The organism is Pseudomonas sp. PvP100, from assembly GCF_017833055.1.
In the GTDB taxonomy this organism is placed as follows: domain Bacteria; phylum Pseudomonadota; class Gammaproteobacteria; order Pseudomonadales; family Pseudomonadaceae; genus Aquipseudomonas; species Aquipseudomonas syringae.
In genome coordinates this window covers 1,487,337-1,718,022 of sequence record NZ_JAFIBO010000001.1, presented here as the reverse complement: position 1 = coordinate 1,718,022, position 230,686 = coordinate 1,487,337, and the positions used below count along the sequence as shown (strand labels likewise).

The following is a 230,686-nucleotide window of genomic DNA, read 5'->3' as shown; positions in this document are numbered from 1 at the left end:
ATCCTGTGCATTGAAATCGGCGTAACCGTTGTTGATCACCAGCCGGCTGATGGCCCTATGCGGCACCAGCACACCTTTCGGCGTGCCGGTGGAGCCTGAGGTGTACATGATGTAAGCGACGCTTTCGCTGGACTGCGGCAATGCCAGGTCGGTGCCTTTAAAGTTCTCTACTTTCAGGCCATCGAGGTCAACACGCTGCGCAGCGGTTGTCAGCGATACCTGGCTGTGGGTCAGCAGAACACGCGCCTGACTGTCTTCGATCATGAACGTCTGACGTTCGACCGGTGCATTGATGTCCAGCGGTACGTACACCGCCGCGCACTTGAGCACCGCCAGCTGACTGGCGAGCAGGTCATGGCTGCGCTCCAGCAGGATCGCCACACAGTCACCTGGCTGCACGCCAAGGCCCAACAGATGCCGCGCAAGACGATTGGCGCGGGTGTTGAGCTCGGCATAGCTCACGGCAACGCCATCGTGGATCGCCGCGCAAGCTTCAGGGCACGCACGCACCTGGGCTTCGAACAGGCCGTGCACGGTCTGCTGCTGTGGGTAGTCCAGCGCGGTGTCGTTGAACGCCACCAGCAGTTGCTGCCGTTCGGTTTCCGGCACCACCGGCAGGTCGCACACCGCTGAGTCCGGCGCGGATTCAAGGGCTTCGGCCAGATGGCTCAAGACGGTCTGCATATAGTCGCAGATGCGCCGCGCATCGATACCGGCCACCGCCTGTACATTCAGGCCGAAGCCCGCACCCATATCATCGACGTTCAGAATCAGCGGGTAGTTGGTGCGTTCTTCACTGCTCAGGGCATGGATACCCTGCCAGGACTGCACGGCCTGATCGGATACACTGCCAACCGCACTGTGGCGGTAGTTGAGCAGCGCACTGAACAATGGCAGCGGCGCGGCCACCGCGCTGCAACGCTGGGCCAATACCAAAGGCGCATGCTCATGACCGAGCAAACCGGTCAACCGGGTGTGGGTCTGACGCACCGCCTGGCGTACCGCGCAGGTGTCGATATCGACGCGCAGCGGCAAGGTGTTGATAAACATCCCCAGCGAACGCTCGGCTCCCTCGCCGCCTTGCATCCGGCCCATCAGGACGGTGCCGAACACCACGTCCTGCCTGCCTGAAACCTTGCTCAAGACCTGCGCCCAGGCCAGGTGTGCCAGGCTGGCAACGCTTACTCCAAGCTGCCGGGCCTGGGCCCGCAGGCGCAGGTCCAGTTGAGGCTCGAGGACCAGGGTGTGCTCTTCAATATCACGACCGTCACCCTGCACATTCATCAGGCCGAACGGCAAGGTCGGCTCTTCGATGTCGCCGAGCATGTCGCGGAAGAATGCTTCGTGATCCGCTTCGCTCACCCCCAGACGCGCCTGAGCCACATAGTTGCGGTACGGCACCGGGCTGCCCAGTTGTGCCGCCTGCCCCATCAAGCTGGTCTGGATTTCGTGTTTCACCACCTCCAGCGCCACATGATCCAGGGCCATGTGGTGGAACAACAGCATCGCGCAGATCCGCTGATTGAGCGGGTCTTCGGCGTAAGCCACGCGCATCAAGGGTGCCTGGCCGATGTCCAGACGGTAGTGGCGCGGGTCGAAACGGCTGTGCAGTTGCTCTGCGATATCACCGTTTGCCGGATCCAGCTCAAGTGCTTCAACGTGCAACTGTGCCTGACGCCAGACCACCTGGACCGGGGAGTCGAGACCTTGCCACACCACGCTGGTGCGCAGGATGTCGTGACGATCGATGACCAGCTGCAACGCTTCGGCAAATGCATCCAGGCGCTGGCGGTTATCAAATGCGAACTGGGTCTGCAAGACATAGGGGTCGCCCTGCTTCGCAGCGATATGGTGATAGAGAATGCCTTCCTGCAGCGGCGCCAACGGGTAGATATCCTGCACATTGGCCACGCCGCCCGGCACGCCGGCGACCACCTGATCGATCTGCGCCTGGGTCAGGTCGGCCAGCGGCAGCAGGTCCGGAGTGATGTATTCACAGTGTTCATCAATCAGGTTGGCGGGCACCACCACTTCCGTGCCAGCACCGACTGCCGCTGCCAGTGCAGCCAGCGTCGGCTGACCGAACAGCACGCGCACGTCCGAGCTCAAGCCCGACTGACGCATACGTCCGATCAGGCTGACGGCCAGCAGCGAATGACCGCCCAACTCGAAGAAGTTGTCGTGTCGACCGACCTGGGCAACGCCCAGCAGGTCTTGCCAGATAGCCGCGATCTGCGTTTCGGTTTCGCCTTGTGGGGCTTCATAACCACGGCTGATCAGTGCACCGGCTTCCGGTGCTGGCAGGGCCTTGCGGTCCAGCTTGCCATTCGGGGTCAGTGGCAGTGCATCGAGCAGCACATAGGCCACCGGAATCATGTAGGCCGGCAATTGTTCCTGCAGCCAGCCGCGCAGGCTGTCGATGTCTACAGAAGCCTGCCCTGCGCTCAGTGTGTAATAAGCCACCAGACGCTTGTCACCCGGAACATCTTCGCGGGCAGCCACCACTGCTTCATGAATGGCTGGGTGTTTGGCCAAGCGTGCATCGATCTCGCCCAGCTCGATGCGGAAGCCGCGGATTTTCACCTGATCGTCGTTACGACCCAGGTACTGGATATTGCCATCCGCCAGATAGCGACCCAGGTCGCCGGTGCGGTACATGCGTGCCGCTGGGTTTTGGCTGAACGGGTCTTTGAGGAAGCGTTCGGTAGTGAGGTCGTCACGGTTCAGGTAGCCACGAGCCACACCGGCACCGCCGATGTAGATTTCACCCGCAACACCGAGTGGCACGGGCTGTAGCTGTTCGTCCAGCAGATAAAACTGTGTATTGCCAACCGGTTTGCCGATGTGCGCAGCGAAGCCGTCTTCGCGATCCATCGCCACCCAGCTTGAGTACGTGGTTGTTTCAGATGGGCCATACAGGTTGCACAGGCGCTGCACGCCAGTCTTCTCGAACAGCGACTCAACCAGGCTGCGCTTCAGCGCTTCACCGGCCACGTTTACGGTGTGGACCGATTTCGGCAGACCATCGACGTCCAGCAGTGCTTTAAGCGCCGACGGCACAGTGTTGATCAGGCCGATATCGTGCTCGCCGTGTTGCAGTTCAAGGACGTTTTTGACGACTTCGATGCTGGCGCCCGACGTCAGCGGCGCGAAGCACTCGTAGACGGCGAGGTCGAAGTTCAGCGAGGTGGAGAACAGCGTTTTTTCCAGTGCACAGCCGTCGAACGCCTTATGCGCCCAGCTCAGGAAGTTCACGGTGTTGCGGTGTTCGATCATCACGCCTTTCGGCAAGCCGGTCGAACCCGAGGTGTAGATCAGGTAGGCCAGGTGCGCGGAAGTCAGCCCAGGCACCTGCGGATTCTGGACGGATTCGTCCTGCCAATCGCTCAGATCAAGATTGATGACAGGCACCGAAACGTCGCCTAGCAAGCCCTGAGTAGCGGTTTGAACCAAAACTGCCGCCGGAGCGCTGTCCTGCAACATATAAGCAATACGTTCTGCCGGGTAAGCCGGGTCCAGCGGCACATAACCACCGCCCGCCTTGAGAATCGCCAGCAAACCGACGACCATTTCCGCGCCGCGTTCTACACAGATCCCAACCCGCGAATCAGGCTGAACGCCCAGCTTGCGCAAGGCATGGGCCAGGCGATTGGCCTGTTCGTTAAGCTCGCGATACGTCAGACGCTGTTCGCCATGGACGACTGCCGGCGCTTCAGGTGTGCGCTCGACCTGTGCTTCGAACAGCCCATGAATGGTCTGTTCGTGCGGGCAATCCAGCGCCGTGTCGTTGAACCCCACCAGCAACTGCTCGCGCTCGACAGCTGGCAGGATAGACAAACCTTGCAACGACGTTTCTGGCGTCTGCTCCAGCGCCGTCAACAGGTTTTCCAGCGCCGTGTGCATGTAGCCGCACACACGTTGCGCGCCGATTGACGAAACCACCAACGCCGTCAGGCTGAACCCTTCGCCCAGATCGTCGACGTTCAAGGTCAGTGGGTAGTTGGTGCGTTCTTCGCCGCTGAGGACCGCAATGCCCTGCCAGGCCTGCATGGCCTGCATGGCCTGGTCGGACACACTGCCGACCCCGCTATGGCGGTAGTTGAGCAATGCGCTGAACAAGGGCGCCGGCGCGGCAACCCCGCTGCAACGCTGGGCCAACGCCAGTGAGGCATGTTCGTGACCGAGCAAGGCAGTCAGGCGTTTATGAGTGGCCTTGACCCCATCACGCACGCCCTGCTCGCCCACCGAAACCCGCAGCGGCAAGGTGTTGATGAACATCCCCAAAGCCCGCTCGGTTCCTTCGCCACCTTGCATCCGGCCCATCAGGACGGTGCCGAACACCACATCCTGCCTGTTTGACACCTTGCCCAACACCTGAGCCCAGGCCAGGTGCACCAGACTTGCGGCACTCACTCCTTGTTGTCGGGCCTGAGCACGAAGGCGCAGGCTCATCTGAGGGGCCAGCGCCAGGCTGGCTTCCTCGATGTCACGACCTTCACCCTGCACATCCATCAGGCCGAACGGCAGGGTCGGCTCGTCGATATCGCCGAGCATGTCGCGGAAAAACGCTTCGTGATCGGCCTGGCTGACACCCAAGCGTGCCTGGGCTACATAGTTGCGATACGGCACGGGTACCGACGCCGCCAAAGTGTCGGCCTCGCCCGCCAGCCATGCCTGCATTTCATGCTTCACCACTTCCAGCGCTACGTGGTCCAGGGCCATGTGATGGAACAGCAGCATCGCGCAGATGCGCTGGTTGAGCGGGTCTTCGGCGTAGGCCACGCGCATCAAAGGTGCCTGGCCGATGTCCAGCCGGTAGTGACGCGGATCAAAGCGGCGGTGCAGTTGTGCACCGATATCGCCGTCTTCCGGATCGAGCTCAAGTGCGTCAAGGTGCAACTGTGCCTGACGCCAGACCACTTGCACCGGCGAGTCCAGACCGTCCCATACCACGCTGGTGCGCAGAATGTCGTGGCGATCAATGACCATCTGCAAGGCCTGAACGAAGGCGTTCAGACGCTCGCTGTCAGCGAACGCGAACTGGGTCTGGAGCACATAGGGGTCGCCGATTTCGGCGGCCAGGTGGTGATAAAGAATGCCTGATTGCAACGGCGCCAGCGGGTAGATGTCCTGCACATTGGCCACACCGCCCGGCACGGTGGCTACGACTTGATCGATCTGCGCCTGAGTCAGGTCGGCCAGTGGCAGCAGCTCAGGCGTAATGCGTTGGCAGTCCTTGGTGATCAGGTTGGCTGGCACTACGATCTCGGTGCCACCGCCCACGGCTGCGGCCAGTGCAGCCAGGGTGGGCTGGCTGAACAGCACGCGCACATCGGCGCTCAGGCCCAACTGGCGCATACGCCCGGTCAGACTCACCGCCAGCAGCGAATGGCCGCCGAGTTCGAAGAAGTGGTCGTGACGACCGACCTGCTCGACGCCCAGCAGGTCTTGCCAGATTACCGCGATCTGCTCCTCGATTTCGCCTTGCGGTGCTTCGTAGCCACGGCTGATCAGCGCATCACCGCCCGGTGCTGGCAGCGCCTTGCGATCAAGCTTGCCGTTGGACGTCAGCGGCATGGCCTCGAGCAGTACATAAATGGCCGGAACCATGTATTCAGGCAACTGTTGCTGCAGGTGACTGCGCAGGGTGTCGATATCGACAGCAGTGTGCTCGGCAGACTGCGTGTAGTAAGCCACCAGACGTTTGTCATCGGGTATGTCTTCGCGAGCGGTGACCACCGCTTCGTGGACTGCCGGGTGTCTGGCCAAAGCGGCCTCGACGTCACCGATTTCGATGCGTAAGCCGCGGATCTTCACCTGAAAGTCATTACGGCCCAGGTATTCCAATGCGCCATTGGCCAGCCAGCGACCCATGTCGCCGGTTTTGTACAGGCGTGCCTGCGGGTCGCTGGAAAACGGGTCGGCGATGAAACGCTCGGCACTCAGCTCCGGCAGGTTCAGGTAACCCCGCGCCACGCCGATGCCGCCAATGTGCAGTTCACCGGCCACGCCCATTGGTTGCAGCTGGCCCAAGGCATCCAGCACGTGCATCTGAATGTTGGCAATCGGACGGCCGATGGGCACGCTGTCGACCGGATCCGTCGGGCGGCATTCCCAGGCGGTAACGTCGATGGCCGCTTCAGTCGGGCCATAGAGGTTGTGCAGTTCAACGCCCTTCAGGTGTTGCTCGAAGCGGCGCTGCAACGCACGCGGCAAGGCCTCGCCGCTGCACAGCACGCGGCGCAGTTGCGGGAAGTCGCGGGTCGAGCGGTGTTCCAGAAACACATCGAGCATCGAGGGCACAAAGTGCAGCAGGGTAATGCCCGCGTCAGTCATTACCTGCGCCAGGTAGTCCGGCTCCTGATGGCCACCGGGACGTGCCATGACCAGTTCGGCACCGGCGAGCAGCGGCAGGAAAAACTCCCAGACCGATACGTCGAAACCGAAGGGAGTCTTTTGCAGCACGCGATCCTGACTGTTCACTTGATAGGCGTCACGAGCCCAGAGCAGGCGGTTGACCACGCCCAGGTGTTCGTTCATCACGCCTTTGGGCTGACCAGTGGAACCCGAGGTGTACAGCACGTAGGCCAAGTGATTCGGCTTCAGGCCCAATGCCTTGGCATCCGGGTTGTTGATCGGCTGTAAGGCAAGCCGGGCGCTTTCATCGTGGCCATCGAGCACCAGCGCCGTAACGCTAAGGGCTGGCAGACTTGCAAGCAGATCCTGGCTGGTCAGCAGCGCACGGGGGGCGCTGTCGCTGAGCATATAGGCCTGGCGAGCGCTGGGCAGATCCGGGTCGATCGGCACATAGGCGCCACCGGCCTTGAGGATACCCAATAGCGCCACGACCATTTCCGGTCCGCGACGCAGGCTGACCGCAACCCGCGCATCCGGCTCCACACCCAGTTCGATCAGGCGATGGGCGAGCTGATTGGCCTGTTGGTTGAGCTTGGCGTAAGTGAGCAACGGCCCGCTGTCGCCGCGTACGGCGCAGGCATCCGGACGCTGAGCAGCCTGTTGTTCGATCAGTTGATGGATCAGTACATCGCGCGGATAAGGGTGAGCGGTGTCATTGAAGCCCGCCAGCAACAGCTCGCGCTCGTCGTCCGGCAGTATGGGCAGGCTGTTCAGCGCTGCTTGCGGTGTGTGTTCCAGCGCTTGCACCAGGCTGCGCAGTGCAACCTGCATGTACTCGCCGATGCGCGTGGCACTGATTTGCTTGACGGCCTGAATGGTGAGCATGAAGTCATCGCCCAGGTCATCGACGTTCAGGCACAACGGATAGTTGGTGCGTTCCTCCATGCTCAGGGTCTGAATGCCCTGCCAGGCTGACAATGTTTCGCTCGAGGCCGCACCACCGTTGCTGTGGCGGTAGTTGAGCAAGGTGCTGAACAGCGGCAGCGAACTCGGCACGCCGCTGCAGCGCTGAGCCAGCGACAGCGAGGCATGCTCATGCCCCAGCAGGGTCGACAGGCGCTGGTGGGTGAGCTTGACCGCCGCCAGAGCGCTCTGGCTGCCGACGCTGATGCGCAGCGGCAAGGTGTTGATGAACATTCCCAGCGCCCTGTCGGCGCCGTTGCCGCCCTGCATGCGGCCCATCAGTACGGTACCGAACACCACTTCTTCACGGCCCGACACCCGACCGGCCACCTGAGCCCATGCCAGGTGCGCCAGACTGGCAGCGCTAACCCCTAATTGCCGCGCAATGCTGCGTATACGGCTGCTCAGCTGGCTGTCGAGTACCTGATGCACTTCCTCGATACCACTGCCATCGCCCTGCACGTCCTGTATGCCGTAAGCCAGGGTCGGTTCGTCGATGTCGCCGAGCATGTCGCGGAAAAACGCTTCGTGCTCGGCCTGGCTGATACCCAGACGCGCTTGTGCCACATGGTTGCGATAAGGCACCGGGGCCGGCAATTGTTCGATCTGCCCCTGCAGGCTGGCCTGCATTTCCTCCACCACCACTTCCAGTGAGGTGTGATCCAGCGCCAGATGGTGGAACAGCAACATGCCGACCAGGCGCTGGTGGGTGTTGTCCTCGGCATAGGCAATGCGCATCAGCGGCGCCTGGCCAATGTCCAGGCGATAGTGACGTGGGTCAAAACGCTCGCGCAGTCGTGTCAGCACGTCACCGTCGAGCGGATCGATGGCCACCTCTTCCAGGCTCAGTTTAGCGTTGCGCCAGACCACCTGTACCGGCTGCTCAAGCCCTTCCCAGACCACGGCGGTGCGCAGGATGTCGTGGCGTTCGACCACGTTCTGCAGGGCCGCGGCGAAACTGGCCAGGCACTCGCGATCATCGAACGCGAAGAGCATCTGCAAGACATAGGGATCACCTTCATCCGCAGCCAGATGGTGATAGAGAATACCTTCCTGCAAGGGGGCCAGGGCGTAGATGTCCTGAATGTTGGCCAGGCCGCCCGGGACGCTGGCGACTACCCGATCGATCGCTGCCTGATCCAGATCAGCCAGCGGCAGCATGTCCGGGGTAATACGCTCGCAGCCCGGCACGATCAGGTTATCCGGCACCTGTACGTCGGTGTGCCCGCCCACCGCAGCAGCAAGTGCGGCAAGGGTCGGCTGGCTGAACAGCACCCGCACATCAGCCGAAAGGTCGATCTGGCGCATGCGCTCGATCAGTTTGACGGCCAGCAGCGAATGCCCGCCCAGCTCGAAGAAATGATCGTGGCGGCCAACCTGTGGCACTTGCAGCAGAGACTGCCAGATCTGCGCGATGGCGATCTCGACATCGCCTTCGGGCGGCGCGTATTCACGCATTGCCAGTGCCTGCGCATCCGGTGCGGGCAATGCCTTTTGGTCGAGCTTGCCGTTGGCGGTCAGCGGGAAGCTGCCCAGCGCCACAAAAGCACTGGGCACCATGTAATCGGCCAGGGACAGCAGCAAGCGCTCACGCAAGTCAGTCGCCACGATCTCGTGGCCGGGCGCAGCGATCACATAAGCCACCAGGCGTTTGTCACCCGGTTGATCTTCGCGGACCAGCACCAGCGCTTCGCGGACCGTGTCACAGGCGGCCAGCGCAGCCTGGATTTCTCCCAGTTCGATACGGAAACCACGGATCTTGACCTGGTCGTCGTTGCGGCCCAGGTAATCGAGACTGCCATCATCCATCCAGCGACCCAGGTCGCCGGTTCGGTACAGACGCGCCTGAGGATCTTTACTGAACGGGTTCGCCAGGAATCGCTCGGCCGTCAGCGCTTCACGATTCAGGTAGCCCCGCGCGACACCGGCGCCGCCGACATACAGCTCGCCGACCACACCCACCGGCACCGGCTCGCGGCGCGCGTCCAGTACATACAACTGCAAATCGGGAATGCGTACACCGATAGGGCTCACGCCCGCACGCTGCGCATCTGCCGCCACCAGGGGGTGATAGGTCACATGCACCGTGGTTTCGGTGATGCCATACATGTTCACCAACTGCGTACCGGCGTTGATCACCCTGGCGTACCACGGCTTGAGCATCCCGGTATCCAGCGCTTCGCCACCAAAAATCACCTGGCGCAAGGAATGTCGCTGATCGCTCTCGCCCTGGGCGTTGAGCAACTGGCGGAACGCGCTCGGGGTCTGGTTGAGCACCGTCACTTCGGCGCTGCACAACAGCGCGTAGCAGTCTTGCGGGGAGCGGCTGATCAGTTGCGGCACGATCAGCAAACGCCCGCCGTGAAACAGCGCACCCCAGATTTCCCAGACCGAGAAGTCGAACGCGAATGAATGGAACAACGCCCAGACATCCTGCTCGTTGAAACCAAACCAGCTGTGGGTGGCCGAGAACAGCCGGGCCACGTTGCGGTGCTCGACCATTACGCCCTTGGGCAGGCCGGTCGAACCGGAGGTGTAGATGACGTAAGCCAGGTGGCGCGGGCTGAGCCCGGTCAGCTGTGGATTGTGACCCGGTTGGGCCTGCAACGCCGGACTGTGCAAATCCACGCGTGGGCCGTCGAACGCACCCAGCAGCGCCAGCCCGGCAGCATCGGCCAGCACCGCCATCGGGGCGCTGTCCTGCAACTGGTAAGCAATACGCTCCGCCGGATAGGCCGGGTCAATCGGCACGTAACCCGCACCGGCCTTGAGCACACCGAGCAAACCGACAATCATTTCCAGGCTGCGCTCGACGCAGATCGCCACCCGGTCATCCGGCTGCACGCCCAGGCCCAGCAGGTAGTGGGCCACCTGATTGGCACGGGTGTTCAGCTCGGCATAGGTCAGGGTTCGGTCTTCATAGTGCAGGGCCACGGCATTCGGCTGCGCCACCACCCAGGCTTCGAAGGTACGGTGAATCAGGGTGTCATCGGCCTGCAGCGCATGGGGGGTGTTCCAGCTTTCCAGCAGTTGCTGGCGCTCGATCCCGGGCAGGATACGCAGCGCTCCCAGCGCAGCGTCCGGGGTCTGTTCCAGTGCTTGCACCAGGTTTTCCAGCACACAGTGCATGTACGCACATACACGCTTGGCACCGATCTGTGCTTCGGCCATGACGGTCAGGGCGAAACCTTCGCCTATGTCATCCACGCACAAGGTCAGCGGGTAGTTGGTACGTTCTTCGCCGTGCAGCGCCTGAATGCCTTCCCAGGCGACCTGCGCATTGTCGCTCGCGGCGACATCACCGGTATGACGGAAATTGAGCAGCGAGCTGAACAATGGCGTCGAAGCGGGTACACCACTGCAACGTTGGGCCAGTACCAGCGAGGCGTGTTCATGGGCCAGCAGCCCGCTGAGTCGCGCATGGGTCGCTTTCAGACCGCTGCGCACGCCCTGCTCGCCCAGCGTGACACGCAGTGGCAAGGTGTTGATGAACATTCCCAACGCCCGGTCGGACCCAGCGCCGCCTTGCAGGCGACCGAGCAACACGGTGCCGAACACCACATCCTCTTTGCCTGACACAGCGCCCAGTAAACGAGCCCAGGCGAGGTGATACAGGCTGGCAGAACTCACCCCGAGTTGACGAGCCTGTACGCGCAGGCGTCGGCTCAGGTCGACGTCGACCAGCAGGCGCGCCTCCTCGATACCGCTGCCGTCGCCCTGCACGTCCTGCAGACCGAATGGCAGCGTCGGCTCATCGATGTCGCCGAGCATGTCGCGGAAAAATACCTCGTGCTCTTCACGGCTGACACCGAGCATGGCCTGAGCTACGTAATTGCGATAAGGCACGGACGGCGGCAGCGAGGCTTGCTGACCGAGCATGTGTGCCTCGATTTCGCTTCTGAGGATGCGCAGCGATGTAGCGTCGTCCACCAGGTGATGGAACAGCAACATGCCCAGCCAGCGGTTGTTCACCTCATCGTGTGCATAACCGATGCGCAGCATCGGTGCCTGACGGATGTCCAGACGCGTGTGACGAGGGTCGAGACGCTTGAGCAACTGCTCGGCGATGTCGCCATCGGCCGGGTCCAGCACTTGCTCATCCAGGCCCAGAGTCGCTTCACGCCAGACCACCTGCACCGGGGCGTCGAGACGTTCCCAAAGCACGGCGGTGCGCAGGATATCGTGCCGTGCGATCACGCCTTGCAGCGCGTGGGCGAAACTGTGCAGACGCTCAAGCCTGTCAAAGGCAAACAGCGCGTATTGCAAATACGGGTCACCCTCGGTAGCGGCAAGGTGGTGATACAAGATCCCCTCCTGCAGCGGCGCCAAGGCATAGATATCCTGCACGTTGGACAGACCGCCGGGCACGCTGGAGACCACGCGATCAATATCGTCCTGGGTGAGCGACACCAGCGGCAGCATATCCGGGGTGATGCGCGAGCAGTCCGCGGGAATAAGGTTGGCGGGAGCCTCGACTTGCCCCTTGCCGCCCACCGCTGCCGCCAGGGCAGACAGGGTCGGCTGGCTGAACAGCACGCGCACATCGGCTACCAGATCGATCTGGCGCATGCGCTCGATCAGTTTCACGGCCAGCAGCGAGTGGCCGCCCAGCTCGAAGAAGTGGTCATGCCGGCCGACCTGCTCGAGTTGCAACAGGTCTTGCCAGATCCGCGCAATGGCCATCTCGGTATCGCCTTCAGGCGCTTCGTAGCCTTGACTGGCCACCGACGAGCGGTCGGGCGCGGGCAGCGCCTTGCGGTCAAGCTTGCCGTTGGCCGTCAGCGGGAAGCTTTCCAGACTGACGAAGGCACTTGGCAGCATGTACTCGGCCAGCGACAGGCGCAGTTGCTCGCGCAATCGGCTAGCGTCCGGTTCCAGTCCCGCGGTGCCGATAACATAGGCCACCAGACGCTTGTCACCAGGCTCGTCCTCACGCACCAGCACCAGCGCATCCTGTATACCGTCACACGCGGCGAGTTGCGCTTCGATCTCGCCCAGCTCGATACGGAAGCCGCGAATCTTCACCTGTTCGTCGTTACGTCCCAGGTATTCCAGGCTGCCATCGGCCAGCCAGCGACCCACGTCGCCGGTGCGGTACAGGCGCGCACCCGGTGCCGTACTGAATGGGTTATCGATGAAACGCTCGGCCGTCAGTGCTTCACGGTTCAAGTAGCCACGTGCCACACCGGCACCGCCGACATACAGCTCGCCGACCACGCCGACTGGCACCGGTTCGCCATGGGTATCGAGGACATACAGTTGCAAATCGGGAATGCGCCTGCCGATCGGGCTGGCACCGATACGCTGTGCATCTTCGGCCTGCAACGGGTAATAGGTAACGTGCACCGTGGTTTCGGTAATGCCGTACATGTTGACCAGTTGCGTACCGGCATTCACCTTGCGGGCGTACCACGGCTTGAGCATGGCCGTTTCCAGTGCTTCGCCGCCGAAAATCACCTGGCGCAACGAATGCGCCTGCCCGTGCTCGCCCTGTGCCGCAATCAGTTGGCGGAACGCACTTGGCGTCTGGTTGAATACCGTTACCCCGGCGCTGCACAGCAGGTTGTAGCAGTCTTCTGGTGAACGGCTGATCAGTTGCGGCACGATCAGCAGACGTCCGCCGTGCAGCAAGGCGCCCCAGATTTCCCAGACCGAGAAGTCAAAGGCGAACGAGTGGAACAGCGCCCAGATGTCCTGTTCGCCAAACGCGAACCAGTCTGCGGTGGCCGAAAACAGCCGTGCAACATTGCGATGCTCGACCATCACGCCTTTGGGCAGACCGGTTGAGCCGGAGGTGTAGATGACATAGGCCAGGCTCGCAGCCGTCAGCCCCGCTACCTCTGGATTGCAGACGGATTCGTCCTGCAAGTCGGGATCATCTAGACTGATGATAGGCACTTCCGTCACCGGCAAGGCTTGCTGCACTGACTGCTGGCTCAATAATGCCACCGGCGTGCTGTCACCGAGGGTATAGGCCAGGCGCTCAAGCGGGTACGCCGGATCCAGTGGTACATAACCGGCCCCGGATTTGAGGATACCCAGCAAGCCGATAATCATCGCCGGGCCACGCTCGACACAGATCGCCACGCGATCATCCGGGCGTACACCCAAGGCCAGTAAGCGATGCGCGACCTGGTTGGCACGCGCGTTGAGTTCGCCGTAGCTCAGGATCTGTTCTTCGAACACCAGAGCGACGGCGTCTGGCTGTTCTGCGGCGCGGGCTTCGAATTGCTGATGGATCGGTGTTTCGTGTGTATCGGTCTTGTTGGGCAGGTTCCACTGTTCGAGCAACTGCGCACGCTCGCTGAGCGGCAGTATCGAAATACTGTGTAACGGCGTTTGCGGCGCCTGTTCCAGCGCATCGACCAGCCCTTCTGTAGCTAACTGCAAATAGTCACAAACACGCAGCGCGCCGATGCTCGCCGTTACCAGTGCTGTGAACAGAAATCCTTCACCCATATCGTCGACGTTGATGGTCAACGGGTAGTTGGTGCGTTCTTCATCGGCCAGCCGCAGCGATTGCATGCCATCCCAAGCCGCCATTGCTTCATCGGTCACGGCCACGCTGCTGTGACGATAGTTGAGCAAGGCGCTGAACAGTGGCGCCGGTGCAACCACGCCACTGCAGCGCTGGGCCAGTGCCAGCGAGGCATGTTCATGGCCGAGTAACCCGGTCAAGCGCCGATGCGTGGCCTTGACTCCGTCACGTACGCCCAGATCGCCGAGGTCTACCCGCAGCGGCAAGGTATTGATGAACATGCCAAGGGCCCGTTCGGCACCCTCGCCGCTTTGCATGCGGCCCATCAGAATGGTGCCGAACACCACCTGTTCACGTCCGCTGAGGCGACCGAGCATCTGCGCGAACGCCAAGTGGATAAGGCTTGCCGCGCTGACCCCAAGCTGCCGTGCCTGTACTCTCAGGCGTTGACTCAAAGCGCCGTCCAGCGCCCGGCTGGCCTGAGCGATAGCGCTGCCGTCGCCTTGCACATCGTGCAGGCCGAAGGGCAGCGTCGGCTCGTCGATATCGCCGAGCATGTCCTGGAAGAACAGTTCGTGGTCCTGCTCTTTCAAGCCCAGTCGTGCCTGAGCGACATAGTTGCGGTAAGGAATGGAGTCGGCAAGTTGCTCGGCCTGACCGCGCAGGCAGACCTGCATTTCATAGCGCACCTGATCCAGCGCAGTGTGGTCAAGGATCATGTGGTGAAACATCAGGGTCGCCACCCAGCGTTCGTTGCCGCTGTCCAGGGCACACACCAGGCGCATCAAGGGTGCCTGGCGGATGTCCAGGCGTATCTGGCGCGGGTCCAGGTGCTCTTGCAACTGACGGGCTATATCACCAAGGCAAGGGTTGAACTCAATCTCTTCTACGCTGAGTTCGACATGGCGCCAGACCACCTGCAAAGGCTCATCAAGGCTTTCCCAGTGCATGGACGTGCGCAGGATGTCATGGCGGTTGATAACCGTTTGCAGGGCCTGAGCAAAGGAGTCCAGGTGAGCGCGGCTGTCAAAGGCGAACTGTGCCTGCAACACATAGGGGTCGCCCTGTTCGGCGCTGATGTGGTGATAGAGAATGCCTTCCTGCAAGGGGGCCAGCGGGTAGATGTCCTGCACGTTCGCCGCGCTGCCGGGCACGCAGCCCACCACCTGGTCGATCAGCTCTTGAGTCAGGTCGACCAACGGCAGCATGTCTGGGGTAATTCTCTGGCAATCCACTGGAATACCGTTGGCCGGGATCACCAGATCGTCGACCGCGCCTGACGCTGCGGCCAGTGCCGCCAAGGTCGGCTGGCTGAACAGCGTACGCACATTGGCACTCAGGCCGGCCTGGCGCATACGTTCGATCAGGCTCACTGCCAGCAGCGAATGCCCGCCCAGTTCAAAGAAATGATCGTGGCGACCGACACGTTCGATGTTGAGCAAGTCGCTCCAGATCTTCGCCAGAATGATTTCGGCTGCGCCTTGCGGCTCCTCGTAGCCGCCACGGATCAGTGCATCACCGTCCGGTGCTGGTAGGGCCTTGCGGTCTAGTTTGCCGTTCGGGGTCAGCGGCAGCGCATCAAGACGCACATAGGCCACCGGAATCATATAGGCCGGCAGTTGCTCCTGCAGCCAGTCGCGCAGGCTATCGATGTCTGGCTCATTGCGGGCGGCCTGGACGGTGTAATAAGCCACCAGGCGTTTGTCGCCCGGGATGTCCTCACGGGCGGTGACTACTGCTTCATGGACCGCCGGGTGTTTGGCCAGCAGTGCATCGATCTCGCCCAGTTCGATACGGAAACCACGGATCTTCACCTGATCATCGTTACGGCCCAGGTATTCGATATTGCCGTCTGGCAGATAACGGCCAAGGTCACCGGTACGGTACATGCGTGCCGCTGGGTTTTGGCTGAACGGATCCTTGAGGAAGCGCTCGGCAGTGAGGTCGTCACGGTTCAGATAACCCCGCGCCACACCGGCACCGCCGATGTAGATTTCACCGACAACACCCATCGGCACAGGCTGTTGCTGTGGGTCCAGCAGGTAAAACTGCGTGTTGCCGACCGGTTTGCCGATGTGTGCAGCGAAACCGTCTTCGCGGTCCATCGCCACCCAGCTTGAATAGGTGGTGGTTTCAGACGGGCCATAGAGGTTGCACAGGCGCTGCACGCCAGTCTTCTCGAACAGCGATTCCACCAGGCTGCGCTTGAGCGCTTCACCGGCCACGTTCACTGTGTGCACAGATTCTGGCAAGCCGTTAACTTCCAGCAGCGCTTTAAGCGCCGACGGTACGGTGTTGATCAGGCCGATATCGTGCTCGCCGTGTTGCAGTTCCAGCACGTTTTTGACAATTTCGATACTGCCGCCCGATGTCAGCGGCGCAAAGCACTCGTAGACGGCGAGGTCGAAGTTCAGCGAAGTGGAGAACAGCGTTTTTTCCAGTGCCGAAGCGTCGAATGCATTATGTGCCCAGCTCAGGAAGTTAACGGTGTTGCGGTGTTCGATCATCACGCCTTTTGGCAGGCCGGTGGAGCCCGAGGTGTAGATCAGGTAGGCCAGGTGCGCCGAAGTCAGCCCCGGAACTTGCGGATTCTGGACGGATTGGTCCTGCCAATCGCTCAGATCAAGATTGATCACAGGCACCGAAACATCGGCTAGCAAGCCCTGAGTAGCGGTCTGAGCAAGCACCGCTGCCGGAGCGCTGTCCTGCAACATGTAAGCAATACGTTCTACCGGATACGCCGGATCGAGCGGCACATACCCGCCGCCCGCCTTGAGGATCGCCAGCAATCCAACGACCATCTCGGCACTGCGTTCAACGCAGATACCAACGCGGGAATCCGGCTGCACGCCCTGCTTGCGCAAGGCATGGGCCAGGCGGTTAGCCTGCTCGTTAAGCTCACGATACGTCAGGCGCTGTTCGCCGTGTACGACTGCCAGCGCTTCCGGTGTGCGCTCGACCTGTGCTTCAAACAGCCCGTGAATGGTCTGCTGCTGCGGATAATCCAGCGCAGTGTCGTTGAAACCCACCAGTAACCGCTCGCGCTCGTCGGCAGGCAGGATCGACAGGCTATCGAGGGGCGCGGTTGATGCTTGCTCCAGTGCCTGAATCAACTGATCGAGCGCAGTGTGCATGTATCCGCATATGCGCTGCGCGCCGACAGCGGTCGTCGTCAGCGCAGTCAGTTTGAACCCTTCACCCAGGTCATCAACGTTCAACGTCAATGGGTAGTTGGTGCGTTCCTCGCTGCTCAGGGCATGAATACCCTGCCAGGCCTGCATGGCCTGTTCGGACGCGCTGCCGCCTCCACTATGACGATAGTTGAGCAGCGCGCTGAACAGCGGCGTCGGTGCGACAACACCACTGCAACGCTGGGCCAATGCCAGCGAGGCATGTTCGTGACCGAGCAAGGCAGTCAGGCGTTTATGAGTGGCCTTGACCCCATCACGCACGCCCTGCTCGCCCACCGAAACCCGCAGCGGCAAGGTGTTGATGAACATCCCCAAAGCCCGCTCGGTTCCTTCGCCACCTTGCATCCGGCCCATCAGGACGGTGCCGAACACCACATCCTGCCTGTTTGACACCTTGCCCAACACCTGAGCCCAGGCCAGGTGCACCAGACTTGCGGCACTCACTCCTTGTTGGCGAGCCTGAGTACGCAGGCGCAGGCTCATCTGAGGGGCCAGCGCCAGGCTGGCTTCCTCGATGTCACGACCTTCACCCTGCACATCCTGCAAACCGAACGGCAGCGTCGGCTCGTCGATGTCGCCGAGCATGTCGCGGAAAAATGCTTCGTGATCGGCCTGGCTGACACCCAGGCGTGCCTGGGCTACATAGTTGCGATACGGCACGGGTACCGACGCCGCCAACGTGTCGGCCTCGCCCGCCAGCCATGCCTGCATTTCATGCTTCACCACTTCCAGCGCTACGTGGTCCAGGGCCATGTGATGGAACAGCAACATCGCGCAGATGCGCTGGTTGAGCGGGTCTTCGGCATAGGCCACGCGCATCAGCGGCGCCTGGCCTATGTTTAGACGGTAATGGCGCGGGTCAAAGCGGCTGTGCAGTTGCGCACCGATATCGCCGTCTGCCGGATCAAGCTCAAGTGCGTCAAGGTGCAACTGTGCCTGACGCCAGACCACTTGCACCGGCGAGTCCAGACCGTCCCATACCACGCTGGTGCGCAGAATGTCGTGGCGATCGATGACCATCTGCAAGGCCTGAACGAAGGCGTTCAGACGCTCGCTGTCAGCGAACGCGAACTGGGTCTGGAGCACATAGGGGTCGCCGATTTCGGCGGCCAGGTGGTGATAAAGAATGCCTGACTGCAGAGGCGCCAGGGGGTAGATGTCCTGCACATTGGCCACGCCGCCCGGCACAGTGGCTACGACTTGATCGATCTGCGCCTGAGTCAGGTCGGCCAGTGGCAGCAGCTCAGGCGTAATGCGTTGGCAGTCCACGCTGATCAGGTTGGCGGGTACCACGATCTCGGTGCCACCGCCGACCGCCGCGGCCAGTGCAGCCAGGGTGGGCTGGCTGAACAGCACGCGCACGTCGGCGCGCAGGCCCAACTGGCGCATACGCCCTATCAGGCTCACCGCCAGCAGCGAGTGACCGCCGAGTTCGAAGAAATGGTCGTGACGCCCAACCTGGGCGACACCCAGCAGGTCTTGCCAGATTACCGCGATCTGCTCCTCGATTTCGCCTTGCGGTGCTTCATAGCCATGGCTGATCAGCGCCTCACTGTCCGGTGGTGGCAGTGCTTTGCGATCCAGCTTGCCGTTGGGGGTCAGCGGCAGCTTCTCCAGCATCACGTAAATGGCTGGAACCATGTACTCAGGCAGCTTTTCCTGCAAATGGCTGCGCAGGCTGTCGATGTCTACCGAAGCATGCCCTGTGCTCAGGGTGTAATAAGCTACCAGGCGCTTGTCGCCCGGTACGTCTTCGCGAGCAGTCACCACCGCTTCGTGGATAGCCGGATATTTGGCCAGACGTGCATCGATCTCGCCCAGTTCGATACGGAAACCGCGGATCTTCACCTGATCGTCGTTACGGCCCAGGTATTCGATATTGCCGTCTGGCAAGTAACGGCCAAGGTCACCGGTACGATACATGCGTGCCGCGGGCTGCGGGCTGAACGGGTCTTTAAGGAAGCGCTCCGCAGTGAGGTCGTCACGGTTCAAGTAGCCTCGCGCCACACCGGCACCGCCGATGTAGATTTCACCCGCGACACCCAGTGGAACAGGCTGCAGTTGCTCATCCAGCAGGTAAAACTGTGTATTGCCGACCGGTTTGCCGATGTGCGCAGCGAAGCCGTCTTCGCGGTCCATGGCCACCCAACTGGAGTAGGTGGTGGTTTCCGATGGGCCATAGAGGTTGCACAGACGCTGCACGCTGGTTTTCTCGAACAGTGATTCAACCAGACTGTGTTTGAGGGCTTCACCGGCCACGTTCACGGTGTGAACCGATTCCGGCAGACCGTCAACGTCCAGCAGTGCCTTGAGCGCTGAGGGTACGGTGTTGATCAGGCCGATATCGTGTTCGCCGTGTTCGCCGTGTTGCAGTTCAAGGACGTTTTTGACGACTTCGATACTGCCGCCCGAGGTCAGTGGCGCAAAGCACTCGTAGACGGCGAGGTCGAAGTTCAGCGAAGTGGAGAACAGCGTTTTTTCCAGTGCCGAGTGGTTTGTGCCAGCATCGAAAGCCGCGTGCGCCCACGTCAGAAAGTTCACGGTGTTCCGGTGTTCGATCATTACGCCTTTCGGCAGACCGGTCGAACCCGAGGTGTAGATCAGGTACGCCAGATGCGCCGAGGTCAGCTCCGCCACCTGCGGGTTCTGGACGGATTCGTCCTGCCAGTTGCTTAGATCAAGATTGATCACAGGTACCGAAACGTCGGCCAGTAACGCTTCAGTGGCCGACTGAGTCAGTACCGCGGCAGGCGCACTGTCCTGCAGCATGTAGGCAATACGTTCTGCTGGATAAGCTGGGTCCAGCGGCACATAACCGCCGCCCGCTTTAAGGATTGCCAGCAAGCCGACGACCATGTCGGCGCCGCGCTCAACGCAGATACCAACCCGCGAATCAGGCTGAACGCCTTGCTTGCGCAACGCATGGGCCAGACGGTTGGCCTGCTCGTTAAGCTCGCGATACGTCAGGCGCTGTTCGCCGTGAACCACTGCCAGGGTTTGCGGCGTGCGCTCCACCTGTGCTTCGAACATCCCATGAATGGTCTGCTGCTGCGGGTAATCCAGTGCGTTGTCGTTGAACGTCACCAGCAACTGCTCGCGCTCGACAGCTGGCAAAATCGACAAACTTTGTAGCGACGCTTGTGGCATCAACTCAAGTGCGTCCACCAGATGTTCCAGCGCCGTGTGCATATAGCCACACACGCGCTGCGCACCGACAGTGATCGTCGCCAGCGCAGTCAGTTTGAAGTCCTCACCAAAGTCATCGACGTTCAACGTCAATGGATAGTTGGTGCGTTCTTCACTGTTCAGGGCACGAATACCCTGCCAGGCCTGGGCGGTCCGTTCTGAAGCGCTGCCAACCGCACTGTGGCGGTAGTTGAGCAGTGCGCTGAACAGCGGCGTCAGCGCGGACACTCCGCTGCAACGCTGAGCCAATGCGAGGGATGCATGTTCGTGAGCGAGCAACGCGGTGAGTTGCGCGTGTGTCGCCTTGACCCCGGCGCGTACCCCTTGCCCGCCCACGGCAACCCGCAGCGGCAAGGTGTTGATGAACATTCCCAGCGCTCGATCAGCGCCCTCGCCGGCCTGCATACGGCCCAGCAGTACGGTGCCGAACACCACGTCGCGACGATCGGAAACCTTGCCCAGCACCTGAGCCCAGGCCAGATGCACCAGACTGGCGGCACTCACACCCTGTTGTCGGGCCTGAGCACGCAGTCGCAGGCTCAACTGGCTGTCCACCACCAGGACAGCTTCTTCGATATCATGGCCATCGCCCTGCACATCCTGCAGGCCGAAAGGCAGCGTCGGTTCGTCGATGTCGCCCAGCATGTCGCGGAAAAACACTTCATGATCAGCCTGGCTGACACCCAGACGCGCCTGAGCCACGTAGTTGCGGTATGGCACGGGCGCCGACAAGGTTTCACTCTCGCCGAGCAGCCAGGCCTGCATTTCATGCTGCACAACGTCCATCGCCGTGTGATCCAGGGCCATATGATGGAACAGCAGCATCGCGGTGATTCGCTGATTGAGCGGGTCCTCGGCATAGACCAGACGCATCAGTGGCGCTTGAGTCATATCGAGGCAGTAGTGCCGCGGATCGAAGCGGCTATGCAGTTGCGCGCCGATCTCGCCGTCCGCAGGGTCAAGTTCAAGCCCTTCAAGGTGCAACTGCGCCTGGCGCCAGACCACTTGCACCGGTGAGTCCAGACCATCCCATACCACCCCGGTACGCAGAATGTCGTGACGATCGATGACCATCTGCAAAGCCTGAACGAAGGCGTCCAGGCGCTCGCGGTTGTCAAAGGCGAACTGGGCCTGCAGCACATAGGGGTCGCCGGCCTCGGCTGCCATGTGATGATAGAGAATGCCTTCCTGCAACGGCGCCAGCGCGTAGATATCCTGAACATTTGCAACGCCGCCAGGCACAGTGGCGACCACCTGATCGATCTGCACCTGGGTCAGATTCGCCAACGGCAACAGTTCCGGGGTGATGCGCTCGCAGCCTTTGTCTATCAGATTGGCCGGTACCTTGATGTCATGGCTTGCGCCGACAGCGGCGGCCAGTGCGGCCAGCGTGGGCTGGCTGAACAGCACGCGAACATCTGCGCTCAGGCCCGCCTGGCGCATGCGTTCGATCAGACTGACCGCCAGTAGCGAGTGCCCGCCGAGCTCAAAGAAGTGATCCTGACGGCCGACGCGTTCAACGTTGAGCAATTCGGACCATAAGCGCGCCAGGGTAATTTCCACTTCACCCTCGGGTGCCTGGAATTCACGGCTGGCATAGGCGTCTGCGTTCGGTACCGGCAAGGCTCGGCGATCAAGCTTGCCGTTGGCGGTCAGCGGGAACGAATCCAGCACCATAAAGGCGCTTGGGACCATGTATTCGGCCAGAGACGCCGCCAGTTCGCGGCGCAGTTCGACCGCTGACAAGACGCTGTTTTCTTCACCGACGACGTACGCCACCAGGCGTTTGTGTCCAGGCTCGTCCTGGCGGGCCAGCACCACCGCCTCTCTGACGCCAGGGCAGTCGACCAGACGCGCTTCGATTTCACCCAGTTCGATACGGAAACCACGGATTTTCACCTGGTCGTCGTTACGGCCCAGATACTCGATCACCCCGTCTGCGTTCCAGCGACCAAGGTCGCCGGTGCGGTACAACAGGGCTCCAGCGTCCTCACTGAAAGGATTGGCGATAAACTGCGTAGCGTTCAGCTCCGGGCGGTTCAAGTAACCCTTGGCCACGCCCTGCCCGCCGATATACAGCTCTCCGACCACACCGATCGCCACCGGTTGGCGTAGGGCGTCGAGCACATAGACCTGGCTGTTGCCAATCGGGCGGCCGATAGGAATACCGCCGTTGCCGACCGAGGTGATCTCATGGATTGTAGAGAAGGTCGTCGCTTCGGTCGGGCCGTAGCCATTGAGCAAGTATCTCGGTGCGCCGTCTTTCAATACCCTGGCGATCACTGCCGGGTCCAGCACATCACCACCAACGATCAGGTAGCGCAATCTGGCGAAAGCCTCCATCAGGCCGTCGGCATATTGATGGAACAGGCCCGCGGTCATCCACAGCACGCTGACTGACTGGGACAGCAACAGCGCACGGAACTCGTCGAGAGACAGCAATACCGACTGCTCCACCACGACCACACAGCCGCCATTGAGCAGTGGCGCCCATACATCCAGGGTGCTGGCGTCGAAAGCCGGGTTGGAGGCGAACGCTACACGATCCCTGGCATTGAAATCGGCATAATTGTTGTTGAGCACCAGACGGCTGACAGCACGATGCGGCACCAATACGCCTTTGGGCATACCGGTGGAACCGGAGGTGTACATGATGTAGGCCACCGACTCGGCGGACGCTGACGGTAGCGGGTCAGGCGCATCGTTTTGCAGTTCCAGCAGGTCAAGGTCAATCCGCCGGATGCCTTCAGGCAGATGATGGCGAGCCAGCGTCAATACGTAACGCGCTGTGCAGTCTTGCAGCATGAATGCCTGACGCTCGGCGGGGGCATTTATATCTAGCGGTACATAGGCCGCCCCGCATTTGACGATCGCCAACTGCCCGGCCAGCAGATCAAGGGAACGCTCCAGCAGCAACGCCACCCGCTCGCCCGGTTGCACGCCAAGGTCGGTCAGGTGACGGGCCAACGCGTTGGCGCGACTGTTGAGTTCATGGTAGGTCAGTTGCTGGTCATCTTGTACAGCGGCCAGCGCATCGGGCTGCGCTGCCACTCGTTGCTCGAACAGTTCCTGCAGGCTGCTGTTACGTGAGTAGTCGCGTGCCGTGTCATTGAAGGCGTGCAGCACTTGCTGGCGTTCGGTTGACGAGAGGATTTGCAAACGCTGCAACGGGGTTTGCGGCTGCTGCTCCAGTGCCTCGACCAGCGCACCGAGTGCCGTCAGCATATAGTTGCCGATGCGCTCTGCACCGACCTGTGCCATGGCTTGAACCGTCAGGCTGAAGCCTTGGCCCAGGTCGTTCACCGACAGCGTGATCGGGTAAGTACTGCGCTCCTCGCTGCCCAGGCTCTGCAAGCCTTTCCAGGCTTGGAGCGCCTCTGATGAAACGACTGGTTCGCTGGCACTATGGCGATAATTGAGCAGCGAATTGAACAACGGTGCCGGTGCGGCCACACCACTGCAACGCTGGGCCTGGGCCAGGGATGCGTGTTCGTGACCGAGCAATGCGGTTAGCCGTGCGTGGGTGGTTCTGACCCCTTCGCGCACCGCATGCCCTTCAAGCTTGACTCGCAACGGCAAGGTGTTGATGAACATACCCAATGCCCGGTCGGCGCCATTACCGCCCTGCATCCGGCCCATCAGTACCGTGCCGAAAACCACGTCCGACTTGCCTGACAGCGCACCCACCACCCGCGCCCATGCGAGGTGATGCAGGCTCGCGGCACTGACCCCTAGCTGCTTTGCCAGAGTTCGCAGGCGCGCGCTCAATGCGTCATCGACGGGTAGGCGCACATCTTCGATCAGCGAGTCGCTGCCCGGCGTTTCGAGCACGCCGAACGGCAGCGTTGGCTCATCGATATCGGCCAGCATTTCGCGAAAGAAACCTTCATGAGCATCTGCCCCGACACCCAGCCGCACCTGTGCCACGTAGTTGCGATACGGCACGGCTTCGGGCAAGGCGTGGCCTTCGCCGAGCAGAAAGGCCTGCATCTCGTGTTTCACCAGTTCCAGCGCGGCGTGGTCAATGGCAATGTGGTGGTACAGCAGGATAGCGACCCAGCGGGCATTGGCCGGATCTTCAACGCACACCATGCGCATCAGCGGCGCATCGCGCAGGTCCAGGCGGTGATGCCGGGTATCAAACCGCTCGCGCAACTGGGTCTCGATGGGGCCGTCAGCCGCGTCCAGTGTCAGCTCATCCACTGTCAGCGTCGCCTCGCGCAACACCACTTGCACCGGTTCGTCGAGACCTTCCCAGACCATTGCCGTGCGCAGGATGTCATGGCGATCGATCACCGCCTGCAGTGCCTGGGCGAAGTCATCGAGACGTTCGCGACTCTCGGCCCCGAACAGATCCTGCAATACATAGGGATCGCCCTGCCCGGCCGTCAGGTGATGATAGAGAATCCCTTCCTGCAGGGGCGCCAGCGGGTAGATGTCCTGCACATTGCCAGCGCCGCCCGGGACGGCGTCGACGATTCTGTCGATCGCTTCCTGGCTTAGATTGGCCAGCGGCAGCATGTCCGCGGTAATGCGAAAGGCCGGGCTGAGCCAGTCACCGCCCATTCGAGCCACCAGCGTCAGCAGTTCTGCCTTGTGCACGCTCAGGCTTTCAAGGGTGGCACTGTCCAGCCCCTCGTCGTCTCCGAGAATCACGAGATCGTCTTCTTCCTGTTGAAGACGGATCGCATGCGTGGAAAGAACTGCCATCAATTCGCTGAAGTGCATCGAATAACCTGCTGTTTATCATTTCAGAGGGGGTCGACGATCCCTGAGATCGGTGTCGCAACCAGTGTTTCGCACGATAAAAACGGAGGGGCTTCTAAACTCGAAGACAGAACGGGATCCGGGTGCAGGTATGATGGGCGCCGCAGCAATAAAGGGCTGCGGTCCTCTGACACACACGAAACTTCCCATTCGCCGTGCTTCCCACACGCCGCAAAAATTAGAGCATCCATGGGCGACTGTCTGTCGTGGGAAGCTGGGACAAGACTTGAGGGTGGCGGTCGGCGCAGCGATGTGCGAGCGCCTGGCTGAACAGACAGAGTGGGATGTTGCGAGGGGGGTACGAAGCCGTTACGCAGGACGTCAGGGTGAAAGGCAACCGCCCGACCGGTTGCCGATCGGGCGGGCAGTTACCGTCGCTTCAGATACGGCGTTTGCGGTTGAGTGTGGGTATTTTCGTCTGCGGCACCTCCAGCCGCTTGACCTTACCCACCGAGGCAGCCACCTGAATAAGCGTCGGATGACCGAACAGCACCTGGACGTCAGCTTCCAGGTCCGCCTGACGCATGCGCTCGATCAGGCTGACCGCCAACAATGAATGCCCGCCCAGTTCGAAGAAATGGTCATGACGCCCGACTTTTTCGACATTGAGCAGCTCCGCCCAGAGCGCTGCCAGCCTGATCTCCACGTCACCCACCGGGGCTTCGTAGGCACGCGAGGTAAATGCACTGCTGTCCGGTGCCGGCAGGGCCTTGCGGTCGAGCTTGCCATTCGGCGTCAGCGGCCACGCATCAAGCGGCATGTAGGCGGCCGGCAGCATGTAGTCCGGCAGCAGCCCTTGCAGGTACGTGCGCAGATCGCTGCTTTCCGGTAACACTGTCGGGTCAGACGGTGTGAAATACGCGACCAGACGGGTTTCGCCGGGTACGTCCTCGCGGGCGACAACCACCGCTTCCTGCACCTGCGGGTGTTTGTTCAGGGACGTCTCGATCTCGCCCAGTTCGATACGGAAACCACGGATCTTCACCTGATCATCGTTACGGCCCAGGTATTCGATATTGCCATCCGGCAAGTAGCGACCCAGGTCGCCGGTGCGGTACATACGCGCGCCGGGTGAGAGGCTGAACGGATCCTTGAGGAAGCGTTCAGCGGTCAGATCATCACGGTTCAGATAACCGCGGGCCACGCCGGCACCGCCGATGTAGATTTCACCCGGCATACCCCGCGGAACGAGCTGTTGCTGCTCGTCGAGCAGGTAAAACCGGGTGTTGCCCACCGGCCTGCCGATGTGCGGAGCGAAGCCGTCTTTGCGGTCCATGGCCACCCAGCTTGAGTAGGTGGTGGTTTCGGACGGCCCATACAGGTTGCACAAGCGCTGCACGCCGGTTTTCTCGAACAGTGATTCCACCAGATTGCGCTTGAGTGCTTCGCCGGCGACATTGACGGTGTGGACCGACCCTGGCAAACCGTCGATTTCCAGCAGCGCTTTCAGTGCCGAGGGAACGGTGTTGATCAGGCCGATATCGTGATTGCCGTGTTGCAGTTCCAGGACGTTTTTGACCACGTTGATGCTGCCACCCGATGTCAGCGGTGCGAAGCACTCGTAGACCGCGAGGTCGAAGTTCAGCGAGGTGGAGAACAGCGTTTTTTCCAGCGCAGAGCCTTCGAACGCCACGTGTGCCCAAGTCAGGAAGTTCACGGTGTTGCGATGCTCGATCATCACGCCTTTTGGCATACCGGTGGAACCGGACGTGTAGATCAGGTACGCCAGATGTGCCGAGGTCAGCCCCGGCACCTGCGGATTCTGGACGGATTCGCCCTGCCAATCGCTCAGATCAAGATTGATCACAGGTACCGAAACGTCGGCCAGCAAGCCCTGAGTAGCATTTTGAGCCAGAACGGCGGCAGGCGTGCTGTCCTCCAGCATGTAAGCAATCCGCTCTACCGGATATGCTGGATCCAGCGGAACGTAGCCGCCACCCGCCTTGAGAATCGCCAGCAAACCGACGACCATTTCCACGCCGCGTTCTACGCAGATCCCTACGCGGGAATCGGGCTGCACACCCTGTTTGCGCAAGGCATGGGCCAGGCGGTTGGCCTGTTCGTTGAGCTCGCGATAGGTCAGGCGCTGTTGGCCATGCACCACGGCCACAGCCTGCGGCGTGCGCTCGACCTGTGCTTCGAACAGGCCATGGATGGTCTGCTCGTGCGGATAATCCAGCGCGGTAGCGTTGAGGCCGAAGACCAGTTGCTCACGCTCTGCTGCTGGCACAACCGACAAACCAGCCAAAGGCATCTCGCTGGACTGCTCCAGTGCGCTGACCACACCCTCCAGCGCTGTCTGCATATACGCGCAGACCTGTTGCGCATCGATACTGGAAATGGCTTGAACGGTGAGGCTGAAGCCCGCACCTTCATCGTTCACTGAAAGGGTCAGCGGATAGTTGGTGCGTTCTTCTCCGTGCAAATGTTCGATGCCCTGCCAGGCCTCGAAAGCCTGCTGATTGACCTCCACGTCGATATGCCGGTAGTTGAGCAAGGCGTTGAACAGTGGCGTTGACGCCGGTACACCACTGCAACGCTGAGCCAGCACCAGCGACGCGTGTTCATGGGCCAGCAGTCCGCTGAGTCGTGCGTGGGCAGCTTTCAGACCGCTGCGCACGCCCTGCTCGCCCAGCGTGACGCGCAGCGGCAAGGTGTTGATGAACATCCCCAGCGCCCGGTCAGAACCAACGCCGCCCTGCAGACGACCAAGCAACACGGTGCCGAACACCACATCCTCTTTGCCTGAGACAGCGCCCAGTACAAGGGCCCAGGCCAGGTGATACAGGCTGGCGGAACTGACCCCGAGTTGACGAGCCTGCGCCCGCAAGCGCTGGCTCAGGTCAATGTCGACCCGCTGGAATGCTTCCTCGATACCTTGCCCCTCGCCCTGCACGTCCTGCAGGCCGAACGGTAGCGTCGGCTCGTCGATGTCGCCGAGCATGTCGCGGAAAAACGCTTCGTGTTCCTCGCGGCTGACGCCGAGCCTGGCCTGAGCCACGTAATTGCGATAAGGCACGGAGGGCGTCAGCGACGCTTGCTGACCGAGCATGTGCGCTTCGATTTCGCTTCTGAGAATACGCAGCGACGTGGCGTCGTCCACCAGGTGATGGAACAGCAGCATGCCCATCCAGCGGTTATTTACCGCGTCTTGGGCATAGCCGATGCGTAACATCGGCGCCTGACGGATGTCCAGACGCGTGTGACGCGGGTCCAGGCGCTTGATCAGTTGCTCGGAAATATCACCGCAGGCCGGGTCCAGTACCAGCTCATCAAGCCCCAGCGGCGCCTCACGCCAGACCACCTGCACCGGTGCCTCGAGACGCTCCCAAAGCACGGCGGTACGCAGGATATCGTGCCGCGCGATCACGCCTTGCAGGGCCTGGGCGAAGCTGTGCAGGCGCTCGATACTGTCAAAGGAGAACAGTGCGTACTGCAAGTAGGGATCGCCTTCGACCGCAGCAATGTGGTGATACAGAATCCCCTCCTGCAGCGGCGCCAGGGCATAAATATCCTGCACGTTGGCCGCACCACCCGGCACGCAGGACACCACATGGTCGATATCCTCCTGGCGCAGTGACACCAGTGGCAGCATGTCCGGGGTGATGTGCGCGCAGTCGGCGGGAATAAGGTTGGCGGGTACTTCTACTGCACCCTTGCCGCCCACCGCTGCCGCCAGTGCCGACAGGGTCGGCTGGCTGAAGAGCACGCGCACGTCGGCAACCAGATCGATCTGGCGCATGCGTTCGATCAGTTTCACGGCCAGCAGCGAGTGGCCGCCCAGCTCGAAGAAGTGGTCATGCCGGCCGACCTGCTCGAGTTGCAACAGGTCTTGCCAGATCCGCGCAATGGCCATCTCGGCGTCGCTTTCTGGCGCTTCGTAGCCCCGATTGGCCACTGAAGACCGGTCAGGCGCAGGCAAGGCCTTGCGGTCAAGCTTACCGTTGGCGGTCAGCGGCAGTGCATCGAGCTGCACGTAGGCAGCCGGTACCATGTACTGCGGCAATGTGCCTTGCAGATGCTCGCGCAGGTTTTCGATGTCCAGCAGCCTTTGCGCCTGCAGCGCCGTGACATAGGCCACCAGACGCTTGTCACCGGGCACATCCTCACGGCACAGCACCACGGCATCGCAGACTTCAGGATGCTCAGCCAGACGTGCTTCGATTTCACCCAGTTCGATACGGAAGCCGCGAATCTTCACCTGTTCGTCGTTGCGGCCCAGGTATTCCAGGCTGCCATCGGCCAGCCTGCGTCCCAGGTCGCCGGTGCGGTACAGGCGAGCACCCGGAGCGTTACTGAACGGGTTATCGAGAAAACGCTCGGCCGTCAGTGCTTCACGGTTCAGGTAGCCACGGGCAACACCGGCACCGCCCACGTACAGCTCGCCGATCACGCCTGCCGGCACTGGTTCGCCATGGGCGTCAAGCAGGTACAGTTGCAGGTCTGGAATACGCTTGCCGATCGGACTGGCACCGACACGCTGGGCGTCTTCGGCCTTCAACGGGTAGTAGGTGACGTGCACTGTGGTTTCGGTAATCCCGTACATGTTCACCAGTTGCGTGCCGGTATTCACGTTGCGGGCGTACCACGGTTTGAGCATCGCCGTTTCCAGTGCTTCGCCGCCGAAAATCACTTGGCGCAGCGAATGTGCCTGCTCTTTCTCGCCCTGGGCCGCAATCAGCTGGCGGAACGCACTCGGTGTCTGGCTAAGTACGGTTACACCAGCACTGCACAGCAGTTCGTGGAAGTCTTCAGGCGAGCGGCTGACCAGTTGCGGAACGATCAACAGACGTCCGCCATGCAGCAGCGCGCCCCAGATTTCCCAGACCGAGAAGTCGAAAGCGAATGAGTGGAACAGCGCCCAGACATCCTGTTCATTGAAACCGAACCAGTCCTGGGTGGCCGAGAACAGTCGTGCAACGTTGCGATGCTCGACCATCACACCCTTGGGCAGGCCGGTAGAACCGGAGGTGTAGATGACGTAGGCAAGGTCGCTGGGCTGCACCGATACCATTGGATTGCTGACGGATTCATCCAGCAGGTCTGCATCGTCAAGATAGATCAGTGGCACATCGGAGTCCGACAAGGCTTGCTGCACCGATCGCTGACTCAACAGCGCCACCGGGGTACTGTCGCCGAGTACGTAGGACAGGCGCTCAAGCGGGTAAGCCGGATCCAGTGGCACGTAACCGGCGCCGGATTTGAGGATCCCCAGCAAGCCGATAATCATCGCCGGGCCACGTTCGACGCAGATCGCCACGCGATCGTCATTGCGTACACCCAAGGCCAGCAAACGGTGCGCGACCTGGTTGGCACGCGCATTGAGCTCGCTGTAGCTCAGGGTCTGCGCTTCGAACATCAGCGCGACGGCGTCTGGCTGTTCTGCGACGCGTGCTTCGAATTGCCGGTGGATCGGTGTCTCGTGTGCATAGCTCTTCTCAGGCCGGTTGCACTGCTCGAGCAACTGCGCACGTTCGTTGAACGGCAATATCGAAATAGCATGCAGCGGGGTTTGCGGCGCCTGTTCCAGCGCATCGACAAGACTGTTCAGGGTTTGTTGCATGTAGGCGCAGATCCGTGTCGCCTCAACCAGTGGCACGGTCTGAACAGTCAACTGGAAGCCTTCGCCCTGGTCATCGACGTTCAGCGTCAGCGGGTAGTTGGTACGTTCTTCATCGCCCAGCGACTGCATGCCATCCCAGGCCATCAGTGCCTCATCGGTCACGGCAATGCTGCTGTGACGATAATTGAGCAAGGCGCTGAACAGCGGTGCCGGTGCGGCCACGCCACTGCAGCGCTGGGCCAGTGCCAGCGAGGCATGTTCATGACCGAGTAACCCGGTCAGGCGTCGATGCGTGGCCTTGACCCCGTCACGTACGTCCAGATTGCCCAGCTCTACCCGCAGCGGCAAGGTGTTGATAAACATTCCCAGCGCCCGGTCTGCGCCTTCGCCGCCCTGCATGCGGCCCATCAGTACGGTGCCGAACACTACGTCGTCACGCCCCGAGACCTGACTCAGCAGTCGCGCCCAGGCCAGGTGGACCAGGCTCGCGGCACTCACGCCCAGCTGCAGGGCCTGGCTCCGCACGCGACGGCTGAGGTCTGCGTCTACGGTCAGTCGGGCTTCTTCGATGTCGCGCCCGTCACCGTGTACCTGTTGCAAACCGAACGGCAGCGTCGGTTCGTCGACATTGCCCAGCATGTCGCGGAAGAACACCTCATGCTCTTCCTGGCTCACGCCCAGTCGGGCCTGAGCGACATAGTTGCGATACGGAACCGCCGCGCCCAGTTGCGCCTCCTGGCCCAGCAGGCTGGCCTGCATCTCGTAGCGCACCACGTCCATCGCGGTATGGTCCATGACCAGATGATGGAACTGCAGCAACGCCAGCCAGCGCTGGTTCGGTCCATCCCAGGCACACACCAGACGCATCATCGGCGCTTGACGAATGTCCAGACGATGGTGCCTGGCGTCGAAACGCTGGTGTAACTGTGCCGCCATGTCGCCCGCGTGTGGGTCGGCATCAAAGCTTTCGCGCATCAGCGGCGCCTGACGCCAGACCACTTGCATCGGTTCGTCCAGCCCCTCCCAGACCAATGCGGTGCGCAGCACGTCATGACGCTGGATCACGAACTGCAAGGCGCGGGCGAAATCGTCGACATGCTCCTGGCTGTCAAAGCTGAACAGCGATTGCAGCACGTAGGGATCACCGCGTTCAGCGCTGAGGTGGTGATAGAGGATACCTTCCTGCAGCGGCGCCAGCGGGTAGATATCCTGCACGTTGGCAACGCCGCCGGGCACCGTGGCAACGATCCGGTCGATGGCGACCTGATCAAGACTTGCCAGCGGCAACATGTCCGGTGTAATCCGCTGACAGTCCGCGGCAATGCCATTGGCCGGGACGTGAATTTCACGGCCGCTGCCCACCGCCGCTGCCAGCGCTGCCAGGGTCGGCTGGCTGAACAGCACGCGCACGTCGGCACTCAGACCGACCTGGCGCATGCGTTCGATCAGCATCACCGCCAGCAACGAATGACCGCCCAGTTCGAAAAAGTGATCATGACGACCGACCTGTTCGACCGTCAGTACGTCTGCCCAGATCGACGCCAGCAGGGTCTCGACCTCGCCTTGAGGGGCTTCATAACCGCGGCTGATCAGCGATTGCGCATCCGGCGCTGGTAGCGCCTTGCGGTCGAGCTTGCCGTTGGCGGTCAGCGGCAGTGCGTCCAGCTGCACGTAGGCCGCAGGCACCATGTAGTCCGGCAATGTGCCTTGCAGATGACTGCGCAGGTGTTCAATGTCGAGCACGGTTTCAAGCTGTTGCGCTATGACATAAGCCACCAGGCGCTTGTCGCCCGGCACATCCTGACGACACAGCACCACAGCCTCGCGAACCTCGGGATGTTCGGCCAGGCGCGCTTCGATTTCACCCAGTTCAACGCGGAAACCACGGATTTTTATCTGGTCGTCATTGCGACCCAGGTATTCCAGGTTGCCGTCGGCACGCCAGCGAACCAGGTCGCCAGTGCGGTACATCAGTGCGTTTTCCGACGCACTGAACGGATCGACGACAAATTGCGTGGCGCTCAAGTCATCTCGATTCAAATAGCCTTTGGCAACACCCTGCCCGCCTATATACAGCTCGCCGGGCACACCCACTGCCACGGGTTCGCGCAGCGCATCGAGCACGTAAGCCAGACTGTTGCCGACAGGTCGACCGATGGGGATACCACCACTGCCCACTGAAGTGATCTCGTAGGTCGCGGAAAAGGTCGTCGCCTCGGTCGGGCCATAGCCGTTGAGCAGATGTTGTGGAGGATTGTTCGACAGCACTCTGTTTATAACGGCAGGGTCCAGCACATCACCGCCGACGATCAGGTAGCGCAGACGTGAAAACGCTTCGCCCAGACCCGAAGCGTATTGATGGAACAACCCGGCGGTCATCCACAGCACGGTTACCGATTGCTCCAGCAGCAGACGCTGGAAATTCAGTGGAGACAGAAAGTCGTTCTGCTCGATCACCACCACACAGCCGCCGTTGAGTAACGGTGCCCAGACGTCCAGCGTACTGGCATCAAACGCAGGGTTAGAGGCAAACGCCACGCGATCCTGAGCATTGAAGTCGGCGTAACCGTTGTTGATCACCAGGCGGCTGATGGCGCGATGCGGCACCAGCACACCTTTAGGAACCCCCGTCGAGCCAGAGGTGTACATGATGTAGGCGACGCTTTCGCTGGACTGCGGCAATGCCAGATCAGTGTCTTTCAGGTCGTCCAGGGTCAAATCGTCGAGATCGATACGCTGTGCACCACTCGTCAGCGATACGTGACTATGAGTCAGCAGGACACGTGCACGACTGTCTTCAATCATGAATGCCTGACGTTCGACCGGTGCATGGGTGTCCAGCGGCACGTACACCGCCGCGCATTTGAGCACCGCCAGCTGACTGGCGAGCAGGTCGAGGCTGCGCTCCAGCAAAATCGCCACACTGTCACCCGGCTGTACGCCGAGACCCAGTAGATACCGCGCCAGACGATTGGCACGGGTGTTGAGTTCGGCGTAGCTCACGGAGACGCCGTCGTGAATCGCCGCGCAAGTTTCGGGTACTGCCCGTACCTGGTCTTCGAACAGGCCGTGCACGGTCTGCTGTTGCGGGTAATCCCGCGCGGTCTTGTTGAATTCGACCAGTAATTGCTGGCGTTCGACAGCCGGCAGGATCGCAATACTGCTCAGCGGTGCTTCGGGGTCCTGCTCCAGCGCCATAAGGATATGCTCCAGCGCCGTCTGCATATAAGAGCAGACCCGTTGTGCATCGATACTGGCAATGGCTTGCACGGTAAGGCTGAAGCCCTCCCCTTCATCATTCACTGAAAGGGCCAGCGGATAGTTGGTACGCTCTTCACTGTGCAGGCTTTCGATGCCCTGCCAGGTGTCGAAAGACTCTTGGTTGACCTGCGCGTCGATATGCCGGTAGTTGAGCAAGGCGCTGAACAGTGGCGTTGACGCGGGCACACCACTGCAGCGTTGAGCCAGTACCAGCGACGCGTGTTCATGGGCCAGCAGCATGCTGAGTCGCGCATGAGTGGCTTTCAGACCGCTGCGCACGCCCTGCTCGCCCAGCGTGACGCGCAGCGGCAAGGTATTGATGAACATCCCCAGCGCCCGGTCAGAGCCGGCACCGCCTTGCAGGCGACCGAGCAACACGGTGCCGAAGACCACATCGCCTTTGCCCGAAACGGCAGCCAGTACACGGGCCCAGGCCAGGTGATACAGGCTGGCAGAACTGACCCCGAGTTGGCGGGCCTGCACGCGCAAACGCTGGCTCAGGCCAATGTCGACCCGCTGGCATGCTTCCTCGATACCGCGCCCGTCGCCCTGCACGTCCTGCACGCCGAAGGGTAGCGTCGGCTCGTCGATATCACCGAGCATGTCGCGGAAAAATACCTCGTGCTCTTCACGGCTGACACCGAGCATGGCCTGAGCTACGTAATTGCGATAGGGCACGGACGGTGGCAGCGAGGCTTGCTGACCGAGCATGTGCGCTTCGATTTCGCTTCTGAGAATACGCAGCGACGTGGCGTCGTCCACCAGGTGATGGAACAGCAACATGCCCAGCCAGCGATTGTTCACCTCATCGTGTGCATAACCGATGCGCAGCATCGGTGCATGACGGATGTCCAGACGCGTGTGGCGCGGGTCGAGACGCTTGAGCAGTTGTTCGGCGATGTCGCCATCGGCCGGGTCCAGCATGTGCTCATCCAGGCCCAGAGTCGCTTCACGCCAGACCACCTGCACCGGGGCGTCGAGACGTTCCCAAAACACCGCAGTGCGCAGGATATCGTGCCGCGCGATCACGCCTTGCAGTGCCTGGGCGAAGTTATGCAGAAGTTCTCGGCTGTCGAAGGCAAACAGTGCGTGTTGCAGGTACGGGTCGCCTTCGGCCGCAGCAAGGTGGTGATACAAAATCCCCTCCTGCAACGGCGCCAAGGCATAGATATCCTGCACGTTGGACAGACCGCCGGGCACGCTGGACACCACGCGATCAATATCCTCCTGGCTCAGCGACACCAGCGGCAGCATATCCGGGGTGATGCGCGAGCAGTCGGCGGGAATAAGGTTGGCGGGTGCCTCGACTTGCCCTTTGCCGCCCACCGCTGCCGCCAGGGCAGACAGGGTCGGCTGGCTGAACAGCACGCGCACATCGGCAACCAGATCGATCTGGCGCATGCGCTCGATCAGTTTCACCGCCAGCAGCGAGTGGCCGCCCAGTTCGAAGAAGTGGTCATGCCGGCCGACCTGCTCCAGCTGGAGCAGGTCTTGCCAGATCCGCGCAATGGCCATTTCGGTGTCGCCTTCTGGCGCTTCATAGCCCCGACTGGCCAACGCCGAACGGTCGGGTGCTGGCAGCGCCTTGCGGTCGAGCTTGCCGTTGGCAGTCAACGGCAGCGTATCGAGTTGCACGTAGGCCGCCGGCACCATGTACTGCGGCAACGTGCCTTGCAGATGCTCGCGCAGGCTTTCGATGTCCAGCAGGTCGCCCGACTGCTGCGTCGTGAGATAGGCCACCAGACGCTTGTCGCCCGGTTCGTCTTCACGCACCACAACCACAGCGTCACGTACGCCTTGGCAGGCGCTCAATCGAGCTTCGATCTCGCCCAGCTCGATACGGAAACCGCGAATTTTCACCTGTTCATCGTTACGGCCCAGATACTCGAGGCTGCCATTGGCCAGCCAGCGCCCCAGGTCGCCGGTACGGTACAGGCGCGCACCCGGAGCACTACTGAACGGGTTATCGAGAAAACGCTCGGCCGTCAGTGCTTCGCGATTCAGGTAGCCACGCGCAACGCCGGCGCCGCCCACATACAGCTCGCCAATCACCCCTACTGGCACCGGTTCGCGATGAGCATCGAGGACATACAGCTGCAAATCGGGAATGTGCTCGCCGATCGGGCTGGCGCCCATGCGCTGTGCATCTTCGGCCTGCAACGGATAGTAGGTCACATGCACGGTGGTTTCGGTGATGCCGTACATATTCACCAGTTGCGTGCCGGTATTCACGTTGCGGGCGTACCACGGCTTGAGCATGGCCGTTTCCAGTGCTTCGCCGCCGAAAATCACCTGGCGCAATGAGTGTGCGCGCTCGCTCTTGCCCTGGGCCGCAATCAGCTGGCGGAAGGCACTCGGTGTCTGGTTGAGTACCGTGACTCCGGCACTGCACAGCAGGTCATAGCAGTCTTCAGGTGAACGGCTGATCAGTTGCGGCACGATCAGCAGGCGCCCACCGTGCAGCAGCGCGCCCCAGATTTCCCAGACCGAGAAGTCGAAGGCGAATGAGTGGAACAGTGCTCCAACATCCTGTTCATTGAAACCGAACCAGTCCTGGGTGGCCGAGAACAGCCGTGCGACGTTGCGATGCTCGACCATCACTCCCTTTGGCAGGCCAGTGGAACCGGAGGTGTAGATGACGTAGGCAAGGTCGGCGGGCTTGACCGGTACTTGCAGATTGCAGACGGATTCGTCCTGCAGGTCGGCATCGTCAAGGTAGATCAGCGGCACTTCGCAGACCGGCAAGGCCTGTTGCACTGATCGCTGGCTCAACAATGCCACTGGGGTACTGTCGCCGAGTACGTAGGCCAGGCGCTCAAGCGGGTAAGCCGGATCCAGTGGCACGTAACCGGCGCCGGATTTGAGGATGCCCAACACGCCGATAATCATCGCCGGGCCACGTTCGACGCAGATCGCCACGCGATCGTCAGGCCGTACACCCAGGGCCAGCAAACGGTGCGCGACCTGGTTGGCACGCGCATTGAGCTCGCCGTAGCTCAGGGTCTGTGCTTCGAACATCAGCGCGACGGCATCTGGTCGTTCTGCGGCGCGGGCTTCGAATTGCCGGTGGATCGGTGTTTCATGTGCATAGGTTTTGCCGGAAGGGTTCCAGTGTTCGAGCAACTGGGTACGTTCGCTGAGCGGCAGTATCGAAATACTGTGTAACGGCGTTTGCGGCGCCTGTTCCAGCGCCTCGACCAGCCCCGCTACGGCCAACTGCAGATAGTCACAAAGGCGCTGCGCGCCAATGCTCGCCGCCACCAGCGAAGTGAACTGGAAGCCTTCACCCGTATCGTCGACATTGACGGTCAGCGGGTAGTTGGTGCGTTCTTCTTCGTCCAGTCGCAAAGACTGCATGCCATCCCAGGCCGCCATTGCCTCATCGGTCACGGCAACGCTACTGTGACGATAATTGAGCAAGGCGCTGAACAGCGGTGTCGGTGCGACCACGCCACTGCAGCGCTGGGCCAGTGCCAGCGAGGCATGTTCATGGCCGAGTAACCCGGTCAAGCGCCGATGCGTGGCCTTGACCCCGTCACGTACGCCCTCACCGCCCAGGTCCACCCGCAGCGGCAAGGTATTGATGAACATGCCAAGGGCCCGTTCGGCACCCTCGCCGCTCTGCATGCGGCCCATCAGGACGGTGCCGAATACCACTTGATCACGTCCGCTGAGGCGGCCCAGCATCTGTGCGAATGCCAGATGGAGCAGGCTTGCAGCACTGACCCCAAGCTGCCGCGTCTGCACTCTAAGGCGTTGGCTCAAAGCGTTATCCAGCGTCAGACGAGCCTGATCGATAGCGTTGCCGTCGCCTTGCACGTCGTGCAGGCCGAACGGCAGCGTCGGCTCGTCGATGTCGCCGAGCATGTCCTGGAAGAACAGCTCATGATCCTGCTCGTTCACGCCCTGTCGGGCCTGAGCGACATAGTTTCGGTAAGGAACTGAGTCACCAAGTCGATCGGCCTGACCGAGCAGGCAGACCTGCATTTCATAGCGCACCTGATCCAGCGCAGTGTGGTCAAGGATCATGTGGTGAAACATCAGCGTCGCCACCCAACGCTGGTTGACGGTGTCCAGGGCACACACCACTCGCATCAAGGGTGCCCGACGGATGTCCATGCGTATCTGGCGCGGGTCCAGGCGCTCTTGCAACTGACGGGATATATCACCGAAGCGAGGGTTGAGCTGAATTTCCTCGACGCTGAGTTCGACCTGACGCCAGACCACCAGCAAAGGCTCATCAAGACTTTCCCAGTGCATGGACGTGCGCAGGATGTCATGGCGGTTGATGACCGTTTGCAGGGCCTGGGCGAAGGTATCCAGATGAGCGCGGCTCTGGAACGCGAACTGGCTCTGCAGTACGTAAGGATCGCCCTGCTCTGCGGCGATATGATGATAGAGAATGCCTTCCTGTAACGGCGCCAGCGGGTAAATATCCTGCACGTTCGCTGCGCCGCCGGGCACACAGGCCACCACCAGGTCGATCTGCTCTTGGGTCAGTTTGATCAGCGGCAAGAGGTCTGGGGTGATGCGTTGGCAACCTGGGGTAATCAGGTTGGTCGCTACGGTGACTTCATCACTGCCGGGTTCATCGCCGCCGCCCACGGCACTGGCCAGTGCGGCAAGGGTCGGTTGGCTGAACAGCGCTTTTACATCAGTACTCAGACCGATGTGACGCATGCGCCCGATCAGGCTGACTGCCAGCAGCGAATGACCACCGAGTTCGAAGAAATTGTCGTGACGACCGACCTGCTCGACGCCCAGTAATTCTTGCCAGATGACCGCGATCTGCGTTTCGATTTCGCCCTGAGGGGCCTCGTAGCCACGGCTGATCAGCGAGTCACTGTCGGGTGCTGGCAGCGCCTTGCGGTCGAGCTTGCCGTTCGGAGTCAGCGGCATTGCGTCAACACGTACGTAGGCCACAGGGATCATGTAGGCCGGGAGTTGTTCCTGCAGCCAGCCGCGCAAGCTGTCGATGCCCGGTTCCGTTTGCGCGGACTGGACGCTGTAATAAGCCACCAGACGCTTGTCGCCGGGAACATCTTCGCGAGCGGTGACCACCACTTCATGGACGGCCGGGTGTTTGGCCAGACGCGCATCGATCTCGCCCAGTTCGATACGGAAGCCACGGATCTTCACTTGATCATCGTTACGGCCCAGGTATTCGATATTGCCATCTGGCAGATAACGGCCAAGGTCCCCGGTACGGTACATGCGTGCCGCGGGTTGCTGACTGAACGGGTCCTTGAGGAAGCGTTCGGCAGTGAGGTCGTCACGGTTCAGGTAGCCACGGGCCACACCGGCACCGCCGATGTAGATTTCACCCGCAACACCCAGTGGCACGGGCTGTAGCTGTTCGTCCAGCAGGTAAAACTGCGTATTACCGACCGGTTTGCCGATGTGCGCAGCGAAGCCGTCTTCGCGATCCATCGCCACCCAGCTTGAGTACGTGGTTGTTTCAGATGGGCCATACAGGTTGCACAGGCGCTGCACGCCGGTCTTCTCGAACAGCGACTCAACCAGGCTGCGCTTCAGCGCTTCACCGGCCACGTTCACTGTGTGCACAGATTCTGGTAAGCCGTTAACTTCCAGCAGCGCTTTAAGCGCCGACGGTACGGTGTTGATCAGGCCGATGTCGTGCTCGCCGTGTTGCAGTTCCAGCACGTTTTTGACGACTTCGATACTGCCGCCCGAGGTCAGCGGCGCGAAGCACTCGTAGACGGCGAGGTCGAAGTTCAGCGAAGTGGAAAACAGCGTTTTTTCCAGTGCAGAGCCGTCGAACGCCTTATGCGCCCAGCTCAGGAAGTTCACGGTGTTACGGTGTTCGATCATCACGCCTTTCGGCAAGCCGGTCGAACCCGAGGTGTAGATCAGGTAGGCCAGGTGCGCCGAAGTCAGCCCCGGCACCTGCGGATTCTGGACGGATTGTTCCTGCCAATCGCTCAGATCAAGATTGATCACAGGCACCGAAACGTCGGCCAGCAAGCCCTGAGTAGCGGTTTGAGCCAGCACGGCTGCCGGAGCACTGTCCTGCAGCATGTAGGCAATACGTTCTGCCGGGTAAGCTGGATCGAGCGGCACATAGCCGCCGCCCGCCTTGAGAATCGCCAGCAAACCGATGACCATTTCCGCGCCGCGTTCTACACAGATTCCGACGCGAGAATCAGGCTGAACGCCCTGCTTGCGCAAGGCATGGGCCAGGCGGTTGGCCTGCTCGTTAAGCTCGCGATAGGTCAAGCGTTGTTCGCCATGGACGACTGCCAGCGCTTCCGGTGTGCGCTCGGTTTGCGCTTCAAACAGGCCATGGATGGTCTGCTGCTGCGGATAATCCAGCGAGGTGTCATTGAAATCCACCAGCAACTGCTCGCGCTCGTCGGCTGGCAGGATCGGCAAGCTGTTCAACGGCGCCTGCGGCGTCTGCTCCAGTGCATGCACCAGGCTTTCCAGCGCCGTCTGCATATACCCGCAAACCCGCTGGGCACCGATACCGGCAACAGCCTGAACATTAAGGCTGAATCCTTCGCCAAGATCGTCGAGGGATAAAATCAACGGGTAGTTGGTGCGTTCTTCACCGCCCCTCACCTCGATCCCTTCCCAGAGTTGATCGGCCTGATCGGTGACTTCCTGATCGCTCGCCGCTCCGGCTGAACTGTGGCGGTAGTTGAGCAATGCGCTGAACAGTGGCGTCGGTGCCGATACACCGCTGCAACGCTGGGCCAACGCCAGCGAGGCGTGTTCGTGGCCGAGCAACGCTGTCAAACGTGCATGGGTCGCCTTGACCCCGGCGCGTACATCCTGCTCACCCACGTCCACCCGTAGCGGCAAGGTATTGATAAACATCCCCAAGGCCCGGCCAACCCCCTCGCCACCGCGCATGCGCCCCAGCAGCACCGTGCCGAACACGACATCGTTACGCCCGCACAGGCATCCGAGCACCCGTGCCCAGGCAAGGTGATGCAGGCTCGCCGCGCTCACCCCTTGCAGTCGCGCCTGAGCACGCAAGCGCTGGCTCAGTTCGGCAGGCAGAGGCTGATGCGCCTCTTCGATGCCATGGCCGTCGCCGCGCACATCCTGCAGGCCGAACGGCAACGTGGGTTCATCGACGTCGCCGAGCATCTCGCGGAAAAACCCTTCGTGCTGCTTGTTCGTGACGCCGAGCCGGGCCTGGGCCACGTAGTTGCGATACGGCACCGGTTCGCCCAGTGTGTGGGCCTGACCGTACAGATACGCATGGATTTCATGATGGACCTGGTCCAGCGCCGCATGGTCGATGGCGATGTGGTGAAACAGCAGCATCGCCACCCAGCACTGGTTGACCTCGTCGTGGGTGAAGGCCAGCCGCAGCAAGGGTGCCTGGCTGATATCGAGGCGGTAATGCCGTGGGTCGAAGCGTTGTTGCAATTGCTCGCTGGCGGGGCCGGCGGCAGGGTCAATGGTGATTTCGCTGAGCACCAGATCAGCCTTGCGCCACACCACTTGCACTGGCTCGTCCAGGCCTTCCCACACCACGCTGGTGCGCAGGATGTCGTGGCGGTTGATGACCTGCTGCAAGGCCGCGGTGAACTCGTCGAAACGTTCCCGGCTGGCAATCGTAAACTGTGCCTGCAGTACGTAAGGATCACCCTGTTCAGCGGCGATATGGTGATAAAGAATGCCTTCCTGCAACGACGCCAGCGGGTAGATATCCTGCACATTGGGCACGCCGCCAGGGACGCGGGCAACGATTGTTTCGATGGCTGCCTGGTCGAGTTCGATCAACGGCAACATGTCCGGGGTAATGCGCTCGCAGCCCGGCACAATCGCCTGGGCAGGAACGTCCACTTCATCGGCCTTGCCGCTGTAATACTCGCCGGCATTGATCAGTTCGATCAATGCCGCTTTGTTCTCGCGCAACATTGCCACCACAGAGGGTTCCATGAGGGACTGTCGCTTGCCGCTGACGAGCAGTTGGTCGCCCTTGACGGCAAGCTGCACGTCTTTCTCTTCCAGTAATGCCAACAGTTCAATCATGCTCACAGAACAATCTCCATTCTTTCCGTTGTAGCTGCGTATTCCGAGAGTGTCGGGTGCTTGAACAGCGACTTGACTTCAGCCTCCAGGCCTTCCTGTCGCATGCGTTCCATCAGGCTGACAGCGAGCAGAGAGTGGCCGCCCAGCTCGAAAAAGTGGTCATGCCGTCCAACCTGCGTGACACCCAGCAAGTCTTGCCAGATACCGGCGATCAGTATTTCTCGCTCACCTTGCGGGGCTTCATAGCCACGGCTGATCAATGCCCCCTCGCCCGGCGCGGGTAGCGCCTTGCGGTCGAGTTTGCCGTTGGGCGTGAGAGGCAATGCGTCGAGACGCACGTAAGCCACCGGGACCATGTAGGCCGGCAACTGCCCCAGCAGCCAGCCGCGCAAGCTGTCGATGTCCGGCGCAGTTTGCGCGGATTGGACCGTGTAATACGCCACCAGGCGTTTGTCGCCGGGGACGTCTTCGCGTGCAGTGACCACCGCATCCTGGACTGCTGGATGCCTGGCCAGGCATGCGTCGATCTCGCCCAGTTCGATACGGAAGCCACGAATCTTCACCTGATCGTCGTTGCGGCCCAGGTATTCGATATTGCCGTCTGGCAGGTAGCGACCGAGATCGCCGGTGCGGTACATGCGTGCCGCTGGCTGCGGGCTGAACGGATCCGCAAGGAAGCGTTCGGCAGTCAGATCGTCACGGTTCAGGTAGCCACGGGCCACGCCCGCGCCGCCAATGTAGATCTCACCCGCTACACCCAGTGGCACGGGTTGTTGCTGTTGGTCCAGCAAGTAAAACTGTGTATTGCCAACCGGCTTGCCGATGTGTGCAGCGAAGCCGTGTTCGCGATCCATCGCCACCCAGCTTGAGTAGGTGGTGGTTTCCGACGGGCCATAGAGGTTGCACAGGCGCTGGACGCTGGTCTTTTCGAACAGGTTTTCCACCAGGCTGCGCTTGAGCGCTTCACCGGCGACGTTGACGGTATGCACCGACTCTGGCAGCGCGTTGATTTCCAGCAGCGCTTTCAGCGCCGACGGCACGGTGTTGATCAGGCCGATATCGTGTTCGCCGTGTTGCAGTTGCAGAACGTTGCTGACAACCTCGATTCGCCCCCCTGAGGTGAGCGGCGCGAAGCACTCGTAGACCGCGAGGTCGAAGTTCAGCGAGGTGGAGAACAGTGTTTTTTCCAGTGCAGCGCCGTCGAAAGCCGTGTGGGCCCAGCTCAGGAAGTTCACAGTGTTGCGGTGTTCGATCATCACGCCTTTCGGCAAGCCGGTAGAGCCCGAGGTGTAGATCAGGTAAGCCAAATGGGCCGAGGTCAGCCCCGCCACCTGTGGATTCCGCACCGATTCTTCTTGCCAGTTGTTCTGATCAAGATTGATCACCGGTACCGAAACGTCGGTCAGTAACGCTTCTGTCGCCGACTGTGCCAACACGGCAGCAGGCGTGCTGTCCTGCAGCATGTAAGCAATACGCTCTGCTGGATAAGCCGGGTCCAGTGGCACGTAACCACCGCCCGCCTTGAGGATCGCCAGCAAACCGACGACCATTTCCGCGCTGCGCTCTACACAGATCCCGACTCTGGAATCCGGCTGCACACCCTGCTTGCGCAAGGTATGCGCCAAGCGGTTGGCCTGCTCGTTAAGCTCGCGGTACGTCAGGCGCTGTTCGCCATGGACGACTGCCGGCGCTTCAGGTGTGCGCTCGACCTGTGCTTCGAACAGCCCATGAATGGTCTGTTCGTGCGGGCAATCCAGCGCCGTGTCGTTGAACCCCACCAGCAACTGCTCGCGCTCGGCAGCCGGCAGAATCGGCAGGCTCTCGAGGGCAGTATCTGGCGACTGCTCCAGCGCAACCAGCAGATTGTCCAACGCGGTCTGCATATAGCCGCAGACTCGCCCGGCGCCAACCTTGCCGGTCACCAGCACTGACAACCTGAAACCGTCGCCTTGATCATCGACGTTCAAGGTCAGCGGGTAGTTGGTGCGTTCCTCGCCACTCTGTACGTCGATGCCGCGCCAGGCCTCGATCGACTCAGCAGAGGGTTCGCCCACGCTGCTGTGGCGGTAGTTGAGCAGCGCGCTGAATAGTGGCAGCAGTGCCGCCACGCCGCTGCAACGCTGCGCCAGCACCAACGGCGCGTGTTCATGGCCGAGCAGCGCGGTGAGTTGAGCATGGGTCGCCCGGACCCCGGCCTGCGCACCCTGCCCGGCCAGATCGACGCGCAGCGGCAACGTATTGATGAACATGCCCAACGCCCTTTCTGCGCCTTCACCACTCTGCATGCGGCCTATCAGCACGGTGCCGAATACCACAGATTGCCTGCCCGATACCTGGCTCAATACCTGAGCCCAAGCCAGATGGACCAGACTCGCGGCGCTTACCCCCAGCTGCCGGGCCTGGGCGCGCAGGCGCAGGTTCAATTGACGGTCCAGTGTCAGACTGCTCTCTTCAATGTCGCGGCCATCGCCCTGCACATCCAGCAGGCCGAATGGCAGCGTCGGTTCGTCGATATCACCGAGCTGTTCGCGGAAGAACGCTTCATGGTCTTCGCGGCTCACACCGAGGCGAGCCTGGGCCACATAGTTGCGATACGGAATGGCGACCTCGAGTTGGTCCGCCTGGCCCAGCAGGTGTGCCTGCATGTCGTGGAGCACAACCTCCATCGCCGTATGGTCGAGGACCATATGATGGAACAGCAGGATTGCCACCCAGCGCTGGTTGGGCGAATCTTCGGCGAAGACCAAACGCAGCAACGGTGCCTGGCTCAAGTCCAGCCGCGAATGGCGAGGGTCGAAGCGCTGTTGCAACTGATTGATGACCGGGCCATCGGCCGGGTCGAGTTCGATCTGCTCCAGATGCAGGCGGGCCTGCCGCCAGACGACCTGCATCGGTGTTTCCAGACCTTGCCACAGCACTGCGGTACGCAAGATGTCGTGACGGTCGATCACACTTTGCAAGGCGTCTACAAAAGCGTTCAAACGCTGGCGATCAGCGATCTCGAAGAGCGTTTGCAGAACGTACGGGTCGCCTTGTTCGGCAGCCAGATGGTGGTAGAGAATCCCCTCCTGCAACGGTGCCAGTGGGTAGATATCCTTCACATTACTGACGCCACCCGGCACGCTGGCGACAATACGGTCGATGGCGACCTGATCGAGATCGGCCAGCGGCAGCAACTGCGGAGTGATGCGCGTGCAATCGTCCGGGATAGCATTTTCCGGGACTGTTATTTCACTTCCGCCACCCACCGCCGCAGCCAGTGCGGCCAGCGTCGGCTGTGTGAACAGGGTGCGAATATCGGCATCGAGCCCCTGGCGCCGCATCTGTGCGATCAGATTGACAGCCAGCAGCGAGTGACCGCCGAGTTCAAAGAAGTGGTCATGACGCCCCACCCGCTCGACGTGCAGCAGTGAACTCCAGATCTCGGCCACAGCCGTTTCCACCACCCCTTGAGGTGCTTCGTATTCGCGATCAGGAAGCGCTTCGCGATCCGGCAATGGCAAGGCCTTGCGGTCGACCTTGCCATTGGCGGTCAGCGGCCAGGCGTCCAGACGTACGAAGGCGCTGGGCACCATGTAGCCCGGCAGCACTGCCAGCAAGGCAGCGCGCAGTTCGGACACCGGCATCGACAGCGAACCGGCGCGTTCGATGAAATACGCCGCCAGCCTTGGCTGGCCCGGCTCGTCCTCACGGGCCAGCACCAGCGCTTCTTCAATACCCGGCAATTGGCTGAGCTGAGCTTCGATCTCGCCCAGTTCAACGCGTAAGCCGCGGATTTTCACCTGGTCATCGTTACGCCCCAGGTAGTCGAGAGTGCCATCGGCATTCCAGCGTGCCAGGTCGCCGGTGCGGTACATCCGTGCGTCGGCGTGGAACGGATCACGCAAAAAGCGCTCGGCGGTCATCTCCGGCCGGTTAAGGTAACCCCGCGCCACGCCGTTTCCGGCCACATACAGCTCGCCCGCCACACCCAGCGGCACCAGTTGTTGATGTTTGTCGAGCAGGTACACGCGGGTGTTGGCAATCGGTGTGCCGATGTCGAGGCTGCCGTCGGGCAGCAAGCGCCCCGATGTGGCAACCACCGTGGCCTCGGTCGGGCCATAGTTATTGATGACGGCAAAACCCGGATCGCGCTGGAACTGGCGCAGACGGTCGCCACCGATCAACAGCGTGCGCAAGGTGGGGTGAGTCAGGTGGCGGCTGAAGGCGTACTCGGCGACCGGTGTCGGCAGGAAAGCGACCTGCAGCGGTTGAGCGATCCACCAATCAAGCAGCGCATCAAGCTGTTCATTACTCACCTCCGCAGGCGGCAGGTGCAGGGTCGCCCCGGCACACAGCGCCGGCCAGACTTCCCAGGCCATGGCGTCAAAGCCGAAGCCAGCGACACTGGCGGTATGGCTGCCAGCCTGCAGATCGAAGGTTCGGCAATGCCAGTCGATCAGGTTGCCGAGGGTGCGGTGCTCGACCATCACGCCTTTTGGCTGGCCTGTGGAACCGGAGGTATAGATCACGTACGCCAGATGCGTGGCGTTGAGCCCGGCCACCTGCGGGTTGTCCAGGCGTTGCGGCCATTGAGGCCGGTCGAAGGCGATGACCGGTGCAGCCGTTTCGGGCACACGGCTGATCAGGGCCTGCTGGGTCAGCAGCACTTTGGGTGCGCTGTCGGCCAGCAGATAGGCAATGCGTTCGTCAGGGTGCGACGGATCGACCGGGACGTAGCCGGCGCCGGCCTTGAGGACGGCGAGCATGGCCACCAGCGTGTCCAGGCCGCGACGGGCCATGACCGCCACACGATCATCGACACCGACGCCGAGGCTGATCAGGTGATGGGCCAGTGCGTTGGCGCGATGGTTCAACTCGCCGTAGTGCAGGCACTGTTCGCCCACCTGAGCCGCCACACCTTCGGGCGCGCTGGCCGCCCGGGCTTCGATCATGGCGTGCACGGTCTGCTCATCATTAACCTGCGCCAGCGCCGTCGTGTTGAGCGTTTCCAGCAGGTAACGGCGTTCCTCTTCGCCGACCAGCGTGATGCGATCAAGGTGCGTCTGCTCATCATTCGCCAGGGTTTCGAGGACTTGCACGAAATAGCCGAGATACCGCTGCGCGGTCGCTTCGTCGAACAGCGCCGTGGCGTAGTCCAGCGTACCGACCAGCGTCTCGCCCTGCTCGCTCAGGTTCAGCGAAAGGTCGAATTTGGACACCTGACTGACCTGCTCGATCGGCACCACTCGCAGGTCGCCCAGCGACGCGGCGGCGTGTTTGCCGGGCATCCAGTTCAGCGTGTTCTGGAACAACGGGGGATGGGCCAGGCTGCGCGTCGGACGAACCACTTCAACGACCTGCTCGAACGGCAGGTCCTGATGCTCCTGTGCTTCCAGTACGCGCGTCTTGACCTGAGCCAGCAGCGCTTCGCCGCTCGGATTGCCCGAGGTGTCGATGCGTACCGCCAGGGTGTTGACGAACAGGCCGACCAGGTCTTCCAGTTCGCTACGGCCTCGCCCTGCCACCGGGCTGCCAATCACCACTTCGCCCTGACCGGAAAGACGTGTAAGTGTCGTCGCCCAGGCGGTCATCAGCGCCATGTACAACGTAACGCCCTGGCGTTGCGCCAGTTGACGCAGATCTGCCGTCAGACGTGCGTTCAGTTGCACCGCAAGGCTGGCTCCGGCGAAGTCCTGCTGCGCCGGACGCGGCCGGTCAGTTGGCAACGTGAGCAGCGTCGGCGCGCCCTCCAGTGCCTGACGCCAGTAGGCCGCCTGGTGCTGCAGACGCTCGCCCGATAGCCAGCGACGTTGCCATACTGCGTAATCGGTGTACTGGATCGCCAGCGGCGGCAGTGGGTCGGGCTGTCCCTGACAGAACGCCGGGTACAGCGCCAGCAGCTCCTGGCTCAGCACACCCATCGACCAGCCATCGGCGACGATATGGTGCACAGTCAGCAGCAGCACATGACGGTCGTCGGCCACATGCAGCAGATGAGCGCGAATCAGTGGGCCGTCAGCCAGATTGAACGGTGCGACCGCCTCGACCCGAATAGCCTCTTGCAGGCGATGGGGCACATGGCGAATGTCTTCGACAGACAGTGTGGCGTCTGCGCAGGTAGGCGCGAACAGCACCTGCGCAGCGCCTTCGCGGCTCACGAATCGGCTACGCAAGGTTTCATGGCGTTCGACGATGCGTGCCAAGGCTCGCGTCAGGGCGGTGACGTCGAGAGTACCCTCAAGGCTCAGCGCCATCGGGATGTTATAGGCTTGGTTACCGCCGTCCATCTGTGCCAGGAACCACAACCGTTGCTGGGCGAAGGACAATGGCATTGGCTGATCACGCTTCACCGGCAGGATCGCTGTCAGCTCACTGCGCGCCACGCCACCCAGCGCTGCGGCCACCGCTGCCAGTTCACCGCGGGCGAACAGCTCGCCCAGCGGCAATTCCACGCCCAGTTGCTGGCGCACTTGAGACACCATGCGCATGGCCAGCAGGGAGTGCCCGCCCAGATCAAAGAAGTTGTCGTTACGGCCAATCCGCTCGACCTGCAGCACCTCGGCCCAGATCTCGGCCAGCGCCACTTCGACTTCGCCTTGCGGTGCTTCGTAACCACGACTGATCAGCGATTGCGCATCCGGCACTGGCAGGGCCTTGCGGTCGAGCTTGCCATTGGCGGTCAGCGGCAGCGCATCGAGCTGCACGTAGGCCGCGGGCACCATGTACTCCGGCAATGTGCCTTGCAGGTGGCTGCGCAGAGACTCAATGTCGAGCACGGTTTCAGGCTGTCGCGCCGTGACATAGGCCACCAGACGCTTGTCACCAGGCACATCCTGACGGCATAGCACCACGGTCTCGCTTACATCGGCGTGTTCGGCCAGGCGCACTTCGATCTCACCCAGTTCAACACGGAAACCGCGGATTTTCACTTGATCGTCATTGCGACCCAGGTATTCCAGGTTGCCGTCGGCACGCCAGCGCACCAGATCGCCGGTGCGGTACATCAGTGCATGTTCAGAAGGGCTGAACGGGTCGACGACAAACTGCGTGGCGCTCAATTCGGCACGATTCAAATAGCCCTTGGCAACGCCCTGCCCGCCGATATACAGCTCGCCGGGCACGCCCAACGGCACCGGTTGGCCTTGGCCATCGAGCACATACAGGCGGCTATTACCCACCGGTTTGCCGATAGGGATCGAGCCATCGCCGACCGACGTAATCTCGTAGGTCGCGGAAAAGGTCGTCGCCTCGGTCGGGCCATAGCCATTGAGCAGATGGTGTGGAGGATTGTTCGCCAGCACTCTGTTTATAACGGCAGGGTCCAGCACATCGCCGCCGACGATCAGGTAGCGCAGACGTGAAAACGCTTCGCCCAGCCCCGAAGCGTATTGATGGAACAGCCCTGCGGTCATCCACAGCACGGTTACCGATTGCTCCAGCAACAGGCGCTGGAAATCGCGCGGGGACAGCAAGTCATTCTGCCCGATCACCACCACGCAACCGCCATTGAGCAACGGTGCCCAGACATCCAGCGTACTGGCATCAAACGCCGGGTTGGAGGCAAACGCTACGCGATCCTGAGCATTGAAATCGGCGTAACCGTTGTTGATCACCAGACGGCTGATGGCGCGATGCGGCACCAGCACACCTTTCGGGGTGCCCGTCGAGCCGGAGGTGTACATGATGTACGCGACACTTTCGCTGGACTGCGGCAATGCCAGATCAGTGTCTTTCAGGCCGTCCAGCGTCAGATTGTCGAGGTCAACACGCTGCGCAGCGGTCGTCAGCGACATCTGGCTATGGGTCAGCAGAACACGCGCCTGACTGTCTTCGATCATGAACGTCTGACGTTCGACCGGTGCATTGATGTCCAGCGGCACGTACACCGCCGAGCACTTGAGCACCGCCAGCTGGCTGGCGAGCAGGTCGAGGCTGCGTTCCAGCAGGATCGCTACGCTGTCACCCGGCTGCACACCGAGCCCCAGCAGATGCCGCGCCAGGCGATTGGCCCGGGTGTTGAGTTCGGCATAGCTCATGGCCACGCCATCGTGGATTGCAGCGCAAGCTTTGGGGCACGCCCGTACCTGGGCTTCGAACAGACTCTGCACGGTCTGCTGCTGTGGGTAATCCCGCGTGGTGTCGTTGAACGCCACCAGCAGTTGCTGCCGTTCGGCTTCCGGCACTACCGGCAGATCGCACACCACCGAATCCGCCGCGAATTCAAGGGCTTTGACCAAGTGGCTCAAGGTGGTCTGCATGTAGGCGCAGATGCGCCGCGCATCAATACCGGTCACAGCCTGCACATTCAGCCTGAAACCCGTACCCAGGTCATCGACGTTCACAATCAACGGATAGTTGGTTCGCTCTTCACTGCTCAGGGCATGGATACCCTGCCAGGCCTGGGTGTCCCGCTCGGAGACGTTGCCAACCGCACTGTGGCGGTAGTTGAGTAGCGCATTGAACAATGGCAGCGGCGCGGCCACGCCACTGCAACGCTGGGCGAGCACCAGCGGCGCATGCTCGTGACCGAGTAATGCCGTCAGTCGCTCGTGAGTCGCTTTTAAACCCTCGAACACTGTTATCGCACCGACGTCCACGCGCAGGGGCAACGTATTGATGAACATGCCCAAGGCACGGTCGGCGCCCTCACTGCTCTGCATCCGGCCCATCAACACTGTGCCGAACACTACGTCGCGCTTGTCCGACAAATTGCCCAGCACCTGGGCCCAGGCCAGATGCACCAGGCTGGCGGCACTCACACCCTGTTGCCGGGCCTGAGCTCGCAGGCGCAGATTCAGTTGGGCGTCCAGCACCAGGCTGGCTTCTTCAATATCACGACCGTCGCCCTGCACATTCCCCAGGCCGAACGGCAGCGTCGGCTCGTCGATATCGCCCAGCATGTCGCGGAAGAACGTTTCGTGATCTGCCTGGCTGACACCCAGGCGTGCCTGGGCCACATAGTTGCGGTATGGCACGGGCACCGACGCTGCCAAGGCTTCGGCCTCGTCAAGCAGACAGCTCTGTATTTCGTGCTTCACCACTTCCAGCGCGGCGTGGTCCAGGGCCATGTGATGGAACAGCAACATCGCGCAAATCCGCTGGTTGAGCGGATCTGCGGCATAGGCTACGCGCATCAAGGGAGCCTGACCGATGTCCAGACGGTAGTGACGCGGGTCGAAACGGCTGTGCAATTGCTCCGCGATACCACCGTTTGCCGGATCCAGTTCAAGCGCTTCAAGGTGCAACCGGGCTTGACGCCAGACCACCTGGACCGGGGAGTCGAGACCTTGCCACACCACGCTGGTGCGCAGGATATCGTGGCGGTCGATAACTGTTTGCAGGGCGTGAACAAAGGCGTCCATGCGTTCGCGGTCGTCAAAGACGAACTGAGTCTGCAACACATAGGGGTCGCCGGTTTCGGCTGACAGGTGGTGATAGAGAATACCTTCCTGCAACGGCGCCAGCGGGTAGATGTCCTGCACATTGGCCACGCCGCCCGGCACGGTGGCTAGGACTTGATCGATCTGCACCTGCGTCAGGTTGATCAACGGCAGCAGCTCAGGCGTAATTTGCTGGCAATCGTCATTAATGAGATTGGCCGGCACCACTATCTCAGTGCTACCACCGATTGCTGCGGCCAGTGCGGCCAGCGTGGGCTGGCCGAACAGCGCACGCACGTCGACGCTCAGGCCTGACTGGCGCATATGACCTATGAAACTGACTGCCAGCAGCGAGTGACCGCCCAGTTCGAAGAAGTTGTCGTGACGACCGACCTGCTCGACGCCCAGCAATTCTTGCCAGATAACCGCGATCTGCGTTTCTGTTTCGCCCTGCGGCGCTTCGTAGCCACGGCTGATCAGCGAGTCACTGTCGGGTGCTGGCAGTGCTTTGCGATCCAGCTTGCCGTTGGGGGTCAGCGGCAGCTTATCCAGCATCACGTAAATGGCTGGAACCATGTACTCCGGCAACCGTTGCTGCAAATGACTGCGCAGGCTGTCGATGTCCACTACGGTGTGCCCGGCCGCCAAGGTGTAATAGGCCACCAGACGCTTGTCGCCGGGAATGTCTTCGCGAGCCGTCACCACCGCTTCATGGACGGCCGGGTGTTTAGCCAGACGCGCATCGATCTCGCCCAGTTCGATACGGAAGCCACGGATCTTCACCTGATCATCGTTACGGCCCAGGTATTCGATATTGCCGTCTGGCAGATAGCGACCCAAGTCGCCAGTGCGGTACATGCGTGCCGCTGGGTTTTGGCTGAACGGGTCCTTGAGGAAGCGTTCGGCAGTGAGGTCGTCACGGTTCAGGTAGCCACGGGCCACACCGGCACCGCCGATGTAGATTTCACCCGCAACACCCAGTGGAACCGGCTGCTGTTGCTCATCCAGCAGATAAAACTGTGTGTTGCCGACCGGCTTGCCGATATGAGGAGCGAAACCGTCTTCGCGGCCCATGGCCACCCAGCTTGAGTAGGTGGTGGTTTCCGAAGGACCGTAGAGGTTGCACAGGCGCTGCACGCCTGTTTTTTCGAACAGGTTTTCTACCAGACTGCGCTTGAGCGCTTCACCGGCCACGTTCAACGTGTGAACCGTTGCCGGCAGCCCGTCAACGTCCAGCAGTGCTTTAAGCGCCGACGGTACGGTGTTGATCAGGCCGATATCGTGCTCGCCGTGTTGCAGTTCCAGCACGTTTTTGACGACTTCGATGCTGCCGCCCGAGGTCAGTGGCGCAAAGCACTCGTAGACGGCGAGGTCGAAGTTCAGCGAGGTGGAGAACAGCGTTTTTTCCAGTGCAGAGCCGCCGAAAGCGTTATGCGCCCAGCTCAGGAAGTTGACGGTGTTGCGGTGTTCGATCATTACGCCTTTCGGCAAGCCGGTCGAACCCGAGGTGTAGATCAGGTAGGCCAGGTGCGCGGAAGTCAGTCCAAGCACCTGCGGATTCTGGACGGATTCGTCCTGCCAATCGCTCAGATCAAGATTGATCACAGGCACCGAAACGTCGGCCAGCAAGCCCTGAGTAGCGGTGTGAGCCAGCACGGCTGCCGGAGCGCTGTCCTGCAACATATAAGCAATACGTTCCGCTGGATAAGCCGGATCGAGCGGCACATAGCCGCCGCCCGCCTTGAGAATCGCCAGCAAACCGATGACCATTTCCGCGCCGCGTTCTACACAGATTCCGACGCGAGAATCAGGCTGAACGCCCTGCTTGCGCAAGGCATGGGCCAGGCGGTTGGCCTGCTCGTTAAGCTCGCAATAGGTCAAGCGTTGTTCGCCATGGACGACTGCCAGCGCTTCCGGTGTGCGCTCGACCTGCGCTTCAAACAGGCCATGGATAGTCTGCTGCTGCGGATAATCCAGCGCCGTGTCGTTGAACCCCAGCAGCAACTGCTCAAGCTCGTCGGCCGGCAGGATAGGCAGGCTATCGAGGGCAGTGTCTGGTGATTGTTCCAGCGCGATAAGCAGATTTTTCAGTGCGGTCTGCATATAGCCGCAGACACGTCCGGCGCCGACCTTGCCGGTCACCAGCACCGACATTCTTAAGCTGTCACCCCGGTCATCGACGTTCAAGGTCAACGGATAGTTGGTCCTTTCCCCGCTGCTGAGCATGTCGATACCGCGCCAGGCCTCGATCGACTCATCGGAGGGTTCGGTCACGCCGCTGTGGCGGTAGTTGATCAGCGCGCTGAACAGGGGTAAGGGCGCTGCCACACCGCTGCAACGCTGCGCCAGCACCAACGGCGCGTGTTCGTGGCCAAGCAACGCGGTCAGGCGGGCATGAGTCGCCCGCACTCCGCCGCGAGCGCTCTGCCCCGCCATATCGACGCGTAACGGCAAGGTATTGATGAACATGCCCAACGCCCGTTCGGCGCCTTCGCCACTTTGCATACGGCCCATCAACACGGTGCCGAATACCACCGTGCGCTTGCTCGACACCTTGCCCAATACCTGAGCCCACGCCAGGTGCACCAGACTCGCGACGCTTACCCCCAATTGCCGTGCCTGAGCGCGCAGGCGCAGAGTGAGCCGACGGTCCAGAATCAGGTTGCTGTCTTCAATGTCGTGGCCATCACCCTGCACATCCAGCAGGCCGAACGGCAGCGTCGGCTCGTCAATGTCCCCCAGCAGCTCGCGGAAAAACGCTTCATGAGCTTCGCGGCTCATGCCCAGACGGGCTTGGGTCACATAGTTGCGATACGGTATCGCGGCGTCGAGCTGGTCCGCTTTGCCGAGTAGCCGGGCTTGCATGTCATTAAGCACAACGTCCATCGATTTGTGGTCGAGAACCATGTGATGGAACAGCAATATCGCCACCCAACGCTGGTTGGGCTGGTCTTCGGCGAAGGACAGCTGCAACAGCGGTGCCTGGCTCATGTCCAGCCTTGAGTGACGAGGGTCGAAGCGCTGTTGCAACTGATCCATGACCTGGCCATCGGCCGGATCGAGTTCGACCTGCTCCAGAAACAGCAGAGCCTGACGACAGACCACCTGCATCGGTGTTGCCAGACCTTGCCAAAGCACCGCAGTGCGCAGGATGTCGTGACGGTCGATCACACTTTGCAAGGCATCGACAAAGGCGTTCAGACGCTCGCGGTCAGCAAAGGCGAACTGCGTCTGTAACACATAGGGGTCGCCGACCTCGGCGGCCAGATGGTGATAGAGAATGCCTTCCTGCAGCGGCGCCAGCGGGTAGATATCCTGCACATTCGCCGCGCCGCCTGGCACGCTGGCGACAATGAGGTCAATGGCGGCCTGATCGAGATCGGCCAGCGGCAGCATCTCCGGCGTGATGCGCATGCAGTCGTCGGGGATAGCATTTTCGGGGACTGTTACGTCACTTGCGCCGCCGCCCACGGCCGCAGCCAGCGCGGCGAGGGTCGGCTGGCTGAACAGTACGCGAACGTCTGCGCTCAAGCCGGCCTGGCGCATACGTTCGATCAGGCTGACGGCCAGCAGCGAATGCCCGCCCAACTCAAAGAAATGGTCACGTCGACCGACTTGCTCAACCTGGAGCACTTCGGCCCAGATCGTCGCCAGCAGGTTTTCCACTTCACCTTGCGGCGCTTCGTAGCCACGGCTGATCAATGCCTGCGCATCCGGTTCGGGCAGCGCTTTACGGTCAAGTTTGCCGTTGGTTGTCAGCGGTAGTGCATCGAGGCGCACATAGGCTGCGGGCACCATATAGTCCGGCAGGCGGGTTTGCAGATGGCTGCGCAGTGTCTCTATTTCCAGTGTTCGCTGAGCCTCATGCACAGTGAAATAGGCCACCAGGCGTTTCTCTCCTGCGTCCTGTCGCACCAGCAGCGCTACTTCGTGTACCGCAGGGTGTGTGGCCAGAACGGCCTCGATTTCGCTCAGCTCAATGCGGAAACCGCGAAGTTTCACCTGGTCATCGTTACGGCCGAGGTATTCGATGTTGCCGTCTGGCAGATACCGGCCAAGATCGCCGGTACGGTACATGCGTGCTGCTGGTCGCTGGCTGAACGGGTCGTTGAGGAAGCGTTCGGCGGTCAGTTCGTCACGGTTCAGGTAGCCCCGCGCTACACCGGCGCCGCCGATGTAGATCTCGCCCGCAACGCCCAGGGGGACGGGCTGTTGCCGTTCGTCCAGCAGGTAAAACTGCGTATTGCCAACCGGTTTGCCGATATGAGGAGCGAAACCGTCTTCGCGATCCATCGCTACCCAGCTTGAGTACGTGGTGGTTTCCGACGGGCCATAAAGGTTGCACAAGCGCTGCACGCCGGTTTTTTCGAACAGGTTTTCCACCAGACTGCGCTTGAGGGCCTCCCCGGCCACGTTCACGGTGTGGACCGACGTCGGCAATCCTTCTACATCCAGCAAGGCCTTGAGCGCCGACGGCACGGTGTTGATCAGGCCGATATCATGTTCGCCGTGTTGCAGTTCCAGAATATTTTTAACCACCTCGATCCTGCCGCCCGAGGTGAGTGGCGCAAGGCACTCGTAGACGGCGAGGTCGAAGTTCAGCGAGGTGGCAAACAGTGTTTTTTCCAGCACAGAAGCGTCAAAGGCTTTGTGCGCCCAGGTCAGGAAGTTAACGGTGTTGCGGTGCTCGATCATCACGCCTTTCGGCAGACCGGTGGAGCCCGAGGTGTAGATCAGGTAGGCCAGGTGCGCCGAAGTCAGCCCCGCCACCTGCGGATTCTGGACGGATTCGTCCTGCCAATCGCTCAGGTCAAAATTGATGACGGGCATCGAAATATCGGCCAGCAAGCCCTGAGTAGCGGTGTGAGCCAGCACGGCTGCCGGAGCGCTGTCCTGCAACATATAAGCAATACGTTCCGCTGGATAAGCCGGGTCGAGCGGCACATAACCGCCGCCCGCCTTGAGAGTCGCCAGCAACCCGACGACCATTTCCACGCCTCGTTCGACACAGATCCCGACTCGCGAATCCGGTCGCACTCCCTGTTTACGAAGGGCATGGGCCAGGCGGTTGGCTTGCTCGTTGAGTTGGCGATAGCTAAGGCGCTGTTCACCGTGAACCACTGCTACAGCATCCGGCGTGCGCTCGACCTGCGCTTCGAACATCCCGTGAATGGTCTGTTGGTGCGGATAATCCAGCGCGGTGTTATTGAACCCCACCAGCAACTGCTCGCGCTCCTCGGCAGGCAGGATCGACAACTCTTGTAAGGAGGCTAGTGGTGTCTGCTCCAGCGCCGTTACCAGGGTTTCCAGCGCCATCTGCATGTAATTGCAGACGCGTTTGGCGCCGATTGACGAAGTGACCAACGCCGTGAGGCTGAACCCCTTACCCAGGTCATCGACGTTCAACGTCAATGGATAGTTGGTGCGTTCTTCGCTGTTCAGGGCATAAATACCCTCCCAGGCCTGGGCGGTCCGTTCTGAAACGCTGCCAGGCGCACTGTGGCGGTAGTTGAGCAAAGCGCTAAACAATGGCAGTGGCGCGGCCACACCACTGCATCGCTGGGCGAGCACCAGCGGTGCATGCTCGTGGCCGAGCAAGGCAGTCAGTCGTTCGTGAGTCGTGTTTAATCCCTCGACCACTGTTATCGCACCGACATCCACGCGCAGTGGCAACGTGTTAATGAACATGCCCATGGCGCGGTCAGCGCCCTCACCACTCTGCATACGGCCCATCAATACCGTGCCGAACACCACGTCACACTTGCTCGATACATTGGCCAACACCTGGCCCCAGGCCAGATGCACCAGGCTGGCGGCACTTACACCCTGCTGCCTTGCCTGAGCCCGCAGGCGCTGATCCAGCCGGGCGTCCAGCGTCAGGCTGGCTCCTTCGATATCACGACCGTCGCCCTGCACATCCTGCAGGCCGAACGGCAGGGTCGGTTCTTCGATGTCGCCAAGCATCTTGCGGAAGAATGTTTCGTGACCGGCCTGGCTGACACCCAGGCGTGCCTGGGCCACGTAGTTGCGATACGGCACGGGCACCGACGCTGCCAAGGCATCGGCCTCGCCGAGCAACCCGCTCTGTATTTCATGCTTCAACACTTCCAGTGCCACATGGTCGATGGCCATGTGATGAAACAGCAACATCGCCAGCCAGCGGCCGTTGAGCGGATCATGGCTGAAGACAATGCGCATCAGGGGCGCGTGACGCACATCGAGGCGGTAATGCCGAGGATCGAAGCGCTCGTGCAATTGCTCATCAACCGGGCCGTCTGCCGGGTCGAGGAGCAACTCCGGGACTTGCAGTTCGGCTCTGCGCAGCACCACTTGCACCGGTTCATCGAAACCTTGCCACAGCACGGCGGTACGCAGGATATCGTGCCGGTTGATCACGCCTTGCAAGGCGCCGCTGAAAGCGTCCAGTCGTGTCCGGTCAGATATCTCGAACAGCGCTTTCAACGTGTAGGGGTCGCCCCCTTCTGTACTGATGTGGTGGTAGAGAATCCCTGCCTGCAGAGGCGCCAATGGATAGATATCCTGCACATTCGCCATGCCGCCCGACACGCTGGCAGCTATCTGATCGATCTGCATTTGGCTCAGGCTGATCAGCGGCAACAGTTCAGGGGTGATGTATTCACAATGTTCGGGAATCAGATTGGCCGGCACCACGACTTCCGTGCCACCACCGACCGCAGCTGCCAGCGCCGCCACGGTCGGCTGGCTGAACAGCACGCGAACGTCGGCACTCAGGCCGACCTGGCGCATGCGTTCGATCAGCGTCACCGCCAGCAGCGAGTGGCCACCCAGTTCGAAGAAGTGATCATGGCGACCCACCTGCTCGACCTTGAGTACGTCTGCCCAGATTGAGGCCAGCAGGGTTTCGAGCTCGCCTTGTGGTGCTTCGTAACCATGGCTGATCAGCGACAGTGCGTCCGGCGCTGGCAGGGCCTTGCGGTCGAGCTTGCCGTTGGCGGTCAGCGGCAGCGCATCGAGCTGCACGTAGGCTGCCGGTACCATATAGTCCGGTAACAACCCTTGCAGATGGTTACGCAGGTGTTCGATGTCCAGTGCAGTTTCAGGCTGCTGCGCCGTGACATAAGCGACCAGACGCTTGTCGCCAGGCTCATCCTGACGGCACAGCACCACGGCTTCACGAATATCCGAGTGCTCGGCCAGGCGTGCTTCGATTTCACCCAGTTCAACGCGGAAACCACGGATTTTCACCTGATCGTCATTACGACCCAGGTATTCCAGATTGCCATCTGCGCGCCAGCGAACCAGGTCGCCAGTGCGGTACAGGCGAGCCTGTGGGGCGCTGTCAAACGGGTCGGCGACGAACTTCTCAAGAGTCAGTTCATCACGGTTCAAATACCCCCTGGCGACACCCTGTCCACCAATATACAGCTCGCCGGGCACGCCCAAAGGCACTGGCTGGCCTTGGCTGTCGAGCACATACAGGCAAGTGTTGCCCACCGGTTTGCCGATAGGGATCGAGCCATTGCCGACTGACACAATCTCGTAGGTGGCGGAGAAGGTCGTCGCCTCGGTCGGGCCATAACCGTTGAGCAGATGTTGCGGCGCATTGTTCGCCAGTACCCGGCCAATAACGGCAGGGTCCAGCACATCACCGCCGACAATCAGGTAGCGCAGGCGCGAAAAGGCCTCGCCCAGACCCGAGGCGTATTGATGGAACAATCCGGCGGTCATCCACAGCACGGTTACGGCTTGTTCCAGCAGCAGGCGCTGGAAATTCAGCGGCGAGAGCAAGTCGTGCTGCCCGATCACCACCACACATCCACCATTGAGCAGCGGCGCCCAGACATCCAGGGTGCTGGCGTCAAACGCCGGGTTGGAGGCAAACGCTACGCGATCCTGAGCATTGAAGTCGGCATAACCGTTGTTGATCACCAGCCTGCTGATGGCCCGGTGCGGCACCAGTACACCTTTCGGAACACCCGTCGAACCAGAGGTGTACATAATGTAGGCGACACTTTCGCTGGACTGCGGTAATGCCAGATCAGTGTCTTTCAGACCGTCCAGGGTCAGGCCGTCGAGATCGACACGCTGAGTGCTGGCTGTCAGCGATATCCGGCTACGAGTCAGCAGGACACGCGCCTGGCTGTCCTCGACCATGAACGCCTGTCGCTCTACAGGCGCGTTGACGTCCAGCGGCACGTACACCGCCGCGCACTTGAGCACTGCCAGCTGACTGGCGAGCAAATCGTGGCTGCGTTCCAGCAGGATCGCCACGCTGTCACCCGGCTGCACACCGAGCCCCAGCAGATGCCGCGCCAGGCGATTGGCCCGGGTGTTGAGTTCGGCGTAGCTCACGGCAACACCATCGTGGATTGCCGCGCAAGCTTCGGGGTACGCCCGCACCTGAGCTTCGAACAGGCCATGCACCGTCTGTTGCTGCGGGTAATCCCGCGCGGTGTCGTTGCACGCCACCAGCAGTTGCTGGCTTTCGGTTTCCGGCACTACCGACAGGTCACGCACGGCTGAATCCGGTGCGGACTCAAGGGCCTCGACCAAGTGAATCAAGGCGGTCTGCATGTAATCGCAGACCCGCTGGCCATCGAAACCAGTTGCCACCTGCACGCTCAACAGGAAGCCTTCGCCTTGATCGTCCACCGATAGACTCAACGGGTAGTTGGTCCGTTCGCGGACGCCGAGCACCTGAGCATCCGCCCACCGCTCGCCACCGCTTGCTTCGCGCGCCGGGCTGTGGCGGTAGTTGAGTAGCGCGCTGAACAGTGGCGAGGCTGCGGCCACCGCGCTGCAACGTTGAGCCAACACCAGCGGCGCATGTTCGTGGCCGAGCAATGCGGTCAACCGGGCGTGTGTCTGACGTACGGCCTGACGCACGGCGCAGGTACCGACATCGACCCGCAGCGGCAAGGTGTTGATGAACATCCCCAGGGCGCGGTCAGCACCCAGGCCGCTTTGCATGCGTCCCAGCAACACGGTGCCGAACACCACATCTTCACGCCCGCTGGCGGCGCCCAGCACTCTTGCCCAGGCCAGGTGGTGCAGGCTTGCTGCGCTCACCCCCAGTTGCCGAGCCTGAGTGCGTAGACGTTGACACAGATCAGCCGGAAGATCGTGGCGAACCTCCTTGACGCCCTGCCCGTCACCCTGCACCTCAAGCAGGCCGAACGGCAGGGTCGGTTCATCGACATCACCAAGCATCTCGCGGAAAAACGCTTCGTGTTGCTCGCGACTCACGCCCAGACGGGCCTGACCCACGTAATTCCGGTAAGGCATCGCCGGCGGCAGTTGCGCCGCAGTGCCTTGCAAGTGGGCGAGCATTTCTGCGCTCATCACGTCCAGCGCGGTGTGGTCGAGGGCAATATGGTGGAAAAGCAGGATCGCCACCCAGCGCTGGTTCTCAGAGTCCTCGGCGAAGGCCAGGTGAATCAGCGGGGCCTGACTGAGATCGAGGCGGCACTCGCGTGGATCAAAACGGCGTTGCAGCTCAGCGACGATATCGGCGCCGTCCGGGGCCAGGGTGATCTGCTCCATCGACAGCTCGACCCGGCGCAGAGCGACTTGCAGCGGGTGCTCCAGATCTTCCCAGACCAGCGCCGTGCGCAGGATGTCATGGCGATCGATCATCGCCTGCAAGCCTTCGGCAAAGCGTCGTACGTGTGCCGGGTCGCGCAGGGCGAAGGTCGCTTGCAGCAGATACGGGTCGCCCTGTTCGGCAGCAATATGATGGTAAAGAATGCCTTCCTGCAACGGCGCCAGCGGGTAGATGTCCTGCACGTTCGCTGCGCCACCGGGAACGCCGGCGACAATACGCTCGATACTCGCCTGGTCCAGTGCTGTGAGGGTCAGCATGTCCGGGGTGATGTGCCTGCAGCCCTCGGGGATGCCGTTGGCGGGCACCTCGATCTCGATGCCGCCGCCCACCGCCGCCGCGAGTGCGGCAAGGGTCGGTTGGCCGAACAGCACGCGCACATCGGCACTCAGGCCAGCCTGGCGCATGCGCTCGATCAGCTTCACCGCCAGCAGCGAATGACCGCCCAGCTCGAAGAAATGGTCCTGCCGACCGACCCGCTCCACACTCAGTACTTCGCACCAGAGCGCGGCCAGCGTGGTTTCGGTATCGCCGAGTGGCGCCTGATAGTCGCGACTGACGAAGGCATCGGCAGAGGGCTGCGGCAACACGCGACGATCCAGTTTGCCATTGGGCGACACCGGCAGTTTTTCCAGGTGTACATAGGCCGCCGGGATCATGTAGTCAGGCAGCAGAGCCTGTAAGTGCAGGCGCATCTGGTCGGCCTGGGGCACAACCTGGCCGGCCTGCACGCTGAAATACGCCACCAGGCGCTTTTCACCTGGAACGTCTTCGCGGGCCAGCACCGCCGTATCGCGCAGGCCTGGATATTGACCAAGGCGTGCCTCGATTTCCCCCAGTTCGATACGAAAACCACGCACCTTGATCTGATCGTCGTTACGGCCCAGGTAGACAATCCTGCCGTCCGCCTGCCAGCAGGCAAGGTCGCCGGTCTTATACAGGCGCGCGTGTGGGTTGCCGACATCGTTGCTCGCAAACGGATCAGCGATAAAGCGTTCGGCGGTCAAGTCATCGCGGTTCAGGTAGCCACGGGCGACAGATGCGCCACCGATGTACAGTTCACCCGCAACGCCCACCGGCACCGGGCGCATGTCTTCGTCGAGCAGGTAAATGCGGGTGTTGGCCACCGGCTGGCCGATGTTCGGCAAGGTCGGCCAGGCCTGTGGATCTCCATCAAGAGTCAGCGCCGTGACCACGTGGGACTCGGTCGGGCCGTAGTGATTATGTAGGCGGGCATCGCTCAGACGGGCGAATAACTGCCGCATCGGTTCGGTGATTCGCAGTTGTTCACCCGCAGTGATCACGTCCTGCAACAGGCACTCAGGCTGTTCAGGCTCGTCAACCACGGCCTCGGCCAATGCCTGCAGGGCAATACACGGCATGTACAGGCGTTCGATACGCTGCTCGCAGATATGCTCGAACAGGCGGCGGAAATTCAGACGAGTATCAGCGTGGATCAGCGACAGCTCGCCACCTGCGCACAAGGTGCTGAAGATTTCCTGAAAGGCCACATCAAAACCCAGTGCTGCGAACTGCAAGGTACGTTGCCTCGGGCGACGGTCCTCGACAGCCTGGGCGATCTGCCAGTGCATCAGGTTGACCAGCGGCGCATGGGGCATGGCCACGCCTTTTGGCTGACCGGTAGAGCCCGAGGTGTAGATCAGGTACGCCAGGTGCTGCGCGCCAAGCCCTGCGAGCTGCGGGTTGGTTGCCGGCGCGCGGTCGATACCGCTCTCGGCGCGGGCCTCAGCTTCCAGCAGCAACACCGGCATGGCGGCCTGCGCAAAGCGCTCGCGCAAACCACGTTGGGTCAGCAGTATTTTCGGTGCGCTGTCCTCAAGCATGTAGGCCAGGCGTTCTTCAGGGTAAGAAGGGTCGAGTGGCACGTAGCCTGCGCCGGCCTTGAGAATGCCCACCAGGCCGGCGATCATTTCCAGACTGCGTTCCACACAGATCGCTACGCGGTCATCAGCACCAACGCCTGCAGCGATCAACCGGTGGGCAATCTGGTTGGCCCACTGATTGAGCTCGGCGTAACTCAGGCGCTGGCCTTCGTAGGTGACCGCCACCGAATCGGGCTGCGCAGCTGCCTGAGCTTCGAACAACTGGTGCAGCAAAAGGTCTTGCGGGTAGGCGCTATCGAACGCGTTGAAATCTTCCAGCAATTGGCGACGCTCGTGCGCGGGCAGCCAGTCGAGGCTGTGCAAGGCAGCATCGGGCCGGTTGTCCAGCGCGTCGGCCAGTTGTTCCAGCACCGTGTGCATGTAACCGCAGATGCGCCGGGCATCGATTCCGGCCACCGCCTGAACGGTCAGACCGAAGGATTCGCCGAGGTCGTCTACCGATAACGACAGTGGGTAGTTGGTGCGCTCTTCACCGCCGAGTACCTCGACACCGCCCCAGAGTCTGGTCTGCCCAGCCTCTTGGGGTGTCTGGGCGCCGACCGCGACATGGCGGTAGTTCATCAGCGCACTGAATAACGGTGTCGGTGCTGCTACGCCGCTGCATCCCTGGGCCAGTGACAACGGTGCATGCTCATGACTGACCAACGCCGCCAACCGGGCGTGGGTGGTGCGCACTGCAGCCTCAATGCCCTGCTCTCCGGCAGCGACGCGCAATGGCAAGGTATTGATAAACATGCCCAAGGCCCGCTCGGCGCCTTGACCACTGAGCAGGCGGCCCATCAACACGGTACCGAACACCACATCCTGACGCCCCGACAGGCGCCCGACCACCTGGGCCCAGGCGAGGTGATGCAGGCTGGCATTACTGACGCCCAGGCGCCGCGCATGGGCGCGCAGACGTCCGGCGAGTTTCGGCTCAACCGGCAATAGCGCTTCGTCGACTCCGCTGCCGTCGCCTTGCACGTCTTGCAGGCCAAATGGCAGGGTCGGCTCGTCAACATCTGCGAGCATGTCGCGGAAAAACGCCTCATGCTCCTCGCGGCTCACGCTCAATCGCGCCTGAGCCACATGATTACGATACGGCACCGACGCGGGCAGATGTTCGCCGCTCCCTTGTCTGAACGCCTCGATCTCTGCGCCCAGCAAGGCCAGCGATGTGGCGTCGTCGATCAGGTGATGGAACAGCAGCACCGCAACCCAGCTTTGGTCGACGGGATCTTCGGCGTAGTGCAGGCGCATCATCGGGGCCTGATGCAGGTCCATGCGTATCCGCCGTGGATCGAACTGTGCCTGCAACTGGGCCGCAACATCCCCTTGATCCGGGTGCGGTAAAAACGCCTCGACCCGCAGCCGTGCCTGACGCCAGACCACCTGCACCGGCTCGTCGAGTTCTTCCCAGGCCACAGCCGTGCGCAGAATGTCGTGACGATCGATGACTTGCTGCAAGGCTTCCGTAAAGTCCAGCAACTGCTCGAAGCTATCGACCCGCAACAAGGCCTGCAACAGGTATGGATCACCCTCCTCATTCGCCAAATGGTGATAAAGGATGCCTTCCTGCAACGGCACCAGCCCATAGATATCCTGCACATTACTCACACCGCCCGGCACGCTGGTGACCACCCGGTCGATCTGGGCCTGGGTGAGCGCGGCCAGAGGCAGCATGTCCGGGGTAATGTGCCGGCAATAGGCGGGAATCTTATTGGTGGGCGCCTGCACCTCTGTGACCTTGCCGCTGGCTGCCGCCAGCGAGGCCAGGGTTGGCTGGCCGAACAGCACGCGCACGTCGGCATTCAGACCGATGTCGCGCATGCGTTCGATCAGTTTCACCGCGAGCATCGAATGCCCACCCAGCTCGAAGAACTGGTCATGGCGGCCTACCTGCTCGACGCCCAGCAACTCGGTCCACAACCCGGCCAGGCGGGTTTCCGTCAGCCCTTGCGGTGCCTCGTATTGACGCCGGGCATAAGCTTCGGCCGAGGGCAGCGGCAGTGCCTTGCGGTCGAGCTTGCCATTGGCGGTCAGCGGGAACGCCTGCAGACTGACAAAAGCGCTTGGCAGCATGTGCTCGGCGAGCGACAGGCGCAGCTGTTCACGCAAATAGGTAGCGTCGGGTTCCAGGTCTGCTGTGCCGATGACATACGCCACCAGACGCTTGTCGCCCGGTTCGTCTTCACGCACCACGACCACAGCTTCGCGCACGCCTTGGCAGGCGCTCAATTGAGCTTCGATCTCGCCCAGCTCGATACGGAAACCGCGAATCTTTACCTGCTCGTCGTTGCGGCCCAGGTATTCCAGGCTGCCGTCCGGCAACCAGCGACCCAGATCGCCAGAGCGGTACATCCGCGCGCCCGGTTCCGAAGCAAATGGATCATCGAGAAAGCGCGTCGCGTTCAATTCGTCGCGATTGAGGTAGCCACGGGCCACGCCTGCCCCGCCGACGTACAACTCGCCCACCGCACCCGGTGGCAGCGGATGGCCATAGGCATCGAGCAAATAAAGTTGCAGGTCGGGGATGCGCTTGCCAATCGGGCTGGCGCCCACGCGCTGGGCGTCTTCAGGCTGCAACGGATAGTAGGTGACGTGCACGGTGGTTTCGGTAATGCCGTACATGTTCACCAGTTGCGTGTCAGCGTTCACGCTGCGTGCGTACCACGGCTTGAGCATCGCCGTATCCAGTGCTTCACCGCCGAAAATTACCTGGCGCAGCGAATGTGCCTGTTCCTTTTCTCCCTGGGCCGCAATCAATTGGCGAAACGCACTCGGCGTCTGGTTGAGCACCGTAACACCTGCACTGCACAGCAGGTCGTGGAAGTCTTCAGGCGAACGGCTGACCAGTTGCGGCACGATCAGCAGACGTCCGCCGTGCAGCAGCGCGCCCCAGATTTCCCAGACTGAGAAGTCGAAGGCAAACGAGTGGAACAGCGCCCAAATATCCTGTTCATTGAAACCGAACCAGTCCCGGGTGGCCGAGAACAGTCGTGCAACGTTGCGATGCTCGACCATCACACCCTTGGGCAGGCCGGTGGAGCCGGAGGTGTAGATGACGTAGGCAAGGTCGCTGGGTTTGACCGCTACTTGCGGATTGCAGGCGCGTTCATCCTGCAAGTCGACATCGTCGAGATAGATCAGCGGCACATCCGACACCGGCAACGCCTGTTGTACTGATTGCTGGCTCAACAATGCTACCGGCGCACTGTCGCCGAGTGTGTAGGCCAGACGCTCGAGCGGGTAAGCAGGGTCCAGTGGCACGTAACCGGCGCCGGATTTGAGGATCCCCAGCAAGCCGATAATCATTGCCGGGCCGCGTTCGACGCAGATCGCTACACGATCGTCCGGGCGTACACCCTGTGCCAGCAAACGATGCGCGACCTTGTTGGCACGCGCGTTGAGTCCACCGTAGCTCAGGGTCTGCCCTTCGAACATCAGCGCGACGGCGTCTGGTCGCTCTGCGGCGCGGGCTTCAAACTGCTGGTGGATCGTCAGGTACTCGGCGGAATGTGGCTGACCGGCATTCCACGTCTGAATCTGCAAGGCGTCGGTCTTGCTGATCAGCGAGAACTCATGCACTGGCAGTTGTTCGTTCGCCAGCCCCTGCTCCGTGACTTGCTGCAAGCGCTCGGCAAGCGGGACGATCTCGTCGTGCTGAAAATAGGCCTCGTTGTAGATGTAGTGCAGCCGCGATTCAGTGTCGCAAGCGTTGCTGCGCAGGTGGATGGCCAGCGGTGTCTGCTCGTGGTTGTTTGAACACTTGAAGGCGCGGGCGCTTGCCTGACCGAAGCGAAGCAGTTGGTTTTGGCGCTCATAAGAAAACGTCAGGTCGAACAATTGCGTACGCTCGGCACGGCGCAATTCCAGCAAGCTGTTAAGGTCGCTGACCGGAAACCGCTGGTGGCGGTAATCCTGCTTGACTGCCCGACAGATGCCCTGGACCAGTTCAGCGAACGTCAGGTCGGGACTGAATTTCAGACGCACTGAACTGAGCTGGGTAAAAAGCCCCAGGGTCTTTTTGTAGCTGGCAGTGGAACGGTTGAGAATCGGCAAGCCGATGACCAGTTCATCACGCTGATAGGCGCGGGTGAAGTACACGTACAGCACTGCCAGATGAACGTGGAACGACGAGGCGTTCAGTCGCAGGGCCAGCTCCTCGATCTGCTGCTCCAGGCCACGGTCCATGCCGTAGCTGAGGTGGCCGCTGCGGCTCGTCGCCGGGTGCTGAATCCGAGCCTGGTGACGTGGCGCCAGCAATGGATCGGGGATGTCGCGGTATTTGTCCAGCCAATAGGCCTGATCGAGAGCAAAGCGTGGCGACTCGCGATACTGGCGGTCGTCCTTGATGAAATCGACATAGGACGGTGCCGCCAGATCGGGCACACGTTGATCGTGCAATACGCTGTAAAGCTCACTGACGGACGCACAGAGCCGGTCGATGCCCCAGCCATCGAGCGCAATGTGGTGGGCATGAATCACGAAGTAGAAACGCTGTGCTTCGAGCTTGAGCAAATGCACTCGGAACAGTGGTCCACCTTCCAGCTTGAACGGTTGTTCAAGCTGAGTCTGCATCCAGTGTTCGGCTGCCTGACGCGGGTCGTCCCGCCCTTGCAGGTCAAACGGTGTCACAAGCATCGGCATGCTCGTGGCGAAGGTCTGCATCGGCACGCCTTCCTCGTCCCGCTCTTCGAGCAGGACCATGCGCAGCGCATCATGCTTCTCGATCAACAGGTCCAAGGCTCGCTGGAATATCCCGGAATCGAAGGGGCCTTCGATCTCCACGTAGCCGCCGATGTTGTATAGCGGCGAGTCGCGCTGGGTCATCTGGTCCAGCCAGATATTGCGTTGGGCAGCGGTCAGGACAAATGCCATACATTTCTTCTCGCAAAGGGTTGGCCTTGTCGCACGCAAAAGGCGGCGACAGCCGATAGTCGATTCGGGGCCAGGGAGTAGCGCGCTTCATGCCGTTTTGCGAAGGATCATCCCTGGAAATTTGGACCGCGCTTCAGTTCAGGCGCGCTTGTCCTGCACCGCGCACTTCACGTCGGAGACGATGCAACCATCGACCAACTTGATGATGCGATCGGCCAGCTGGAAGTACTGGTCGTCGTGAGTGATGATCAAAACGGTCTTGCCGCGCCGTTTGAGGTCCGGCAGCAGTTCCTCGTAGAAGAAGCGCTTGAATGGCGGGTCCTGGTCGGCGGCCCATTCGTCCAGCAGGTAAATCGGACGGTCTTCCAGATAGGCGCAAACCAGGGCCAGGCGTTTCTGCTGGCCGTATGACAAGGCCGTGGTGGTCGAGTAACCCAGTCCCTCGATCTGAACCTTGTCTTCCAGGCCCAGGGTCGACAGGTATGTCTGCGCCTGATCGGTGCTGGGATGCTCTTTCTCGTCAGGACCTATCAATCGGTTGAACAGATGGAAGTCAGAGAACACCGCCGAGAACAGATCGCGATAGTCGCCGCGCGAGTCGTCTGTGACCGCCGCACCGTCGAGCAGTAGCTGACCTTCTTGCGGGATGTACAGGCCGCAGAACACTTTGGCCAGGGTGCTTTTGCCACAACCGTTGCCGCCGACGATGTAGACCAGCTCACCGGCGTGGATCGTCAGGTCGATAGGTCCCAGGGCAAAACCGGAACTGCTCTGCGGGTCCTTGTAGTTCATGTGTACGTTCTTGAGCTGGATACTGCCCCAGGACTTCTTGTGATCGAGAAGCAGCACATTGTCTGTATCGCTGGTTTCCGGCTCCGGATGCGGTTCGTTGATGGAGAATCCGAAATCCGCCAGTCGCGTGCAGGCAATACGTCCCTGGGCCAGCATCGGCATGGCGCTGACCAGCATCACCAGCGGGCCCATGATGTACAGCACCGCCAGCACACTGGCGCTCATGGTCTTGGCATCGATGACAGCGAACATCGGCGCAGCGAACAGCAGGCAGCCGACCAGCAACGACAGGGTCAACTGGCCAACGTTTTCGGCGGCAGTGAACCAGAGCCGTTCGATGTAGTTGTACTTCGCGACCCGGATCGAAGACTCCTGGATCGCCGAGCGGCTGAACCAGCGGCGGCGAATACCGTTGAGTTTCAGTTCCTTGAGGCCGAACACCAGTGCGTGTGTGTATTCGTTGAAGGCCGTGAATTCGTCGCGCACCTTGTGGGTGAACTTCATGCCACCCATGAAAAACAGCAGGTACATTGCAACGCCCAGCATCATCAGCGAGATGGTTATCGCAAACACCACCCAGGACAGGTAGGCCAGGTAGGCAATACCGAACAGGAACACCGCCGACTCCACCAGGATCGTCGGCATGATCAACAGCGTGGCGTTGAGTTGCGGAATATCGCTGGTCAGCAGGGTCAGCACATTCGGCGCACCGCGGCGGTCGACCTCCTCAAGCGGCGTGCCGAGGATCTTGCGGCACAGGGCAATGCGCAGACGGGTCATGATGCGCATGCTGGCATAAGCCGGAAACAGCGACGCACCGTTGCGGAACAGTAGCGCCACCACGCTCAGGCCGACGAACCAGAACAGCGACTGACGCTGAAAGGTCTCCTCATGAATCGCCTGGTTGATCACATTGACCACGGCAATGGACGCAACGCCGCTGATGAGCCCGGTCAGAAGCGTAAAGAACGTCAGCCAGGGATGGCTGCTCCATAACAGACGCATGATCGAGCCTGGTCTGGCCTTCTTCTCTTGCTTGGTTTTCATTAGCTGCTGCCCTTGAATGCATTAGCCAGCGCGGGCGCCGGTGGTTGAAAGTCCTGGCTTGATAACGGGATGTCGATCATTCAGGCCGGTTGCCAAACGTCGCCCCGAGCGGTCATTTCGCCCATGGCGACAACGATCAGCCGGGGTTCCTCATAGGGGTCACGGGCGTGGGCGGCAAGCATGTTGTCAAGCATCACCACATCGCCCTTGCGCCATTCGAAACGCACAGCGCAAGCCTCGTAGGCTTCACCGATCAAGGCCATTACCGGGTCCTCGATGGCTGAGCCGTCGCCATAGCTGACCAACCGTGGCAGGCGGTCGGGGCCGAACATGTCAAGCAGGTCCTCGCGCAGCTCCTCGCCCATGCAGTACGGGTGATGCAACTGCACCTGGTTGAAGAAACAACGCTCTCCCGTGAAAGGGTGGGTGATCACCGCCGGGCACTGGGTGCGCAGCTGCAAAGTGTCGCCGTCAAGCCATTCGAAGTCTGTACCTTGCTCGCGGCAACGCTGTTCAATAACGCTGCGTTCGGACGTGCCGAAGAACGATTCCCAGCTTGGCTCGACACCGGCGGTGAAGGTGCGGCTGTAAAGCAGACCTTTGCTCTCGAAGCGCTCGACCACCTCTTTCGGCAGGTACGCGAGCACTTGACGGATGTCCGCCAGCGGAGTTGCCCCACCCACCCGCGATGGCTGCTCGCAGAAGAACCATTGCTTGCGTGGCCAGCTTTCCAGGTGCGAACTCTCATTGTGATAAAGAATCATCTCGCGCTCGGGATACGGCGTGGAGCGATAGACATTGCGCCCGCCTTCCTTCTTCGGAAGGTCGCCATACGTGCCGTGCAAGCCAGGCGAAAGCGCCTCGGCGAACGATTCGAAGGCGGCGACCGAAGGCAGATCAAATCCCCGAAACAAGACTGCGCCGTGACGGCACAGCAGCGTCTCGATCGCTTCGCGCCGGGCGCTGGCCCACAGCACCGGGTCCAGCTCGTCAGCTGTTGGCTCGATCACCACAGGCAAACTGTTACCGGTAGCCAGCAAGGACAACCGTACCGACGGGTCAGCGGCCCTGTCGGGCCAGGTTGGCGTATCCGTTTGCTGCTCATCAGCGAAAACGGACGCAGTGTTAGCTTGAAGACTCATGAACAAACTCCTGGACCTCAGCCCTTCACATCCACTTTTTGTAGGGAGCCAGACCAACACGCTCCGGCACCGCGCAAGAATAAAAACACTGATGGCCAGGGGCGTCTGTCACCGCAATCCGGGACATCGGTCGCACAGCGTGTCGATGCGTACTGATCCAGTTCGGCAGGCTTTGTCCCCATTTCCCTCGACAGACGCAGGCCGGCAGACGGTGCTGAAATGCGCCAACTGCGGATCATGCCGGCCCATTGACGGATTCCTCAGGCCGCAGGGATGTCTCGATTGCAGCGGATTTGCACGCTGCATCTGGTTATTACACAGGAGCCTTGGTCATGCCGATTACGAACACTGACGAATCGCCTAACGCCGCGTCAGCCCCTCTCAAGCCCGGTGCTTTCCTGCACGAGATATTCAGTGACAGGGCGCGACAATTTCCTGAGCGCACCGCCGTCAGCGATGCGGCCCGGACGTTGAGCTACGCACAGCTCGACGCGCTGTCGACAAAGCTGGCTGCACGTTTACGCGATGAAGGTGTGACCTACGGCACGCGTGTGGGTATGTACCTGCCGCGCAGCGTCGATCTGGTCACCAGCCTGCTGGGTATTCTCAAAGCCGGTGGCACCTATGTGCCGGTCGACCCGCAATACCCTGGCAAACGCGTCGAGCACATCGTGCGTGACAGCGAGCTGAGCCTGATCATCGGTGATGCCGCCAACCTGCCGAAAATACCGTCCCTGCGCGTATTGGCGCTCGACGAGTTACTGTCCGCGCCGGCGCTGCAACCGGCTGCTGAAGACACCCGTATCAACCCGAGTAATTCCACTGCCTACATCATCTACACCTCTGGCTCCACCGGTGAGCCCAAGGGCGTACAGGTTTCTCATGGCAACGTCAGTCGCCTGCTGGAAAGTACTCAACGCGCCTACGGCTTCAACGCCCAGGACGTCTGGTCGATGTTCCACTCCATCGGTTTCGACTTCTCGGTCTGGGAAATCTGGGGTGCCCTCGCCCACGGCGGCCAGGTGGCCGTTGTCCCGTATGACGTCTCGCGCTCTCCTGCCGCTCTGCGTCAATGGCTCGCCGATCAGCGCATCACCGTACTCAGCCAGACGCCATCGGCTTTCCGTGGTCTTGATGAGGCCGATCGTGGCAACACCGCGCCGCTGGCGCTGCGCTACGTAGTGTTCGGTGGCGAAGCGTTGCCCGCCAGCGTGCTGCGTCCCTGGGTCGAGCGTCACGGCGACCAGAAGCCCGCGCTGATCAACATGTACGGCATCACCGAGGCCACCGTTCACACCACCTTCAAGCGAGTGTTGGCGCAGGACCTGGAAACAGCAGCCATGGTGTCGCTGGGCAAGCCGCTGGACGGCTGGCGCCTGCACCTGCTTGACGCCAGCCTGGCGCCAGTGGCGGCAGGCACTACCGGCGAGCTGTACATCGAAGGTGCTGGCGTGGCTCAGGGCTACCTGAACCGTGAGGCGCTCAACGTCGAGCGCTTCGTCGAGTTGCCCGGTGCCATACGCGCTTACCGTACTGGCGACCTGATGACCCTGGAGAGTAATGGCGAATACAGTTATGCCGGTCGCTGCGACGAGCAATTGAAAATCAGCGGTTTCCGCATCGAGCCAGGCGAGATCGAAGCCTCTCTGCAAACCAGCCCCAGCGTGGCCGCTGCCCATGTCGGCGTACATGATTACGGCGATGGTGACCTGCGCCTGGTGGCTTACGTGGTACCAGGCCAGGGCGTCGATGCCTGGACCGAACAGGCTCGCAGCGAAGTTGCCGCGTTGATGGCCGAAAATTTGCCGGAGTACATGCGGCCCTCGGTGTATGTGCCGCTGGCAGAACTGCCGGTGACTCATCACGGCAAAATCGACAAGCAACAACTGCCCTCGCCTGCCGCTGACACGACGCCTTCAAGCGCGGCAGACGTCAAGGGCCTCAGTGAACAGGAGCACTTCGTGCTCAAGGTCTGGAGCGAAGACCTGGGTCTGAAAAACATCGGCGTCAATGATGATTTCTTCGATTCCGGCGGCACTTCACTGGCATTGATCCGCTCGCTGAGCAAGCTCAAGACACATTACAAAATCAACCTCGACCCCGGGATCCTGGCGGACGGCGCAACGGCCAAAGTTCTGGCCGACCACATCTCCCGTAGCCTTGTTCAAGCCCATTGACCGAAAAGGAAAAGCTCATGAGCAAAAAATTCGCTTTAACTGCGGAACAGCGTGCCTCGTTCGAGAAAAATGGTTTTATCGGTCCGTTTGACGCCTATTCGCCAGAAGAAATGAAAGAAACCTGGAAGCGCACCCGTCTGCGCCTGCTCGACCGCAGCGCCGCGGCCTACCAGGATCTGGACGCCATTTCCGGGGGGACCAACATCGCCAACTACGACCGCCATCTGGATGATGATTTCCTGGCCAGCCATATCTGCCGCCCGGAAATCTGTGACCGTGTCGAAAGCATCCTCGGACCTAATGTGCTCTGCTGGCGCACCGAGTTCTTTCCCAAGTATCCGGGCGATGAAGGCACCGACTGGCATCAGGCCGATACGTTCGCCAATGCTTCCGGCAAGCCGCAGATCATCTGGCCGGAAAATGAAGAGTTCGGCGGCACCATCACCGTCTGGACGGCGTTCACCGACGCCAACATTGCCAATGGTTGCCTGCAGTTCATTCCTGGCACCCAGAACAGCATGAATTACGACGAAACCAAGCGCATGAGCTATGAACCCGATGCCAACAACTCGGTGGTCAAGGATGGCGTGCGTCGCGGTTTCTTCGGTTACGACTATCGGCAGTTGCAGATCGATGAGAACTGGAAACCCGACGAGGCCTCTGCTGTGCCCATGCAGATGAAAGCCGGGCAGTTCATCATTTTCTGGTCAACGCTGATGCATGCGTCCTATCCGCACAGCGGCGAATCACAGGAGATGCGCATGGGCTTCGCGTCACGCTACGTACCGTCGTTCGTGCACGTCTATCCGGATTCGGACCACATCGAAGAGTACGGCGGCCGCATCAGCCTGGAGAAATACGGCGCGGTGCAGGTGATCGGTGACGAAACACCCGAATACAACCGTCTCGTGACACACACCACACGCGGCAAGAAATTCGAAGCGGTCTGACCCACAGACGTCAGACGAACGTAGCCTCGCGCAATGTGCCTGAAAAAAGCGCCCAACAAAGAGTGTAGATCCATGACTATTTCCTCCGATGCAGCGATGCGTCTGTGCGAGACGGTGAGGATGCTCAGGCACCTTGCCCTCAATTTGCCCGATCCCGTGTGCCTGAGCTTTCTCGCCCGGGACAACGACCCGCTGCCAGAGCCGGCGTGCTCCAGCGTGCGAGCCACAGAGCGGGCGATCAATGCCGCGTTTGCGCGCATTGGTGTGCGCACCCTGCAGTACTTGCACGGTGGCGAGGCACAACTGTCGTCGTTCGAATACTTTATAAGCCGCAAACTCTGCGAGGCGCTCGACTACAGCTACGAGCACTTCGACGATGCTGAAGACGTCACCGCCTTCAATCGACTGCTCAAGCATTTTGAATTCAGCGGTGCAGTGCCGCACATCGAGACATTGCACCTGACCACCCGTGACCATGCGCCTTTGCTGGTGCATGCGAGCGCCAACCGCGAGCTGCCTCCCGTGGTTCTGGCATTGCCTTGCGGCATTCCGTTCGATCTCTGCCGCGACTGGTTCAATGCCTTGAGCGAGCGGTTTTTTGTCGTGACCTGGGAGACCCGAGGGCTGTTCGGTGCCTGCGAGGCATTCGACCAGATCGCGGTGGACACCGATGCCCAGGTTGCCGACATGATCAGCGTAATGAATCACTTCAGGTTATCAACCGCACATCTGATGGGTATCTGCGGCGGCGCAGTGATCGCCCTGAGCGCCGCTGCTGCCCACGCCGACCGGGTCAACTCCCTGAGCCTGTGGCATGGGGATTACAACCTGGGCGACAACGACCTGCGCACCGCTCACCAGCAAAACTTCGAGTGGCTGATGGAAAGCGCAGCTCAGGATCGTGGCGAGGCTGCTGACCTGCAAACGATGTTCCTGGACCAGGCGACGCTGGCCACCACCCCTGAGCCCATTGCCCACGTGGTGCTTTACCCCTACGTCAATCCCGAGTTGTTTTATCGCTATGCGCGCCTGAATGACGCGCTGAACAAGACCGAGCTGGCACCACGACTGACGCGCATCACCGCGCCAACCCTGGTGGTGGCGGGCGATGCCGACTCGACTACGCACATCGGCGGCTCACGGTATATCGCCGCGTCGATCAAGGACGCCACGCTGCACGTAGAGCGCGATGGCAGCCACCTCGCGTTCTTTGCCTCAAGCCATCAATCGAAACAAACCGCCTTCAGCTTCCTCGAAGAAGTTCTTCAGCCCGCTGTTGCCTGACAGTGGTTCGATACCTCGTCGAGTAAAAAAGGGGGCTCAGGCCCCTGGCTTTACTCTGCGCGGCGACCTTGAGCGCGGCGGCGACCGGCTCACCTTCAAAGCGCCATACTGGCGAAGCACCAACCTTCCTTCACCGACCCGCTCCATAGGCCAATGGAATCGGTCCAGGCCTTTATACCGGCGAGGCGCAGCGTAGCCTTGAGTCATTGATCACCCAGCCCGGAAGACCACCGCGCGCAGTTGTCCCAGCTTCCCATGACAGACATCCCCAGGTGGATGCTCTATTTTTTTTTCAATGTTCTTAATCCTCCCGCCGACTGGCATTCGTCCAGCGCCATGCCGCGCCGCCCTTCGACCGGAGACGAGCCAATTGATTTCGCAAACAGGTGCTTTGAGATGAATTCGTTGATCGACAATCTGTGCACGCAAGGACAAGAGCTCCTTCCGCTGGCTTCGGTTCAGCAAGGTATCTGGCTTGATCAGCTCGCCTATCCGCACCTGCCTTATTACAACATCGGCATGACTCTGGAGATCAAGGGCGACATCGATATTGCGCTGTTCGAGAAAGCCATCCAGATGGTCGTCGACGGCCATGACGCGCTGCGTCTGAGTTTCAGCCACGAAAGGGGCATGGGCGGCCAGCGGGTTCTGTCCAAGGCGCCGTTCACGCTTGAAGTGACCGACTTGCCTGACGTCGACGGCGACGCCGAGCAGGCCATTGCGCATCTGCGCGAGTCCTTCCGCCAACCCTTTGAGTCAATGACCGGACAACTCTGGGAGTCGCGTCTGGTTCGTTGCGGGCCGCAACTCTATTACTGGTTCAATCGCTTGCACCACCTGGTCGCCGACGGCATCGGTGCAGTGCTGATAGCGCACACCGTAAGCGATGCCTACTCAGGCTTGCTGGAAGGCAAGCAAACGCTGGCCGAGGGGCCTTCTTACCTCTCGTTCCTTGAAGAAGACAAGGCCTATATGACGTCTTCTCGCTACGAGCGTGATCGACTGTTCTGGGAGCAGGCCTACGCCCAACTGCCGCCGGTTCTGCTGCAACGCAGAGCAGATTTCAAGGCAGGCGTAACCAACGGCCCAGCCCCCAGTGACCAGGTTCAAGCCATGTTGCCCCGCGCGCTTTACAACGCGCTGACTCAGTTTGCCGGCGAATGCAACCTGTCCGTGGCTCATGTACTGGTCGGAGTGATCAGCACCTATTTCTGCCGCACCGCGGGCGTCGATGAGATCGTTGTCGGCATGCCGGTGCATAACCGTACCAATGCTCGTCAGAAAGCCACCATCGGTATGTTTTCGTCTATCAGCCCGATTCGCGTGGGCTTCGATCCGCATGAAACGCTGGTCGACCTGATGAATAACATCGGCACGCAACTACGTCGCACTTACCGCCACCAGCGTTTCCCGATTGCCGAACTCAATCGCAGCCTGCGGCTGGCGCAAAACGGACGCCACCAGCTGTTCGATGTTTCACTTTCGTTCGAAAGCTTCGATGGTGACGTCACGTTCGGCTGCGAGGACCCGGCACGGGTGCTGATGCTGGACAATGGTTACGAGCAGACGCCCATGGCGATCTTCGTACGCGATTACCATCCCTCTGAAGACATCCACCTGGATTTCAATTTCAACACGGCTTATTTCACCTTAGAGGAAGCGCAGCGCGTACAGCAGCGCATTTTCGCCATGCTTGAAGCAGTGCTGAATCAGCACGACACGCCTTTGGCGCACTTCCCGCTGATGAGCGAAACCGAGCATCAGCAACTGTCAGCTTTCAACGAAACCGCCCTCGCCTATCCCCGCGATGTCGTTATCCACCAACTGATCGAACAACAGGCCGCCCAGCGTCCGGATGCCTGCGCCGTACGCGGCGACAGCGGGCCGTTGCTCACTTACGCCGAACTCAATCAACAGGCCAACCAGCTCGCCCATCGCCTGATAGAGCTGGGTGTGAAGCCGGATACGCGGGTCGCAGTCAGCCTGCGTCGCGGACCGGAAATGGTCGTGGCGCTCTTGGGTATTCTCAAGGCCGGTGGCGCCTACGTGCCGATCGACCCTGACCTGCCCAGCGCCCGCCAGACTTATATGCTCGAGGACAGCTCGCCGCAGGCAGTGCTGACCACTCAGGACCTGAGCGACAACCTGCCGGCCCTGGACCTTCCGGTGCTGGTGCTTGATAGCCACGATGACAGCGCGCAACTGGCCAGGCAGCCGACCGGCAACCCGGATGCCAAGGCCCTGGGCCTGCAGCCGAACCATCTGGCCTACGTGCTCTACACCTCGGGTTCCACCGGGCAGCCCAAAGGCGTGATGAACGAACACCTGGGCGTAGTCAACCGCCTGCTATGGGCCCGCGACGCCTATCAGGTCAACAGTCAGGATCGCGTGCTGCAAAAAACCCCGTTCGGTTTCGACGTGTCGGTCTGGGAGTTTTTCCTGCCACTGCTGGCCGGGGCCGAGCTGGTCATGGCTCGTCCCGGTGGCCATCAGGATCCGGAGTATCTGGCTCAAGTGATGAGTGACGCGGGCATCACCCTGCTGCACTTTGTACCTTCGATGCTCGATGTGTTTCTGGAACACCGCTCAACCCGCGACTTCCCGCAACTGCGCCGCGTGCTGTGCAGTGGCGAGGCCTTGCCGCGTGCGTTGCAGCGCCGCTTCGAGCAACAGCTCAAGGGCGTTGAACTGCATAACCTGTATGGCCCGACCGAAGCGGCCATCGACGTTACTGCCTGGGAATGCCGTCCGACGGATCCGGGCGAAAGCGTGCCTATTGGCCGCCCGATTGCCAATATTCAGATGCACGTACTCGATGCCTTGGGCCAGTTGCAACCGCTGGGCGTGGCGGGCGAGCTGCACATTGGCGGCATCGGCGTGGCGCGGGGTTACCTGAACCAGCCGCAGCTGAGTGCCGAGCGTTTCATCGCCGATCCGTTTTCCGAAGACCCGCAGGCACGCCTGTACAAAACCGGCGATGTGGGTCGCTGGCTGGCCAATGGCGCGCTGGAGTACCTGGGCCGCAATGACTTTCAGGTGAAGATCCGCGGTTTGCGTATCGAAATCGGCGAAATCGAGGCCACCCTGGCCAAACACCCGGCGGTCCATGAAGCGGTGGTCACCGCTCGCGAAGAGATACCCGGCGACCAACGTCTGGTGGCTTACTACACGCAGTCTGCCGAGCACACTGCTGTCGATATCGAAACCTTGCGCGGTCACCTGCAGCAACAGTTGCCGGAATACATGGTTCCGGCCATTTATGTACTGCTTGAGGCGATGCCACTGACGCCGAATGGCAAGCTCGATCGCAAGGCGCTGCCAGCACCGGATGCACAGGCGCTTATCAGCCGTGGTTACGAAGCGCCGCAAGGCGAAGTGGAAACCCTGCTGGCGTCGATCTGGGCCGACGTGCTCAAGGTTGAACAGGTGGGTCGCCATGACCATTTCTTCGAACTGGGTGGCCACTCACTGCTGGCGGTGAAATTGATCGAACGCATGCGCCAGGTCGGCCTGAGTGCCGATGTGCATGTGCTGTTCGGCCAGCCAACCGTGGCGGCACTGGCGGCAGCTGCCGGTGGTGGCTCGGAAGTCGTGGTGCCGGCCAATCTTATTCCCGAACGTTGCGACCGTATCACCCCGCAGATGTTGCCGCTGATCAACCTCTCTCAGGCGCAGATCGACCACGTGGTGAAGGACATGCCCGGTGGTGTTGCCAACGTGCAGGACATCTACCCGCTGGCACCGTTGCAGGCGGGGATTCTTTACCACCATATCAGTGCCGAACAGGGCGACCCCTACACCCTGAAAGCACTGTTCGCGCTATCTGACCGGGCGCGACTGGACGATTTCAGCGGTGCTTTGCAAGGTGTGATAAACCGCCACGATATCCTGCGCACCGCGGTGCTGTGGGAGGATCTCGATGAACCGGTGCAAGTCGTGCTGCGTCAAGCTGAACTGCAAGTCATCGAGTTGTTCCTCGACCCTGCAGACGGCCCGGTTGACGAGCAATTACACCAGCGCTTCGATCGCCGGCATTACCGCCTCGATGTGCGTAACGCGCCATTGATGCGCATTGTCTTTAGCCATGACCCGGTCAACGACCGCTGGCTGGCGATGCTGCTGTCCCATCACCTGGTCAGCGACGCCACTTCCCTGTCCGTGGTACTGCATGAAATTCAGGCGCATCTGCTCGGTCAGGGCAATGACCTGGGTGAGACAGTGCCATATCGCAACTATGTCGCCCAGGCTCGCCTGGGTGTCAGCGAGGCACAGCACGAAGCGTTCTTCCGCGACATGCTCGGCGACATCGACGAGCCGACGCTGCCGTTCGGTTTGCAGGATGTGCAGGACCGTGGCCGCAACCTCGAAGAGGCCAGCGTGACCCTGGCGGCCGAACTGAACCTGCGTTTGCGTGCTCAGGCTCGACAGGCAGGCGTCAGCGTCGCGAGCCTGATGCATTTGGCCTGGGCGCGGGTGTTGGGCAATGTCTCGGCCTGCGAACAGGTGGTGTTCGGCACGGTACTGCTGGGCCGGATGCAGGCCGGTGATGGCGCCGACCGTGCGTTGGGCATGTTTATCAACACCTTGCCGCTGCGCGTCGATATCGGCGCGACGACAGTGGCCGACGGATTGAAGGCAACCCACGAGCGGTTGACGGCTTTGCTGGGGCATGAGCATGCTCCGCTGGTGCTCGCCCAGCGTTGCAGCGGCGTGGCCGCTCCGACGCCGCTATTCAGTGCATTGCTCAACTACCGGCACGATGCTGTGAGCGATGTTTCAGCAGAAGCTGCCAGCGCCTGGGGTGGGATCGAGTCCTTCGGCACCGAAGACCATACCAACTACCCGTTGACCCTGAATGTCGATGACCTGGGCGATGCTTTTACGCTCACCGTTCAGGCCGTCCAGCAAATCAATGCCCAGCGCATCGGCGAGTACATGCAGGTTGCACTGCGCAGCCTGGTGCAAGCGCTGGAACACACGCCGCAAGCAGCGCTGAACAGCCTGCCGATATTGCCGGACGATGAGCGCGAGCTATTACTGGCGGGGTTTAATGACACTGCCCACCCTTATCCGCGCGACGTACTGATCCACCAATTGATCGAACAACAGGCCGCCCAGCGTCCGGATGCCTGCGCCGTACGCGGCGACAGCGGGCCGTTGCTCACTTACGCCGAACTCAACCAACAGGCCAACCAGCTCGCCCATCGCCTTATAGAGCTGGGTGTGAAGCCGGATACGCGGGTCGCGGTCAGCCTGCGTCGCGGCGCGGAAATGGTCGTGGCGCTCTTGGGTACCCTCAAGGCCGGTGGCGCCTACGTGCCGATCGACCCTGACCTGCCTAGCGCCCGCCAGACTTATATGCTCGAGGACAGCTCGCCGCAGGCGGTGCTGACCACTCAGGACCTGAGCGACAACCTGCCGGCTCTGGACCTTCCGGTGCTGGTGCTCGATGACCGCGATGACAGCGCGCAACTGACCAGGCAGCCGACCGGCAACCCGGATGCCAAGGCCCTGGGCCTGCAGCCGAATCACCTGGCCTACGTGCTGTACACCTCGGGTTCTACCGGCACGCCCAAAGGCGTGATGAACGAACACCTGGGCGTGGTCAACCGCCTGCTCTGGGCCCGCGATGCCTATCAAGTGAACAGTCAGGATCGCGTGCTGCAAAAGACTCCCTTCGGTTTCGACGTGTCGGTCTGGGAGTTTTTCCTGCCGCTGCTCGCCGGTGCCGAACTGGTCATGGCACGTCCCGGTGGCCATCAGGAGCCGGACTACCTGGCGCAGGTAATGACTGACGCGGGCATTACCCTGCTGCACTTTGTGCCCTCGATGCTCGATGTGTTTCTGGAACACCGCTCGACCCGCGACTTCCCGCAACTGCGCCGCGTGCTGTGCAGCGGCGAGGCCTTGCCGCGTGCGTTGCAGCGCCGCTTCGAGCAACACCTGAAGGGCGTTGAACTGCACAACCTCTATGGCCCGACCGAAGCGGCCATCGACGTTACCGCCTGGGAATGCCGTCCGACGGATCCGGGCGACAGCGTGCCCATCGGCCGTCCGATTGCCAACATTCAGATGCACGTGCTGGATGCCTTGGGCCAGCTGCAACCAATGGGCGTGGCCGGTGAACTGCACATCGGCGGTATCGGCGTGGCGCGGGGTTACCTGAACCAGCCACAGCTGAGTGCCGAGCGTTTCATCGCCGACCCGTTTTCCAGCGACCCACAGGCACGCCTGTACAAAACCGGCGACATGGGTCGCTGGCTGGCCAATGGCGCGCTGGAATACCTGGGCCGCAACGACTTTCAGGTGAAGATCCGTGGCTTGCGTATCGAAATCGGCGAAATCGAGGCCGCGCTGGCCAAACACCCGGCAGTCCATGAGGCGGTAGTCACTGCTCGTGAAGATGTACCGGGCGATAAACGCCTGGTGGCTTATTACACCCTGATCGCAGAGCATGCTTCGGTAGACATCGACAGCCTGCGCGGTTGGCTGCAGGAACAACTGCCGGCCTACATGATCCCGATGGCCTATGTGCTGCTCGACTCAATGCCGCTGACGCCGAACGGCAAGCTGGATCGCAAGGCGCTGCCGGCGCCGGACGGTGATGCGCTGATCAGCCGTGGCTACGAAGCGCCACAAGGCGAAATCGAGGAGGTGATCGCGGTTATCTGGCAAGACCTGCTGGGCGTCGAGCAGGTCGGGCGCCACGACCATTTCTTCGAACTCGGTGGCCACTCACTGCTGGCCGTCTCTCTGATCGACCGGCTGCGCAAGCAGGGGTTGAATCTCAACGTAAAGACTGTATTCACTGCGCCCAGCGTGCGTGAAATGGCCCTGGCCATCAGCCAGGACAAACAAGTCCTGTTCCAGGCTCCGGCTAACCGCATCCCGGCCGACTGCACGCAATTGACGCCAGACATGCTGCCGCTGGTGAAACTAAGCGTCGATGAGATTGAACTGATCACCTCCGCCGTTCCCGGTGGAGCCGCCAATGTTCAGGACATCTACCCGCTGATACCGCTTCAGGAAGGCATCCTGTTCCATTACCTGCTCAATCGTGAACGCGACGCCTATCTGGTGCGCTCGACGATCGAGTTCGACAACCGTGCGCGTCTTGACGCCTTTCTTGAGGCGCTGCAGACGGTTATCGACCGCCATGATGTCCTGCGCAGTTCGGTGCATTGGGTCGGCCTGCCGCAAGCGGTCCAAGTGGTGCACCGCCAGGCGCAATTGCCGGTCCATACCCTCACCCTGACGCCGGATGAAGACGCACTCAGCCAGGTGAATCGTCTAAGTGATCCAGGTCGTCTGCGCATGGACCTGCAACAGGCACCGCTACTACTGGCCTACATTGCTGGTGACCCGAACTCGGATCGTTGGCTACTGGCACTGATTGATCACCACATGATCAGCGACCACGTCACTCTCGAGCTCATACTCGAAGAAATTCGCCTGCTGATGCGAGGCCAGAGCGCAGACCTGCTGCCAGCGCAGCCTTATCGGGAGTTTGTCGCACAGACCCTCGCCAGCCCTTCAAGTGCCCACGAAGCCTATTTTGCACGCCGTCTGGCGGATGTTGATTCACCCACCGCTCCGTTCGAACTGCTGGAAGTTCAGGGCGACGGCAATGACGTCATAGAAGCCGAACTGGCATTGAACGGTGAACTCTGCGCACGTATCCGGACTCAGGCCCGGGAGCGCGGTATGTCCCCGGCGGTTCTGTTCCATGTCGCCTGGGCGCAGGTGCTGGCCCGTTGCACCGGTCGCGATGATGTGGTGTTCGGCACCGTGGTCACCGGCCGCCTGCAAGGTACGATAGGCGCCGAGCGTGCCATGGGCATGTTCATGAACACCCTGCCGGTCCGCGTGCAACTGGCCACGCAAGGCGCCCAGGAACTGGTCATGGCCACCCACCGTGATCTCAGCGAGTTACTGAGCCACGAGCAGGCATCATTGGCCCTGGCCCAGCGTTGCAGTAGCGTGGCCACGGGGGCGCCATTGTTCTCCAGCCTGCTCAACTACCGGCACCAGAGCCAGGACAGCCAGTTGCAATGGCCGGGCCTGCGCCTGCTCGACAGCTCCGAGCGCACCAACTACCCGTTGTGCTTGTCGGTCAATGATTACGGCAGTGACCTGGGCCTGTTGATACACAGCGTGCAACCTGCGGATCCGCAACGCCTGTGCGCCATGATGCAGTGCGCGCTGGAGCAATTGACCGACGCGCTGGCGCACACACCACAGATGGACGTTACTCAGCTGGATGTGCTGCCCGCCGCCGAGCGCAACCTGCTGCTGGAGACCTTCAACCAGACCCGCCAGGACTACCCGACGGAGCTGTGCATTCAGCACCTGTTTGAAGCCCAGGTACGCACGCAACCCGGTGCCATCGCCGTGGCGTTCCAGGGGCAGCGCTTGAGCTATGCCGAACTAAACCGTCAGGCCAACCGTCTGGCTCATCACCTGATCGGCCTGGGCATCGGCCCTGATGATCGCGTGGCGCTCTGCGTCGAGCGCGGTGTGGAAATGATGGTCGGCCTGCTCGGTGTGCTCAAGGCCGGTGCTGCTTATGTACCTCTTGACCCGGCCTACCCGGCTGAGCGCCTGGCCTACATGATCGAGGACAGTACGCCGTCGGCGTTGCTGACACAGCGTCACTTGCAGGAATATCTGCCGACCCTCACCTTGCCACTGGTGCTGCTCGACGATGATCAGCGCAAAACCTTTACCGAGCGTGACGACAACCCGGTGGTTGAAGCCCTCGGCGTGCGCAATCTGGCGTATGTGATCTACACCTCGGGCTCCACCGGCAATCCGAAGGGTGTGATGATCGAGCATCGCGGCCTGGTCAACTACAGCGTCGATGCGGCGCGGCTGTTTGACTTGTCCCCAACCGACACCGTGCTGCAGCAGAACACCCTGAACTTCGACCTCTCGGTGGAAGAAATCTTCCCGGCACTCTTGGCCGGGGCCACCCTGACGCCAAGCCGCGAGATCTTCGGCAGCGAAGGGACTGAAGATTACGGCATTCATCCGACCGTCCTGCACCTGACCACTGCGCACTGGCATACGCTGGTGGCCGAATGGCACAAACAGCCGCAGGTCGCTGAGCAACGTCTGCAGCATGTGCGTCTGATCAACGTGACTGGCGATGCGCTGTCGGCACAGAAGCTCAAACTCTGGGACGAGATGCGCCCGGCGCACACGCGTCTGATCAATACTTATGGGCCAACCGAAGCGACGGTGTCCTGCACTGCGGCCTACGTCAGCCACGACGCTGCGGCCGGCAGCGAAGGCAGTGGTAATGCGACCATCGGCAAACCGATGGCCAACACGCGTATCTACCTGCTTGACGCTCACCAGCAGCCAGTGCCGTATGGCGTGGCCGGTGAAATCTACATTGGCGGCGACGGCGTGGCACGCGGTTATCTGAACCTTGAAGAGGTCAACGCCGAGCGCTTCCTCGCGGATCCTTTCAGCAACAGCCCTGATGCCAGGATGTACAAAACCGGCGATCTGGCGCGCTACATGGTCGACGGCCGTATCGAGTACCTGGGTCGTAACGACTTCCAGGTCAAGGTTCGCGGCTTCCGCATCGAACTGGGCGAAATCGAAGCCCGCCTGGGTAATTGCAAAGGGGTCAAGGAAGCGGTGGTGGTCGCTCGGGAAGATAATCCGGGAGACAAGCGCCTGGTGGCCTATGTGGTTGCCCAGCCGCAAAGCCAGCTTACAGCCGCTGAACTGCGTGCCGAACTGGCACCGCAACTGGCCGAGTACATGCTGCCAAGCGCGTTCGTGCTGCTTGATGAACTGCCGTTGACGCCGAATCGCAAGCTGGATCGCAATGCCTTGCCAGCCCCGGACGTTGATGCGCTGATCAGCCGTGGCTACGAAGCACCGCAAGGCGAAACCGAAACGCAGATTGTGGCTATCTGGCAAGACCTGCTGGGCGTCGAGCAGGTCGGGCGTCACGACCATTTCTTCGAACTCGGTGGCCACTCACTGCTGGCCGTCTCTCTGATCGAGCGTCTGCGCAAGCAGGGGTTGAATCTCAACGTAAAGACTGTATTCACTGCGCCCAGCGTGCGTGAAATGGCCCTCGCCATCAGCCAGGACAAACACGTTCTGTTCCAGGTACCCGCCAACCGCATTCCGGCTCATTGCACGCAATTGACGCCAGACATGTTGCCGCTGGTGGAACTGAGCGGCGCTCAGATTGAACTGATCACCTCCGCCGTTCCCGGCGGCGCCGCCAATATCCAGGACATCTACCCGCTGGCACCGCTTCAGGACGGCATCCTGTTCCATTACCTGCTGAATTGTGAGCGCGATGCCTACTTGATGCGCTCGATGATCGAGTTCGACAGCCGTGCGCGTCTTGACGCCTTTCTTGAGGGCCTGCAAACGGTAATCGACCGCCATGACATCCTGCGCAGCTCGGTGCATTGGATCGGCCTGCCGCAAGCGGTGCAAGTGGTGCACCGCCAGGCGCAATTGCCGGTCCATACCCTCACCCTGACGCCGGATGAAGACGCACTCAGTCAGCTGGATCGTCTGAGTGATCCAGGTCGTATGCGCCTGGACCTGCGACAGGCACCGCTACTACTGGCCTACATCGCTGGCGACCCGAACTCGGAACGTTGGTTACTGGCGCTGATTGATCATCACATGATCAGCGACCACGTCACCGTGGAACTCATACTCGAAGAAATTCGCCTGCTGATGCGAGGCAAGAGCGCAGACCTGCTGCCAGCGCAGCCTTATCGGGATTTTGTCGCACAGACCCTCGCCAGCCCTTCAAGTGCCCACGAAGCCTATTTTGCACGCCGTCTGGCGGATGTTGATTCACCCACCGCTCCGTTCGACCTGCTGGAAGTTCAGGGCGACGGCAATGACGTCGAAGAGGCCAAACTGGCATTGAGCAGTGACCTCTGCGCACGTATCCGGACCCAGGCCCGGGAGCGCGGCATGTCCCCGGCGGTTCTGTTTCATGTCGCCTGGGCCCAGGTGATGGCCCGTTGTACTGATCGCGATGATGTGGTGTTCGGCACCGTGGTCACCGGCCGCCTGCAAGGTACGGTCGGCGCCGAGCGGGCCATGGGCATGTTCATGAACACCCTGCCGGTTCGTGTGCAACTGACCACACAAGGCGCCCAGGAACTGGTCATGGCCACCCACCGTGATCTCAGCGAGTTATTGAGCCACGAGCAGGCATCACTGGCCCTGGCCCAGCGTTGCAGTAGCGTGGCCACAGGGGTGCCGTTGTTCTCCAGCCTGCTCAATTACCGGCACCAGGGCGAGGACAGCCGGTTGCAATGGCCGGGAATGCGCCTGCTTGACGGCACCGAGCGGACCAACTATCCGCTGTGCTTGTCGGTCAACGATTACGGCAGTGAGCTCGACCTGATAATACACAGCATGCAGCCTGCGGATCCGCAACGCCTGTGCGCCATGATGCACTGCGCGCTGGAGCAATTGACCGACGCGCTGGCGCACACACCGCAGATGGCCGTTACGCAGCTGGATGTGCTGCCTGCCGCCGAGCGCAACCTGCTGCTGGAGACCTTCAACCAGACCCGCCAGGACTACCCGACGGAGCTGTGCATTCAGCACCTGTTTGAAGCCCAGGTACGCACGCAACCTGGTGCCATCGCCGTGGCGTTCCAGGGGCAGCGCTTGAGCTATGCCGAACTGAACCGTCAGGCCAACCGTCTGGCTCATCACCTGATCGGCCTGGGCATCGGCCCGGATGATCGGGTGGCGCTGTGCGTCGAACGCGGTGTGGAAATGATGGTCGGCCTGCTCGGTGTGCTCAAGGCCGGTGCCGCTTATGTGCCGCTTGACCCGGCTTACCCGGCTGAGCGCCTGGCCTACATGATCGAGGACAGTACGCCGTCGGCGTTGCTGACCCAGCGTGATCTACAGGAGCGCTTGCCGGCGCTGAACTTGCCGCTGGTGTTGCTCGACGACGATCAGCGTCAGGCTTTCACCGCGTGTGATGACAACCCGGTCGTACCGAATCTCGGCGTGCGCAACCTGGCGTATGTGATCTACACCTCGGGTTCCACCGGCAATCCGAAAGGCGTGATGATCGAGCATCGCGGCCTGGTCAACTACAGCGTCGATGCGGCGCGGCTTTTTGCTCTGTCCCCAACTGACACCGTCCTGCAGCAGAACACCCTGAACTTCGACCTCTCGGTGGAAGAAATCTTCCCGGCACTCTTGGCCGGGGCCACCCTGACGCCAAGCCGCGAGATCTTCGGCAGCGAAGGGACTGAAGATTACGGCATTCATCCGACCGTCCTGCACCTGACCACTGCGCACTGGCATACGCTGGTGGCCGAATGGCACAAACAGCCGCAGGTCGCTGAGCAACGTCTGCAGCATGTGCGCTTGATCAACGTCACGGGTGACGCACTGTCGGCACATAAGCTCAAACTCTGGGCCGAGATGCGCCCGGCGCACACGCGTCTGATCAATACTTATGGGCCAACCGAAGCGACGGTGTCCTGCACTGCGGCCTACGTCAGCCACGACGCTGCGGCCGGCAGCGAAGGCAGTGGTAATGCGACCATCGGCAAACCGATGGCCAACACGCGCATTTACCTGCTCGACGCTCATCAGCAGCCAGTGCCGTATGGCGTGGCCGGTGAAATCTACATTGGCGGCGACGGCGTGGCACGCGGTTATCTGAACCTTGAAGAGGTCAACGCCGAGCGCTTCCTCGCGGATCCTTTCAGCAACAGCCCTGATGCCAGGATGTACAAAACCGGCGATCTGGCGCGCTACATGGTCGACGGCCGTATCGAGTACCTGGGTCGTAACGACTTCCAGGTCAAGGTTCGCGGCTTCCGTATCGAGCTGGGCGAAATCGAAGCCCGCCTGGGTAATTGCAAAGGGGTCAAGGAAGCGGTGGTGGTCGCTCGGGAAGATAATCCGGGAGACAAGCGCCTGGTGGCCTATGTGGTTGCCCAGCCGCAAAGCCAGCTTACAGCCGCTGAACTGCGTGCCGAACTGGCACCGCAACTGGCCGAGTACATGCTGCCGAGCGCGTTCGTGCTGCTTGATGAACTGCCGTTGACGCCGAACCGCAAGCTTGACCGCAAGGCCTTGCCGGTTCCGGCGGACGATGCTTTTGCCAGTCGCGAACACGTGGAGCCGCAAGGTGCTACCGAGATTGCGCTGGCGCAGATCTGGCAAAACCTGCTCGATCTGGAACAGGTGGGCCGTCATGACCAGTTCTTCGAACTGGGCGGCCACTCCTTGCTGGCGATGCGCCTGATTTCCCAGGTGCGCCATCAATTGGGCGTCGAACTTGGTCTGGCCGCGCTGTTCGCCCATCCCGAACTGAGTACCCTGGCCGCGGCCATCGCTCAGGCCGGACGCAGCGACTTGCCGGACATCGTGCCGGTGGCACGCGATCAGGCGTGGCCGTTGTCATTCGGCCAGCAACGTCTGTGGTTTCTCGCCCAGATGGAAGGCGCCAGCGCGGCCTACCACATACCTGCCGGCCTGAGCCTGCATGGCAAACTGGATCTCAAGGCATTGCAACGGGCGTTGGAGCGTATCGTGGCGCGCCACGAAGGTTTACGCACCACGTTCATGCAGGGCGATGACGGACAGCCGGTGCAACGCATCAGCCCGGCGGACACCGGTTTCAACCTGCAAGTGCACGACCTGCAAGGGTTGGCGGATGCCGAGAAAAAACTTCAGGCACTGGCCAGCGAAGAGTCGCTGCAAAGCTTCGATCTGCAACAGGGCCCGTTGATTCGTGGCCGCCTGATTCGTATGGCCGAGGACCATCACGTATTGTTGCTGACCCTGCACCATATCGTTTCCGATGGCTGGTCGGTTGGTGTGCTGACCCGCGAATTGTCCGCGCTGTATGCGGCATTCAGTCAGGACCAGGACGACCCGCTGGCGCCGCTGGACCTGCAATACCTGGACTACGCGGTGTGGCAACGTCGCTGGCTGAGTGGCGATCTGCTGCAACAGCAAAGCAATTTCTGGCAGCAAACCCTGGCAGATGCTCCGGCGTTGTTGATGTTGCCCACCGACCGTGCGCGTCCGGCGCTGCAGGACTATGCCGGTGCAGCACTGCCCGTCGTTTTCGACAAAGACCTTAACCGAAGTCTCAAGGCATTGAGCCAACGCCGCGGCAGCACCCTGTTCATGACGGTCATGGCTGCGTGGGCCGGCCTGCTGGGACGCCTGGCGGGTCAGGACGATGTGGTCATTGGTACGCCTGTGGCCAATCGTACACGCAGTGAAGTCGAAGGGCTGGTGGGTCTGTTCGTCAACACCCTGGCCATCCGCGTTGACCTCAGTGACAAGCCTACGGCAGAGACGCTGCTGGCGCGGGTCAAGCAGCAGACTCTCGATGCCCAGGCGCATCAGGACTTGCCGTTCGAACAAGTCGTGGAAGTCATCAATCCGCTGCGCAGCCTGTCCCACAGCCCGATTTTTCAGGCCATGCTGTCGTGGGAGAATAACGAGGCGTCTGATCTGACGCTCGGCGACATGACCCTGAAAAGCGTCGAATTGGCCGCTGATACGGCTCAATTCGACCTGACGCTGGATATGGCCGAGGTGGATGAGCAACTGGTCGGCACGCTGGAGTACGCCACCGCGTTGTTCGACGAGAGCACCATGCGGCGCTATCTGGGCTACTTCCGGCGTTTGCTGGAGGCCATGGTCGCCGACGACCAGCAGGTGCTGGAGCACGTAGCCTTGCTGGGTGGCGACGAACGTGAACATCTGCTGGCGGGCCTCAACGCAACAGAGGCGCCCTACCCGCAGGACTTCACGATCCATCAGCTGTTCGAAGACAGGGTTCAGGCTCAGCCCAACGCCATCGCCGTGGCTTTCGAGGCGCAGCGCTTGAGTTATGCGGAGTTGAACCGTCAGGCCAACCGTCTGGCTCATCACCTCATCATCCTGGGCATCAAACCGGATGATCGGGTGGCGATCTGCGTAGAACGTGGCGTGGAAATGCTGATCGGCGTGCTCGGTGTACTCAAGGCCGGTGCTGCCTATGTGCCACTGGATCCGGCCTACCCTGCCGAGCGCCTGGCCTACATGATTGAAGACAGTGCGCCGTCGGCAATGCTGACCCAGCGTGATGTGCAGGCGCATTTGCCGACGCTGGACTTGCCACTGGTGCTGCTCGATGAAGATCAACGCGACACCTTCAACGAGCGTGACGACAACCCGGTGGTGGAAACCCTCGGTGCGCACCATCTGGCGTATGTGATCTATACCTCGGGCTCAACCGGCGTGCCGAAAGGCGTAATGGTCGAGCATCGCGGATTGCTCGCAGTCAGCGCGGCGTGGAAGCAATTGTATCCGTTGCACGCGCCACTCAATCACTTGCAGATGGCAGGGTTTTCCTTCGATGTGTTCAGCGCCGACCTGATCCGCTCACTGGGTTTCGGCGGCACACTGGTGCTGTGCCCACGCGAGACCTTGATGGACCCTCCTGCGCTTTACCGCCTGTTGAGCGAAGAGTCGATCGGTTTTGCGGATTTCGTGCCTGCCGTGCTCAACGCGTTGCTGGGCTGGGTGGAAGAGACCGGTCACGACCTGTCGTTCATGCGCACGGTGGTCTGTGGTTCGGATATCTGGACCGCGCACAGCGCCCGGCAACTGCGCAAGCTCTGTGGCGATCACGTGCAGATCGTCCAGGCCTACGGCGTCACTGAAGCCAGCATCGACAGCACCTGTTTCGAGTTCGAGGCAGCCAGCCAGGTCGACGGGGTCTTGCCGATTGGTCGGGCACTGGCCAACACGCGGATTTATCTGCTCGACGAGCTGGGCCAACCGGTCCCGCCGGGTGTCGCGGGCGAGTTGTATATCGGCGGCGCAGGTATTGCTCGCGGCTATCTGAATTTGCCGCAATTGACTGCCGAACGCTTCATGGACAACCCCTTCGTGGCGGGCGAACGGCTGTATCGCAGCGGCGATATGGCTCGCTATCGGGCTGATGGCAATATCGAATTCCTCGGCCGAAACGACTCCCAGGCCAAGCTTCGCGGGCTGCGTCTGGAGCTGGGCGAAATCGAAGCACGCCTGGCCGAGGTTGCGGGCGTGCGCGAAAGCCTGGTCGTGATTCGCGAGGACAGCGGCGGCACGCCGAAACTGATCGCGTATTTTGTGGAATATGCCACTCGCGACGAGTCTGGCCCTGCCCTGACCCCGCGTGCGCTGCGCCAGCAGCTGCAACTCAACCTGCCGGAGTACATGATCCCGGCAGCGTTCGTGCGCATGGCCGCATTGCCGCTGAGCGCCAACGGCAAACTGGATCGCAGGGCGTTGCCCGAGCCGGATGCCGACGCCTTCGATCAGCATGATTTCGAAGCAGCCGATGGCCCGCTGGAGACGGCAATCGCCGCCATTTGGGCCGATGTGCTGGGTGTCGCACAAGTCGGCCGTCATGATGACTTTTTCGCGCTCGGCGGTCATTCATTGCTGGTCATGCGCGTGCTTGCTCAGGTTCGTCAGCAATTGAATCTGGAGGTTTCACCGTCAGTGTTTTTCGCGGCACCGGTGCTGCGACAGTTCGCCGAGCGGCTGGGCAACACGCAGGACAACGCTCGCCTGGCGATCACGCCTGTGCAGCGTTCGGGTGCGCTACCGCTGTCGTTTGCCCAACAGCGCCTGTGGTTCCTCGCGCAACTGGAAGGTGGCAGCGCCGCTTACCATATTCCAGTTGGATTACGTCTGCGCGGCAGCCTTGATCAGGCATCGCTGCAACGCGCACTGGACCGTATCGTGGCCCGCCATGAGGCACTGCGCACGACCTTTGTACAAGAGCAGGGACAGCCTGCAGAGCAGCGTATCTCTGCCGCTGACACAGGTTTCAGACTGCAACTGCAGGTACTGGCCGGGCAGAACGATGCAGAAGACACGCTGCTTGCCATCGCAGCACAAGAGGCCAGCGAGCACTTCGACCTCGTCAATGGACCGCTGGTGCGCGGGCGTCTGGTGCGCATGGCCGATGACGACCATGTGTTGCTGGTGACCATGCACCACATCGTCTCCGATGGCTGGTCAACCGGGGTGTTGAACCGCGAGCTGGGCGCCCTCTATGCAGCCTTCAGTCAGGGGGCGGAGGATCCATTGCCGGCCTTGCCAGTGCAATACGTCGACTACGCACTGTGGCAACGTGAATGGTTGAGTGGTGACGTGCTGCAACAACAGCGTCAGTACTGGCAGCAAGCCCTGGCCGGTGCACCAGCCTTGCTGACCCTGCCGACCGATCGGCCACGTCCGGCGCAACAGGACTACAGCGGGCGGACGATGGAACTGGTGCTCGATACACACTTGACCCATGGCCTCAAGGCATTGAGCCAACGCCATGGCAGCAGCCTGTTCATGACCGTCATGGGCGCCTGGGCCGCGCTGTTGGGACGGCTGTCCGGTCAGGACGACGTGGTGATCGGTACGCCGGTGGCCAACCGTATGAGCGCCGAGGTGGAGAACCTGATCGGCTTCTTCGTCAACACCCTCGCTGTGCGGGTCGACCTTTCGGGCGCCCCGAGCGTCGAAACGCTGCTGCAGCAAGTCAAACGGCAGACTCTGGCTGCCCAGGCAAATCAGGACCTGCCGTTCGAACAAGTGGTCGAAGTGGTTCGACCACAACGCAGCCTGTCTCACAGCCCGATTTTTCAGGCAATGCTGTCATGGCAAAACAACGAGGACGCCGCTCTGCTGCTCGGCGACATGACCCTGCAAGGCGTCGCAGTGGCCGGTGATACGGCAAAATTCGACCTGGCGCTGGACATCGGCGAGGTGGACGGGCAACTGATCGGCACGCTGGAGTACGCCACCGCGCTGTTCGACGAAAGCACCATGCGTCGTTATCGAGGCTACTTCCTGCGTTTGTTGGAGGCCATGGTGGCCGATGACCAGCAAGTGCTGGAGCAGGTGCCGTTGCTCGACACTGCGGAGCGCGAGTACCTGCTGAAGGATATCAATGCCACAGAGCGCGCCTACCCTGTCGGTCAGTTGATGCATCGCTTGTTCGAGGCGCATGCCGAAGCTGCACCGCAGGCAATTGCAGTCCGCCAGAGTGAGCAAACGCTGACCTACGCCGAACTCGACAGCCGAGCCAATGCCTTGGCTCAGCACCTGCGCAAACACGGTGTGGGGCCAGGAACCCGGGTGGCGATCCTGCTGGATCGGTCGGTGGAATTGCTGGCCAGCATGCTGGCCACCCTCAAGTGCGGCGCGGCTTATCTGGCGCTGGATCGTCTGGCGCCCGAAGAGCGCCTGCGCTTCATGCTCGAGGACAGCGAAGCCATCATGCTGCTGAGCCGTAGCGACCTGACGGCACCTGACATGACGCCAAGACTGGATCTGGACACACTGGAACTGTCGGCGCTGAACCAGGGGCCAGTCATGCTTGCAGATGAAATCGCAGGCGAAACCCCCGCGTGCATCATCTACACCTCTGGCTCCACCGGTGTGCCCAAGGGCGTGATCGTGACTCACAACGGCATTATTCGGCTGGTTCAGGACAACGGCTACTACGACTTCTCCGCCGAGGACCGTGTGGCGTTTTCGTCCAACCCGGCGTTCGACGCCAGCACTCCGGAAATCTGGGGTGCATTGCTCAATGGCGGCCAGTCGGTGATTATCGAGCCGCAGGTGCTGCTTGAGCCGGTGGCCTTCGCCGCCCTGCTGAAGCGCCATGGTGTAACAGCCATGATCAGCTCGACCGCCCTCTTCAACCTGTATGCCGGGTTGATTCCCGAGGCCCTGGCAGGCCTGCGCATGATCATGTGTGGCGGCGAGCGCGCTGATCCGGCCTCGTTCCGTCGGGTCCGGGAGCACTCCGCTCAGGTACGCCTGTTCAACGGCTATGGCCCGACCGAGGGCACCACCTGTGCCACCAGCTACGAAATTTTCGATGTACTGCCTGACACCCTGAGTCTGCCGATTGGCAAGCCTAATGCCAACGTGCGGGTCTATGTGCTTGACGCCGGGCGCGAGCCGGTGCCGATGGGTGTGGTCGGCGAGATCTACATCGGTGGCACAGGCGTCGCACTCGGCTACCTGAACCGCCCGGAACTGACCGCCGAACGTTTCAGCGAAGACCCGTTCAGCCAGCAGGCCGGCGCGAGACTCTATCGCACCGGCGACCTGGCGCGCTGGTTGCCGGACGGTAACCTTGAATACCTGGCGCGTAACGATGGGCAGGTCAAGGTCCGCGGCTTCCGCGTCGAGCTGGGCGAAATCGAAAGCCTCCTGCACTTGTGCGACGGCGTGCGCAACTCCGTGGTGGTGGCGCACGAAGCCAGCCCGGGTGACACCCGTCTGGTCGCCTACTACACCGTGCATGCAGACGCTGAAGCACCTGATCCAGAGGATCTGCGTGCGCAATTGAGTGCCGATTTGGCGGAATACATGGTTCCGAGTGTGTTCATGCGCCTGGATACCTTGCCGCTTACGCTCAATGGCAAGGTCGACCAGAAAGCACTGCCGGCACCGGACCTGAACGCCATGTCCGCGCGAACTTACGTTGCGCCGGAGGGTGCCACCGAACAGGCCTTGGCGGACATATTCCAGGAGCTGCTGAGCCTTGAACGAGTGGGTCGCCATGATGGCTTCTTCGAGCTTGGCGGTCACTCGCTGCTGGCTGCGCAACTGGTTTCCCGTGTGCGTCAGCAACTGAACGGCGACATGGCGCTGCGTCAGCTGTTCAATCACCCGACCGTGGCCGAACTGGCGAAAGTGGTCGACGGCCTGCAAGCGGCCGACACCGACAGTATCGAACCCATCGAGCGTAACGCGCCGCTGGCACTGTCCTTTTCCCAGCAGCGCCTGTGGTTCCTCGACAGGCTCGACCCTGGTGCCAGTGGCGCCTACCACATGCCGATGTCGCTGCTGCTGCGCGGCGAGCTTGATCACCGCGCGCTCAAGGCTGCGCTCGACCGTCTGGTTGCACGTCATGAAAGCCTGCGCACCACCTTCGAGCTGCACGGCGAACATCCGGTGCAGGTCATCGCTGCGGCGGACAGCGGTTTCGCCCTGGCAGAGGAGGACTTGCGCTCGCAGCCTTATGAACAGGCCAGCCTCAGCGCTTCACGCATCGCCGACAGCGAGGTCGCTGCACCGTTTGACCTGCGCCAGGGCCCGCTGATTCGCGGGCGTCTGCTGCGCCTGGCGGATGATGAGCATATGTTGCTGATCACCCAGCACCACATCATCTCCGACGGCTGGTCGGTGGGTGTGCTGGTCAACGAGTTGGCCGCCCTCTATCAGGCCTTCAGTAAGCATCAGCCGGACCCGCTGCCAGCCCTGTCAATCCAGTACGCCGACTACGCCGCCTGGCAACGCCGCACCTTTACCGGCGAGCGCCTTGCCGAGCAGGCCGACTTCTGGCGTGAGCACCTGGGTGGCGCGCCGACGCTGCTGTCGCTGCCCACCGACCGGCCGCGTCCGGCGCTGCAAAGCTACCGCGGCGGCGCGGTGCCCGTGACGATCGATGCGACGCTTTATCAGCGTCTGGAGCGCTTCTGCCAGGCCCATAACGTCACCCTGTTCATGGGCCTGCTCAGTGCCTGGTCGGTGCTTATGGCACGTCTGGGCAACGAACGCGATGTAGTGATAGGCGTGCCGAGCGCCAACCGTGGCCGCACCGAAACCGAGAACCTGATCGGTTTCTTCGTCAACACCCTGGCCCTGCGCATTGATCTGGCGCAGAACCCCAGCGTGGCGCAACTGCTGGAGCAGGTCCGCCAGACCACGCTGGCGGCCCATGAACATCAGGACATTCCGTTCGAGCAAGTGATCGAAGCCTTGCAGCCGCCACGCTCGATGAGCCATAGCCCGCTGTGTCAGGTCGCCCTGTCGCTGGATAACACCAGCATCGGCGGCGAGTTGAAGCTGCCGGGCCTTAGCCTGCACCCCGTGTTACAAGCCCATGAAACCGCGCAGTTCGACCTGATGCTGATCCTGGGCAGCGAAAACGGCACCCTCACCGGGGTTATCGAATACGCCAGCGATCTCTTCGATCGCGCCACCGTCGAGCGTTTTGCCCAGCATTTCCATACGCTGCTGGAAGCGATGGTCGAGGATGTCGCGCAACCTGTGCTCGGCCTGCCGTTGCTCAGCCCGGCGCAGCGCCTGGCCTCGCCAGCGCTGCTGCAGCCCAAGGCGGTATTCGCGTCGGGTCTGATGGTGCATCAGCGCTTCGAACAGTTCGCCGCCGCCCATCCGCAAAACATCGCGCTGGTCTTTGGCGGGCAAGAGGTGAGTTACCAGACGCTCAATCGCCGAGCCAACCGTCTGGCCCATGAACTGCTTGCCCAAGGCGTACGTCCCGATGACCGGGTGGCGATCCTCGCAGAGCGTGGCACGCAGATGATCTGCGCGGTGCTGGCCGTGCTCAAGGCCGGTGCGGCCTACGTACCGCTGGACCCGACTTACCCCACCGAGCGTCTCGGCTACCTGCTGACAGACAGTGCGCCGGTAGCGTTGCTGGCCCAGTCGGCCTGCCTCGACGTGCTGCCGGTACACAGCGTGCCGGTACTGACCCTCGGCGCGGACAACGACAGTGCCGATTTGGCAGATGAATCGCTGGACCGCAACCCTGAGCCTGCTGCGCCGGGTCTGTCTCGCGATCATTTGGCATACGTCATTTACACCTCAGGGTCTACAGGCCTGCCCAAAGGTGTGCTGGTCGAGCACGGCAACGTTGCACGCCTGTTCGACGCCACCGCCGGGCAATTCAACTTCGGGCCTGAGGATGTCTGGACGCTGTTCCACTCCTTTGCCTTCGACTTCTCGGTCTGGGAAATCTGGGGCGCGCTGTGCTACGGCGGCAAACTGGTCATCGTCCCGAGTGAGGTGGCGCGTTCACCGGATGACTTCTATGCGCTGGTCTGCGAGCAGCAGGTCACCGTTCTGAACCAGACGCCAAGCGCTTTCCGCCAGTTCATCCAGGCTCGCGAACGCAGCCCGCAGGAGCATGCGCTGCGTGAAGTGGTGTTCGGGGGTGAGGCTTTGGACTTCCGCAGCCTGCAGCCCTGGACCGCACGCACACCGCTGTCGCGTACCCGTCTGGTGAACATGTACGGCATCACGGAAATCACCGTGCATGCCACTTACTACCCGATCAGCCAGTCGGAAATCGACACAGCCATGCCAAGTCTGATCGGGCCGGCACTTGATGACCTGTGCCTGCGTATCCTCGATGACTATCAGCAGCCGGTGCCGGTCGGCGTCAATGGCGAGATTTACATTGGCGGTGCCGGGGTTGCCCGGCATTACCTGAACCGCACCGAACTGAATGCCGAACGTTTTATTGCCGACCCCTATGCGTTGCAAAGCGGCGCACGGCTCTACCGCACCGGCGACGTTGCGCACTACCGCAGCGACGGCGGCGTGGTCTACGTCGGCCGCAATGACTCGCAAATCAAGATTCGCGGTTTTCGTATCGAGTTGGGCGAGATCGAGGCGCAATTGCTCGCCTGCCCCGACGTTCGTGAAGCGATGGTCATCGTGCGTGAGGATCGCCCTGGCGACAAACGCCTGGTCGCCTATCTGATTGCCGAGGACGGCGCTGCTCCCGAGTCAGCGCTTCTGCGCAGCCAACTGGCCAGCGTGCTGGCCGAACACATGCTGCCAAGCGCCTTTGTGACCCTTGAAACCTGGCCGTTGACCACCAACGGCAAGCTGGACCGTGCCGCCCTGCCCGCGCCGGACCAGTTCGCAACGGTGAGTCGTGACTACGAAGCACCGCTAGGCGCTATCGAAACGACCCTGGCCGCTGCCTGGCAGGAATTGCTCGGGGTTGAACGTGCCGGTCGCCAGGATCACTTCTTCGAACTGGGTGGTCACTCCTTCCTGGTGATTAACCTGATAGAGCGCTTGCGTCAGATCGGCTTGGTGCTGGACGTCAGCACGGTGTTCTCGGCGCCAACCCTGCAAGCCATGGCTGCGGTCCTGGCGGGCGGCACTGCGGCGGAACGGGTCGCCCCGGCGAACCTGATTCCGGTCGATTGCACGGCGTTGACCCCGGACATGCTGCCGTTGGTGAAGCTGACCCGGCAGGAACTGGAACATATCGTTGCCGATGTGCCAGGCGGCGTCGCCAATGTTCAGGATATCTACCCACTGTCGTCGCTGCAGGAAGGCATCCTGTTTCACCATCTGTTGCAGTCAGAAGGCGACGCCTACCTGATGCGCACCATAGCGACGTTCGACAGCCGTGCGTTGCTCGACAAATTCCTCGGCGCGCTGCAAGTGGTGATCAACCGCCACGACATCATGCGCAGCTCACTGCGCTGGCAAGGTCTGCCGCAACCGGTACAAGTGGTGCATCGTCAGGCAACGTTGCCAGTCATTCAGCTCGACACTGCACCGGGTGAAGACGCCTTGCAGATGCTGCGCGAACGCACCAATACCTACCATATGCGCCTGGACCTGCAACAGGCACCGCTGATAGCCGCGTATATCACCTACGATACCCGGCAGGAAAAGTGGCTGATGGCGTTGCTGGACCATCACCTTATCAGCGACAACGTCACCCTGCGCCTGATCATGGGCGAGATCCAGGCAGTGATGGACGGACGCGCCGACGCCCTGCCGCCATCGCAGCCGTACCGCAACTTCATCGCCCAGGCCGCGTGTGTGTCCCAGGCCGAACATGAAGCCTACTTCCATCAACTGCTGGGGGATGTCGATACCACCACTGCGCCTTACGGCGTGCTCGATGTGCGTGGCGGCGATGCAACAATCCTGCGTTCGGTGCAGGATCTGAGCGACGATCTCAGCGCGCGGATCCACGCCACCGCACGGGCTCAGGGCGTGCCGACCTCGGTGCTGTTCCATGCGGCATGGGGCTTGGTGGTAGCCGCCACCAGCGGCCGCGACGACGGGATTTTCGGTACCGTGCTTTCGGGACGTTCCCAAGGCACCTCCGGTGCCAACCATGCGCTGGGCATGTTCATCAACACCTTGCCGATGCGTATTCGCCTGCAACAAAACAGCGTGCGCGATATCGTTCAGGACGCCTACCAACAGCTCAGCGGCCTGCTGACCCACGAGCAGGCGCCACTGGCCCTGGCGCAGCGCTGCAGCGCAGTGGATGCATCGCTGCCGATGTTCACCGTGATCCTCAATTGCCGTCACGGTGATCTGGTGAACACTGCCGGGGAAAACATCGAGGACATGGGCGAGGAGCAGGAAGGTGTTCATTTCCTGGGCTCCGAAACCCGTACCAACTACCCGATCGAAATTGCCGTAGCCAATGAGGCCAATGGCTTTTCGCTGACCGTGCAGTCTATAGATGGCATCGATCCGCACCGGATTGCCGCCTACCTCGGTCAGGCGGTTGCCGAGCTGGTCAATGCCCTTGAGCAGGATCCGGCACGCCTGGCAAGCAGCCTGGAAGTGATTCCGCAGGCCGAGCGGCAACTGCTGCTCAACGACTTCAACGACACTGCCAGCGACTTCGCACCGGTCGTGCCGATCCATACCTTGTTCGAAGACCAGGTCCGCCGCAATCCTGACGCCGTGGCGCTGGTCTACGAAGACCGCCAGCTAAGCTATCGCCAGCTCAACCGCCGTGCCAACCACATAGCCCGGCAACTGCTGCAACTTGGTGTACAACCGGACGAGCGCGTGGCCATCTGCGCCGAGCGCAGCCTGGATATGATTGTCGGCCTGCTGGGGGTGCTCAAATCAGGCGCCGCCTACGTGCCGATCGACCCTGCCCACCCAACTGACCGCATGGCCTTCATGCTGCAGGACAGCCAGCCGCGTGCGCTGCTGACCCAGAGCGCCCTCAGTCTGCCGGCCGGCGATACACCACTGATGCTGCTCGACAGCGCTGAATCGCTGCTGGCGGCGGATGATCAGGCGTTCGATGCCAATCCGCTGGTCGACAGCCTGACGGCGGAAAACCTGGCCTACGTGATCTACACGTCAGGCTCCACCGGCCAGTCGAAAGGTGTCATGGTCGAGCACCGCTCGGTGTTCAACTTCTGGAACGTGCTGACCCGCACCACCCATCAGCATTGCCCGACACCGGCCACCGTGGCGCTGAACGCCGGCTTCTTCTTCGACATGTCGATCAAAGGCATCTCGCAATTGTTCTCCGGCCACACGCTGGTGATCATCCCGCAACTTATTCGTGCCAACGGCAGCGAACTGCTGGACTTCCTCGAAGCCCATCAGGTTCATGCCTTCGACTCAACACCCTCGCAGCTCGACACCCTGCTCTCGGCCGGTTTGCTGGAGCGCAGCAGTTACCAGCCGGTCAGCGTGCTGTTGGGTGGCGAGGCGATCAACGCCAGCACCTGGGAAAAGCTGCGCAACTGCCCGACCATCCGCTTCTACAACATGTATGGCCCGACCGAATGCACAGTGGACGCGACCATTGATCTGATCCGCGACCTGGGTGAAAAACCAAGCATCGGCCGACCCATCGCCAACGTTCAGGTGCATGTTCTGGATGCGCGTGGCGAGCCCGCACCACTGGGCGTCGCCGGGGAAATTCACATCGGCGGTAGCGGTGTGGCCCGTGGCTACCTCAACCGTGACGAGCTGAGTGCCGAACGCTTCATCGCCGACCGGTTCTCCGATGTTGCCAATGCGCGCCTTTACAAAACCGGCGACCTGGGTCGCTGGCTGGCGGACGGCACGCTGGAATACATGGGCCGTAACGACTTCCAGGTGAAGGTTCGCGGTTTCCGTATCGAGCTGGGTGAAATCGAAAACGTTCTGCTGGCCGTACCAGGCATCCGCGAGGTGGTGGTGATTGCCCGCAACGACAGCCAGGGTGATTCGGACAGCCAGCGCCTGGTCGCTTATGTCTGCGGTGAATCGGTTGCGGCCGAGCACTTGCGTAGCGAGCTGCTCAAGCATCTGCCTGAGTACATGGTGCCCAGCGCCTTCGTCCAGCTGGATGCCCTGCCGCTGACCTCGAACGGCAAGCTCGACCGCCGAGCGCTGCCGGCCCCCGGTCAGGATGCGTTGGCCAGCAAGGCTTACGAGGCGCCGCAAGGCGAAACCGAAGAGGCCATCGCCGAAATATGGAAAGCCCTGCTGCATCTGGATCAGGTCGGCCGCGACGACGGCTTCCTTGAACTGGGCGGCCATTCGTTGCTCGCCGTGCAATTGCTGTCGCGACTGCGACGCAAGCTTGGTACACGAATCACCTTGCGTGAGCTCTTCGACGCCCCGACCGTGCGTGGCCTGGCTTCATTGGTCAATGCCACGGCGCCCAGTGAAGCGCAATCGATCCCGAAGGCCAACCGTTCGGGTCGCCTGCCGCTGTCCTTTTCCCAGCAACGTCTGTGGTTCCTCGATCATCTGGATCACGCGGCCGGCGCGGCCTACCACCTGCCGATGGCGTTGCGCCTGACAGGGGCGCTTGATGCGGCTGCCTTGCAGGCGACCCTGGACCGCCTGGTTGCACGCCACGAAACCCTGCGCACGCGTTTTGAACTGGTGGACGGTGAACCGGTGCAGAAGATCGCCCCGGCCGATACCCGCTTTCCGCTGTTGCACCAGGATCTGCGCGATCTTTCCAGTGACCAGCGCACGGCGACCCTGACCCGTCTGGGTCAGGAAAATGCCACGCAATTGTTCGATCTGACCAAGGGCCCGATGCTGCGCGGGCATCTGCTGCAGGTCGCGGATACCGAACATGTGCTGTTGATCACGCTGCACCACATCGTCTCCGATGGCTGGTCCAACAGTGTGCTTGCCCAGGAAGTGAGCGTGCTTTACGCCGCCTTCAGTCAAGGCCAGAAAGACCCGCTGCCAGCGCTGCCACTGCAATACGTGGACTACGCCGCCTGGCAACGGCAATCCCTTGACGGCCCGGCGCTGCAAGCTCAGATCGACTTCTGGCGCACGCATCTGGAAGGTGCGCCAAGCGTATTGAACCTGCCACTGGACCGTCCGCGCCCAGCCATCCAGAGCTACACCGGCGGGATGATCGACTGTGTGCTCTCGCCAGAGCTGAGTGCCGACTTGCGTGCCTTCAGTCAGGCTCAGGGCAGCACATTGTTCATGGTCCTGCTGGCAGGCTGGTCGATGCTCATGAGTCACCTCAGCGGCCAGAATGATGTAGTAGTCGGTACGCCTGTCGCCAACCGTCAACGCCCGGAGCTGGAGCCATTGATCGGCTTCTTTGCCAATACGCTGGCATTGCGTGTGGCAACCTGCCGAGAGACTCGACTGAGTGAAGTGCTCGGTCGGATCAAAGACATCACGCTGGCTGCCTACAGTCATCAGGATCTGCCGTTCGAGCAAGTGGTAAGCGCCTTGCAGCCAACCCGCAGCATGAGCCACAGCCCGTTGTTCCAGGTGATGCTGAGCCTGGACAACACGCCCCCTTCGCTGTTGCGAATGCCCGGCCTGGAAGTCGAGTCGCTGGACAGCGCCCATATCACCACGCAGTTCGACCTTTCGTTGTCACTCGCCGATACCGGCGAAGGCCTGAGCGGCGGCCTGCAATACTCCAGCGACCTGTTCGACAAAACCACTGTGCAGGCCATCATGCAGCTGTTTTCCAGGGTTCTGGAGAATATGGTGACTGACGCACAGCAGTCGATCGGTCAGGTGCTGGACAACACGCCGGCGCTGCCGCGTTCGGCGCATAACGCGGCGCTCGCTGCGACGGTCGAGGACGAACAGCCTGAAGAGCTGCCTTACGAAGCACCCGAAGGCGACACCGAGATCGCCCTCGCCAACCTCTGGAAGGAGTTGCTCAAGCTGGACAAGGTCAGTCGCCATGACGACTTCTTCAGGCTGGGCGGTATTTCGCTGATGGCCGTGCAGATGGCGTCGCGTTTGCGCAAGGTACTCGGCAAACCGATCGCTGTCCGCGATCTGTTTATCGAGCCGACCATTGCCGGTTTCGCCAGGACACTGGACAGCCAGACACGTCCCGGCCATCACAGCAATCTGGTACCGGTCCGTCGCACTGGCTCGAAAAGGCCGCTGTTCCTGGTCCACCCGTTGGGCGGCGAAGTGCAGTACGTGCGCGATCTGGCCGCGGCAATCGACCCACAGGTGCCGCTCTATGGCTTGGCCGCCAGTGGCCTGGCAGCTGGAGAGAAGCCGCTGCTTGAGGTGCCGGCCATGGCTGCGCGTTACCTGGCAGCGATTCGCCAAGTACAACCGCGAGGGCCTTACCGGATCGGCGGCTGGTCTGCAGGTGGTCTTATCGCTTATGAAATGGCCCGCCAACTGCAATCCAGCGGCGAACAGCTGGAGTTCCTCGGCATCATCGACACCTCCGCGCGTCTTGAGCAGCAAGCGCCGGAGGTATTGAGCGAAGGTCAATTCCTGATGAGCTGGCTACCCGAGCAGCTTGATCCCGAGGTTCTCCGGCAGCTCACCGAGCTGGCCAGCGCGGATGCCGTCGAGGAAATGCTGGCATTTTGCATGGCACAGCGCCTGCTTCCGGAAGAACTGCCGCAGAACGTCGATGCCACCATGCTACGCAGCCATGTTGCGGTGGCCCATGCGATCCACATCGCCATCAGTGCCTATGTCAGCCTGCCCGCCCCGCTTCACGTGACACTGTTTACCGCAAGCGGGCAGGAGCGCACCGATCCGCTGCTGGGTTGGGGGGCTTTGCTTGAAACACCGGTGAGCGTTACAGCGCTTCCCGGCACCCACGACACACTGGTCAGGGCGCCTCACGTCAGCGCATTGGGCCAGGCGATCTCTCGAGCTCTCGACAAGGAGCCCGTCCAAATGAGCAGCAGTGAAGAGGTCCCTGTTCGATAACCGCACTTTCTGACGGGTAACCGCTCGGTTGTGCAGGATGTCCCGGTATCCCGTGACAGACTTTTCCTGCACAACTCAGCTTAATTGGATCCTCAAGCTGAATCGTTTCTTGTGAAGATAATCGCGCTTGATACCGGATTCGAGTGATGTTGAGGCGCGAAGGATTTGAGCGGTCTTAGGGCCGAATTCACAGTCTGGGCGACAGAATTGCACGCAACTTCTGATCTTCAGGAATGGACATATGAACCGACAAGTGAATGCCAAAGATGAAGTGAAAACGCACATTTATCTGGAACTCGGGAAGCTGGTGTCTAGCGTCGGAGATGACATGTTTCTGAGCAACATGTACCAGTTAATCAATACATCGCTGGCTGTAAGCCGTGTGGAACTGAGCGAGTGGACCGTTGATGACAGTCAGGCGACGGTGACCGATGTACAGTTGCTGGGCTACGCGGGCGCTGAGTTGAATCCGCAGATGCAAACGGTGTGTCCGACCCGTGCCAGACACCGCAGCGACCATCCACTGGTCAAGCGCGTGCTGGAGGTAGAGGACGACCTGCTGATTCACCTGAACGCCCGGATGAAAAACCAGCAAGGCAATGACTGTCTCGGAACCTCCCACCAGTGCAGCATGATTTCGCGCAAGGCCAATCGCTGTTGTGTGATCTCACTGCACCGTCCGCAAGCTGACAAAGATTACTCGTTGCAAGAACTGTCTTTTTTGAAATACCTCTCGGAGGCCCTGCTGCCTTTGTCGGAGCGCCATGCCCGCGCCCATCGCCAATCCGGTATGAAAAGCGCTGGGGGGGCGCTGTCCCATGGCCCGCTTTCCCTCGAGCACAAGCAATTGCAAAGCGAGTTCAACGAGCGCTTGCGTGCCTGCGACGTCTCACTCTCGGCACGGGAGAAAGAGGCCTGTCTGGAATTCCTCGCGGGCAGCACAGTTCCTGAAATCGCAGAGAAGCTTTGCGTCAAGAGCAGTTCTGTCGAAACCTATCTGAAACGCTCCGCCGCCAAGCTGGGTATCAGCGGTCGACATGGGCTGGCCAAGTGGCTGGTATGCGCAGAATGAACAAATCCGTTAGCCCATGGCTATTTGCCGTACTGTCGTTGAGCGGCTGCTCGTTGATTCCGGACTATCAGCGCCCGGCAGCCCCGGTTGCCGCACACTACCCACAATCTTTCGACTCGGCGCCAGCGCTTTCTGGCCCACTGGCGGCGGACATGGGATGGCGTGACCTGTTCCGCGACCCTACGCTGCAACAACTTATCGAAAGCGCCCTGCTCAACAATCGTGACTTGCGCGTGGCAGCACTCAACGTCGAGGCCTATCAAGCGCAATATCGCATTCAGCGCGCCGATCTGTTTCCCGCGATCAGCGCCACGGGCAGCGGTACCCGGCAACGCCAGCCCGCCAGTATCACGCAGACCGGCGGACCGGTGACCAGCGGTACTTATTCGGCGACGCTGGGCATCAGTTCTTATGAACTGGATTTGTTCGGACGCATACGCAGCCTCAGCGATCAGGCCTCGCTCACCTATTTGTCCAGCGAAGAGGCCCGGCGCAGCGCTCAACTCAGTCTGGTGGCAAGTGTCGCCACCGCTTACCTTACCTGGCGTGCCGACCAGGAGCTGTTAGCCTTGACTCAGGACACGCTGATGTCCTACGAAAAAAGCCTGAAGCTGACCACTCGTAGCCAGCAAGTCGGCGCTTCCTCGTCACTGGACCTGGCCCAGTCGCGTACATCGGTGGAGAGCGCACGAGCAAGTCTGGCGACGTTCCAGCGTCAGGTCGCCCAGGACCTCAATAACCTGACCTTGCTGGTGGGCACGGCGGTTGCGGACACCGCGCCCAGCCGTCCGTTGTCCTCGGAATGGCTCGCTGAAGTGCCTGCGGGGCTGCCTTCTGACCTGCTGCAACGACGCCCGGACATTCTGGAAGCCGAATACCAGTTGCAGTCGGCCAACGCCAGTATCGGTGCTGCGCGAGCGGCGTTCTTCCCGAGTATTACCCTGACGGCCAACGCCGGTACATCCAGCACCGAGCTGTCCGGCCTGTTTAAAGCGGGTTCGGGAGGCTGGGTGTTTTCGCCGCAGATCAATATCCCGATTTTCAACGCCGGCAGTCTGCGGGCAAGTCTTGATTACTCGAAGATCCAGAAGGATATAAGCGTTTCAAAGTACGAAAAATCGATACAGACCGCCTTTCAGGAGGTCTCCGATGGTCTGGCTGCGCGCCAGACCTACAAACGTCAGCTGAAAGCGCAGAGCGACCTTGTACAGGCAAGCCGGGAGTATTACAGCCTTGCCGAACGCCGCTATCGCATTGGCGTCGATAGCAGCCTGACATTCCTCGATGCACAACGCTCTTTATTCAGCGCTCAACAAACCCTGATCACCGACCGACTGTCGCAGCTGACCGCCGAAGTCAATCTCTACAAGGCGCTGGGCGGCGGCTGGACAGAGCGTACATCAAAACCCTTGTGAGGACTGAAGATGGGCACATTCGAACCAGGAGCACATGTACGCCTTCGCTCGGGCGGCAAAATCATGGTGGTCAAGCATGAAGCTGCGATCACTCCTCTCCCGGACACTCTGCTGGTGATGTGCGAGTACCGGTCAAAGAATCGTCTGGTGCAGGGCTTTTATTCGGAGCGGGATCTGATCCTTGCGCGCCGCGAGCCAGTGCCCAATCATGACTGAGAGCAACCCGGCCTAGCGGGTTGCGTCGCATCAGGAACCACTTGGGCGTCGCAGGGATTGCAGCAATCGCTGAACCGGTACTAAATGACACTGATCATTTGACCCGCAGGCAGTCCGGTGCAGTAGATGACATTGCGATAAGCGGCTTGATCAGTTGCTCTTGTGCAAGCATGTTCTGGCTGTGCAAGCTGTAGAGTCTGTCCCTGGTCTGGCTGGTCATAACAGAACATCAACGCTTTATTCGGGCGTTTCGGATATCCCCCCGCCACCCTTACCGGACTTTTCTTCGACGTCCGAACCGCTGTGCAGTTCTGATACGTTTGCCAAGTGTGGTCTTATGTTGTTGGCGGCCCATATGCGCTGGACGCTGGCCGGCGATATACCGACAAGCTTCGCCATGCTTCGACAGCTCCAGCGAGCGTGACCTACACACGGCTGAGTGACTTGATCAAGGGCTTTCCTCAAGGCTTCGGCTGGCAGGGATGACTTGCGGCCTCTTCCAGGCAGATCCACCAGACCTTGCAGGCGCAGCTCTCGGAAGCGCTTGCACCAGCGGGTGACTGAAACAACCGATAGCCCGGTCAACCTGGCAATCTCGTTACGCGAGCAGCCTTGTGCAGCGAGCAAAATCACCTGCGCCCGGCGGCCTTCGCGCTGACTGACCGTGATGGATTCAAAGCGCCGATTCAACTCGACCTCTTCATCTTCACTGAGCACAATGCCACGGTAGCTCACGTGACCACTCCACTCATTATTAACCTCATAAGTACAATCAACGGTCGGTACACATTTAATAGATGGCGTATGGGCGGGGTACTGTCGGGTTTAATAACTCAGGCAAAGATCGCGGTGGTGGCCACGTTATACAAGGCAATAATCGCGAACAGTCCAATGACCAATGAAACAAATCGGTTGACTCGATTGCCCGATAGTAACGAGGGTAGCTTTCGGCCGAAAAATGCGCCCAACGCGACCCACGTTATTCCGACAGGAATAACGACCAACGAAAAAACAGTCATGAATGCCCCATAACTTTCCAAGTGCAAAAAGGTTCCAGCGGGCGCTATGATCGTAGCGAAAAACAGCCCTTTTGGATTGTTGAGCGTTGCCAAAAACAACGCTCGGATCGAAATCGGCGCTGGCTTTCCATCGGTGTCCTGTTGAATCGAAAACCACAATTTCAGAGAAATATAGAACAGGAACATCACGGCCAGAACTTTGGTCGCGACCACCACCCAGCCATAGTTTTCGATCATTGCGTCGATGGACAAACCCCACGAGGTGATCTGAATCAGATAAGCCGCCCACTCGGCAGCGACCAGCTTCAGCGAATACATGCCCAGCCCGCGACTGATGCCTGATTGCAGCAGCAGCGAATTGGTCGGCCCTGGCACCAGCAGCAAGGTGAGCATTGCAATTGCAACGTAATACATAGCCATACCCAACACTCCAAAATAGATTTGTTTTCCAGTTCGCCGGGGGTTTCAAACATGAACACCACGGGTGCATGGGCAAGCGCCTAAGCCTTCAGGACATTGCTGAAGCTGGCATCGATTGTTAATCCACGGTTGACCTTGTTTTAATACGTACGCCCATTTCATTAACAAGGCGCTTACAACGTATCCGTTATCGATTTGACGCAGACTTACTGCCGCCCTCGATGTCTTGTTAGTCGCCCCCCCCCCCTTTAAGCACCCTCCAGACCGCCCCGCTCTCCGATGACAACCCTGTCGCCGGCTTTGAGCCCCGAAAGTACTTCGACCCTGACCTGGTTGTTGATACCTGGCACCACGTCCGCTGTTCTGACCTCGTCACCTTCACCCAGAACTCTTACGCTGTAGGTGCCGTCTTCCCGCCGGTCACCCAGTGCGGTAACAGGAATCGTCAACACGCCCTCCTTCGCCTCCAGCACAATTCGGACGTTAGCGGTCATGTCGATGTAGAAGCGGCTTTCAAGGTTGGGGACATCAAAAAGGGCGTTGTAGAAGACGGCTTTACTGTTTTCGCCTGTTGCTCCGGACTGGCTTGCAGCGTCCACAGGACCTGGTTCGATCGCCTTGAGGGTGGCGTTATAGCGTGTATCAGGATCGCCCGGGATAGTGAAGTAAACCGCAAGACCGGGTTTGATTTTGAGCACGTCGGCTTCGGAAACCTGCGCCTTCACGGTCATGGTGTCGAGTTGCGCCATCTTCAGAATGACCGGTGCCATCTGGTCTGCAATGACGGTCTGGCCCTCCTGAGTGACGATGGCGAGGACCTGACCATCCATTGGTGCGAAGATTCGTGTGTAGTCGAGTTTGATGCGTGCCGCTTCTTCCTGCACGCGGGCGGTCTGCAATTGTGCGGTGAGCGAAACCAGATTGGCGCGCTGGGCCTCCAGCTCAAATCGAGTCTTGTCCTGATCCGCTTTGGAAACCGCCGTCGTGGAGCCCAGTGCCTGGTATCTGCGATCATTCGACTCGGCAAGCTTCAACTTATGCAGCGTCGCGTCCCGTTCAGCCGTGAGTTGTTCGATTTTGACGACCGCCTGGCGCAGAGCATTTCTGGCGGGCAGAGGGTCGATCTCTGCCAACAGCTGGTTTTTTCTGACCATGTCACCAGGTTTGACCTTCAAGGACTGCAATTGCCCGGAAACCTGTGCGCCGACGTCCACCTGATTACGCCCATGGAGCACACCTTGTGCCATGACGGCGTACTCCATGTCCGTAACTTCCGCTGCGGCAGAGAGAAAAGCTGTCTCTTCTTCCCCGCTTGCGCCCTTATAGAAGGCGTAGCCAGCCAGCGAGATCGTTAGATCGATCAACACGAGTCTCAAAAGGATTTTGCGGAAATTCAATTTCCGGAAAAAGCCGACAATGCTCACTGTATTCCCCGCCTAATGGGCTTCCCGGATCTCGGATGAATCAACGGCTTAACACTTAAATAAAGGGCGTACATGAGAATATCTACTTCGCCACTACCGCTGTCCTGCGAGGCAGGCGCTCATTCTTCAGCCATGCACTAATGGAAACATCAGGACCTGTGTGCGTCTGTCCCCGCATTCAGGGACATTATCGCGGGGCGTCGCCGGATGGTTGTGTCTGAAACGCAAAAACGAAACATATTTTGAGCACCCTACAGCGATCACGTGAGGCAATGGACTCTTGGCATGAAGAACTTTATTTTTGAGACAGATGGCCCGCCATGTCTTTCGTCGCAGGCGTCAGGCTTTAGTAGTTGCAATCGTGACGTATCGAAGAGGTCAGCCACGCAAAAGATCTTTTATTCTGAGACTAATATCGGGTTCCCGCTTAGGGTGTTTGTCACTTGCTAGTGAGCACCGTCGGCGCTGGCTATCCGGCCTCTAGCGAGACGCTTGTCCCCCTTTTCCCCTACAGACTGGGTATGGCCTCTATGTGTAAATTCTCTAATGCACTAGTAACATTGTCCTACAATCAGACAGTATACTCATTGCTAGGTATGAGACGGCTGCCCTGTATGCGAGGTTGCTTTTGGTTCGGCTGGAGATTAACGCCATGGGGGCGAATGTGTAATGGAAGCCAATCTACAAATGACGGGAAATCAGTCAGCGTATTTTCTGGAGCTCGGGAAGTTAATCGCAAGCGTGGGTGATGCAGGATTCGCTTCGAACATGTACCAAATCATCGCGGCCAGCGTTCCCATCGATTGCCTCGACCTGAGCGAATGGACGATCGACGAGAATGAAGGAAGCGTTATCAGCATCCAGCCTCTGGGGCAGGAGACCGCCGATCACAAACCGATGATTCTAACCGTGTCGCAGAACCAGGAGACGCTGCTCGCTCGAATGCTCAGTGTTGACGACTTTCTGCTCGTTCATCTGAAACTACCCAGCAGCGTTGGACAGGCCAGCTCTGGCCCGACAGGTACCTATCACTGCAATCTGGTGTCGCGCAAGTCGAACAGGCGCTGTGTCATTTCCTTGCACCGCGACCATCATCAACGTGATTTTTCACTTCACGAATTATCGTTTTTGAAGAATTTCTCAGAGGCCCTGTTGCCCCTGCTGGACAGACATGCCCAGACAACCCGTACCTTATGCACTGCGCATGCTGACAACGAAGCCGTTACACAGGGCGGCCAGCAGCTTCAACGCGAGTTCAACGATAAGCTGAGTCAAGCGGAGGTCCGGTTGTCATTGCGTGAAAAAGAAATATGCCTTGGCATATTGGCTGGCGCTACGGTCCCAGAGCTTGCCGACAAACTGCATGTCAAGAACAGCTCCATCGAAACCTACCTCAAGCGCGCCGGAGCGAAGCTTGGTGTGAAGGGGCGACACGGTTTGGTCAAGTGGATGACAGGCGTATCTCAAACAGCCTGAGCCCGCCCTGCGCCGCAGCGCGGTTTTACCTGTCTGATCGTCTCGCCCAGCGGGTGGCCGAAGCCAATCTGCACCAGGTGCTCGGTGATGTTGCCTGTGTCGCACCGCCAGCCAACCGCCCCTCCATCGGCTAAACCGAGTGAGGCTACTGTTGTACAGCGATAGTTTTATAAAATGCCTGTAGCGAAGTCAGCAAACACTAAAATAAAAAACAAGCGCCCCCCTGATGAAGGGCGTTGTGATGCGCACTTACTGTGCACTATCGTACGCGTGGGTACTTATTCACTTGCTATCGAGCAGGATAACTAGTATGGCGTGCCTGTCCGGAGCGTCATGCCGCTTCGCTGCTGTCCAGCACATCCAGTAATACTGCGCGGAATGACACCCAGCGTTATAAGCGTCACGTGTGATCTCTCTCTTATTATTAAGCTTTTTTCATTGCAATTCAGGTGTGAAACATGAACTATATGGTTAGTATTCGGTCATACGCTCAGATGGATTTATTTAAGGCCCCTTCGATCAATATGATCACCTTAATATAAAAAAATGGTGCAACACGCCCCCGTATTGCCACCCCCGTGTGCGTACGTGGACAACATGGACAGGGATGGGAGTTGATCGTCATGCCAACGTTACTCGCTGCCTTTAGATCGCCGCCGCAGGCGTTATGGCTTCACTCTGTGGGACGATTGTCATCAGACAACCCTCTAGTTACTCAGAGTGATTCGCATTTCCCTGCGCTACCTGGCGCACCTCAGACTCAATAAACATCGATAAAAGAAGTTATCAATATTAACGAGTGCATTGCTTATGGTTAGCATTCTCGCTTTTCTTAAGACGCATGACTTTTTACTAGTGCGTGCTCTTGGGCAACGTTATCGCTCCACGTTCAACCTCTTGTTAAGTCAGTATAAACTTTGTATGACGCCCTACATATAATCTGTTTGGTCGCAGGGCTTGAAGAGTACAAAGCACTTACTTATTCATTTGCTGAATCAAGGCTGCGCCTTGGCGTGTCTCTTTATAAACGGAAAAAGGAACCCCGATGAACATGCAACAGCTTTTCCCGCATCTCGGCAAAGTGATCTCCGGTATTGGAAGCCGTCAGTTCGCTCGCTTGCTCCACGAGATGATTACCGCTTCATTGCCCGTGGATGCGACCCATGTCATTCAGGGACTCAGTCGATCTACGAATGAAGTCACCGGCGCTCAGGCCATAGGTGCATTTGGCGGAAACCTACACCAGGTGCTCACTCCCGGGGTCGATAGCAGACGTCTGGAGCCTGTTCTGTTGAGCCCGACAGAGCTGGCAGATACGCGCATCGACAGATCCATCAGGTTCGAGTCGCCCACTTACAGCGCGCAAGAGAAGCCAGGTCATGTGCCCTCCCACGCCGCTCTCCCCCAAGTACACCTCGCTTACCCGGGAAAGGGGGAATATGTGCTGTCGGTTTATCGATCACCCTCTGCCAAGGCATTCACCAGTCAAGAGCGCGCCCGACTCAAAGACCTGTCCTGGGTCGTATTGCCCATCGTGAAGCAACACATTGCGACCGTGACACCTACCCTCGTTTCGACAAACCCCTTGCCTGTCACAAAAAGCCTGAAAAACAAAGATGCCATGGAAGGCCTGCGCCAGCGTTTCCTGGGCCGCCTCGAGGCATCGGCGCTAAGCCTGTCTTCGCGCGAAACCGAAGTGTGCGTCGGCCTGCTGGCTGGTCTCACGGTGCCTCAACTGGCAGAAAGGCTTGATCTGAAAGTCAGCACAGTGGAGAGCTACTTCAAGCGCGCGGCGGTAAAAATGGGCATCGCGGGTCGCAGTGCGCTACTTCGCTGGTTGCATGCAGAGCAGCGCATGCAGCATCCAATCCCAGTAGAGATGTTTCAGGCGGCTGTCTGAGCAGAGTGCGGTTTTATGGTCGTTCCACATTAAAGGATTCTCCCACCGTGCAGCGGTACGGTCTGTAGACCAGTTGATACCCGTCTCGACCGCGACCGCCGCGCCATCCGGCGTATGCCGGACGTCATTGCCGTCCCCTCGACTGATCAATGTCGAGGGTAAACGACAATACTGTGCAGGTTTGTGCGTATAGCGCTATTCCTCTAGCGCATAAAAAAACCCGCCGAAGCGGGTCGTTTTTCTATCAATACCATTCCGACATCCTGTCAGTAGCCGTCCCGGCAATGGTGATCATCCTTGACCTCCGAAGCGCCTCCTGCGCAACGGTTGATGGCTATAGATTGCTACTTCGCGAGCACGTCGTACAGGGCTGATCCACTCCAGCGCGTGTAAGCCTTTCGCTATAGGTTCAACTATGGCGCAGCGAGATCACCCCTGTTCAAACTCGATCAACACCTTGCCGATGTGCTGTGCTGCGGCGAAATACGCGTAGGCTTCGGGGGCCTCGGCGAATTTGAATGTCCTGGCGACTACCGTTTCAATTCCATTCGCTTCGATGGCTCGTATAAGGTCGACAAACATCTCGCGGCTGCCGTTGGCAATGCCTCTGATTGTGACGTTTTTGAGGATCAGCGACAGGTAGTCGGGAATCGGCGAGTGCTGACCTGGCGTCACGCCTATTACTGCAATACGTCCGTTGACGGCAGCCGCCGCGATCGATTGCCCCAGGGTGTCCTGGCCTCCTGTCTCGATAATAATGTCGGCACCTGCGTTATCACTGAGCGCCATGACTTGCGCTGCCCAGTCCGGGTGCGTACGGTAATTGATCGTGATGTCGGCGCCAAGCTGACGCGCGATTTCAAGCTTCTCGTCACTCGATGAGGTGATCGCCACGCGTGCGCCGTGAAGCCTGGCCAGTTTCAACGCGGCCAGCGCCACTCCGCCGGTCCCCAGGCACAGAACGAGTTCACCCGGTTTGACCTTGCACACCTCCATCAGCGCGTTCCAGGCGGTCAGGCCTGCAGATGCCAGTGCGGCAACGTCCTTGTCAGCCAACGCGTCCGGTACGTGAATCAATGCAGCGGCGGGCAATACGACTTTTTCAGCCAGCCAGCCGTCATGGGTGACACCGACATCGTGGGCGAACACACTGCTGCGAAATTCGCCTTGCAGCCAGCTGGGGAAGTGACCGCAGATGACCCGGTCGCCCGGTTTGACCTGGCTGACGCCCTCGCCTACCGCGATGACTTCACCCATGCCTTCGGACACGGGAATGCGTTCTGGTAATTGTCTGGGGCCGTACGTGCCACGCAGGATTTGCACATCCCGGCTGATGAGGCTCACCAGGCGCGGCGCCACTATGGCCTGTCCCGGCCCGGCGATCGGCTCGGGCCGAGTGGTCGCGGTCAAAGCGTCCAGGCCTTGTTGAGATCCGATCTGAAAAGCTTTCATGAACGTAATCCTTGTGCAGTCAGCGCGAAGAGGTGTCTGTATCGCGCCTTGAAAAATATCGTGTGGCCCTTTTCAGAGCCGCGTGTTTTTCAATGTGTCGCCTACACGATACCTGCTCAACGCTGAGCATCAAGTCCGACACTCACATCCCGGCCGCCCTTTTCAACCGCCTGGCGTGGCGTAACGGCACGGCGCAGCGTTGCGCCACGCTCGTGCTTACGCCATGTGCACCAGGTTACTGCGGTAGCTGGCAGCCTTTTTTCTTCAAAGACTCCAGGACCCAGGAGCGATCGTTTTCTCCGCTGGCGATCTGTTCCAGTTGCTTTTGTTCGGCATGGTGTTTGGCTGAGGCGCGATCATAGACGTCGGCGACTTGGTCGTAGGGTACGCACAGCAAGCCATCCTCATCGCCTATGACCAGGTCACCCGGTTCGATCACCATCCCGTCGATTGCAATGGCCACGTTGATCTCACCCGGTCCGTCCTTGTAGGGGCCACGGTGGGAAATGCCCGCTGCGAACATCGGGAATGTCCCGGCAGCAATGCTCCCTGCGTCCCGAATCGCGCCGTTGATGACGATGCCTGCCACGCCACGCTTCACCGCATAAGCCACCATCATCTCGCCGATGAGCGCGTTGCTCAGATCTCCCCCCGCATCCACCACGATCACATCGCCAGGCTCGGCGATATCAATGGCGTAATGGAGCATGAGGTTGTCACCGGGCCGCGCTTTCACAGTCAATGCCGGCCCCGCCAGCACACCTTCACGGTGCATCGGACGCAGGCGAGCGCCGCCTGCGGTCATTCGATTCATCGAATCGCTGACATTCGCGACGGGTACGTCGCGATAACGTGACACCCACTCGGCGCTGACTTTGCGGGCTGCTTCGAGGACTCGGAATCCTATCGTCATGGGGCATATCTCTCTTGAAATTATGGGGTGCCGCCGAAAAGCTGCGTAATGCTAATTTCAGAATCACATTTCATTTAGAATCAATCAAGCAGTAAAAAAGAATTCATAACCCTTTTTAGATCGATAAAAATCAATATCGTGAAATGGCATTTCATTATGGTAGGGTTTAGGCATCGGGCTGAAGTTGCTGCCCGGTCGCACACCAAACGCGAACGCAAACAAGAACAAGGTACGCATCCATGACCCGCAAGATTCTGCTGACAGGCCCCGCCCTGGCACACGACGCGATGAGCTATGCGAATGATCTGGGCATTCAGATTTTCCCCTCCACCCCCTACCTGCCGGCTGAAGAGCTCACCTCGCTCATCCGCGACGTACAGCCCGACGCGATCATCGTCAGGCAAGGCAAGCTCACGCGAGAAATGATCGAAGCATCCCCCAGGCTCAAGGCGGTCGCAAAGCATGGGGTCGGCTACGACACCATCGATATTCAGGCGGCGGCAGAGAAAGGAGTCCCTGTCATGATCGCTCTCGGGGCGAATGCGCAATCCGTGGCCGAACATGCCTTTGCACTCATGTTCAGCGTGGCTCGACAAATTGCCTGGCTGGATGCCCGTACACGTCAGGGGCATTGGGACAAGGCCACCGCCAACGGCATCGAGCTGTTCGGCAAGACATTGGGGCTGGTTGGCCTGGGGGCGATCGGCAGCGTCCTGATGGATCTGGTTGCGCCTTTGCAGATGAAGGTCAAGGTCTTCGACCCTTACCTCAAAACGCTACCCGAACGTTCACACGTCGAGCTCGAAACCGACTTTGACCGCCTGATCGAATCCAGCGATATCATCAGCCTGCATTGCCCGCTGACCGACGAAAATCGCAACTTGATCAGTACCGCGCAACTGAACCGCATGCGCTCCAATTGCATCTTGATCAATACTGCTCGCGGCGAACTGGTCGATACTCAGGCGCTTATCCAGGCGCTGCAAACCAACAGGATCGCAGGCGCGGGGCTGGACACGTTCAATCCGGAGCCGCCTGCTGCCGACAGTCCGCTGTGGCAACTGCCGAATCTTGTTGCCACCCCGCATACGGGTGCCAATACCACCGAATCCCGTGATCGCGTGGGGCTGCTGGCTGTTCAACAGATCGTCAAAGTATGGGACGGCGACGCGCTTGATCCTCGCTGTATCGTGAATCGCCAATTGCTCGATAGCTGATCCAGCTTGCGCCCTGCTGCCGAGCTGGCGGGGCAAACATCTACCGTTTCTCCACAAAAATAAACACAGGAGAGCACCATGGCCCGCACCCAACCGACGCAACCGGTCACCGAACTCGAGCGCACCACCATGCGCCGAGTCGCATGGCGACTGCTTCCCTTCCTTATCCTCTGTTACCTGATAGCGATCATCGACCGGGGCAATATCGGCATGGCATCGCTGCAGATGAATCATGACCTTGGCCTTAGCCCGGCGATCTTCGGTTTCGCGAGCAGCCTGTTCTTTGTCTCGTACTTTTTGGTCGAGGTGCCGAGCAACCTGGCCCTGCAGAAATTCGGCGCGCGCATCTGGATTGCACGCATCATGATCACCTGGGGGCTGATTTCCGCAGGTACGGCTTTTGTGCAGGGCGCTAACTCGCTGTACGTCATGCGCTTTCTGCTGGGTGCTGCCGAAGCAGGTTTCTTCCCGGGCGTGCTGCTGTACATGACTTACTGGTTGCCGTCGGCCTATCGCGCACGCATGGTGGCGATCTTCATGGTCGCTATTCCAGGTGCAAACTTTCTGGGCTCCCCCCTTTCGGGTTACCTGTTGACACTGGACGGCTGGATGGGCATGAGGGGCTGGCATTGGCTGTTCATTCTTGAGGGTATCCCCGCCGTACTGCTGGGAATCGCCTGCCTTTTCATTTTGACGGATCGTCCCGCTCAGGCTCGTTGGCTGGATGACGAACAGCGCACCTGGCTGGTCAACAAGCTGGACGAGGAGCGCAAGCTCAAGACCAACATCGGCCATATCTCGCTGTGGAAGCTGCTCAAGCACAAGGATATATGGGTCATGGCGCTTATCTATTCAGGCGCTTCTGCGGCAGGCAGCACCATGAGTGTCTGGGCACCACAGCTGTTGAAAAGCTTTGGCCTGAGCAATCTGGAGATCGGTTTCGTCAATGCCATTCCTTACGGTATTGCGTCGGTTGCGATGATCATCTGGGGGCGCAGTTCGGACCGCAGCAATGAACGTCGCTGGCACACCTCCGCCACCCTGTTTTTGATCACGGCGGGGCTGTTGCTGGCGCTGGTCACGTCCGCTCTACCCGCCACTGTCGTGATGCTGACCATGGTGCTGATCGGCGCCTACTCGATGAAAGGTCCGTTCTGGGCACTGGTGTCCAACTGGCTTTCGAGCAGTACGGCCGCTGCCGGGCTGGCGGCCATCGGCGCCCTGGCGAATCTGATCGGAGGCGGGATCATGGTCAATGCTTATGGTGCCATTCACCAGGCCACGGGAAGTTATGCGATCGCTCTGCTGCCTCTGGCCGCGCTGTGCACGGCTGGTGCAATCGCCGTGGTTGTGATGGGCAGAAGCCGCAAGCGTGAGGCGCATGAGGACGCCAAATCTGTAGAGGTCAACTGAGAAGCTGGCGATAACGGTTTGAAACGCTGCCTTGCGCAGCGCTTCAAGTCGGCCGTTTATGGAAACTTCGCACTGCTGCCGGACTCAGACCGCTTCGTCGACCGCCGGTGCGCGATGTGCCACCTTCTCCTCGCCGAAGCTTTTCCCTCCCAGGCTGCGCGTCAGGTCGTCAGCCACCTCGATGAAGATGGAGCGGATCGCTTTTGCATAGTCGGCGGTCAGCCGCATCGACGGGCCTGAAAGCACCAACGCTCCGATGTTTTCATGCAGCGGGCCAAAAATGGGCAACGCCATTGAGGCCGCATGTGGATCCGTCGCACCGCTCGAGTAAAAAGGCTCCAGCCCATCCTTTGCACGTGCATACGGTGTACGCAATGCTTCGGCACTCGCCGCACCGTCCATGGGGCGCATGTCTCCAGGCTGCATGTGCAATCGCAGACGGTGAGGAGAGTTGACCCGGTACTGACACAACCGATAGGCACCGTGTTTCACATAAAAAGAGGCGGTCTCGCCGGTTTCTCCGGTCAGCTTGTGCAACCTTGGCAACACATGCCGCTCAAGATCCAGGGCATCCTGATAGACCGCATTGAGGCGCATGACTTCGCTCGCGAGCATGTAGCGACCGTCTGCAAGGCGATTGACGAAACCATAGGTTTCCAGGGAAACCATCAAACGCATGATCGTGCTTTTGATCAGTCCAGTGCGCTCTACCAGTTCCACAAGGCTCAAGGCCGAGTCTCCGATCTGAAACGAAGAAAGAACGGTGAGCACCCTATCCGCTGATGCGACTCCATTCACGGCGGGACGTGGACGCGTTTTGACCATCATTAACTCCTGTACGGCAGATTGCAGCATGAACCTCGAACTCGCACATTATCCGTTAGCTGAAAACGGATAGCCATGAAACCCTTGGTATCAGCCACGCTGCCCAGGTCAAAAAAACGCCGCCGGCGCAACGTCGGGTCTACAGTTTCATGTCCAGCCATGGACAGAAGCACCTGGCATGCGGCATCGATGTCGGCGGCTACCGATATTCGCTACGTTCAAGCATGGCTCGACAAGCGCCGCCCGTTACAAGAAACTTGGCATCACGGTTGTGCTTGTGTCGAAGTTCTGCCTCGGCACGAAGATCTTTGGCACCTCGGCCCGGCAACACGCTGCAGCATGACGAGGTCGACCTCATTACTGCCCGTGCCCTTGACGCAGTTATCCACCTCATCAATACGGCCAACGGAGCACGTTAATGTTTCATGTCATGTTCAGCATGCCCTGCCTGTACGTCATTGCCCGGTTCCTGTGGCCGATGCCTTGGGCGCTATCGGCGAAAATCGCCGTTGCCGTAGTGCTTGTCCTTGCCTCGCAATACCATTTGTATTGCCGGTTTTCTTCCGGCAGCGTGTTCTCGCCGGAGTTTCCTCGCTACGTCGTGATGCTGTTCAACTGGGCGTTCGGCGCAATCCTGTTGCTTGCGGTGCTGCAAATCATCGTCGACATCGGCACGTTGCTGACGATGTTGGTGCGCCGGCAGACGCTGAGCATTCCGGCCAATCTGCGTTACTTCATTGGTGTGGCAGCTCTACTGCTGGCAGCAGTCGGCGTCCAGCAGGCTGTGCGCGTGCCGCCGGTGAAAGACATCCAGATCGCGATTAAAAACCTGCCTCCGCAATTCGAGGGCTACCAAGTATTGCAACTGACCGACATGCACATCAGTCGCCTGTTCGATGCGCCTTGGACCCAGGCGGTGGTACAGCAGTCAAATGCGCTGGGGGTGAATCTGATCGTCATCACCGGCGATCTGATTGATGGATCGCTAGGCAACCGGAAACAGGATATCGAGGCCCTGCGCGATTTGCGTGCACCGGACGGCGTATACGTCATCCCCGGCAACCACGAGTACTTTTTCGACAATCAGGCGTGGATGCAGCACTTCGTGTCTCTGGGAATGATCCCTCTCGCCAACAGCCACACGATGATCGAGCACGACGGTGCACGCATCGCTCTGGCCGGCGTCACCGACGTCACTGCGCCGAAAACCGGCTTCCCTGCGCCAGACCTGCAAAAAGCCATAGCAGGCATCGCGAAAGACACGCCGATCATCCTGCTCGACCACCAACCCAGAAACGCGAAGGAAACAGCGACCCACGGCGTAGCGCTGCAACTCTCCGGGCATACCCATGGCGGCATGATCTTCGGTCTTCACTGGTTGCTGGCCCTGGCCAATGGCGGATTTGTGTCAGGGCTTTATGATGTGGGCGGAATGCAACTGTACGTCAACAACGGCACCGCCCTCTGGCCCGGGTTTGCCATTCGCCTCGGCAAACCTTCGGAATTGACCCGGATTACGCTCCGGCGGGCGCCTTAGCGCCCCATCAGTGGGGCGCTAGCTCTTATGTACTGAAGATTCGCTCCATCCGTTCACGCGCAGGTCCTGTGAGGCGCTTTATACCGAACAATCGAGCAACCTCCAGGGCCTTGTCTTCGGCATCGACACCCGTCGCCGCAATGCGCAATTCTTCAGCAGCAACCTCTTCTATGGCTCGTGTATCCTCGCTTGAGGCCGGAATCCGGTACGTCGTCCACCCGGCCACATCGCCTTCCGAGTGCCAGACGAATACCTCTTCAAACCCTGCTTGTTGAACATAATGGTGCTGCTCCGCCAATTCCAGCACTCTGTCTCTGATAAGCCGTCCTGATCGTTGGAAGCCATGTGCACGCGCAATACGCTGGATTAAAGCTGAGTCGCGAATCGGCGCTTCCTGGCGCAGCACTTCCTCAATGAGCTGACGAAGTACCGGAGTGTAACCAGGCAGGTGAAACTGGTCAGCCTGGATCAGTGGTGCGAGAGAAGAAAGGTCGGCTATGCGATAGATACCCTTCTGCCCCGCGGCGGCAGGTGTAAGGCCATGAGACAGCGCGATGCGGCTCTCACCCATCTCTGCTGGCAACTCACTGATGGAAGCAACCCGCTCATCAGGCGACTCTCCACTGATGCGGGGTACGGTGGAGAAGTCTATGACGATGGGCTCGGCCGTTGGCTGTTCGGTTATCTGTTGGTCTGCTGTCTCCTCCCTGGATTGCACCAAAAGATCATTCAACGCTGCGTTCAGTCTCTGCAATGCGCCTTCCTTGTCTACCCACCACTCAGTGGACCATAGCCGCACCAGGTTCCAGCCGAGGCCACTGAGAATTGCTCCGCGGACCTTGTCCCGATCACGGGCAGTGGCGGCGCTGTGATAGGTAGCGCCATCGCATTCGACGCCGGCCAGATAGTCACCCGGGCGGTCAGGGTGAACGATTCCCAAGTCAATGCGGAAACGCGACACACCAATCTGCGGCACCACTTGCCAACCGAGGCGCCGTAGCCCTTGAGCGACTGCCTCCTCGAACGGCGAGTCATAACCACCGACCGAGCCCTGTACCGCCTCGGCCAAAGCTTTTGGTCCGCGCTGGGCGAACTCTATGAAATGCTTCAGATCCCGGACTGCACGGGCATTGGTCCGGTTCAGGTCGATCATTGACGGATCAAAGGATGAGAACACCAACATTTCCCGGCGAGACCGTGTGATCGCGACGTTAAGCCTGCGCCAGCCGCCGTCTTTGTTGAGGGGGCCGAAGTTCATCGACATGACCTGCGCACCCGGCTCGGTCGGGCCATAGCCTATCCCGAGCATGATCAGATCGCGCTCATCACCCTGGACTGTTTCCAGATTCTTGACGACAACCGGCTCGGTCTGTGTGTCCTGGAAAAAAGGCTCGATCTCTGGGTACTGCTTGCGGGCGTTGTCCAGCAGATCATTGATCAGTTTTTGCTGATCAGAGTTGAGCGTGATAATACCGATCGAGTGGCCAGCAGCCACGAACGCTGGATCGGTAAGGCGCTTGACTGTCTCGCTGACGATGGCTTCGGCTTCAGCCTGGTTGTAACGCCCTTTGCCTTTTGCGTAGACGCCGTCGACCCTGCGCCACTCGACGGCACTTGCACGGGTCTCTGCTGCCGGGAAGGTGATGAGATTGCTGTCGTAGTAACGGTGATTGGAGAAGGCAATCAGGCTTTCGTGGCGACTCCGGTAGTGCCAACTCAGACTGTGGCTCGGCACCCCTGCTCCCAGGCATTCGTCCAGAATGCTTTCCATGTCTTCCGCGGTATCGTCGTCGCTGGCATTCGGGCCACGGTTGAAGAAGTTCGTCGGCGGCATTTGACGCGGGTCACCTGCGATAACGACTTGTCTGCCGCGAGCTATCGAACCGATTGCGTCCCATGGAGCAATCTGCGAAGCCTCGTCGAAGATGACCAGATCGAAGGGCGGTTGATCGGCGGGCAGGAATTGCGCAATCGACAGCGGACTCATCAGCATGCAGGGGGCCAGGCGATTGAGTGCGTCGCCCATTTCAACAGCCAGTTGCCTGACAGGTTTGTGCCGGCGGGACTTCTGCAATTCATGTTTGAGAATGGCAAAGCCGCTGCTCTTGGGGATGTCATTTTTGGAGGGGATCAAGCCACACAGTTTAGCCCGGATGTAACGCACCGTCAGTTTGGCCATTTCGTCGTCCAGACGCACGAAAGCCGCAATGTCGCTCATGTGCTCGGCAGCCACGAAATTCCTCAACAGAGGTTCGCCGTCTATACCCTGCGTAGCGAACCAATGAGCATAGGCCGTGACGAAGGTTTCTTCGCTTGCTGCAGGTGACAGACTCCCTGCCTCGAGCGCACGGGCCAGACTTGCCAAACCAGCCTCACCCGCCTGCTCGCGAACCCGGCACCAATCGCACCATGCCTTGAGTTGCTCCTCGTGTTGCTGGATCGAGAGTGAAGTAGCCCGCAACGCGCCAACGCTTGGTTGTGTGTCTGTACCGGCTGCAGATAATTCGGCAAACAGTCGAGCGGCGTCTTCATAGCGAGACAATGCCTGTTGCAAAGCCGATAGCGCTACGCCGATTTGCCCGCCCGGCGCCAACATTTCATTTGCCTCAACGACCAGACGCGCGACGGCGCTGCGCAATGAAATGAGGTGGTCCGGTGATTGGGCCAGACCGCTCATCAGCCCACGCAGGTTTTCAGCCATTGAGGCTGCACGAAATATCTGTGACACGTCACTGGTCAGGCCCTGCCAGCCCGGGATCGATTGCAGGCTGCCGGCCAATGTGTCCAGTTCGTTCAGTTGCGCGTACAGGCGCTCGAAAATTGCCAGGTCGCCAAGTGTGTCCGGCAGGCCCGCTGCGCCGCCTGAAGAGGCCAGTTTCTTTGCGACCTTTTTCTTGGCGATAGTCGCCAGGAACCAGAACTTTCCTTCGGCATCTCGCCATTCGCTGCGCATCGCCTCAACGGGAATGCGACGGCAGGCTTCGTCTGCATAATCCAGCGACAGACCTTCCTCAAGCTCTCGATAGCTTTCGATTAACTGGCACGCGCGCCGGGCTGCTTCGATACGCGCGACCGCATCGGGTGCAAAAGCGAATGAGAGGTTCAGTCCATAGGACTCCACGACCAGAGTCGCCAATTCGTTAAGGTGCTGAACCTGCGCCGGTTCAGATACAGGCAAGTCAAGGTGCGTCAGGCCAAGAAGTCTTTCACTCGTGGCACTCAGCGCGTCAAGGGCCTGCGGCAACTCACGTGCGGCATTCGCAATGTGTGCCTGCCAGGCGTTCGACCACTGGGTCTGCGCCAGAGCGCCGAATTTGCCTGACAGATTACGTGCGGCATCGCCGTTCAAGCCTAAGCGACGCGCAAGATCGAGCAACTGGCTGTACTCGGCGGCATCATGTTGCGTGTCTGATGGCCAGGTCAGCCTGGGTGTTTGAGGGCCATGATCACGAACCACACGACCAATCGCCTGATGCAGGGAGAGCCCGTTGCTCCAGCGTCGGTGCAGTACCTCGACCAGTTCGTTGAGTCGCGAGCGCAGCGTCTGCAAACGAGTGGCTTCACGTTCCCACGCCTCCGGGCTCAACGCATCGCTGACATCCCAGGCGCGGTCCAGTTGTTTGAGTACTTCAACTTTAGAGGCCTTGCTTGAATGCAGTTCCAGGCAAAACTCGCCAAGCCCCTTCTCTGCCAGGCGACGGTAAACGACGTCCAGGGCTGCGCGCTTCTCTGCCACGAACAGCACGCGACGTCCCAGAGCAAGGTTGTGAGCAATCATGTTGGCAATGGTTTGCGACTTGCCGGTTCCCGGTGGCCCGTCCATGACAAAGCTGTGGGTACCTGCAGATGCCACCACGGCAGATAACTGCGAGGAGTCGGCGGGCAACGGGGTAAAAAGCTCAGCGGGTGTTATCGACGAGTCCAAACGTTCGGGTCGGGGAAACTCGTCTGAACCGGAGAACCCTTCACGGGCGCCACCGGGTTCCAGTAAATGTTTGACCAAAGGGCTTTGCAATAGCTGCGCGGCGTTGGCATTCAGGTCTTTCCACATGAGGTATTTGGCAAATGAGAATGTACCTAACACAAGTTCGGTGCTCACCTCGAAACCCGGTACGTCACGCACTGCTCGCCGCACTACGTTCCAGATACCCGTCACATCAATGCCACTTTCATCACTGGGTAGTTCGCCGTCCAGTCCGGGAATCACCAACTCGAAATCATGGCGCAGCAATTCAAGCAGCGTCAGATTGAAACGCGGTTCTTCATCAAGAAGGCTTAGCGTCACCCCGGACAAAGCACTTTTACGTTCAAGTTTTACCGGCAGCAAAATCAGGGGCGCGGAGTAGGTTTTCGGGTCGTCGGCAGTTTTCTTCCACTTGAGAAAGCCGATGGCCAGAAACAGTGTATTTGCACCGCCCTCTTCCAGATCGCTACGCGCCTTTCGGAACAAATCGATCAGGGTTGCTTCAAGTTTCACCTTCTCCAGACTGGCGAGCACTTCGCCTCGAGCCAGCGCCTGACGAGCAACTTCGTCGACCAGGTTCTCATTATTCTGCTGCTCGTACAGGGCCACATCCCGGCCACTGCTTTTCAAGTCAGGTACTGACAGGATGCGAATGCGCTGGCCACTGGAAAGCAGATCTTCAAGCACGGCCGGATCCGGGCATATCAGGCGCACGCCCTTTGCGCTGTCCGGAAGGTGCAGGAGACGATTACGAGTCGTCAGATCCAGAAGTTTGCGTTGCCACAACGTCAGTTTTCCGGCTGGACCTTCGCTATCCGTATTTATTTCGACATCGAACCCCGGGAGTGCCGGAGCCTCCTCCAGCCCTTCAATAGTGGGTGGAGCATCGGCTGTATCATCCGATCCCTCGGTTACTGAGACGAGCGCCATCGGACGAATCTTCTGCATTCGGGCGCGGTGCAAATCGATGGCCATGATGAACTGCTCATCATCTAGCTGACGCTCGGCGACTGTAATCGCCTGGGAGAAGCCCGGCGCAGGTGTCTGTGTGGCAAGCGTGGTTTCGAATACCACCATTTCCTTCAGATCCAGGCGTTTGCGTACTGCCGACGCCTCATCGGTCAACAATTGAGAAAACTCTTGAGGCTGCAACCATACGCCTGCAAATGCGTGTCCCTTAGTCATGATAAGCAGGGCATTCAAGCCCGCCTGCTCCAAAGCTGCAGCAAACAGCAATGCAGTATCCAGGCAGGTCGCCACGCCGTTTTCCAGAACCACACTCGGAGGCCGGACCTTCTGCCCCTGTTGCTCAAAACTGGCCGGGGGTAATGCATAGCTCAACTGAAAGCTGCACACTCCGGACCAAATAGCAGAGGCAAGCTCCCAGGTTCGCGTGCGCGACTTGCTTTCATAGCCGTCGATGCCATCTTTCTTGCCTGCGCGCCGCAAAACCTGTGAGGCCGCTTTGAGTACCCGATCTACTGCGGGATCATTGGGCATGCAAAAAGCCGCAAGCAACTCCGGCATGGCGCTCAAGCCGCCCCACTCTGTGCGCGCCAGCAGTTCTGTCGGGAAGCGTTGCTCGACGAGTACGTCATCGCCTTGGGACAGGCGCATCACCACCTCAGCGCTGAGGCTTTCAGTCAGCCCGGACAAATAACCTGCGTTAAGCTTGATATCACGCTCGGAAATGTTGAGGCGATCACCTGCATGAATGCGGTCTATACGCCAAGTGCGGCTCTCTACGAAATCCGGGTCGGTGCTTAAAGTCAGGGTCAGGTTTTCAAAACCGGATTCTTCCTGGTTCCAGATACTCAATTCACGTACGAGCGGTACGGCGTTCTGGTGGGAGGCGAAACCGATCTTCCGGGCGATCAGCGCCTCAATCTTGATGTTCATTCACGGGCTCCTGCAGATGCGAGCGCTTGCCTCAGAGAGGCAGCCAAATGGGCATATAGTCCATGAGTCATCGACAATAAGGAATGCTTATATCTGAATCAGGCACCTTACCCGGCCGATGGATTCCGCTCGGCCGCCTTCGAGACCTGATCTGGGCGCGGTGCTTCGGTGGCAGCGCAACACGTTGTACCGGTCAAACGCTGTGGTAAACGCAAAACCCTGTTGGCTGAATTGCTACGTATCGAAGTCATCCACGAACTACCCGAGCACGAACTGACCTGCGGTTGCCGCAAGCATTTCATTGGCAAGCAGTTGGACATCGTGCGGATGCAAATCCGTGTGATCAAAAACATCCGCAAAGCCTAAGGGGGCCGGGGTTGCGATGAGTATCTGGTTTACGGCCGGGGCCCTATGCAGTTTCTATACATAAAATGGCTGTACTGATTTTTATCCATTCACACCTGAGGTGCAGCAGCCGACAGCTAATGCCGACTATTAGCCACTGTCCATCGTGCGATCATTGTGGGCGAAAGCGAAGAAGCAGAACACCGAAGCCTGCAAAGAGCACCCCGGTAAAACGATCGAACGCTCGGCGCATAGCAGGGCGAGTTAAATATCGGCGGAGTTGAGTTCCGCCTAGCGCATACGCCATGTACCAGAACATCTCGCACGCAGCAAAAGTCATAACCAGAATAATGAGCTGGGTCATTTGCGGCTGGCTGGGAACAATGAACTGAGGCAGGAATGCAGCTGCGAAGAGCAGGAGTTTAGGGTTTCCAAATCCTACAATGAGTCCGTTGATGAACACGCGCCAGCTCGACACCGCTGGGCTCGACACAGGTGCGTCTTGTGGTGATTGCGCTGAACCGCGCCATGCCTTGTAGCCCAGCCAGAAAAGGTAAGCTACGCCGAGATAACGTAGCGCTTCAAATGCTCTTGGGGATGCGGCAAGCAGCGCGCCAAGACCGGCAGCCGAAATACTGAGTACCGCAACAACAGCAACCAGGCAGCCGATCATCGCGGGAATACTTCTTGCGAAACCTAACGAAACGGCTCTGGAAAGCACATGCAACATATTAGGCCCCGGCGTCCCTGACAGCAGGAAAACAGTAACCGCAAATACCCACCACGTGTGCCAGTTCATAGCGTCTCTCTTACGTGCCACGAAGTGTTCAAAGAGTGTTTTCTAATGGATCCTCTGTCTCGGCCAGATTGTTGATTCTGGCCAAGGCTGCCATTCATCCTACCGGATAGCTCAGTTGGAGGTCGCGGAAAAATTTCGTCCTCCTGTCGCGACCTCCGATTCAAACGCCTCGCCTGAGTCGACTCGACTGCTCACGCACTTAGCTGGAGCGCTGGTCCACAAATCGGCTGACGGCCCGCACTACAGTGTTTGCACCGTGCTGGATTTCCTGAATCACACGGTCTGCGTCGTTGGCCAATACCAGCGCCTCGGACGCCTGTTCGGTACTGCGCACAATCACGCCCACTGCATCTGAGGCCAGGCTTTGGTTGGTCTTCACGACGCTTACAATTTCTTCCGCCGCTTTTGTCGTGCGAGAGGCCAACTGGCGCACCTCATCGGCCACCACTGCGAAGCCCCTGCCCTGTTCGCCGGCCCTGGCGGCCTCAATCGCTGCGTTCAACGCGAGCAGGTTGGTTTGTTCGGCGATGCCGCTGATGGTTTTGATGATTGTTCCAATCACCTGACTTTGTGAGTCCAGTGCTTCGATGCCTCGTGTGGCTTCTTCCATTGAAATGGTCAGTTGGCCGAGCATCTGCAGCGTGTCCTTGATGACTTTGCGGCCTTGCTGTGCGCTGCTGTCAGTATCGATAGAAGTTTGATACGCCATTTCAGATGCTTCAGCGACGGCTTTCTCGCGCTCAACCTGTTCAGTGATAACCGTTGCGAACTTGGCAATTTTATAGAGTTTGCCGTTGGCGTCGGTAATAGGGTTGTAAGACGCTTCCAGCCATACATCACGACCACCTTTGTCAATTCGGCGGAAACGATCGACGATAAACTCCCCCCGACGCAGTCTTTCCCAGAATCGGGTATATGCGTCAGAGGCAGACTCTTCAGGCACGCAAAACATCTTGTGATGTTTGCCCTTTATCTGATTCAACTCGTACCCCATCGCCCTCAGAAAGTTGTCATTGGCGCCGATGACAATGCCATCGAGGGTGAAATCGATAACGGCGGTGGAGCGTTGCAGTGCATTGACCAGCGCCTCGTTCTCGCGAGAGGCTTCAATCGTTCGCGTCAGAACACTCGAGTACAGGGTGATCTGTTCGACGCCGCCGGTTTCATTTTTATAGGGTACGACCACGGTTCTCAGCCACACCCTGGACCCGGTCTTGCTGACCAGGCGCAACGTACCGCTGAAGTGCTTGCCGTCTCGAATCGCGGTCAATGCGCGCTTCTGGTGAACGTCACCGTTCAGTTCCGGCGGGCTCAGATCAGACAGGTTGCGTCCGACGAGCTCTGCTTGTGCATAGCTCATCTCCGTCTCGAACAACGCGTTGACGGTCTGTATTTTGCCCGTGCCATCCAGCACGACGGCAACTGTCTCCAGATTGAGGATTTGCCCTGCTTGCTCAAGCATGGCGAGGCGGCGCTCCAATGCCTTATTGGTGTTTTTCAAATGCGAATTGAACATTGCGGCTATCCGGGACAGTTTGGGTTTCCAATCTGCATCGGTCATGGAATCGCAATCTTGAGCAGGGCTAGCAAACTTAATACATAAAAGACGCGCCTATTGTCTAATTGTGGATATAGGATCCAAATATTAAACATCGTGTCAACGCTAACTTCCGAGTTCAGGCTGGCGCCCATTCAGTCTGTCGATAAGTTCTTCCCTTCTTTTTCGGTCCGCACTCTCCTTGCCCAGCAACTCGGGTAACAGTTCGTTCGCCTGTTGCGGACTCAGGATAAATACTCCGTCATCATCCCCGACTGCAATGTCCCCAGGCCTCACCTCCACGCCGCCTATATGGATCAGTCCATTGAGCTCGCCGCTTTCCCCGAGAGTGCGCGTTGTCATTGCGCTGACTCCCCGGCTGAACACGGGAAGACGATGTTCGCGCAAGGCGGCAACGTCGGTGACTGCGCCCGAGACGATGACGCCGGCAAGCCCCTTGATGAGCCCGGCCAGGGTGCGCAGTTCGCCCCAGCAGGCGCAATGCTCGTCGCCGACACATTCGATCACCAGTACATCGCCTGGCAGGCTGTTCAGCAGTGCATCGCGCAAAATGCTGCCGTCGGGCAGTTGCAGTTTGACCGTGACAACGTTGCCAACCAGTCTGGCACCCTCGAACAGCGGTCTGATCCCGCGCAGGTAACCCGCGTCGGTGAGGTGGCCGATGGTCGACGCGGCAATGTCACGGTATTGCTCTATGACGGCGTCGCTGAGTTGTTGCTGGCGGTGTGCAATCTGCTTGTTCATCGACATTTTTTGGGCCTCAGTAACGGACAGGTCGAGCAATACTCGACGGGGTTGCTGGCGTCGTAATAAAAGCAGCAGGTGCGCCGAAAACGGATGCTTTTGCCTTCGGCTTCCAGCACAACCGGCGGACGGCGGAAGTGTTTGAGCGGGTTGTAGGTCAGGCCGAACAGCGTGGGATCGGCCTGGTGCAGCAGCCAGTCGAAATCGGCTTCACAGCGCTGCCGGATCGCCGGGTCTTCAACCTTGTCCATGCGCTTGTCGTACAGCGAATACACGCGTACTGCGGTGTTTTCCCACAGAATGCGTCGGGAAATGCCAGTGACACGGTTGAAAGTTTCCCACAGCGGCTGAAGCAGGTCGCGGAACAAAGTGGTGGCGATCTGATCACGCCATGCTTCGCGAGCACCCGGCTCATAACCCACTGGCGTTGTATCGAGCAAAGGCATTGACGAGGTCCAAAGGCCATCATCATGCGCGTATTCGATCACGCTGTTGTCCAGCGACAGGGTCAGGCCCTTGTCGTAGACCGACATCGCGTACAGGCAGGCACCGGTGCTCAAGAAAGAAATGCGCTTGGCCAGCAGTGATGCGGTGATTGCCTGTGTCGGAGAACCGATCACCGGCCCCAACACGCCAAGCAATTGCTCGCAGACTGCGTCGTCCAGCAGCGCGCGGGCCGATAGCGAGCGCGGATCGTGCTCACCTGCCGGCCTGAGCCGCAGCGCCTCGGACAGCAACGCCCATTCAGATTCGCTGAACGCCTGCGCCAGACTCATTGCGGCAGTTCCCTGCCAAAGGGGATGCACAGCGGCGTACCAAAGAATGGATCGGCGATGATCCGGCAGTTGAGGCCGAAGACCTGCTTGACCAGCGCCTCGCTGAGGATATCGGCCGGACGCCCTTGGGCAAAGGCGCTGCGTTCGTGGACGGCAACCATGTGATCGGCGTAACGGCAGGCCAGATTCAGGTCATGCAGGACCATCACGATGGTCTTGCCCTCTTGCCGATTCAGGTCGCGCAACAGATCCAGCACTTCGATCTGATGAGCCAGATCGAGAAAGGTCGTCGGTTCGTCCAGCAATACAATGTCGGTATCCTGCGCCAGGGTCATGGCGATCCATGCGCGCTGACGCTGGCCGCCTGACAGGGCATCGACGGGTCTGTCGGCCAGGTCCTGCATGCCGGTTTGCGCCAGAGCCCGTGCGACCATGGCTTCATCCTCGGCGGACCATTGCTGCATCCAGTTCTGATACGGATAACGCCCCAGCGCCACCAGTTGCCGCACGCTTATGCCTTCCGGTGCGCTGGGCATTTGCGGCAGAATCGCCAGTTCACGCGCGACGGTCGCAGTGGACTTCTGGTGAATGTCGGCACCGTTGAGCACGACGGTGCCCTGCTGGGGTTTGAGCAGGCGCGCCAAGGATTTTAGCAAGGTGCTTTTGCCGCAACCGTTACTGCCGATCAGCACGGTCACCTGGCCTGCGGGTAACTGCAGATCAAGACTGTCGATGATCACCTGCCGCTGGTAACTCAGGGTCAGGTCGTGGGTTGCGATTGACGCCATCCGTAATTCCTTAGTGCCGCTGGTTGATCAATAGGTACAGAAAAAAAGGTGTGCCCAGCACCGCGACAAAAATCCCTGCGGGCAGATCCAGCGGCAGGAACAGCGTGCGTCCGGCCAGATCGGCAAGCATCACCAGATTGGCACCGATCAACGCCGCCATCAGCGCCTGACCGACGAACCCCGGCGGCATCAGGCGTTTGGCGATATGAGGCGCAATCAGCCCGACAAAGGCAATCGCCCCACCCCAGGCGACCGCCAGCCCGGCCAGCGCGACGCTCACCAGCAGCAACCCCGCGCGCAGCCATTGCACGCGCACGCCGATGCCCTGGGCCAGCGCGTCATCCAGTTGCTGCATGCGCACCTGACGCGCGAGCAGCGCCAGCAGCGGCAACGTCAACAATAGCCAGCCGGCCAGTGCGCGGGGCTCCGGCCAACTGGCACCATACACGCTCCCGGTCAGCCAGACATAAGCCGACAAGGTGGTGGTCAACGGGCTGAACACCAGAATGAACGTGGTCACCGCAGCCAGCAGAGCCGACACCCCTACCCCGATCAACACCATGCGCAAGGGTGAAGCGCCCTGATTCCAGGCCAGCAGATAAATGACCAGTGCCGCGAGGCCTGCGCCAGAGATCGCCGCCAGGGGCAGAAACTGCGCGCCCAGTGCAGCCGAGAAGAATGACAGGTACAACACGGCGGCGGCGCTGGCACCGCTGGTGATGCCTAACAGATCCGGTGAGGCCAGCGGGTTGCGAATGATGCTTTGCAGGATCAGTCCGGACACCGCCAGGGCCGCGCCGACCAGGGCGGCCAGGGCCAGCCGGGGCATGCGCAGTTGTTCGACGATAAAGACCAGGCTGGCATCCGCCTGACCGGTAAAAACACTCAGCAGGGTCGCTGGCGTCAGATTGATCTTGCCCAAGGCCAGCGAGCTCAGTGCGACCAGCAGCGTCAGCGCCAGGCCCGTCAGCAAGCGCGTCAATGCTGTCAGGCTGAGCTGCCGGGAAAAGCGCCTGTAGCGCACGGTGAAATGCTTATCCATAGCGTGCGCCCCGCCGAACCAGTGCAATGAAGAACGGCGCACCGAACAGCGCAGTCATCACACCCACCGGGACTTCCTGAGGGACAATCACGACTCGCGCCAGCGTGTCGGCCAGCAGCAAAAGGGTCGCGCCCAGCACTGCGCAGCCGGGTAGCAGCCAGCGATGGTCGATGGACAGCGTCTTGCGCACCATGTGTGGCACCAGCAGACCGATGAAGCCGATACTGCCCGCCAGCGCCACGGCGCTGCCTGCCAGGGCAATGATCACCACGCTCATCATCAGGCGAATCAGCCCCGTACGCTGGCCCAGCGCCGTCGCGATGGCTTCCCCGGTGTTGAGCACGTTGACCTGCCCCGCCAGCACCAGCGCGCCGACAAGCCCCATGACCACGCAGACGAGCAACGGCGCGGCGGTGCTCAGTTCGCGCTCCGACAACGAGCCGGCCAGCCAGAACAGCACGGTGTCCAGACCGTCCTGATTGACCACCAGCAAGGCCTGACTGAATGCGGTAAACAAGGCAGTGATCGCTGCGCCGGCCAACACGATGCGCAATGGATTGAGGCTGCCCTGCCCCCGGTTGCCGATGACCCAGACAATCGTGCCCGCCACCGCAGCGCCGATGAACGCGCACCACAGCCATTGGCTCATGGACGACAGTGCAAGCAGCGACGAACAGGCGATGATGGCAAACGTCGCGCCGGCATTGATGCCGAACAGGCCAGGCGACGCCAGCGGATTGCGCGTCAGCGCCTGCATCAGCGCCCCGGCAACCGCCAGACTAGAGCCCACTGCGACGGCCATCAGGGTGCGTGTCAGCCGTGTGTCGAGCAGCACGTGCTCGATAGCGCTCAGCGCATCAGCCTGCCAGACGCTTCGCACAATGGCAGCGGGCGATATCCAGGTGGCCCCGGTGGCCAGACTCAATCCCATGCACGCTACCAGTATCAACAGCCCCAGGCCCAGTTTTACCGCAGCCGTCATGAGGCGCTATCCGCCAGGGCCACGCGGGCGATCTCATCGAGCATGCGATTGGCGCCCAGAATGCCGCCGGACAAACTCCAGGCCACGGCATCAACGCGCCATACCTGGTGGTCCCGTACTGCACGCAACTGTTGCCAGAACGGGTTCTGTACCAGCTTGTCGTAGGTGTGCTGCGCGGCGTTGCTGTCCGCGCGCTGAAAGACGAAGAACAGGTCGGCATCGACCACAGGCAAACTCTCTTTACTGCTGAGTTTAAGGGACACGCCCGTGGCTTCGCGGGCCGCGGGCGTCCAGGCAAAGCCCAGTTCACTGAGCACCGAGCCGGCAAAGCTGGCCGGCAGATAGCTACGGATATGGTCTTCGCGAATGTCGAGCACCGACACGGTGATTGGCCAGCGTCGGGCGAACTTCGCCTGCAACTGGCCACGCAGCGCTGCCACACGCTGTTGCCATTGCCCGAGCAGGTCCATGGCCAGCTGTTGACGTTGCAGGGCCGCGCCCATCATTGCCAGGGTGCGCTTGAACTCGAACACCTCTTCGAGCATCAGCACCGTGCCGATCTGCTCCAGCAACGGCGCGATGCGTTGATGGCGAAAGCGTGAGGCGACGATCAGGTCCGGCTTGAGCAGCACGATATCTTCCAGGCTCGGCTGGGTTTCCAGGCCCACATGCGGTACCGCCGCCAGCGCCGGGCGCAGGTAGCGATACATTGGTTTTTCGCTCCATGAATCCACCACGCCGCAAGGCGTTACGCCAAGGGCTACGGCAGTGTCGGACGCCCCCTGAAACAGGGTGATAACGCGTAGCGGCGCTGCCCGGGCAATGCCAGGCAGCGCCAGTAACCCCAGCGAAAGGCGCAACACTGTGCGCCGCGAAGGATGCAGGGTTCGGTCAGGTTGCACGGCGCAACCTGTGGAACGGGTTGACCACTTCACCCTTGCCGAACGGCATGCTGCCCGGACCGCCCGCGCGCTCGATCATAGGCGTCAGCAGAAGTTTCTGCGGCCAGTTGGGGGCTTCGAACAGTTGTTGCCTGATCATGCCACGCGCCTCGTCGTCAAATTCGATGGTTGTGATCAGATTATCCAGAACATCGCGCAATACGGTCCACAGCGCAGTGACCGGTACGTCATACACTTGCGCCAGAGTATCCATGATTGCCCGCACGTTTACCTGAATACCCAGCGTCTGCAGCCAGAACAGCAAGTCCTCGGGGCGGTCATGATAAAGCGTATTGGCATGCCCTTTCTTGATTCGATACTCCGGGTCGTGCATGCCGTTGCGCTCCAGCCAGGGCACGAAAATACGCAACGAGTCGTGGTCACGCAACAGCAGCCCTTGAGCCTGTCCGGCTTTCCAGACCATGACCGCGTTCTGACCATGCACTTCGCCGAGCATGCCCAGGCGGAACATACGCAGGTTGATGTCAAAGAAACTGTGGCTCAACTCGCGAAACAGTGTCAGTACCGAAGCCTGATTGCGCGGCAGGTCGCGGTAGTCCATCCACTCGTCGAAGAAATGCCGATTGCTCCCCGGTAGCGGTGTACCCAGCGCCGCCATGGGCAGCAGGCGGCACTCCGGATCATCGAGCAACGCGGCCGGATAGCCGCGCACCATGGCCGAAAGATGCCGAGGTCCTTCGTCGAACAGCGTGGCTTGTGGCGGCATGAATGCCCACCATTTGCGTTCGTCGCACAAGTGCAGCGAACGGCTCAGGGTTTCATCTTTGTCGACCACCTGACGCAGCAGTTTTTCGCTAAGCCCGCCGTTGATCATTTTGACCGCTGGCAGATAGCGCGAAGCGCCGAGCGAATAAATCGCCATGGGCAGCTTCAGGTAGTCAGCGCTGTTGAAGCACGGTGTCATCGAACGCAGCGACGAAGTGGCATGCACCTGCGCCTGATTGAAATCAAGCTGCTGGCAATCGCCCTTGGCGAACGCATCGCCCAGCTGGACCTGCAAGACATGCTCGAACTGCCACGGGTGAACCGGCAGCGCAACATGGCTGCCGGCAATGCCACGCGCCTGCATCTCCCGGTCAAGCTCTGCTTGCAGGTTCTCGGGCAGCAGATAGCGTGCCGGAAAGGATGCATTCAAGTCCTCCACGCCGTCGCCGCATTGCAGCAAGGTCTTGTCGACGGCCACCCAGTTCAGCGCTACCGGCCGGGCGAACTCGGCCTGGTACTGTAGGTATTCCTGTTCGTTCAAGCCTTGTTTGGCCTTGGCTAGCGGGTGATAAGGGCGATCACGCAGCGACGCCCACTGCTCCATGGTTCTGAAGAAGGTTGCGCCGTCCTGAGCCATCAGGTTCTGCTCGTCGACCTTGTGGTCCAGCGACAGCGCGGTCTGCCAGACACTGATGCGCAACACATCGAGAAACAGCGCGATACCCTTTTCGTTGTCCTGACGCTCGCTGTCCTGAAGCAGCGTCGCCTTGCCGGCGAACACCCACTTCATGAAGTCTTCCGGCGACAACTGCGTCCAGCGCTCGTCCTGTCGGCCCAGTACCGGGGTGCCGGGCACTTTTTCCCATTGCTGGGTGATGCCGGGGCGCAACGCGATGCTGATGAAGCGTTGCTCCGAATCATCGCAGCACCACTCCCAGATTTGCTGCGCGCTGCCCTGCTCTACCAGTTGCGGAGCCTGCGGGTGGCGCAGCTGCCATTGGCTGCTGTCCTGCAGGCGCAATGGCTCGCGACCAAAGAAGTCCTCAGCCAGCAGGCAATCGACCAAATCCTGCATGACCAGGTCAGCGGCGAGTGAAGTGAAGTTCATGGTTTATTTTCCTTCTGCTGAATGTTGAGCCAGGCGGGCCTGAAGCGCGCGAAAGGCAATGCCGCGCTCATCCCCGAGGACAAAGGTGTTGACCCCGCGAGCCTGCCAACGGGCAGCGTCACCGGGTTGACGAGGGATCGCGCAATAGGCGACGCCCGCCGCGTGGGTGGCTTGCCAAGTCGCAATCAACGCGTTTTGTACATCTGGTTGATCGATCTGCCAGGGCATGCCCAGTGACTGCGACAGGTCTGCCGCGCCTTCAAGAATCATGTCCAGCCCCGGCACGCTGGCGATCTCGGCGGCACGGCGTACGCCTTCGGCGCTTTCGATCATCGCCACCACCATGATCTGTTGATTGGCGGCCTCCACGTACTGCGCCAGGCTGTGCTTGCCGAACGAGCCGGGACGTCCGGCATTGAGGCTGCGACGACCCAGCGGGTGGTATTTGCAGGCGGCAATCGCATCCGCCAGTTGCTCGGGGCTCTCTATCATCGGCAAGACAATGCCCTGCGCGCCGCCATCGAGCAGGCGCAGCAGGGTTTTCGGGTTGAGATCGGCGACCCGCACCAGTGGTGTGAGGTCGTAGCTCTCTGCCACACGGATCATGTTTTCCACGGTTTCCGGGTTGATCAGGACGTGTTCCATGTCGATGATCACGAAGTCGAACCCGGCCTCGGCGATCAACTCGATGGCGGCCGGGGCCGGGATCGAACTGATCACCCCGTGTGCAGGCTGTCCGTCGGCAATTCTGCTTTTGAGCGTATTGGTCCTCAGCATCATTGCGGCCTGTAGGTGTGCAGTGGGTTCGGTACCGAGCGGAAGCGACGCTCGCCATCCCCCAGCAGTCGACGCTTGGTCAGCTCTTCCACTTCGTACGACGGCGCAAACACGTCAAACAGCCCGAAACGGTCGCGGTGCTGCGGGTGAGCACGCTGATAGTCGAGAATGACGTCGGCGGTCATCTGCCAGAACAGTGCTTCGTCCAGCTGGTATTGCTGACGCAGGAAAATCGCCATTTCAGCCAGGCAGATGAAGAAGAAACAGTCACAGGAGAAATCGCGCACCGCGTTGACGTCATCGGTGATGATGAACGAGTTGCGGTTGAGTTTTGCATGGCTGGCGGGCAGCGGAACCAGCTCTGGGCACAGTTCGGGACGTCCGAGGTGCGCAGGTGAATAACGCACGCCGTCATGGAAGTCCTTGAGGGCGATGCGCTGCGGCCAGCCCTGCTTGACGATCAGCACGATGTTCTGGCCGTGGGACTCCATGCCGATGCCTTCGGCATAGAGCATGTGAATGATCGGCGGTACCGTGACCTGCAGCAGTTGCCGGGTCCATTCCTTGAGCCCGTACTGGCTGACCCAAGCATCTATGAACGGCGTCTGCTGGCCATCACCGTAACGGTTTTCTACATGGCTGAGGCCGTTGAACGGCACCGCCTGCTCGTCGTCCCGGAGGTACTGATGCAGGCTTTCCCGCCATATGGCGCCCAGCGTGCCGTAGGTCTGCGCCGAACGCGATTCCGGCAGATGGCGGTAATCGAAGCTCACCCCCGCCACCTCACCGAGAATCACGAAATCCAGCGCACGAGCGGTGCTGTCGGTTGCGATCAACTGGTGCAGCCAATCGGTGATGATCGGGCCGTTCAACACCGTGTGGCGCGCCAGGATGCGTGTGCTGGAGGTGTTGGTCATGCTCATCGCCAGCTTGACGTATGGGCGCTGTGGCTGACTGGCGTTGGCCAGCGTGCGAATCGACTGCTGAGCCTTGTAGCTATCGGTCGACGTACCCAGGTAAATCAGCTCGCCGCTGGCCAGTTCCGGGTAGAAGGTAGACACCGTGACGTTATCCCACTGCCACGGATGCACCGGCATCAGTTGATAGTCGTCGATGGACTTGCCCTGCGCGGCTAGATCCCGAGTTATTTCCTGCCAGCGTTGTGTGCCCAGCTCCTGACGGATGAACGCCTGAAAATCCATGCTCCGCGAGTGGCCGACCGAGGCGCTCGATTTCGCCACGGCCAGCCAGACCACCGCGAAAGGCGTGGCAAATTCTGGTCCGTAGTGGCGGTTGTCAGCCAGGGAAAAGCCGATCCGCGACTTGTAACATGGGTGATAGCTGTGGGCATCCATGAAGTGCTGCTCCAGCGCGTCGACATCCAGCTGATGCGCTGGTCTGGCGGGCTGATAACCCTGATTACGGGCCTGCAAGTCCTTGAGCTGGGTCTGCTCGATTTCCTGGATGAAGCGTGTCAGGTGCGGGCTGTCCTTGAACGGGCTGAGCAGCTCGGTCAACGCCAGATGCAGATCCGGCACGCTGCGTTCGCCGGCACTGTCCACCCGCTCAAGCGTGGCGTGATCGAGGCGGATCAGCTCAAAGCTGGTGCTCAGCAGACCCTCGCAGTGGTATTCCACACCGCCACTGACGGCCACTGCAAAACGATGCCGATGATCATCCAGCGGCTCACAGCGGTAAGGCAGCGCAGCCTCGTACAGCAGGGTTTGCAGCAGTTGGCCGATCACGCGGCGTTGCACTTGCTGATAGCGCTCGGCGCTGACGTCGGCCAGCCAGGCACCAGTACCCGTCGTAGTCGTTGTCGTTGTTGTCGAAGCGGCGTTACGTTGCAGCGGTAAAGGGGTAGCCATGTTCATACCTCGAACGAAAAATTATCGGGGTTCGACCGCGTCGGGCTGGGCCTCGGCGCGCTCGTCGTTAAGGGGGAAACGCCAGGCACAGGGCAGTGCCAGCAGGATCAGCAGGCCGGTGGCGATGAACACCTCACTGATGGCAGAGGGCGTGGCGGCCGGTCCCGCGGTGTTGAGGCGAAACTCCAGCCACAGCGATGCGATGACGATGGCCAGCGACGCGACCAGACGCCGGGAAATGTTGTTCATCGCAGCGCCCTGAGTGACCATCGGCTCGGGCAAGGCATTGAGCCCCGCCGTGGTCACTGGCATGTAGGAGAGCCCGAGGCCGGCGCCACGAATCATCATCAGCACGAACACCACGCCGATCGCGGCATCGGCCTTGAGCATGCCCAGCGCCAGGGTCGAAACGCCGGTCAACAGCAGTCCGACGGCGACGACGGTGCGCGGGCCATGGCGGTCCAGTGCCTTGCCGCCCCACTGGCCGAACAGGCTCGCGAAGCTGGCGGTACACAGCAGCGCCAGGCCGGTCCAGATCGGGTTGTAGCCCAGCACGCTCTGCACCAGCAGCGGCAACAGCACCAGACACTCGAACATGCCGACCGATTGCACCACGGCGATGATCACGCTCAGGCGATAACCGCGCAGGTTGAACAGGCGCAGATTCAGCAGCGGTGCCTGTCGACTCAACTCGACACGTACGAACGCCACCAGACAAGCCACCGCGACCAGCACCATGGCCTGATTGACCGGATCGAGCAGCGCCTGGGCATGGTGCATGCGGCTGATGGCGATCATCAGCAAGCCGATGCCCGACGCCACCAGCAGGTAGCCGATCAGGTCGAACGGCTTGCGCTCGGCAGGTTCGGAGTCCGGCAGCACGCCGACGCCCAGCAGCAGTGCCAGCAGGCCGATGGGTACATTCATCAGGAACAGCGAGCGCCAGCTGAACCACTCCAGCATCAGGCTGCCACACAGCGGACCAAGCGCCGGTGCGAGCATCACTGCTGCGCTCCAAAGCCCGGTCACTCTGCCCCGTTCGTGCTTTTCATACACCGAGAAGATGATCGCCAGCGACAACGGGATCATCAGCCCGCTGGCAATGCCCTGTACCACCCGTGCGGTGATCACCAGTGCGATGGAGTCGGCCAGCGCGCCCAACAGCGAACCGCCAATGAAAAGCGCCACACCCCACAGGTACAAGCGTTTGCGTCCGATGCGCTGACTGAGGAAGCTGGTGAGCGGCATGGTCATGCCCATGCTGGTCATGAATCCGGCGACAATCCAGGTGGCCAGCAGCGGGCCGATCCTGAACGCCTCCATGAAGGTCGGCAGCGCCGGGTTGAGCGAGCTGTTGCTCAGGCTGACCGTCAGCGTACCGAGCAGCACGTTGAACACCACCCAGCGGCGTGGGACGTTAAAACTCATTGGCGAACCCGTTCACCGTTGCGCACGAAGTGCTGTGACGGTCTTGGATGGCAGAGAAAGTCGGCGTGGGAAATGTTGTAGCCATACGCCCCCGCCAAAGGCAGGACCAGCAGATCACCAATGTTCACGCCTTTGAGTGGCTGGCGACGGCTCAGTACGTCCTTGGGCGTGCACAGCTGCCCGACAATGGTGTAAGCCTGCTCTGACGACTCAGTGCTCTGCGGCGCAGTCGGCAGGTGGATAACCGGATGGTCATGGCTTTGCGCGACCGGCAGGCGAAACTGGTGAGTTCCGCCTCGGCAGACCAGAAAATGCTCGCCGTGGCTGGTTTTGCTGTCCAGCACCTCGATGGCGTAATAGCCGCAATAGGCACTGATGAAGCGTCCCGGCTCGAAGCGCAGGATCGGCGCATCGTGCTGCTCGCCCAGGCGTTTTTCCAGATAGCGGCACAGCCGCTGCCAGTCGAACTGCTGACTGTTGAGGTAATCGACGCCAATACCGCCGCCGACGTTGAAATGGGTGAGCTGGCCTGGGTCGCGGGCCAGAGCCTTCCATTCCTGCCAGCGCTGCAGGTAGAAATCGAGCAACTGCTCATGACGTTCGACCGACATCTGATGCGACATGGCGTGTACATGGAAGCCCTTGAGCATCAGGTGACTGGCGTTGTCCACGCGTCTGACCGCCTCGGCCAGGTCGGCTTCGTCAATGCCGAACGGTGTCGCGGTCCCGGCCATCGCCAGCCTGCTCGACTGCGCAGCGGGCAGTTGCGGGTTGATGCGCAGGAATACCGGCTGCACGCGCCCCGCTTGTTCGGCTAGCTGCTGCAGACGCGCGATTTCGTTGAGGCTCTCCAGGTGGATAGCTTCAACCTTGTTCAGCAACGCCGAGCGCAGATCGGAATCGAGTTTGCCTGGGCCCGAGAACACGTAGGGCTTGCGTGTCGGACAGGCCATCACCCGCTCGATCTCGCCCCCAGAGGAAATTTCAAAGCCACTGACCAGCGGGGCGATGGTTTCCAGCATCAGCGCTTCGCTGTTGGCCTTGATCGCGTAATACAGCTCGACACCTGCCGGCAGCGCCGCCATGACTTCACTGACATGCTGCTGCAGCGCGTCCAGATCGTAGACAAAGGCCGCCAGCGGATCGGTTTCCAGCGCCCGAACCTCTTTGATGGCCGCCAGTACGGTTTCCGGCACCTTATGCATAACGTGCCTCCGTGGCCCACGGCGATGCAAGACGCACATAGTTGGCTTCGCGGTCAGCCTTGGCGGCAAGCCGGACCTTGAGGTTGGTCTTGCAGGCAATCGACTGGCCAGCGATCAGCGCGTCCAGCTCGGGTGCAGGCAGCATCAGTTCGTCACGAATACGCTGCAATTGTCGCTCGACGCGCTGCCACATCAGTGGTGCCAGGTGCGGACGCTCCCAGCTTAAGGCCAATACCGCCTCGGACAGGTTGTTGATCAGCAGGCAATAGGTAATGCGGTTCCAGCCCTGTTCGCGGGTGTAGAGCAAAGACTGGCGAATTCTCGGGTGCAGCCCCACCTGAATCGCCTTGATGCCCAGCTCTTCGGTGAGCTTGACGCCTTCGAAGTCGCGCAACAGCAGTTGTTGCGGGCGTCCGTTATCGTGAATCAGCACTGCATTCTGCAAATGCGGCTCCATCACGATGCCATGATTGAAGAACAGCGCCATGACCGGGCTCAGCAGCAAGGACTGGTACTCATCGAACCAGTCCAGCAGGTGCTGATCCTCGAGTTCCCGACCATTGAAGCGCTCGAGGAAGTCGTGCACCAGTGGGCGTGAACGCAGATCACGGGCAAACAGTGTGCCCGCCATCACGCTGCAATCGGCGCCGGAGCGGCGGCAGAAGTTTTCCCGCAGAATGGCGCCGGTCTGCTCGCGAAACCAGTGACCGTCCGCCTCACTCACGCCTTTGGGAGCCCAGCTCATCGAGCCGGGTTCGGCGACTGTAGACAGCCCGCCGAGGGTTTCCGGGCGTGTTTGCTGCAGGCGCTGGAACAGTTCGTCGATGATCAGTGTGCTTTCCAGCTCATACCACGCGTTTTTCCTCACGCAATTGGTGATGCGCACATTCAGCGAGCCCTTGATGAAGTAGTCGTGCCCCTCGATGTACCAGGTGCGCATCGACGCCGTCGGGCTGGCCAGCAGGCCACTGGCACCCAGGTCCGAGATGTCGCCCAGTTCGAGCAGACGTTGCACGCGACGGTCCTGCATGAACAATTGCGCCTGTACCGGATGCATGCAGATCAGCGCATGCCCGGGTCGGGCCCGCGACTGGTCAGCGAAGCCTGCCATCACCTCTGAATCGCTCAAGCCGTTGGAGGTGATTCGCAGCCCTTCCAGCGGCACTTCGAACAGATGCAGCGCAGTCTGCGCCTGAAACTCCGGGGCATAGGTCTCCTGGGCCAGATGCTCAGGCCACAGGCGCGCCTTGGGCGCCGGATGGTTGGGATGGCCGAACCACAAACCCTGCTCACTGGCCAGATAGCCGCTGAGTGGCTCCGGGTGTTGACCGGTCATGTTATGGGCAACGATGGCGGCAGTCAGGTGCTGGCTCTGCAGGACCTGATCCAGCAGTTCGTCATTGCTGGCACGGGTCATGTGCTCACAGGCTGTCAACAGTTGTCGGGCGAATTCGGCAAACGCAAGGCAGCGCCAAGTGCTCTGCCCCTGACGTGCGTAGACATCGGAAAGGTAGCGATGGCTGCCCAAATGGTCGCGGCGGTCCACCAGGACAAAGAACTGCTGCTGATTGGGCAGGCTGATGGTGAGCGGAATGCCCTTCCATTGCCCACCATCCACGAAACTGCCCGGCGCTATGCCTTGCATGCCTTCAGGCCAGGTGTAATGCAGGCACTCTTCCGGCAGTGCGAATTCCTTGATCAGGCAATTGAGTAACGCGCGAGTGGTTGCCAACTCGCTCACCATGTTTGATAAGACGGTGCGATCGGTATTAGTCATGTCTGCTCCACAGTCGCCTTTACGCTGACCGTTTAAATGACGTCGCAACAAACGTTGATTTATCGCTTGCGGCACAACAATCGAGCTGTCGAGGTCCGATAAGTTCGCCCAGCCAAACGTTGTGTGCGGGTAGTGTTTCAGTCGTGATGTCAGTGTCACGGATGACTTACTGTTTATCCCTGCTTATCACCTGAGTTTCATTGGCGCAGCTGGGACAGTGCCGCCTTGAGCGCTTGTTCGAAACGCTGGATCACTAATTGGCATTGCTCTTCGGTAATGATCAATGGCGGCAATAAGCGAATGACGTTGCCATTGCGACCACCCCGTTCAAGTAACAACCCCTGTTTGAAACAATGCTGTTGAATGGCAACAGCCAGGTCCGGGTCCATCGGCAGGCTGCCGAGGCGGTCCGCCGGTTTGCGCTCGTCCACTATCTCTATGCCCAGCATCAGACCGCGGCCGCGCACATTGCCAATCGCCGGATAGCGTTGTTGCAACAGACCGAGCTGTTCTTTGAGCCAGTCGCCACGTTTTGCGGCCTGGCCGGCAAGGTTCTGTCGTTGCAGCACTTCAAGGGTCGCCAGGCCGGTCGCCATGGCCATCTGGTTGCCACGAAAGGTGCCGGCATGATTGCCTGGAGACCAGGCGTCGAACTCGCGTTTGAAACCCAGCACTGCCAACGGCAGACCGCCGCCGACCGCCTTGGACATGACGATGACGTCGGGTTCGATCTGCGCGTGTTCGAAGGCAAACATCTTGCCGGTGCGGCCAAAGCCGGCCTGTACTTCATCCAGAATCAGCAGAATGCCGTGTTTGCGGGTGACCTCGCGAATCTGCCGCAGCCATGCCGCAGGTGCCGGATTGACACCGCCCTCGCCCTGCACCGCTTCCAGAATCACCGCCGCCGGCAGCGACACACCGCTTTCCACGTCCTCGATGAACTGGGTGAAGTAGTAACTTAGCGCTTCGGTACCGGCCTCGCCGCCAATGCCCAGCGGGCAGCGGTATTCATGGGGGTACGGCAGGAACTGCACACCGGGCATCAGATTAGCGACGGCGTTTTTTGGCCCTGTGTTGCCGGTCAGCGCCAGGGCACCGTGGGTCATACCGTGATAGGCGCCGGAAAAGCTGATGATGTTATGGCGACCGGTGGCGGTCTTGGCCAGCTTGATCGCGGCTTCGACGGCGTCTGCCCCGGATGGACCGCAGAATTGCAGGCAGTAATCACGTCCCTGTCCTGGCAGCAGACTCAGCAGCGTTTCGCTGAAGGCGTCCTTGACCGCAGTGGTCAGATCAAGGGTGTGCATAGGCATGCCCGAGGTCAGAAAGCTGTCGAGACTGGCCATGATGGCTTCGTGATTGTGGCCCAATGCCAATGTTCCGGCGCCGGCCAGGCAGTCCAGATACGTGGTCCCTTCAACATCCGTGACCCACACGCCATGTGCCTTGGCGATCGCCAATGGCAACTTGCGTGGGTAACTCCTTACATTCGATTCAAACTTGCTCTGCCTGTCCAGATAGTTGGCATTGGTTTTCTGCGACGTAGTTGAGTGCAATAAGCCATTATTCAACATCTGTAAGTCCTCACTGGATTTCCGGATGCAAATTATTATCATTTACCTGAAAGTGCAACCCATTGTTGCGAAAAACAAGATGAAATTTAAATAAACTTTTTGCGTGCCTGATAATGAACAAGGCACACAGTTATGCCGACAGGATTAATCGGTATAACTCAATGTGCCACTATTGAAGGTGGCTATTGTTATTTTGGCGTTATGACAAAACAGCCTATCTAAATAACAAACTGTTGTGTCGCCGTTGAGGTTGATTATTTAATGCTGCACACAGTTTATCCCTCGATGAGGACTGCCGGTCGTTCGCTATACACGTGAGCCCTTCCCTGGGCGTCACGTATCGACTCAGAAACCGACGGTGGCCGACAACAGATAGGTACGCGGCGTCGACAGGGTCAGCCCCGGCTCGCTGTCGTCCGACGCGCCGGCCGAGCTCCAGTAGTACTTGTTCATCACGTTCTCGACATTGGCCCGCAGCGTGATGTCCTTCTGATCGACCTTGAAGGCATACCGCGCCCCTACGTCGAAACGCTCCGATGAATCGATGCTTTTGCTGTTGGCCTGATCCAGATACTGCGAACCGGTATAGATACCTCGGCCGGTCAGGGTCAGGCCGTTGACGCCAGGGACGTCCCATTCGGCGCCCAGATTGACGTTGTACTTGGGGGTGGCCGGTGCGCGATTGCCGTCGAATGTGCCGTTGACGGTATTGGTCAGTTCGCTGTCGATGTACATCACTCCGCCCAGCAGACGGAAGCCCTTCATGGGCTCACCGAACATGGTCAGCTCGACACCGTCGTTACGGCGCTTGCCATTCGGGCCGAATACACGCGAGGTGGTATTGGTATCGTAGGCTGGTTGTTTGATACGGAATACGCTGGCGGTGAAGGCGAATGACCCCAGGTCATACTTGGCGCCGACCTCGACCTGACGACTGACGAACGGCGGGAAGATCTGGTCTTCGTTCACCGAGGTCGACGGAGCGATCTTGCCCTGACTCAGGCCTTCCATGTAGTTGGCGTACACCGAAAAGTCGTCGGTCACCTTGTACAGAATGCCGCCTGACGGTGAGACCTTTTCCTCGTCGTACGCGGTGTCGCCCTTCACGTCATCGGTCCAGTCATCAACCTTGACCCGCTGCCAGCGAGCGCCGAGTGTCAGCAGCAGACGGTCCTCGAAGAAGCCCAACGTGTCGGTCAGCGCCACACCGCTGAAGCGGTTCTCGGTGTAAACCTTGGAGTCGGTACGCGTTGGGTTGGAGGGAGTCGGCGTATCGACAGGGTTGTAGAGATTGCTTGGTGCGGCTGCATAGCGCGCACCACCGTTTTCAAAGTCCATGTAGAAATAGCTGGCAGCCAGATTGACCTCGTGGCTGACCGGCCCGGTAGTGAACCAGCTGCGTGCACCGGCAGTGGCTGTGCGCACATTTTCGTCGCGGGTGAAATCGCGCGGCTGAACGCTGAAGTCACCTGCGTCGTTGGTGACCGATACCGCATGGCGCAGGAAATCATGGTTACTTTTGCGCGCGCCGACACCGCCGTACAGCATGACCGAGTCGCTGAGGTCGTATTCGGCATTCACTGCACCGAAAGTATCCTTGGTGCGCGCCTTGCTCCAGGACTGCGCATAGTTGTCGCGCACATCGTTGGCGTTAGGCACCTTCGCGTTGGCACCGACCTGCACACGTTCCTGCGGCGCATCAGTGTCGCGTTCGGTGTGCCCGATGTCCGTGGACAGACGCAGGCGATCACCGCGGAAATCCAGACCCAGCACGGCCATGTCGCGATCGACGCTCTGGTGATCCCATTCAGTGTCACCGGACTGCTTCACGCCGTTGAAACGGATCCCGAACTTGTCGTCTTCGCCAAAGCGACGGGCTACGTCGACCGCAGCACCCACCTGCCCCTTGGAAGCATAGCTGGTGGTGAGCTCGGTGATCGGCTTATCCGTCGCGCGCTTGGGGACCACGTTGATCCCGCCGCCGACACTGCCTCGCGGTGAAATGCCGTTGATCAACTGGCTTGGCCCCTTGAGGATATCCACTCGTTCGGCCATTTCCATGTCGATCGTGTAAGTGGGCAGGATGCCATACAGACCGTTGTAGGAGACGTCACTGTTGAACAGGCTCAAGCCGCGAATAGTGAACTGCTCGTAACGCCCACCTGCAGGGTTGGTGGCGCGTACCGACGGGTCACTGGCGATCAGATCGCCAAGGGTTCGGGCCTGCTGGTTTTTCACCGCGTCCTTGGTGTAGGTGGTCATGCTGAATGGCGTTTCCATGAAGTCCCGGGAACCCAGCATGCCCTGCGAGCCTTTGCGCGCCACCTGACCGCCCGCGTATTCCTGACCGTCCGTGACTCCGCTGTCACCAACGATCGACGTGGGGGCGAGTTGCAAACCTGCGCTGGCGCTTTCAGGTGCCGGGATCAGCGTGTAAGCCTGCTCCCCGACGGGCATCAGCTGCAGGCCGGAACCTTGCAGCAGGCGCGCAAACCCTTCCTCGACCGCGAACTCGCCGGACAACCCCGAACTGTTACGGCCATTCACCAGCGCAGGGTCTACCGACAGATTGACCCCGGCCTGCCCGGCAAAACGGGTGAGCGCGGCGCTCAGGCTGCCGGCCGGTACCTCATAGGCGCGTCTACCCGAGGTGTCGGCCCAACTGGTCGAGATGAACAACGGACTGGAACTCAACGTCAGCAACAGGCTGAAATGCAAAAGCGGACGCAAACGGTAGGAAGACACTGCGGACATAGAGGGAAGCTCTCGTATTTTTTGTGCACTTACCTGGAATGACCAGCGAGACAAAAAAAAGGGACAGCGTTACGCACTATTTTTTGTCGAAATGTTTTTTCGAGGCGCCAGGGTCACCCAGTAACGGGTGCGCATCTGCACCTCCACCGGCAGACTGGCCGCCAGCAAAGACAGTACGCGGTCAGTATTGTCGAGCCTGAAGCTGCCCGTCACTCGAAGGTTTTCCAGCGCCGGCTCCCAGCGCAGCAGGCCCGGACGGTAGCGACCCAGCTCGCGCAGGAAATCGCCCAGCGGCTGGTTCTGCGCGCTCAGCACATCGTCACGCCAGCCAGGCAGCAAGGCGTCGAAGACACTGACAGCACCGATGCCGCTCTGCTTCAGAGTGACCTGCTGCTGCGCATTCAAGGCCAGCACAGGCCCGTGCAGGGGATAAAGCTGCACCGTGCCACTGACGACCGAAACCCGGCAGTCGCTATTATTGAGACGCACACAGACTTCACTCCGACCGACCACGATGCGGCCATAAGGACCGTTGATGGTCAGCGGCACGCTGCCAGGCACCTTGAGGGCTATTTCGCCCCGCACCAGCGTGATTGCCCGGGCGCCCATATCCACGTTCACCGCACTGTCGGTATTCAGTTGCAAGGTGCTGCCATCGGCCAGCGACAGGCGCTTGTGCTCGCCGACTGCGGTTTGCAGGTCGGCACGCCAGACATCCAGCGGCAATTGACGCCCCAGCAGCCAGACGGTGGGGACCAGCGCAACGGCCCCAAGCGCCCTTTTCAGCGTTGCGCGCCTGGCCTTGTCAGGACGATCCAGCGTCGCCATGGCCAGGTTGGCAGGCAGACCGAAAAAACGCTGACGCAGCTGTTGGGCCTTTTGCCAGGCGCGCTCATGGCTGGCGGAGCTGTCACGCCAGTGTTGCAGCATGGCGTGATCTTCATCGCTGGCACCGCCGGACTCGAGAAGCGCCAGCCACTGCGCCGCTTTGCGTACGACCTCGCGTTCTTCGTTCGAAGGTGCCGGGCGAATCACCAGTCCACCAACAGACAATGCTCGTAGGCTTGCGCCATATAGCGTTTGACGGTGCGTTCAGAAACGCTCAGGCGTTCAGCGATTTCCCGATAGCCCAGCCCCTCGAGCTGACTCCAGAGAAACGCCCGGCGCACCACTGCCGACAGGCCATCGAGCAGCTCGTCCAGCGCCTGCAGGGTTTCCAGAAGCAACCAGCGCTGCTCCGGCGACGGCACGCTTTCTTCGGGCAACTGCGCCAGCGCTTCCAGATAAGCCTGTTCAAGGCTGCGGCGAGTGTAGAAATTACTCAGCAGGCGCTTGCCCACGGTCAGCAGGTAGGCACGCGGCTCCTGCATATCGGCGATCTGCTGGGAGCTGGAGAGCACGCGCAGGAACGTATCCTGACTCAGGTCAGCCGCATCCCAGGCATTGCCCATGCGTCTGCGCAGCCAGCTTTCCAGCCAGCCATGATGATCGCGGTACAGGGAATGCAAGGTCTGCTGTGATAGCGTCGCTGCTTGAGTCATGTCAAAAGCCTTGAGCGATGGGATGCGCCAAATGAGACTGATTCTAATTAGTGTTATATCCCGAGTCCACGCTCTTTTTTTCAAAAAGCCCATCGCCGCTGCGTGAAATCGGGGCTGTCAGCCCGCAACACGTTGATCCGCGCTGCATCCGGGCGATTCACCCGGACGACAAATGAGCGCTGAAAAAGCGTCCTGCGTGTCCTGTTTGTACGTTTTCCGAGACAAAGCCTGCCAAGGATTGATCAGCCGTCCATTCAAGCTAGTGCACTCAGCGCCGCGCGATCAAGATATAGGTCTACGCCAAGCTCCGTCGTGAATGCTGACCGGGCGCGTGAAAGTGCCATGTTTGAGTTAACGCCGGGTGATCATAAGCGTCGGCCCACCGGTTAACGCGCGGGCATTCTGTTAAAAGACCGCGCCGATTCAACAATTAAAAGTGCGGTCCTCATAATGCAGCGGTTAGGCGAGCTAGAAGCGTCAAGCTATCAGTCAAACACTATCTATAGCTTTTTTAAATAAATAAAGCTTGGATGTGGTCTTGATGACCTCAACCTCCACCTAAGAGAGAGAGTACTTGGGGCGGGCAATCCAGCGACATGTATTAACAAGGGCGCACTGTCTCGGAGCACGCGCAAAAAATGAGTGATACCTAAATAGATTGCTCGTGCTTTTATCGCATGGCCCCTGCGGTAATCCCTGAGTAGACATGATAATTTTCAAAAAACCCTTCTTGCACCACTTTGGTAAGCCAGGCACAAAAATAGAGCGCCCTAGTTCAAAAAAATAATTAAAAAAATATTGACTTCGAATAATTCGCTACTCAATATTTAAGTCGCAAGGTGAGTACTCAACTGATACCCGAAAATGTTCGCGGTCTCTAGCGCTCACGCAGCCAAGGCAGGCAAGCTCTTGAACAATAAAGTTTTCAAGTGCCCAAATATGCGAGGGATCTATGTTCAAAAAAGTTGATGATGGCAGCCTTTCCTTAGCCTTTTCTATTGAAGGCTTACAGTTTGAGCCTAATCTCACATCGTTAGCTAAATCACCCACTAGTTTTTGCCATAAGAAGCTTATTTCCAGTCCCGGCCCTCTCATTTCAGACTTTGTAACTCACGAGAAAAATTTTCATTATTCTACTTATGGAATTCACGTCGGACAAGATGACCGACTCACGTTCATGGGAGATCCGATCGTTGAAATTGATGGTTTTTTCGTGGATTGTAGAGAAGGCAGTGCTACGCTTCATCGTATAGTTCGCTTGCGCTTTAAGCCCTCTTTAGAAAGACGATTGGTCATCCCCCGAGGCGTGGCGCATACATTTGATAATCTCGAAAGCATCGTGACACGCGATGAGCCTGTATGGTATGTGGATCACGACAATCCCGCATGGAATCTGGACAATGATCTGGTTTCAGTTCCTCGCTCTTCAGCGCTAGACGAGTTTCCCATCATCAGACCAAACCGGTATACATTGCCTGATGAGGCTCATCTTTTTTTGTCAAAGATATCCCAATCACTTCTTGAAAATCCGAAGTCGTACCTCGCACGTTTTTCCGTGCAAATTGCTGGCGCCAAGAAATTTGTAATGCTTGAGCCCAAGCAATGGGCAAACGATGACCGTTCATTGGCGGCGGTTGTAGAAAAAGCTAAAATCCCAGGTGTTGAAGTCAGGCGCAATCGTTACGCATTGACAGGGGGTAAATCATTTACCCTCGTACCAAACACTAATGCTTGTGTTTCAGATGTTTTGCTGCTCAAGTCAGATTACGCAGAATCCGCTGCTTACCACTGGCATGCACGCACCAGAAAAATATACACCTTCCTAAATAATGAAGGTGCTGAAATCACTCTAAGCTTTATTGACCTGAGAGAGAACTCTGAAACATTTGGACAGATGACAAACCACACAATTATTTCTGATCCCAGGATAAATATAAGAATAGAGCAAGGTATCGCTTACCGTATAACAAGCACCCAAGACATATTGATTCGTTGCGAGCATGAGGTCTTCGTTGACAAGAACGAGCCTAGAACGGACATCCCTATGTTTGGACAGGACCTTGTTCCATTATCAGATACTCTTCCTTACCCGAGAATTTCGCTCCCTACGCTACAGTGCCCGCACAGCGTAGTATACAAGATGGCAAAATTTGAACAGCATAACTTTACCTGATTGGGGTGTGCACACACTTGCTTTTCTCATAACGATGGAGATTCACTATGCAAGAAGTTATCACAACACACAGCATGTCGTGGAAAACCGAACTTGCCGCGTTGGTGGCCTCAGCCAAGGATGAAACGGAATGCGTTGCGCTGGAAGCGTTTCAAAAAGCACTGACTCCTTATTTAGATACACCTGACTCACTTCGAACGTTGTTTGGGAAAATTCAAATGTTGGCGCCCGCTGCTGAAGCGCTTGATTTGAAGAGTAATTTCGCAAGCCTCGATGAATTAAAGAGTGCGATACCTGAACACTTTGAAATCATAGCAGCCTGATGCGTTAACGCAAAAATAACGGATGGACACTGTGCACACCCTTCCCTATTCAAACAAAAAGGTACTCTATATATTTGCTTCGGTGGGCGTGCTGATTGCGCTCTCCGAAGCGGTATACGACTTGGCATTTGCCAACCTGGCCTACACGTTGACGGGCTCAACCCTGTCCGTCATGACGACGTATGCAATAGGTTACAGCGCTGAAATACTGGTCACCCTGCTAGGGGCGGGGTTTATTGATCGATTTGATAAATGGAAGCTGTTCATCGCCACGCAGATCATAAATATCATTGTTTTTACGGTGGCTGTGACGACCCTTTCGACGCCAGGCAGCTCTGTCGAACAGGTATGGTTATTTGCTTTCCTGGTTGACCTCGTACATCAGTACGTCCGGCTTATCATGTTTTCCTTTATTCCTTTCCTCTTTTCAAGGGAGGAGATAATACGGGTCAATGGCTTTCTTGCAATTATCAACGGCGTCGCCAGAGCGGTAGGGCCTGCCATTGGTGCGCTGGTGATTTTCCAGGTCGGCTTGTCCATGGCTCTTACTGCCTCAATCGTCTTCATGATGGGCGCTTTGTTTCTTGCGCTCAGTCTGTGGTCAGTGGCCGCAGGCACGAGTGTTACCCGCCCAGATGTCGAGTCTTCATCATTCAAAGCGCGTTTCCAGGAAAGCGTGACCGGCGCTTCGATGGCAACCGTGAACCTTCTAAGGTCCTCGCAGTGGCGTAATTTCCTTGCCTCTTACTCTACCTGCGTTCTGGTGATAAGCGTGCTGGCGCTCTTATGGATTCCTTTTCTCCGAGATTTCCATGCGTTTTCTCCCGAGCAAACAGGTTATCTTTATGCGCTCGGAACCACTGGCGCAGTGCTGGGAGGATTTACGATGTCGTCTTTCCAGGACAAAAGCCTAATCACCACCATACTGTCCGCCCACGCGTTAATGTTCACCGGTATCGCAATGACCCTGTGGTTCCGAGGAAGTTTCTTATGGGTGGCTGTCGGTATGTTTCTATTCCAGTTTGGTACCACTGTATATTTTCGCAGTACAGCTAGCGCCATTCAGCTTACGTTACCCAAGGAGATCATTGGAAGCTGGTACGGCGCCATTGATTTCATGAGTCGTTTTGCAGGGCTGGTGGGCGTTATTCTGGCCGGTTGGTCATACGATTGGATCGGCGCGTACTGGGTGTATTCCGTGTTGTTGGGGCTCCTTGTCCTAAGCGGACTGGCATGGAAGGCAGGAAATCAGGTCGCCTGGTTGAGCCCTTCCTGAATGAGGCTCCCGGGTTGTTCGCTCTGTAATCGCACCCAGGCGACCAATCAAACCCCGCCCACAACCCCAACCCTTCTATCAACTGCCCGCCGGTGCAGCAGCGCTATCAGGCACAAAGCCGATACCGACAGCCAGACGCTGACCAGCAGCACCGGTTGAGCGTTGTCGCCCGATACCCACTGCGACGCAAGCAGCGGTCCGAATGCGCAGCCCAGCAATTGCATGCCGGGAATGAGCCCTGCGATGCGTCCCGATGGATCGATCTGCAGCGCAATGCGCACCTGAAACGGCGTCAACATCAGGTAGATCAGGGCAAACAACGCGCACAGGCCCAGAAATACGTTAATCCCCTGATCGGCCGTTATGTACATGCCCAATGCAATGCCGGCCAGGAGAAACGCTGCGATGGCCAACATCGAGTAATCAGGCACCCTGCGTACCAGCAGAATGCCCAGGCAGCCGCCCAGCACTTGCATGAACAGCATCGCGGACACCAGCAATTGCGCCGCATGAGCGCGCAGCCCCGCGTGAATGCCCAGCGGTTCCAGATACGCCCACAGCCCGCCGACAGCCGAGAGTTGCATGAACACCAGCGTCAACAGCAGCACCTGCTTCAGATTCCATTTGAATCCTGTCGTATCCGGCTGCCTGTCAGGCTGCTGCGGCAAGCGTCCGGGTAGCCAGACAATGAACAGCACCGAGCCTGCGGTCAGCATTCCCAGAAACACGAACCCTGCATGCACGCTACGATCAGGCAGTATCAGGTACGCAAGCGCGGCGGCCATCAGTGCCTGAGCCAGGGTCTGGACGACCATGAATGCGCCAGCCACCCGGTCTGGCGCGGGCCCCTGAACGATAAGGCTGACGGCGCCCCATAACAGCAGGCCCTCGGCCAGCCCCGCCAGCGCACGTGCAGCGGTCAACGGCCCGTCGCCGGTGACATTGGCGGTGACCAGATCCATTCCGGCAGCGCAGAGGATGGCGATGACCGTCAGCAGGCGCAGGTTGAGCATCGACCGCAGCAGATCGCCCAGCACCACACCGAGCCCCAGCGCGACGATTTCACCCATCGCGACCAGCCCGACACCTTCCAGTGATACGTGGTCTTGCGCCAGTAACTCGCCAAGAAGCAACGGTTGCAGCCCTACCATCAGCACTGCGACAGAGCCCAGTGCCAAGGCCGCACTCAGGTGCCTGCGAGTTACAGCGGATGACGTTTGCATGGCATGCGCCTCTTCGGAAGTTTCAGTAACCGCGGGTTTCGGGCGGAATCCGGCCTTCGGCAAAACACTGTGCCGCCCGCTTCTCGTCTTTCATTAGCCTTCCGTTGGCCACCAGCACCACCCACCAGGGTAGTAGCGTAAGGTGCGTGCCGCATGCCTTGGCCAGCGTGTAGGCCTTGGCGCATTTCTCGAACAACTCTGCATTGAGGACCATTCGCGCCCCTGTAGTACCCATCACCACCGGGGTGCTGTCGATCACCGCAGCATTGCCCCCCCGCTTCAACAGACGCGCCAGCGGTTGTTCGGAACTGGCGGGCGTAGCCATGTGGCCTATATGGCGTGCCTGCTCATCAAATAGAATCGGCAGGACTCCGCCAAAATCCACCAGGCTTTTGGCAAAGGCACCGCCGCCGAGCAGCACGGCGCCGACGTCAGCTCGGGCCCGGTAGATCGCCGCGTGCGTCTGGCCGTCGTCCGCTGCCGAGTCGTTGCAATCAACCACCTGCGGCGCCAGGTCATCGAGTTTGCCCAGCCACATGCTCTGTCCGCCCGGCAATCGCAACGAAACACTGCTGTGCGAGTCCACCTGACCCATCAGGCGTTCACGCAGATCAAACCACTGCTGTCGAAGTGAATCGCGCATGCTGCTCACCTCACACCAGTTGAAAGACAGCGTCGAAGCGTTCAAGCGCGTCGTCGATGACATCGTCGGTGTCAGCCAGGCTGGTGTACAAACGGCTGCCGGCCAGCGTGATCAGGCCGTGAGCGGTATACGCGGCGCCCATCTCTTCCATCATGTGCTTGCGGGTCTTGGCTTCATTGCGCGCCCTCAGCAGCTTAAGCGGGTTGCCGGTATCGAGCAGCAGGACGCCGGACGTCTGCAGGTGAACAATGGAACCCATGTTGTACGCCACATAGGGCAAGCCGCGCCGGTTGATGATCTCCTCCAGGCCTGCACGCATACGGTCGCCCGCCCTTCCCGCCAGCGCCGGCGCGTTCAGGCGGCGGGCTTCGACCAGTGCGTAATAACCAGCGACGCATGACAACGGATTAGCCGACAGCGTGCCGCCGACGAACGCCCGTCGCGAGGATGTGCCAATGCCACCGGCAAGCAGTTGCATCACGTCCCGGCGCCCGCCAATGGCACCGGCCATGGGATAGCCCCCGGTCAGGCATTTGCCCAGTACCGTGATGTCCGGCATGACATTGAAGTAAGCCTGCGCGCCGCCCAGACCGGCGCGGAACCCGGTGACCACTTCGTCGAAGATCAGCAGGGCATCGAATTCGTTGCACAGCGCCCGCAGCTGTCGGTTGAAGTCGGCGTGCACCGGACGCGTGCCGCTTTCCGGGCCAAAAGGTTCGACCATAATGGCTGCGGTGCCACCACGCAGACGGTTGATTTGCAGCCTGCGGCGCAAAGCGTCGAGATTATTCGGCGGACTTTCCTGAGTGTTCGCGGTGGCGCCTCGCGGGATCCCCGTCGCTTCCATGCGCCCGGTGCCCGGCAAGCGCATGCCATAGACCAACTGGTCGCTCCAGCCGTGGTAGGCGCCGCCGATCTTGATCACCCATTTCTTGCGGGTATAGGCGCGGGCCAGGCGAACAGCGGCCATGACCGCTTCGGTGCCCGAGCCCAACAAGCGCAGCATGTCGACACCCGGCATCGATTCGCAGACCAGTTCAGCCAGTTTGACCTCGTATTCATGCAGCAAGCCGGTCACCGGCCCGCATTCGTCGAGAATCCGGTCAACCTGTTCGCGAATAGCCGGGTGATTGGAGCCCAGCAACGTCGGGCCACCTGCCTGCAGGAAGTCGGTGTAGCGATTGCCATCCACGTCGGTCAGGTGCGCACCGTGGGCCTGGGCGAAGGCCAGTGGGAACGGATAGTTGAACGCCAGGTTGTGTTGCACGCCCCCCGGTATGACCTTTTTGGCTGCCTCGGAAAGGCGCTTCGATCCTTGGCAGCGCTCGTCGAAATAGCCCATGATTTTGTTCATCGCGTCGCGCTTGATCGGGCGAATCGGCTGTTTCACCAGCTCGTCGAAGCGGCGATAGAGTGAGTCGACATCGGGCCATTGCGACACGGCCGATGCCGGAATGTCAGGGATATTGGCGGGATCGAGAGGTCTGTTCATGATTGAGTCTCTGAAAAAGGCTGAGGGCTGAGGGCGTGCGTGCCGGCGCTGGTCAGGGCGTCGATCAGGCGTGCTATTGCGACGCGCGATTCGGGTTTGCCACGGCTGTTGGCTTTGATCTGGTTGAGAAGATGGTCACGACAGAATGTTTCCAGGTCCTCCAGGCGTTTCAGGGTGGCTTCTATGTCCGGGCCACAGCACAGAACGCCGTGATTGCGCATCAGGTAGGCGTTTTGGTCAGGCCGGATGGTCTTTTCCAGCTTGCCTGCCAGCCAGCCGGAACCGGACGGCGCATAACCCACCAGCTGAATCCGCCGCCCTAGCGATTGCCATAGCGGCGGGTAAGGTACGTCCAGCGATTTGCCGAACAAGGTGCAGGCGCTGGCCAATGGTTGATGGGTATGAATGCTGCAATTGACGTCCGGGCGACTGCGCAGGACTTTCGCGTGCAGCTCGCTTTCAACCGAGGGCGAACGTTCGCCCGACAGCTGCTTGAGGTCCTTGAGTCGCAATACGCAGACGTCCTCTGGCCGCATGCTGAAGTAGTCGGTGGCCGACGGAGTGACCGCGATGTGCAATGCGTCGATACGCAGCGCAAGGTTGCCGCCGGTTGCGGCAAAGAAGCCGCGGCGTGACAGATGCCGCGACAGGTCGACGATCTGCTGTTGAACATTGCTCATGGTGCCGTCTCCTGCGATGGGTTCAACCTGCGATAGAGCGGCGCCAGACGTTTGCGGACTTCCTTGAACGTGGCGAAGCGGTCGTCATACAGGTTTCGGGTTGATTCGGAGGGTTCGTACAGCCGATCCGGCCGTTGCAGGGCCGGCAGATCGTTGAACTGCAGTTTTTCGAGCGCTACTGCAGCAATGAAGGCCGCACCGCGTGCGTTGGTCTGAATCGGGTTATGCGGCTGCTGAATGACCCGCCCGCAGACATCGGCCATGATCTGGCACCACACATCCGACTGCGCTCCGCCCCCCGTGGCGACGATGACTCCGCGCGACTGGCCGATAAACTGCGAGAACGGCTCCAGCATCCAGCGCGTGTTGTGCGCGACGCCCTCCATGAAGGCCCGGATGATGTCTTCCCGCGAATGCTCCAGTTTCAGGTTGATCAGGCCGGCACGCAGGCTCGGATCACCTACCGGAGAGCGCTCGCCACACAGCCAGGGCGTGTAGATCAGCCCCCGCGAACCCGCTGGCACTCGGGCGGCGATACGGTCCAGCAAGGCGTACACGTCCGGCTGCTGCTCATCGCTCAACAACTCGTCCGGGTGATACAGCACCTTGTCGCGCAGAAACGACAGATTGGCACCTGCCGCCGATTGCATCGCCATCGCCAGATACCGGCCTTTGACCGCACTGGGTACTGCAGCGATGTGATGGCGTACGCTGGATTTCTTGAACGGCACGTGAGCGCCGACCCACGACGAGGTGCCCAGATAAAGATGCGGAGCGAAATCACGCACGGTGGCGCCAACGGCCACGGCCGAGGTGTCCACGGCACCCGCCACCACGGGTGTGGATCGAAGCAGCCCCAGGGCATCGGCGAGCTCGGGCTTCAAGGTGCCGATGACTTCCGTCGAGCCCACCAGCTCCGGAAGTTTGCCGGCGTCGATGCCCAGTGCCCTGATCAGGCTGGCGTCGTAACGGATGTGATTAGGATCGCGATTGTCGGTCACCCAGGCGGTCAGCATCGAGTCACCTGTGGCGCAGAAGCGCCCCGACAGGCGCATGTTCATGTAGTCGAGCACATTCAGAAACTTGTGCGTCTTGTCATACCTTGCCGGGTCGTGGTCAAGGATGTAGGCCATGTGCCCGGCCGAGTCCATGCCCGACAGTGACGCCACTCCGCCGGTCAGTCGCAGCGATTTCCAGAGCTTGAGCGGCCCGTAGCCACCCAGATTGCACCAGCCTCCGCCCATGCGTCGTTTGATCGAGCCGGCGCCGCGTTTGTCCAGCCACAGCAGCGCCCGGCCAATCGCGGTCCCCTCGCGATCGACACAGACCGTGCCTTCGCTTTGCGTCGAGCAACACACGGCCACCACCTGACGACGCCTGAGCGGGTCGGCTGCCAGCAATTCGTGGGCACCGAGCAGAAACGCGTTCCACCAATCCTCGGGTTCCTGCTCGGCACTCAGGCCACTGACGTGCAGCGGCACGCCGTGAAACGCCCAGGCGCGGATGTCTCCCTCCATGGAGACCAGCGCGCACTTGCAGCCGGACGTTCCCAGGTCGATCGCGAGGACGAGTTGCTCCAGGCCGGTAGCCGCCTCAGGCGTCCGGGAAATGAAAAGCGAAGTCATAAAGGTCTACTCAGAATGTGCGGGAAATCGACGCTACCCAGCGACTGCCGTCCGTGGTGCGCACATGTCCGTCGTCCTCGGCCATATACAGTTCGCGCGCCCTGGTCTTGGTCGTCACCCAGTCAAGCCCCCAGTCGACGCCCCACCAGTGGTGGACCAGACCTGCGCCATAATCGGCAAAGTCGGCCTCCGAGAAGTTTTCGATCTGTTGGTAGCCGGCGTGCAGCTTCAGGTTGGTGTTGATGCCCAGCGCGTACTTGTAGTCGAGGTCATAGAGCATGCTGCCCCGGGAGTTGCGATCACCCTTGGCATAGCAATCGAGGCCTTTGGTCGGGTCATCGCGGAACTGCAATTGCGCGCCACACACCCCGCCGCTGTTGGCGCCCCGGTAGTTTTTCGAGAGCACCCGGGCGATTCGTCCTTCGAGCGCGCCGTAACCGATTTCAAGCACGGCGAACTGGCTGTTGTAATTGGTCGAGTGCTCTTCACCTGGCGTGAACGTTTCGAAATCGAACCGGTTCGGTGCCTTGAACTGAGCCCCTGGAAACATCTCGGCCGCAAGCCCGACGCCATAGTGCCAGGCATCCGGATCGCCGAAGCGATAGCCGCCAGCCAGCAGTACACCTGCGCCGTCGCCATCGAGGAACTGTTTCTTGCTGACCGTGGTAAATTCGGCAAGCGCCACCAGGCCTGTTTCATGGGCGACCTGGAGGGTCACTTTGGCCCCGGGGCGATTCAGCGAATCGGAAATCCCGCGGGTACGAATGTCCGAGCTGACCTTGGCGGTAACATCCACTGCGTAGCTTGATATTTCATCGGCGATGGCCAGCGTCGGGCCTGCTGCGGAGCACAGGGCTGCAGCCATTACATAACGGGTTGTATAAGTGCGCATGATTCTCTCCCACGCTAAAGTGCCGGATTTACGATTTGCAAACCGGGGCAGGAGGCAGTGTTGCGATTCGCTCGAATTGCTCGGTCTTGCCGAGAACTTCGGTACCGACAAAAGCCCTTACATTGAGGCGTCCGTCCTTGACTCGAACGGCGCCCTTATATTTTTTCTGGTCACGCGGGTCGTACACCCAGCCATCGCGCCAGGCATCCTGGTCGTAGCGGGTCAGCTGCAGAATCTGTACGCCGCAATCACTCGACGTCGAGGCCGCATCCTTGACCCAGACAATCTGCCCGCAGATAGCGCCGGCCTTGTCTGCGCAGTCGTCAAGTCTGACCACCGCGTCCTTTTCAGCCGTCAACCAAAGGCCCTTGGCCTCAAGCGGACCGGCAGCAGCATGAAGGCCGGTGGAGCACATCAGAACCGAAGAGAGGAAAAGCCACTGCCGTACGTTCATAGCGTCACCTTTTTTATTTTTTTGTTTTGACAGATCGTCACAATAACGACGCTTCAGTTATGATAGTCATCGCTACACGATAGTTATAGCTATCATTTTATCGTGCAGCAACTGTTTTTTTGATCCTCATGCTGGCGCCCCACTTTTCTTGACAGGTATTTATGGCCAGGCTGAAAACCGAAATCCTTCCCGAGCAAATCGCAGGGAAAAGCGTTGAACGCAAGAAGCTGCCCGCGCAGCAGCGTGCTACCGAAACCTACGAGCGCATCCTGGTCGCCACGGCAAACACCCTGTGCGAGGTCGGCATAGAACGCCTGTCGACCAATCTGGTATGCGAACGGGCCGGCCTCACGCCGCCCGCGCTGTATCGCTATTTCCCCAACAAGTACGCGCTGCTGACGGTTCTGGGTGAGCGCCTGCTCGAAAAACAGAACGAGCGGATCGATCACTGGATCACCCCCGAGCTGATCGCAGGCACGCCGCAGGCGCTGGAACAGGCACTCGCCGAGCTGATTCTGGATACGTACCGGGTCACTGACGCCACACTGGGCGGTATGTGGACGCTCAAGGCACTGAGGGCGGTTCCCGCTCTGGAGCATGTGCGGCTCGACTCACACCGCAGGGTTTCCCAGGCTCAGGCTGCGATCATTGGCAGTGCTTTTCCAGACGCGGATCCCGAGCGCATCGCCATGGTTGCCCGCGTCGCGGTGGAAATGATTCACGCGACCATTGAGTTGTTGTTCGATGAGCCGTTGGAGCCCGCGAAAACCTGCGCGATGGTGGCGGCGATGATCGTCAGTCATCTGGATCGCCTGGCGCCCGAACCCGGGCATGGCAAGCGATGAGCGGCATGCAGGTTAGCCGGTTGGCCCCTTTAACCGGCCGGATCGTTCCTCCATCAGCCTGTCGGGGTGCTAAACGATTACGTGAGCCAGGAAATACACACTACTGCTAACGCCTCCGTACTAGCGGCAGGTTCCATCGCCGTCATGCAGCCCCTATAAAAACCACGCAGCCACAGGAGCAGCGTCATGATTCAATCCGCCAGGGTTTCGCCAGACACGACGTTTCACGCTTCCGGGCTAACCGAGCTGTTCGAGGCGCAGCAGGCCGCATTTCGCGCTCAGGGTGCGCCTTCCTTCGATCAACGAATCGCAGACCTCAACGCCGTTCTGCGTATGGTCAGCGATAATCAGAACAGGTTGCTCGAGGCGGTCAGCGCAGACTTCGGCAACCGCTCGTTCGACGAAACCCGGCTCGGTGAGTTGATGCCGGTGGTCAACGGCATCAAGCACATCCGCTCGCACCTCAAGGCATGGATGCGCCCCTCACGGCGCAAGGCGGGTATTGTTTTCAGGCCCGCCACAGCACGGGTGGTTTATCAGCCGCTGGGCGTCGTCGGCATCCTGGCTCCGTGGAACTATCCGCTGACGCTGACACTGGTGCCGTTGATAGAGGCGCTGGCTGCGGGTAACCGGGTAATGATCAAACCTTCGGAACTGACACCCCGAACCTCCGAGCTGCTCAAGCAACTGCTGGGCGAAGCGTTCCCTGCCGAGCAGGTTGTCGTGGTCACTGGCGACGCCACGCTGGCGGGCCAGTTCAGTGAGTTGCCTTTCGACCATCTGCTGTTTACCGGCTCGACCCACGTGGGTCGCCAGGTCATGGCGGCGGCCGCACGCAATCTGACACCGGTCACACTGGAGCTGGGCGGCAAGTCGCCAGTGGTGGTCTGCGACGACTTTTCGATCACCAAAGCTGCGCGGATGATCGCTATCGGCAAACTGTTCAATGCCGGTCAGACCTGCGTAGCGCCTGACTATGTGCTCGTCCCCCGCGAGCAGGTGGACAGCTTTGCCAGCGAGTGGCTCGCTGCAGCGAAAAAACTGTACCCGACCCTCGATGGCAATTCTGACTACACCTCGATTATTTCCCGGCGCCATTACGACCGGCTTATGGCGATGGCCAGTCAGGCCGTCGCGACAGGTGCCAAGGCATGGCAACACAATGCGCCCGCAACGGCGGGCGAACGCAAAATCGCACCGATGGCTTTCACTCAGGTGTCCCTGCAAGCAGATGTCATGGGCGAAGAGATTTTCGGGCCTCTGCTGCCGATCCTCGCGTATGAGTCGCTGGATGAAGCCATCGCCTTTATCAACGCGCGTCCGGCACCGCTGGCGCTTTATTGCTTTTCCAACGATCAGGTGTCTGTAGACCGGGTGCTGAACCGCACGCAGTCCGGCGGCGTGACCATCAATGGCACCATGCTGCACGCGACTCAGGATGACCTGCCTTTTGGCGGTGTCGGCGACAGTGGCACCGGGGCCTATCATGGCTACGAAGGCTTCGTACGTCTGTCCCACGCCCGCGGTGTTCTCAAGCTCGGTCGTTTCAACATGTCCGACAAGGTCTCGGCACCTTACGGACGGCTTACGCGTCTGGTCACCCGATTCATGATCGGTAAATAGACGCTTGCCAAACGGTATGCCCCCGTCATGTCGCGACGTTAAGTGCACATTCGCGGGGATCTTTTCCACTCCCTACTTCCCGTAACAAGAGCAGGAAACACCCGCTAGCGCTAGTTCGCCTGAGCGCTTTCTGCGGCCCCCTTACGCGCCGTCCGACCGATGATCATCACTCTTTCTGATAGTGAAGTATTTAGGTAACCTCAGGGCGATACGCTTTGCTGTACTTCACTGCAGATGCTCTAGCGGGCATCTAACGCTGATTTCGTGGCGGAAACACCAACGGCCAAGTTGATGTGACTGCGACATGCTTACAGCGTCTATACCATTGTCAGCAGTTTTAAACTCATGGATGACTACATGCCTAACACACTACTTCCGCAGATTGGCAGGGCCATAGCCAGCATCGGTAGCGGGAATTTTTCCAGCATGTTCCACAAGCTGATCGACACTCAGCTTGCGGTAGATGCCACGCACCTCTCCTCCCTGCCACAGCCCTGGCAAACGCCACCCGCCTCTGCACCGACGGTCTTTAACGAGACCGTGACGTCATCACGAGGCACGCTGTTGCTCAGTGACTCGATTCATCTTTACCCTGATCAGGCCTCGGAAAACTTTAGCTGTAAAATAACCGTATTTCGGGCGCTTCCCGCGCATGAATTTTCAGAAAAGGAACGCCGGCAACTAGGCGACATTTCCCCGCTGCTGTTTTCGATACTTGAAAAACATGTCAATGCCCTGCAATCAGCAATGCCCGGCATTGAGCATAAAAAGCCCGAAAGCATTGAAAAGCGCTTTCAGGAACGACTGCGCGAAACAGGGCTGACGTTGTCCGAACGCGAAACCCAAGTGTGCCTGGGGCTGCTCGCCGGCCATACCGCGCTTGAGCAGGCCGAGCGGCTCGCACTCAAGGTCAATACTGTAGGCAGTTACCAGCGCCGTGCGGCGATCAAGCTGGGCATCAGCGGTCGCAATTCCCTGATGCGCTGGATGTATGGCTCATCAGTGGGCGTTTTTTCAACCTGCTGACCGCCAGTCGATGCAACGGACGGGGCGATAAGGATCGCCCCTCCCGGATTCGCCCTCACCGCCTCCGATGCAGGACCTCCTTGCGCTTAGAATCACGCTCGATCAATACCCGCCGAGTCATTGCGTTTCCCCCACACCCACTGCCAATCCGTCATACCACCAGGCCGCCAGGCTATAGACATCCGGAGCTTTCAGGACGCTGAAGTGGTTGCCCGGCCCGTGCCAGAGTGAAAGCTGCGGTAGCAGGTGCTGCCATTGGCTCGCGCAAGCGGCATGCTCAAGTTGATTATCCAGCGCATCCAGTTGCGGATCGTCCACCAATACCAGACTCGCCCTGCCGCTGTAGCCTCCTGGCTCAGGTCGATAGACCGTGCGCAAGGCGCTGGCGAACGTGCGAACAATCCCTTGCAGGGCCTGTGCCGCAAGACGCGGCGGTAATAGTCCGACGCGCACCATGGCTTGCTGAAGCAGATGCATTTGCGTGACGGTATCGCTGCCGGCAAACCTCAGCGGGTCGAGCTCGAGGCTTCTTCCGCTGGACAACTGCAGCGCCTCGATCAGGCGTTCCAGCACGGCTGTGGCGGTATAAGGTTTACCGTCCAGACCCTCGCCGCCAGGCGCTTCGCTGTCGATCAGGGTCAACGAGACAACCTCGCGGCCACTGGCCTGCAGCTTGACCGCCATAGCGTGCGCCGCCCACCCACCGAACGAATGCCCGACCAAATGCAGGGGGCCTTTCGGATACAGCGCTTCGATGGCCTGCACATGGCTCTGCGCTGCAGCTTCCACGCGGCTGTGCGGAACACTGCGACCGTCCAGACCGCGTGGTTGCAGGCCGTGGATCGGCCAGTCCGGACCCAGTGCCTCGGCCAGGCCAATGAAGCTGGTGACGCTGTCCCCGGCGCCCGGTACGCAAAACACTGGCGCATGCCCGTCACGCCCGCTCTGGATGGCCAGCAGTGACTGATGAGCCGGCGGTGGCGGTGGCGTGGCAGGCGCGCTGTGCAGCGCCTGAACGATGCTCAGACCAAGCACGGCGACGTGCGGTGCCTGCATCATCGTCATGTGGTCCCCCGGGACATCGACGCACCGCAGTAGATCTGCGGAGAGAATCTCACCCCAGCCCAGGGTCGAACTGCTTCCAATCGGCGCCATTGGGCGCTGTTCGGCGCGGAACAGGTGAATCGGCAGGCTGAGTGACTCCAGCTGGTAATGCGCCAGGGCCTGACCATGCGCCACTTCACGGTCCAGGTAATGGTGCAATTGCTGATCGCTCGCCAGCGCCAGCTCCTCATACAACAGGCCTTCGTCACGGCACAGTTGCAACAGCGTGGCGAAGTCCGGCAGCGGCGCTTGCTCGCTCAATGAGTTCAGACGCGCCAACTTCGCAGCGCCCTCACCCGCCTGGGCTTGCCAGTGCGCAGTGCAATGCGAGAGCAATTGCCGCTCAAGCAAATCAGGCCCCTGCCAGCGCGCCTTGCCCTGATCGGTCAGGCGTGGCACATAGCTGTCGATCAGGCCGAGGAATGTCACGGCCTCGTCCATGCCCAGCAGTTGCGTGGCCACTTCGTAGGCCAGAACCCCGCCAAACGACCAGCCGGCCAACCGATACGGGCCGCGCGGCTGGACCTGACGAATGCGCTCCACCATCCGCGCTGCCAGACACTCCATGGTGCGTAATTGCTGCTGCCCAAGACCAATGCCCGGCAAGCCGTAAATCGGAAAGTCACCCTGCAGATGTTGCCCAAGCACCGGGAAATAAGCATCCAGCCCGGTGAAATCGTGCAGAAGAAACAAGGGTGACTCGCTGCCACCGGCGCGCACTGTGATCACCTCCCGAGCCTCGTCCGGCGATCCTGGACGCTGATCGAGCAATCCGGCCAGCGCTGCAACGCTAGGGTGCTGGAACAGCTCGGCCAGCGTCAGTGACACACCTGCTTTTTGCAGCAGGCTGACCAGGCGGATGGCCGACAGCGAATGGCCGCCCAGTTCGAAGAAACTGTCGTGCCTGCCGATTTTTCCGACTTCAAGAACCTCGGCCCACAAGTCCGCCAGGCGCTCTTCCAGAGCCGTTGAAGGCGCCTGGTAAGCGAGGTTCGCCAGTGCCGCCAGGTCGGGCGCAGGCAATGCCTTGCGGTCGACTTTGCCGTTCTGGGTCAATGGCAGCGCATCAAGGCCTACAAACACCGCAGGCACCATGTACTCCGGGAGTTGACCCAATAGATGCGCGCGCAAGGCGGCACTGTTGAGCGACGCGTCACGACGGGTGAAGTAACCCACCAGACGCAACGTGCCATCGTCCAGACGCTGGGTGGTCACCACCGCTTCGCCGACGCCCGGGCATTGCGCCAGGTGCTGTTCGATCTCGCCTGGCTCGATACGCACGCCACGAATCTTCACCTGATCATCGTTGCGGCCCAGGTATTCAAGCGTCCCGTCTGACAGCCAGCGCACCAGATCGCCGGAGCGATACATGCGCGCACCGGATCTGTCGCTGAACGGATCGTCGAGGAAGCGTTCTGCGGTCAGGTCCGCACGGTTCAGATAGCCACGAGCCACGCCAGCGCCGCCGATGTACAACTCGCCGGGCACCCCGAGTGGCACGGGCTGGCCACGCGAATCCAGTACGTACAGTCGGGCATGGGTAACCGGCTTGCCGATGTGCAACACCTTGCCAGGCTGCATCCGGCCAGAGCTGGCCACCACCGTGGTCTCTGTCGGGCCGTAGTTGTTGACCACGGCAAAACCGGGATCACGGTTGAAATGGCGCAAGCGATCACCGCCAATCAACAGAGTTTGCAGCGTCGGATGGTGTAATTCACGGCTGAAGGCGTATTCGGCCACGGGGGTCGGCAGAAACGCCACCTGCAGTGGCTGGGCCAGCCACCAGTCGAGCAGCACATCGAGCTGTTCGTTGCCAATCTCCGCAGGCGGCAGGTGCAGCACCGCACCGGCACACAGCGCAGGCCAGACTTCCCAGGCCATGGCGTCGAAACCGAACCCGGCAACGCTGGCGGTATGACTGCCGGCACGCAGGTTGAAGGCTTCACAGTGCCAATCCACCAGATTGTTCAGCGTGCGGTGCTCGACCATCACGCCCTTGGGCAGCCCGGTGGACCCCGAGGTGTAAATCACGTAAGCCAGATGTTGCGTGGTCATTTCCGGCACGGACGGGTTGCCGGTGCGCTGTGACCAGTCCGGGCGATCAAACGCGATCACCGGCACCTGCAGTTCGGGCAGACGTGTCAGCAGGTCGAATTGAGCCAACACCACCACAGGTTCGCTGTTCTCCAGCAGGTAGCTGATGCGTTCATCAGGGTGGCCCGGATCGACCGGTACGTAGCACGCCCCGGCTTTCAGCACTGCCAGCAGACCGGCCAGGGTCTCCAGGCCGCGCCGCGCGACCACCGCCACCCGGTCGTCAGGACGTACGCCCAGCCCGATCAGGTGATGGGCCATTGCGTTGGCACGGGCGTTCAACTCGCCATAGCTCAAATGCTGGTCGCCCGCCTTTGCGGCCATGGCGTTCGGTTGTTCCAGCGCCTGCTGTTCGATACGCAGATGAACGGGCAGCGGGCACTCCGCCGTAAGGCGATCGGCATTGAAGCCATCGAGCAGCTCGTTTCGTTCGGCGCCGGGCAGAACATTCAGTGCCTGAATCGGTCCCGCAGGTGCCTGTTCAAGCGCGTCGACCAACCCCTCCACGGCGCAGGCAAGATACGCACAAACACGTCGGGCATCGATGCCTTTCGAGGTCAACGCAGTCAGGTCGAACGCCTCGCCCAGATCATCGACGCTGAGCGTCAACGGATAGCTGCTGCGCTCGCCAGACTGCAACAGCTCGATGCCCTGCCAGGCCTTGCCGGCAGCCTCGTTTGCCTCACCGGGTGCAGCGCTGTGGCGGTAGTTCAACAGTGCACTGAACAACGGTGCGCCTGCAGGCAAGGCGCTGCAACGCTGCGCGATTGCCAGAGAAGCCTGTTCGTGGGCAAGCAATCCGGTCAGGCGGCGGTGGGTCTGCGACAGAGCATCGCGTGCACTCTGATCGGCCAGGTCGATGCGCAACGGCAAGGTGTTGATGAACACCCCGAGCGTGCGGTCGGCGCCCTCGCTGCCGTTCAAGCGACCCAACAGTACGGTGCCGAACACCACGCTGTCACGCCCGGACAATCGGCCCAGTACCTGAGCCCAGGCCAGGTGCATCAGGCTGGCAGGACTGACACCCAGCTGCCGCACCTGATGGCGTAAACGCCTGTTCAGGTCCGCATCCAGACGCAGTCGGGCCTCGCCTGCAACGTCCGGCCCTGGCAACCAGGTCTGGGCGTACGCCAGGGTCGGCTCATCCAGATCGCCCAATTGCTCGCGGAAGAACGTCTCATGCGCGTCGTCACCGGCCCCCAGCAAGGTCTGCGCGATGTAGTTGCGGTAAGGCACTGGCGCAGGCAGTTGCGCTGCCTGATCGAGCAGTACCGCCTGCAATTCCTGGCTCAGCAGGTCCAGGGCAACGTGGTCCATGATCAGGTGATGGAACAGCAGGACCGCGACGATACGCCCGTTTTCCGGGTCATCGGCATGAACCAGACGCAACAGCGGTGCACGCACGAGCTCGAGCGGCTCGGGAGCATCCAGCGCCGCCAGCGGCACCTCGATCACCGGCAGATCGGCATGTCGCCAGACCACTTGCACAGGCGTTTCCAGGCCTTCCCAGCACAGTGAAGTGCGCAACACGTCGTTGCGGGCGATCACCTGTTGCAGCGCCTGGCTGAAGGCCTCCAGTCGCGAGCGGTCGGCAAAGGCGAAGCGTGCCTGCAAGCGATAGGGATCATCCTCAGCGGCGGACAGGTAGTGATAGAAAATACCCGCCTGCAGAGGCCCCAGCGGGTAGATGTCCTGAATATTGCTCGCACCGCCGGTAACGCTGGCGACGACGCGATCGATCCCTGCCTGGTCCAGTTTCACCAGCGGCAACAGGTCCGGGGTGATTGACGTGCAATCCGCACCGATCAGGTTGGCCGGAATCTTCACCTGAGCGCCGCTGCCAACGGCGCGTGCCAAGGCGGCCAGGGTCGGCTGGGCAAACAACACGCGGATATCGGCATCCATGCCACGGCGACGCATGCGTGCGATCAGAGTAACGGCGAGCAGCGAATGGCCGCCGAGCTCGAAGAAGTGATCGTTGCGCCCTACTTGCTCGACTTGCAGCAAATCGCTCCAGATATCGGCCAGGGCCATTTCCAGCTCGCCTTGCGGCGGCTCGTATTCACGCCCTGGCATAGCGTCGCGATCCGGCACTGGCAAGGCACGTCGATCGACCTTGCCGTTGGCGGTCAATGGCCAGGCATCGAGGCGCACGAACGCACTCGGCACCATGTAGCCCGGCAGGCGGTCCAGCATGTCGGCACGCAGCCTGGCGATATCAAGCGCCGAGCGCGGGCCTTGCTCAATGAAATACGCCACCAGACGTGACTGTCCAGGTTCGTCCTCGCGCGCCACCACCAGCGATTCCTCGATACCCGGCAACGAGGTCAGTTGCGCCTCGATTTCGCCCAGTTCGATACGCATACCGCGGATTTTCACCTGATCGTCGTTACGCCCCAGATAGTCCAGCGTGCCGTCTGCATTCCAGCGTGCCAGATCACCGGTGCGGTACATGCGCGCCTGCGGGTGCTCGCAGAACGGGTCGCTGAGGAAGCGCTCGGCAGTGAGTTGCGGCTGATTCAGATAGCCCCGCGCCACGCCTTCACCGCCGATGTACAGTTCGCCGGCAACACCGGTCGGCACCAGTTGCTGCTGCTCATCAAGCAGGTACACGCGGGTGTTGGCGATCGGTTTGCCGATGTCGAGGCTGCCGTCAGGCAACAGACGACCGGAGGTGGCGACCACCGTGGTTTCGGTCGGGCCATAGTTGTTGATCACGGCAAAACCCGGCTCACGGTGGAACTGCCGCAGGCGATCGCCGCCGATCAGCAGCGTCTGCAGCGTCGAGTGATACAGCTCGCGGCTGAACGCATATTCGGCCACCGGTGTCGGCAAAAACGCCACCTGTAGCGGCTGGGCCAGCCACCAGTCGAGCAGCAGGTCGAGCTGTTCATTACTGATTTCGGCTGGCGGGATATGCAGCGTTGCCCCTGCACACAGGGCCGGCCAGACTTCCCAGGCCATCGCGTCAAAGCCGAAGCCGGCCACAGTGGCAGTATGGCTACCGGCGTGCAAAGCGAATGCCTGGCAATGCCAGTGAACGAGATTGGCCAGCGTGCGGTGTTCGACCATCACGCCTTTCGGTTGTCCGGTCGAGCCGGAAGTGTAAATCACATACGCCAGATCGCCGGGCGTCTGGCCCGACACCAGCGGATTTGCCGGTTGCTCAGGCCATTGAGGGCGATCGAGCGCGAGCAGCGGCACCGTCAGTGCAGGCAGGCGCGCCATGAAAGCCTGTTCAGCGAGCACCACTACTGGCGCACTATCGGTCAGCAGATAGTTTATGCGCTCATCGGGGTGCGCCGGATCCACCGGCACATAACAAGCACCGGACTTGAGCACGGCCAGCAGGCTCACCAGCGTGTCCAGGCCACGGCGCGCGACGACCGCGACGCGATCATCCGGGCGCACGCCCAGGCTGATCAGATGATGGGCAAGGCTGTTGGCCTGACGGTTCATCTGCGCGTAGCTCAGCGACTGCTGGCCGACTCTGGCCGCAACGGCTTCGGGCATGCCCTCGGCGCGTGCCTCTATCAGAGCATGAATGGTCTGACCTTGCGGCAGGCTCACCGCGCTGGCGTTAAGAGTGTCGAGCAGATACTCGCGCTCCTGCGGGCCCACCAGCGGAATATCAGCGAGCACCGCCTGCTGGTTGCTCACCAGCGTGCGCAGCAACTGTTCGAAATAACCGCAATAGCGCTGCACCGTTGCCTCATCGAACAGCGCAGTGGCGTAGTCCAGCGTGCCGAACAACGCATCACCCTGTTCGCCGAGGTTAAGCGACAGATCGAACTTGGAGACCTGACTCTGCTGTTCGACCGTTGCCAGCGACAGCCCGTCCATCTCCGGTAAGGTAGTTTCCCCGGCCAGCCAGTTGAGCGTTGTCTGGAATAACGGACCATGGGCCAGGCTGCGTGTCGGGCGGACGATTTCAACCACCTGCTCGAACGGCAGGTCTTGGTGGTCCTGAGCCTCCAGTACTCGCGTCCTGACCTGTGCCAGCAGCGCATCACCGGTGGGTGCCGATGCTGTGTCGATGCGTATGGCCAGCGTGTTGACGAACAGGCCGATCAGCCCTTCCAGCTCGGCGCGACCACGGCCCGCGATCGGGCTGCCGACGACCACCTCGACCTGACCGGACAGACGCGCCAGCAGTGCGCCCCACGCAGTCAGCAAGGTCATGTACAGCGTAACGCCTTGCCGCTGAGCCAGCGCACGCAGGCCGGCAGTCAGTTGCCCATCCAGCCGTACGTTGAGGCTGGCACCGGTGAAATCCTGCTGCGCCGGACGCGGCCGGTCGGCAGGCAGGGTCAGCAGTGTCGGCGCGCCTTCCAGCACCTGCCGCCAATAGGCAGCCTGGTGTTGCAGACGTTCACCGCTCATCCAGCCCTGCTGCCAGACCGCATAGTCGGCGTACTGGATGCTCAGCGCTGGCAGTGGATCGGTCTCGCCACGACGCAGCGCCGGATACAACGCAAGCAATTCGCGGGTCAGAACGCCCATCGACCAGCCGTCGGAGACGATGTGGTGCACGGTCAGCAACAATACGTGCCGCGCGTCTTCCACCTGCAGCAGGCAGCCACGGATCAGCGGCCCCCGTGTCAGATCGAACGCTGCGGTAGCCTCTGCTGCGACGCGTTCGGCCAGGGTTTGCGGGTTTTGACGCAGGTCTTCGATGTGCAGGAACGACATGGCCGCCGGAGCTGTGAACACGACTTCAGCCCCCTCCTCACGGGCAATGAAGCGGCTGCGCAGGGTTTCGTGGCGCTCGACGATTCGCCCAAGCGCGGCTCTCAACGCGGCGACATCCAGCGATCCTTGCAGACTGAGGGCCAGCGGGATGTTGTAAGCCTGATTACCGCCTTCCATTTGTGCCAGAAACCACAAACGCTGCTGGGCAAACGACAGCGGTAGCGACTGATCACGCGGCGCAGGCAGGATCAGTGACAGTTCACTGCGTCCCGCACCAGCCAGCGCACTGGCCACGGCTGCCAGTTCGCCCAGCGCGAAGAGTTCGCCCAATGGCAACTCCATGCCCATCTGCTGACGCACCTGCGACACCATGCGCATGGCCAGCAGGGAATGCCCGCCCAGATCGAAAAAGTGATCGTGACGACCGACCCGCTCGAGCTGCAGCACTTCAGCCCAGATCTGTGCCAGAGCGATTTCAATCTCGCCCTGCGGTGGCTCGTAGGCCAGCCCCAACAGCGACGAGTGATCCGGTTTGGGCAGCGCACGGCTGTCCAGCTTGCCGTTGGCGGTCAACGGCAGAACGGTCAGCTCGACAAAGGCCCCAGGCACCATGTATTCCGGCAGGTTAGCCTGCACGTGAGCACGCATTTGCTCCGGTGCAGGCGCCTCGGCGTCCAGCCGGCTGGTGAAGTAGGCAACCAGACGCACATGGCCCGGCTCATCCTCGCGCGCCAGAACCACAGCCTCGCTGATGCCCGGCAACTGATGCAGGCAATTGACGATCTCGCCCAGTTCGATACGGAAACCACGGATTTTCACCTGGTCATCGTTGCGCCCCAGGCATTCCAGCTGGCCATCCTCCAGCCAGCGGCCCAGATCGCCGGTGCGGTACATCATCGCGCCGGGCTGATCGCTGAACGGGTCGGCGATAAACTTCTCTGCGGTCAGGTCCGGGCGATTCAGATAACCCAGTGCCACACCGTCGCCACCAATGTAAAGCTCGCCAATCGCCCCCAACGGTGTCAGGTGCTGATGAGCGTCGAGCACGTAGACCGTCGTGTTGCCGATAGGTGTACCGATCGGTACCGACTCGGCGTGATCGGCCAGTGTTCTTACATCACTGGCCGTAGCGAAGGTAGTCGTTTCAGTGGGGCCGTACGCGTTCAACAGGTGCAGGCCCGGAGCCTGGGCAAGCAGCGTGCGGAAGCTCGCCGGATCGGCGCGCTCACCGCCGGAAAGCAACAGCCGAAGACCGCTGAGCGCCTCGGGGATCAGTTGCACGTACTGGTTGAACAGTGCGCTGGTCAAGAACAGCACACTGACATTGCCCTGACGCAGAGCCGCGCTGAAACGCATCGGGTCGATCAGCGTGGTGTGCTCGATCACCAACAGCTGTCCACCGTTGAGCAAGGCACCCCAGACTTCCATGGTGCTGGCATCGAATGCAGGGTTGGAGGCAAAGGCGATGCTGTCCTGCTCGTTGAAGTCGGCATAACCGTTGTTCAACACCAGCCTGGCAATGCCGCGATGGGCCACACGGACGCCTTTCGGGGCCCCCGTCGAGCCGGAGGTGTACATGACGTAAGCCGCTGTGTCGGATGCCTGTGGCAGGCCCGGATCATGCGCAGGCTGGTCGTCAAGGTGCAACTGGTCCAGATCGATGCGCTGCACCGTCGAGCCCATCGAGGTGGCGCTCTGTGTCAGCACGCATTTCGCCTGGCAATCATCGAGCATGTAATGCTGGCGTTCGGCAGGCGCATTGACGTCCAGTGGCACGTAGGTCGCTGCGCATTTGCCGACCGCCAACTGGCTGATCAGCAGTTCCAGTGAGCGCGGTAGCAAAATCGCCACATGCTCGTTGGGCCGCACACCTTGCCCCAGCAGGTAGTGAGCCAAGTGGTTGGCGCGCTCGTTCAACTCACCATAAGTGAGTGAGCGACGGCCATGCACGGCCGCCACTGCATGCGGATGAAGCGCAGCGCGGCGCTCGAACAGACGGTGCACGGGCTGCCCGCGTGGGTAGTCACGCCGGGTATCGTTGAACGATACCGACATCTGCTCGCGTTCTGCCTCCGGCACCACTGACGATTCAATCAGGGCTGCTGCCGACTGCTGCTCCAGGGCCTGCACCAGATGGACAACGGCTTGTTGCACGTAGGCGCAAATCCGTTGCGGATCAATACCCGGCGCAGCCTGGGCTGTCAGGCTGAAACTATCGCCGAAGTCATCGATACTCAAGGTCAGCGGGTAGTTACTGCGCTCCTCTGCGTGCACGACCTCAATCCCTTGCCATGCCGTGTTGTTCGCCTGGTCATCGAGCTCAGGCACAGCGCTGTGGCGGTAATTGAGCAGCGTATTGAACAGTGGTGCGCCAGCCGGCAAGGCGCTACAGCGCTGGGTCAAAGCCAACTGAGCGTGCTCATGGGCGAGCATCCCGACCAGACGACCATGGAGGTCGAGCACTGCACTGCGCGCGCAGTGCCCGACCAGATCCATGCGCAATGGCAAGGTATTGATGAACACCCCCAAGGCGCGCTCGCCCCCCTCACCGCCGCGCAACCGTCCAAGCAGCACGGTGCCGAATACCACGCTGTCACGTCCGGACAACTGGCCGAGCACCTTCGCCCAGGCGAGGTGCATCAACGTGGCGGCGCTGACACTCAACTGCCTTGCCTGATCGCGGATCTGCCGGCACAGGTCGCTGTCCAGCGTGAGTCGGGCCTCGCCAGGAATCTGCTCTGCGGATGCCATGGCCAGGCCGTAAGGCAAGGTCGGCTCATCGATATCGCCCAACTGCTCGCGGAAGAACGCTTCATGGGCGTCCTCGCCAGGCCCTCGCACAACATGGGCAATGTAGTTTCGGTAAGGCACAGGCGCTGCAAGCTGAGTTTCGTCGTCCAGCAGTATGGCCTGCAACTCATGGCTCAATATGTCGAGGGCGATGTGGTCCATGATCACATGGTGGTAGCGCAGCACCGCTGCGATCCTTTGGTTGGCCGGATCATGGGCATAAACCAGCTGCAACAGCGGCGCCTGCGTCAGGTCCATGCGCGGCGCATTGAACAGGTCTTGCAAGGCTGCCTCTTCAACCCGCAGAGGCGCCTGGCGCCAGACCACTTGTACCGGTGCTTGCAAACCTTCCCAGAACAACCCGGTGCGCAGAATATCGTTGCGCTCGATCACTCGCTGCAAGGCATGGCAAAAAGCCTCGAGACGCGAGGCGTCGGCGAAGGCGAACTGCGGCTGCAACAGATAAGGATCGCGGTCCCCGGCGGTCAGGTGGTGGTAAAGAATACCGGTCTGCAACGGGCCCAGCGGGTAGATATCCTGCACATTAGCGGCACCGCCCGGCACCCGCGCCACGATACGCTCAATGGCGGGCTGATCCAGCGCTACCAAGGGCAGCAGTTCAGGGGTGATGCGCTGGCAGTGCGCATCGATCAGGTTGGCTGGCACATCGATTTCAGTGTCGCCACCGACGGCCTCGGCCAGCGCCGCCAGCGTTGGCTGGACAAACAGAACGCGAATGTCCGCACGCATGTCCAGACGACGCATACGCGCAATCAGGGTCACGGCCAGCAACGAGTGGCCGCCCAGTTCAAAGAAATTATCCTGACGACCGACCTGCTCCACATGCAGCAGCTCGGCCCACAAGCTTGCCAGGGCGATTTCGATCGGTCCTTGCGGCGCTTCATAGGCCCGGCTGGCGATGCTGTCGCGGTCAGGTGCCGGCAGGCTTTTGCGGTCCAGTTTGCCGTTCGCCGTCACTGGCAGGCTGGGCAGCCGTACATAGGCCGCAGGCAACATGTATTCGGGCAGCAGGCCCGACAGCCAGGTACGCAACTGTTCGATATCCAGCCCGGCTTTATCTTCAGCCGAGGTGTAATAGCCAACCAGTCGTTTGTCACCCGGCACATCCTCGCGCGCCACAACCACAGCGTCCAGAACATCTGGATGATCGTTCAGGCGCGCTGCGATCTCACCCAGTTCGATACGGAAACCGCGAATCTTGACCTGTTCGTCATTACGGCCCATGTATTCCAGGCTGCCATCGGCCAGCCAGCGGCCCAGGTCACCGGTACGGTACATCCGCGCATTCGCTGCGTGGCTGAACGGGTTGTCGAGAAAGCGTTCAGCCGTCAGTGCTTCACGGTGCAGATAGCCCCGCGCCACACCGGCACCGCCGACATACAGCTCGCCAACCACACCCATCGGCACGGGCTCGCCGCGCGCATCGAGGACATAAAGCTGCAAATCGGGAATGCGTCTGCCGATCGGGCTGGCGCCGAGGCGCTGGGCGTCTTCGGGCTGCAACGGGTAATAGGTCACATGCACCGTGGTTTCGGTGATGCCGTACATGTTCACCAGTTGTGTGCCGGCGTTCACATTGCGGGCATACCACGGCTTGAGTATCACGGTGTCCAGCGCTTCACCGCCAAAGATCACCTTGCGCAACGAATGCGCCTGGCCGTTCTCGCCCTGTGCAGCAATCAGCTGACGGAACGCACTCGGCGTCTGGTTGAGCACCGTCACCCCGGTGCTGCACAGTAATGCGTAGAAGTCTTCGGGCGAGCGGCTGACCAGTTGCGGCACGATCACCAAATGCCCGCCATGCAGCAACGCGCCCCAGATTTCCCAGACCGAAAAGTCGAAGGCGAACGAATGGAACAGCGCCCAGACATCCTGCTGGTTGAAACCGAACCATTCTTCGGTGGCCGAGAACAGCCGCGCGACGTTGCGATGTTCGATCATCACGCCTTTGGGCTTACCGGTGGACCCGGAGGTGTAGATCACATAAGCCAGGTTGCCGGGCGTTACCGGCACCTGCGGATTACAGACGGATTCGTCCTGCAAGTCGTCGTCGAGACAGATCACCGGCACTTCCGAGACCGGCAAGGTGCCCTGCACTGACCGCTGACTCAACAACGCCACCGGTGCGCTGTCGTCGAGGGTGTAAGCCAGACGTTCAATAGGATAAGCCGGGTCCAGCGGCACGTAGGCGGCACCGGCTTTGAGAATCCCCAGCAGGCCCGCGATCATCTGCAGGCCGCGAGGCGTGCAGATGGCGACTCGGTCGTCCGCACCGATGTCCATGCCAATCAGGCGATGTGCGATCCTGTTGGCCTGGGCGTTAAGTGTCGCGTAGCTCCACGACTCCTCTTCATAGCTCACGGCAATCGCATCCGGCGTGCGCTGCGCTTGCGCTTCAAACTGGCTGTGCAGCGTCTGCTCTTGCGGATAAACCGCATCGGGTGCATTGAAACCGTCGGTCAACTGCCGACGCTCGGCCTCCGACAACAGCCGAATGTCGCTCACCACCGTCTGGCTGTCAGCCACCATGGCGCGCAGTATCGCTTCCAGATACCCCAAGTGGCGCTCGACGGTGCTGTGGTCGAACAGCGCTGTGGCGTATTCCACGATGCAGCGGAAATGATCGGGGCCATCGCTGACGCTCAACGCCAGGTCGAATTTCGCGAAAGCGGCCTGTTCATCCAGCGGCTCGAGCTGCATATCGCCCAGTTGCAATTCCAGCCCCTGGCTGCCATCCCAGGCCAGTGATGCCTGGAATAACGGGCTGTGCGCGAGGCTGCGCGGCGGCCGCAGGCGCTCCACCACTTGTTCGAAAGGCAGGTCCTGATGATCCTGTGCTTCCACCACGCGGGCCTTGATGCGCCCCAGCAGCGTCACCACATCCGGCTCGCCCGACGTGTCGACACGCACGGCCAGGGTATTGACGAACAGTCCGATCAAGCCTTCGATTTCGGCATGACGGCGGTTGGCAACCGGCATGCCGACGACAACCTCTTCCTGTCCGGACAGCCGCGCCAGCAATACGGCCCAGGCGCCCATGAACAGCATGAATGGTGTCACCGACTGCGTCTGGCAGAAGGCTCTGAGGTCGTTGCTCAAACGCGGGTCGAGATCCAGCGCGACGCTGGCCCCGGTGTAGTCCTGATGCGCGGGACGTGGACGGTCTGTGGGCAAGGTCAGCAATACCGGCGCACCCGTCAGGGTCTGCTGCCAGTAATCGGCCTGATGACTCAATCGTTCGTCGTCCAGCCAGTTGCGTTGCCACACGGCGTAATCGCCATATTGCAGTGCCAGCGCGGGCAAGGGATCCTCCTGCCCTTGACTGAACGCCTGGTAGAGCGCGGTCAGTTCGCGGGTCAGCACGCCCAGCGACCAGCCGTCGGCAACGATGTGATGCACGGTCAGCAGCAAGACGTGACGGTCTTCAGCCAGACACAGCAAACGGCCACGGATCGGCAGGTCGTGCTGCAAGTCGAAGGGCTGCGCGGCCTCTTCCCTGATCACGGCCTGCAGCGCTTGCGGGTCCTGATCACGCAAATCCTGCCAACTGATGCGCGGCACTTCAGTCACCGGCGCTGCCTGTACCCAGGCAATGTCGTCTTCCTGACTGAAGCGGCTGCGCAGACTGTCGTGGCGGGCCACGATGCGTTCCAGTGCACGCGTCAAGGCACGGCTGTCCAGTGGACCGTTCAGTTTCAGGCCCAACGAGACGTTGTAGGCACTGTTGGCATCTTCCATTTGCGCCATGAACCAGATGCGCTGCTGAGCGGAAGACAAGGATACCGGGCCGTTGCGTGGCTGCACGTCGATGACTGGCAACTGACTGCGCGCGGCAGCGCTCAGGCAGTGTGCGACCGCGATCAGCGAACTGTCGGCAAACAGGTTGCCAAGGGCCAGTTCCAGTGACAGGCGCTGACGTACCTGAGAAACCATGCGCATGGCCAGCAACGAATGACCGCCCAGCTCAAAGAAACGGTCATGACGCCCTACGCGCTCGACCTGCAGCAATTCGCTCCAGATCAGGGCCAGCGCGCGCTCCAGATCGCCTTGCGGAGCCTGGTATTCGCTGGTAGACAGCGCGGTGCGGTCGGGCACCGGCAAGGCACGGCGGTCGACCTTGCCATTGGCCGTCAGTGGCCAGCTGTCCAGACGCACCAATGCGCCGGGCACCATATAACCCGGCAGGCGCGCCAGCAGTGCGGTACGCAATTGCTCCACGGTGCTGGAGGCAGCGCCGGCACGCTCAGTGAAATACCCCACCAGCCGTGGTTGCCCCGGCTCGTCTTCGCGAGCCAGTACCAGTGCCTCCTCGATACCCGGCAACTGGCTGAACTGGTTTTCGATCTCACCCAGCTCGATACGCACCCCGCGAATTTTCACCTGATCGTCATTACGACCCAGGTATTCCAGCGTGCCATCGGCATTCCAGCGTGCCAGATCGCCGGTGCGGTACATGCGCGCCTGTGGTTGCCCGGCGAACGGATCATGCACAAAGCGTTCGGCAGTCAGTTGCGGCTGATTCAGGTAACCACGCGCCACACTGTCGCCACCGATATACAGCTCGCCCGGCACACCGAGCGGGACCAGCTGTTGCCGCTCATCAAGCAGATAAATCGAGGTGTTGGCGACCGGTTTGCCGATGTCCAGGCTGCCGTCGGGTAATAAACGACCGGAGGTGGCGACCACCGTGGCTTCGGTGGGCCCATAATTATTGATCACCGCAAAGCCCGGATCGCGATGGAACTGGCGTAGCCGGTCACCGCCGATCAGCAGCGTGCGCAGGGTTGGATGACGCAGATTGCGACTGAAGGCGTATTCGGCCACCGGCGTGGGCAGAAAAGCGACCTGCAATGGCTGGGCGATCCACCAGTCGAGCAGCGCATCAAGCTGCTCATTGCCGATTTCGGCCGGTGGCAGGTGCAGCGTCGCCCCGGCGCACAAGGCCGGCCAGACTTCCCAGGCCATGGCGTCGAAACCGAAGCCCGCCACACTGGCGGTATGACTGCCCGCGTGCAGATCGAAGGCCTCTCGGTGCCAGTCGATCAGATTGTTCAGCGAGCGGTGCTCGACCATCACGCCCTTGGGCTGGCCGGTCGAGCCCGAGGTGTAGATCACGTAGGCGAGATGGGTCGAGTCGAGCGTGTCGACGTGAGGGTTGTCTTGCTGCTCGGGCCAGTTTGCCAGGTCCAGTTCGATCAGTGGGGTGTTCAATCCCGGCAAGCCCAACCCTTGCAGGCGTTCGACAAAGACTGGTTGAGCCAATACCGCAACCGGCGCGCTGTCGCCGAGCAGATAGGCAATGCGCTCGTCCGGGTGCGCCGGATCGACCGGCACATAGCCTGCACCGGCCTTGAGCACCGCCAGCAAGCCGACCAGCGTCTCCAGGCTACGCCGCGCCACCACCGCCACGCGGTCATCGGGTTGTACCCCAAGACTGATCAAATGATCGGCGAGCGCATTGGCGCGTGCGTTCAGCTCGCGGTAGCTCAGGTGTTGTTTGCCCACCTGTGCGGCAATAGCGTCAGGCTGCTGCTCTGCCAGCAGCTCAATACGCTGATGAGTCGTCAGCATGCGTTCGTAGTCGGCACGTCGGTCATTGAAATCCAGCAGCAACTGCGCACGCTCGCTGGCGGGCACGATATCAAGCTGATCGACCGACATCTGCGGCGTCTGCTCCAGCGCATCGACCACGCTTTCCATGGTCCATTGCATATAGGCGCAAATGCTTTGCGGGTCGATGCCTGCGGCGGCTTGTGCCGTCAAGCCAAAGGCTTCACCCAGATCATCGACGCTCAGCACCAGCGGATAATTGCTGCGCTCCTGAGCCTGCAGCACTTCAATGCCTTGCCATGTCTCACCTGACGCCTGCGCCGGTGCACTGTGGCGGTAGTTGAGCAATGCGTTGAACAACGGCGTCGGCGCCTTTACCCCACTGCAGCGCTGCGCCAGTGCCAGCGGTGCGTGTTCGTGGCGCATCAGCGCGGTCAGGCGCTGGTGAGTGGCACGCACTGCGGCTTGCACGCCTTGCTCGTCCAGATCGAGGCGCAGCGGCAATGTGTTGATGAAGATGCCCAGCGCCCGCTCTGTGGCCTCGGCACCCAGCAGGCGCCCCATCAGCACGGTGCCGAATACTACCCGCGACTGCCCGGCGAGGCCCGCCAGCACCCGTGCCCAGCCCAGATGAAACAGGCTGGCGACACTGATGCCCAGGGTTCGCGCCTGGGCGCGCAGGCGCAGACACAGCTGCTGATCGAGCGTGACGCTGTGCTCTTCGATCGCATCACCCTCGCCGCTCAAATCCTGCAGGCCGTAGGCCAGTGTCGGTTCGTCGAGATCACCCAGCATCTCGCGGAAAAACGCTTCGTGCTGAGCTTCGCTGACGCCCAGCAGTGCTTGCCCGACATAGTTGCGAAACGGTACCGGTACGCCCAGCATTTCGGCTTGCCCCGACAGACAGGCCTGTATTTCATGGCGCACCACCTCAAGGGCACTGTGGTCCATGGCAATGTGGTGGAACAGCAACGTAGCCTCGACCCGCTGACCTGCCACGGGTGCATGGCAGACCAGACGCATCAGCGGTGCCTGGCCCAGGTCCATCGTCAGGTCTGCCGCGAGCGGCGAGCTGTCGACCTTCAGTTCAGCGTGGCGCCAGACCACCTGTAACGGGGTTTCCAGCCCCTTCCAGTGTATTGAGGTGCGCAGAATGTCATGCCGGGTGATGACGCTTTGCAGCGCCTCGGCGAACGCGTCCCGACGCGCCTGATCAGAAAAGGCGAATTGCACCTGCATGACATAGGGATCGCCTTGGGTGGCGGTGACGTGGTGATAAAGAATGCCCTGCTGCAGCGGTGCCAGCGGGTAAATGTCCTGGACATTCGCGGCACCTCCCGGTATCGCGTCCATCAACAGGTCGATAGCCGGCTGATCGAGCTTCACCAGCGTCAACATTTCGGGAGTGATTCGCTCGCAACCCTGTTCGATGCCGTTGGCTGGCAATGCCGGTGCGCCGCGCTTGCCGTTCTGATAATCGCCCTGTTCGATGAGCTCGATCAGCGCCGGCTTATGCTCGCGCAGATGTTCCAGCAGCCCGTTCTCGGTCAAGGCACGGCGATTGCCCTGCACCACCAATTGACCGTCCTTGACCGTCAGGTGGATTTCGTGAGCTTTGAGTGTCGCCAAGAGTTCGTTGATGCTCACAGGGTAATCTCCATGTTCTCTGTGATGGCTGCGTAGCCCGCCAGCGTAGGTTGTTCGAAAAGCGCCCGGACATCGGCCTCGATGCCTTCCTGGCGCAGGCGCGCAGTCAGGCTCACCGCCAGCAGCGAATGACCGCCCAGCTCGAAAAAGTTGTCGTGACGGCCTACCTGTTCGACCCCTAGCAGTTCGCTCCAGAGCCTGGCCAGCAAGGCTTCGGTTTCGCCTTGCGGTGCTTCATAAGGGCGGGTCAGGAGCGCATCCTGCCCGGGCGCAGGCAGCGCCTTGCGGTCCAGCTTGCCGTTAGGGCTCAGGGGCATTTCATCCAGATGCACGAACAGTGCGGGCACCATGTAATCCGGCAACTGCGCACGCAGCACCTCACGCAAGGTCTCGACCGATAGCTGTGTGCCAGTGTAATAGGCCACCAGCCGCTGCCCGCCTGGTTGCTCGTCGCGCACCAGCACGACCGCCTGTTCGATACCCGGATGGCTGATCAGGCAGGCCTGAATGTCGCCCGGTTCGATACGCAATCCGTGGATCTTCACCTGATCGTCATTGCGGCCAAGGAACTCGAGGTTGCCGTCTGCCCGCTGACGTACCAGATCGCCACTGCGGTACAGGCGGTCGCCTGCTACGAAAGGGCTGTCGATAAAACGTTCGGCATCGGTCTTTGGCAGGTTCAGGTAGCCACGCGTCACCCCGGCACCGCCGATATGCAGATGGCCGATAACCCCCTGCGGTACGGGCTGGTCATGGGCATCGAGCACGTAAAGCCGCGTGTTACTGATCGGACGCCCGATAGGCAAGGCACTGTCCGGCACGGCTTGGTCGGGTCGCAGCGTCCAGACACTGCAATCGACTGTGGTTTCAGTCGGGCCGTACACATTGTGCAGGCGTACCTCTGGCAAACGTTTGCGTAGCTGCGCGGCCATCTCCACGGTCAGCTCACCGCCCCCGCAGACAACATCGGTCAGGCTGCTGCACGCGCTGCTCTGCGGCAGATCGAGGAACTGCTGCAACAGTGCAGGAACGAACTGCACCACGCTGACCTGGCGCTCCTGAATCACTTGCGCCAGGTAGGCCGGATCACGCTGGCCATCAGGACGCGCCAGCACCAGTGTAACACCGCTGCTCAGTGGCCAGAAAATCTCCCAGACCGAGGCGTCGAAGCTGATCGGGGTCTTTTGCAGCATGACAGTGCCCGAGGTCGGTGGGCACAACACCGAGCTCCACTGCACCAGGTTGCTGACGTTGCGGTGCTCGACCATCACCCCTTTCGGCGTACCGGTGGAGCCCGAGGTATAAATCACATACGCCAGATGCTCCGCCGTCAAACCGGGAACGCGCGGATTCTGATCACGCTGGGCGTTCCAGGTCACGCTGTCCAGATCGATCCGCAGCGCGTGCTCGTCGTCAAGCAGATCGCGGGTGCCGGCCTGTACCAGCAAGGCGACGGGCGTGCTGTCCTTGACCATGTACTGCAAACGCTCGCGCGGGTAGCTCGGATCCAGGGGTACGTAAGCACCACCGGCCTTGAGGATCGCCAGCAGGCCGATCACCATCGACAGGCCGCGCTCGACGCAGATCGCAACCCGTTGATCAGGCCGCACGCCCAGATCGATCAGGTGATGCGCCAGGCAGTTGGCCTGTTCGTTGAGCTGGCGATAGCTCAATTGTGCACGCCCGGCGCGCAGGGCAATCGCCTGCGGCGTACGCACCGCCTGGGCTTCGAACAGCCCGTGCAGGGTTTGCTGAAGATCGTGATGGATCGCCGTGGCGTTGAAGTCGACGAGCGAGCGTTGCCGCTCTTCAGCACCGAGTACCGACAGCTGTTGCACCGGCAGATCCGGCTGGCCTTCAAGGGCGTCAAGCATGGCCGTCAGCGTCTGCTGTACATAAGCACAGATACGTTGCGCCCCTACCCGAGGTGGCACGGTAACGCTCAGGCGCAGGCTGTCGCCGAGATCGTCGACGTTGAGGCTCAACGGGTAGTTGGTGTGCTTCTCGCTGGTCAGAATCTCCAGGCCTTGCCATGCGTCGAGCTGCGCATCCTGTCGCGCCTGGCCTGCGGCGTGTCGATAGTTGAGAATTGCACTGAATAACGGCAATGGCGCTGCCACCCCGCTCCAGCGCTGTGCCTGAGCCAGGGATGCGTGCTCATGGCCAAGCAGTGCTGCCAGTCGGGCATGCGTGGCGCGTGCGCCGTCGCGCACGCTGAGGTTGCCCAGATCGACCCGCAATGGCAGCGTATTGATGAACATGCCCATACCACGGTCGGCACCCGCACCGCCCTGCAGGCGACCCAGCAGCACAGTGCCGAATACCACGCGGTCATTGCCGGTGGCCGCGCCCAGCACCCGCGCCCATGCCAGATGCAACAGGCTGGCGACGCTGACACCCAGTTGCCGCGCCTGACTGCGCAGGCGCTGTAGCAACGCATCGGGCAGCACCTGCTGGGCTTCCTCGATGCAGCTGCCGTCACCCTGCACATCGCGCAGATCGAATGGCAACGTCGGCTCGTCTATATCGCCCAGTTGTTCGCGGAAATACGCCTCATGCTCCGCTTCGCTGACACCCAGACGTGCCTGGGCCACATAGTTGCGATACGGCACGGCGGGCTGCGTCGGGCCCGGCTCGCCGCGCAGATCGGCGAGCATTTCCTCACGCATGACTTCGAGCGCGGTGGCGTCTACCACAATGTGATGGAAGCGCAGTATTGCCGACAGGCCTGGGCCGGTCGGGTCAGGGCAGTAGGCCAGACGAATCAGCGGCGCACAGTTCAAGTCCATGCGTGCCGCGCCCGCCGGGGCGTCGATTTGCGCCAGTGTCACCCGTTCGACAGGCAGATCCGCCTGGCGCCAGACCACCTGTTGCGGCGTTTCCAGCCCTTCCCAGACGATCGCCGTGCGCAGACTGTCGTGCCGCGCGATGACCTTGCGCAAGGCAGCGGCCACTGCCTCCAGACGCTCCGGGCTGTCGACGTTCATGCGCAGTTGCAGCAAGTACGGGTCGCCCTGCTCGGCAGTCAGGTGGTGATAGAGAATGCCTTCCTGCAGGGGTGCCAGCGGGTAGATTTCCTGAACATTGGCCGCTCCGCCAGGCACCGTGGCGACAATACGCTCGATGGTCGTCTGGTCGAGCTGTGACAGGCTCAGCAGGTCCGGCGTGATGTGTGTACAACCGGCGGGAACGCGATTGAGCGGCGTCGGGATTTCACGCCCTTTGCCCACCGACGCGGCCAGCGCGGCGACGGTCGGCTGGCCGAGCAGGACGCGTACATCGACGCTGAGCCCGGCATTGCGCAGACGCTCGACCAGACTGACCGCCAGCAGCGAGTGGCCGCCCAGCTCAAAGAAGTTGTCATGGCGACCGACTTTTTCCAGGCCAAGCACGTGTGCCCAGAGATCAGCCATGAGGGTTTCAGTTGCATCCACGGGTGCTGCGTAGGCCTGACTGGTCAGCGCTTCCAGCTCCGGGTCCGGCAAGGCACGACGGTCAAGCTTGCCATGGCTGGTCAGCGGCAACGCGTCCAGGCGTGTGAAGGCCAGCGGCACCATGTGCGCGGGAAGGCGTGCACGCAACGCCTCGCGCAGCGCTTCGGGTTGGACGGGAGCGTTTTCGGTGAACCAGGCCAGCAAACGTTCACCGCGCACCAGCACCACAGCGTCCTGCACCTCAGCCTGACTGGCCAGAACCGACTCGATTTCGCCCAGTTCGATGCGCATGCCGCGAATTTTCACCTGATCGTCGTTGCGTCCCAGGTAGTCGAGGCTGCCATCGGCATTCCAGCGCACCAGATCGCCGCTGCGATACAGGCGCGCCTGCGTTGCGGCACTGAACGGGTCGGCGATAAAACGCTCTTCGGTCATTTGCGGACGATTCAGATAGCCACGGGCAACCCCCGCACCACCGATGTACAACTCGCCGACAACACCTATGGGCACCGGCTGCAACTGCTCGTCCAGCACATACACGCGAGTGTTGGCGATCGGGGTGCCGATATGCAATGGCCCGCCCGGCTGAACGGCACCAGAGGTCGCCACCACGGTGGTTTCAGTCGGGCCGTAGTTGTTGATCACGGCGAAGCCAGGGTCGCTGTCGAACTGGCGCAAGCGGTCGCCGCCGATCAGCAGCGTGCGCAGCGTCGGGTGTTGGCGCGGGCGTCTGAAGGCCTGTTCGGCCACCGGGGTCGGCAGGAAACCGACCTGAAGTGGCTGTTCCAGCCACCAGTCGAGCAACTCATCGACGTGCTCGTTGCCGACCTCGGCCGGTGGTAGATGCAGTACCGCACCGGCACACAGCGCCGGCCACACTTCCCAGGCCATGGCGTCGAAGCCGAAACCGGCGACGCTCGCCGTGTGACTGCCAGCCTGCAGAGCGAACGCCTGGCAATGCCAGTGCACCAGATTGACCAGCGTGCAGTGCTCGACCATGACGCCCTTGGGCTGGCCGGTGGAGCCGGAGGTGTAGATGACGTACGCCAGTTTTTGCGCATCAAGGTCCGCAACGCAAGGGTTATTGCCGGAAGAATCCAGCCAGTCAGCCTGCTCGATGTTCACCCGGGCAGTATCGCCGGCTAGATCATGGGTCGAGTTTTCAGTCAGAACCACGCGGGGCGCGCTGTCCTGCAGCAGGTAGGCGATACGCTCAGCCGGATAGACCGGGTCGACCGGCACGTAGGCCGCACCGGCCTTGAGCACCGCCAACATGGCAACCAGGCGTTCGGGACCACGGTGCAGGCACAGGGCGATGCGCTCATCGGTTTTGACGCCCAGGTCAATCAGATAGTGGGCCAGGCGGTTGGCGCGCTCGTTGAGCTGAGCGTAGGTCAGTACATGACCACCCTGAATCACCGCAGGGCTGTGCGGCTGGCTGGCGGCCTGCGCTTCGATCAACGCATTGACGGTGCGGCCCTGCGGGAACGGCTGCTCGCTGCCGTTGAAATCGAGCAACAGATGGTTGCGCTCTGCCGCGTCGAGAATCGGTACGTTTTCCAGCCGCAGCGGCAGCGCCTGTTCCAGAGTGTCCAGCAGATGCTCCAGCGTGTTGAGCACCCAGCCAGCGATACGCTCGGCTCCCATACCCTGCTGCGCCAGCATATGCAGGTCGAAACCTTCGCCCAGATCGTCCACACAGAGGGTCAACGGATAGTTGCTGCGTACATCACCACCGAGCACCCGCACGCCTTGCCAGAGCCCTTCACCGTCCTGCGGTTTCACCTCCCCGCTGTGGCGATAATTGAGCAAGGCACTGAACAACGGGGAACCCGATGCCACCGCACTGCAGCCCTGAGCGAGTACCAGCGAAGCCTGCTCGTGAGCGATCAGCGCAGACAGCTTAGCGTGGACCGCCTTGACGGCTGGACGAGTGTCCTGCGCCGTATCCACGCGCAGCGGCAAGGTATTGATAAATACACCGAGCGCCCGATCGGCGCCCTCACCGCCCATGCGGCCCAGCAACACAGTGCCGAATACCACGTCGCGACGATTGGCGAGCACGCCCAGAACCCGCGCCCAGACAACGTGCATCAGACTTGCAGCGCTCACCCCGAGCTGGCGTGCCTGTTCGCGTAGGCGCAGGGCCAGTTCAGGGTCGAGGGCCCGTCGCGCCTCCTCAATGCCACTGCCGTCGGCATGCACGTCCTGTATACCAAAAGGCAGGGTGGGCTCATCGACGTCACCGAGCATTTCAGTGAAAAACGTTGTGTGGCTTGCGTCGTCATTGGCCAGGCGTACTTGCGCAACGTAGTTGCGATACGGCACCGGCGCCTTCAAGTCATAGCGGTGGCCGAACAGCAACGCCTGCATCTCGCGGCTGACGATCTCCATCGCTGTGTTGTCCAGTACCAGATGGTGAAAGAGCAAAATGGCGACGGTTTCGCCGTTCGACGATTGCTGGGCATGCACTAGACGCATTAAGGGTGCCTGGGTCAGATCCAGTCGATGATGACGGGCGTCAAACTGGCGTTGCAGGCGATCGATTACAGCCGATTCGGGGTCTTCGGCCTCGAACTCGATGGCCTGAACCGTCAGCTCGGCATTGCGCCAGACCACCTGTTGCGGGCTTTCCAGACCCTGCCACGCCACCGAGGTGCGCAGGATATCGTGACGGTCAATGACTTCCTGCAAGGCCGCGGCCCAGCTGTACAGACGCTCTGGCGTATCGAACGCCAGACGCCATTGCAGAAGATAGGGGTCGCCCTGTTCCGCGGTCAGGTGGTGATAGAGAATACCTTCCTGCAACGGTGCCAGCGGGTAGATATCCTGCACATTGGCAGCACCACCACCCGGCACGCTGGCGACGATGCGATCAATGGCTGACTGTTCGAGCGCCACCAGACTCAACATGCCCGGAGTGATCTGCTTGCAGCCTGCCGGAATAAGGTTTGCCGGCACTTTGAAGGCGCTGACGTCCGTCTGACATGCCGCCAGAGCAGCCAGTGTCGGCTGGCTGAGCAGCACATGCACATCCGCCTTGAGTCCGGCCTTGCGCAGTTGCTCGACCAGGCTGACGGCCAGCAAGGAATGGCCGCCCAGTTCAAAGAAGTTGTCATGCCGTCCTACGCGCCCGATGCCCAGCACTTGTGCCCAGATGGCTGCCATGGCGATTTCCACTTCGCCCTGCGGTGCTTCATAAGCGTTGCCAAGCAGGTACACCGGGTCCGGATCGGGCAGCGCACGGCGGTCAAGTTTGCCGTTGGCCGTCAATGGCAGCGACGCCAGCCGGGTAAACGCGCGCGGCACCATGTAGCCCGGCAGGCGTGCACGCATTGCCGGTGCCAGCGTGTCGGTGTCGACCGTGGCGGTTTCAGTGAACCAGGCCAGCAGATGGAGATCGCGAACCAGCACAACCGCGTCTTTCACACCCTCCAGAGTGGCCAGCACCGACTCGATTTCGCCCAGCTCGATGCGCATGCCACGAATCTTCACCTGATCGTCGTTACGGCCCAGGTAATCCAGAGTTCCATCACCATTCCAGCGCACCAGATCGCCGCTGCGGTACATGCGTGCCTGTGCAACATCGCTGAACGGGTCGGCAACAAAGCGCTCCTCGGTCAGTTGCGGCTGGTTCAGATAACCCCGTGCGACACCCTCACCACCAATGTAAAGCTCACCGGGTACACCGACGGGCATCGCTTGCAAGTGCTTGTCGAGGACGTAGACACGGGTGTTGGCGATGGGGCCGCCAATGTGCAGCAAGCCGGTGGCCAGCACCTGACCGGAGGTGGCAACAACGGTGGTTTCGGTCGGACCATAGTTGTTGACCACGGCATAACGGCGGTTGTGGGTGAACTGCCGCAGGCGATCGCCGCCGATCAGCAGCGTACGCAACGTCGGATGATCCTGATCCTGGCTGAAGGCGTACTCGGCCACCGGGGTGGGAAGAAAGCTCACGTCCAGCGGTTGCGCGCGCCACCAGTCGAGCATGGCTTCAATGTCCTCGCCCCCTTCCTGGACCGGTGCCACATGCAGGGTTGCGCCAGCGCACAGAGTCGGCCAGACCTCCCACGCCATCGCATCGAAACCAAAACCGGCCAGGCAGGAGGTATGACTGCCCGCCTTCACATCGAAAGCCTGGCAGTGCCAGTCAACCAGATTGGCCAGGGTTCGGTGCTCCACCATCACGCCTTTGGGCTGGCCAGTGGAGCCGGAGGTATAAATGACGTAGACCAGATTGTCGCTGCCCAGCCCCGCTACCTGCGGATTGTTCTCGGCGCCCTGGCCGTCGATGCAATGGTCCAGCTCGATCAGCGGCACTGCCAGCGGCGGCAGACGCTCGATCAGCGAAGACAGGGTCAGCACCACCACCGGCGCACTGTCACTGAGTAGATAGTGCAGGCGTTCGCGCGGGTGCGACGGGTCGATGGGCACATAAGCCGCCCCCGCCTTGAGAACGGCCAGCAGCCCTACCAGGGTTTCCAGGCCACGGCGCGAAAGGATTGCCACGCGATCGTCAGGACATACGCCCTGGTAGATCAGACGCTGAGCCAGAGCATTAGCCTGGCGGTTGAGTTGCGCGTAGGTCAGGTGTTGCCCCTGAAAAATCGCCGCCACGGCATAGGGGCGAGTACGGGCCTGCTGTTCGATGCGTCGATGAATCAGTTGCTCTTCGCCCGCAACGCTTTCAGTCTGATTCCAGACCTGTAGTTGCAATTGCTCGGCAGGTGCAGACAGCTGGAAGTCCTGAATCTTAAGCGCCGGGTTTTCCAGCCCTTGCTCCAGAACGTGCAGCAAACGCCCGGCAATCGCCGAAGCCTCGTCATCTTCGATCCAGGCACGGTGATGAACCAGGTGCAGCGAGGCATCGTCGTTGCAACTGTTGCTGCGCAAGTGCACGGCCAGCGGCGTCGCTTCGTAGCCATTGGACACTTTTACCGTCTGTGCCTGCGCATCGGTGTAGCAGTAACCATGGTCTTCCAGCTCGTAGGACACCGACACTTCAAACAGCTGCGCCCTTCCCTCACGTGACAATTCGAGGGTGCGATTGAGTTCGCTCAAGGGGAAGCGCTGATGACGGAAGTCACGTTTCAGTGCGTCGCGCACTTCGACCACCAAGGCACCGAAGTCCAGCCCTTCGTCGAAGGCCATGCGCACGGCACTGACCTGAGCGAAGTGACCCAGCGTCGCCTTGAAGCGCGCGCCACTGCGATTGAGCAGCGGCAGCCCGACAATCCACTCGTCGCGTTGCGCAGTGCGCGTGAAATAGACATGCAGAACCGCCAGCAGCACATGAAACGCCGACGCATTGTGGCGCTCGGCGAATTGTTTCATGCGCGCATGCAAGGTACCGGGAAGCGGCTGTACCCAGGCGTGGGATGGCGCCGGGTCAGTCGCACGACGGTTGTGATAGCGCGACACCAGCAACGGCTCCGGCAAATCACGGTATTTTTCCAGCCAATAGGCCCTGTCCAGCGAGTAGCGTTGCGACGCCTGATACCTTGCGTCGTCGGCAATGAATGCGCTGTACCCCGGTGCTAGCAGTTCGAGGTCTTTACCTGCGATCAATGCGCTGTAAAGCTCGCCGAGGGACTTGAACAGCTGCGCAAACCCCCAGCCATCGATAATCAGATGGTGGGCCTGGCCTGCCAGCCAGTGCTGGTCATCAGTCAGACGGATGAGACAGAAGTCGAGCAATGGGCTGCCATCCAGCACGTACGGGCGGCGCATGTTGTCATTGATCAGTGCTCGCGCTGCCTGTTCAGGCTCTGAGTGACCGCTGACGTCGTGCAACGGCAAGGACACCGGCAGGCAAGGCGCGTACGACTGAAGCGGCATGCCGTCCGCTCCGGCACCGGGCATCAAGACCGTGCGCAGCACTTCATGTGCGCAAACCAGTTGCTCCAGCGCCTTGTGCAGGGTCGCCGGGTCGACCGCTCCAGACAGTTGCAGGTAGCCGCCGATGTTATAAAGCGGGGACTCACCGCGACTGATCTGATCAAGCCAGACGTCGCGCTGAGCAGCGGTCAATGGGTAGGTTGCGGCGCTGGAGACAAGCATGGCTCAAGATCCTTCTTGGCGGGTAGGCAGCGGATTAAGCACTGCCGTCCCACATGTGTATGGCCCCTTTAACCCGGACAGTGCCGTACGGCCAAATGCCACCGCAGATACACTTTTAGCGGATTGCAATCCTGTCCCTGTTTTTTGTTACAGACGCAGGATGAAAGGTTAGGCTGAATACCCGGAGACCAAGTGCCATCATCAGGCTTATCAGTAAGTGCAATCAGTAGTTGCCGCGCAGCAGTCGACATGGTCCGTTTTTGCGCGGTCGGAATCAGGAAAGCTCAAGATGAACACGGCGCAACATTTCGAGTACCACGACGACCCACGCTTCTATCTGCAACTGGCCAAACTGGTGTCCAGTACGGGCGACGACACCTTTGCCGGGCACATGCTGCAATTGGTGGATTCGCTGGTGCCTATTCACGGGCTTGGCCTCAGTGAATGGACGCTGGACCTGCGCGAGAGCAGCATCAGTCGTATCAATCCGCTGGGCAGTGCGGGCCTGAAGCATGACCCTCCCGGCAGCGAGGCCACCGGCCATCCTCTGCTACCCAGCATTCTGCACATGCAGGACCCGTTGCTGATTCAGCTCAAGACCCCGCTGAGCGCGCAACATCCTCAGCACAACACCCACCAGTGCAATCTGGTGTCCAGCCACGGCGAACGTCGGCTGATCATCTGCTTTTATCGGCTGACTGCGTTGCGGGCGTTTTCGCTGACAGAACTGTCCTTGCTCAAAAGCCTCTCCGATACGCTGTTGCCGCTGGTCGAGCACCACGCGCAGAGCCTCGCTCAGTCCAGCAACAACGCCACCCGCGTCGAACCTGAGCCTGGCTCGCTGGATCAGGCATTCACTGGCAGGCTTGCACAGGACTCGGTCACACTTTCAGCACGCGAGCAGGAAGTCTGCCTGGGCTTGCTGACCGGTGGCACCGTGGCTGAAATGGCGCAGCGCCTCAAGGTCAAGAACAGTTCGGTGGAGACCTACCTCAAGCGCGCTACCGCCAAACTGGGCGTCAGCGGACGACATGGCCTGGCACGCTGGATGGCAGGTGATTGAAGCGCGTATGCCCTGGTGAATGAACTGCAGCGATACGCGCCCGGAAAAAAGGGCCACTAAAGGCTCTTTCGCACAGACGCTCCTGTTTTCAATCAACCCGGAAGGCAATCACGCTGTCGCCCAGCGTCGTACCGAGCGATCCGTGACCGCCAGCAGCGATGACCACGTACTGTTTGCCGTCGTTGCCGGTATACGTCGAAGGAATCGATTGGCCACCCGCGGGTAACTCGTGTTCCCAGAGCACTTTGCCGCTATTGACGTCGTAGGCGCGGAAAAAGTTATCCGCCGTCGCGCCGTGAAAAGCCAATCCGCCTGCCGTCACCATCGGACCGCCATGGGCGACCATGCCCATGGGAAAGCCAACCGGAAAACGTCCCTGCATGAAGCTGGTCTTGAGGTTTTTGGTGGTGCCGACCCGACGCATCCATTGGGTCTTGCCGGTCGTCAGGTCGACCCCGGCCATGGTCCCCCACGGTGGCGCTGTGCACGGAATGCCAAGGCTCGAGGCGAATCTGGAAATACGAATGGCGTAGTCACCGTCGAAGTTCTCGTTCCAGTAGGGCTTGCCCTCCTGAGTGAACAGGCGTTTTTCCTGGGCCTGCGCAGGGCGCTTGATCAGGTTGTAGACATACGCCAGACGTACCGGTGCGGCGATCAGCAACTGGCGGTCAGGGTCCACGGCCACCGACCCCCAGTTGAACACGCCTATATTGCCGGGATAGATCAGCGAGCCTGACTCGGTGGCCGGTGTCCAGGGGTTACCGTCATAACGAAGTGTGTTGTAAGCGATCCGGCAAGCCATCTGGTCAAAGGGCGTAACGCCCCACATGGACTTCTCGGTCAACACCGGCGGGATGAAGTTAAGTCGCGAGACCGGTTGGGTGGGTGCAAAGCGCTCACCTTCGACACCGCCATCGGTGCGCACACTGACCTGATCGACAGGCACGATCGGCTGCCCCGTCAGTCGGTTAAGCACGAAAATGTTGCCGACCTTGGTCGGCAATACCACGGCAGGCTGGCGGTTGCCGTCCTTTCCCAGATCCAGCAGTGAGGGCTGCGAGGGGTTGTCGCGATCCCAGAGGTCATTGTTGGAGGTCTGGAATTTCCAGCGTAGCGCGCCGGTCTTCAGGTCGAGTGCCACCAGCGCATCGCGAAACTGCTCGGTGTTGCTGTCGGGGTTACGCCGGGTGCCGGTTTCGTCGGGCGAAGCGTTGCCAAACGGGACGTACACCAGACCGTTTTTAACATCGGCGCTCAGGGTTGCCCAAGCGACCGGCGTATCTTGCGGATAGTTCTGGTCAGCCGCTATGGGTTGCGTGTTGTCCGGGTTTTGCGGATCGAAATTCCATACCAGCCGGCCGGTGATGACGTCGTAGGCGCGAATCACCCCGGACGGGTTGCCATCGTTATAGCCGTTATCCATGATCGAGCTGCCGATCACGATCAGTTCGCCGGCAATCAGTGGCGCGGAGGTCTGCATCAGCGCGTGCGGGCGGATGGTGCCCATGTTGACGCTCAAGTCGATCACCCCGCCACTGCCGAAGTCGCTGCACAGGTTGCCGCTGTCGGCATCAAGCGCTACCAGTCTGGCGTCTGCAGTCGCGGTGATGATGCGTTTGGCGCACTGAGCCGGCTGTTGTGGCTGACCCGTCGAGCTGGAGGCTGCGGAATAATAGCTGACGCCACGGCAGGTCTGATGCTGTTGCAGGTACGAGCGTTTTTTTTTGGGGTTGTATTTCCAGGCCAGTTGCCCGGTCTGCGGGTTCAGTGCATGCACTTCGTTATGAGGCGTGCACACGTACACCCGGTCGTTGATCTTGAGGGGCGTCGCTTCAAAGGTGTACTCGCCAGCGTCCTTGTCCTCATCACGCAGGTCGCCGGTGTGGTATTCCCAGGCGACTGACAGCTTGCCGACGTTGTCCGGGTTGATCTGATCGAGGCTGGAGAAGCGCTGGCCCGCGTTGCTACCGCCATATGCAGCCCAGTCACTGCCTGCCGACTCGGCGCTGCGGGTGGTCGCCACGTTGTCGATCCGCCCCTGCTGCGGGTACGGATCGTGAAACATCAGCGCAATCACGATCAGCAGCATTGCGCCAAGCGTACCGCCAAGCAACGGATGAAAACGACGCTTATCGGTGCTCGAGCGCGCCTGATAAAGCGGCCGCACTACCCAGGGCATGGCCAGCCACAGGCCGATCAGTGCAAACAGATCGCCGCGAGGGATCCACTGCCATTTGTCGAGGCCGGCTTCGTAGATGATCCAGATCAGGATCGCCCACATCATCACGGCATACAGGGTAAGTGCCGATTTCCTTTTCAGGAATACCAGGGTTGCTGTGGCCAGCAAACCCAGGGCAATCACCGAGTAGGCCGGTGAACCGCCGGCAGCCACCAGTTGCGCGCCCATGAACAGCAGAATGAGGCTGAGTATCGCGATGACGATACCGGTCACTTTGAGAATCATCTTCCTTGCCCTTTATTGTTATCCGATCTTGCGCAGCGACGCTTTCGACCACGGATTTCGCCCGTAGTGTCAGTTTTTGCGTGTCGCGTCATCCAGGGCAAGGATGGTATGGGCGTTGGTGACGGTGGTTGCCAGGGTGTTGATCACGCCTGAGCGCAAGGCACCCAGCGTGGCGGCCGCCTTGGTGTTTTCACTGGCGATGGCCACTACATCCGGGATACGAAACAGTTCCTGCACGGTGAGGCCGATCACCCTGCCCTGTATCGCATTGACCGCAGGCTGACCGTGAATGTCGATGAAGTCATAGCCCATCATGTCGCCCACCGTGCCGGACAGCCTGGCCTGGGCGATTTCCTGCGGGGAGAACCAGCCCATGCGCACCATATTGCTGTTCTCGCTCATGTCACCGATACCGATCAGCGCCATGTCGGCACGCCGCGCACGGTCAAGCGTCGAGCGCACGGTGTCGTTGCTGATCAGAACACTGCGCAGTTCGGGGTTGGCGACCAGCGCCGGGGCGTACAGGCTCTCGCTTTCGCCACCGAAGCGCAGCGCCAGACGGCGGCAGATGTGGTCGGGGTTCATGTACTCGCCCGCCTTGAGCGAACCGCCGATGGCACAGACAAATGTGCAATTGCGCGTCACCGGCAGGAAGACGTTGTCCGCAACCGCACCCACATTGCGGCCCATGCCTACCGCGACGATCATGCCGTCGCCGAGGGTCTTGTTCAAGTAATTGGCAACCAGGCTGGCGACCGCCGAGCGCTGGGTGTCCGGGTCGCTGTGGTCGACTGCAATCAACGCCCTGTCCAGTTGAAAGCGCTCGACCAGCGCCAGTTCCAGCTCGTTGTTCATCGCCGGGTGCTGCAGCACCCGTACTTCGACAATCCCTTCATCACGTGCGCGTTTGAGCAGTCGGCTGACTTTCGCGCGCGACAGGTCAAAGCGTTTGGCGATGGCCTCCTGAGTGACGTTCTCAAGGTAATAGAGCATCGCGACTTCAGTCATCAGGTCGATGTCGCTGGCCATGCGCTGGGTACTGTCACTCATGTGAACGGGCTTCCGTTTCGGCGTCAAAGGCACATTCTCCCTACTCCCGCCCTGTCCCGTCCACTGACTATTGATGCCCGTCACGCTCTATCGCATTGATGCGTTCGACCTTGGCGCCGGAGCGCGCGGCTTCGAACTCAGACTCCAGAAACGATTTGACGATGCTTTTCGCCAGTTCCGTGCCGATCACCCGTGCACCGATGGAAAGAATTTGCGCATCGTTGCTCTTGCGCGCTCGCTCGGCCGAATAGGTGTCGTGAGCCTGGGCGGCACGAATGCCGAAGACCTTGTTGGCGGAGATGGCCATGCCTATTCCGGTCCCACAGACCAGCACGCCAAGCCGCTGCTGCCCGGCGTTGATGGCTGTGGCCACGGCCAGGGCGATGTCCGGGTAAAGCACCGGGGCCGTGGAATGAGTACCGAAATCGGTCACCGGATAACCCAGTGACTCGATATGGCGCTTCAACAATTCCTTGAGTTCATAACCCGCTTCATCACATCCGATAGCCACCGCGAAAGGTGTGTTCATGGCATCAGGCTCCGCTGCCGAGGTCTTATCATCTGACCAAATGTTCAATCGGTGAAATTCCGATCAGCCATTTCTCGAACATTAGCTCGGTTCTGTCAAGCAAGTTTTCCAGCAAACGCTGAACACAAGCTCAAAACCAACGCAGCAGTGCCTCTCAGGCGACACTTCAAAACTTTTATATGAAACAGATTGACTGATCAGAATTTCATTTGGTACACATATGCTCACTGAGCAACGCATCAGCACCTAATAAGAATTCACAGCACGAGGACACGCCAATGGCCAAGCCATTACTGCTCCAGGCTGAACACGTCACCAAGGCTTACGCTGGCATCCCCGCCCTGCGTGACGGGCGTCTCTCATTGCGAGCCGGAAGCGTGCACGCCCTGTGCGGCGGCAATGGCGCGGGCAAGTCCACTTTTCTGAGCATTCTGATGGGCATCACCCAACGTGATGCAGGGACCATCCTGCTCAACGGCGAGCCGGTGCAGTTCAATCGTCCCGGCGATGCTCTGGCAGCCGGGATTGCGATGATCACCCAAGAGCTGGAACCCATCCCCTTCATGACCGTCGCCGAGAATATCTGGCTGGGCCGCGAGCCACGTCGGGCCGGGTGCATTGTCGACAGCAAGGAACTGAACCGACGCACCCGCGCACTGCTGGACGAGCTGGAATTCGACGTCGACGCCACCAGCCCTATGCATTTGCTGAGTGTGGCGCAGATACAACTGGTGGAAATTGCCAAGGCCTTCAGCCATGACTGCTCGGTGATGATCATGGACGAGCCCACCTCAGCCATCGGCGAGCGTGAAGCGCAAATCCTGTTCAAGGCCATCCGCCGGCTTGCCGCCCGGGGCGCAGGCATCATCTATGTTTCCCACCGCCTCAGCGAGCTGGCACAGATTGCCGACGATTACAGCATCTTTCGCGACGGCGCCTTTGTCGAAAGCGGACGCATGGCCGATATCGACCGGGCACACCTGGTGCGCGGTATTGTCGGTCAGGAGTTGGCGCGTATCGATCACAAGGTCGGCCGCGAATGCGCAGCCGAGTGCTGCCTGAAGGTCGAGGGCCTGAGCCGCAACGGCGAGTTCGAAGACATCAGCCTGCACGTGCGTCACGGCGAAATTCTCGGCATTTATGGGCTGATGGGCTCGGGTCGCAGCGAGTTCCTCAATTGTCTCTATGGCCTGACCACACCGGACGCCGGCAGCGTGACCCTGCAAGGCAAGCCACTGCCGGTCGGTATACCCAAGGCGACCATTCGCGCGGGCGTTTCACTGGTCACCGAAGACCGCAAGGACAGCGGCCTGGTGCTCAGCGGCAGCATCCTGTCCAACATCGCGCTGTCGGCTTACCGCCGGCTATCGAACTGGTCGCTGATCGATGCCCGCAAGGAGCACAGGCTGGCCGAAGACATGGTCAAGCGCCTGCAGATCAAGACGACGTCGCTGGATCTGCCCGTCGCGTCGATGAGCGGCGGCAACCAACAGAAGGTCGTCCTCGCCAAATGCCTCTCCACCGAACCGGTGTGCCTGCTCTGCGACGAGCCGACCCGGGGCATAGACGAGGGTGCCAAGCAGGAAATCTATCACCTGCTGGATCAGTTCGTACGCGCTGGCGGGGCCGCCATCGTGGTCTCTTCGGAGGCGCCGGAGCTGCTGCGCCTCAGTGACCGAATCGCCGTGTTCAAAGGTGGCAAGCTGGTGACCATCAGCAGCGATGCCGATCTTTCCCAGGAAGTCCTGTTGAGTCTTGCCTCATGAATGCCAAAACCATCATCGCACCAGCCTCCACGTCTCCACGCAGCCGCCTGCGTCTGTCTCTCGACCGTTTCGGCCTGCCGCTGGTGTTCATTCTGTTGTGCCTGGTACTGGCTTTTGCCAGCGAATATTTCATGACCTGGCGCAACTGGATGGACATCCTGCGCCAGACCTCGATCAACGGCATTCTCGCGGTCGGCATGACCTACGTGATCCTGACCAAGGGCATCGACCTTTCCGTCGGCTCGATTCTGGCGTTCGCCGGATTGTGCAGCGCACTGGTGGCGACACAGGGCTATGGCCTGCTGGCGGCAGTCAGCGCAGGCATGTTTGCCGGTGCCATGCTCGGCGTGGTCAATGGCTTCATGGTCGCCAATCTTTCGATTCCACCGTTCGTCGCCACCCTGGGCATGCTCAGCATCGCCCGCGGCATGACCTTCATCCTCAACGACGGCAGCCCGGTGACTGACCTGCCCGAAGAATACCTGGCGTTGGGTATCGGCCGGATCGGCCCGATTGGTGTGCCGATCATTATCTTCGCGGTGGTTGCGCTGATTTTCTGGATGGTCCTGCGCTACACCACCTACGGCCGTTACGTGTACGCCGTCGGCGGTAACGAAAAGAGCGCACGCACCTCCGGTATCGGCGTACGCAAGGTGATGTTTTCGGTGTACGTGGTTTCCGGGCTGCTCGCCGGACTGGCAGGCGTAGTGCTGTCCGCCAGAACCACCTCCGCCCTGCCCCAGGCCGGCATGTCCTACGAACTGGACGCTATCGCAGCAGTGGTCATCGGCGGCACCAGTCTGTCGGGAGGCACCGGCAGCATTGTCGGCACGCTGTTTGGTGCGCTACTGATCGGCGTGATCAACAACGGCCTTAACCTGCTCGGCGTGTCCTCCTATTACCAGCAGGTCGCCAAGGGCCTGATCATCGTGTTCGCAGTGTTGATTGATGTGTGGCGCAAGAAAAAACGCTAAACCGGCATGAACGACTGACTACAACAATAACGAGGTTCTTATCATGAAATTCGGTACATCCCTGGCCGCTGTCGCGGCGTTCTCCCTGCTCGCCAGCAGTATCTCCATGGCCGCCGATGGCAAGACTTACAAGATCGGCGCGGCGGTGTATGGCCTCAAGGGGCAGTTCATGCAGAACTGGGTGCGAGAGCTCAAGGAGCATCCGGCGGTCAAGGACGGCACCGTGAAAATCACCGTGTTCGACGGTAACTACGATGCGCTGACCCAGAACAATCAGATAGAGACCATGATCACCCAGCACTACGATGCGATCATTTTCGTGCCCATCGACACCAAGGCCGGCGTCGGCACGGTGGCCAGGGCGATGGAAAACGACATACCGGTCATCGCATCGAACACCCGGGTTGCTGGCAACAAGGTGCCTTACGTCGGCAACGACGATGTCGAGGGTGGTCGCCTGCAGGCACAGGCCATGGTCGACAAACTCAAGGGCAAAGGCAATGTGGTGATCATCCAGGGGCCGATTGGCCAGTCGGCGCAAATTGATCGGGAAAAAGGTGAACTGGAAGTCCTGAGCAAACACCCGGACATCAAGATCATCGAGAAGAAGACCGCCAATTGGTCCCGGGCCGAAGCCCAGACCCTGACTGAAGACTGGCTCAACGCGCACCAGAACGGTGGCATCTCCGGGATCATTTCGCAGAACGACGACATGGCTCTCGGTGCCCTGCAAGCGGTCATGTCGCGCAACCTGAAGCCTGCCGATGTGCCGATCACCTCCATCGACGGCATGCCTGATGCCATCCAGGCGGCGAAGAAAAATGAAATCACGACCTTCCTGCAGGACGCCCAGGCCCAATCGCAGGGCGCCCTCGATGTCGCCCTTCGCACCCTGGCCGGCAAGGACTACAAGCCGCAGTCGGTGATCTGGGAGCGCTATGCCAAAGACGTCAAATGGGGCGACGGCACCGACAAGAACTACATCCTGCCCTGGGTGCCGGTCACCGATGCCAACGCCGATGCGCTGTACAAACAGGTCAGCGGCGGCAAGTAACCGGTCGGCGCTCATACCGGCCTCTTCGCGAACAAGCGAAGCGTCGCCCGGTTCGCTCCCACGGCCTTCGGCCAGAATCAAAAGCTAACGTGTTTGAATCTTCAAAAAAACAGCGCTACAGGAGTCATCTTCATGTCTGAATTCTGGAACAAGGCGTTCGATCTCAATGGCCGTTGTGCGGTCATCACCGGCGGAGCAGCCGGGATTGGCCTTGCCTGTGCCAGCCTGCTGGTCGCACGCGGAGCGCGGGTCGCACTGCTGGACCGTGACCCGGCAGTGGCCGAGGTCGCCGCCGGCCTGGGCAGCGGGCACATTGGTATTGCGGTCGACCTGCGCCGGGTCGATCAGGTCAACAGCACCATCGACAGCGTCTTCGAGCATTTCCAGCGCATCGATTATCTGGTCAACAGTGCCGGGGTAGCCATGCTGGACAAGGCTGTCGACGTCAGCGAAGAGGCCTGGGACACAACGCTGGAGATCAACCTCAAGGCCAGTTTCTTCGTCGCCCAGGCCTGCGCGCGACACATGCTCGGCCAAGGCAGCGGACGCATCGTCAACCTTGCCTCGCAGGCCGCAGTCATTGGCCTGGACAGGCACGTCGCGTACTGCGCGAGCAAGGCCGCAGTGGTCGGCATGACCAAAGTACTGGCCATGGAGTGGGCACCGCACATCAACGTCAACGCCATATCGCCCACCATCGTCGAGACCGCGCTGGGCAAAAAGGCCTGGGCGGGCGAAGTCGGAGAACGGGCCAAAACACAGATCCCGGCAGGCCGCTTCGCTCAGCCGGAGGAAATAGCCGGGCTGGCCCTGTACCTGCTCAGCGACGCAGCCAGCATGATCACCGGCGAAAACGTAGTGATCGACGGCGGCTACAGCATCCAGTAATTCATTTTTCTGTCGTGAGGTTCATCGTCATGTCCACCGCCACCGAACGCACTGCCGAACAACTTTCACCGGTCATACCGAAAACCATGCAGGCCGTGGTCTGCCACGGTCCGGAAGACTACCGGCTGGAAACCGTGGATGTGCCGACTCCCGGCCCCGACGAAATCCTCACCAAGGTCGAGCTGTGTGGCATCTGCATGGGCGACATCAAGACCTATCGCGGCGCGCCCTCGTTCTGGGGCGATGCCGAGCAGCCTCGCTACGTCAAACCACCGATGATTCCAGGCCATGAATTCGTCTGTCGCGTGGTGGCGCTCGGCCCTGGTGCCGAAAAGCGTGGCGTGCAGATTGGCGACCGGGTGATCTCCGAGCAGATCGTGCCGTGCTGGGGCTGCCGCTTCTGCAACCACGGACAGTACTGGATGTGCCAGAAGCACGACCTTTACGGCTTCCAGAACAACGTGCAGGGCGCCATGGCCCAGTACATGATTTTTACCAAGGAAGGCATCATTCACAAGGTGCCCGACTCGATTGCCCCGGACGAAGCCATTCTCATCGAGCCGCTGGCCTGCTCGCTGCACGCAGCCGAACGGGCCGATGTCGATTTCGACGACATTGTGGTCGTCGCCGGGGCCGGCACACTGGGCCTCGGGATCATTGGCGCGGTGCGCATGCGTAACCCGAAAAAACTCATCGTTCTCGACATGAAGCCCGAGCGCGCCGCCCTCGCCCTGCGCATGGGTGCCGACGAGGTGTGGAACCCGGCCGAGGTCGATGTGCTGGCGAAGATCCGTGAGATAACCGACGGCTACGGTTGCGACATCTATATAGAAGCCACCGGACACCATAAGGCGGTCAATCAGGGCCTGGCGATGCTGCGCAAACTCGGACGCTTTGTGGAGTTCAGCGTATTCAACGATGAGGCCACAGTGGACTGGTCGATCATCGGTGACCGCAAGGAGCTGGACGTGCTCGGTTCTCACCTTGGTCCCTACATGTACCCGCGCGCCATCGACTTTATCGGCAACCGCAAGATCGACATGCGCGACGTCGTCACGCACAAATTCCCCCTGGCGGAGTTCAAGGAGGCGTTTGCCGTCATGGAGCGAGGTGATAAATCATTGAAGGTGGTTCTGGAACCCTGATCCGCCCGATCCTTATAAAAAGAACACAGGAAATCGCGTTATGAACCGAGTGATAAACGATCCGGACCAGGTGGTCGAGGACATGCTGCGCGGCATTCTGGTAGCGCACCCCGAACTGTCGCAAAGTGAAGGTAACCCGCGGGTCATCAGCAAAACCCGCCCTTCAGAGCAAGGGCACGTAGGGATCGTCACCGGCGGCGGTTCCGGTCATGAACCGGCCTTTCTTGGTTATGTCGGTCCCGGGCTGGTGGATGCGGTAGCGGTCGGCGAGATTTTTTCCTCGCCCACGGCCAAGAGCTTTTTCGACGCCTTCCGCGCGGCCGATCACGGTGCAGGCATCGCCTGCCTGTACGGCAACTACGCGGGCGACAACATGAACGTGAAGCTGGCGATGAAAATGGCCGCCAGCAAAGACCTGCAAGTGCGCACGGTGGTGGCCAACGACGATGTGGCCTCGGCACCGAAATCCGATATCGCCAAGCGACGCGGAGTGGCCGGGGAAATTTTCATGTGGAAGGTCGGCGGCGCCGCGGCTGCACACGGTTACGATCTGGACGGCGTGATCCGCGTCGCGCAGAAGGCCGTGGATCAATGCCGATCCATCGGTATCGGCCTGACGCCCTGCACCATCGCGGCGGTCGGCAAGCCCAACTTTCAGATCCCCGACGGCAAAATGGAGCTGGGCATCGGCCACCATGGCGAACCGGGTATCGAAGTCATCGACATCGAGTCTGCGGCGGCCATGGCAGAACGCATGCTGGCGCCGATTCTGGCCGATCGGGATTTCAGCGTGGACGACAGCGTAGTCGTGCTGGTTTCAGGCCTCGGAGCAACGCCGGTGATGGAGCTCTACGTGTTCTACGCCGAAGTGGAGCGCCTGCTCAAGGCCCGAGGCTTGAACATCCATCGCTGCTACGTGGGCAATTACTTTACGTCGCTGGAGATGATGGGGGTAACCCTGACGCTGCTGGGCCTGGACGCCGAGCTGAAAAAGCTGATCGACCACCCTTGCCGTTCCATCGGCATGACCCAGGCGGAGTGAACCATGAGCGAACAATTCTCTACCCAGCATGGCACTGCCATCGTTGCCGACCTGGTGAGCGTGATCGTCGCCAACCGCGAATACCTCAGCGAAGTGGATGGCGCGATCGGTGACGGCGACCATGGCATCAACATGGCCAAGGGCTTCGCCCATTGCGGTCGTACCATCGAAGGCCGCCAACTGAGCCTCGCCGAGGCGCTGGATGAGCTGACCCTGAGCCTGATGGAAGGCATCGGCGGCTCCATGGGCCCGCTGTACGGCAGCCTGTTTATCGGCATGGCCGACCAGGTGCGCGGCTGCGAGCAAATCGACGCGACTGCCTTCGCCAGTCTGCTACGCGGCGGTCTCACCTCCCTGCAGGACATCACCGAAGCCGGGGTCGGCGACAAATGCCTGATGGATACCCTGATTCCGGCCGTCGAAGCCTTCGAGCAGGCCCATGCCCGAGGTGAATCATTCAGCGCGGCACTCGATGCGATGAAAAACGCTGCATCACAAGGGCGCGATTCCACCCGTGATCTGGTCGCGAAGATAGGCCGGGCGAGCCGCCTCGGCGAACGGTCGCTCGGCGTGCTGGATGCAGGCGCGGTGTCGTGCTGCCTGATACTGACGCAACTGGCGGATTCAGTGCAGCCGAGGCTGAAAGACCGTTAAAGCACAGCGCGATCAAAGCTCGAATCGAATCCGCCGCTCGCGGCGCTGTGCCTCCGGCAGCGCCTCGCCGCGTCGGACCGCAGCAAGCAGTTGCTCGACGCCCACATGGATTGCATCGGCAGGCACATTGCACGGTTTGAAACCAGCCGCATTGTCGAGCCCTTCGCGATGCGCCTGAATGATTCTGACGTCCTGTTGAATCACGATGTGCGTGTACAGATGGATGAAAGGACGCAAAATTCTCAATACCCAGCGCGGCACTGGAAAACGATAGGCAATGTAGGTGTAGACCCGCGACTGGCGATCATCGACAGGCGTGATCTGGCTCACGATCAGGAAGCCTGAGCGTGCCCCCCAGAGGTAATCACAAAACGTCACATTAGGCGCCAGAAAACGATCCGTATGCACAAGTGGCTCGGCGTCCGGGTTGGTCAGCCATTGCATCATCCCGATCTCGTCGACTTCGTCGTGATAGACAACCTCGATGCTCTGCGCCTTGCAGGAGAGCGTCGCTTCCATGGCTCGACCGCTGCTTGAGCGAAAAATACCCTCGTGAACGAACACGGTGTGCGGCACGTCCAGAAAGTTCTGCACCAGACTGCCGACATCGGCATCGAAGGTGTTGACCATGAAATAGGATTGCCACGGGCGTTCGCCATAGGCAGGCAGCCGGAATATCGGTGTTTCGCGAGCATCGCGCGTGCCGGTGTACACCCAGACCAGGCCATCCTGTTCGCAGACGGCAAAATGGCGCTGCCGGTAGCGATAGTCAGGCGACTTCGCTGCGCCCTGCCTGGCGTCTACGCTGGGAATATGCACCACCTGGCCGTTCGCGTCATAGCGCCAGCCATGATACGGGCACACCAGACAATCATCGGTGATTTTGCCGGCTGAAAGCCTTGTGCCACGGTGCACACACTGGTCCAGCAACGCAGCGGGCTGCCCGTCGCGCTGGCGAAACAGAACGATATTCAGGCCGAGTATCCTGGCCCGATGCGGCTTGCCTTTGCGCAGCTGCTTCTGCGTGCACGCTACATACCACTGCTCAAGCGTGCCGTCGTCACGGGTATCGGTTTCACTGATCAAAGTTGAGGGCATTCAGGTTCTTCCGTGATTGCAAGGAGCGCGTCAGCCGTGTCCAGACGGCTGATCAATGCACGCGGCTTGACGTCGCCTGCACGAATACCCGTCGACTCTGCAGCGCGCTGCAGCAATTCTGCGAGTCTTTGCGCTCCTCCACAGACGAAACGCATACGCACCGGGCCCAACTGACCCAGCGTGCGCGCATGTGCATAGTGAAAGGAGCGCTGCAGGGCCATTTCAATACTGTTGGCCAACGCATTGCGGCAAATGCTTGCCAGTGTCGTCGTTGAGGTACACAGCAGCACCACATAATGCGGAAGTGCGCTGCTGGAGTCGGGTATCAGGCATGCGCTGTCGGCCGCGTCCATGCATTGCGCAAGGGCTCGCTCGACCAGTTGCTCATCGAGCTTCTCGCCCACCAGGTCACAGGTACTTGCGCAACGCCCGACAAACTCAACACGCGGAGTCCCGGCGAGCTTACCGACTACGCGCACCCGATCACCCAGTGCATACCGGTAAAGACCTGCACCGGTAGTCAGCAGTACTTGCGCGGTTTCACCCATACGCAGGGCGTGAGCCTCTTTTGGCAGCCCGTCATCCCCGATGAATTCCAGATAATGACTGCCTATCGCCAACGGGCAGCCAGCCCCTTCGCCAAACGGGAGGCTGACCACGCCTTCAGTCGCGAATAATCCTTTGGGCAACCAGCGTGCCTGAGGGAAACGCGCAGCCAGTTGCTGGGCGTATACACGACTCGGTCCGTCCATCCAGCAACTTACCGCCGCAAGACGAGGCCACAACTCGGTGAATACCCCATGAGCAAGGGCGTGGCGTAAGGCTTTTTGGCGAGTTGCCGGCAACCTTTCTTCGAGCCAGGCAACTATCTGCCGACTTTCATGTGATTCAGTGTCGAGCAGTGGCTGTAGCACGCTGGTCAGAAACGTCGGGCTCCACACGCTGATAAAGCTCAGCCCGGCATCTGCAATCAGGGCGAGCAGCGTTTGCCTGCGCCAGTGCGCCACGTCGCTGGCCAGTTCAGGAATCAGCAATGTCCCGGCCAGCCCAGCGATTGCACTGCCTTGCAGATATTGCAGATCGCTGGCACTGCCGATCGGTATGTCATTGGCCGTCATTGCCGGCTGCTGCAAGGGCGGCGACATGGACCAATACCCGCTGCCATGGCTGATTTCCGGGACCTGGCGGTACATATCCGCCAGCCACACCGTCAGGGAACCCTGCAATTGGCCAAGGAATTCCTGCGTATAGGGGATGTGTTTCTGCACTGCACTATTGCCGCTGCTGCGCTCGAAGAACAACGGCGGACTGGCGGTCAGTATCGGCCCTTGTTCATGCTGCGCACGCTCGATCCAGGGCTGCAATTGGGCATAGGTATGTATCGGTACCCGCTTGCGAAACTCTTCGGAATCGCGGATTCCGGCAAAATCATGAGCTTGGCCGAAGGCGCAGTCACGGCTGGCCGACAGCATCCGCAGCAGTAAGCGCTGCTGAGATTCTTCGGGTTGCTCGAACAGACGCTGCCAGTGATCGAGCGTGACGTAAGCACTGTCCATGAACGAGCGCCACAAGGCTCTTTTCACATCATCACCCGCCAGCATCAAAAGTAGGTCTTGTCGAGCTGGGTCAGGTCATCGGGCAGTCGCTGCGGAGGCATGAACACCTGTAGCCAGCCGAACCACAGAGGTCGGGTTTCCTTTGGATTGGATGCCGCGTACATGTGCTGCCAATGCATCTGTGAATGGCGATGGTGGGTCAGGTTGTAATTGAAGTTGAGGAATGCCCAGCGGACCACGCGTGGCGCACGCATGTTGTAGGCACCTTCGACGACATCTATCGGGGTGCGCATGTGATAGACCCATTGCAGCGATGACCAGGAAAAACCGAAGGCGATATAGGCAATCAGAACCACTTCCCAAGACCAGCCAAGCAGGTAAGCACACGTCAGCCAGACGATAATGCCGGTGATGACTTCCTTGCGGATGCGCCGAAAGTCGCTGATCGAGAAATCCTTGAATGCCGCAGCGTAAGTATTGACCTCACCGCTCTGCGACCATCGATCAGCTAGACGTGGCGGCAGCAAAGGCAGCAGCAGGCTGCCGACGAACGCCGCCAGCCAGATACCACCGAGCACCGCAAAATAGTATTCCAGCCGTTTACGCAGCAGAGATTCATCCGGCATCGCAAAATCGGCCAGTTCGGCACGTGTGCGGTTCCGTGAGTGGTGCCCGAGGTGATTGATGTGGATCAGCGTCGCGGACGCCCCAAACAGGGTCGAGGCCCAGCACATCATCAGGTAATTGACGGTTTTGTCGCTGTGCGCAAGGCTGTGAAATGCCTCGTGCATCATCGAGAACACACCCTGCATGACCAGACAGAACGGAATCAGGATCAGCCATTTCCATGGACCTGCGCCAGTGTGGGACAGCCAGGTAAGCGTAGCGCCCCAGAACAGCGTCTGAAGCACCAGCACAGCCAGGTTGGCATTGTCGAAACGGCGTGCCGGGTGAATATCCATATATAACTGCGCCTGAATGACCACATTCGAAAGCCCGGAAGTATACCTGCCCGAGCGCCAGTCTGGTTATTCGGCAGTTTCAAGCCTGCCGGAGTCTGGCACACTGTGCACCTTGATATCACGGTAAGCCGAGCACCATGTCGCTCTTCAAACGCATCCTGTTCAGGCGCTCGGCGGCCATGCTATCCCCGCAGGCGATCCCGCACCGATCAATACGCTTCACCTTCGATGACAGTATCCCGCGCTACTGGCATGGCGGCCGCACGCACACCACGCGCTTTTTCGATTGTCTGTCGTTCATGTTCCCCCAAGGGGAAAAAATCTTCATCGAGAGTGTGGTGCACTTTCGCCACCTGCTCGACAGAGGCAGCGCTCTGGACAAGGCCGTCGACGATTTCGTCTATCAGGAGGCGTCGCACATCCGCGAGCACCGTGCCTATAACCTGCTTTTGGGCACACAAGGCGCGCCGGTCGAAAAACTGGAACGCATGCTGTTGCGGCGCAGAAAGGAAAGCGAGCGATTACCGGCCAGCTTTCGTCTGGCACTGACGGCCAGCCTTGAACACATCACCGCAATACTGTCCGAGCAGATTCTGCGAAACCCGGCCTACATGGCGGGCGCCGACCCGACGATGGCCCGCCTGTGGCGCTGGCACGCAATGGAAGAGATCGAGCACAAGGCTGTGGCCTATGACGTGCTGTGCAAAGTAGAACGTAACCCGCTAAGGCGTTACCTGCTTCGTTGGGTGGCGATGACGAGCCTTTCGGTGTACTTCACTTTCGACCTTACTTACTTCACCTATCATCTCGTGCGCGGGGACCGGCAACACCGCAACTGGCGCGAATGGCTGCGCCTGCAATGGTGGTTGTTCGTCAATCCCGGCCTGCTGTCGCGCATCGTGCCTGCCGGGCTGTTCTGGTTCGCTCCGGGCTTCCATCCTGACCGAATCGACACACGCGAGCTGCTCGACAACGCTCGCCAGGCACTTGATGAACAGCGCTGAACGCAGCTTTCGGGGCTGGCTCGCATGAAGACCATCTGGACACCCGATGGCTTCGAGGAGTGGCAAAGGCATTTCCCGGCTACCGCTTTCGTACGTCACCCTGCGGAGCTGGACTGGACCGATCTGTTCCTGCAGCGCTGGCAAGTGCCCTTGCCCAGCCTGCCAAAGAACACCCTGGTCGTGCTGGTTGCAGGTCTTTACTCGGAATTCATCCTCTACTGCAATCGCGCCTGTGCCCGGTCCCTCACCTCTGCGGGCCACTATGTCCTGCGCATGCCGGTGCGCTCCTCACGCGGTGTGATCGCGCAAGGCAGGCACATCGCGACCCTGCTCGGCAGCCGACTCAAGCCAGGGCAGCGCTTTGTGGTGCTGGCTCATAGCAAGGGTGGTCTGGATACGCTGGCAGCGTTGTCACAGAACAAGGACCTGCTCGACGCGTGTGACGGCATAGCACTGGTGCAGCCGCCCGCTGGACCCTCGCCGATCATCGATGAGCTGCTGGGCCACGGCGCCGCTAGCGCTGGCCGAGGTTATCGAATGGACAGGTTCCGTCAGGCGATGATTAACAGCGCACCACTGGCTGCGGGCACCCGGGACATCAGCAGCAACCGCGACCCACAGGTTGCTGAAATGCTCTCCGCCCTGCCCGCCACCCTGCACTGTCTGCATGTCGTCAGTTGGTCGGCCGCGCGGCGCTCACACTTCGATACTCACCATCAGCGCCTGAATGCGTTGCGTCCCGGGCATGCGCATGACGGTCAGTTCTACATGGAACACCTGGCATTGCCAGGCGTCCCGCAGATCTGTCTGCCGGATCTGGATCACGGTCAGCCGATACTGGGCGGCACCGGCTTCGACCCGACGAGATTCTGGCGGACATTGCTCGACGTGCTACACCAGACACGTACGCCAGAACGCTCTACACCAGATAGATTTCGAAGCCTGGGATACTCGCCGCACAAGCCTCGGTAAACTCGGCTGCGTGGCTGCCGCAGGGTGCCGTGTAAAGGTCCATCGGCAAGGAAAAGGCGTGATAACGATGCATTGCCTTCCACAGCGGGTCCTGGTCGTAAAGGCATAACTGCATCAGCGAATAGTCTTTGCGCACCTGCTTCCAGGCAACATCCAGCAGCGCGCAAAACACCTCGGGGTCACGATGGCGAACCTGCAGGTGGGTCAGGTAGATATCCCGCAGTGCCTGGCCAGGCGCTGCGATACCTGGTCGGCCTGCCAGAGGTGCGAGCGCATTGTAGCCAAGGCGCAGTAACTGCTGCGTCAGGGGCATCTGTTCGACGACGATGCGTTTTATCTTCCCGGCGTCCCAGGGCGCGACGCAGCCCAGCAGGTTGTCGCGGTCATCGACAGCCAGCAGAAACGAGTCAATACCGAAATCCGGCCACTGGCTGAGCCTGCGCTCAAACTCCGCCTCGCTGAACACACAGCCAAACGATTGCCGGGATGACTCGCTGTCGAGAAACGCCCTCAGCGCATCCAGATAACGAGGGGCTGCGCGGACGACCCTCACCTCGCCGCTAGTGCGGGGAACGCTACTCAAACCACGCTGACCGTAGACTGAGACATTACTGTAGCCACGCCAGTGTGCGAGTTTCAGCGGGTTTGCTCGTCGTCGCCCCAGCAGCGACTGGGTCGCCAGAGCGTTATTGCGGATGATGCAGCAATAGGCATGCTGGGCGCCTGTTTCACGGGACAGATCCGCGAGCCGCGTCTGTACCTCGGCCATCCATGACCGGGACAGCCTGCGATCGGGCGTCAGTCGTAGGTCGCCCAAATAGGCGACAGGCTCGACACCACCGTGCAGGTAGCCATCACGCACCACCAGACTGGCCGAGCCGCGCAGCTCGCCCTCCGGGCCTTCGGCGATCCAGGTGCGCTGATCGTCGGCATGGCAGCGGTGCAGGGCGAAGTAGTCCGGGCTACGATCAAAACGTAGCGGCATGCTCCCGCGCATCGTGTGTCGCCGTTGAAAGTCGAGAAGACGCGAACTGTCCGCCGTACCGGCCTGACGAATCAGCACGCCGAGTACTGCTCGGTCATAAACAGCCGTCGAGCCAGCGGTCGCAGGTTTTTGGGGGCAAGGCGACACAGGCAAACCAGTTCGTCACCCTCGGCGTAACCAGGGTTCTTTTGCAGAAAGTACTCGACTTCCGGCAGCTTTGCGTGATTTTCCGAGATCAGTGCAAGCTCCGCGCTGAGGCGGCCCTGCGGCGTCTTGAATGACAGCACGCCGGTGGCCGGGTCGTAGGCATCGCCAAAACGCGTATAGGCAAGGTGATCCATCAAGGCCTGGACACGAGGCGCTGTCGAATGACCCGCACGCGGTGCGTAATCCAGTACCATTGCCCGCAGATAGCGATAGGTTCGATGCCCCTTGCAGATCAGAAACCAGTAAAGGGGAACATCGGGAGCCTGACGCCACAGGTCGCCCACCAGTCTAGACCAGGCGAAGGCGAGTTGCTGGCTGCCCCAGTGTTCAGGGGTGATGATAGTGTCACCGGAAAAAATGAATTTGCAGGGCTGATTATCCCAGCTCATTTCAAACAGTTTCAGCGTTGTGAAGCCCATGATCGTGTCATGGGTGTCGCGCAGAACGACACAATGCGTCTTGTCGTCAAGGTCCTGCTCGAATCGAGCCCGACAGGTATCCTGATAGCAGGCAGAATAAATCTCGAACATCCGATCGATATCGACTGATCGTAAATCGGGGCGCCCAACGGCGGTCGCGCACAAACTCATGGAGGCCTTCGATGTATGGAAACACAATGACCGGATTCTGAATTGCCGGGCCGCAGAGGGCAATCAGTCTCTCGGCACAATGTCCCGATTCTTCTGCAATCATCGCTGCGCACAGTCTGGCCCGTCCGGGCGTTCGCTTGTGCACGTAACGAATGAACCAGGCTTCGCACCCATGCATCCTCATCAATGCGCCACGTCCAGTACTGATCGTCCCGTCACGTGGCTGTTGGCCTACCTGCTGGTCACCGGCCTGCTGTACTTTCTGGTGACACACGTTCCAATGGGCCCAGCAAGGCTCGTCGAGCCAGGTATCGTCGACGCTCATATGCCCTTGCTGCCGTTCACGCTGCCGCTGTATCTCAGCTATACGCTGGTGATGCCGGTGCTCGTTTACATGGGGCGTCAGTCCTCTTGGCTGCTGCCGGTATTTTTCGTCGGTGCCCTGGCCGCCGGGCTGTGCCTGGTCAGCCACCTGTTCTGGCCGACCATGATCCTGCGTCCTGAAAGCGGTTCCGCGTGGCTCGACTGGCTATACCAGCTCGATGCGCCACTGGCGGCATCACCCAGCGGGCATGTGGCGTTACCCGTTGCAATCAGCGTCGTCATGGGCGGTTTGCGGCTGAGATCGGCCTGGGTATTTGCCCTCTGGAGCGCAGTGCTCATGCTGACGGTGATGACCACCGGGCAGCATGTCTTCACCGACATGGCCTGTGGCGTGTTCATCGGCCTGGCCTGCGGCCTGACGACCTTGGTACTCAGTCGCTGTGCGGTAGACATGCGCACCTTATCGGCTCTGCTACTCGAATGGCTGTGCATACTGGTCACGATTCGTGTCGCGATTTACCTCGCAGACTGGCGCTTTTATCTGCTGGCCGTGCTCATCGTGGCAGCAAGGCAGCACGCGTTGTTCGTGCTGTATCACGATGCAACCCATTATCACCTGACTCGACAGCGCAGTACTAACGACTTCCTGATCAACCTGGCGATCGGTGTTCCGGGCCTGGTGCCGATCGAATTCTACCGGCCCCTGCACTTGGACCATCACCAGCACGCGGGTACCGAACAGGACCCGGAACGACGCTTCCTCTATTACCGCCAGCCCTGGCAGTTCCGACCGTTAACCGCGAAGTTGCTGGCCAGGCAACTGCTGGGAGACTTGCTGCTGATCAACACGCTGCGCAACATTGCCGCCTACAAGGCCGCAGGAGGCGCGCCGCCAGCGCTCACCCGCCCGCTGATTTCGGCAGCGCTGGTATGGCTGATGATTGTCGCCGCGCTTATCTGGCAATGCTCGGCGCAAACGTTCGGGTTGGTGGCGATGCTGTGGTTCCTGCCCCTGATTACGGTCGGCACCCTGCTGCAGAAAATTCGCAGCATGGCCGAGCACAGCGGCGGCCCCGGCGTCACGCCTGGCTGGGAAGAGTGGACCTACGCCTGGCGCGTCGGCTGGCTGGGACGATTTTTCATCTGGCCTTACCATATCAACCTGCACTTACAGCATCACCGAACCGCCAGCATACCGTGGCATGCCCTGCCCTCTGCAGTTCGAGCCGAGGAGCAGCTCATGGCATCACGCTCGCTTGCCTCGCTGATGTGGTCGAGGCTCAAGCAGAAATACTAATGCCTGCGCGATCCGACACAGAGTAGTCATTCGCTATTATTGGCCACGCGGTGGTCAACGACGTTTGCCCTGTTACTGGAAGCATTGCGTTATCGGTGATTGATCAAATGACAGAAACGCGCAGTTCTCCAGCAACCGCTCACTGCGCTTGCGCTCGCAATCTGGCGGGCTCCAGTCTGGCCAAGGAGCAGGCGACCTGACAGCCTGCGCTGTCAGGGTCATCCCCGTTCAGGCGAAGTCAAAAGGCCCTTCGAATCGACCTATCGGCACCCAATGGGTGATCAGGCCCGTGTCGGCTTTCCAGTGATGCAGCAGCAATGCAGGCGGTTCGACATAGGAAGCGTCGGCAGCCTCGGGGTGCAGTCGCAAGGCGATGGCCGTCGTCGTGCTCGGCGCCGTACACATCAGCGTCCCGCCGAAGCGCAGTTGCATGAAGCGATGAATATGCCCACAGACGATGCGCTCGATGGCCGGGTATCTGCAGACCACCTCTGCCAGCCGCTCGCCCCTTTCACAACGGTACGCATCGATGTAGGGGATGCCGCTGGAAAACGGTGGCTGGTGCATCATGATCAGCGTTGGTTTGTCCGGCTCCAGCGCCAGTGTGCGATCCAGCCACTGGGTCGCAGTGTCGGTCATATCGCCGTGATGCTGATCCGGGACGCTGATATCCAGACCAATGATGCGCACCGGCGCAGAACCCGAGTAGACGAAACTGCAATCCTGGTCATTGATGAAGTAGTCGTGCTCGGGAAAAGCGTCGCGCAGGTTCTGCCGGTGATCATGGTTGCCCGGTATCATCAGCAGCTTTTGCCGCAGCGGCTGCAGCAACTCCCGAGCCATCGCGTACTCTTCGGGCCGCCCCTCGTCCACCAGATCACCGCTGAATACAATCAGATCGGGTGGTGGGTCTAGGGCATTTATCGTGTCGACGGCGGCGGCCAGCATGGCGTTGGAGTCCACCACGCCTTGATAGAGTTGCCCTCTGGGCCGTACATGTGTGTCCGAAATGTGTGCTATCAGCATTCCATTACCTCAATCGTGTCCGGGTCGCGTGTTCACTTATGCAGTGAACTTGCAACGACCGGGCCAGACTGCACCTCAAGCACTGGGACTGGCCGCTGCCACCCTCACGCCTCGGGAAACACCGGCTCCCCCAGGTTGAGCATGAGCCGGTTGGCCCAGGCAAATATCGAGATGGCGTGAATCAGGTCCAGCACCTGTGTCTCGTCCAGCCCCTGTTCGTATAGCGCCTGGATATGGCCGGCGTTGAGCGAAGCCGGTTCAAGCGTCAGGTCGATGGCGAACTGCACGATCGCTTTTTCACGTGCCGTCGTGCCGGCCGTTGCGGGGTCGGCAAACACCTGGGCGATGACGTCATTGCGCTTGGCCAGTTGTTCGAAGCGTTGCGCATGCACCGACGCGCAATACACGCAGCGGTTAATGCGCGACACCACTGTGCTCGCCAGCTCTCGCTCGGCGCGCGACAGGCCGCCGGGTGCGTACATGATTGCGTTGAACGCCTGAGAGCGCTGGCGAAGAATGTCCGGATGATGGGCCAGTGTCAGGTAGTAATCCGAGGTCTTGGCTTGCGGGTGGCTTTCTTCAAGCACAGCGACCTGCTCGGCGCTCGCGCTGTCGAGGTCCACGGTGGGCAACCAGGCTTTCCAGCCCAGCACCTGATTGGTGAAACCTTCAATTTCTATGAGTTCGCTCATCAGGCTGCTCCGGCAGACTTTAAAGCACCCAGCCCTGCGGCCAGACGCACCTGGTAGGACAGAAAAGCGATCAGTTGTGCCAGTACCACAATTTCAGCGGTGCTCAGCCCCTGATGTTGTAGCGCCTGCAATGCGCTTTGATCGCCGTGTACCGGAGACTCGATCAAGATCCTGGTAAAGCGCAGGATCGCCGCCAGGCGTTGATCCTCCAGCAGATCGATTTGGCTGGCGTCCACATCGGCCAGCACGTTAGCCTCGGCGCCTGCCGCCTGCAATTGCGACAGGTAATACCCGCTCAGGGTCGGCTGCGCGCTCAGCAGCGTTGCGTAATAAGCCACCCAGAGGCGCTCGTTCAGCGACAGGTTGTGCGCCAGCGCCGGGTCGAAAAACAAGTCCTGACTGCCCTGGGTTGCCAGGGCCACCTTGTCTCGCGCATGGCGAACCGCGTGCAGCGGGCTGCCCGGTGCGATGCCCAGCAGGCTGTCGAGCACGTCCGGTATCGTTGAATGTTCAGTGGTCGATGTCATGAAAGGTCCTGCGATGCTGTGGTTGCATTCGCGCAACCGCTCGCAAAAGCGGCGCGTCAATGGAAGATAATCAAGGCTGCTCGGTGACCATGGTCGCTGCAGTGCGATCGCTGACCAGTGGTTCGACCTTGAGGCCTTTGCGCGCTGCCCAGATGTTCTGGTAATGGAACAGCGGGATGATGCCGACGTCGTCACTGACAATCTGCACCGAGTCCTGGAGAATCTTGCGGCGCTTGGCCTCGTCGAATTCGGCGGTTGAGTCAGCCAGGGCTTTGTCCACCAGCGGATTGCTGTAATGGCCCCAGTTGGAAGCGCCCTGCCCTTTGCTGCTATCGACCGTAGTCAGAATATTGGTCAGGGCATACGCCGCTTCGCCGGTGCCATTGCCCCAGGCAATCACGCTGATCGCCAGTTCATTCTTGTTGGCCTTGCCCGCGTACACCGCCCACGGCAATACCTCCAGCTGAACCTTGACGCCGATCCGTGTCCAGAACTGCGCCACCGCCTGCATGACCTCCGGTGCCTGCGGATAACGGTCGCCCGGCACATGCACAGTCAGTTGGAAGCCTTCAGGAAAGCCTGCCTGCGCCAGCAGATCCTTGGCCTGTTTGACGTCATAGGGGATATTCTTGATCTGCGGGTTGTAACCGAACGTGTTGGCCGGCATCCATTGATTGGCTTCGGTGACGGTGCCTTGCATGATGCGTTCGTTGATGGCCGGACGATTGATCGCCAGGGACAGCGCCTTGCGCACACGTACATCCAGCAGCGGGTTTTCGGCCAGCGGCTTGCCCGCATTGTCGCGAATGAACTCGTTCGGGCCAGCACGGAAACTCGGCTGAATGATCAGCGCACGCAATCCCTGATAAGCGAAGACATTGACGTTCGGCGTTTTGCGCAGGCGCGCCACATCGGTAGGCGATACCTTGTCGATCACGTCGACATCGCCCGCCAGCAAAGCCGCGGTACGGTTGGCGGCGTTGGCGATAAAACGGAAATCAACCTTTTCCCAGGTCGGTCTGCCACCCCAGTAATTTTCATTGCGAGCGAATATCGTGCGATCGCCCGGCACGAACGAGACAAACCGGTAAGGCCCGGTGCCGATCATCGCCTTGCCCGAGTTGTAATCGGCGCTGCTGGCTGCCGCACCGGCGTGGCGACTGACGATATAGATCGAGTCGATGTCCGGCAGCAGATTGGCGTTGGGCGAACGGGTCTTGATGATCAGCGTGTGATCGTCCTTGGCCTTGATCGATTCAACGGTACGCATGGCGCCTGCGTAAGAAGCCACGCTGCCAGGTACGCTGCGTGCACGCTCGAAGGAGAAGACCAGGTCATCAGCCGTCAGCGGCGTGCCATCCTGCCATTTGACGTCATCACGCAGGGCGAACTCCCAAGTGGTGTCGTCCACGACCTTCCAGCTCTTGGCCAGACCTGGCAAGGTCTTGTCATCACGGCGGCTGACCAGCGACTCGAAGGCATGCAAGGCTACCGAGCGGTCTCCGGCATAGTTATTGAGCTGTGGATCGAGGGACGAGACCGGGTCGGCGTAACCGATGCGCAAGTCCTGTGCAGTGACACTGCCGGCGGCCAGCAAGAGGGCCGACGCCAGCAACGAACGAACGAGTGGTTTCATGGGTAATTCCTTGTACGCAATGGCAGAGGGTGACGGGCTTGAGCTGCCCGTTCAGCGTTGGTCATTCAGGTGACAGGCGCTCTGGTGATTCGGCGAAACCTCCCGCAGCGCTGGAACTTCCTCGCGACAGCGCGCCATGGCGTGCGGGCAGCGAGGGTGGAAATGACACCCGGCAGGCGGGTCAAGCGGGCTGGGGATTTCCCCTTGGATCGCGTCATAACGGGTACTGCGAATATCGAAGCGCGGGATCTGCGCCAGCAAAGCCTGGGTGTACGGGTGATTGGCCCGCGCGAACAGGTCATCGACCGAAGCGGTCTCGACCACACGGCCCAGGTACATCACGATGACCCGGTCGCAGAGGTGCTCGACGACGCCCAGGTCATGGCTGATAAACAGATAGGTCAGGCCCAGCTCGTCGCGCAGGTCCATGAACAGGTTGAGGATCTGCGCCTGAATCGACACGTCCAGCGCCGCCACCGACTCGTCGCACACCAGCAGTTCCGGTTGCACCGCCAGCGCACGGGCAATCCCGATACGCTGGCGCTGGCCACCGCTGAACTGATGCGGATAGCGCTGGCGCAATTGCGGGCTGAGCCCGGCACGCTGCAATTGCGCACTGACGTAATCATCTGCGCCCTTGCGGTCGGTCAGGCCGTGCAACAGTGCACCTTCGCCGACGATCCGGTCGACCCGCAGGCGCGGATTCAAACTCGATGATGGGTCCTGAAAAATCATCTGCACTTTCAGGCGCAGCGCCTTGCGCTCCTGCGGGGTCAGGCTCTCCAGCGGTTTGCCGTCCACCAGTGTAGTGCCTGAAGAGACCGGCAGCAGACCGGCAACCATGCGCCCCAGGGTCGATTTGCCACAGCCTGACTCGCCCACCAGCCCGACCACTTCACCGCGCGCAATGCGCAGATCGACACGATCCACGGCATGGGTCATCGGTTTTGCACGGGTAAGGTGCAGCCGTTGCAGGAGCCCCTGAACGGAGCGCTCATCCACGGGCTTGCCGAAGGTCTTGCTGACCTGATGCAGCTCGATGAGGGGAATCTGATCACTGGACATCGGCCGCTCCTGGGTGAAAACAGCGAACCGTCTGGCCCGGTCGCGCCTCGTGGGGTTGAGGCTCCTGTGCACAAATCTGCGAGGCTCTGGGGCAGCGCGCCGCGAAAGCACAACCGACCGGCATCGACAGCAGGTCGGGTGCCATGCCCGGGATCTGCCGCAGGCGCTGGCCGCGCTGGTTGCGACTTGGCAGGCTGTCGATCAGCCCCTGTGTATAGGGGTGCTGCGGACGATCCAGGACATCGGCGACCGGCCCCTGCTCGACGATGCGTCCGGCGTACATCACCGCCACATCGTCAGCCAGCCCTGCGATCACGGAAAGATCATGGGTGATCCAGATCAGCGAAGTGCCCTGCTCGCGCACCAGCTTCTGCACTTCACTGAGAATCTGCGCCTGAATGGTCACGTCCAGCGCGGTGGTCGGCTCATCAGCGATGATCAGGTCCGGTGCATGCAGCAGTGCAATGGCAATCGCCACCCGCTGGCGCATGCCGCCGGACAACTGATGCGGATAGGCGCGCAAACGTTCTTCCGGGCTGGCGATGCCCATCAGCGCCAACGTGCGGCTGGCATGTTCGCGGGCCTCGCGCTTGCTCAGCGGGCTGTGGGCTCGTACGGCCTCGATCATTTGCGTATCGACCCGCAGCACCGGATTGAGGGTCATCATCGGGTCCTGAAAGATCATCGCTACCCGATTGCCCTGAATGCTACGCAGTTGCGAGGCGGACAGTCTGGTCAGATCACGCCCCTTGAACAGCACCTGGCCGCCGCTGATGCGCCCGGGTTCATCGACCAGGCCGAGGATCGAAAAGCCGGTGACCGACTTGCCCGAACCGGACTCACCGACCAGGCCGAGAATGCGTCCCGGCTCCACGCGCAGCGACACACCGCGCACCGCCGGCAACACCCCGGCGCGGGTATGAAACGAAGTGCACAGGTTGCGCACCTCCAGGGTCGGCTGTTGGACTGCGTCAGGCACAGACGACATTTCAGGCAGGCTCATCGCTGTAACCTCGGGTTCAGGACATCGCGCAAACGGTCACCGACCAGATTGATCGCAACGATCGTGATCAACAGCGCCAGGCCTGGGAACAGGCTGATCCAGTATTCATTGCTGAGCATGTATTGAAAGCCATTGGCAATCAGCAGCCCCAGCGACGGCTCGGTGACCGGCACGCCCAGGCCGAGAAACGACAAGGTTGCTTCCAGTGTGATAGCGCGGGCGATCTGCAAGGCGCCGATCACGATCAGCGGTGGCAGGCAGTTAGGCAGAATGTGACCCACCACAATACGCAGCGGCCCCACGCCCTGCCCGCGCGCCGCATCGACGTATTCACGGCGGCTTTCGGTTAGCGCCTGACCGCGTGCGGTACGCGCGTAATAGGCCCATTCGAGCAAGATCAGGGTCAGCATCACGTTGCCGACACCCTTGCCCAGCCAGGCAAGAATCATCAGCGCCATGAGAATCACCGGAAACGACAGCAGCAGGTCGACCAGACGCATCAGCAAGGCATCGAGCCAGCCGCCTACATACGCAGACACCAGCCCGAGCAGCGTACCGAGCACTGCCGCAATCAACGCCGAGCCAATGCCGACCCACAGGCTGATGCGCAGGCCATAGATAATCGCCGAGACCAGATCGCGGCCCTGCCCGTCAGTGCCCAGCCAATAGGTGTAACCGCTGTCGCCATTGAGGCTGCCAGGCGGCATGCGCGCGTCCATGACGTTGAGCTGCATCAGGTCGTAGGGGTTCTGCACCACAATCCATGGCGCCAGAGCTGCAACCAGCACAATGAGCAGCAGGACCACCAGGCCCGTCACCGCCGTGGGCGAGCTGAAGAACTCGGTCAGCACTCGTCGCCAGGGCGACTGGGCCTGCAGCAGCGTGCTGCCGATCGGGGCTTTTTCAATGACATTCATCGGGATGCCTCGATGCGCACGCGTGGGTCCAGCAAGTAATACAAGCCGTCGACGATCAGGTTGAGCACCACGAAAATCACTACGACCACCATCAGGTAAGCGACCACCACCGGGCGATCAAGCATGTTGATGCTGTCGAGAATCAGCTTGCCAGCACCCGGCCAGGCGAAAATGCTTTCAGTCACGACGGCATAGGCGATGGTCGACCCCAGTTCCATGGCCAGCACCGTCACCACCGGAATCATGGTGTTGCGCATAACGTGCATGCACATCACACGCATCGGTGACAGCCCCTTGGCCCGGGCGAATTTGACGAATTCCTGGGGCAGCACTTCGCGCACGCCCGCACGAGTCAGGCGCAGCACTAGGGAAATCTTGAACAACGCCAGGTTCAGCGCTGGTAATAACAGGTGCTGCAAACCGTCCAGCGTCAGCCATGACCATTGCACACCCAGCCACTCACGGGTTTCGCCGCGGCCGCTGGCCGGCAGCCAGCCGAGGGTGATGGAGAACAGCATGATCATCATCAAGGCCACCCAGAAGGCTGGCAGCGAGAAGCCGACAATGCTGGCGGCCATCATCAGCCGGGACAGCGGATGCTCGGGGTACATACCGGCAAACATGCCCAGCGGCACACCGATGACCACCGCCAGAAACAGAGCACTGAACGCCAGCTCGAAGGTTGCGGGCAAGCGCTGCAGAATCAGGCGCATGGCATCCTCGTGATACACGAAGCTTTGCCCCAGATTGCCGTGAACCGCGCCCTTGAGAAAAATCAGGTACTGCTGCCACAGCGGCTGGTCCAGTCCCAAATGCGCGATGGCCTGCAGACGCTCGGCCTGATTGAGGTCTTCACCGACCAGAATGTCCATCGGGTTGCCGATGGCATTGAGGCCAACGAACACCACCAGCGTCATCAACAGAACGACCAGCAACGATTGAGTCAGCCGACGCAGCGCCCAGCCGATCATTGGCGCAGCTCTGCAGCGCTTGGCTGGCTGACCACCCACTCATCGCCCAGCAGCTCCGGCTCCGCGTAATCGAGCATGGTGTCGAAATGCAGGTCGATGTCCTCGTTGAACAACTGCCCGACCAGGGCATGCGCCAGACGTTTGGAACCCTCGCTGATGGCAGGAATGTCTCCGGACACCGCGCCATAGCTCAACGCGGCCGGATAACTGAAGCAGTGAATGTGGTTCAGCCCCGGGCAGGCGCCTGGGGTCTTTTCCTGAAATTCAAAGCAGTTGCCCAGATCCGGCAGCACAGCCAGCTCAGCATCGGTTTCGCCGCTTGGTGCTTCGAAGCGATCCTGCCAGACACGGATCTGCGCAGAGAATGGTGCAAACTCCGGGCGCTGCCGGAAGTCGGTGCGAAACCCGGTGGCAAATACCACGAAATCTGCCTCGATACGTGCCTTCGGCGTATGCAGCCAGACGCCTCCGGCAGCGCTCTCTTCGACGGAAAGCACCGGGCTGTCGAGCATGAACCGCGCCTTGCCGGAAGCGGACACTCTCAGCGTACTGCCGCGCGGTGGTGGCACTTGCTGGGTATTGAGGTAATGGCGAATGCGCCATTTCCAGATGTCCGGCAGGCGCCAGTAGCCATGCACCATGCCGGGATTACCAACGCCCTTGCCTTTGTTGATACGCGGCAGCTCGGCGCGCCGGATCAGCAGATCGACCCGCGTTGCACCAGCCTCCAGCGCCGTGGCGGCGCTATCCATCGCCGATGCGCCACCGCCAATGACCGCAACGCGTTTGCCGGCGAACCAGCTGTCCTGCAAACCCGCCGCCGAATGCGTCCACAAGTGCTCCGGCAACTGCCAGGCAAAGTCCGGCACCCAAGGGCCGCCAAGACCGTCACGACCCGTAGCGAGCACCACATGGCGGGCCAGCAGAAATCGCGTCTGTACCGGCGTGACGACGTCCAGTTCAATCAGACCGTCCGCTCTGGGCGCTACCCGGCTAATGCGGTGCTCATTGCGTACGTCCAGGGCCAGCACCTTGCGATACCAGCGCAGATACTCGGCCCATTGCAAACGTGGAATCTTGTCCAGCAACGCCCAGCCATCGACACCAAATTGCGCTTCGTACCAAGCGCGAAACGTCAGCGCCGGCAAGCCCAGCGCCGGCCCGGTCAACTGCTTTGGCGAGCGCAGAGTTTGCATACGCGCCGTAGTGGCCCAAGGGCCTTCGAAACCTGCTGGCGATTGATCGAAAATGACCGCTGCTACGCCGAGATTGCGCAGCTCTGCGGACAGGGCAAGACCGGCCATGCCTCCACCGATAATCGCCACGTCGAGCACGGCCTGCCCTGCGCTGATCCTGGGCTTGACCCATGGCTTGGCGGGCAGATCCAGCCAGGCCAGATCCTGCTGCAAGCGAGCTTCCAAAGCGGCCAGGCCAGCGGGTGCGTTTACATCGGACATTGATCGGTACTCGAAAAAATGATCGGGCCACGAGCCCGAGCCTTGATTCAAAGCACTTCAAGAATCATTCCAATAGTGTGATAAATGAATTCTTGAAGGCTTTGAATGCTTAATTCGAATAGTAAAAGCCGATTTTTATTCTCGCAACGCGCAAAAAAGCATATTTATATTCCCAAATGGAATGTAAGAGCGCTTTGCGTACCATGAAACGAAGCGTTACGAAGAATGTTGACGGACGCGCTGCGCCGATTTTCAGTCTTGCGCGTTTAATGACAGGCGTTCCCGCAGCAAGGGCCTGAATGCAACCCGTATTTTCCTCTCACTCGGCATATATGCTCTGTAACAGGGCATCATGCGCGCTGGCTTCGTGCATGATCATTTCCGGTAAGAGGATTTTTGCGCTGTCGGCAATTTCATCGATCATCGCGCTCGCCACATCCGACAACGGGCTGGCGAAGGCTGAAATCAGCCCGAAGAAAAACGGAATGTTGCAGGCGATCGGTCTGACGACCACGCCTTGCACCGGCACGCCCATCGCTGTGAACGGATCGACCAGCGCAATGCCCAGCCCGACCCTGGCCATCTGCATGGCAATCAACGACGTATTGGTGTCCAGCATGCGCGGCGGCTGACCACCCGCCTCCTGAAACGCCTTGTCGATGCGTCGACGAAAGCGATACGGGTTGGCCATGGTGATCAACGTTTGCTGACGCAGCAGCTCCATCGACAGCACCTCATGAGCGGCCAGCGCCGAATCGGCGGGCAATACCGCCACACAAGGCGCCTCGCCGATCCAGTGGATTTCCAGACCGCGATGCTCCAGGGGCAGGCTGACCGCTCCCAGGTCCATGGTTTTCGACAGGACAGCATGAACCACGTTCTCCGGAGACATGCTCTGCAGCTGAATCTGTTGCGGACGCAGATGCTCGGGCAGGCGCGACAAGGCCGCAGGCAGCAGACCGGCTGCCAGGGCCGAGATCGCCACCAGCTTGATCTGGTGGTTCTCCTCCTGGGCAATGTGCTGCGCACGCTGGCGGATGTTGCGCACCCCCAGCAGCGCGCTTTCCACTTCGCCATACATCATGAACGCCTTGTGGGTAGGCGTGACCTTCGGCCCGCTGCGTTCGAACAACGCAAAGCCCAGTTCCTGCTCGAGTTCCTGGATGGCCCGGGTGACCGAGGGCTGAGACCGGCCGAGCATTTTCCCTGCCGCCGTGACACTGCCTGCCGACATGACCGCCGCGAAGGCTTCGAGCTGACGCAAATCCATAAGCATGCCTTGATCGATACATCGCCGATGAGGAAGCACGACGCTGTGCTCCCCGGTTCAAAGCGCGAAAGTCTACACGCTGGTAGCGTCTGGCGTGAGCAAGCAGCTCATCCGGCGATCATTACCCGGTTCCGGCCCTGCTGTTTGCCCATGTACAGCGACGTGTCGGCACGATTGAGGGCCAGCTGGAACGCCTCGCCTGTGGCAATAGTCGCCACCGCGACTGTAGCGCTGACGGCAATGATGCGCTCATTGATCCGCCCGGCCTCTTCGGCGATACGCCGCCAGATACGTTCGGCCGCGCGCAGCGCGTCTTCGGGCGTGGTGTCCGGCATGAGCACCAGAAACTCCTCGCCGCCCCAGCGCGCCGCCATATCGCTGCTGCGCACGCTTGAACCGATGATCTCGGCAACCCGTTGCAGAACCACATCGCCGGTTTCATGCCCGTGGATATCATTGATCTGTTTGAAATGATCGATGTCCAGCAGGATCAACGAAGCCGACAGCCCCTGCCGCCTGGCTTCCAGTTCGCGTATCCGATGCAGTACTCGTCTGCGCGTGTAGAGATTGGTCAGGCTGTCGCGGTTGGCGATATGAAACAGGCTCAGTTGCATCGACGAGGTGAAACGCACCGACAATGCAGTGGCGTAAATCGACAGAGTGGTCGCTGTGAGTACGTTGACGATACCGAACGCATCGAGCACGTTCTGGCTCAGACCGGTCCCCTGCCCCGTGTATCGACGAAAGGCGAAGCAGCCCACTAGCGACATCAAGATCGCAACGCTGTAGACAATTCGCCTGACGACGTTCAGTTGGAAGGTGAAGGCAATGACGGGAATCACGCAGAATATGTAAAAGCTGAAGTTGCTTTCCCAGCCCAGTTGCCACGTCGCGAGCACGGCATGGCCAATGATCTCCAGGGACATCAGTTGTCCGGCTTGGCGATGCCGCCCCCTGCGGATCAGGTAGATGCAGCTGACGTAAACCAGCGTGCTGACGATGTTCGCGATCCACATGATCTTCATGCCCAGCCCCAGGAACACCGTCAGCAACACACAGTGAATGCCCAGAGCGACATAAACGATCGGGGTGATGTGTTTCCAGAACTGGGTAGCCGTGTCCTTGAACAGCTGGGTGCGGTCTTCCGCCGGAAGGCTCATCATCACGTCATCTCGAAATGCAGGTGGAATATGACCATCAGCGTAGGTGAGATCATGATGTATTGTGGGGCTGAACCGACGCCGCGTTATACAGCGACTGGATAATATGTTGGTCTGCAGCGCCCGAACCCCGTGACATGCTGCAGGAGTGAGCATGGACCTCATCGAGCACCGGTAGTGCAATCCGAAGCCTGACTTTTTCGCATGCCGCTGACCGCAGGCAGCGACCGACAACCTGTTGTGCGTTTGCAGCCACTGGCAACGGATGGCGGTTTTTCGTCGTTTTACAGTAGCGATCCTGATTCACCGGAAATACTATCGGGAGCGGATATTGTATTGATCATGTATTGCTCGTCAGCCCGCCAAGATGCAGGCCGCCCTGAATGATTCGGAAGGAAGCATACCGATGGAACGTCTTACTGCAAAAGACTTTGCGCCTGAACTGCTTGAGCTTTATGACTACTACGCACACGGCAGGATCAACCGGCGCGAGTTTCTCGATCGTGCAGCGCTGTTCACCTTTGGCGGCCTCACCGCCAGCGCGCTGCTTGCCTCGTTGAGCCCCAACTACGCGCTGGCCGAACAGGTGGAATTTACCGACCCGGACATTATTGCCGAGTATGTCTCCTACCCTTCGCCCAAGGGGCATGGTCAGGTTCGCGGCTATCTGGTACGTCCGGCCAAAGCGGCCGAAAAAGTACCGGCAGTGGTTGTCGCACATGAGAATCGCGGCTTGAACCCGTACATCGAAGACGTGGCGCGCCGCGTTGCCAAAGCCGGTTTCATTGCGCTGGCGCCTGACGGGCTGTCCTCGGTCGGCGGCTATCCGGGCAACGATGACAAGGGTCGTGAACTGCAGCAGACGGTCAATCCGGAAAAGCTCATGAACGACTTCTTTGCCGCCATCGAGTGGCTGATGAAGCATGACGCGACCACCGGCAAGGTCGGCATCACCGGTTTCTGCTACGGGGGCGGTGTGGCCAATGCCGCGGCGGTCGCGTATCCGGAGCTGGGCGCTGCGGTGTCGTTCTACGGGCGTCAACCCAATGCCGAAGACGTGGTGAAGATCAAGGCGCCGGTGATGATTCACTACGGCGAACTGGATACTCGTATCAACGAAGGCTGGCCAGCCTATGAAAAAGCCTTGAAAGCGGCGGGCAAGACGTACGAAACGTACATTTATCCGGGCGCCAATCACGGTTTCCACAACGACTCCACGCCACGTTACGACGAAGCAGCGGCCAAACTGGCCTGGGACCGTACATTGGGGTGGTTCAACAAGTACCTGGTTTAAGTTCTGATTGAGCGGCGCGGCACAGATCTGTGACGCGCAGCGTCACGCAAGGCATTCCCACGCTGGAAAATACCACTATCGTGCGACGCTCCGCGTTGTCATGCCGTTCTGGACGCTCCGCGTCCTCTCTATAGCGCCCTCACCCGTTCCAGCAGTACTTGCAAGGGATGCTTCACCACTTTGCCATCCTGGCGTTTGACCTGGCTGCGGCATGAGTAGCCATCGGCGACCAGTCGACCTTCAGCACCATGCCTGGCCACCAGCGGCTGCCAGGACTGACGGTAAATGGTGTCGCTGGTTTTCGCGTTTCGGGTTTCATGCCCATAGGTGCCGGACATGCCGCAGCAACCGCTGGCCAGCACCTCCAGCTTGAGCCCTGCGCGGGCAAAGACCTTCTGCCAGAGACCGACACTGGCGGGCTCGTTGGTCTTTTCAGTGCAATGCGGCAGGAAGTAGTAGGTCTCTGCCGACCCAGCATCACGACCTTCCTCAACCGTGGACGCCAGCCACTCCTGCGGCAGCATGACCTCGGGTACATTCTCGCTGCCCAGCGTCTTGCTGTACTCCTGGCGATAAACCAGGGTCATGGCCGGGTCCAGACCGATCAGCGGGATGCCGTACCCGGCCAGCTTGCCCAGCGACTGACTGTTGAAAGCGGCAGCCTTCTCGAACGCCTGCAGAAAACCCTGCACCTGCAGCGGCTTGCCATTGGGTGCAAAGGGTGCGAGGTAGACCTGATAACCGAGGCGCGAAATCAGCTCCAGCCAGTCTGCCGCCAGCGGGGTCTCGAAATATCGGGTGAATGCATCCTGAACCAGCACCACCGTGCGCTTGCGCTCCTGCTCGCTCAACGCGGCCAGACGCTGCGGCGTGGCGATGCCCACATTCCAGCGAGCGCAGGCCGCGCGGAAGTCGGTCAGGCTCAATAACGGGCTATCGACCATGCCGGCTGCATGCTCAAGCAGGTAACGCACTGGCTTCGCGCCCATGATTGCGTTGTACAGCTTCGGAAAGCGCGCCAGGTGCGGGATGCTGAACTCCAGCGAGCCAATCAGGTAATCCTTGATCGGGCGCAGGTAACGGCTGTGGTACAGCTCGAGAAAACGCGAACGGAATTCGGGCACGTTGACCTTCACCGGGCACTGCCCCGCGCAGGACTTGCAGGCCAGGCAACCGGCCATGGCGTCGTAGACTTCGTGGGAGAAATCCTTCTGCCCCGCCACCCTGGCGACGCTGTTGACGGTTCGCTCGGCAAGGCTTTTCAGCACATTGGCACTGCGCGCCCTGGCGCTGGCGGTGAGGACATTGACATCCTGCTCGCCTTGCAGGCGCAGCCATTCCCTGACCAGCGAAGCGCGGCCCTTGGGCGAGTGAATGCGGTCACGGGTGGCTTTCCACGACGGACACATGGCGTCGTCGGTGTCATAGTTGTAACAGGCGCCATTGCCATTGCAGTGCAATGCGCTGTCGTAGCTTTGCCAGACCCGTTCATCGATCGTGCGATCCAGATCACCGCGCAACATCACTTCATCCACCAGCGTCAGGCGCGATTCCGGCACTGTGGCAGGCGTGGCGATCTTGCCAGGGTTGAGCTGGTTGAAGGGGTCGCAGGCGGCCTTGAGAGCCTGCAACGCGGGATACAACTCGCCGAAATATTCAGGCACGTATTGCGAACGCAGGCCCTTGCCATGCTCGCCCCAGAGCAGCCCGCCGTAGCGTTTTGTCAACGCGGCGACGGCGTCGGAGATTGGCCGAATCAGCGCCGCCTGCGCAGGGTCCTTCATGTCCAGAATCGGTCGCACGTGCAGCACGCCGGCATCCACATGGCCAAACATGCCGTATTGCAGCCCGTAGCTGTCCAGCAGCGCACGGAACTCCTGAATGTAGTCGGCGAGATTTTCCGGCGGCACGGCAGTGTCTTCGACAAACGGCTGCGGCCTGGCTTCACCCTTGACGTTGCCAAGCAGCCCCACCGAGCGCTTGCGCATGGTGTAGACGCGGTTCACCGCAGCGCTGCCAGCCGCCAGCGTATGGCCCAGGCGCACCACCGACGTGTCAGTCTGCAAATGCGCAACGAACGCATGAACGCGCTGTTCCACCTCGCTCAATTCATCGCCGCTGAATTCGATCAGGTTGATGCCCAGCGTCGGCGTCGCAGGGTCCTGGGGGAAATACTCGGCGACGCCATGCCAGACGATATCCTGCATGGCCAGCATCAGCACCTTGGAGTCCACGGTTTCGATGGACAGCGGCTTGTGCGCCATCAAGGCCTTGGCGTCCCGCAGGGCGTCCATGAAACCGGCATAGCGAACGTTGACCAGAATCGAATGTTTGGGGATCGGCAGGACGTTGAGTCGAGCCTCGACGATAAAACCCAGCGAGCCTTCAGAACCGCAGAGTACGCTGTTGAGGTTGAAACGCCCGTCTTCCTCGCGCAGGTGCGCCAGATCGTAGCCAGTCAGGCAGCGGTTAAGCGGTGGAAAGACATCCTTGATCAATTGGGCCTGCGTATCGGCAATCTGCTGCGCGCAGCGATAAACGTCACCTGCGCGGTCGATACGTGCCTGTTCGCTGGCCAGTTGCTCGGCAGCCAATGCATGGCTGTTGACGTACGAACCGCCCAGCAACACCGTGGACAGTTCAAGGACGTGGTCACGGGTCTTGCCGTAGGTGCAACTGCCCTGCCCGCTGGCATCGGTGTTGATCATTCCGCCAATCGTGGCGCGGTTGGAGGTCGACAGTTCCGGTGCGAAAAACAGCCCGTGCGGCTTGAGCGCGGCATTGAGCTGGTCCTTGACCACACCGGTCTGCACGCGCACCCAACGTTCCTCGACGTTGATCTCGAGAATAGCGTTCATGTGCCGCGACAGGTCGACCACCACACCGTCGGTCAGCGACTGTCCGTTGGTCCCGGTGCCGCCGCCACGCGGGGTCAACACCACCTGTTGGTGCTCGGGCCGCGCCGCCAGACGGGCGACGATTGCGACGTCATGGCTGTCCATCGGGAACACGGCAGCCTGTGGTAGGCGCTGGTAGATGGAATTGTCAGTGGCCAGCACTGTGCGCGAACCGTGGTCACGGGCGATTTCGCCTCGAAAGCCGGCCTCCGCCAAGGCATTGAGGAAACGGTCATAGTGACCGACCTGCTCGGAAGTCGGTTTCAACAGCGCAATCATGGTGGTCTTCCTGGCTAGGCGTTTTATATGCAAAGCACGTATGCTTTGAAACGCTCGAATGCATGGTGTTATCAACGGTTAGCGTGATTCTCCGGCGTGTCATGCTTCAGTGCAAACGTAAAACCTGCCGTTTTTCCATGAGTTTTATGAATGAACACCCGAAGACTGACGCCCTCCATGTCGCTGCTGCTCGCCTTCGAGGCGGCTGCGCGGCATGGCAGCTTCACCAAGGCCGCAGACGAACTGGCCCTGACCCAGAGCGCCGTCAGCCGGCAGGTGCAGGCGCTGGAGGCGCAACTGGAAGTCGAACTGTTCAAGCGTGATGGCAGACGCATCGAGCTGACCACCGCAGGCGCGCTGTATCAGCATGAGCTGGCTGCCGCACTGGGCCGCATCCGCAGTGCAACCCTGCAAACCATCGCGCACAAGGCCGAAGGCGGCACGCTGCATCTGGCCGTGCTGCCGACCTTCGGCTCGAAGTGGCTGCTGCCACGGATGAATGACTTTTACACCCGGCATCCGGGCTATGTGGTGCACATCCATTCACGCATCGTGCATGCCGACCTGACGCCCGCCGCCAGCGAAATGAACGCGATCATCTGTGCCGGCAACGGCAACTGGCCCGGTTACATCGCTCATCCGCTGGTCAGTGAAAAACTGGTGGTCATTGCCAGCCCGGCTGCCCTTGCCGGCTACCAGTCGATGACCCCGGCACAGGTGGCCCAGCATGCGTTGCTGAGCGTGGTGTCGCGGCCCAATGCCTGGTCGGACTGGTTCGACAGTAATCGCCTGGACCACCACATCATGCGCCCCGGTCCGAGCTTCGAACTGACCTCGCACCTGATCCAGGCCGTCGCGGCCGGCATCGGTATCGCACTGGTCCCGCGCATTCTGGTGCAGGACGAAATCCACAGCGGCGAACTGGTCACCCTGTTCGAGCCTCTGGACAGCGGACGCAATTATTACCTGGCTTACGCCACGCGTTTTCAGAACCTGCCATCGCTGTGTGTGTTCAGGGACTGGCTGCTGTCGACGCCGTTTCCCGACCCTTTGTAAAACCTGCCCGCAACAGGAGCAACTGTGCGTATCGAGCCCCTTCCGCCGCTGCCGAACCTGATCGCTTTCGAAGCTGCCGTCCGGCATGGCAGCTTCACGCGTGCCGCCACCGAACTGAACCTGACCCAAAGCGCGATCAGCCGTCAGGTCGCGCAACTAGAGGAATTTCTCGGTCGCGCGCTGTTTCGTCGCGAACACAAGCGCATTCATTTGACGGTCGCCGGGCAGATTTATGCCGAACAGATCCAGCGCGTACTGACCCTGTGCGCCGAGGCTACCGCTCAGGTGATCACTCACAGCGGCGATCAGCAACTGACTCTGGCATGCTCCAGCGGCGTGGCAGCCTTGTGGCTGGGGCCTTTGCTGGGACGTTATCGCGACGCCTTCCCGGCCGTGGATATCCGCCTGCGCGTGGTCGATGGGCTGGATTCGCTGATTCGCGCCGAATTTGATCTGGCGCTGTATTTTCTGCGCGAAGTCTCACCGGCGGGTCTCGACGGCCGTCTGCTGTTCGCCGAATCGGTCAACGCCTACTGCTCGCCCGATTATCTGGGCGGGCGCCTGCTGGAGCCCGCGCAACTGCTGGATCATTGCCTGCTGATGCTCGAAGACGGCCAGCGTCAATGGTTGTCATGGGGTGACTGGTTCGGCCGCCAGGGTGTCGATGCCTCGCTGATCCGTAAGCGCATGACTGTCAATCTGTATCCTGTGCTGGTCGATCTGGCGGTCGCCGGGCACGGCATCGTGCTCGGCTGGCAGCCGATGATCGACCGCCATGTGCAGTCCGGCGCGCTGGTGCCCGCCTGCCGCAAGAGCGTCGGCGCGGTAGGTGGCTATTACCTGCTGACACCCAGCGGCAAGACGCCTCGACGTGCGGCACGCGCCTTCGAAAAATGGCTGGCAGACGAAATAACCACCCTGGCACCATCGCCCTGAAACCTGCATGCGTCTGGCGCATGCAAATCTGCGTAATAAGCGTTTTCTTAAAATCGGCCCAGCGCCTACTCTCGACTGAAACGGGCAAAAAGACCTGACTCAGCCGCACTCGTACCTACCCTGCCCCTCAACCAATGCAGCCTATGCAGGGGGCTTCCCTGCGTGTATCGCATGCAGGAGCCTATCCAGTGAGCAAACCGCAATCCCCTACTTCACGCACCCACGAACAAAAGGCACGCCGCGCGGTGGTCGCTACGGTGATCGGCAATGGCCTTGAATGGTTTGACTTCACGGTCTACAGCTTCTTCTCGGTGATCATCGCCAAGGTGTTCTTCCCCACCGGCAGCGAACTGACGTCTTACCTGCTGGCGCTGGCGACCTTCGGGGTGGGCTTTTTCATGCGTCCGGTGGGCGGCATTGTACTGGGCATCTACAGCGACAAGCGCGGGCGCAAGGCGGCATTGTCGCTGACCATCCTGCTGATGGCGCTGGGTACGCTGATCATCGGGCTGACCCCCGGCTTCGCGCAGATCGGCTATCTGGCACCGCTGCTGATTGTCCTGGCGCGCCTGCTGCAAGGGTTCTCTGCCGGTGGCGAGATGGGCAGCGCCACGGCGTTTCTGACCGAGCATGCGCCTGAGGACAAAAAAGCCTTCTATTCCAGCTGGATTCAGGCCAGCAT

General features: G+C 60.5%; 91 protein-coding genes and 2 pseudogenes (2 of these 93 only partly in view). 34 read left to right on the top strand and 59 right to left on the bottom strand.

What is annotated here, in order from left to right; translation table 11 throughout:
• The 5 genes from sypC to JOE39_RS06980 form a co-directional block, all read right to left on the bottom strand.
• Positions 1 to 24,903 carry the 5' portion of a non-ribosomal peptide synthase/polyketide synthase gene (sypC, locus tag JOE39_RS07000; protein ID WP_210077639.1) on the bottom strand. The gene continues 15,702 nt to the left of window position 1, outside the view, so 24,903 of the gene's 40,605 nt are visible here — the first part of the coding sequence; its start codon is at positions 24,901 to 24,903; its stop codon lies off the left edge, out of view.
• Positions 24,904 to 25,321: 418 nt separating this feature from the next.
• Positions 25,322 to 41,782: a non-ribosomal peptide synthetase gene (locus JOE39_RS06995; RefSeq protein ID WP_210077641.1), complete on the bottom strand. Its 16,461-nt coding sequence runs from the start codon at positions 41,780 to 41,782 to the stop codon at positions 25,322 to 25,324.
• Complete coding sequence (gene sypA / locus JOE39_RS06990) at positions 41,779 to 67,485, bottom strand: non-ribosomal peptide synthase/polyketide synthase (RefSeq protein WP_210077643.1); 25,707 nt, start codon at positions 67,483 to 67,485, stop codon at positions 41,779 to 41,781. The genes JOE39_RS06995 and sypA overlap by 4 nt, the downstream gene beginning before the upstream one ends.
• Positions 67,486 to 67,623: 138 nt before the next feature.
• Positions 67,624 to 69,324: a cyclic peptide syringomycin export ABC transporter SyrD gene (syrD, locus tag JOE39_RS06985; protein WP_003318968.1), complete on the bottom strand. Its 1,701-nt coding sequence runs from the start codon at positions 69,322 to 69,324 to the stop codon at positions 67,624 to 67,626.
• 80 nt (positions 69,325 to 69,404) lie between these two features.
• Positions 69,405 to 70,466: a TauD/TfdA family dioxygenase gene (locus JOE39_RS06980; RefSeq protein WP_003426763.1), complete on the bottom strand. Its 1,062-nt coding sequence runs from the start codon at positions 70,464 to 70,466 to the stop codon at positions 69,405 to 69,407.
• Between the two features lie 332 nt (positions 70,467 to 70,798).
• On the opposite strand from JOE39_RS06980, the gene syrB1 reads away from it, so the two are divergent.
• The 7 genes from syrB1 to JOE39_RS06945 all read left to right on the top strand — a co-directional run bounded on the left by syrB1 (position 70,799) and on the right by JOE39_RS06945 (position 106,332).
• Positions 70,799 to 72,643 (top strand): syringomycin E biosynthesis L-threonine--[L-threonyl-carrier protein] ligase SyrB1, encoded by a 1,845-nt coding sequence (gene syrB1 / locus JOE39_RS06975; RefSeq protein WP_210077645.1) that lies wholly within the window; start codon positions 70,799 to 70,801, stop codon positions 72,641 to 72,643.
• Positions 72,644 to 72,660: 17 nt separating this feature from the next.
• Positions 72,661 to 73,593 carry a syringomycin E biosynthesis L-threonyl-[L-threonyl-carrier protein] 4-chlorinase SyrB2 gene (syrB2, locus tag JOE39_RS06970; protein ID WP_003383694.1) on the top strand — a complete coding sequence of 311 codons (933 nt, stop codon included), beginning with the start codon at positions 72,661 to 72,663 and terminating at the stop codon, positions 73,591 to 73,593.
• 72 nt (positions 73,594 to 73,665) lie between these two features.
• A complete protein-coding gene (gene syrC / locus JOE39_RS06965) occupies positions 73,666 to 74,877 on the top strand; it encodes a syringomycin E biosynthesis aminoacyltransferase SyrC (protein WP_003426751.1) in 1,212 nt (403 codons plus the stop codon).
• A 396-nt stretch (positions 74,878 to 75,273) separates the two neighbouring features.
• Entirely contained in the window at positions 75,274 to 103,629 is a 28,356-nt protein-coding gene (gene syrE, locus JOE39_RS06960) for a syringomycin E biosynthesis non-ribosomal peptide synthetase SyrE (protein WP_210077647.1), read from the top strand.
• 241 nt (positions 103,630 to 103,870) lie between these two features.
• Entirely contained in the window at positions 103,871 to 104,701 is an 831-nt protein-coding gene (locus tag JOE39_RS06955; protein ID WP_024692741.1) for a helix-turn-helix transcriptional regulator, read from the top strand.
• A complete protein-coding gene (adeC, locus tag JOE39_RS06950; protein ID WP_210077649.1) occupies positions 104,698 to 106,116 on the top strand; it encodes an AdeC/AdeK/OprM family multidrug efflux complex outer membrane factor in 1,419 nt (472 codons plus the stop codon). The genes JOE39_RS06955 and adeC overlap by 4 nt, the downstream gene beginning before the upstream one ends.
• Positions 106,117 to 106,125: 9 nt before the next feature.
• Positions 106,126 to 106,332, top strand: coding sequence for a hypothetical protein (locus tag JOE39_RS06945; RefSeq protein WP_032661764.1), 207 nt, complete (start codon positions 106,126 to 106,128; stop codon positions 106,330 to 106,332).
• Between the two features lie 188 nt (positions 106,333 to 106,520).
• On the opposite strand, the pseudogene JOE39_RS06940 reads toward JOE39_RS06945, so the two are convergent.
• The 3 genes and pseudogenes from JOE39_RS06940 to JOE39_RS06930 form a co-directional block, all read right to left on the bottom strand.
• A pseudogene (locus tag JOE39_RS06940) lies at positions 106,521 to 107,067 on the bottom strand (helix-turn-helix domain-containing protein); the annotation flags it as partial.
• A gap of 98 nt (positions 107,068 to 107,165) precedes the next feature.
• Positions 107,166 to 107,771: a LysE family transporter gene (locus tag JOE39_RS06935; protein ID WP_024661755.1), complete on the bottom strand. Its 606-nt coding sequence runs from the start codon at positions 107,769 to 107,771 to the stop codon at positions 107,166 to 107,168.
• A 248-nt stretch (positions 107,772 to 108,019) separates the two neighbouring features.
• Positions 108,020 to 109,195 carry an efflux RND transporter periplasmic adaptor subunit gene (locus JOE39_RS06930; RefSeq protein ID WP_210077652.1) on the bottom strand — a complete coding sequence of 392 codons (1,176 nt, stop codon included), beginning with the start codon at positions 109,193 to 109,195 and terminating at the stop codon, positions 108,020 to 108,022.
• A gap of 687 nt (positions 109,196 to 109,882) precedes the next feature.
• Here JOE39_RS06930 and JOE39_RS06925 point away from each other — a divergent pair.
• Together JOE39_RS06925 and JOE39_RS06920 are read left to right on the top strand one after the other, a co-directional pair.
• Positions 109,883 to 110,671 (top strand): helix-turn-helix transcriptional regulator, encoded by a 789-nt coding sequence (locus tag JOE39_RS06925; protein ID WP_004404455.1) that lies wholly within the window; start codon positions 109,883 to 109,885, stop codon positions 110,669 to 110,671.
• Between the two features lie 1,045 nt (positions 110,672 to 111,716).
• A complete protein-coding gene (locus JOE39_RS06920; protein ID WP_003318748.1) occupies positions 111,717 to 112,571 on the top strand; it encodes a helix-turn-helix transcriptional regulator in 855 nt (284 codons plus the stop codon).
• Between the two features lie 429 nt (positions 112,572 to 113,000).
• On the opposite strand, the gene JOE39_RS06915 is transcribed toward JOE39_RS06920, so the two are convergent.
• Together JOE39_RS06915 and JOE39_RS06910 are read right to left on the bottom strand one after the other, a co-directional pair.
• A complete protein-coding gene (locus tag JOE39_RS06915; RefSeq protein ID WP_210077654.1) occupies positions 113,001 to 114,023 on the bottom strand; it encodes an NAD(P)-dependent alcohol dehydrogenase in 1,023 nt (340 codons plus the stop codon).
• Between the two features lie 235 nt (positions 114,024 to 114,258).
• A complete protein-coding gene (locus tag JOE39_RS06910; RefSeq protein ID WP_003346862.1) occupies positions 114,259 to 114,936 on the bottom strand; it encodes an RraA family protein in 678 nt (225 codons plus the stop codon).
• A gap of 239 nt (positions 114,937 to 115,175) precedes the next feature.
• Between JOE39_RS06910 and JOE39_RS06905 the strand changes: the two genes are divergently transcribed.
• Both JOE39_RS06905 and JOE39_RS06900 read left to right on the top strand, forming a co-directional pair.
• The gene (locus tag JOE39_RS06905) at positions 115,176 to 116,153 is read left to right on the top strand and encodes a hydroxyacid dehydrogenase (RefSeq protein WP_210077656.1); all 978 of its coding nucleotides are present in this window, start codon (positions 115,176 to 115,178) and stop codon (positions 116,151 to 116,153) included.
• Between the two features lie 78 nt (positions 116,154 to 116,231).
• Positions 116,232 to 117,566, top strand: a complete 1,335-nt coding sequence (locus JOE39_RS06900; RefSeq protein ID WP_004404465.1) for an MFS transporter — start codon at positions 116,232 to 116,234, stop codon at positions 117,564 to 117,566.
• Positions 117,567 to 117,650: 84 nt separating this feature from the next.
• On the opposite strand, the gene JOE39_RS06895 is transcribed toward JOE39_RS06900, so the two are convergent.
• Positions 117,651 to 118,391, bottom strand: coding sequence for a helix-turn-helix domain-containing protein (locus JOE39_RS06895; protein ID WP_003420515.1), 741 nt, complete (start codon positions 118,389 to 118,391; stop codon positions 117,651 to 117,653).
• A 418-nt stretch (positions 118,392 to 118,809) separates the two neighbouring features.
• On the opposite strand from JOE39_RS06895, the gene JOE39_RS06890 reads away from it, so the two are divergent.
• The gene (locus JOE39_RS06890) at positions 118,810 to 119,928 is read left to right on the top strand and encodes a metallophosphoesterase (RefSeq protein WP_004404468.1); all 1,119 of its coding nucleotides are present in this window, start codon (positions 118,810 to 118,812) and stop codon (positions 119,926 to 119,928) included.
• A 25-nt stretch (positions 119,929 to 119,953) separates the two neighbouring features.
• On the opposite strand, the gene JOE39_RS06885 is transcribed toward JOE39_RS06890, so the two are convergent.
• A complete protein-coding gene (locus tag JOE39_RS06885; RefSeq protein ID WP_210077658.1) occupies positions 119,954 to 125,791 on the bottom strand; it encodes a DUF3320 domain-containing protein in 5,838 nt (1,945 codons plus the stop codon).
• 183 nt (positions 125,792 to 125,974) lie between these two features.
• On the opposite strand from JOE39_RS06885, the pseudogene JOE39_RS06880 reads away from it, so the two are divergent.
• Positions 125,975 to 126,154: pseudogene (locus JOE39_RS06880) on the top strand (IS66 family transposase); the annotation flags it as partial.
• 154 nt (positions 126,155 to 126,308) lie between these two features.
• On the opposite strand, the gene JOE39_RS06875 reads toward JOE39_RS06880, so the two are convergent.
• The 18 genes from JOE39_RS06875 to JOE39_RS06790 form a co-directional block, all read right to left on the bottom strand.
• Positions 126,309 to 126,935, bottom strand: a complete 627-nt coding sequence (locus tag JOE39_RS06875; protein ID WP_024648421.1) for a LysE family translocator — start codon at positions 126,933 to 126,935, stop codon at positions 126,309 to 126,311.
• Between the two features lie 199 nt (positions 126,936 to 127,134).
• Positions 127,135 to 128,496, bottom strand: a complete 1,362-nt coding sequence (locus JOE39_RS26470) for a PAS domain-containing methyl-accepting chemotaxis protein (protein ID WP_074907813.1) — start codon at positions 128,494 to 128,496, stop codon at positions 127,135 to 127,137.
• Positions 128,497 to 128,598: 102 nt separating this feature from the next.
• Positions 128,599 to 129,243: an RraA family protein gene (locus JOE39_RS06865; protein ID WP_004404478.1), complete on the bottom strand. Its 645-nt coding sequence runs from the start codon at positions 129,241 to 129,243 to the stop codon at positions 128,599 to 128,601.
• Positions 129,234 to 130,013: an IucA/IucC family C-terminal-domain containing protein gene (locus JOE39_RS06860; RefSeq protein ID WP_003420535.1), complete on the bottom strand. Its 780-nt coding sequence runs from the start codon at positions 130,011 to 130,013 to the stop codon at positions 129,234 to 129,236. Before JOE39_RS06860 ends, JOE39_RS06865 begins: the two co-directional genes overlap by 10 nt.
• Positions 130,010 to 130,801 (bottom strand): ABC transporter ATP-binding protein, encoded by a 792-nt coding sequence (locus JOE39_RS06855; RefSeq protein ID WP_003318733.1) that lies wholly within the window; start codon positions 130,799 to 130,801, stop codon positions 130,010 to 130,012. Before JOE39_RS06855 ends, JOE39_RS06860 begins: the two co-directional genes overlap by 4 nt.
• 10 nt (positions 130,802 to 130,811) lie before the next feature.
• A complete protein-coding gene (locus tag JOE39_RS06850; RefSeq protein WP_004404487.1) occupies positions 130,812 to 131,843 on the bottom strand; it encodes an iron ABC transporter permease in 1,032 nt (343 codons plus the stop codon).
• Entirely contained in the window at positions 131,836 to 132,825 is a 990-nt protein-coding gene (locus tag JOE39_RS06845; RefSeq protein WP_003420543.1) for an iron ABC transporter permease, read from the bottom strand. The genes JOE39_RS06850 and JOE39_RS06845 overlap by 8 nt, the downstream gene beginning before the upstream one ends.
• A complete protein-coding gene (locus tag JOE39_RS06840) occupies positions 132,822 to 133,727 on the bottom strand; it encodes an iron-siderophore ABC transporter substrate-binding protein (RefSeq protein ID WP_057445672.1) in 906 nt (301 codons plus the stop codon). The genes JOE39_RS06845 and JOE39_RS06840 overlap by 4 nt, the downstream gene beginning before the upstream one ends.
• Positions 133,717 to 135,600, bottom strand: coding sequence for an IucA/IucC family protein (locus JOE39_RS06835; RefSeq protein ID WP_004404490.1), 1,884 nt, complete (start codon positions 135,598 to 135,600; stop codon positions 133,717 to 133,719). The genes JOE39_RS06840 and JOE39_RS06835 overlap by 11 nt, the downstream gene beginning before the upstream one ends.
• Positions 135,601 to 135,603: 3 nt before the next feature.
• Positions 135,604 to 136,377 carry an aldolase/citrate lyase family protein gene (locus tag JOE39_RS06830; protein WP_004404492.1) on the bottom strand — a complete coding sequence of 258 codons (774 nt, stop codon included), beginning with the start codon at positions 136,375 to 136,377 and terminating at the stop codon, positions 135,604 to 135,606.
• Positions 136,377 to 138,245, bottom strand: coding sequence for an IucA/IucC family protein (locus JOE39_RS06825; RefSeq protein ID WP_004404501.1), 1,869 nt, complete (start codon positions 138,243 to 138,245; stop codon positions 136,377 to 136,379). The genes JOE39_RS06830 and JOE39_RS06825 overlap by 1 nt, the downstream gene beginning before the upstream one ends.
• A gap of 21 nt (positions 138,246 to 138,266) precedes the next feature.
• The gene (locus JOE39_RS06820) at positions 138,267 to 139,673 is read right to left on the bottom strand and encodes a DHA2 family efflux MFS transporter permease subunit (RefSeq protein WP_003420556.1); all 1,407 of its coding nucleotides are present in this window, start codon (positions 139,671 to 139,673) and stop codon (positions 138,267 to 138,269) included.
• Positions 139,670 to 140,878 (bottom strand): type III PLP-dependent enzyme, encoded by a 1,209-nt coding sequence (locus JOE39_RS06815; RefSeq protein WP_004404507.1) that lies wholly within the window; start codon positions 140,876 to 140,878, stop codon positions 139,670 to 139,672. The genes JOE39_RS06820 and JOE39_RS06815 overlap by 4 nt, the downstream gene beginning before the upstream one ends.
• Positions 140,871 to 142,655, bottom strand: coding sequence for an IucA/IucC family protein (locus tag JOE39_RS06810; RefSeq protein WP_057445673.1), 1,785 nt, complete (start codon positions 142,653 to 142,655; stop codon positions 140,871 to 140,873). The genes JOE39_RS06815 and JOE39_RS06810 overlap by 8 nt, the downstream gene beginning before the upstream one ends.
• Positions 142,656 to 142,852: 197 nt before the next feature.
• Entirely contained in the window at positions 142,853 to 144,229 is a 1,377-nt protein-coding gene (locus tag JOE39_RS06805; protein ID WP_024665124.1) for a diaminobutyrate--2-oxoglutarate transaminase, read from the bottom strand.
• Between the two features lie 345 nt (positions 144,230 to 144,574).
• A complete protein-coding gene (locus tag JOE39_RS06800) occupies positions 144,575 to 146,983 on the bottom strand; it encodes a TonB-dependent receptor (RefSeq protein WP_024665123.1) in 2,409 nt (802 codons plus the stop codon).
• Positions 146,984 to 147,052: 69 nt separating this feature from the next.
• Complete coding sequence (locus JOE39_RS06795) at positions 147,053 to 148,018, bottom strand: FecR family protein (protein ID WP_004404516.1); 966 nt, start codon at positions 148,016 to 148,018, stop codon at positions 147,053 to 147,055.
• On the bottom strand, positions 148,015 to 148,524 hold the full coding sequence (locus JOE39_RS06790) for a sigma-70 family RNA polymerase sigma factor (RefSeq protein WP_003318943.1): 510 nt from the start codon (positions 148,522 to 148,524) through the stop codon (positions 148,015 to 148,017). Before JOE39_RS06790 ends, JOE39_RS06795 begins: the two co-directional genes overlap by 4 nt.
• A gap of 952 nt (positions 148,525 to 149,476) precedes the next feature.
• Here JOE39_RS06790 and JOE39_RS06785 point away from each other — a divergent pair.
• Genes JOE39_RS06785 through JOE39_RS06775 form a run of 3 tightly spaced genes read left to right on the top strand, consistent with a single transcriptional unit; the run spans position 149,477 to position 152,296 of the window.
• Positions 149,477 to 150,697 carry a dTDP-4-dehydrorhamnose 3,5-epimerase family protein gene (locus JOE39_RS06785; protein WP_122220441.1) on the top strand — a complete coding sequence of 407 codons (1,221 nt, stop codon included), beginning with the start codon at positions 149,477 to 149,479 and terminating at the stop codon, positions 150,695 to 150,697.
• 47 nt (positions 150,698 to 150,744) lie between these two features.
• Complete coding sequence (locus JOE39_RS06780; protein ID WP_004404526.1) at positions 150,745 to 151,020, top strand: hypothetical protein; 276 nt, start codon at positions 150,745 to 150,747, stop codon at positions 151,018 to 151,020.
• Between the two features lie 22 nt (positions 151,021 to 151,042).
• Positions 151,043 to 152,296, top strand: coding sequence for an MFS transporter (locus JOE39_RS06775; protein WP_024661777.1), 1,254 nt, complete (start codon positions 151,043 to 151,045; stop codon positions 152,294 to 152,296).
• 47 nt (positions 152,297 to 152,343) lie between these two features.
• Here JOE39_RS06775 and JOE39_RS06770 read toward each other — a convergent pair whose 3' ends face one another.
• The 7 genes from JOE39_RS06770 to JOE39_RS06740 are packed head-to-tail and all read right to left on the bottom strand — an operon-like array spanning position 152,344 to position 159,305.
• Positions 152,344 to 153,519 carry an MFS transporter gene (locus tag JOE39_RS06770; RefSeq protein WP_024665121.1) on the bottom strand — a complete coding sequence of 392 codons (1,176 nt, stop codon included), beginning with the start codon at positions 153,517 to 153,519 and terminating at the stop codon, positions 152,344 to 152,346.
• A gap of 22 nt (positions 153,520 to 153,541) precedes the next feature.
• Positions 153,542 to 154,162 (bottom strand): hypothetical protein, encoded by a 621-nt coding sequence (locus JOE39_RS06765; protein WP_024661779.1) that lies wholly within the window; start codon positions 154,160 to 154,162, stop codon positions 153,542 to 153,544.
• A gap of 10 nt (positions 154,163 to 154,172) precedes the next feature.
• Positions 154,173 to 155,654, bottom strand: a complete 1,482-nt coding sequence (locus JOE39_RS06760) for an aminotransferase class III-fold pyridoxal phosphate-dependent enzyme (RefSeq protein WP_024661780.1) — start codon at positions 155,652 to 155,654, stop codon at positions 154,173 to 154,175.
• Positions 155,651 to 156,334, bottom strand: coding sequence for a class II aldolase/adducin family protein (locus JOE39_RS06755; RefSeq protein WP_003383659.1), 684 nt, complete (start codon positions 156,332 to 156,334; stop codon positions 155,651 to 155,653). The genes JOE39_RS06760 and JOE39_RS06755 overlap by 4 nt, the downstream gene beginning before the upstream one ends.
• Positions 156,331 to 157,959, bottom strand: a complete 1,629-nt coding sequence (locus tag JOE39_RS06750; protein WP_057445675.1) for an FGGY-family carbohydrate kinase — start codon at positions 157,957 to 157,959, stop codon at positions 156,331 to 156,333. Before JOE39_RS06750 ends, JOE39_RS06755 begins: the two co-directional genes overlap by 4 nt.
• A 10-nt stretch (positions 157,960 to 157,969) precedes the next feature.
• The gene (locus tag JOE39_RS06745) at positions 157,970 to 158,851 is read right to left on the bottom strand and encodes a TorF family putative porin (RefSeq protein WP_024661782.1); all 882 of its coding nucleotides are present in this window, start codon (positions 158,849 to 158,851) and stop codon (positions 157,970 to 157,972) included.
• 28 nt (positions 158,852 to 158,879) lie between these two features.
• On the bottom strand, positions 158,880 to 159,305 hold the full coding sequence (locus tag JOE39_RS06740; protein ID WP_004404540.1) for a DUF2147 domain-containing protein: 426 nt from the start codon (positions 159,303 to 159,305) through the stop codon (positions 158,880 to 158,882).
• Between the two features lie 161 nt (positions 159,306 to 159,466).
• On the opposite strand from JOE39_RS06740, the gene JOE39_RS06735 reads away from it, so the two are divergent.
• The 3 genes from JOE39_RS06735 (at position 159,467) to JOE39_RS06725 (ending at position 162,799) form a co-directional block, all read left to right on the top strand.
• On the top strand, positions 159,467 to 160,150 hold the full coding sequence (locus JOE39_RS06735) for a TetR/AcrR family transcriptional regulator (protein ID WP_004404542.1): 684 nt from the start codon (positions 159,467 to 159,469) through the stop codon (positions 160,148 to 160,150).
• 186 nt (positions 160,151 to 160,336) lie between these two features.
• On the top strand, positions 160,337 to 161,773 hold the full coding sequence (locus tag JOE39_RS06730; RefSeq protein ID WP_057445676.1) for a coniferyl aldehyde dehydrogenase: 1,437 nt from the start codon (positions 160,337 to 160,339) through the stop codon (positions 161,771 to 161,773).
• Between the two features lie 357 nt (positions 161,774 to 162,130).
• Complete coding sequence (locus JOE39_RS06725; protein WP_004417759.1) at positions 162,131 to 162,799, top strand: LuxR C-terminal-related transcriptional regulator; 669 nt, start codon at positions 162,131 to 162,133, stop codon at positions 162,797 to 162,799.
• Between the two features lie 117 nt (positions 162,800 to 162,916).
• Here the strand turns inward: JOE39_RS06725 and JOE39_RS06720 are convergent, their stop codons facing one another.
• Positions 162,917 to 180,697 (bottom strand): non-ribosomal peptide synthetase, encoded by a 17,781-nt coding sequence (locus JOE39_RS06720; RefSeq protein WP_210077660.1) that lies wholly within the window; start codon positions 180,695 to 180,697, stop codon positions 162,917 to 162,919.
• Positions 180,694 to 190,194, bottom strand: coding sequence for a non-ribosomal peptide synthetase (locus tag JOE39_RS06715; RefSeq protein ID WP_210077662.1), 9,501 nt, complete (start codon positions 190,192 to 190,194; stop codon positions 180,694 to 180,696). The genes JOE39_RS06720 and JOE39_RS06715 overlap by 4 nt, the downstream gene beginning before the upstream one ends.
• Before the next feature lie 289 nt (positions 190,195 to 190,483).
• Here JOE39_RS06715 and JOE39_RS06710 point away from each other — a divergent pair, with 289 nt between their 5' ends.
• The gene (locus JOE39_RS06710) at positions 190,484 to 191,257 is read left to right on the top strand and encodes a LuxR C-terminal-related transcriptional regulator (RefSeq protein WP_017279728.1); all 774 of its coding nucleotides are present in this window, start codon (positions 190,484 to 190,486) and stop codon (positions 191,255 to 191,257) included.
• Between the two features lie 88 nt (positions 191,258 to 191,345).
• On the opposite strand, the gene JOE39_RS06705 is transcribed toward JOE39_RS06710, so the two are convergent.
• The 3 genes from JOE39_RS06705 to rpiB form a co-directional block, all read right to left on the bottom strand.
• Entirely contained in the window at positions 191,346 to 193,721 is a 2,376-nt protein-coding gene (locus JOE39_RS06705) for a glucose/quinate/shikimate family membrane-bound PQQ-dependent dehydrogenase (RefSeq protein ID WP_210077664.1), read from the bottom strand.
• Between the two features lie 69 nt (positions 193,722 to 193,790).
• Complete coding sequence (locus JOE39_RS06700; protein WP_003346768.1) at positions 193,791 to 194,771, bottom strand: sugar-binding transcriptional regulator; 981 nt, start codon at positions 194,769 to 194,771, stop codon at positions 193,791 to 193,793.
• 67 nt (positions 194,772 to 194,838) lie between these two features.
• Positions 194,839 to 195,300 carry a ribose 5-phosphate isomerase B gene (gene rpiB / locus JOE39_RS06695; protein WP_003317697.1) on the bottom strand — a complete coding sequence of 154 codons (462 nt, stop codon included), beginning with the start codon at positions 195,298 to 195,300 and terminating at the stop codon, positions 194,839 to 194,841.
• A 278-nt stretch (positions 195,301 to 195,578) separates the two neighbouring features.
• On the opposite strand from rpiB, the gene JOE39_RS06690 reads away from it, so the two are divergent.
• The 7 genes from JOE39_RS06690 to dhaL all read left to right on the top strand — a co-directional run bounded on the left by JOE39_RS06690 (position 195,579) and on the right by dhaL (position 202,823).
• Positions 195,579 to 197,066, top strand: a complete 1,488-nt coding sequence (locus tag JOE39_RS06690; protein ID WP_210077666.1) for a sugar ABC transporter ATP-binding protein — start codon at positions 195,579 to 195,581, stop codon at positions 197,064 to 197,066.
• Positions 197,063 to 198,040, top strand: coding sequence for an ABC transporter permease (locus tag JOE39_RS06685; RefSeq protein WP_003317694.1), 978 nt, complete (start codon positions 197,063 to 197,065; stop codon positions 198,038 to 198,040). Before JOE39_RS06690 ends, JOE39_RS06685 begins: the two co-directional genes overlap by 4 nt.
• 43 nt (positions 198,041 to 198,083) lie before the next feature.
• Positions 198,084 to 199,094 carry a substrate-binding domain-containing protein gene (locus JOE39_RS06680; protein WP_003395474.1) on the top strand — a complete coding sequence of 337 codons (1,011 nt, stop codon included), beginning with the start codon at positions 198,084 to 198,086 and terminating at the stop codon, positions 199,092 to 199,094.
• Between the two features lie 132 nt (positions 199,095 to 199,226).
• Positions 199,227 to 199,982, top strand: coding sequence for an SDR family oxidoreductase (locus JOE39_RS06675; protein ID WP_003395476.1), 756 nt, complete (start codon positions 199,227 to 199,229; stop codon positions 199,980 to 199,982).
• Positions 199,983 to 200,011: 29 nt separating this feature from the next.
• On the top strand, positions 200,012 to 201,127 hold the full coding sequence (locus JOE39_RS06670) for an alcohol dehydrogenase catalytic domain-containing protein (protein ID WP_003395477.1): 1,116 nt from the start codon (positions 200,012 to 200,014) through the stop codon (positions 201,125 to 201,127).
• Between the two features lie 40 nt (positions 201,128 to 201,167).
• Positions 201,168 to 202,169: a dihydroxyacetone kinase subunit DhaK gene (locus JOE39_RS06665; protein ID WP_003395480.1), complete on the top strand. Its 1,002-nt coding sequence runs from the start codon at positions 201,168 to 201,170 to the stop codon at positions 202,167 to 202,169.
• Positions 202,170 to 202,172: 3 nt separating this feature from the next.
• Positions 202,173 to 202,823, top strand: coding sequence for a dihydroxyacetone kinase subunit DhaL (gene dhaL / locus JOE39_RS06660; RefSeq protein ID WP_024663854.1), 651 nt, complete (start codon positions 202,173 to 202,175; stop codon positions 202,821 to 202,823).
• Positions 202,824 to 202,835: 12 nt separating this feature from the next.
• On the opposite strand, the gene JOE39_RS06655 is transcribed toward dhaL, so the two are convergent.
• The 3 genes from JOE39_RS06655 to JOE39_RS06645 are packed head-to-tail and all read right to left on the bottom strand — an operon-like array spanning position 202,836 to position 206,439.
• Complete coding sequence (locus JOE39_RS06655) at positions 202,836 to 203,921, bottom strand: aromatic ring-hydroxylating dioxygenase subunit alpha (protein ID WP_003395486.1); 1,086 nt, start codon at positions 203,919 to 203,921, stop codon at positions 202,836 to 202,838.
• Positions 203,906 to 205,522, bottom strand: coding sequence for a GH3 auxin-responsive promoter family protein (locus tag JOE39_RS06650; RefSeq protein ID WP_046266308.1), 1,617 nt, complete (start codon positions 205,520 to 205,522; stop codon positions 203,906 to 203,908). Before JOE39_RS06650 ends, JOE39_RS06655 begins: the two co-directional genes overlap by 16 nt.
• Positions 205,522 to 206,439, bottom strand: a complete 918-nt coding sequence (locus JOE39_RS06645) for a fatty acid desaturase (RefSeq protein WP_024663852.1) — start codon at positions 206,437 to 206,439, stop codon at positions 205,522 to 205,524. The genes JOE39_RS06650 and JOE39_RS06645 overlap by 1 nt, the downstream gene beginning before the upstream one ends.
• A gap of 137 nt (positions 206,440 to 206,576) precedes the next feature.
• Here JOE39_RS06645 and JOE39_RS06640 point away from each other — a divergent pair, with 137 nt between their 5' ends.
• Both JOE39_RS06640 and JOE39_RS06635 read left to right on the top strand, forming a co-directional pair.
• Positions 206,577 to 207,443, top strand: coding sequence for a metal-dependent hydrolase (locus JOE39_RS06640; RefSeq protein ID WP_010412107.1), 867 nt, complete (start codon positions 206,577 to 206,579; stop codon positions 207,441 to 207,443).
• Positions 207,444 to 207,467: 24 nt separating this feature from the next.
• Positions 207,468 to 208,415: a hypothetical protein gene (locus JOE39_RS06635; RefSeq protein WP_003395495.1), complete on the top strand. Its 948-nt coding sequence runs from the start codon at positions 207,468 to 207,470 to the stop codon at positions 208,413 to 208,415.
• On the opposite strand, the gene JOE39_RS06630 is transcribed toward JOE39_RS06635, so the two are convergent.
• Positions 208,363 to 209,478, bottom strand: a complete 1,116-nt coding sequence (locus JOE39_RS06630; protein WP_003395498.1) for a hypothetical protein — start codon at positions 209,476 to 209,478, stop codon at positions 208,363 to 208,365. The genes JOE39_RS06635 and JOE39_RS06630 overlap by 53 nt on opposite strands.
• Positions 209,472 to 210,137, bottom strand: coding sequence for a hypothetical protein (locus JOE39_RS06625; RefSeq protein WP_003395501.1), 666 nt, complete (start codon positions 210,135 to 210,137; stop codon positions 209,472 to 209,474). The genes JOE39_RS06630 and JOE39_RS06625 overlap by 7 nt, the downstream gene beginning before the upstream one ends.
• A 232-nt stretch (positions 210,138 to 210,369) precedes the next feature.
• On the opposite strand from JOE39_RS06625, the gene JOE39_RS06620 reads away from it, so the two are divergent.
• Entirely contained in the window at positions 210,370 to 211,818 is a 1,449-nt protein-coding gene (locus JOE39_RS06620; RefSeq protein WP_057445437.1) for a fatty acid desaturase, read from the top strand.
• Positions 211,819 to 212,046: 228 nt separating this feature from the next.
• Here JOE39_RS06620 and JOE39_RS06615 read toward each other — a convergent pair whose 3' ends face one another.
• The 11 genes from JOE39_RS06615 to JOE39_RS06565 form a co-directional block, all read right to left on the bottom strand.
• Positions 212,047 to 212,844: a phosphodiesterase gene (locus JOE39_RS06615; RefSeq protein WP_024663850.1), complete on the bottom strand. Its 798-nt coding sequence runs from the start codon at positions 212,842 to 212,844 to the stop codon at positions 212,047 to 212,049.
• Between the two features lie 104 nt (positions 212,845 to 212,948).
• Positions 212,949 to 213,536, bottom strand: coding sequence for a peroxidase-related enzyme (locus JOE39_RS06610; RefSeq protein ID WP_003346746.1), 588 nt, complete (start codon positions 213,534 to 213,536; stop codon positions 212,949 to 212,951).
• Complete coding sequence (locus JOE39_RS06605) at positions 213,536 to 214,063, bottom strand: hypothetical protein (RefSeq protein WP_024684522.1); 528 nt, start codon at positions 214,061 to 214,063, stop codon at positions 213,536 to 213,538. The genes JOE39_RS06610 and JOE39_RS06605 overlap by 1 nt, the downstream gene beginning before the upstream one ends.
• A 70-nt stretch (positions 214,064 to 214,133) precedes the next feature.
• Positions 214,134 to 215,699, bottom strand: coding sequence for an ABC transporter substrate-binding protein (locus tag JOE39_RS06600; RefSeq protein WP_017279782.1), 1,566 nt, complete (start codon positions 215,697 to 215,699; stop codon positions 214,134 to 214,136).
• Positions 215,700 to 215,750: 51 nt separating this feature from the next.
• Positions 215,751 to 216,764, bottom strand: a complete 1,014-nt coding sequence (locus tag JOE39_RS06595) for an ABC transporter ATP-binding protein (RefSeq protein WP_003395511.1) — start codon at positions 216,762 to 216,764, stop codon at positions 215,751 to 215,753.
• On the bottom strand, positions 216,754 to 217,767 hold the full coding sequence (locus tag JOE39_RS06590) for an ABC transporter ATP-binding protein (RefSeq protein WP_024665523.1): 1,014 nt from the start codon (positions 217,765 to 217,767) through the stop codon (positions 216,754 to 216,756). Before JOE39_RS06590 ends, JOE39_RS06595 begins: the two co-directional genes overlap by 11 nt.
• On the bottom strand, positions 217,764 to 218,684 hold the full coding sequence (locus JOE39_RS06585; protein ID WP_003395516.1) for an ABC transporter permease: 921 nt from the start codon (positions 218,682 to 218,684) through the stop codon (positions 217,764 to 217,766). The genes JOE39_RS06590 and JOE39_RS06585 overlap by 4 nt, the downstream gene beginning before the upstream one ends.
• Positions 218,681 to 219,655: an ABC transporter permease gene (locus JOE39_RS06580; protein ID WP_017279784.1), complete on the bottom strand. Its 975-nt coding sequence runs from the start codon at positions 219,653 to 219,655 to the stop codon at positions 218,681 to 218,683. Before JOE39_RS06580 ends, JOE39_RS06585 begins: the two co-directional genes overlap by 4 nt.
• Positions 219,652 to 221,112, bottom strand: a complete 1,461-nt coding sequence (locus JOE39_RS06575) for an NAD(P)/FAD-dependent oxidoreductase (RefSeq protein ID WP_003395520.1) — start codon at positions 221,110 to 221,112, stop codon at positions 219,652 to 219,654. The genes JOE39_RS06580 and JOE39_RS06575 overlap by 4 nt, the downstream gene beginning before the upstream one ends.
• 319 nt (positions 221,113 to 221,431) lie before the next feature.
• A complete protein-coding gene (locus JOE39_RS06570; RefSeq protein WP_003395521.1) occupies positions 221,432 to 222,382 on the bottom strand; it encodes a LysR family transcriptional regulator in 951 nt (316 codons plus the stop codon).
• Between the two features lie 107 nt (positions 222,383 to 222,489).
• Positions 222,490 to 223,545, bottom strand: coding sequence for a GGDEF domain-containing protein (locus JOE39_RS06565; RefSeq protein ID WP_024665522.1), 1,056 nt, complete (start codon positions 223,543 to 223,545; stop codon positions 222,490 to 222,492).
• A 403-nt stretch (positions 223,546 to 223,948) separates the two neighbouring features.
• Here JOE39_RS06565 and yghX point away from each other — a divergent pair, with 403 nt between their 5' ends.
• Positions 223,949 to 224,836, top strand: a complete 888-nt coding sequence (gene yghX, locus JOE39_RS06560) for a YghX family hydrolase (protein WP_003346726.1) — start codon at positions 223,949 to 223,951, stop codon at positions 224,834 to 224,836.
• Between the two features lie 128 nt (positions 224,837 to 224,964).
• On the opposite strand, the gene JOE39_RS06555 is transcribed toward yghX, so the two are convergent.
• A complete protein-coding gene (locus tag JOE39_RS06555; protein WP_003395529.1) occupies positions 224,965 to 228,012 on the bottom strand; it encodes an FAD-binding and (Fe-S)-binding domain-containing protein in 3,048 nt (1,015 codons plus the stop codon).
• 150 nt (positions 228,013 to 228,162) lie between these two features.
• On the opposite strand from JOE39_RS06555, the gene JOE39_RS06550 reads away from it, so the two are divergent.
• The 3 genes from JOE39_RS06550 to JOE39_RS06540 form a co-directional block, all read left to right on the top strand.
• Positions 228,163 to 229,068, top strand: coding sequence for a LysR substrate-binding domain-containing protein (locus tag JOE39_RS06550; protein ID WP_003395531.1), 906 nt, complete (start codon positions 228,163 to 228,165; stop codon positions 229,066 to 229,068).
• Positions 229,069 to 229,092: 24 nt separating this feature from the next.
• Positions 229,093 to 230,004, top strand: a complete 912-nt coding sequence (locus JOE39_RS06545; RefSeq protein WP_017279787.1) for a LysR substrate-binding domain-containing protein — start codon at positions 229,093 to 229,095, stop codon at positions 230,002 to 230,004.
• A gap of 188 nt (positions 230,005 to 230,192) precedes the next feature.
• Positions 230,193 to 230,686, top strand: partial view of an MFS transporter gene (locus JOE39_RS06540; protein ID WP_032661678.1) — the start only. Its footprint extends 817 nt past the window's final position; only the first 494 of its 1,311 coding nucleotides appear in the window; it begins with the start codon at positions 230,193 to 230,195; the stop codon falls past the right edge of the window.

What these genes read in the sequence shown, in the direction of transcription:
- JOE39_RS06815 (WP_004404507.1), bottom strand. Translation starts at nt 140,878, where the DNA reads ATGCATAAGGTGCCGGAAACCGTACTGGCGGCCATCAAAGAGGTTCGG.
- JOE39_RS06615 (WP_024663850.1), bottom strand. Translation starts at nt 212,844, where the DNA reads ATGCTGATAGCACACATTTCGGACACACATGTACGGCCCAGAGGGCAA.
- JOE39_RS06550 (WP_003395531.1), top strand. Translation starts at nt 228,163, where the DNA reads ATGAACACCCGAAGACTGACGCCCTCCATGTCGCTGCTGCTCGCCTTC.
- JOE39_RS06775 (WP_024661777.1), top strand. Translation starts at nt 151,043, where the DNA reads ATGGACACTGTGCACACCCTTCCCTATTCAAACAAAAAGGTACTCTAT.
- JOE39_RS06745 (WP_024661782.1), bottom strand. Translation starts at nt 158,851, where the DNA reads ATGCGCACTTATACAACCCGTTATGTAATGGCTGCAGCCCTGTGCTCC.
- JOE39_RS06875 (WP_024648421.1), bottom strand. Translation starts at nt 126,935, where the DNA reads ATGAACTGGCACACGTGGTGGGTATTTGCGGTTACTGTTTTCCTGCTG.
- sypA (WP_210077643.1), bottom strand. Translation starts at nt 67,485, where the DNA reads ATGGCATTTGTCCTGACCGCTGCCCAACGCAATATCTGGCTGGACCAG.
- JOE39_RS06680 (WP_003395474.1), top strand. Translation starts at nt 198,084, where the DNA reads ATGAAATTCGGTACATCCCTGGCCGCTGTCGCGGCGTTCTCCCTGCTC.
- JOE39_RS06855 (WP_003318733.1), bottom strand. Translation starts at nt 130,801, where the DNA reads ATGGCGTCAATCGCAACCCACGACCTGACCCTGAGTTACCAGCGGCAG.
- syrB2 (WP_003383694.1), top strand. Translation starts at nt 72,661, where the DNA reads ATGAGCAAAAAATTCGCTTTAACTGCGGAACAGCGTGCCTCGTTCGAG.
- JOE39_RS06605 (WP_024684522.1), bottom strand. Translation starts at nt 214,063, where the DNA reads ATGACATCGACCACTGAACATTCAACGATACCGGACGTGCTCGACAGC.
- JOE39_RS06785 (WP_122220441.1), top strand. Translation starts at nt 149,477, where the DNA reads ATGTTCAAAAAAGTTGATGATGGCAGCCTTTCCTTAGCCTTTTCTATT.
- adeC (WP_210077649.1), top strand. Translation starts at nt 104,698, where the DNA reads ATGAACAAATCCGTTAGCCCATGGCTATTTGCCGTACTGTCGTTGAGC.
- JOE39_RS06790 (WP_003318943.1), bottom strand. Translation starts at nt 148,524, where the DNA reads ATGACTCAAGCAGCGACGCTATCACAGCAGACCTTGCATTCCCTGTAC.
- JOE39_RS06810 (WP_057445673.1), bottom strand. Translation starts at nt 142,655, where the DNA reads ATGACTAATACCGATCGCACCGTCTTATCAAACATGGTGAGCGAGTTG.
- JOE39_RS06635 (WP_003395495.1), top strand. Translation starts at nt 207,468, where the DNA reads ATGAAGACCATCTGGACACCCGATGGCTTCGAGGAGTGGCAAAGGCAT.
- JOE39_RS06740 (WP_004404540.1), bottom strand. Translation starts at nt 159,305, where the DNA reads ATGAACGTACGGCAGTGGCTTTTCCTCTCTTCGGTTCTGATGTGCTCC.
- JOE39_RS06835 (WP_004404490.1), bottom strand. Translation starts at nt 135,600, where the DNA reads ATGAACTTCACTTCACTCGCCGCTGACCTGGTCATGCAGGATTTGGTC.
- JOE39_RS06905 (WP_210077656.1), top strand. Translation starts at nt 115,176, where the DNA reads ATGACCCGCAAGATTCTGCTGACAGGCCCCGCCCTGGCACACGACGCG.
- JOE39_RS06705 (WP_210077664.1), bottom strand. Translation starts at nt 193,721, where the DNA reads ATGATTCTCAAAGTGACCGGTATCGTCATCGCGATACTCAGCCTCATT.
- JOE39_RS06640 (WP_010412107.1), top strand. Translation starts at nt 206,577, where the DNA reads ATGTCGCTCTTCAAACGCATCCTGTTCAGGCGCTCGGCGGCCATGCTA.
- JOE39_RS06910 (WP_003346862.1), bottom strand. Translation starts at nt 114,936, where the DNA reads ATGACGATAGGATTCCGAGTCCTCGAAGCAGCCCGCAAAGTCAGCGCC.
- syrC (WP_003426751.1), top strand. Translation starts at nt 73,666, where the DNA reads ATGACTATTTCCTCCGATGCAGCGATGCGTCTGTGCGAGACGGTGAGG.
- JOE39_RS06645 (WP_024663852.1), bottom strand. Translation starts at nt 206,439, where the DNA reads ATGGATATTCACCCGGCACGCCGTTTCGACAATGCCAACCTGGCTGTG.
- JOE39_RS06590 (WP_024665523.1), bottom strand. Translation starts at nt 217,767, where the DNA reads ATGAGCCTGCCTGAAATGTCGTCTGTGCCTGACGCAGTCCAACAGCCG.
- JOE39_RS06805 (WP_024665124.1), bottom strand. Translation starts at nt 144,229, where the DNA reads ATGTTGAATAATGGCTTATTGCACTCAACTACGTCGCAGAAAACCAAT.
- JOE39_RS06765 (WP_024661779.1), bottom strand. Translation starts at nt 154,162, where the DNA reads ATGCGCGATTCACTTCGACAGCAGTGGTTTGATCTGCGTGAACGCCTG.
- JOE39_RS06665 (WP_003395480.1), top strand. Translation starts at nt 201,168, where the DNA reads ATGAACCGAGTGATAAACGATCCGGACCAGGTGGTCGAGGACATGCTG.
- JOE39_RS06920 (WP_003318748.1), top strand. Translation starts at nt 111,717, where the DNA reads ATGAACATGCAACAGCTTTTCCCGCATCTCGGCAAAGTGATCTCCGGT.
- JOE39_RS06770 (WP_024665121.1), bottom strand. Translation starts at nt 153,519, where the DNA reads ATGCAAACGTCATCCGCTGTAACTCGCAGGCACCTGAGTGCGGCCTTG.
- yghX (WP_003346726.1), top strand. Translation starts at nt 223,949, where the DNA reads ATGGAACGTCTTACTGCAAAAGACTTTGCGCCTGAACTGCTTGAGCTT.
- JOE39_RS06655 (WP_003395486.1), bottom strand. Translation starts at nt 203,921, where the DNA reads ATGCCCTCAACTTTGATCAGTGAAACCGATACCCGTGACGACGGCACG.
- JOE39_RS06900 (WP_004404465.1), top strand. Translation starts at nt 116,232, where the DNA reads ATGGCCCGCACCCAACCGACGCAACCGGTCACCGAACTCGAGCGCACC.
- JOE39_RS06730 (WP_057445676.1), top strand. Translation starts at nt 160,337, where the DNA reads ATGATTCAATCCGCCAGGGTTTCGCCAGACACGACGTTTCACGCTTCC.
- JOE39_RS06860 (WP_003420535.1), bottom strand. Translation starts at nt 130,013, where the DNA reads ATGAGTCTGGCGCAGGCGTTCAGCGAATCTGAATGGGCGTTGCTGTCC.
- JOE39_RS06895 (WP_003420515.1), bottom strand. Translation starts at nt 118,391, where the DNA reads ATGGTCAAAACGCGTCCACGTCCCGCCGTGAATGGAGTCGCATCAGCG.
- JOE39_RS06600 (WP_017279782.1), bottom strand. Translation starts at nt 215,699, where the DNA reads ATGAAACCACTCGTTCGTTCGTTGCTGGCGTCGGCCCTCTTGCTGGCC.
- JOE39_RS06885 (WP_210077658.1), bottom strand. Translation starts at nt 125,791, where the DNA reads ATGAACATCAAGATTGAGGCGCTGATCGCCCGGAAGATCGGTTTCGCC.
- JOE39_RS06670 (WP_003395477.1), top strand. Translation starts at nt 200,012, where the DNA reads ATGTCCACCGCCACCGAACGCACTGCCGAACAACTTTCACCGGTCATA.
- JOE39_RS06715 (WP_210077662.1), bottom strand. Translation starts at nt 190,194, where the DNA reads ATGCTTGTCTCCAGCGCCGCAACCTACCCATTGACCGCTGCTCAGCGC.
- JOE39_RS06685 (WP_003317694.1), top strand. Translation starts at nt 197,063, where the DNA reads ATGAATGCCAAAACCATCATCGCACCAGCCTCCACGTCTCCACGCAGC.
- JOE39_RS06915 (WP_210077654.1), bottom strand. Translation starts at nt 114,023, where the DNA reads ATGAAAGCTTTTCAGATCGGATCTCAACAAGGCCTGGACGCTTTGACC.
- JOE39_RS06850 (WP_004404487.1), bottom strand. Translation starts at nt 131,843, where the DNA reads ATGGATAAGCATTTCACCGTGCGCTACAGGCGCTTTTCCCGGCAGCTC.
- JOE39_RS06980 (WP_003426763.1), bottom strand. Translation starts at nt 70,466, where the DNA reads ATGAGTCTTCAAGCTAACACTGCGTCCGTTTTCGCTGATGAGCAGCAA.
- JOE39_RS06830 (WP_004404492.1), bottom strand. Translation starts at nt 136,377, where the DNA reads ATGCTGAGGACCAATACGCTCAAAAGCAGAATTGCCGACGGACAGCCT.
- JOE39_RS06650 (WP_046266308.1), bottom strand. Translation starts at nt 205,522, where the DNA reads ATGCTGGCGGGTGATGATGTGAAAAGAGCCTTGTGGCGCTCGTTCATG.
- syrD (WP_003318968.1), bottom strand. Translation starts at nt 69,324, where the DNA reads ATGAAAACCAAGCAAGAGAAGAAGGCCAGACCAGGCTCGATCATGCGT.
- JOE39_RS06865 (WP_004404478.1), bottom strand. Translation starts at nt 129,243, where the DNA reads ATGTCGATGAACAAGCAGATTGCACACCGCCAGCAACAACTCAGCGAC.
- JOE39_RS06800 (WP_024665123.1), bottom strand. Translation starts at nt 146,983, where the DNA reads ATGTCCGCAGTGTCTTCCTACCGTTTGCGTCCGCTTTTGCATTTCAGC.
- syrE (WP_210077647.1), top strand. Translation starts at nt 75,274, where the DNA reads ATGAATTCGTTGATCGACAATCTGTGCACGCAAGGACAAGAGCTCCTT.
- JOE39_RS06595 (WP_003395511.1), bottom strand. Translation starts at nt 216,764, where the DNA reads ATGTCCAGTGATCAGATTCCCCTCATCGAGCTGCATCAGGTCAGCAAG.
- JOE39_RS06890 (WP_004404468.1), top strand. Translation starts at nt 118,810, where the DNA reads ATGTTTCATGTCATGTTCAGCATGCCCTGCCTGTACGTCATTGCCCGG.
- JOE39_RS06955 (WP_024692741.1), top strand. Translation starts at nt 103,871, where the DNA reads ATGAACCGACAAGTGAATGCCAAAGATGAAGTGAAAACGCACATTTAT.
- rpiB (WP_003317697.1), bottom strand. Translation starts at nt 195,300, where the DNA reads ATGAACACACCTTTCGCGGTGGCTATCGGATGTGATGAAGCGGGTTAT.
- JOE39_RS06575 (WP_003395520.1), bottom strand. Translation starts at nt 221,112, where the DNA reads ATGTCCGATGTAAACGCACCCGCTGGCCTGGCCGCTTTGGAAGCTCGC.
- JOE39_RS26470 (WP_074907813.1), bottom strand. Translation starts at nt 128,496, where the DNA reads ATGACCGATGCAGATTGGAAACCCAAACTGTCCCGGATAGCCGCAATG.
- JOE39_RS06620 (WP_057445437.1), top strand. Translation starts at nt 210,370, where the DNA reads ATGCATCCTCATCAATGCGCCACGTCCAGTACTGATCGTCCCGTCACG.
- JOE39_RS06585 (WP_003395516.1), bottom strand. Translation starts at nt 218,684, where the DNA reads ATGAATGTCATTGAAAAAGCCCCGATCGGCAGCACGCTGCTGCAGGCC.
- JOE39_RS06820 (WP_003420556.1), bottom strand. Translation starts at nt 139,673, where the DNA reads ATGAGTTTTAACGTCCCACGCCGCTGGGTGGTGTTCAACGTGCTGCTC.
- JOE39_RS06580 (WP_017279784.1), bottom strand. Translation starts at nt 219,655, where the DNA reads ATGATCGGCTGGGCGCTGCGTCGGCTGACTCAATCGTTGCTGGTCGTT.
- JOE39_RS06925 (WP_004404455.1), top strand. Translation starts at nt 109,883, where the DNA reads ATGACGGGAAATCAGTCAGCGTATTTTCTGGAGCTCGGGAAGTTAATC.
- JOE39_RS06845 (WP_003420543.1), bottom strand. Translation starts at nt 132,825, where the DNA reads ATGACGGCTGCGGTAAAACTGGGCCTGGGGCTGTTGATACTGGTAGCG.
- JOE39_RS06755 (WP_003383659.1), bottom strand. Translation starts at nt 156,334, where the DNA reads ATGAGCAATGTTCAACAGCAGATCGTCGACCTGTCGCGGCATCTGTCA.
- JOE39_RS06700 (WP_003346768.1), bottom strand. Translation starts at nt 194,771, where the DNA reads ATGAGTGACAGTACCCAGCGCATGGCCAGCGACATCGACCTGATGACT.
- JOE39_RS06565 (WP_024665522.1), bottom strand. Translation starts at nt 223,545, where the DNA reads ATGATGAGCCTTCCGGCGGAAGACCGCACCCAGCTGTTCAAGGACACG.
- JOE39_RS06780 (WP_004404526.1), top strand. Translation starts at nt 150,745, where the DNA reads ATGCAAGAAGTTATCACAACACACAGCATGTCGTGGAAAACCGAACTT.
- JOE39_RS06735 (WP_004404542.1), top strand. Translation starts at nt 159,467, where the DNA reads ATGGCCAGGCTGAAAACCGAAATCCTTCCCGAGCAAATCGCAGGGAAA.
- JOE39_RS06570 (WP_003395521.1), bottom strand. Translation starts at nt 222,382, where the DNA reads ATGGATTTGCGTCAGCTCGAAGCCTTCGCGGCGGTCATGTCGGCAGGC.
- JOE39_RS06825 (WP_004404501.1), bottom strand. Translation starts at nt 138,245, where the DNA reads ATGGCTACCCCTTTACCGCTGCAACGTAACGCCGCTTCGACAACAACG.
- JOE39_RS06750 (WP_057445675.1), bottom strand. Translation starts at nt 157,959, where the DNA reads ATGACTTCGCTTTTCATTTCCCGGACGCCTGAGGCGGCTACCGGCCTG.
- JOE39_RS06690 (WP_210077666.1), top strand. Translation starts at nt 195,579, where the DNA reads ATGGCCAAGCCATTACTGCTCCAGGCTGAACACGTCACCAAGGCTTAC.
- dhaL (WP_024663854.1), top strand. Translation starts at nt 202,173, where the DNA reads ATGAGCGAACAATTCTCTACCCAGCATGGCACTGCCATCGTTGCCGAC.
- JOE39_RS06945 (WP_032661764.1), top strand. Translation starts at nt 106,126, where the DNA reads ATGGGCACATTCGAACCAGGAGCACATGTACGCCTTCGCTCGGGCGGC.
- JOE39_RS06760 (WP_024661780.1), bottom strand. Translation starts at nt 155,654, where the DNA reads ATGAACAGACCTCTCGATCCCGCCAATATCCCTGACATTCCGGCATCG.
- syrB1 (WP_210077645.1), top strand. Translation starts at nt 70,799, where the DNA reads ATGCCGATTACGAACACTGACGAATCGCCTAACGCCGCGTCAGCCCCT.
- JOE39_RS06710 (WP_017279728.1), top strand. Translation starts at nt 190,484, where the DNA reads ATGAACACGGCGCAACATTTCGAGTACCACGACGACCCACGCTTCTAT.
- JOE39_RS06935 (WP_024661755.1), bottom strand. Translation starts at nt 107,771, where the DNA reads ATGGCTATGTATTACGTTGCAATTGCAATGCTCACCTTGCTGCTGGTG.
- JOE39_RS06555 (WP_003395529.1), bottom strand. Translation starts at nt 228,012, where the DNA reads ATGATTGCGCTGTTGAAACCGACTTCCGAGCAGGTCGGTCACTATGAC.
- JOE39_RS06610 (WP_003346746.1), bottom strand. Translation starts at nt 213,536, where the DNA reads ATGAGCGAACTCATAGAAATTGAAGGTTTCACCAATCAGGTGCTGGGC.
- JOE39_RS06725 (WP_004417759.1), top strand. Translation starts at nt 162,131, where the DNA reads ATGCCTAACACACTACTTCCGCAGATTGGCAGGGCCATAGCCAGCATC.
- JOE39_RS06625 (WP_003395501.1), bottom strand. Translation starts at nt 210,137, where the DNA reads ATGTTCGAGATTTATTCTGCCTGCTATCAGGATACCTGTCGGGCTCGA.
- JOE39_RS06675 (WP_003395476.1), top strand. Translation starts at nt 199,227, where the DNA reads ATGTCTGAATTCTGGAACAAGGCGTTCGATCTCAATGGCCGTTGTGCG.